The sequence below is a fragment of the Thermococcus chitonophagus genome (assembly GCF_002214605.1).
In the GTDB taxonomy this organism is placed as follows: domain Archaea; phylum Methanobacteriota_B; class Thermococci; order Thermococcales; family Thermococcaceae; genus Pyrococcus; species Pyrococcus chitonophagus.
The window spans coordinates 1555440-1781436 of the sequence record NZ_CP015193.1; the positions used below are offsets into that span (position 1 = coordinate 1555440).

224 protein-coding genes, 5 tRNA genes, 1 pseudogene and 1 CRISPR repeat array (2 of these 231 only partly in view) are annotated in these 225997 nt (G+C 44.9%); of the genes and pseudogenes, 107 read left to right on the forward strand and 123 right to left on the reverse strand.

The annotated features are described in order from the left end of the window. On the forward strand, window positions 1-1726 hold the 3' portion of the coding sequence (gene hypF / locus A3L04_RS08700; RefSeq protein ID WP_068577254.1) for a carbamoyltransferase HypF. It extends 596 nt beyond the left edge of the window; the window shows 1726 of its 2322 coding nt (coding positions 597-2322); its start codon lies beyond the left edge, outside the window; its stop codon occupies window positions 1724-1726. Between the two features lie 320 nt (window positions 1727-2046). On the opposite strand, the gene A3L04_RS08705 is transcribed toward hypF, so the two are convergent. After that, window positions 2047-2694 carry a nucleotidyltransferase domain-containing protein gene (locus A3L04_RS08705; RefSeq protein ID WP_068577256.1) on the reverse strand — a complete coding sequence of 216 codons (648 nt, stop codon included), beginning with the start codon at window positions 2692-2694 and terminating at the stop codon, window positions 2047-2049. After that, complete coding sequence (locus A3L04_RS08710; RefSeq protein ID WP_231963866.1) at window positions 2691-2993, reverse strand: hypothetical protein; 303 nt, start codon at window positions 2991-2993, stop codon at window positions 2691-2693. Before A3L04_RS08710 ends, A3L04_RS08705 begins: the two co-directional genes overlap by 4 nt. 270 nt (window positions 2994-3263) lie before the next feature. On the opposite strand from A3L04_RS08710, the gene A3L04_RS08715 reads away from it, so the two are divergent. Then, window positions 3264-5228: an IGHMBP2 family helicase gene (locus tag A3L04_RS08715; RefSeq protein ID WP_068577258.1), complete on the forward strand. Its 1965-nt coding sequence runs from the start codon at window positions 3264-3266 to the stop codon at window positions 5226-5228. Here A3L04_RS08715 and A3L04_RS08720 read toward each other — a convergent pair. The 3 genes from A3L04_RS08720 to A3L04_RS08730 all read right to left on the reverse strand — a co-directional run bounded on the left by A3L04_RS08720 (window position 5225) and on the right by A3L04_RS08730 (window position 7929). Further along, window positions 5225-6034: a hypothetical protein gene (locus tag A3L04_RS08720; protein WP_157092413.1), complete on the reverse strand. Its 810-nt coding sequence runs from the start codon at window positions 6032-6034 to the stop codon at window positions 5225-5227. The genes A3L04_RS08715 and A3L04_RS08720 overlap by 4 nt on opposite strands. A gap of 192 nt (window positions 6035-6226) precedes the next feature. Next, window positions 6227-7297: an AAA family ATPase gene (locus tag A3L04_RS08725; protein WP_068577262.1), complete on the reverse strand. Its 1071-nt coding sequence runs from the start codon at window positions 7295-7297 to the stop codon at window positions 6227-6229. A 230-nt stretch (window positions 7298-7527) separates the two neighbouring features. After that, window positions 7528-7929, reverse strand: coding sequence for a hypothetical protein (locus A3L04_RS08730; RefSeq protein WP_068577264.1), 402 nt, complete (start codon window positions 7927-7929; stop codon window positions 7528-7530). 50 nt (window positions 7930-7979) lie between these two features. Here A3L04_RS08730 and A3L04_RS08735 point away from each other — a divergent pair, with 50 nt between their 5' ends. After that, window positions 7980-8222, forward strand: coding sequence for a hypothetical protein (locus tag A3L04_RS08735; RefSeq protein WP_068577266.1), 243 nt, complete (start codon window positions 7980-7982; stop codon window positions 8220-8222). 263 nt (window positions 8223-8485) lie between these two features. Further along, a complete protein-coding gene (locus tag A3L04_RS08740; protein ID WP_068577269.1) occupies window positions 8486-8962 on the forward strand; it encodes a M23 family metallopeptidase in 477 nt (158 codons plus the stop codon). 100 nt (window positions 8963-9062) lie between these two features. On the opposite strand, the gene glmM (A3L04_RS08745) is transcribed toward A3L04_RS08740, so the two are convergent. The 4 genes from glmM (A3L04_RS08745) to mpgS are packed head-to-tail and all read right to left on the reverse strand — an operon-like array spanning window position 9063 to window position 13776. Further along, a complete protein-coding gene (glmM, locus tag A3L04_RS08745) occupies window positions 9063-10430 on the reverse strand; it encodes a phosphoglucosamine mutase (protein WP_068577271.1) in 1368 nt (455 codons plus the stop codon). 39 nt (window positions 10431-10469) lie between these two features. Beyond that, entirely contained in the window at window positions 10470-11867 is a 1398-nt protein-coding gene (locus tag A3L04_RS08750; protein WP_068577273.1) for a mannose-1-phosphate guanylyltransferase/mannose-6-phosphate isomerase, read from the reverse strand. Beyond that, the gene (gene mpgP / locus A3L04_RS08755; protein WP_068577276.1) at window positions 11864-12595 is read right to left on the reverse strand and encodes a mannosyl-3-phosphoglycerate phosphatase; all 732 of its coding nucleotides are present in this window, start codon (window positions 12593-12595) and stop codon (window positions 11864-11866) included. The genes A3L04_RS08750 and mpgP overlap by 4 nt, the downstream gene beginning before the upstream one ends. Beyond that, entirely contained in the window at window positions 12592-13776 is a 1185-nt protein-coding gene (gene mpgS / locus A3L04_RS08760) for a mannosyl-3-phosphoglycerate synthase (RefSeq protein ID WP_068577278.1), read from the reverse strand. The genes mpgP and mpgS overlap by 4 nt, the downstream gene beginning before the upstream one ends. Window positions 13777-14552: 776 nt before the next feature. On the opposite strand from mpgS, the gene A3L04_RS08765 reads away from it, so the two are divergent. From A3L04_RS08765 to A3L04_RS08780, 4 genes are all read left to right on the forward strand, one after another. After that, window positions 14553-17333, forward strand: coding sequence for an S-layer protein (locus A3L04_RS08765; RefSeq protein WP_068577279.1), 2781 nt, complete (start codon window positions 14553-14555; stop codon window positions 17331-17333). Between the two features lie 371 nt (window positions 17334-17704). Next, complete coding sequence (locus tag A3L04_RS08770) at window positions 17705-17959, forward strand: ubiquitin-like small modifier protein 1 (protein WP_068577281.1); 255 nt, start codon at window positions 17705-17707, stop codon at window positions 17957-17959. Next, a complete protein-coding gene (locus A3L04_RS08775) occupies window positions 17960-19081 on the forward strand; it encodes a tungsten cofactor oxidoreductase radical SAM maturase (RefSeq protein WP_068577282.1) in 1122 nt (373 codons plus the stop codon). Next, window positions 19021-19377: a hypothetical protein gene (locus tag A3L04_RS08780; RefSeq protein WP_068577284.1), complete on the forward strand. Its 357-nt coding sequence runs from the start codon at window positions 19021-19023 to the stop codon at window positions 19375-19377. Before A3L04_RS08775 ends, A3L04_RS08780 begins: the two co-directional genes overlap by 61 nt. Here the strand turns inward: A3L04_RS08780 and A3L04_RS08785 are convergent. After that, window positions 19357-20175 carry a DNA integrity scanning protein DisA nucleotide-binding domain protein gene (locus A3L04_RS08785; RefSeq protein ID WP_084448868.1) on the reverse strand — a complete coding sequence of 273 codons (819 nt, stop codon included), beginning with the start codon at window positions 20173-20175 and terminating at the stop codon, window positions 19357-19359. The two genes, A3L04_RS08780 and A3L04_RS08785, sit on opposite strands and share 21 nt — an antisense overlap. 61 nt (window positions 20176-20236) lie before the next feature. Between A3L04_RS08785 and A3L04_RS08790 the strand changes: the two genes are divergently transcribed. From A3L04_RS08790 to cyaB, 3 genes are read left to right on the forward strand one after another with little or no spacing between them, the layout of a single operon-like run. Continuing rightward, a complete protein-coding gene (locus tag A3L04_RS08790) occupies window positions 20237-20800 on the forward strand; it encodes a UbiX family flavin prenyltransferase (RefSeq protein ID WP_068577287.1) in 564 nt (187 codons plus the stop codon). After that, window positions 20772-21260, forward strand: coding sequence for an Lrp/AsnC family transcriptional regulator (locus tag A3L04_RS08795; protein ID WP_068577289.1), 489 nt, complete (start codon window positions 20772-20774; stop codon window positions 21258-21260). The genes A3L04_RS08790 and A3L04_RS08795 overlap by 29 nt, the downstream gene beginning before the upstream one ends. Before the next feature lie 2 nt (window positions 21261-21262). Next, window positions 21263-21760, forward strand: a complete 498-nt coding sequence (gene cyaB, locus A3L04_RS08800; protein WP_068577291.1) for a class IV adenylate cyclase — start codon at window positions 21263-21265, stop codon at window positions 21758-21760. Here the strand turns inward: cyaB and A3L04_RS08805 are convergent. Beyond that, complete coding sequence (locus tag A3L04_RS08805; RefSeq protein ID WP_068577293.1) at window positions 21750-22877, reverse strand: tyrosine--tRNA ligase; 1128 nt, start codon at window positions 22875-22877, stop codon at window positions 21750-21752. The two genes, cyaB and A3L04_RS08805, sit on opposite strands and share 11 nt — an antisense overlap. 109 nt (window positions 22878-22986) lie before the next feature. Between A3L04_RS08805 and A3L04_RS08810 the strand changes: the two genes are divergently transcribed. Further along, window positions 22987-23598, forward strand: a complete 612-nt coding sequence (locus A3L04_RS08810; RefSeq protein ID WP_068577295.1) for a hypothetical protein — start codon at window positions 22987-22989, stop codon at window positions 23596-23598. Here A3L04_RS08810 and A3L04_RS08815 read toward each other — a convergent pair. Genes A3L04_RS08815 through A3L04_RS08825 form a run of 3 tightly spaced genes read right to left on the reverse strand, consistent with a single transcriptional unit; the run spans window position 23537 to window position 26088 of the window. After that, window positions 23537-23941 carry an EamA family transporter gene (locus A3L04_RS08815; protein WP_068577297.1) on the reverse strand — a complete coding sequence of 135 codons (405 nt, stop codon included), beginning with the start codon at window positions 23939-23941 and terminating at the stop codon, window positions 23537-23539. The genes A3L04_RS08810 and A3L04_RS08815 overlap by 62 nt on opposite strands. Continuing rightward, window positions 23938-25293 (reverse strand): phosphoglucosamine mutase, encoded by a 1356-nt coding sequence (gene glmM / locus A3L04_RS08820; protein WP_068577299.1) that lies wholly within the window; start codon window positions 25291-25293, stop codon window positions 23938-23940. Before glmM (A3L04_RS08820) ends, A3L04_RS08815 begins: the two co-directional genes overlap by 4 nt. 18 nt (window positions 25294-25311) lie before the next feature. Continuing rightward, window positions 25312-26088 (reverse strand): BtpA/SgcQ family protein, encoded by a 777-nt coding sequence (locus tag A3L04_RS08825; protein ID WP_068577301.1) that lies wholly within the window; start codon window positions 26086-26088, stop codon window positions 25312-25314. A gap of 47 nt (window positions 26089-26135) precedes the next feature. Here A3L04_RS08825 and A3L04_RS08830 point away from each other — a divergent pair, with 47 nt between their 5' ends. From A3L04_RS08830 to A3L04_RS08845, 4 genes are all read left to right on the forward strand, one after another. Further along, window positions 26136-26894, forward strand: a complete 759-nt coding sequence (locus A3L04_RS08830) for a YchF/TatD family DNA exonuclease (RefSeq protein WP_068577303.1) — start codon at window positions 26136-26138, stop codon at window positions 26892-26894. A gap of 98 nt (window positions 26895-26992) precedes the next feature. Continuing rightward, window positions 26993-27220 (forward strand): FeoA family protein, encoded by a 228-nt coding sequence (locus A3L04_RS08835; protein WP_068577305.1) that lies wholly within the window; start codon window positions 26993-26995, stop codon window positions 27218-27220. A 2-nt stretch (window positions 27221-27222) separates the two neighbouring features. Next, the gene (gene feoB / locus A3L04_RS08840) at window positions 27223-29208 is read left to right on the forward strand and encodes a ferrous iron transport protein B (protein WP_068577307.1); all 1986 of its coding nucleotides are present in this window, start codon (window positions 27223-27225) and stop codon (window positions 29206-29208) included. After that, entirely contained in the window at window positions 29209-29451 is a 243-nt protein-coding gene (locus A3L04_RS08845; protein ID WP_068577309.1) for a FeoC-like transcriptional regulator, read from the forward strand. It begins immediately after the preceding gene. Here the strand turns inward: A3L04_RS08845 and A3L04_RS08850 are convergent. The 3 genes from A3L04_RS08850 to A3L04_RS08860 all read right to left on the reverse strand — a co-directional run bounded on the left by A3L04_RS08850 (window position 29420) and on the right by A3L04_RS08860 (window position 31479). Then, the gene (locus A3L04_RS08850; protein ID WP_068577311.1) at window positions 29420-29974 is read right to left on the reverse strand and encodes a hypothetical protein; all 555 of its coding nucleotides are present in this window, start codon (window positions 29972-29974) and stop codon (window positions 29420-29422) included. The two genes, A3L04_RS08845 and A3L04_RS08850, sit on opposite strands and share 32 nt — an antisense overlap. Window positions 29975-30089: 115 nt before the next feature. Then, complete coding sequence (gene fni / locus A3L04_RS08855) at window positions 30090-31199, reverse strand: type 2 isopentenyl-diphosphate Delta-isomerase (RefSeq protein ID WP_068577313.1); 1110 nt, start codon at window positions 31197-31199, stop codon at window positions 30090-30092. Window positions 31200-31402: 203 nt separating this feature from the next. Beyond that, window positions 31403-31479 (reverse strand) — tRNA-Ala (locus A3L04_RS08860). Window positions 31480-31575: 96 nt separating this feature from the next. Between A3L04_RS08860 and A3L04_RS08865 the strand changes: the two genes are divergently transcribed. Genes A3L04_RS08865 through A3L04_RS08880 form a run of 4 tightly spaced genes read left to right on the forward strand, consistent with a single transcriptional unit; the run spans window position 31576 to window position 35161 of the window. Then, window positions 31576-32457 carry a hypothetical protein gene (locus tag A3L04_RS08865; protein WP_068577315.1) on the forward strand — a complete coding sequence of 294 codons (882 nt, stop codon included), beginning with the start codon at window positions 31576-31578 and terminating at the stop codon, window positions 32455-32457. Next, a complete protein-coding gene (locus tag A3L04_RS08870; RefSeq protein ID WP_068577317.1) occupies window positions 32441-33517 on the forward strand; it encodes a DUF512 domain-containing protein in 1077 nt (358 codons plus the stop codon). Before A3L04_RS08865 ends, A3L04_RS08870 begins: the two co-directional genes overlap by 17 nt. Before the next feature lie 57 nt (window positions 33518-33574). Next, window positions 33575-34657, forward strand: coding sequence for a radical SAM protein (locus tag A3L04_RS08875; RefSeq protein ID WP_068577319.1), 1083 nt, complete (start codon window positions 33575-33577; stop codon window positions 34655-34657). Between the two features lie 42 nt (window positions 34658-34699). Next, window positions 34700-35161 (forward strand): metal-dependent transcriptional regulator, encoded by a 462-nt coding sequence (locus A3L04_RS08880; protein ID WP_084448870.1) that lies wholly within the window; start codon window positions 34700-34702, stop codon window positions 35159-35161. On the opposite strand, the gene A3L04_RS08885 is transcribed toward A3L04_RS08880, so the two are convergent. Together A3L04_RS08885 and mtnP are read right to left on the reverse strand one after the other, a co-directional pair. Beyond that, window positions 35117-36448, reverse strand: coding sequence for an NCS2 family permease (locus tag A3L04_RS08885; protein ID WP_068577321.1), 1332 nt, complete (start codon window positions 36446-36448; stop codon window positions 35117-35119). The two genes, A3L04_RS08880 and A3L04_RS08885, sit on opposite strands and share 45 nt — an antisense overlap. Window positions 36449-36554: 106 nt before the next feature. Continuing rightward, entirely contained in the window at window positions 36555-37352 is a 798-nt protein-coding gene (gene mtnP / locus A3L04_RS08890) for an S-methyl-5'-thioadenosine phosphorylase (protein ID WP_068577325.1), read from the reverse strand. A 49-nt stretch (window positions 37353-37401) separates the two neighbouring features. Between mtnP and A3L04_RS08895 the strand changes: the two genes are divergently transcribed. Beyond that, a tRNA-Arg gene (locus tag A3L04_RS08895) sits at window positions 37402-37479 on the forward strand. Between the two features lie 17 nt (window positions 37480-37496). Here A3L04_RS08895 and A3L04_RS08900 read toward each other — a convergent pair. Both A3L04_RS08900 and A3L04_RS08905 read right to left on the reverse strand, forming a co-directional pair. Further along, entirely contained in the window at window positions 37497-38999 is a 1503-nt protein-coding gene (locus tag A3L04_RS08900; protein ID WP_068577327.1) for a glycosyltransferase family 39 protein, read from the reverse strand. A 49-nt stretch (window positions 39000-39048) separates the two neighbouring features. Next, window positions 39049-40479: an amidohydrolase gene (locus A3L04_RS08905; protein WP_068577329.1), complete on the reverse strand. Its 1431-nt coding sequence runs from the start codon at window positions 40477-40479 to the stop codon at window positions 39049-39051. A 70-nt stretch (window positions 40480-40549) separates the two neighbouring features. Here A3L04_RS08905 and iorA point away from each other — a divergent pair, with 70 nt between their 5' ends. Further along, window positions 40550-42397 (forward strand): indolepyruvate ferredoxin oxidoreductase subunit alpha, encoded by a 1848-nt coding sequence (gene iorA / locus A3L04_RS08910; protein ID WP_068577330.1) that lies wholly within the window; start codon window positions 40550-40552, stop codon window positions 42395-42397. 462 nt (window positions 42398-42859) lie between these two features. Then, window positions 42860-43492: direct repeats of the CRISPR family, unit length 30 nt; unit sequence GTTCCAATAAGACTAAAAGAGAATTGAAAT. Window positions 43493-43659: 167 nt separating this feature from the next. Here iorA and aor read toward each other — a convergent pair. Together aor and A3L04_RS08920 are read right to left on the reverse strand one after the other, a co-directional pair. Beyond that, window positions 43660-45483 (reverse strand): aldehyde ferredoxin oxidoreductase, encoded by a 1824-nt coding sequence (gene aor / locus A3L04_RS08915; protein WP_068577332.1) that lies wholly within the window; start codon window positions 45481-45483, stop codon window positions 43660-43662. A gap of 78 nt (window positions 45484-45561) precedes the next feature. Next, window positions 45562-45861: a hypothetical protein gene (locus A3L04_RS08920; RefSeq protein WP_068577334.1), complete on the reverse strand. Its 300-nt coding sequence runs from the start codon at window positions 45859-45861 to the stop codon at window positions 45562-45564. A gap of 227 nt (window positions 45862-46088) precedes the next feature. Between A3L04_RS08920 and A3L04_RS08925 the strand changes: the two genes are divergently transcribed. The 3 genes from A3L04_RS08925 to A3L04_RS08935 all read left to right on the forward strand — a co-directional run bounded on the left by A3L04_RS08925 (window position 46089) and on the right by A3L04_RS08935 (window position 49553). After that, window positions 46089-47330 (forward strand): sugar phosphate nucleotidyltransferase, encoded by a 1242-nt coding sequence (locus A3L04_RS08925; protein WP_068577336.1) that lies wholly within the window; start codon window positions 46089-46091, stop codon window positions 47328-47330. Window positions 47331-47388: 58 nt separating this feature from the next. Then, window positions 47389-48705, forward strand: a complete 1317-nt coding sequence (aspS, locus tag A3L04_RS08930) for an aspartate--tRNA(Asn) ligase (RefSeq protein WP_068577338.1) — start codon at window positions 47389-47391, stop codon at window positions 48703-48705. Window positions 48706-48977: 272 nt separating this feature from the next. Continuing rightward, window positions 48978-49553, forward strand: a complete 576-nt coding sequence (locus tag A3L04_RS08935; protein ID WP_068577341.1) for a DUF835 domain-containing protein — start codon at window positions 48978-48980, stop codon at window positions 49551-49553. Here A3L04_RS08935 and A3L04_RS08940 read toward each other — a convergent pair. The 3 genes from A3L04_RS08940 to A3L04_RS08950 are packed head-to-tail and all read right to left on the reverse strand — an operon-like array spanning window position 49550 to window position 52463. Continuing rightward, entirely contained in the window at window positions 49550-51343 is a 1794-nt protein-coding gene (locus A3L04_RS08940) for a glycoside hydrolase (protein ID WP_068579518.1), read from the reverse strand. The two genes, A3L04_RS08935 and A3L04_RS08940, sit on opposite strands and share 4 nt — an antisense overlap. Further along, a complete protein-coding gene (locus tag A3L04_RS08945) occupies window positions 51343-51750 on the reverse strand; it encodes a hypothetical protein (protein WP_068577343.1) in 408 nt (135 codons plus the stop codon). Before A3L04_RS08945 ends, A3L04_RS08940 begins: the two co-directional genes overlap by 1 nt. After that, window positions 51750-52463 carry an RAD55 family ATPase gene (locus tag A3L04_RS08950; protein WP_068577345.1) on the reverse strand — a complete coding sequence of 238 codons (714 nt, stop codon included), beginning with the start codon at window positions 52461-52463 and terminating at the stop codon, window positions 51750-51752. The genes A3L04_RS08945 and A3L04_RS08950 overlap by 1 nt, the downstream gene beginning before the upstream one ends. Window positions 52464-52564: 101 nt before the next feature. Here A3L04_RS08950 and A3L04_RS08955 point away from each other — a divergent pair, with 101 nt between their 5' ends. From A3L04_RS08955 to A3L04_RS08965, 3 genes are read left to right on the forward strand one after another with little or no spacing between them, the layout of a single operon-like run. Further along, the gene (locus A3L04_RS08955) at window positions 52565-53494 is read left to right on the forward strand and encodes a dipeptidase (protein ID WP_068577347.1); all 930 of its coding nucleotides are present in this window, start codon (window positions 52565-52567) and stop codon (window positions 53492-53494) included. 6 nt (window positions 53495-53500) lie between these two features. Continuing rightward, window positions 53501-54337, forward strand: a complete 837-nt coding sequence (locus A3L04_RS08960; RefSeq protein WP_068577349.1) for a class I SAM-dependent methyltransferase — start codon at window positions 53501-53503, stop codon at window positions 54335-54337. Between the two features lie 5 nt (window positions 54338-54342). Further along, window positions 54343-55362 (forward strand): DUF835 domain-containing protein, encoded by a 1020-nt coding sequence (locus tag A3L04_RS08965; RefSeq protein WP_068577352.1) that lies wholly within the window; start codon window positions 54343-54345, stop codon window positions 55360-55362. Here A3L04_RS08965 and A3L04_RS08970 read toward each other — a convergent pair whose 3' ends face one another. The 5 genes from A3L04_RS08970 to A3L04_RS08990 form a co-directional block, all read right to left on the reverse strand. Continuing rightward, on the reverse strand, window positions 55363-55947 hold the full coding sequence (locus A3L04_RS08970; protein WP_068577354.1) for a 50S ribosomal protein L15e: 585 nt from the start codon (window positions 55945-55947) through the stop codon (window positions 55363-55365). 251 nt (window positions 55948-56198) lie between these two features. Beyond that, window positions 56199-56594, reverse strand: coding sequence for a type II toxin-antitoxin system VapC family toxin (locus A3L04_RS08975; protein WP_068577356.1), 396 nt, complete (start codon window positions 56592-56594; stop codon window positions 56199-56201). Next, entirely contained in the window at window positions 56591-56821 is a 231-nt protein-coding gene (locus A3L04_RS08980; RefSeq protein ID WP_068577358.1) for an AbrB/MazE/SpoVT family DNA-binding domain-containing protein, read from the reverse strand. Before A3L04_RS08980 ends, A3L04_RS08975 begins: the two co-directional genes overlap by 4 nt. Before the next feature lie 168 nt (window positions 56822-56989). Further along, window positions 56990-57697, reverse strand: a complete 708-nt coding sequence (locus tag A3L04_RS08985; RefSeq protein WP_068577360.1) for a hypothetical protein — start codon at window positions 57695-57697, stop codon at window positions 56990-56992. After that, window positions 57694-58266, reverse strand: coding sequence for an ATP-binding cassette domain-containing protein (locus A3L04_RS08990; RefSeq protein WP_084448871.1), 573 nt, complete (start codon window positions 58264-58266; stop codon window positions 57694-57696). Before A3L04_RS08990 ends, A3L04_RS08985 begins: the two co-directional genes overlap by 4 nt. A gap of 390 nt (window positions 58267-58656) precedes the next feature. Here A3L04_RS08990 and A3L04_RS11410 point away from each other — a divergent pair, with 390 nt between their 5' ends. Next, window positions 58657-58788, forward strand: coding sequence for a hypothetical protein (locus A3L04_RS11410; protein WP_269451368.1), 132 nt, complete (start codon window positions 58657-58659; stop codon window positions 58786-58788). Between the two features lie 242 nt (window positions 58789-59030). After that, window positions 59031-61931 carry a leucine--tRNA ligase gene (leuS, locus tag A3L04_RS09000; protein ID WP_068577366.1) on the forward strand — a complete coding sequence of 967 codons (2901 nt, stop codon included), beginning with the start codon at window positions 59031-59033 and terminating at the stop codon, window positions 61929-61931. Window positions 61932-61943: 12 nt separating this feature from the next. On the opposite strand, the gene A3L04_RS09005 is transcribed toward leuS, so the two are convergent. Continuing rightward, complete coding sequence (locus A3L04_RS09005; RefSeq protein ID WP_068577367.1) at window positions 61944-62342, reverse strand: hypothetical protein; 399 nt, start codon at window positions 62340-62342, stop codon at window positions 61944-61946. Window positions 62343-62344: 2 nt separating this feature from the next. Continuing rightward, window positions 62345-64810: a hypothetical protein gene (locus A3L04_RS09010; RefSeq protein ID WP_157092415.1), complete on the reverse strand. Its 2466-nt coding sequence runs from the start codon at window positions 64808-64810 to the stop codon at window positions 62345-62347. Between the two features lie 405 nt (window positions 64811-65215). Here A3L04_RS09010 and hydB point away from each other — a divergent pair, with 405 nt between their 5' ends. From hydB to A3L04_RS09035, 5 genes are read left to right on the forward strand one after another with little or no spacing between them, the layout of a single operon-like run. Continuing rightward, window positions 65216-66319, forward strand: a complete 1104-nt coding sequence (gene hydB / locus A3L04_RS09015) for an NADPH-dependent hydrogenase/sulfhydrogenase 1 subunit beta (protein ID WP_068577371.1) — start codon at window positions 65216-65218, stop codon at window positions 66317-66319. Beyond that, complete coding sequence (gene hydG / locus A3L04_RS09020; protein ID WP_068577373.1) at window positions 66316-67194, forward strand: NADPH-dependent hydrogenase/sulfhydrogenase 1 subunit gamma; 879 nt, start codon at window positions 66316-66318, stop codon at window positions 67192-67194. Before hydB ends, hydG begins: the two co-directional genes overlap by 4 nt. Window positions 67195-67204: 10 nt before the next feature. Further along, window positions 67205-67996: an NADPH-dependent hydrogenase/sulfhydrogenase 1 subunit delta gene (gene hydD / locus A3L04_RS09025; protein ID WP_068577374.1), complete on the forward strand. Its 792-nt coding sequence runs from the start codon at window positions 67205-67207 to the stop codon at window positions 67994-67996. A 2-nt stretch (window positions 67997-67998) separates the two neighbouring features. Next, window positions 67999-69285, forward strand: a complete 1287-nt coding sequence (hydA, locus tag A3L04_RS09030) for an NADPH-dependent hydrogenase/sulfhydrogenase 1 subunit alpha (RefSeq protein WP_088859143.1) — start codon at window positions 67999-68001, stop codon at window positions 69283-69285. Window positions 69286-69319: 34 nt separating this feature from the next. Beyond that, on the forward strand, window positions 69320-69607 hold the full coding sequence (locus A3L04_RS09035; RefSeq protein WP_068577376.1) for a family 4A encapsulin nanocompartment shell protein: 288 nt from the start codon (window positions 69320-69322) through the stop codon (window positions 69605-69607). A 320-nt stretch (window positions 69608-69927) separates the two neighbouring features. Here the strand turns inward: A3L04_RS09035 and A3L04_RS09040 are convergent. After that, window positions 69928-70015: transfer RNA gene (locus tag A3L04_RS09040), tRNA-Leu, on the reverse strand. Between the two features lie 94 nt (window positions 70016-70109). Between A3L04_RS09040 and A3L04_RS09045 the strand changes: the two genes are divergently transcribed. Further along, window positions 70110-71015, forward strand: coding sequence for a hypothetical protein (locus A3L04_RS09045; protein ID WP_231963868.1), 906 nt, complete (start codon window positions 70110-70112; stop codon window positions 71013-71015). On the opposite strand, the gene A3L04_RS09050 is transcribed toward A3L04_RS09045, so the two are convergent. The 4 genes from A3L04_RS09050 to A3L04_RS09065 are packed head-to-tail and all read right to left on the reverse strand — an operon-like array spanning window position 71012 to window position 75088. Further along, on the reverse strand, window positions 71012-72025 hold the full coding sequence (locus A3L04_RS09050; RefSeq protein ID WP_068577378.1) for a methionine synthase: 1014 nt from the start codon (window positions 72023-72025) through the stop codon (window positions 71012-71014). The two genes, A3L04_RS09045 and A3L04_RS09050, sit on opposite strands and share 4 nt — an antisense overlap. 2 nt (window positions 72026-72027) lie before the next feature. Next, window positions 72028-72957 (reverse strand): uroporphyrinogen decarboxylase/cobalamine-independent methonine synthase family protein, encoded by a 930-nt coding sequence (locus A3L04_RS09055; RefSeq protein ID WP_068577380.1) that lies wholly within the window; start codon window positions 72955-72957, stop codon window positions 72028-72030. An 11-nt stretch (window positions 72958-72968) separates the two neighbouring features. Next, complete coding sequence (locus tag A3L04_RS09060; protein WP_068577382.1) at window positions 72969-73988, reverse strand: methylenetetrahydrofolate reductase C-terminal domain-containing protein; 1020 nt, start codon at window positions 73986-73988, stop codon at window positions 72969-72971. Beyond that, entirely contained in the window at window positions 73985-75088 is a 1104-nt protein-coding gene (locus A3L04_RS09065) for a cystathionine gamma-synthase family protein (protein ID WP_068577384.1), read from the reverse strand. Before A3L04_RS09065 ends, A3L04_RS09060 begins: the two co-directional genes overlap by 4 nt. Before the next feature lie 177 nt (window positions 75089-75265). Between A3L04_RS09065 and A3L04_RS09070 the strand changes: the two genes are divergently transcribed. Continuing rightward, entirely contained in the window at window positions 75266-76618 is a 1353-nt protein-coding gene (locus tag A3L04_RS09070; RefSeq protein ID WP_068577386.1) for an RsmB/NOP family class I SAM-dependent RNA methyltransferase, read from the forward strand. Between the two features lie 87 nt (window positions 76619-76705). Here A3L04_RS09070 and A3L04_RS09075 read toward each other — a convergent pair whose 3' ends face one another. Both A3L04_RS09075 and A3L04_RS11485 read right to left on the reverse strand, forming a co-directional pair. Further along, entirely contained in the window at window positions 76706-78001 is a 1296-nt protein-coding gene (locus A3L04_RS09075; RefSeq protein WP_157092416.1) for an ATP-binding protein, read from the reverse strand. Window positions 78002-78419: 418 nt separating this feature from the next. After that, window positions 78420-78542: a hypothetical protein gene (locus A3L04_RS11485; RefSeq protein WP_449353740.1), complete on the reverse strand. Its 123-nt coding sequence runs from the start codon at window positions 78540-78542 to the stop codon at window positions 78420-78422. Window positions 78543-79210: 668 nt separating this feature from the next. Here A3L04_RS11485 and cas2 point away from each other — a divergent pair. After that, the gene (gene cas2 / locus A3L04_RS09080) at window positions 79211-79468 is read left to right on the forward strand and encodes a CRISPR-associated endonuclease Cas2 (RefSeq protein ID WP_068577390.1); all 258 of its coding nucleotides are present in this window, start codon (window positions 79211-79213) and stop codon (window positions 79466-79468) included. A 219-nt stretch (window positions 79469-79687) separates the two neighbouring features. Here the strand turns inward: cas2 and cas1b are convergent, their stop codons facing one another. The 16 genes and pseudogenes from cas1b to A3L04_RS09160 form a co-directional block, all read right to left on the reverse strand. Further along, window positions 79688-80656, reverse strand: a complete 969-nt coding sequence (cas1b, locus tag A3L04_RS09085; RefSeq protein WP_068577393.1) for a type I-B CRISPR-associated endonuclease Cas1b — start codon at window positions 80654-80656, stop codon at window positions 79688-79690. 3 nt (window positions 80657-80659) lie between these two features. Continuing rightward, window positions 80660-81169: a CRISPR-associated protein Cas4 gene (gene cas4 / locus A3L04_RS09090; protein ID WP_068579525.1), complete on the reverse strand. Its 510-nt coding sequence runs from the start codon at window positions 81167-81169 to the stop codon at window positions 80660-80662. 10 nt (window positions 81170-81179) lie between these two features. Next, on the reverse strand, window positions 81180-83354 hold the full coding sequence (locus A3L04_RS09095) for a CRISPR-associated helicase/endonuclease Cas3 (protein ID WP_068577395.1): 2175 nt from the start codon (window positions 83352-83354) through the stop codon (window positions 81180-81182). Continuing rightward, on the reverse strand, window positions 83351-83980 hold the full coding sequence (cas5b, locus tag A3L04_RS09100) for a type I-B CRISPR-associated protein Cas5b (protein ID WP_068577397.1): 630 nt from the start codon (window positions 83978-83980) through the stop codon (window positions 83351-83353). The genes A3L04_RS09095 and cas5b overlap by 4 nt, the downstream gene beginning before the upstream one ends. Window positions 83981-83984: 4 nt before the next feature. Beyond that, window positions 83985-85073 carry a type I-B CRISPR-associated protein Cas7/Cst2/DevR gene (gene cas7i, locus A3L04_RS09105; protein ID WP_068577399.1) on the reverse strand — a complete coding sequence of 363 codons (1089 nt, stop codon included), beginning with the start codon at window positions 85071-85073 and terminating at the stop codon, window positions 83985-83987. Then, a pseudogene (gene cas8a1 / locus A3L04_RS09110) lies at window positions 85070-86218 on the reverse strand (type I-B CRISPR-associated protein Cas8b1/Cst1). Before cas8a1 ends, cas7i begins: the two are co-directional and overlap by 4 nt. 222 nt (window positions 86219-86440) lie before the next feature. Next, a complete protein-coding gene (cmr6, locus tag A3L04_RS09115) occupies window positions 86441-87502 on the reverse strand; it encodes a type III-B CRISPR module RAMP protein Cmr6 (RefSeq protein WP_068577402.1) in 1062 nt (353 codons plus the stop codon). Window position 87503: 1 nt separating this feature from the next. After that, window positions 87504-88226 (reverse strand): type III-B CRISPR module-associated protein Cmr5, encoded by a 723-nt coding sequence (gene cmr5, locus A3L04_RS09120; RefSeq protein ID WP_068577403.1) that lies wholly within the window; start codon window positions 88224-88226, stop codon window positions 87504-87506. Next, window positions 88207-89358: a type III-B CRISPR module RAMP protein Cmr4 gene (cmr4, locus tag A3L04_RS09125; RefSeq protein WP_157092417.1), complete on the reverse strand. Its 1152-nt coding sequence runs from the start codon at window positions 89356-89358 to the stop codon at window positions 88207-88209. Before cmr4 ends, cmr5 begins: the two co-directional genes overlap by 20 nt. Continuing rightward, window positions 89355-90794 (reverse strand): CRISPR-associated CARF protein Csx1, encoded by a 1440-nt coding sequence (gene csx1 / locus A3L04_RS09130; RefSeq protein WP_068577406.1) that lies wholly within the window; start codon window positions 90792-90794, stop codon window positions 89355-89357. The genes cmr4 and csx1 overlap by 4 nt, the downstream gene beginning before the upstream one ends. A 1-nt stretch (window position 90795) precedes the next feature. Continuing rightward, on the reverse strand, window positions 90796-91866 hold the full coding sequence (gene cmr3, locus A3L04_RS09135) for a type III-B CRISPR module-associated protein Cmr3 (RefSeq protein ID WP_068577407.1): 1071 nt from the start codon (window positions 91864-91866) through the stop codon (window positions 90796-90798). Next, entirely contained in the window at window positions 91863-95048 is a 3186-nt protein-coding gene (gene cas10 / locus A3L04_RS09140) for a type III-B CRISPR-associated protein Cas10/Cmr2 (RefSeq protein ID WP_068577409.1), read from the reverse strand. Before cas10 ends, cmr3 begins: the two co-directional genes overlap by 4 nt. Before the next feature lie 2 nt (window positions 95049-95050). Next, window positions 95051-96064 carry a type III-B CRISPR module RAMP protein Cmr1 gene (gene cmr1 / locus A3L04_RS09145; RefSeq protein ID WP_157895698.1) on the reverse strand — a complete coding sequence of 338 codons (1014 nt, stop codon included), beginning with the start codon at window positions 96062-96064 and terminating at the stop codon, window positions 95051-95053. After that, window positions 95970-96782, reverse strand: coding sequence for a CRISPR-associated endoribonuclease Cas6 (cas6, locus tag A3L04_RS09150; RefSeq protein ID WP_068577414.1), 813 nt, complete (start codon window positions 96780-96782; stop codon window positions 95970-95972). Before cas6 (A3L04_RS09150) ends, cmr1 begins: the two co-directional genes overlap by 95 nt. Window positions 96783-96876: 94 nt before the next feature. After that, a complete protein-coding gene (locus A3L04_RS09155; RefSeq protein ID WP_068577416.1) occupies window positions 96877-98481 on the reverse strand; it encodes a carbamoyltransferase family protein in 1605 nt (534 codons plus the stop codon). A 33-nt stretch (window positions 98482-98514) separates the two neighbouring features. Continuing rightward, a complete protein-coding gene (locus A3L04_RS09160; RefSeq protein WP_068577418.1) occupies window positions 98515-98721 on the reverse strand; it encodes a hypothetical protein in 207 nt (68 codons plus the stop codon). Window positions 98722-98813: 92 nt separating this feature from the next. Here A3L04_RS09160 and A3L04_RS09165 point away from each other — a divergent pair, with 92 nt between their 5' ends. The 5 genes from A3L04_RS09165 (at window position 98814) to A3L04_RS09185 (ending at window position 103273) form a co-directional block, all read left to right on the forward strand. Continuing rightward, entirely contained in the window at window positions 98814-99353 is a 540-nt protein-coding gene (locus A3L04_RS09165; RefSeq protein ID WP_068577420.1) for an adenylate kinase family protein, read from the forward strand. Window positions 99354-99402: 49 nt separating this feature from the next. Continuing rightward, entirely contained in the window at window positions 99403-101532 is a 2130-nt protein-coding gene (locus A3L04_RS09170; protein WP_068577422.1) for a restriction endonuclease, read from the forward strand. Window positions 101533-101583: 51 nt separating this feature from the next. After that, window positions 101584-102453, forward strand: coding sequence for a zinc metalloprotease HtpX (gene htpX / locus A3L04_RS09175; protein WP_068577425.1), 870 nt, complete (start codon window positions 101584-101586; stop codon window positions 102451-102453). Between the two features lie 62 nt (window positions 102454-102515). After that, the gene (crcB, locus tag A3L04_RS09180) at window positions 102516-102887 is read left to right on the forward strand and encodes a fluoride efflux transporter CrcB (protein WP_068577427.1); all 372 of its coding nucleotides are present in this window, start codon (window positions 102516-102518) and stop codon (window positions 102885-102887) included. 5 nt (window positions 102888-102892) lie between these two features. After that, on the forward strand, window positions 102893-103273 hold the full coding sequence (locus A3L04_RS09185) for a DUF190 domain-containing protein (RefSeq protein ID WP_068577429.1): 381 nt from the start codon (window positions 102893-102895) through the stop codon (window positions 103271-103273). On the opposite strand, the gene A3L04_RS09190 is transcribed toward A3L04_RS09185, so the two are convergent. Together A3L04_RS09190 and A3L04_RS09195 are read right to left on the reverse strand one after the other, a co-directional pair. Further along, window positions 103270-106095, reverse strand: coding sequence for a DEAD/DEAH box helicase family protein (locus A3L04_RS09190; RefSeq protein ID WP_068577431.1), 2826 nt, complete (start codon window positions 106093-106095; stop codon window positions 103270-103272). The two genes, A3L04_RS09185 and A3L04_RS09190, sit on opposite strands and share 4 nt — an antisense overlap. After that, window positions 106092-108275 (reverse strand): hypothetical protein, encoded by a 2184-nt coding sequence (locus A3L04_RS09195; protein WP_068577432.1) that lies wholly within the window; start codon window positions 108273-108275, stop codon window positions 106092-106094. The genes A3L04_RS09190 and A3L04_RS09195 overlap by 4 nt, the downstream gene beginning before the upstream one ends. A gap of 92 nt (window positions 108276-108367) precedes the next feature. On the opposite strand from A3L04_RS09195, the gene A3L04_RS09200 reads away from it, so the two are divergent. Both A3L04_RS09200 and A3L04_RS09205 read left to right on the forward strand, forming a co-directional pair. Continuing rightward, complete coding sequence (locus A3L04_RS09200) at window positions 108368-108556, forward strand: hypothetical protein (protein ID WP_068577435.1); 189 nt, start codon at window positions 108368-108370, stop codon at window positions 108554-108556. Between the two features lie 84 nt (window positions 108557-108640). Then, the gene (locus A3L04_RS09205) at window positions 108641-108907 is read left to right on the forward strand and encodes a hypothetical protein (RefSeq protein ID WP_068577437.1); all 267 of its coding nucleotides are present in this window, start codon (window positions 108641-108643) and stop codon (window positions 108905-108907) included. Between the two features lie 177 nt (window positions 108908-109084). Here A3L04_RS09205 and infB read toward each other — a convergent pair whose 3' ends face one another. Continuing rightward, the gene (gene infB / locus A3L04_RS09210; RefSeq protein WP_068577439.1) at window positions 109085-110878 is read right to left on the reverse strand and encodes a translation initiation factor IF-2; all 1794 of its coding nucleotides are present in this window, start codon (window positions 110876-110878) and stop codon (window positions 109085-109087) included. Window positions 110879-110944: 66 nt separating this feature from the next. Next, complete coding sequence (locus A3L04_RS09215) at window positions 110945-111934, reverse strand: radical SAM protein (RefSeq protein WP_068577441.1); 990 nt, start codon at window positions 111932-111934, stop codon at window positions 110945-110947. Window positions 111935-112046: 112 nt separating this feature from the next. Between A3L04_RS09215 and A3L04_RS09220 the strand changes: the two genes are divergently transcribed. From A3L04_RS09220 to cpsA, 3 genes are read left to right on the forward strand one after another with little or no spacing between them, the layout of a single operon-like run. Next, a complete protein-coding gene (locus A3L04_RS09220; protein ID WP_068577443.1) occupies window positions 112047-112259 on the forward strand; it encodes a DUF3311 domain-containing protein in 213 nt (70 codons plus the stop codon). Next, window positions 112252-113694 (forward strand): sodium:solute symporter family protein, encoded by a 1443-nt coding sequence (locus tag A3L04_RS09225; RefSeq protein ID WP_068577445.1) that lies wholly within the window; start codon window positions 112252-112254, stop codon window positions 113692-113694. The genes A3L04_RS09220 and A3L04_RS09225 overlap by 8 nt, the downstream gene beginning before the upstream one ends. 25 nt (window positions 113695-113719) lie before the next feature. Beyond that, window positions 113720-114877, forward strand: a complete 1158-nt coding sequence (gene cpsA / locus A3L04_RS09230; protein ID WP_068577447.1) for a carboxypeptidase CpsA — start codon at window positions 113720-113722, stop codon at window positions 114875-114877. Here the strand turns inward: cpsA and A3L04_RS09235 are convergent. Beyond that, window positions 114874-115425 (reverse strand): Lrp/AsnC family transcriptional regulator, encoded by a 552-nt coding sequence (locus A3L04_RS09235; protein ID WP_231963739.1) that lies wholly within the window; start codon window positions 115423-115425, stop codon window positions 114874-114876. The two genes, cpsA and A3L04_RS09235, sit on opposite strands and share 4 nt — an antisense overlap. Window positions 115426-115579: 154 nt before the next feature. Here A3L04_RS09235 and A3L04_RS09240 point away from each other — a divergent pair, with 154 nt between their 5' ends. Continuing rightward, entirely contained in the window at window positions 115580-115777 is a 198-nt protein-coding gene (locus A3L04_RS09240) for a hypothetical protein (RefSeq protein WP_068577448.1), read from the forward strand. Here A3L04_RS09240 and A3L04_RS09245 read toward each other — a convergent pair. After that, window positions 115767-117083: an acetate--CoA ligase family protein gene (locus A3L04_RS09245; protein ID WP_068577451.1), complete on the reverse strand. Its 1317-nt coding sequence runs from the start codon at window positions 117081-117083 to the stop codon at window positions 115767-115769. The genes A3L04_RS09240 and A3L04_RS09245 overlap by 11 nt on opposite strands. A gap of 415 nt (window positions 117084-117498) precedes the next feature. Between A3L04_RS09245 and coaD the strand changes: the two genes are divergently transcribed. Continuing rightward, complete coding sequence (gene coaD / locus A3L04_RS09250; protein WP_172799785.1) at window positions 117499-117996, forward strand: phosphopantetheine adenylyltransferase; 498 nt, start codon at window positions 117499-117501, stop codon at window positions 117994-117996. Here the strand turns inward: coaD and A3L04_RS09255 are convergent. Beyond that, entirely contained in the window at window positions 117993-119198 is a 1206-nt protein-coding gene (locus A3L04_RS09255; protein ID WP_068577455.1) for an MFS transporter, read from the reverse strand. The genes coaD and A3L04_RS09255 overlap by 4 nt on opposite strands. A gap of 224 nt (window positions 119199-119422) precedes the next feature. After that, window positions 119423-120868, reverse strand: a complete 1446-nt coding sequence (locus tag A3L04_RS09260; RefSeq protein ID WP_068577457.1) for a radical SAM/SPASM domain-containing protein — start codon at window positions 120866-120868, stop codon at window positions 119423-119425. A 198-nt stretch (window positions 120869-121066) separates the two neighbouring features. Between A3L04_RS09260 and A3L04_RS09265 the strand changes: the two genes are divergently transcribed. Beyond that, on the forward strand, window positions 121067-122308 hold the full coding sequence (locus A3L04_RS09265; RefSeq protein WP_068577459.1) for an NAD(P)-binding protein: 1242 nt from the start codon (window positions 121067-121069) through the stop codon (window positions 122306-122308). Between the two features lie 159 nt (window positions 122309-122467). On the opposite strand, the gene A3L04_RS09270 is transcribed toward A3L04_RS09265, so the two are convergent. After that, window positions 122468-122884 carry a PPC domain-containing DNA-binding protein gene (locus A3L04_RS09270; RefSeq protein WP_068577460.1) on the reverse strand — a complete coding sequence of 139 codons (417 nt, stop codon included), beginning with the start codon at window positions 122882-122884 and terminating at the stop codon, window positions 122468-122470. Between the two features lie 55 nt (window positions 122885-122939). Here A3L04_RS09270 and A3L04_RS09275 point away from each other — a divergent pair, with 55 nt between their 5' ends. Together A3L04_RS09275 and A3L04_RS09280 are read left to right on the forward strand one after the other, a co-directional pair. Next, window positions 122940-123278 carry a DUF134 domain-containing protein gene (locus tag A3L04_RS09275; RefSeq protein ID WP_068577462.1) on the forward strand — a complete coding sequence of 113 codons (339 nt, stop codon included), beginning with the start codon at window positions 122940-122942 and terminating at the stop codon, window positions 123276-123278. Continuing rightward, on the forward strand, window positions 123275-124147 hold the full coding sequence (locus tag A3L04_RS09280; protein ID WP_068577464.1) for a helix-turn-helix transcriptional regulator: 873 nt from the start codon (window positions 123275-123277) through the stop codon (window positions 124145-124147). The genes A3L04_RS09275 and A3L04_RS09280 overlap by 4 nt, the downstream gene beginning before the upstream one ends. Before the next feature lie 152 nt (window positions 124148-124299). Here A3L04_RS09280 and A3L04_RS09285 read toward each other — a convergent pair whose 3' ends face one another. From A3L04_RS09285 to A3L04_RS09300, 4 genes are all read right to left on the reverse strand, one after another. Then, window positions 124300-124752, reverse strand: a complete 453-nt coding sequence (locus A3L04_RS09285) for a hypothetical protein (protein ID WP_068577467.1) — start codon at window positions 124750-124752, stop codon at window positions 124300-124302. 288 nt (window positions 124753-125040) lie between these two features. Further along, window positions 125041-125343: a DUF2250 domain-containing protein gene (locus tag A3L04_RS09290; protein WP_231963740.1), complete on the reverse strand. Its 303-nt coding sequence runs from the start codon at window positions 125341-125343 to the stop codon at window positions 125041-125043. Continuing rightward, window positions 125312-125734, reverse strand: coding sequence for a methyltransferase family protein (locus A3L04_RS09295; RefSeq protein WP_068577468.1), 423 nt, complete (start codon window positions 125732-125734; stop codon window positions 125312-125314). Before A3L04_RS09295 ends, A3L04_RS09290 begins: the two co-directional genes overlap by 32 nt. Continuing rightward, a complete protein-coding gene (locus A3L04_RS09300) occupies window positions 125731-127029 on the reverse strand; it encodes a serine hydrolase (protein WP_068577470.1) in 1299 nt (432 codons plus the stop codon). Before A3L04_RS09300 ends, A3L04_RS09295 begins: the two co-directional genes overlap by 4 nt. A gap of 113 nt (window positions 127030-127142) precedes the next feature. On the opposite strand from A3L04_RS09300, the gene A3L04_RS09305 reads away from it, so the two are divergent. Beyond that, the gene (locus tag A3L04_RS09305) at window positions 127143-128180 is read left to right on the forward strand and encodes a radical SAM protein (RefSeq protein ID WP_068577472.1); all 1038 of its coding nucleotides are present in this window, start codon (window positions 127143-127145) and stop codon (window positions 128178-128180) included. Here A3L04_RS09305 and A3L04_RS09310 read toward each other — a convergent pair. The 6 genes from A3L04_RS09310 to A3L04_RS09335 all read right to left on the reverse strand — a co-directional run bounded on the left by A3L04_RS09310 (window position 128148) and on the right by A3L04_RS09335 (window position 134313). Continuing rightward, entirely contained in the window at window positions 128148-128477 is a 330-nt protein-coding gene (locus tag A3L04_RS09310; RefSeq protein WP_068577473.1) for a hypothetical protein, read from the reverse strand. The two genes, A3L04_RS09305 and A3L04_RS09310, sit on opposite strands and share 33 nt — an antisense overlap. Window positions 128478-128602: 125 nt before the next feature. Then, on the reverse strand, window positions 128603-129961 hold the full coding sequence (locus A3L04_RS09315; RefSeq protein ID WP_068577475.1) for an RsmB/NOP family class I SAM-dependent RNA methyltransferase: 1359 nt from the start codon (window positions 129959-129961) through the stop codon (window positions 128603-128605). Between the two features lie 289 nt (window positions 129962-130250). Beyond that, window positions 130251-131603 carry an adenylosuccinate lyase gene (purB, locus tag A3L04_RS09320; protein ID WP_068577478.1) on the reverse strand — a complete coding sequence of 451 codons (1353 nt, stop codon included), beginning with the start codon at window positions 131601-131603 and terminating at the stop codon, window positions 130251-130253. A gap of 40 nt (window positions 131604-131643) precedes the next feature. Then, window positions 131644-132339: a polysaccharide deacetylase family protein gene (locus tag A3L04_RS09325; RefSeq protein ID WP_068577479.1), complete on the reverse strand. Its 696-nt coding sequence runs from the start codon at window positions 132337-132339 to the stop codon at window positions 131644-131646. Then, entirely contained in the window at window positions 132317-133471 is a 1155-nt protein-coding gene (locus A3L04_RS09330; RefSeq protein WP_068577481.1) for a glycosyltransferase family 4 protein, read from the reverse strand. Before A3L04_RS09330 ends, A3L04_RS09325 begins: the two co-directional genes overlap by 23 nt. Next, on the reverse strand, window positions 133447-134313 hold the full coding sequence (locus A3L04_RS09335) for a lysylphosphatidylglycerol synthase transmembrane domain-containing protein (protein WP_068577484.1): 867 nt from the start codon (window positions 134311-134313) through the stop codon (window positions 133447-133449). Before A3L04_RS09335 ends, A3L04_RS09330 begins: the two co-directional genes overlap by 25 nt. Before the next feature lie 181 nt (window positions 134314-134494). On the opposite strand from A3L04_RS09335, the gene A3L04_RS09340 reads away from it, so the two are divergent. The 3 genes from A3L04_RS09340 (at window position 134495) to A3L04_RS09350 (ending at window position 135686) form a co-directional block, all read left to right on the forward strand. Further along, window positions 134495-134572, forward strand: a tRNA-Gly gene (locus A3L04_RS09340). Between the two features lie 42 nt (window positions 134573-134614). Then, window positions 134615-135595: an ATP-binding protein gene (locus A3L04_RS09345; RefSeq protein ID WP_068577486.1), complete on the forward strand. Its 981-nt coding sequence runs from the start codon at window positions 134615-134617 to the stop codon at window positions 135593-135595. Between the two features lie 13 nt (window positions 135596-135608). Next, a tRNA-Arg gene (locus A3L04_RS09350) sits at window positions 135609-135686 on the forward strand. A gap of 226 nt (window positions 135687-135912) precedes the next feature. Here A3L04_RS09350 and A3L04_RS09355 read toward each other — a convergent pair. Continuing rightward, window positions 135913-136482 carry a cyclase family protein gene (locus A3L04_RS09355; RefSeq protein ID WP_068577488.1) on the reverse strand — a complete coding sequence of 190 codons (570 nt, stop codon included), beginning with the start codon at window positions 136480-136482 and terminating at the stop codon, window positions 135913-135915. 134 nt (window positions 136483-136616) lie between these two features. On the opposite strand from A3L04_RS09355, the gene A3L04_RS09360 reads away from it, so the two are divergent. Further along, the gene (locus A3L04_RS09360; protein ID WP_068577490.1) at window positions 136617-137882 is read left to right on the forward strand and encodes an adenosylhomocysteinase; all 1266 of its coding nucleotides are present in this window, start codon (window positions 136617-136619) and stop codon (window positions 137880-137882) included. A gap of 10 nt (window positions 137883-137892) precedes the next feature. On the opposite strand, the gene A3L04_RS09365 is transcribed toward A3L04_RS09360, so the two are convergent. Together A3L04_RS09365 and A3L04_RS09370 are read right to left on the reverse strand one after the other, a co-directional pair. After that, complete coding sequence (locus A3L04_RS09365) at window positions 137893-138273, reverse strand: RidA family protein (protein WP_068577492.1); 381 nt, start codon at window positions 138271-138273, stop codon at window positions 137893-137895. A gap of 42 nt (window positions 138274-138315) precedes the next feature. Next, window positions 138316-140085, reverse strand: a complete 1770-nt coding sequence (locus A3L04_RS09370) for a ribosome biogenesis/translation initiation ATPase RLI (protein ID WP_068577494.1) — start codon at window positions 140083-140085, stop codon at window positions 138316-138318. A 194-nt stretch (window positions 140086-140279) separates the two neighbouring features. On the opposite strand from A3L04_RS09370, the gene mmdA reads away from it, so the two are divergent. The 6 genes from mmdA (at window position 140280) to A3L04_RS09400 (ending at window position 145574) form a co-directional block, all read left to right on the forward strand. Then, a complete protein-coding gene (gene mmdA / locus A3L04_RS09375) occupies window positions 140280-141848 on the forward strand; it encodes a methylmalonyl-CoA decarboxylase subunit alpha (protein WP_068577496.1) in 1569 nt (522 codons plus the stop codon). 18 nt (window positions 141849-141866) lie between these two features. Next, window positions 141867-142232, forward strand: coding sequence for an OadG family protein (locus A3L04_RS09380; protein ID WP_068579531.1), 366 nt, complete (start codon window positions 141867-141869; stop codon window positions 142230-142232). Window positions 142233-142234: 2 nt separating this feature from the next. Further along, window positions 142235-142675 carry an acetyl-CoA carboxylase biotin carboxyl carrier protein subunit gene (locus A3L04_RS09385; RefSeq protein WP_068577498.1) on the forward strand — a complete coding sequence of 147 codons (441 nt, stop codon included), beginning with the start codon at window positions 142235-142237 and terminating at the stop codon, window positions 142673-142675. A 5-nt stretch (window positions 142676-142680) separates the two neighbouring features. Further along, window positions 142681-143883 (forward strand): sodium ion-translocating decarboxylase subunit beta, encoded by a 1203-nt coding sequence (locus A3L04_RS09390; protein ID WP_068577500.1) that lies wholly within the window; start codon window positions 142681-142683, stop codon window positions 143881-143883. Window positions 143884-143946: 63 nt separating this feature from the next. Beyond that, window positions 143947-145245 carry an NAD(P)-dependent malic enzyme gene (locus tag A3L04_RS09395; protein WP_068577502.1) on the forward strand — a complete coding sequence of 433 codons (1299 nt, stop codon included), beginning with the start codon at window positions 143947-143949 and terminating at the stop codon, window positions 145243-145245. A 74-nt stretch (window positions 145246-145319) separates the two neighbouring features. After that, complete coding sequence (locus A3L04_RS09400; RefSeq protein ID WP_068577504.1) at window positions 145320-145574, forward strand: hypothetical protein; 255 nt, start codon at window positions 145320-145322, stop codon at window positions 145572-145574. Here A3L04_RS09400 and arcC read toward each other — a convergent pair. Next, a complete protein-coding gene (gene arcC / locus A3L04_RS09405; protein ID WP_068577506.1) occupies window positions 145571-146515 on the reverse strand; it encodes a carbamate kinase in 945 nt (314 codons plus the stop codon). The two genes, A3L04_RS09400 and arcC, sit on opposite strands and share 4 nt — an antisense overlap. A 122-nt stretch (window positions 146516-146637) precedes the next feature. Here arcC and A3L04_RS11315 point away from each other — a divergent pair, with 122 nt between their 5' ends. Beyond that, entirely contained in the window at window positions 146638-146847 is a 210-nt protein-coding gene (locus tag A3L04_RS11315) for a hypothetical protein (RefSeq protein ID WP_068577508.1), read from the forward strand. After that, entirely contained in the window at window positions 146835-147365 is a 531-nt protein-coding gene (locus A3L04_RS11320; RefSeq protein WP_394326732.1) for a DUF4143 domain-containing protein, read from the forward strand. Before A3L04_RS11315 ends, A3L04_RS11320 begins: the two co-directional genes overlap by 13 nt. On the opposite strand, the gene A3L04_RS09415 is transcribed toward A3L04_RS11320, so the two are convergent. From A3L04_RS09415 to trm10, 6 genes are all read right to left on the reverse strand, one after another. After that, window positions 147347-149509: an ATP-dependent DNA helicase gene (locus A3L04_RS09415; protein WP_068577514.1), complete on the reverse strand. Its 2163-nt coding sequence runs from the start codon at window positions 149507-149509 to the stop codon at window positions 147347-147349. The genes A3L04_RS11320 and A3L04_RS09415 overlap by 19 nt on opposite strands. A 36-nt stretch (window positions 149510-149545) precedes the next feature. Continuing rightward, window positions 149546-149770 carry a hypothetical protein gene (locus tag A3L04_RS11035; protein ID WP_157092418.1) on the reverse strand — a complete coding sequence of 75 codons (225 nt, stop codon included), beginning with the start codon at window positions 149768-149770 and terminating at the stop codon, window positions 149546-149548. A gap of 96 nt (window positions 149771-149866) precedes the next feature. Continuing rightward, window positions 149867-150082, reverse strand: a complete 216-nt coding sequence (locus A3L04_RS09420; protein ID WP_157092419.1) for a hypothetical protein — start codon at window positions 150080-150082, stop codon at window positions 149867-149869. Window positions 150083-150297: 215 nt separating this feature from the next. Beyond that, entirely contained in the window at window positions 150298-150741 is a 444-nt protein-coding gene (locus tag A3L04_RS09425) for a hypothetical protein (RefSeq protein WP_068577518.1), read from the reverse strand. Window positions 150742-150823: 82 nt separating this feature from the next. Next, a complete protein-coding gene (locus tag A3L04_RS09430) occupies window positions 150824-151078 on the reverse strand; it encodes an AAA family ATPase (protein WP_068577520.1) in 255 nt (84 codons plus the stop codon). 79 nt (window positions 151079-151157) lie between these two features. Beyond that, window positions 151158-152267: a tRNA (guanine(9)-/adenine(9)-N1)-methyltransferase gene (gene trm10 / locus A3L04_RS09435; RefSeq protein ID WP_068577523.1), complete on the reverse strand. Its 1110-nt coding sequence runs from the start codon at window positions 152265-152267 to the stop codon at window positions 151158-151160. 77 nt (window positions 152268-152344) lie between these two features. Between trm10 and A3L04_RS09440 the strand changes: the two genes are divergently transcribed. The 3 genes from A3L04_RS09440 to A3L04_RS09450 all read left to right on the forward strand — a co-directional run bounded on the left by A3L04_RS09440 (window position 152345) and on the right by A3L04_RS09450 (window position 153500). Beyond that, entirely contained in the window at window positions 152345-152530 is a 186-nt protein-coding gene (locus tag A3L04_RS09440) for a hypothetical protein (RefSeq protein ID WP_068577525.1), read from the forward strand. A 10-nt stretch (window positions 152531-152540) separates the two neighbouring features. Further along, window positions 152541-152729, forward strand: a complete 189-nt coding sequence (locus A3L04_RS09445) for a hypothetical protein (RefSeq protein WP_068577528.1) — start codon at window positions 152541-152543, stop codon at window positions 152727-152729. Between the two features lie 135 nt (window positions 152730-152864). Next, window positions 152865-153500, forward strand: coding sequence for a M48 family metallopeptidase (locus A3L04_RS09450; RefSeq protein WP_068577530.1), 636 nt, complete (start codon window positions 152865-152867; stop codon window positions 153498-153500). Here A3L04_RS09450 and A3L04_RS09455 read toward each other — a convergent pair. The 5 genes from A3L04_RS09455 to A3L04_RS09475 are packed head-to-tail and all read right to left on the reverse strand — an operon-like array spanning window position 153475 to window position 157622. Then, complete coding sequence (locus A3L04_RS09455) at window positions 153475-153888, reverse strand: secondary thiamine-phosphate synthase enzyme YjbQ (protein WP_068577532.1); 414 nt, start codon at window positions 153886-153888, stop codon at window positions 153475-153477. The genes A3L04_RS09450 and A3L04_RS09455 overlap by 26 nt on opposite strands. Before the next feature lie 39 nt (window positions 153889-153927). Beyond that, window positions 153928-154446: a flavin reductase family protein gene (locus A3L04_RS09460; protein ID WP_068577534.1), complete on the reverse strand. Its 519-nt coding sequence runs from the start codon at window positions 154444-154446 to the stop codon at window positions 153928-153930. A 32-nt stretch (window positions 154447-154478) separates the two neighbouring features. After that, window positions 154479-155369: a thiamine-phosphate synthase family protein gene (locus A3L04_RS09465; RefSeq protein WP_068577536.1), complete on the reverse strand. Its 891-nt coding sequence runs from the start codon at window positions 155367-155369 to the stop codon at window positions 154479-154481. After that, entirely contained in the window at window positions 155366-156496 is a 1131-nt protein-coding gene (locus tag A3L04_RS09470) for a CGP-CTERM-anchored Cys-rich protein (protein ID WP_068577538.1), read from the reverse strand. The genes A3L04_RS09465 and A3L04_RS09470 overlap by 4 nt, the downstream gene beginning before the upstream one ends. Window positions 156497-156512: 16 nt before the next feature. Beyond that, entirely contained in the window at window positions 156513-157622 is a 1110-nt protein-coding gene (locus A3L04_RS09475) for an AAA family ATPase (RefSeq protein WP_068577540.1), read from the reverse strand. Between the two features lie 119 nt (window positions 157623-157741). Here A3L04_RS09475 and pyrB point away from each other — a divergent pair, with 119 nt between their 5' ends. Next, entirely contained in the window at window positions 157742-158668 is a 927-nt protein-coding gene (pyrB, locus tag A3L04_RS09480; protein ID WP_068577542.1) for an aspartate carbamoyltransferase, read from the forward strand. Further along, the gene (gene pyrI, locus A3L04_RS09485; protein WP_068577544.1) at window positions 158669-159127 is read left to right on the forward strand and encodes an aspartate carbamoyltransferase regulatory subunit; all 459 of its coding nucleotides are present in this window, start codon (window positions 158669-158671) and stop codon (window positions 159125-159127) included. It abuts the gene before it with no gap. Here the strand turns inward: pyrI and A3L04_RS09490 are convergent. Then, complete coding sequence (locus A3L04_RS09490; RefSeq protein ID WP_068577546.1) at window positions 159124-160266, reverse strand: M20 metallopeptidase family protein; 1143 nt, start codon at window positions 160264-160266, stop codon at window positions 159124-159126. The two genes, pyrI and A3L04_RS09490, sit on opposite strands and share 4 nt — an antisense overlap. A gap of 48 nt (window positions 160267-160314) precedes the next feature. On the opposite strand from A3L04_RS09490, the gene A3L04_RS09495 reads away from it, so the two are divergent. From A3L04_RS09495 to dph5, 3 genes are all read left to right on the forward strand, one after another. Next, window positions 160315-161148, forward strand: coding sequence for an MBL fold metallo-hydrolase (locus tag A3L04_RS09495; RefSeq protein ID WP_068577547.1), 834 nt, complete (start codon window positions 160315-160317; stop codon window positions 161146-161148). A gap of 240 nt (window positions 161149-161388) precedes the next feature. After that, window positions 161389-161565, forward strand: a complete 177-nt coding sequence (locus tag A3L04_RS09500; protein WP_084448873.1) for a PIN domain-containing protein — start codon at window positions 161389-161391, stop codon at window positions 161563-161565. Between the two features lie 139 nt (window positions 161566-161704). Then, window positions 161705-162508, forward strand: a complete 804-nt coding sequence (dph5, locus tag A3L04_RS09505) for a diphthine synthase (protein ID WP_068577549.1) — start codon at window positions 161705-161707, stop codon at window positions 162506-162508. Here dph5 and A3L04_RS11145 read toward each other — a convergent pair. Further along, a complete protein-coding gene (locus tag A3L04_RS11145) occupies window positions 162496-164913 on the reverse strand; it encodes a hypothetical protein (RefSeq protein ID WP_068577552.1) in 2418 nt (805 codons plus the stop codon). The genes dph5 and A3L04_RS11145 overlap by 13 nt on opposite strands. Before the next feature lie 293 nt (window positions 164914-165206). Between A3L04_RS11145 and argF the strand changes: the two genes are divergently transcribed. After that, window positions 165207-166154 carry an ornithine carbamoyltransferase gene (gene argF, locus A3L04_RS09515; RefSeq protein WP_068577554.1) on the forward strand — a complete coding sequence of 316 codons (948 nt, stop codon included), beginning with the start codon at window positions 165207-165209 and terminating at the stop codon, window positions 166152-166154. Between the two features lie 16 nt (window positions 166155-166170). Here the strand turns inward: argF and A3L04_RS09520 are convergent, their stop codons facing one another. Further along, window positions 166171-166860 carry a nucleotidyltransferase domain-containing protein gene (locus A3L04_RS09520; protein ID WP_084448874.1) on the reverse strand — a complete coding sequence of 230 codons (690 nt, stop codon included), beginning with the start codon at window positions 166858-166860 and terminating at the stop codon, window positions 166171-166173. Then, entirely contained in the window at window positions 166820-167869 is a 1050-nt protein-coding gene (gene bpsA, locus A3L04_RS09525; RefSeq protein ID WP_068577556.1) for a N(4)-bis(aminopropyl)spermidine synthase, read from the reverse strand. The genes A3L04_RS09520 and bpsA overlap by 41 nt, the downstream gene beginning before the upstream one ends. Window positions 167870-167988: 119 nt before the next feature. On the opposite strand from bpsA, the gene A3L04_RS09530 reads away from it, so the two are divergent. Genes A3L04_RS09530 through A3L04_RS09545 form a run of 4 tightly spaced genes read left to right on the forward strand, consistent with a single transcriptional unit; the run spans window position 167989 to window position 170139 of the window. Continuing rightward, window positions 167989-168579 carry a DUF4443 domain-containing protein gene (locus tag A3L04_RS09530; RefSeq protein ID WP_088859127.1) on the forward strand — a complete coding sequence of 197 codons (591 nt, stop codon included), beginning with the start codon at window positions 167989-167991 and terminating at the stop codon, window positions 168577-168579. After that, complete coding sequence (gene pyrF, locus A3L04_RS09535; RefSeq protein WP_068577559.1) at window positions 168576-169211, forward strand: orotidine-5'-phosphate decarboxylase; 636 nt, start codon at window positions 168576-168578, stop codon at window positions 169209-169211. The genes A3L04_RS09530 and pyrF overlap by 4 nt, the downstream gene beginning before the upstream one ends. Next, window positions 169196-169714, forward strand: coding sequence for an RNA-binding protein (locus tag A3L04_RS09540; RefSeq protein ID WP_068577561.1), 519 nt, complete (start codon window positions 169196-169198; stop codon window positions 169712-169714). The genes pyrF and A3L04_RS09540 overlap by 16 nt, the downstream gene beginning before the upstream one ends. Further along, a complete protein-coding gene (locus A3L04_RS09545) occupies window positions 169693-170139 on the forward strand; it encodes an adenylyltransferase/cytidyltransferase family protein (protein WP_068577563.1) in 447 nt (148 codons plus the stop codon). Before A3L04_RS09540 ends, A3L04_RS09545 begins: the two co-directional genes overlap by 22 nt. Here the strand turns inward: A3L04_RS09545 and A3L04_RS09550 are convergent. The 6 genes from A3L04_RS09550 to A3L04_RS09570 all read right to left on the reverse strand — a co-directional run bounded on the left by A3L04_RS09550 (window position 170117) and on the right by A3L04_RS09570 (window position 173988). Then, complete coding sequence (locus tag A3L04_RS09550; protein WP_172799786.1) at window positions 170117-170656, reverse strand: GNAT family N-acetyltransferase; 540 nt, start codon at window positions 170654-170656, stop codon at window positions 170117-170119. The genes A3L04_RS09545 and A3L04_RS09550 overlap by 23 nt on opposite strands. Continuing rightward, on the reverse strand, window positions 170610-171185 hold the full coding sequence (locus A3L04_RS09555; protein WP_068577564.1) for a nitroreductase family protein: 576 nt from the start codon (window positions 171183-171185) through the stop codon (window positions 170610-170612). Before A3L04_RS09555 ends, A3L04_RS09550 begins: the two co-directional genes overlap by 47 nt. Next, window positions 171185-172192, reverse strand: a complete 1008-nt coding sequence (locus tag A3L04_RS09560; protein WP_068577566.1) for a M42 family metallopeptidase — start codon at window positions 172190-172192, stop codon at window positions 171185-171187. The genes A3L04_RS09555 and A3L04_RS09560 overlap by 1 nt, the downstream gene beginning before the upstream one ends. Before the next feature lie 59 nt (window positions 172193-172251). Continuing rightward, window positions 172252-172419, reverse strand: a complete 168-nt coding sequence (locus A3L04_RS11045) for a hypothetical protein (RefSeq protein WP_157092420.1) — start codon at window positions 172417-172419, stop codon at window positions 172252-172254. A 49-nt stretch (window positions 172420-172468) separates the two neighbouring features. After that, a complete protein-coding gene (locus A3L04_RS09565) occupies window positions 172469-173353 on the reverse strand; it encodes a TDT family transporter (protein ID WP_088859128.1) in 885 nt (294 codons plus the stop codon). Window positions 173354-173562: 209 nt separating this feature from the next. Beyond that, entirely contained in the window at window positions 173563-173988 is a 426-nt protein-coding gene (locus tag A3L04_RS09570; protein WP_231963742.1) for a DUF234 domain-containing protein, read from the reverse strand. Between the two features lie 11 nt (window positions 173989-173999). Here A3L04_RS09570 and A3L04_RS09575 point away from each other — a divergent pair, with 11 nt between their 5' ends. The 3 genes from A3L04_RS09575 to A3L04_RS09585 all read left to right on the forward strand — a co-directional run bounded on the left by A3L04_RS09575 (window position 174000) and on the right by A3L04_RS09585 (window position 178120). Further along, window positions 174000-174224: a PIN domain-containing protein gene (locus A3L04_RS09575; RefSeq protein ID WP_068577572.1), complete on the forward strand. Its 225-nt coding sequence runs from the start codon at window positions 174000-174002 to the stop codon at window positions 174222-174224. A gap of 35 nt (window positions 174225-174259) precedes the next feature. Continuing rightward, on the forward strand, window positions 174260-175339 hold the full coding sequence (locus tag A3L04_RS09580) for an AAA family ATPase (RefSeq protein WP_068577574.1): 1080 nt from the start codon (window positions 174260-174262) through the stop codon (window positions 175337-175339). A gap of 105 nt (window positions 175340-175444) precedes the next feature. Further along, window positions 175445-178120, forward strand: a complete 2676-nt coding sequence (locus tag A3L04_RS09585; RefSeq protein ID WP_068577577.1) for a valine--tRNA ligase — start codon at window positions 175445-175447, stop codon at window positions 178118-178120. Here the strand turns inward: A3L04_RS09585 and A3L04_RS11050 are convergent. Next, window positions 178104-178250: a hypothetical protein gene (locus A3L04_RS11050; RefSeq protein WP_157092421.1), complete on the reverse strand. Its 147-nt coding sequence runs from the start codon at window positions 178248-178250 to the stop codon at window positions 178104-178106. The genes A3L04_RS09585 and A3L04_RS11050 overlap by 17 nt on opposite strands. Window positions 178251-178630: 380 nt before the next feature. Between A3L04_RS11050 and A3L04_RS09590 the strand changes: the two genes are divergently transcribed. After that, complete coding sequence (locus tag A3L04_RS09590) at window positions 178631-178852, forward strand: hypothetical protein (RefSeq protein WP_068577580.1); 222 nt, start codon at window positions 178631-178633, stop codon at window positions 178850-178852. A gap of 98 nt (window positions 178853-178950) precedes the next feature. Here the strand turns inward: A3L04_RS09590 and A3L04_RS09595 are convergent, their stop codons facing one another. The 5 genes from A3L04_RS09595 to A3L04_RS09615 form a co-directional block, all read right to left on the reverse strand. After that, a complete protein-coding gene (locus A3L04_RS09595; RefSeq protein WP_068577581.1) occupies window positions 178951-179952 on the reverse strand; it encodes a DUF1616 domain-containing protein in 1002 nt (333 codons plus the stop codon). A gap of 32 nt (window positions 179953-179984) precedes the next feature. Continuing rightward, window positions 179985-180986 carry a phosphoribosylformylglycinamidine cyclo-ligase gene (gene purM / locus A3L04_RS09600; protein WP_068577583.1) on the reverse strand — a complete coding sequence of 334 codons (1002 nt, stop codon included), beginning with the start codon at window positions 180984-180986 and terminating at the stop codon, window positions 179985-179987. A 424-nt stretch (window positions 180987-181410) separates the two neighbouring features. Beyond that, window positions 181411-182796: an ATP-binding protein gene (locus tag A3L04_RS09605; protein WP_068577585.1), complete on the reverse strand. Its 1386-nt coding sequence runs from the start codon at window positions 182794-182796 to the stop codon at window positions 181411-181413. Window positions 182797-183200: 404 nt separating this feature from the next. Then, on the reverse strand, window positions 183201-183440 hold the full coding sequence (locus A3L04_RS09610; protein WP_084448875.1) for a PIN domain-containing protein: 240 nt from the start codon (window positions 183438-183440) through the stop codon (window positions 183201-183203). Between the two features lie 205 nt (window positions 183441-183645). Beyond that, the gene (locus tag A3L04_RS09615) at window positions 183646-184050 is read right to left on the reverse strand and encodes a hypothetical protein (RefSeq protein ID WP_157092422.1); all 405 of its coding nucleotides are present in this window, start codon (window positions 184048-184050) and stop codon (window positions 183646-183648) included. Between the two features lie 215 nt (window positions 184051-184265). Here A3L04_RS09615 and purT point away from each other — a divergent pair, with 215 nt between their 5' ends. Beyond that, window positions 184266-185555: a phosphoribosylglycinamide formyltransferase 2 gene (gene purT / locus A3L04_RS09620; protein WP_068577589.1), complete on the forward strand. Its 1290-nt coding sequence runs from the start codon at window positions 184266-184268 to the stop codon at window positions 185553-185555. 196 nt (window positions 185556-185751) lie between these two features. Here the strand turns inward: purT and purE are convergent, their stop codons facing one another. Genes purE through A3L04_RS09640 form a run of 4 tightly spaced genes read right to left on the reverse strand, consistent with a single transcriptional unit; the run spans window position 185752 to window position 188880 of the window. Further along, window positions 185752-186270 (reverse strand): 5-(carboxyamino)imidazole ribonucleotide mutase, encoded by a 519-nt coding sequence (gene purE / locus A3L04_RS09625; RefSeq protein WP_068577590.1) that lies wholly within the window; start codon window positions 186268-186270, stop codon window positions 185752-185754. Next, window positions 186260-187390 carry a 5-(carboxyamino)imidazole ribonucleotide synthase gene (locus tag A3L04_RS09630; RefSeq protein WP_231963746.1) on the reverse strand — a complete coding sequence of 377 codons (1131 nt, stop codon included), beginning with the start codon at window positions 187388-187390 and terminating at the stop codon, window positions 186260-186262. Before A3L04_RS09630 ends, purE begins: the two co-directional genes overlap by 11 nt. Before the next feature lie 57 nt (window positions 187391-187447). Further along, complete coding sequence (locus A3L04_RS09635; RefSeq protein ID WP_068579542.1) at window positions 187448-188212, reverse strand: hypothetical protein; 765 nt, start codon at window positions 188210-188212, stop codon at window positions 187448-187450. Between the two features lie 5 nt (window positions 188213-188217). Next, complete coding sequence (locus tag A3L04_RS09640; protein WP_068577592.1) at window positions 188218-188880, reverse strand: hypothetical protein; 663 nt, start codon at window positions 188878-188880, stop codon at window positions 188218-188220. Window positions 188881-189052: 172 nt separating this feature from the next. Between A3L04_RS09640 and purD the strand changes: the two genes are divergently transcribed. Genes purD through A3L04_RS09685 form a run of 9 tightly spaced genes read left to right on the forward strand, consistent with a single transcriptional unit; the run spans window position 189053 to window position 200571 of the window. After that, the gene (purD, locus tag A3L04_RS09645; protein ID WP_068577595.1) at window positions 189053-190369 is read left to right on the forward strand and encodes a phosphoribosylamine--glycine ligase; all 1317 of its coding nucleotides are present in this window, start codon (window positions 189053-189055) and stop codon (window positions 190367-190369) included. A 9-nt stretch (window positions 190370-190378) separates the two neighbouring features. Further along, window positions 190379-191521, forward strand: a complete 1143-nt coding sequence (locus A3L04_RS09650; protein ID WP_068577597.1) for a formate--phosphoribosylaminoimidazolecarboxamide ligase family protein — start codon at window positions 190379-190381, stop codon at window positions 191519-191521. Window positions 191522-191567: 46 nt separating this feature from the next. After that, entirely contained in the window at window positions 191568-192662 is a 1095-nt protein-coding gene (locus A3L04_RS09655) for a VIT1/CCC1 transporter family protein (RefSeq protein ID WP_068577598.1), read from the forward strand. Beyond that, window positions 192659-195454 carry a transglutaminase-like domain-containing protein gene (locus A3L04_RS09660; protein ID WP_068577600.1) on the forward strand — a complete coding sequence of 932 codons (2796 nt, stop codon included), beginning with the start codon at window positions 192659-192661 and terminating at the stop codon, window positions 195452-195454. The genes A3L04_RS09655 and A3L04_RS09660 overlap by 4 nt, the downstream gene beginning before the upstream one ends. Next, window positions 195454-196410, forward strand: coding sequence for a hypothetical protein (locus tag A3L04_RS09665; protein ID WP_068577602.1), 957 nt, complete (start codon window positions 195454-195456; stop codon window positions 196408-196410). Before A3L04_RS09660 ends, A3L04_RS09665 begins: the two co-directional genes overlap by 1 nt. Next, the gene (locus A3L04_RS09670) at window positions 196407-197360 is read left to right on the forward strand and encodes an AAA family ATPase (RefSeq protein ID WP_068577605.1); all 954 of its coding nucleotides are present in this window, start codon (window positions 196407-196409) and stop codon (window positions 197358-197360) included. The genes A3L04_RS09665 and A3L04_RS09670 overlap by 4 nt, the downstream gene beginning before the upstream one ends. Continuing rightward, window positions 197360-198550: a DUF58 domain-containing protein gene (locus A3L04_RS09675; protein ID WP_068577609.1), complete on the forward strand. Its 1191-nt coding sequence runs from the start codon at window positions 197360-197362 to the stop codon at window positions 198548-198550. The genes A3L04_RS09670 and A3L04_RS09675 overlap by 1 nt, the downstream gene beginning before the upstream one ends. Then, the gene (locus A3L04_RS09680) at window positions 198547-199365 is read left to right on the forward strand and encodes a hypothetical protein (protein WP_068577615.1); all 819 of its coding nucleotides are present in this window, start codon (window positions 198547-198549) and stop codon (window positions 199363-199365) included. Before A3L04_RS09675 ends, A3L04_RS09680 begins: the two co-directional genes overlap by 4 nt. A 12-nt stretch (window positions 199366-199377) precedes the next feature. Beyond that, complete coding sequence (locus A3L04_RS09685) at window positions 199378-200571, forward strand: outer membrane protein assembly factor BamB family protein (RefSeq protein ID WP_231963748.1); 1194 nt, start codon at window positions 199378-199380, stop codon at window positions 200569-200571. Here A3L04_RS09685 and A3L04_RS09690 read toward each other — a convergent pair. Further along, entirely contained in the window at window positions 200524-201120 is a 597-nt protein-coding gene (locus A3L04_RS09690) for a hypothetical protein (protein ID WP_157092423.1), read from the reverse strand. The genes A3L04_RS09685 and A3L04_RS09690 overlap by 48 nt on opposite strands. Between A3L04_RS09690 and A3L04_RS09695 the strand changes: the two genes are divergently transcribed. Further along, entirely contained in the window at window positions 201098-201721 is a 624-nt protein-coding gene (locus A3L04_RS09695; RefSeq protein WP_068577618.1) for a DUF432 domain-containing protein, read from the forward strand. The two genes, A3L04_RS09690 and A3L04_RS09695, sit on opposite strands and share 23 nt — an antisense overlap. A gap of 5 nt (window positions 201722-201726) precedes the next feature. Then, a complete protein-coding gene (locus tag A3L04_RS09700) occupies window positions 201727-202773 on the forward strand; it encodes a mechanosensitive ion channel family protein (RefSeq protein WP_068577619.1) in 1047 nt (348 codons plus the stop codon). Here A3L04_RS09700 and A3L04_RS09705 read toward each other — a convergent pair. After that, window positions 202770-203771 carry a sugar phosphate nucleotidyltransferase gene (locus A3L04_RS09705; protein WP_068577620.1) on the reverse strand — a complete coding sequence of 334 codons (1002 nt, stop codon included), beginning with the start codon at window positions 203769-203771 and terminating at the stop codon, window positions 202770-202772. The genes A3L04_RS09700 and A3L04_RS09705 overlap by 4 nt on opposite strands. 140 nt (window positions 203772-203911) lie before the next feature. On the opposite strand from A3L04_RS09705, the gene A3L04_RS09710 reads away from it, so the two are divergent. The 8 genes from A3L04_RS09710 (at window position 203912) to A3L04_RS09745 (ending at window position 211646) form a co-directional block, all read left to right on the forward strand. Then, complete coding sequence (locus A3L04_RS09710) at window positions 203912-204493, forward strand: TasA family protein (RefSeq protein ID WP_068577621.1); 582 nt, start codon at window positions 203912-203914, stop codon at window positions 204491-204493. Window positions 204494-204523: 30 nt separating this feature from the next. Beyond that, the gene (locus A3L04_RS09715; protein WP_172799787.1) at window positions 204524-205510 is read left to right on the forward strand and encodes a TIGR01177 family methyltransferase; all 987 of its coding nucleotides are present in this window, start codon (window positions 204524-204526) and stop codon (window positions 205508-205510) included. A 376-nt stretch (window positions 205511-205886) separates the two neighbouring features. Then, window positions 205887-206231, forward strand: a complete 345-nt coding sequence (locus A3L04_RS09720; protein ID WP_068577624.1) for a hypothetical protein — start codon at window positions 205887-205889, stop codon at window positions 206229-206231. 28 nt (window positions 206232-206259) lie between these two features. Continuing rightward, a complete protein-coding gene (locus tag A3L04_RS09725; RefSeq protein WP_068577627.1) occupies window positions 206260-207306 on the forward strand; it encodes a radical SAM protein in 1047 nt (348 codons plus the stop codon). After that, window positions 207294-207998, forward strand: coding sequence for an ABC transporter ATP-binding protein (locus A3L04_RS09730; protein WP_068577629.1), 705 nt, complete (start codon window positions 207294-207296; stop codon window positions 207996-207998). Before A3L04_RS09725 ends, A3L04_RS09730 begins: the two co-directional genes overlap by 13 nt. Then, entirely contained in the window at window positions 207995-208783 is a 789-nt protein-coding gene (locus tag A3L04_RS09735) for a hypothetical protein (RefSeq protein WP_068577632.1), read from the forward strand. The genes A3L04_RS09730 and A3L04_RS09735 overlap by 4 nt, the downstream gene beginning before the upstream one ends. 132 nt (window positions 208784-208915) lie before the next feature. After that, window positions 208916-211138, forward strand: coding sequence for a DHH family phosphoesterase (locus tag A3L04_RS09740; protein ID WP_068577634.1), 2223 nt, complete (start codon window positions 208916-208918; stop codon window positions 211136-211138). Window position 211139: 1 nt separating this feature from the next. Further along, a complete protein-coding gene (locus tag A3L04_RS09745; RefSeq protein WP_068577638.1) occupies window positions 211140-211646 on the forward strand; it encodes a CDP-2,3-bis-(O-geranylgeranyl)-sn-glycerol synthase in 507 nt (168 codons plus the stop codon). Window positions 211647-212082: 436 nt separating this feature from the next. On the opposite strand, the gene A3L04_RS09750 is transcribed toward A3L04_RS09745, so the two are convergent. After that, window positions 212083-212646, reverse strand: coding sequence for an Era-like GTP-binding protein (locus tag A3L04_RS09750; protein ID WP_068577640.1), 564 nt, complete (start codon window positions 212644-212646; stop codon window positions 212083-212085). A 50-nt stretch (window positions 212647-212696) separates the two neighbouring features. On the opposite strand from A3L04_RS09750, the gene A3L04_RS09755 reads away from it, so the two are divergent. The 3 genes from A3L04_RS09755 to A3L04_RS09765 are packed head-to-tail and all read left to right on the forward strand — an operon-like array spanning window position 212697 to window position 214412. After that, complete coding sequence (locus A3L04_RS09755; RefSeq protein WP_068577642.1) at window positions 212697-213011, forward strand: GTP-binding protein; 315 nt, start codon at window positions 212697-212699, stop codon at window positions 213009-213011. A gap of 4 nt (window positions 213012-213015) precedes the next feature. Next, complete coding sequence (locus tag A3L04_RS09760) at window positions 213016-213540, forward strand: HD domain-containing protein (RefSeq protein WP_068577645.1); 525 nt, start codon at window positions 213016-213018, stop codon at window positions 213538-213540. Continuing rightward, on the forward strand, window positions 213537-214412 hold the full coding sequence (locus A3L04_RS09765) for an MraY family glycosyltransferase (protein WP_231963751.1): 876 nt from the start codon (window positions 213537-213539) through the stop codon (window positions 214410-214412). Before A3L04_RS09760 ends, A3L04_RS09765 begins: the two co-directional genes overlap by 4 nt. Here the strand turns inward: A3L04_RS09765 and cas6 (A3L04_RS09770) are convergent. The 10 genes from cas6 (A3L04_RS09770) to minD form a co-directional block, all read right to left on the reverse strand. Continuing rightward, a complete protein-coding gene (gene cas6 / locus A3L04_RS09770; protein ID WP_068577648.1) occupies window positions 214396-215115 on the reverse strand; it encodes a CRISPR-associated endoribonuclease Cas6 in 720 nt (239 codons plus the stop codon). The two genes, A3L04_RS09765 and cas6 (A3L04_RS09770), sit on opposite strands and share 17 nt — an antisense overlap. A gap of 68 nt (window positions 215116-215183) precedes the next feature. Next, a complete protein-coding gene (locus A3L04_RS09775; RefSeq protein ID WP_068577650.1) occupies window positions 215184-216404 on the reverse strand; it encodes a site-2 protease family protein in 1221 nt (406 codons plus the stop codon). After that, window positions 216385-216789, reverse strand: coding sequence for a DUF126 domain-containing protein (locus tag A3L04_RS09780; RefSeq protein ID WP_068579548.1), 405 nt, complete (start codon window positions 216787-216789; stop codon window positions 216385-216387). Before A3L04_RS09780 ends, A3L04_RS09775 begins: the two co-directional genes overlap by 20 nt. Further along, window positions 216789-217946, reverse strand: coding sequence for an aconitase X catalytic domain-containing protein (locus A3L04_RS09785; protein WP_068577657.1), 1158 nt, complete (start codon window positions 217944-217946; stop codon window positions 216789-216791). The genes A3L04_RS09780 and A3L04_RS09785 overlap by 1 nt, the downstream gene beginning before the upstream one ends. A gap of 17 nt (window positions 217947-217963) precedes the next feature. Continuing rightward, entirely contained in the window at window positions 217964-219436 is a 1473-nt protein-coding gene (locus A3L04_RS09790) for an ArnT family glycosyltransferase (protein ID WP_068577658.1), read from the reverse strand. A 173-nt stretch (window positions 219437-219609) separates the two neighbouring features. Beyond that, window positions 219610-220032, reverse strand: a complete 423-nt coding sequence (locus A3L04_RS09795) for a translation initiation factor IF-2 subunit beta (protein ID WP_068321064.1) — start codon at window positions 220030-220032, stop codon at window positions 219610-219612. A gap of 53 nt (window positions 220033-220085) precedes the next feature. Continuing rightward, window positions 220086-223100, reverse strand: coding sequence for an LAGLIDADG family homing endonuclease (locus A3L04_RS09800; RefSeq protein WP_068577659.1), 3015 nt, complete (start codon window positions 223098-223100; stop codon window positions 220086-220088). Between the two features lie 2 nt (window positions 223101-223102). After that, a complete protein-coding gene (locus tag A3L04_RS09805; RefSeq protein WP_068577660.1) occupies window positions 223103-223591 on the reverse strand; it encodes a hypothetical protein in 489 nt (162 codons plus the stop codon). A 49-nt stretch (window positions 223592-223640) separates the two neighbouring features. Then, entirely contained in the window at window positions 223641-224387 is a 747-nt protein-coding gene (locus A3L04_RS09810) for an ATP/GTP-binding protein (RefSeq protein WP_068577665.1), read from the reverse strand. 43 nt (window positions 224388-224430) lie between these two features. Beyond that, window positions 224431-225171, reverse strand: a complete 741-nt coding sequence (gene minD, locus A3L04_RS09815) for a cell division ATPase MinD (protein WP_068577667.1) — start codon at window positions 225169-225171, stop codon at window positions 224431-224433. 105 nt (window positions 225172-225276) lie between these two features. Between minD and A3L04_RS09820 the strand changes: the two genes are divergently transcribed. After that, window positions 225277-225997, forward strand: partial view of a DMT family transporter gene (locus A3L04_RS09820; protein WP_172799788.1) — the 5' portion only. Its footprint extends 137 nt past the window's final position; 721 of the gene's 858 nt are visible here — the first part of the coding sequence; its start codon is at window positions 225277-225279; its stop codon lies off the right edge, out of view.

Sequence of the window (225997 nt, forward strand, 5' to 3'; positions counted from 1 at the left end):
AATTGGAGATCCCCTAAGGAGGGCGGCAAAGCTGATAGATAAGGGGTACATAGTGGCGATAAAGGGCATCGGCGGAATTCACCTAGCCTGTGATGCCACAAGGGAAGATGTTGTTGCTGAGCTGAGGAAAAGACTTTTCAGGCCGCAGAAGCCCTTCGCAATAATGGCCAAGGATTTGGAGACCGTTAAAACATTCGCCTACGTAACCGAGGAAGAAGAGGAAGAGCTAACGAGCTACAGGAGGCCAATAGTGGCACTGAGGAAGAAAGAGCCCTTCCCGCTTCCCGAGAACCTTGCCCCAGGACTCCACACCATTGGAGTCATGTTGCCCTACGCGGGAACACACTACATCCTCTTCCACTGGTCGAAGACCCCCGTTTACGTCATGACATCCGCAAACTTCCCTGGGATGCCGATGATAAAGGACAATGATGAGGCCTTTGAAAAGCTAAAGGACGTTGCGGACTATTTGCTACTCCACAACAGGAAAATCCCGAATAGAGCCGATGACAGCGTAGTGAGGTTCGTCGATGGGAGGAGGGCGGTGATCAGGAGGTCAAGAGGATTCGTCCCCTTACCAATCGAGATACCCTTCGAGTACAAAGGACTAGCTGTAGGGGCCGAATTAATGAACGCTTTTGGAGTGGTAAAAGGCAATAGGGTTTATCCGAGCCAGTACATAGGGAACACATCAAAGATTGAAGTCCTTGAATTCATGAGGAAGGCAATAGCCCACTTTAGAAAGATCCTCAGGGTTTCAGGGTTTGATCTGATTATAGCTGACCTGCACCCATCTTACAACACCACGAAGCTCGCCATGGAGATAGCCGAGGAAACGAATGCAGAACTGCTCCAAGTCCAGCACCACTACGCTCATATAGCCTCGGTTATGGCCGAGCACGGGCTTGAAGAGGTTGTTGGGATAGCCCTAGATGGTGTCGGCTACGGAACCGACGGAAAGACTTGGGGTGGAGAGGTTATTTACCTCAGCTACGAAGACGTGGAGAGGCTAGCTCATATAGAATACTATCCCCTCCCCGGCGGGGATCTCGCGAGCTATTACCCGTTGAGGGCCCTAATAGGAATCTTAAGCGAAATGTATGAGCTTGATGAAGTGAGAAAAATAATTGAGAGATTCTGCCCGAAGGCGATTGAAAGCCTAAAGTACGGGAGGGTAGAGTTCAACGTAATATTCAACCAGCTCGCTAGGGGAATTAACGTGGCTTACGCCTCTTCAACAGGAAGGGTTCTCGATGCTTTTGCGGTCCTATTGAATGTCGCCTACAGGAGGCACTACGAGGGAGAGCCGGCGATGAAGCTTGAGAGCTTTGCCTTCAAGGGGAAGAACGACCTGAGGCTCAAGGTCCCAGTAGAGGGGGAGGAGATAGAAATTACCGAGCTGTTCAGGGAAGTTCTTGAACTAATGGATAAAGCAAACCCGGCGGATATTGCCTACTCAGTCCACCTCGCCCTGGCGAGGGCCTTCGCGGAGCTTGCCGTTGAGAAGGCCAAGGAGTTCGGAGTTAAGGGAGTTGCAATGAGCGGGGGAGTTGCCTACAATGAGCTCATAGTCAAGACCGTAAGGAAGTTCGTTGAGGCCCATGGGCTGAGATTCTACTCAACCTACGAAGTTCCGAGAGGAGACAACGGGATAAACGTTGGGCAAGCATTCCTCGGGGGGCTGTACTTGGAGGGCTACCTCAACAGTGAAGACTTGATGATGTGATGTGCTGTCAATGATCTATGACTTATATTTACTTCCCAAGTATGCCCTCACCAAGGGAAAAGGTCAGAGAGACAGGTAGGGCATTACGCATGTTGCCTAGAGAAGAGTTGACAAGGATAGTCATGTTTGAAGGGGTATTGAAGTAGTAAATGGCCAGCATGATGTTTATATAACCGTGTGGACAGGGAAGTTATTGAGCCCGTGAGAAGTGGTAATGAGCGGGCAATGAACCCGCAATTCATGAAGCCCCGTTGGGGGCGAAGTGGGCGGGCTTTGTCATATTACTCCTTTCTTATAGTCTTACTGAGGTTACCTTGAGATTAGAGGTTATAGAATAAGTCTGCTCCTTTTAGTATTGTAAAGGCCTCATATTTTACACCCCAAAGGTCAAGGAATTCCTTAAACTTGTATGTATGCTGGATTGGAATTAAAATTACCCACGCCCCCAACTGCAATCCGTTCAGTTCCTTTAGCAGGCCACTCATCATGTCCCTTCCCTTCAAGGCATATTGGAATTTCACTCTTTCCTTTCTTTCCAAGCCGTCAAGAGTAAAGCGGAAGAGTGTGTAAGCCTTCCCATTCATGAGCTCTGCCACGGGCTTTTCCTTAGTGAGTGAGTAGCCTTCCACTATTATACCAAGGCTGGCTAAGTTGTTGGAATCAAAGAGCTCTTCGAGGCTTATGATCCTAACGTCAAGCCTTTCCCTTGGAATAACTCCACTCAATTTCCTCTTCAATTCAAGAACAAGTTCCCTAGCTTTCATGGCAGGAAGTTTTGTTTTGGTTAGTATCATCAGATCTATATCATTTGGATTGGGTTTTCCGAGGACTGTTGAGCCATAGAGGATTACGTCAAAGACTTCCTCATGCTCACTAACAAATTCCACAACATGGGTTTTCAAGGCTGTTAGTTCGTCTGATATGGCATGAAAATATTCAGAGGAGGGAATTGAGTTTGTGAACGTCATTCTTCAGCACCTCCACCCATTCTTTTGTGGCTCTCATAAAGTAGGCTTTGCGATAGTTGTTGAAGTGGAAGTCTACAATGTCTATAGATTTCCGGATATTTCTCTTCTAGGATCCTGAAGCGTTCGGCGTGGTTTCTTGGGAGTCTGCCAGTGTCTCTAAGGATTATGTAGTCACAGATCGCTACAAGAGCTTTGAAATAGAGGTTTAGGACTGAATTATAGTGCCCTTTGTTAAAGAGATAGTCGGCATCTTCAAGGTACTCCTTGATGTTGGACCTAAGCTCATCAAGATTTACCATTCACTACACCCGTTATCATGATAACAATTCTCACTTTTTCTTTTGTTGTTGTTATCATGATAACCCCCTGTTAGCTTTGATATTTAGATATATGATTTCATTCTCATTCCATTATCACGGTCGTTTTACCTTGATTTTTATCTAGCTATATTTTGGTGCATTCCTAACGTTGGCTAACGTTGGGCCTCTCTCCTTATCGAAGAACATTTCCACTCTCCAACTAAAAAGGAAATCCAAAACTTTATGAATTTACCTCAGGAGAGACCTTCGATGAACATAATAAGCTTCATAAACAGGCTCAAGGAGCTCGTTGAAATTGAGAGAGAAGCTGAAATAGAGGCAATGAGGCTAGAGATGAGAAGGTTAAGTGGGGCTGAAAGGGAGAAGGTTGGGAGGGCCATTCTCAACCTGAACGGGAAGATCGTTGGGGAGGAGCTCGGCTATTTTCTCGTGAAGTATGGGAGGAGTAGGGAGATAAAGACCGAGATAAGCGTTGGCGATTTAGTCGTTATAAGCAAGAGGGACCCCTTAAAGAGCGATCTCGTTGGTACTGTAGTTGAGAAGGGGAAGAGGTTCATTGTTGTGGCCTTAGAAACGGTTCCAGAATGGGCCCTAAAAGATGTGAGGCTTGATCTGTACGCCAACGACATAACGTTCAAAAGGTGGCTAGAAAACCTTGACAGGGTAAAGAAGGCCGGCAAAAAAGCACTAGAGTTCTACCTGGGCTTGGATGAGCCCTCAAAGAGTGAGGAAGTTGAATTCGAGCCTTTCGATAAGAGCCTCAATCCTGCCCAAAGGAGGGCTATATCAAAAGCCCTGGGGAGTGAGGACTTCTTCTTAATTCACGGCCCCTTCGGGACAGGAAAGACCAGGGCATTGGTCGAGCTGATAAGGCAGGAGGTTAAGAGGGGAAACAAGGTCCTCGCAACGGCCGAAAGCAACGTTGCAGTTGATAACTTGGTAGAGAGGCTCGCCAAAGAGGGCGTTAAGATAGTTAGGGTGGGCCACCCGAGCAGGGTCTCGAGGGAGCTTCACGAGACGACCTTAGCTTACCTGATAACCCAGCACGAGCTCTACGGTGAGCTTAGGGAACTGAGGGTCATAGGGCAGAGCTTGGCTGAGAAGAGAGATACCTACACTAAGCCGACTCCAAAGTTCAGGAGGGGATTGAGTGATTCGGAAATTCTAAAGCTCGCCGAGAGGAAGAGGGGAGCGAGGGGATTATCGGCGAGGCTCATCAGGGAGATGGCGGAGTGGATAAAGCTGAACAGGCAGGTCCAGAAGGCTTTCGAAGACGCTAGGAAGCTTGAGGAGAGGATAGCGAGGGACATAATCAGGGAAGCGGATGTAGTGCTAACGACTAACTCCTCGGCGGCACTGGAGGTTGTCGATTACGATAGCTACGATGTTGCAATAATAGACGAGGCAACCCAGGCAACGATCCCCAGCATCTTGATCCCACTGAATAAGGTCGAGAGGTTCATCTTGGCTGGAGATCATAAACAACTACCGCCAACGATACTTAGCTTAGAGGCCCAGGAACTATCTAAAACTTTGTTTGAGGGATTAATTGAGAGGTACCCCTGGAAGAGCGAGATGCTTACGGTTCAGTACAGGATGAACGAGAGGATAATGGAGTTCCCGAGCAGGGAGTTCTATCAGGGCAGAATCATGGCCGATGAAAGGGTTAAAGGAATTACGCTGAGGGATCTCGGGGTTGATGTTGAATTAAAGGATCCCTGGGCTGAGGTTATAAACCCGGAGAACGTTGTGGTGTTCATTGATACTTCGAAGATCGAGAACAGGTGGGAGAGGCAGAGGAGGGGAAGCGAGAGCAGGGAAAATCCCTTGGAGGCCAAGATAGTTGCTGAAGTCGTGAAGAAACTTTTGAAGGTAGGAGTTAAGCCTGAATGGATCGGGGTTATAACCCCATATGATGACCAGAGGGATCTAATAAGCATGAGCGTCCCTGAGGAGATAGAGGTTAAGACCGTGGACGGCTATCAGGGAAGGGAGAAGGAGGTAATAATTCTGTCCTTCGTCAGGTCAAATAGAGCTGGGGAGATAGGATTTCTTAAGGATCTGAGGAGGTTAAATGTCTCGCTGACGAGGGCCAAGAGGAAGCTGATAATGATTGGGGATTCAAGCACTTTGAGCAGTCACGAGACGTACAAAAGGCTGATAGAGCATGTAAAAGAGAAAGAGAGGTTGATTGATGCAAGGAAGTTGATTTAGCTTTCCCTGGGAGTCGCAATATCTTTGAGCTCTTCTTGAATTTTGTCAATCTTCTTCATTTCGATGGTGATAATATCCGTTAATGCTTTCAAAACTTCCTTGCTAACTTCAATTACGTTTTCTGGGAAGCCAAGACTAATTATTATTCTCCCTTTTAGGGGGCTTATACTCACATCTATTTTAAGTTTCCTCTCATCTTCCTTCTTTATAGAGCTCCTCAAAAGATCTCTAAGCTCATAAAAAGGCCACAGAATTTCGGAGTTTTTATATTTGAGCCTGAGAGATGGTCCAGAGGTATAAACATCAACACCAAGTTCCTCTCGAGGGTATACTAAAAGTTTGTATCCAGCGGCATCCCTTTTCACTTTGTATTCCCAGAACACTTCATTCCTTCCCACAGGTCTCACCTCCTCTTGGGTATGAGATATCAACTCCCTAACTACTTCCTCCACACCTTCTTTTCCCAAGCTGAGAAGGATATCGCTCGCAGCTATTTCCCTGAGCCTGTTTTCTATTTCATCTTTAACATCCTCTGGCAACCTCTCCAAAAGCTTTCTTATCTTCACGATGTCATAAGAAACTTTCCAATAGTTGGCTCTCTTGTCCCTGCTAGTGTATTCCTTCCACCATAATGGATCACTCCTCCCAACGATGTCGCTTATAATCTCTGAGAGTTTCTTAAACAGATAGAAGTACCTCTCATGTTTAGGGTGATTACTGGGCAAGTTGCAAAGAGCATTGTCACATCTGTCCATAATCTCTGCAAGAATTTCAAAAACTTCTTCACTAACCATAAACTTCACCATAGAAATAACAAGCCCCTAGTTAGTTAAAAATATATTCCTGGAACATAGAAGTTTAAGGTGCCCAAGTAGTGAAGACAATGAGAATAACTATCCTGGGTAATATTGCTTTAAGAACTATAAAGCTATACACAGACTAATATGGAGGGATGAGGAGGTGTTAGTACTCAATACTCAACACCCGAAGGCATTAGATTATCTCCTTGGGATTAGTGGGAGTTTCATCGCTGCTTTCCTATAAACAGGATCAACAAAGTAGTAAACTCCTGTATCTTCGTCTTTCTCAACGATAAAAAGACCCTCCGTTAAAGTAGTTAGCAACCTACTTAAGGCATCCTCGGAAATTCCAGTACTAACCATATCACTCCATGACGCTCCAAGTGCCAATAACTTGATAACTTCCCTCGCTTTGGGGCTTCTTCCCTTTAGCAAACTCTCCAACTCCTTCTCCGCCTCTTTAACTGCTTTGTCAATTGTAGTTTTTAGAGCAACCCTGTGATCTTTCTCTATATACCTTTTAACTCCGTACAAGTTCAACCACCCAGGTAACGTGCCAAGTTGCTTTATTGCTTCTCTAATCTCCCATTCTTGGTACTCTATCTTAAGCTTCTTGAACCCCGTTTTTAGAAAATCCTCCGCCGTAGTCTCTTTCCAAGGAGCAAGTCGTATATCAATTGGAGGGCGTCCAAACATGGCCTCCCTGTACGTTGACTCAAACATTTTCTTTACAATACCGGAATATGAGCCAGTGAAAATAACGATTAACGAAGGATTTTCGTTAAACACAGAGCCAAGAACTTTAAGAAAATGGTGGACTCCTTGATTTATGCTCTGGACTTCATCAAGAATGAGTATAGTATTGTTAAGCTTAGCTAGTGCATCCGAAAGGATTTTTCTAGCTGGGCTGTTCTTCTTTAGTTTAATAGAGACTCCCACTTTAGTCGTGGAAATGGAAATTCTGGAAATATACTGTGAAAGAGACGTCAAGAGTGATTTTGGAAGTCTTGCAAGTATCTTTTCAGTGGCTTGTCTAAAAGTTTCAGTATCTCTCAGATCAACCAAAACTACTTTGTACTTGTTCTTTTTAGCAAATACATTAGCTCCAGCTAACGCTAAACTTGTTTTCCCAACCATTCTTGGGCCAAGAATTGCTACCCAGCTACCTGCCTCCAGAGCCCTTAGTAATTTCCTTATATCTTCCTCCCTTCCAAACAACTGGTCAGGTGTTGTTCTAGGTCTCTGGTCGAAGAATATGGACTTACGCATTGATACCCCCCGAAGTACTTCGGGGGGTATCAACCTATAAAAATCTTTCCTTCATTTAAAAGCCCATTGCCGGGTTCTTTAAACCAATAAACCCATCTGTAGGGAGATTATAAAAAGGGCAAAGAAACGGCAAAATACAAAAATCATAGAATAAACCAATGTTTTACCCAAATTAAGCCACTAGAGGCAATAGATTAAATGGAAAGAATAAATGTAAGTTTGTGCTAGGGTCAAGAGCTTGCTGAGCTATTTTTTGGCTTCCTTAGCCTTGGAATAGGAATTAGCTCTTTCTTGTCTATGTCAATTGTGAAAACCTTAACTCTATCTCCGTATCGTTCCTTCACATATTTTGCAAATTCAACTAGCTCTTTCCTTAGTAACATCGCCGAGTAGGGAGGAATAACTATCCATAAGTTGGGCCCATATTCGAGCCTTGTTTCGATGTCATGTCTCAACTTTAATAGGGGCACTGGTTCCCCATATAGAGTCTCGACTTCTATTGCAAGGTTTTGGGAACTAACGTAGACATCAAGTCTAATACTCCCCAGGGAAAATTCTGTCTCTATGCTCCTTTTTCCCTTTTCCAAGTCCTTAAATGGTATCTCGAGTTTGTTGTGTAAGTATTCAACCACAAATACCTTTTGGCCATCGTCGAGGTCATGAAGCACAGGAAGATTCGCAAGTGAAAACAGGAGAGAAAGGAAGTCAAGGTATTGTAGGCTCCAAGGAGAGACTTAGGCTTTTATACCTCTTCTTCATATTCTTGGCCATGGGGTGGAGGGTTGCGAGAAACCTCCTGCTGACTGGGCTTTTCTTCAAGTTGCTGGGAGACTACATGGCAGTGCGGGAGTTTAGAATCGCGGGTGCATTATTTGCCCTTTTTGGTATAGGGGTTGGGGTAGTATCGCTTTTTTTTGGGTACTGAGAAATGAATGTCATGCCAGGCTGTATATGGACATATTTCTCTGGACCATTACCCCTTGGGGTATCTGGACGATGGTAAGGCAGTTGTGGGCAGAGATAAAAGGTAGAAAACGCGCTGTAGATGATATCAAACATTACAGGCCCAGGCTTGTGGTGATCCCGCCGTTTAGGGGTTGTTGATACGTCGTCAACGGAGGGGTTACCCAGGATACAAGCCATTCCTGGGAACTTGTAGGGCAGAGATTCGCTTATGACCTTGTACGGGTGGAGGACTCATCAAAACTAGAAAATCCCTGTTCTTACAAGCAACTCGATGAATGGGCAACCTATGGTTCCGAGGTCGTAGCAGTGGCGGATGGCATAGTCGTTGACGTTTCTGATGGTATGAAGGACAATCCCGTTGGAAGAATATCCCTTTCGGTCAAGGAAATTTTAGGAAATTACGTTGTGATTGACCATGGAGGTGTTTATTCCCTCTACGCCCACCTAAAGAACGGTAGCGTGTCCGTAAGGCCTGGTGAGAGGGTAAAGGCGGGTACCGTTATCGGTCTCGCGGGAAATAGCGGTATGTCCTCCTTCCCACATCTGCACTTTCAGCTTATGGATAGGGAAGATTTTTATGATGCTGTAAGTCTGCCAGTGTTAATGCAGTACACTGTGGAAGGAAAAAACTGCAAAAAATATCCCTCAAAGAACGAAATCATATGTGGCTTAGACCCTCAGATACATCCCATTCCATAGCCACTTTAGTGCAAGAACGAGAGTCACACATATCACCAAGTAACAATTTAAGATTAAGGAGTTTTAAAGTTTACACTTAAAACATTAAATAAGAAGAGGATCACTTCATAGCATTCTCAAGCAAACTCAATCCCAATTCTAGATACTCCTTAGCTTTTTCCTCGCTCTTTGCCTCGCTGAATATCCTTATTATCGGCTCTGTTCCGCTAGCCCTAACCAGAACCCATCCATCCTCAAAGATTATCTTAGCTCCATCGGTCGTGTCAACCTTGTATCCCCTCTCCCTCGCCATCTCAGCAACCTTATTGACTATCCCATATCTATCCCCTTCAACGTGCCTCTTGGTCTTTATCTGGTAATACTTGGGAAGCTCATCTATAAGCTCGCTGAACTTCTTTCCGCTCTTTGCGAATATCTCGACTATCTTAGCTACCGTCATTGCACCGTCTCTTCCCAGGACGTGGTCAGGGAATATCACTCCTCCGTTCTCCTCCCCGCCTATCGTTCCGTTGTTCTCTAGGAGGGCCCTGGCAACTACTAGATCGCCAACCTTCGTCCTCATTACCCTGGCATTGTTCCTCTTAGCTATGTCATCCAAGAGGTTTGAAGTTGCAACCGTTGTAACCAGCAAACCGCCACCGTTCTCCCTGAGCACTGCATCAGCTACGAGGGCGAAAGTCTTGTCCCCCTGAATGAACCTGCCGTTCTCATCTATGAACACCGCCCTATCAGCGTCACCGTCCTGGGCCACTCCAAAGTCCGCCCCTAGGGCTTTAACTATCTCCATGAAGCCCTTCAGGTTCTCCTCGTTTGGCTCGGGATTCCTCGCGGGGAAGTGGCCGTCGGGATGAGCGTTAACTGAAACCACCTTACAGCCGAGCTCCCTCAGGAGGTACGGCAAAGTCAGGGAGCCGGCACCGTTTGAAGTGTCAACTACTACGAAAGGCCTCCTCTTCTTTATCGCCTCAACGTCGACCTTGCTCTTTATCGCCTCAATGTAGTCCTTGATTATGTCCTCCCTCCTAACCTCACCTATCTCCCACCACTTTGCCCTGTCGAAGTCTTCCTTGAAGAAGAGCTCCTCAACTACTGCCTCTCTCTCCTTCTTTAGGCCCATCCCGTTAGGCTCGAGGAGCTTTATTCCGTTGTACTCTGGAGGATTGTGAGAGGCCGTAATTACCGCCCCTCCATCGGCGTTGAAGTGCTTGGTCGCCCACTGAACCGCTGGGGTTGGAGCAATTCCTACGTCGATAACGTCACAACCAACGCTCAAGAGTCCGCTTATCAGCGCGTTCTTGAGCATCTCTCCGCTTACCCTCGTGTCCCTGCCAACGACGACTAATGGCTTCTTCCTTCCCTCCCTCTTCAGCATTGTTCCGAAGGCCATCCCTATCTTCAGGGCGAACTCTGGGGTTATCTTCTCGTTGGCAATGCCCCTAACTCCGAACGTTCCAAAGAGCTTGCCCATTTTATCACCTCCAGTGAATAATAAAGAAAAGTTAAAAGGTTATTCCCTTCCGTAATCGTCTTGTAGCCTGACTATGTCATCCTCTTCGAGGTACTCTCCTATCTGGGTTTCTATGACCTCCAAAATTACCTTTCCTGGGTTCTCGAGCCTGTGAACTACACCCGCAGGGATGAAGGTGCTCTCTCCAGGCCTCAGTATGAACTCCTTGTCTCCGACCCTAACCTTAGCGGTTCCCCTAACGACCACCCAGTGCTCGCTCCTGTGGTAGTGCATCTGAAGGGAGAGCTTCTTCCCTGGGAGAACCGTTATCCTCTTTATCTTGTACCTCTCTCCCTCCTCTAGAACCGTGTAGCTACCCCAGGGCCTATAGGCGGTTCTATGAACTACCGCCCTCTCGTCGTTCTGCTCTTTAAGCTTCTTGTAGACCTCCTTTACCTTCTGGGTCTCTCCCTTCTTCGCAACGAGCAGGGCATCTCCAGTATCTATTATCACGAGGTCTTCAACTCCAACCGTAGCGGTAAGTCTCTCCGTGAGGATTAAGTTGTTCCTTGAGTCAACATTTATATACTTGGCCTTGAAGCCCCTAACCTTTACCGCGTTCCCATTCTCATCCTTTTCTAGGGCTTCATAGACGGCATCGAAGCTTCCAAGGTCGTTCCAGTAGGTGTTCAGTGGAACTACGGCGGCCTTATCGGTCTTCTCCATTACCCCGTAATCAACGCTTATCTCCGGGGCGAGCTCGTATATTTCCTCTATGCTCTTCCCGTCCTCAAAAGCCCTGACAACTTCAGGGGCGTGCTTTTTAGCTTCCTCCATGAAGACGGAGGTCCTGAACATGAACATTCCGCTGTTCCAGTAGTAGCCACTCTCCACGTACCTCTTCGCGGTTTCAAAGTCTGGCTTCTCCTTGAACTCATCAACTAAGTATCCCAGGAACTTCCCTTCCACCTCTATCTTCTCCCCAGGCTTTATGTAGCCGTAGCCGGTATGAGGTTTAGTTGGCTTTATTCCGAAGGTGACGAGGTACTTCTCCGCGAGCTTTTCGGCCTTCTTAAAGGCCTCGATGTAGTTGTCGTTAACCTCAATTGCGTGATCGCTTGGGAGGACGGCAACCACTGAGTCACCGTAATTCTCGTCTATAACCTTGAGGCCCCAATATATTGCGGGTAGTGTGTTCTTTCCAATAGGTTCAAGGAGAACGTTTTCCTCGGGGACCTTAACCCCTAACTCGTCAAGATCGTCGAACACCCTAAATCGGTACTCCTTATTAGTTACAATGAATATTTCCTTCGGCTTCGAGAATAGTAAAGCTCTCTCCACCGTCTTCTGGAACAGAGATCTCTCGTTGAAAAACTTTATGAACTGCTTGGGCATCATCTCCCTGCTTAGGGGCCAGAGCCTTGTTCCCTTACCTCCTGCCAATATCAACGTCTTCATTCTATCACCTCCAAAACCTCCTCTATCGAGGAGACGTTTTTTGCCTTTTTATGCCTCAAATTTCCTATGAGAAACGCCTCATCCACGACATCGAACATGGGGAAGTCATTGTAACCGTCACCAACGGCATAGCTTTTAACTTGACCAAGCCTCCTATAAAAATCTAGGAGAATTCTTGCAGCCTTTCCCTTGTCAGAGTGCCCGTGGACAGCGTAAAACCTGCTTCCCATTGTAACGTTAAACCCTTTACCCCTGAGAATGTCCTGCCAGCCGTCCCTACTCCATGTGAATATCGTTTCGCTGTACTCCCTCTCCATCGCTAAGGGGACTAAGTCAAGGGGCATTTTCGTGAACTCCGCAACTTCCTCCTTCGTGGAATTTGCATAGTACTTAAGGCCATAGGATGTTTCTAGAGATTTCAGTTCTCTCCTTATCTCCTCAACTCTAACTCCCAGCTCAATAACTATGTAATTTCTGGTCTCTTTTCCCTGAATTGAAAAGGGAAAGTAGTCCTTCGGAATATAGATTGCACTTCCGTTTTCAACTATGAAGGGGGTTTCAACCTTAAGGTGCTCTCTGTAATACTCCTGCTCTGCCCTTGTCTTTGAAGAGTTGAAGATTATCTCATAGCCCCTCTTCTTGAGCTCCTTTATTATCGGCTTGGCGGGTTCTGGGTCGTACTCTGGAAGCAGGGTTTTGTCCAGGTCAAAAAATATGACCCTAATCATATCTCAAACCTCAGCAGAGTTTCTGCGTTGTCTTCAACTATGTCGAACCACTCCTTTATCGGGATTTCCTTGATCGGCCTCATTATCCTGGGCTTTGGAGGCTCTTCGCCTTCCTTGACTATGCCATGCTCCACCAGATCCGTTAGAATTCTCTTCTTCAAGCCCTTTGAAGCGAGCTTCGAGTGGTATATAGTTGCTAAGCTTAGCAGAATCATTTCCTTCACGTGCTCCTGACCCTTATCCTCGTGGAAGTGGGGATTCAGAGTTTCGATCTGGAATATCTCTATTCCCTGATCGAAGACGTCCTTGAACTCCTCAACTCCCTCCCACTTTCCGAACCTCTCAAGGAGGTATACAATTTCGTAGGGCTCTATGGAATAGCCCGTGGAGAAGGGCATTATCTCGGCAAGTTTCATTGTCATTGCGTGCTCTCCCGCGTTCCCTGTGACCATTATCGTCGTCTCAAATGCCGTCTGCTCGCTTATGAGCATGTTTAGGTAGTGGTTCGTAATCTCGCTGACCCTTCCCCACTTCTTGAAGTACAGGGTTCCCTTCGTGACCTTGGGCTTGTGCCTCCAGTGAAGCCTCACCATTGCATAGTCGCTCTCGCTCATCAGGAATCCCGCAGCGTAGTCTTTCACGTACTCGTTCACGGAGCCTGGGATGTAGTTGTCAGCATCAACAAAGCCGATGTATTCAGCCCCGATTGCCTTGGCCAGGAGTATTCCTATCAGCATTCCCTCGCCTTTTCCACTCCTTATGTTGCCATTTCCGTCAAGAATATCCGTGTAGCCAACTTCCCTGAATGCCTTAGCTAGCCCAGGATCCTTCTGGTGAACCATCATGACCTTGGAGTGAGTTAAGTTGTAGAAGTGCCTTACTAAGTCGACTTCCATCTTGTACCTGTTGGGCCCTTCTCTCTTGCTGTTTGAGACAATGATTATTGGGCACTTGTGCGGGATTGCCTTGAGAACACCGTCCACTAGGTGTAGCTTCTCGTTCTTCATGGGTACTATAACCGCCATCTTCCCCAGAGTTTCGTAAATTTTCTCCCTGGGGATATTTGTGATCGTATAAATTGGGACTTCCTCAGTTTCAGTATCCATTTTTATGACCTTTTGAAGCTCATAAATCGTTACAGCACCAAATATTTCCTTGTAAACAGGGGCCTCCAGAAGCATTCGACCACCCAAAGAAAATTAGAAGAGGATAGTATATAAATCAAGTGGTTTCTGAGATAAGCAACCCCGGATAGTTCCTATTAACATCCTTTAACGTCTATCTTCAATAATTATCAGGATTCATTCACGTTAAGTCCGTACAAGTTCGTGTTTTTCTTATCCTCATTTTTAGCTTACCCAAGATAGCCAATCTCTTCGTCATTCCAAGTTTGCACGCAATTTCGTTCTTCTTATACCAACACCCGAATGGACATGCCTTTAAATACCCAACAAGATCATACAAAATATACAAAATTTAATAAAGCTGATAGCAAGGGAAAAGCAAGAGATCATAGAGCTTTTACCCTGTTCTGTAAGTCAAGGCAAAAATTCCCCAGGGAAGTTGAAGGAAAAATAAGGGTCTTCCTTCCAGAATTTTAAGAATATGAGTTCTACCTCCGGAACCAATTCCACTAAGATTCTTAGTTTCAAGTTGGAGGCATAAGACGAGAGAAGTGCTATAAGACTAGCTGGATGCTTTCTGTGTGTGAAAGATATAAAAACTAGTTTGTCACCATTGTCCTCCTTTTAGGATCCTCTCTAATGCCCTATTAGGTGTCGATTAAATTAGAATTTCCTGAAATTACAGTGTCTTAGTCAATATATTGTTGAATAGTTCAATATATTTTCCGAAACTTTGAGATGTTGTGTCTGGTTTGAATCTTAACCAGGATAATTTTTTATATTAAAAATATTGCATGATATATAAGGCGAGAGCCCAATAGGGGTGGAAGAGCATGAGGAGAGTTGGAGGAAAAATATTAGTTTTCTTCCTTCTGTTATCTAGCGTTAATTTTGGGAACTTCGTCACGGGAGACCAAATGTGGAGGTATGATATCGTAGTAGATCCTTCAGATCGAATACTACTAGTCAGGGCCTTGATGAGCCCTGTCCCCGACTACCTTGAGATAAGACACGTCCCTCCAGGAGAACGTGTCGAAATAATATCTGCAGAAGGTTGTACCTTAATTGAAGTTCAAAGGTTTTCATGGAAAGTTACTAAACAAGAAGATTCGTGTACGATAAAATATAAGGTATACTATAGCTTGGATGATATCAAAAAAGCAGGTTATCATAAGAATGCCGGAATAACTGATACTTATGCCGCAATAGGGCTTGAACATGTTCTTTTATACTCTCCCTCAAATTTAGATATACAAGTTCTAGTTACAATACATTCTCCAGAAAAATGGAAGACTTACTACACCAAACCAACTATACGCGGTTCAATGAAGGAAATATTGCGAGGCAACGTTATAACTGGTGAGCCATTATATGAAAAATCCATAGTAAGTATGGGGAAAACATACACATATATAGTCTTTAAGAAACCCAAGAAGGATTATAAAGATGGATTCATAAATCAGGTTCCAATCAGGTACTATTACCCAGAGCTTGAAAGGGACACAATAGCTTATCTGAAATCAGTATCGTTTTATTTTCAAAAATTAAGTCAGATATTTAACTTCACTCCCGACATTGAGAATATTCTTATAACTCCGGCATCTAGGATAACGCCCTATCTTAACGGTCATGGTCTAGATTATTCTTTAAGAGAGGACCATATAGCCCACCATATAGTTCATCTCTGGACGACTGTCATGGGAATCACAACCTTTTCACCAGATCCAAGAAAGAGCTGGACCTTGGATGAAGGCATTGCGAATTTTTATTCTTTTCCCCTAGCATACGAGTACACAAAAGAAAGGAGATATCTCGGACATCATTATCTGTACTACCTGCTCTATGTTAGAGGCTGCCAAGAGAGATTAAAGAGGTGGGATCCGAACGATAGATATATTGAGCAAACAAAAAGTTACTTGTATGGGTACATAGTCACTTTTTATCTTTATGAAAAATTGAAGGAAGTCGGAAAAGACTTTGGAAAGATCTATGGAGAGACAATATCCAAGCATAAGTTTGAAACGATTTCATTTGAAGAATTTTTGGACATAGTGGAATCAGAAGGTGCAAAAATTGATAGAGATGCTATCTACAACTTTGACATTGATATATCTAAATATGCAAAGCAATACTATCCATATTTCAATGATACACTAAAGTTCTTTGTCCTAAATCATGAAGCCCCTCCAGATCTTTACTATGCTATGATTGATATTGAAGCAAGGTTTGGTAACCCGGAGTATACCCCCTATCTATATTCAGATTACTTTACCTCCTACTTCCTCACGGACAATTACAGGAACTTTATAGCAGAGCTTAGAAAGAGGGACAGTATAACTAAAGAAGAATTTCTTGATTTACTGACTAAATTTGGTGGAAAAAGAGATTTCTTTGAGTTCTACTCAAAAAATGCCCCAATAAAACCATCGATTGAGGCTATCAATCTCTGGCTTTCAGGAAAATACTCCGAAATAGTTAGGAAAATCAATTACGTTATTCATATTTCAGAAAAGTTAGAAGATTATGGTGTTGAAGTGGAAGAAAAGGAGATTGCAAAAAAGGCTTTAGATGCACTTTTAGCTGGAAAGTTCGATGAAGCTGAAAATATGATAAACGATGCGATAAGGGCACTAAACACAAGGTTCTCCGAAGACAAAGATGGGGATGGAGTAATTGATATAGCGGAGAAAATACATGGAACCTCCCCAAGTTCCCCAGATACGGATAATGATGGCATACCTGACCGGTTAGATGTTAACATAGAAGCTGATGGAGTATTAGATGATTGGAACACTATATACTCATCAGTACCATTACAAAGTTGTGAGATTTTGGAGTTGAGAGCATATAATGATGGAACGTACATACACATCGGTATCAAGCTTTCCAAGCCTGTATATGAGTATGTGGGTTATTCATTATCTTTTGGATTTGATGACATTCCTTTTATTGTCTTTAACAGAAATTCATTCTGGGGAAATGAGCTAACGAGAGAAATGTGGACTGGAAATATATATCCAAACAGTTTTGTATTTAACAATACTATAGAAGCAAAACTTCCCTTGAAAGTCATTAAGGAGTGGGAAGAATATTCTGGTGGGGAGTTTCAAAGGGTTTGGGTTATTTTATCACCCGAAAAAGGACAAAGATGTATGACATGGTTGTACATACCACAGCCTTTGAATATGACCAACTTTAAGATTGTTTATGGAGAGGGTAGAGTGGATAAAGAGTTTGCAAGCTTCCTTCAGAAGGAGGGATATGGTACTGCAGTTCCAGACTCCGAAAATCTAAGTCTAATCAAAAGCAATCTAATTCTAGTCGGTGGTCCAGTAGCAAACAAATTGACAAGAAAGTATCTTTATATATTTCCAGTTGAAGTCTCAAACACTTGGCCTGGGAAGAAAAGAGGAGTACTAATGGCGAAATTATATGAGAACAGGCTAGTAGTTATAGTAGCAGGCTCAGATCGTTGGGGAACAAAGGCCGCTACTTTGCTTCTTTCAAAACTTGGGTACTTGCCCAATATGCCAGTTGTAGTTGAAATGATAAATAACAACACCATAAGAGTTCTAGATCCATATAATAGTGCAATAGCTAATCAGAATACATGAACTTGACAAATCCCAGTCTAGAAGATCTGCTATGGAGTCCCAGGCGGGATTTAAATCCGCGACCTTAGGACATAGAACACGTTTGTTTTTTAACAATTATTTATATTCAAGAAACAACTACTCAAAAACTGCATGAACTTGTATAATTATCGAACGATGTCATTTAAGTACACCAGTTAGTTCCGTGAGAAAGCATGGATTGTTGGATAAATTTCTCCGAGAACAAACCATGCAACTGTTCTTGAGAACTGTCGTCAAAGGATCCAAAAACAACTTACTTACCTCAAAGCTTCCAGAAGCATTCACCCAAAAAATATTTCGCGTGAGAGTATATAAAGGACCTGCCCACATATTATATCAGGTGCTAAACAATGCCTAAGGTCACAGTTAAAGTTTTTGCTACCCTCATAGAAATAATAGGGAAGAGAATACTTGAGGAAGAGGCTTCAACAGTCAAGGAGCTCCTTGAGAAGATCTACGAAAAGTATCCAAAGGTTAAGGAGGAACTCGAGGAAGGGTACATTATCCTAGTAAACGGCCACAACATTGAGCACCTCCAGGGCTTAGAAACACCTTTAAAGGAGGGAGATACAGTGAGTATATTTCCACCCGCCGGAGGGGGTTGAATGAAGTTTCATCTTTGGGGGGCTAAAGTTTCGATAGACCCGAAACCCGATCTCAAATACCTGTATATAGAAATAACGAACCGTTGCAACCTTAAATGTGAAATGTGCTTCAAGCAATATTGGGAGGATGAAGAGGGAGACATGGACTGGGATCTCTTCTTGAAGATCCTTGATGACGCCAAGGAGTTTCCTGACTTAAAGATGATCTACTTTGGAGGAATCGGAGAACCGGCAGTTCATCCAAGGTTTATGGATATGGTTAGGGAGGTAAAGAGGAGGGGCTTTGCCCTTGGAATGAGTTCAAATGGTGTTCTCCTGACTGAAAGTATTCTGGAGGAGTTCGTAAGGCTTGGAGTTGACCTGATATACTTCTCCATGGATGCCATACCAACTGCGTCCGATATAATAAAGCTCGGCCACGTTACTTCAAAGGTAGTTGAAAACAGGATAAAGACCCTCGTCAGGTTAAAGGAGAAGTATAAGACTGAGAAGCCCGTTATTGGCGTTGAAGTTGTTGCAACAAAGGAGAACTACCGGCAACTGCCGGAGATGGCCCTCTACCTTAGGGAGCTTGGCGTTGATTCTATGCTAGTCTCAAACTTGCTTCCAATGACAGAAGAGCAGGCAAAGCTGACAGTTTACGATGGTAGTGTTGACATGGATCCCATAGTAAGGGAACTCCAGAGGATAGCAAGTGGAGGCCCTTTCATGAAGATAGCTGAGTTCAGGCTTAGGACAGAGAGGTACTGCGAATTCGTTGAGAACAACGTTGCGGTAGTCAGGTGGGATGGGGAAGTTTTCCCCTGCTACCGGTTCCTCCACACTTACCCAGAGGTTATATTTGAAAGGGAGAAGAAAGTTATAGCCCACTCCTTCGGGAACGTTAAAGAGAAAAATCTGAAAGATATATGGATGAGCAGGGACTTTGTATGGTTCAGGTTTATAGTCAGGGCCTCAGCTTATCCGTCCTGCATAGACTGTCCGCTGAATGATTCGTGCTCATTTGTTTTAGATACAAGGCAGGACTGCTGGGGTAACTCACCGAGCTGTGGTGACTGTCTATGGGGAAGAGGAATAATTCTCTGCCCAATTCCAACGGAGTACATGGGGAAGTTCTTATAGTATTGCCTAGGGAAGAGTGGAAGAAGCTAAAGAAGCTCGATGTAGAGACAATACTTAGGGAGAACATCGGAAATGTTGAAGAAACTTTGTTAGCTGAATACGAGGAGTTCCTGTTAAGCAAGAAGGCAAAACTGGAAGAGAAATTGCAGGAGATTGAAAAAGACTTAGAAAGACTGAGGAAATTCTATGAGAAAGCTTTGAAGGACAAGGAGTTGATGATGAAGGAGAGAGACAGGCTTAGAAGGGAGAACAAGGAGCTAACTGAAAAGCTGAGGCTAAAAAGATCTCGCGGATAGTCTTGGATTGTACTCAAGGACTATCTGTCCATCTTTGAACACCCTTACGGTGCCACTTTCAGAGAGAGTTATTGCTATGGCCCTAGTTATCTTTGTAATGGCTGCCGAAGCTAGATGCCTACTGCCCAGCCCTTGGGGGAGAGTTACTTCAAGGCTCTTTGGATCGACATCTAAATATCTGCCTGCGGCCAGTATTCTGCCCTTCGAAGTTATTATGAAAGCACCGTCAAGGAAAGAGAACTCCTTTATTATGGGCTTGACCTTTGGATCTAGGATGTTTAAATTGTGACCCTTGAAGGGGTTTGGAACTATTTGATGTGAATGCTTCATGACTTCCTTCGTGTCGCCCACAACGAAAATAGTGCCAACTGGCTTTCCTTCTCTTCCCTCTATGCTAAGCTCAATAGCGATCTCCAGAGCTCTCTGAACTATCCCCTCATACCTATCAAAAAGCTCATTACTAACGATGCTTCTCTCCTCAACTCTCTTAATGCCAAGTGAATCCTCGGTAACGTACACGAACAATTCCCCCTTCTCTATAATCCCCTGCCCCTTCAGAAAGGCAGCAACTAAATTAAGGAGGTTGCTAAGGCCTATGGAAAGGGGCAGAGGGAGTTTCTTGATATCATCCCTTTCTATATCAAATTCCCTACCAACTATTATTACAGGACCTTCAAACTCTACTTCAATGTCTTCAATTGGAGGATAGACTAACACAAGTGCTTTTGCATTTATCTGCCTTGCCAGGTCTTTCGCCTTCTCTAATAGAACCTCGTACGTTGCCACTTCCTGCACCACTGAATATTTTTCAGCTCAGCTTTATAAGGGTTTACTAAATTTAAACCAGCTGGTGGATCTGATGAGGATAATAGTAGCAATAACTGGCGCAAGTGGTAGCATTTATGGCATAGAACTTTACAGAACTCTCAAAGCTCTGGGTCATGAAGTAATACTCCTAGCATCAGAAGTTGGAAAGAGGGTAGCAAAATTTGAAACCGGGATAGATTTAAAGCCAGATTACGAGGAGTATGATCTGTTTGCTCCAATAGCATCTGGATCATATATGTTTGATGCTATGGTCATAGCTCCATGCTCGATGAAAACTCTTGCTGCAATAGCGAATGGGTGTTCTTATAATCTAATAACGAGAGTTGCCGATGTGACACTAAAAGAGAGGAGAAAGCTTGTTCTTCTTATAAGGGAAACCCCGCTAAGTTTGGTGCATATCCAAAACATGTTGAAAGTTACCCAAGCTGGAGCCATAGTTATGCCAGCATCTCCAGCATTCTATACAAAACCTCAAACACTAGACGACATAGTAAGGTTTATAATTGGGAAAATCCTCGACATATTGGGGATTAACCATAATCTCTATCCAAGGTGGGGGGTCGAAAATGCCGAACACTCAGCTGGACGATCTTGATAGAGCAATATTAAGGTTACTAAAGTCAGATGCGAGACTTACAATAGCGGAAATTAGTAATAAAATAGGGAAACCGGAGTCAACTGTTCATTTTAGGATCAAAAAGTTGCAAGAAAGAGGAATCATTGATAAATATACAATAATTCTGGGGGAGCCCCTGAAGCCTAAGTATCTGGCTTTTATAATACTGGAGGTTGGGAGACCAATAATTGAGGATTTCTTGGACAGGTACGTTGAGTATATAACAAAGACACTGTCCGCTCTTCCTGGGGTTCTTTTCGTGGCAAAAAGTGGTGCAGACAAGATAATAGCCCTCGTTGGCAAGAACGATAAGGAAGAGCTGATGAACTTCATAGAGGATAACATAAAGAGCATCCCCACACTAAGGAATGTTGTAGTCCTTCCAGTCTCGGAAATTAGAAAGGGGGAGGATATAGCCGGCTTCCTTGCGGAGGTCTGAGAATGGAAATAGAGATCAAATTCAAGGTAAACTTCGATGAAATCAAGAAGAAAATTGAGGCCCTTGGCGCTCATTTTTCCCATTTTGAGGAGCAAGAGGACGTTTATTTCAAAGTCCCCAGACCAAAGCTCCTCCGGGTTAGGACCATCAACAACCTCAGCGAGTATTATATAACATATAAGGAAATTAAGGACGAAAGAAACGAGGAGTTCTATGAAATCGAATTCAAGGTAGAAGATTTCCAAAAAGCTGTGGAAATGTTCAAAGGGCTTGGGTACGAAGTTGAAGCAGTAGTAAAAAAGAAGAGATGGATCTACAAGCTGAACGACGTTACTTTCGAGCTGAACAGAGTTGAAAAAGCTGGAGACTTCCTGGATATAGAGGTAATCGCCGAGGATCCAGAAGAGGCCAAGAGAAAAATATGGGAGGTCGCTAAAAAGCTTGGATTAAAGGAGGAAGACGTAGAGCCAAGGCTGTACATAGAGCTTGTCAACGAGTAATCTTAACCTGTTGCATCAGCTCCAGAGGCTCAGGGTGCTTCTCGAAGTACTTCCTCACGGGTTCAAGCAGGTCTATGAGGTACTCAGCAACGGCATTCTTCAGGTCAAGTGGGTGTAGCTTGCCCTCGGCGAAGTCCCTCTTTAGCTCTTCAAAGGTAGTGTAAGTGATATCCCCTCCAAACTTCGCGGGCCTGTGTATGGTGAACTCCGTGGGCTCTTCACGGAAGATTATATACTCAGCCCAGTCAAGAACAGGATTGTACCTGACTTCTCTTGCGGGACAAAATGCTTTCCTGAGCTTCTGCTTGATCTCTTCAGGACTGTCGTGGATGAATACAGCTGAATATGGCTTGCTTTTGCTCATCTTCATCTGGGCCTTTATCTCCTTGAACTCTTCCTCGCTTTCAATGGGCCACTTCGGTGGCTCCTGAAGTCCGAGGAGTAAGTGGTGGTGAACTGCAACGGGCTTAAGCTTCTCCCCGTTGTGGATTATCGGGTGGTACCTCAGCTTTTGAGCAACCTCAATTGCGATAACGTGAGCTTTCCTCTGATCCATTCCGGCGTGAGCTATTGTGACTCCTTGGTAAAATATATCGGCAACTTGCATCATTGGGTAAATCAGCTTGGCGAAGTCTATTGCCTCTCCCATCTGCCTGCCCATTATCGTGATCGAACGCATGACCCTGCTTAGGGTCACGTTCTTTGAAATGTCAATTACCGTCTGCCAGTAGTCCCCGTTCTCGAGAATTTCACTTGCTAAAACGAACTCCACCTTCTTTGGATTTCCGCCCATAACCTCAATGCTCCTCTCCATCCCGACCTTGAAGTACTTTAATGCCACTTCCTGAATCGTTTCAAGGTCTCCCCCAAGCTTGTCGTTTATCCAGCTGTGCCAGTCAGCTAGGAAAATCCTAGTCTTTATTCCAGCCTTTTGGAAGTCGGCTATCTTAGCTCCAGCCATTAATCCGGTGCCGAGATGAATGTAACCGCTTATCTCAAATCCAATGTAGTGCTGAAGGGGAGCACCAACTTCAAAGAGGTACCTCAAATTCTCAACAGTCAAAACCTCTTCAGTGGGCTTTTTCAGGACTAAGTTTATTCTCTCCTCAATGTCCATACTCACCACCAGCTTCATAAAGGATTATGCATTTAAGGGGTTTTCGAGGATGATGAGCCCTTGCACTGCTGAGGGGTGATGATGCTGGACCAAGGCTGAAGGTGGTTTCATGATAAGAGAATTGTTGTTGCTTATCCTCTTGTACTCCTTCAAACTTATCATCTCCTTGTTTGGGTTCATGGTAAGAATATTCTTGATCCCTCTTAAGAAAACGATCGATCTACCAGAGAACAGGAGAAAGACAATTGAAGCATTAATTGAAATTGTGAGGTATATTCTGGCGGTAATTCTAGCGGTAAAGATCAGCGGAATCTTGAGAGCATTTCTGGTGTTCCTTGGGTTTAACAGCGGAGTTAGTCTTGGTAAGAGAACAATATACTCAGCCCACGACATTAGCGTGCTGAGAAAGCATAGAGAGGACAAGTTGCTTGGCCCATTTGCGGCACTATCAACAGTCATGACTATAGTAGAAGTTTCAATATTCGTAGCTTTAACTCTTGCTTCCAAGGTTCTCACACCCTCAACAACGATTCTACATTACTGGATCCTGGGATTGGCCTATGGAGTTGCATATCTTGCAGTGTCTTACGGAAACTTAGGAGTACTCCAAAGGAATTCGCTTTTCCTGCTGATTTTCTTTGGGATTAAAACAGGAAAAGCTAAAGCAGAAGAAGTGTCCCAGCGACTATCAAGAAAACTCCCAGGGCTGTTTTTAAGGTGATATTTTCTCCCAGAATAAGCCAGGCCAGAATTACGGCTAGGGCAACGCTCAGTCTGTCTATGGGGGCTACAATTGATACCTTTCCAAGCTTAATAGCTTTAAAGTAGAATAACCAGGATAGAGCCCCTGCTATGCCAGAGAGAAGAATGAATGCAAATTCTTTCCCATTTATTTCCTTTAGCTCGCCCTTGGTAATGACAAGCATGGTCAAGAAAGTAGCCATAACTATAGCCCTAACGGCAGAAGCCAGTTCCGGGCTTGTAGTTTTAAGGCCGAGTTTACCAAAAATTGGGACTAGAGAAGCAAAGAACGCAGATAGCAGAGCGTAGGCTATGTAGTTCATCCTTGGGCCTCCCTTATTGCCTCTCTAACGAGTTTCTCAGCTTTCTCCATTAACTCTTCAGCTTTCTCTTGGGTTTGGGCCTCTAATGTTATCCTCATTATTGGCTCGGTTCCGCTCGGCCTAAATAGGATCCACCACTCCTCATTTTCTATCCTTACGCCGTCAATATCTATTAGTCTCTTGTACTCAAAGCTCTCCAAAGCCCTCTTCGCTATTATCTCCATTGCCTTCTCCTTCAACTCATTTGGGCAGGGTATCTTAGCCCTTAACGTTACGTACCTTGGCACTTCCTTTGCAAGCTCGCTTATCGGGCCGAGCTTATCTATCATCTCAAGAACGAGAGCTCCCGCAAATATGCCATCTGGCGTTAAGTTCCACTGGGGCATTATCCACGTCCCACTCGGCTCTCCACCAAAAACACCCCCATGTCTCGCCAGCTCTTCAGCAACCGCAACGTCACCAACCTTAGTCCTAACTACCCTACCTCCAAGATCCCTAATGTAGTCATCCAAGGCGAAGCCAGCATCCACGGTTGTTACCACTATCCCCTCCCCGTACTTCCTGAGCATGTAGCCCGCGATAAGGGAGAGCATGACCTCGTACTCAACGAACTTTCCAGTGTCATCAACAACTCCAATCCTATCGGCATCGCCATCATGGGCTATTCCCACGTCAGCGTTCATTGCCTTGACAGTTTTGGCTAACATTTCAAGGCTCTTTGCGTTGGGCTCGAGCTCTCTAACAAAGAACCCACTTGGATGGGAGTTCAGACTTATAACTCTATTCCCGAGCTCCCTTTGGAGGTAGGGACTTAAGATCGAGCCGGCCCCGTTGCCTGTATCAACAACAACTGTGTAGGAATCTTCAAGACTTACCGTTTTCAGGGCTTCCTCTATGTACTCTTCTCTGGGATCTTCCCTAGTCAGCTTTCCTATCTCGTTCCACGGAACTCTCTTAAACTGACCAGAATCCATTATCTCCTCAAGCTTCCTCTCCCTATCCGGAGTGTATGCCATCCCATTCTTGTCCCAGACTTTGATCCCGTTGTATTCCGGAGGATTGTGGCTCGCCGTTATCGTTACCCCCGCATCAGCCCCATAAAGCTTAATGGCGAAGCCAGTAAGGGGTGTCGGAGCAAGACCTATATCGATCACGTTAATTCCAGTAGCGAGGAGGCCACTTATGACAGCATTCTTCAGCATTTCACTGCTTGTTCTCGTATCTACTCCAATAACGACGGTTCCTTCACCAAGATATGTACCCAAGGCCAAACCAGCCTTCAGGGCAAGCTCCGGAGTTAGCTTTTCATTAACAACCTCCCTTATTCCACTTGTTCCGAAGTACTTACCCATCCCGAACCCCCCACAATTTTATCTTTGTAAAATATCGTCCCTTATCCTAACTAAAGCTTTTGCCCTTTCAATGGAAACAGGATTCTCGGTAATTCCACCTTCCTTAACCCACGTTCCAACTATAAATCCATCCGCGAATTTGGCAAGCAAGGGCAGATTCTGAGGATTGACACCTGAACCGACTATAACTGGAACTCTACTTACTTTTTTGACAGTTTTAAGATCATTTAGGCTGACTTCACTTCCTGTCCTAGAACCGCTCACTATTACCGCATCCGCCCCTCCCCTCTCCACGGTATCGAGGACTGCATCCTCTAAGCGAGAGAAGTGAACCGCGTGCTTGACGTGAACGTCGGCAAAGACTTTGACCCCAGGAAGTAGTCTCTTCACAAGCGCTAGATCCCTAGCACAGCCCTCTATTATTCCTTGGTCGGTGAAGGCAACTCCCGTGAGAACATTAACCCTAATGAACTCAGCCTTCACGGAATACGCTATTCCATATGCAGCTATGCAATCATTTCTTAGCACGTTTATGCCTACCGGTATAGACACCTCTCTGCGAACCTCTTTAGCAACAACCGTAAAGGCAGCAACTGTCTCCTTCCCAACTTCCTTGGCAAATGGGTAGTCCCCAAAGTTCTCAACTATTATGGCATCAAAGCCAGCCTCCTCATAAGTCCGTGCATCCCTTACGGCGTTCTCAATAGCATCCTCAAGATCTCCCGAGAACCTGGGGGATCCTGGGAGGGGTCTTAGATGGACAACGCCTATTAGGGGCTTACTCTCGAAGTTCATGGGTTGAATTAAAAAGTTAGAAGTGTAAAGCTTTTCGGTGGTTAAAGGTGATAGACGCTCACGCTCACATTGAATTTTACAAAAAGGATCACGAGGAGATAATTAGAGAAGCCCAAGAAAAACTCAGGGCGATAGTTGACTCAATAACCGAGTACAGGAAAACTCATGTCTGGAAGAGTTGGGATCTGCTGAAGCACTATTTCGGCTTTATCTTCCCTACTCTGGGCTACCATCCAAACGAGGCTAGGAGGGGGAATTGGGAGAAAGTAAGAAAGGTGGAGGAGTTCATCAGAGATCATGCAGGGGAGATATATGCCATAGGGGAGATAGGCCTAGACTATTTCCATGCGAAAACTGAAAAGGAAAGGGAAAATCAAAGGAAAATATTTGAACACTTCTTGGAGCTCGCCGTGGAGTTAGATTTGCCAGTTGTAATTCACGCAAGAGATGCCGAGAGGGAAGCTTACGAGCTCGTGCAGAAGTACGGCGTTAAAGCCTATTTCCACTCCTATACGGGACCCACAGACGTTGCGAAGGAGATAGCTGAGAATGGACACATAATAGGGATAGTTACCGGCATAGTCTTTATTCCTGAAGTTAGGGAGGTTGCTAAGACCTTAGATATTGAAAACCTCGTTGCTGAGACTGACTCCCCCTATATGAGCCCCTACAAGGGAGAGAGGAACAAGCCGTGGTACATAAGGGTTGTCATTGAGGAGCTTTCAAAGCTCAAGGAGATTCCGGAATCTGAAATAGAAAGGATAACAGAGAAAAACACAATAGATTTCTTCTCGCTTCTTCTATAACGAAATTCAAACTTTATTCTTTCGCTTTTCGGACATAAGCTTTTTAAAGCACTCCCTCAAAAATTAGGTTGGCCTAATAATATTGGGAGGTGCCTAATTTGTACGTGCCACTGACGGCATTAAACGAGGGAGAGGCAGGGATTGTCGTGGACATTCAGGGAGGGCCCAACGCTAGGGCGAAGCTGATAGCCATGGGAATAGCCCCAGGAGTCACGGTTAGAGTCATTAAGGGTAGAGGACCCGGTCCCATGATAATAGCCGTTGGCTCCTCGAGAATAGCAATTGGCTGGGGAATAGCGAGGAAGATAATCGTCAGGAGGGTTTGACGATGCTCAAGACGATAGCCCTCGTTGGGAATCCAAACGTTGGGAAGACTACAATATTCAACGCTCTTACAGGATTAAGGCAACACGTAGGTAATTGGCCCGGAGTCACCGTGGAGAAGAAGGAGGGAATATTCAAGTACAAAGACAAGGAGTTCTTGGTAGTGGATCTCCCAGGAATTTACTCAATGACCGCCCATAGCGTCGACGAGCTAATAGCGAGAAACTTCATCCTTGAGGGGAACGCTGACGTAATAGTGGATATAGTAGATTCTACATGCCTAATGAGAAACCTCTTCCTCACCATGGAGCTCTTCGAGATGGGAGCTAAGAACGTGATAATAGCCCTCAACAAGTTCGATCTCATAAAGAAGAAGGGCGTTGAGATAGACATAAAGGAGATGCAGAAAGTCCTTGGTGTTCCTGTAGTTCCCACGAACGCGAAGAGCGGGGAGGGATTGGAGGAGCTGAAGAGGCTAATAGTGATGATGGCCGAGGGCAAGATAACCACTAACCCCATCATTCCAAGGTACGATGAGGACATCGAGAGGGAGATAGAACACGTATCCCAGGTTCTAAAGGGAACCCCACTGGCCGAGAAGTACCCAATAAGGTGGCTCGCCATAAAGCTCCTTCAGAGGGACGAGGAGGTAATAAAGCTCGTTCTAAAGTACTTGGGCCAGTCCAAGATGGACGAGATACTCAAGCACATAGGCGAGCTCGAGGAGAAGTACAAGAGATCCCTCGATATAGTGATGGCGAGTCAGAAGTACGAGTTCCTTGAAGAGTTGCTGAGGAAGTTCGTGAGGCACCCAGTTGAAATAAGGGAAACCTTGAGCGATCAACTCGATAAGCTCTTGACTCATCCAGTTTACGGCTTAATATCCATGGTCATCGTGTTCTACATCCTGTTCCAGTTCGTGTTCACGCTTGGCGGGCCCTTACAGGAGTGGCTTGATTCAGCGTTTTCGTGGCTCGGAGAAGCTATAGCACCTCACATAGCCAATGAAACCCTTAGGGGCCTCATAGTGGATGGAATCATCGGTGGAGTTGGGGCAGTACTGAGCTTCTTCCCGCTGGTGTTCCTGCTGTTCGTCGGCATGTCGATACTCGAGGACACTGGGTACATGGCTAGAATCGCTGCGATGATGGAGAGGTTCCTGAGGGTGTTCAACCTCCCGGGGAAGGCAATAATTCCAATGGTGTTGGCGTTTGGCTGTAACGTTCCCGCGATAATGGCAACGAGAACCTTGGAGAACGAGAGGGACAGAATATTAACGATGCTCGTGAATCCGCTAGTCCCGTGCGTTGCGAGAATGGTAGTAATAACATTCCTCGCTGGAACGTTCTTCCCAGACAAAGCGGCCCTGGTAGCGATAAGTATCTATGCGATAGCGATAGCTCTAGCATTAATATCAGCGTTAATCCTGGGCAAGTTCTTCATCAAGGGGGAGGAGAGCCCGTTCGTCATAGAGCTGCCAGAGTACTCGATACCCTCATGGAAGACCGTGATAATCCACTCCTGGGAGAGAAGCAAGGAGTTCCTTAGGAAGGCAGCAACGGTAATACTCTTAGGTTCGATCACAATATGGTACCTATCGAGCTATCCTCAACCAGTAGGAACCGGCTTAAGCTATGCGGAAAGGCTTGGAAGGGCCTTTGAACCGATAGCTAGGCTGATGGGTCTAGACTGGAAGGCGGCGGTAAGCCTAATCTTCGGAATAATAGCAAAGGAGAACGTTATAGCAACGTATAGCGTCATCTATGGGGTGAGTGAAGAATCATTGGCCGGAGCGATGGCTCATGCCATGACTCCCCTCCAAGCCTACGTCCTCGCACTGGTAACGACGCTATACCTGCCATGCATAGCAACGCTCGCCGCGATAAGGGCCGAAGGGGGAAGTAAGTGGATGATAGTTGCCGCGGTATACAACTTAACACTGGCCACCGTCGTAGGAATGCTTGCTTATGCCATAGGCTCGGTGGTCTGAATGGGGAAGCTCGAGGAGCTACTTGAGCTCATGCAGAAGGGAACGTACACAACGGAGGATATAGCTAGGAAGCTCAATGTATCCAAGGAGGAAGTTAAGGGAATGCTCGAGATACTTAAGTCCATGGGCTACGTAAAGGAGATACAAACCGTGAGCTGTGAAAGCTGTCCTTTAAGAAAAGTGTGCCCGGGGAAGTGCGTTAGAAGTGGAGTCAAAGCCTATGTTCCTTCATTTGAATTGTAACTTTTTCCTTTCTACCCCTTATCTCCACTTCATGGAGGCACAACTCTTCCCATTCGCCATGGCACAACTCGGTAAACCTCAACCTTATCTCAGGCTTTTCTCCCTTGAATTTTGATTCAAGCTCAGCTCCCCTAACTTCAGCTCTAAACGCTACTTCAAGCTTCTTGCCATCTCTACTTTCCCGGAGACCCTCAACGGTACCTTCCCTTACAAAGGGAAGTTCAGTCGTTGCAGAAATATCCTTCTCAGCGGGTAGGTATATGGTGACACTCTCCGGTATGTAAGGAGAGTGTCCATAGAACGCAACCATTATTGAACCCCCTTTTATCCTGGCTTCTCCAACGTTTCTCTTGCCCTTTACGATTGATATTTCAAGGTTTTCCTCTGATTCATGAAATATTTTAACTAGCGTTTCAAGCAACTTTTCTTCCCTTGCTCTAACTCTCACAAGATCCCATTCTCTTCTGTACCTGAGGGGGAGCCTCTTTCTGGGCCACTCAAACACCAGCTGATAGTTTCCCACTTCACTTCACCCTACTTAATTATTTTACCCCCATAAATTATCTAATCAGTTGTGGTTTTGTTAGTATGTGTTAATAAATTTTTCTCTGGTGTGTAATTAACTAAAAAATAAAGTTCTAAAATCTAGAACCTAAGAAACCATTAAGGTTTATCCTCTGCTCAAGCCATTCCCTCACGAATCCCGTAATCACGAGTGGAACTTTTTTCAATTCATGAATATTTTTTGCCCCGACTAGGAACATTGCATTTTTTAGCTCCTCTACATATCCCAGAATAACCCTTTTTACCCCTTCAACATCTCCCTTAGCGGCTGGCCTGAGAACGGGCAAAGCAATTCCAACCAACGTAGCTCCCATTGCAAGAGCCTTCGCCATTGTAATCCCATCCCTCATTCCGCCACTTGCTATTATTGGAAGGCTTGTCCAGTACCTAACCTCGGCAAGACTTATTGCAGTTTTAATCCCCCAGTCCCAAAACCTTAACGCTAACCTCCTTCCCACGTTATCCTTCGCCCTGTAATATTCGACACCGCTCCAGCTCGTCCCACCAAGACCGCTTATGTCCACTGCATCGATGCCTATCGCCTCCAACTTGACTGCAACCTCCCTAGATACTCCTGCCCCTGTTTCCTTGGCTATAACCGGATAATCTATGCTAGACTTTATCTCTGCTAAAGCCTCTAGGACACCTGCAAAAGTCGTGTCTCCTTCGGGCTGGACGCTCTCTTGAAGGGGATTCATGTGGATGGCAATTGCATCTGCTTCGATCTTTTCTATCGCGTAGAGAACTTCCTCAACCCCATACCTTCTCATTGCATTCTTCCCGAATTGGGGAGCACCAAGGTTGCCAACGAGAAATACATCGGGAGCAACGTCTCTAACGTAGTAACTCTCCCAGGTTTCGGGTTTCTCAATCATCGCCCTCTGACTTCCGACACCAAAGGGTATGTTGAGTTCCTGGGCTGCTTGAGCTAAAGTTCTGTTTATCTTCCAAGCTATTTCTCCCTTTCTCGTCCCGCCGGTCATTCCCGTAATCATTATTGGGTAATCAAATTTTCTCCCCAGGAATTCCACTGAGAGATCTATTTCCTCCTTATCAATTTCAGGGAGGCTCATGTGAATTAGGTGAACATCTTCAAAGCCATTCGAAACATGAGCTTGGACATTCCGCTTAAGGCAGTGTTCTATGTGCTCAAACTTTCTAAGAACAGTTATCTCTCCGTCCATGCAGATCCCCGGATAACGCTCCGGTCAGAAGCTTATAAGGTTATAGGAGCTCTGTAAACATGACCTGTTATTCCCACTATCAACGTTCCTCGTCTGATGTAGTTAGTGCTATTTGGTCTAAGATATGTGTATGCCCCTCTACTGTTGAATTTTGAACGATAGGTAGTTTGAAAACACAGAACCACGGGGATTGATTTAAATATTGGTGGACCGGGCGGGATTTGAACCCGCGGCCTCCGCCTTGCGAGGGCGGCGCTCTCCCAGGCTGAGCTACCGGCCCACTCCCGATAACCCTAAACTACAGAAGGCTTTAAAAGCTTTTGGAGGATGCATTATATTTTTAAGGAGTAATACCACAACCAAGTGGGATTTAAGGATGGTGGCTATAAAATCGTTCGGAGAAGCAGTTTCCTTCCTGATATCTAATCCTAAGGTAATCCTAATACCTTTAGTCTTCCTTCTAATCTTGGCCCCGATAAACACGTACATCCAAAAGGACAACGTTCTCAAATCCTTAGAAAATCTTGAAAAAGGGAGCATAATATTTGAAGAGCATGGAGCAGCCGAAGAGTTAACACCAGAACAGCTGAGAGCCCTCCTGGTAATTGCCCTCCTCTACATGCTCCTCCTCTCAGCCGCCCAATATTCAGTAACAATGTACGCCTACCGCAGACGGTTAGGGGAAACTCTGAGCCTTGGAGATGCCCTGATATCTGGGTTGGAGAATGTAATCCCGGCATTTATAGTGACACTAATCTCTGCGATCATCCTGGGCCTCATTGCCATTGTCGTCGCTATACCCTTCAGCGTAATCATTGGAATTGGCGCCATTGGGGGATCAAAGGGCATGATAACTGTAGGAATGCTGGCCCTCCTAGTGGGCGAATTTTTTGCACTTACATTCTCTGGAGGTGCGGTATCAGTCATATTCCCTGCGTACGTTGTAAACAACTCCATAAGAAGAGGCATAGAAGGGCTCATGCTACCTCTGCGGAGGCCAAAATCAACACTCAGCTTCGGTCTACTCCTGATGCTAACGATATTCACACTCTACATCGTCGCCAGTATGTTAGTATTCCTCCCACTTATATTTTCAAGGTCGTTAGCAGGCCTACTTATTGGAGCGCTTCTCCAAGCTCCGATAATGGCCCTACTTCATGCCTTCACATCAGTGGCATCACTGTCGTTCTACGAGAACTTAAGGGAAGAGCTTTTAAACCAAACCCAAGGCATCATGACAGATGTACGAACTTACTGAAGACCTAAAGCTGAGGAAGATAACTAAGTACGAGCTCGACGGCATCGATGAGAGGGAGGATCTTTTGGTTATTCCCCCATCTTCTAAAGCTGGACCCTGTGGAAACGGTTGCGTATTCTGCTATCTCCTCCAAAATCCTCCAACCATGATATATAGAGTTTCAAGACATGACACCCTAAACGATCCAGAGCTTGAAAATAGAATAAAGTATGCAAGGGAGCACTATGACCTCTGGATAAGGGTGACTGATACCTCAGGAAACGTGAAGTTCGACAAAAATAGAGTAGAAAGCCTGTACTCGGCGGGCCTTGATGAGATCCAAATCTCAGTGCACACAACGAAGAAGGATGTAAGGATAAAGTTGATGAGAAACAGGCACGCTGGAAAGCTTATAGATCTCCTCCCCTTTGTAGCGGAGCACTTTAGAGTGATAGCGGACATAATTCTGACCCCAGGGTACAACGTTGCCGATATAGGTGAGATAATTGAAGATCTCGATTCAATGGGGATCCACGAAGTGAGACTGTTCCCCGTGGGGGTTACTAGGTACAACAGATTTGGTATTAGGTCCCTAACCAGGGAAGAGCTGATGTTCGTGAAGAGGGTGGCCCTCGAGAAAGACAGGGAGCTGGACATCAAGGTAGTAATCCCTCCAATATTCCTAGCGTTGCTGGGCGAATTTACAACGGGACTCAAGCCATTCAATATAGAGCCCGATATTCCAACATATATCCTAACGGGAGAGCTGGCCTATCCTGAGATGAAGAGGCTGTTCCCCAAAATAAATGTCGTTATGGTCAAGAACGAGTTCTTTGGAGGCAACATAGGGACAGCGGGCCTGCTTACAGGTAGGGATGTTCTTAGAGAAGTCGAAAAGCTTCCAGAGGTTGAAATAGGCCTAATCTTATTGCCCGAGCTTATGTTCTATGGAGACATGACGCTTGATGGGTGGAGAAGGCAAGAGCTGTTCACGAAGATACTGGTGGAGAAGGGTTATATAGTTGAGACAGCACTTGAACCCCAAGAGGTACCAAAGGTTATAGAGAAGGTAGCCCTATGATGAGAGAGCTGTTAAATGAACTTGATGATTAGAGGATGGCTGGCTGAGGGGATTTGAATGAGAGAAACCCCATACTATTCGTACGTTGTTGGAGAGCTTCCAGAAGGGTGTAAGTACTGTGTTAGGGGGGAGAAGCTGGTTCTCTTTGTCACTGGTGTATGTCCCAGGAACTGCTTCTACTGTCCTTTAAGCCCTTGGAGGAGGAAAGATGTTGTTTATGCCAATGAGAGACCCGTTAAGTCAGTGAAAGATATAATAGAGGAAGCAAAGATTCAAGATGCCAGGGGAGCAGGAGTTACGGGAGGGGATCCCCTAGCAAGGCTCTCGAGGACTATTGAATACATAAAGGCTCTCAAGGAAGAATTTGGAAAAAAGTTTCACATCCACCTCTACACTACAGGAATTCTAGCCGATGAAAAAGCCCTACAGAAACTTTACGATGCTGGGTTGGATGAGATTAGGTTCCATCCGGACTTGTTTGAGCCAAATTCGAAGTTCCTGCAGAGGGAAATTGAAAATATGAAGAAGGCCTTTGACTTCTCATGGGACGTTGGAGGGGAAGTTCCAGCTGTTCCTGGCTTTGGAGACAGAATAAAATGGTTCGCTAGTCTCTTGGACAACATGGGAGGAAGGTTCCTTAACATAAACGAGCTCGAGTTCAGCGAGACTAACTTAAGGAACCTGCTTACGAGAGGATACAGGCCAATTAGTGATGAGAGTTCTGCGATAAAGGGCTCACTTGAGCTGGGCCTTGAGATATTAGAGTGGGGCGAGAAGAATACCTCACTGAACTACCACCTCTGCACGGCGAAGCTAAAGGATGCCGTCCAGCTCAGGAACAGGCTTATAAGGATGGCCAAGAACGTTGCAAGGCCCTACATGGAGATAACGGAGGACGGAACATTAAGGTTTGGAATAGCAGAGTACGAGGATCTCGAAGAGTTATACGAGTTACTCGTTGAGGAGGCAGGCGTTCCTGAAGAGTGGCTCTACATAAACTGGGAGAAAAAGAGGATAGAGATGCCCGTTGAAGTTGCCGAGGAGCTCGCGGATGCAATAGAGGGGGATGTTAAGTTCTACATAGTGGAGGAGTATCCGACTTGGGACAGGGTCGAAGTGGAGAGGATTCCACTCAATTAATTATTTAAATTCTTTAGGTTAGTCTAACTCTGGTGGGTGAAGGTGGTTTCAAAGAGGGAAGAGGAGTACTTAGAGGTCATGTACCTCCTTCAGAAAAATAAAGGCGTAATTAGGGTTAAAGACATAGCAAGGATCCTGCACATTAAGCCTCCAAGTGTTGTAGATGCTCTGAAAAAGCTTGCCGAAAAGGGTTTAGTTGAGTATGAAAAATACGACAGGATACTTCTAACGGAAGAGGGGAGGAAGATCGCGGAGAAAACGTATTCTAAGCATCTCCTCCTTACCGAGTTCTTTACCAACGTCCTGGGGATCCCTCCAGAGATTGCTGAGGAAGATGCATGCCAATTTGAGCATTACGTTCATGATATAACGATTCAAAGAATAAAGGATTTCATAAGTTATGTCCAAGAGCACTGTCCCTATGTGCTAAAACAGTTTCTAAAAAAGGTAATGGAAGAATCAGAAGACACCAGCAAGGTAACCGAAGTAGCCAACGAACACTAAAGCCAAGATGTACATCAGTGGGTGTACTTCCTTCCACCTTCCGGTGAATATCTTGAGTAGGGTGTAGCTTATGAAACCAACGCCAATTCCATCGGCTATTGAGTATGTGAACGGTATCGTTATCAACACGAGGAACGCTGGAATTGCCTCGGTTGGATCGCTGAAGTCGACCTCCTTGAAGGCGCTCATCATGTAGTAACCGACTATCACTAGGGCAGGAGCCGTTGCGAACGCTGGGATGGCCTTTGCCAAGGGTGCTATAAAGAGACCTATAGCCAAGAATAGGAGGCCAACTACAACTGCCGTGAATCCCGTTCTACCTCCCTCCTCTATACCTGCGGCACTCTCGATGTATGTTGTAACTGTTGAAGTACCGAGTATTGCACCGAACGTGGTTCCTATCGCATCCGTGAGGAGCACCTTTTCTGCATCTGGGATTTTACCTTCCTTAGTCAGGAACCCGGCCTTGGCGCTCAAACCGGTGACTGTTCCAAGAGTGTCGAAGAAGTCTACCATGAAGAATGCAAACACTACTCCAAGGGCTCCAGCGTTCAGCAGGCCGTGGAGGTCGAGCTTCATGAAGGTGTAGCTTATCGTCGGCATTGAGAACAGCTTCTCGGGCCAAGGAGCGACCCCAGTTATCCAGCCAATGATGCTCGTCGCGAGTATCGATATAAGCAGGGCTCCCTTGATCCTCATTCCAATGAGAATTGCCGCAACGAAGAGACCGAAGAGGAACAGCAGTATTTCGGGCTTTGCCAATGCTGGAGCGTTAAGGCCCGTGAACTGGAGAACTCCCTCCTTGGTCGTTGCCGCCGTGAGAAGGCCAACATCGTTGAGGCCTATGAAAGTCAAGAACAGCCCTATACCGGCACCAACGGCGTACTTTTGACTCAGAGGAATTGCGTGGATTATGGCACTTCTGACTTTGGTTATGCTGAGGATGATGAAAATTATACCCTCGACGAACACCGCAGCTAAGGCTACCCTCCAGCCGTACTTGGGAGCTACTGTGAAGGCAAAGTACGCGTTGAGACCCATTCCTGGGGCTAAGGCAAATGGCTTCTTGGCGTAGACACCCATGAGGATAGTCGTTAGTCCTGCTGCCAGGGCAGTTACTGCAACGAGCGAATCAAAGGCTTCTTTTCCCATTGCAACGCTGAGAATCGATGGATTAACAAAGAGAATATATGCCATCGTCATGAAGGTAGTCAACCCGGCAAGGATCTCGGTTCTAAGATCAGTACCATATTTCTCAAACTCAAAGTATTTTTCAATCCAGCCCATCAGGGCACCTCCAATTGCCTTTGTTTTGTCAAAGAAAAGGGTGTTTTTAAGATTTATTTTACATGTACATGACAAAACTCTAAAGAATTGAAAAGTTTGGGGGAATTTATCCAGTAGCCCCCTTAAGCGCATCTTTGCATGGGCAGTTCCTCTCCTTGGGTATGAGGGGAATTGCATGAACTATCAACGAAACTATCTCCTTCGTCTTTCTCTGCATTAGCTCAACTACTTCAGTGTGAGTTAGTTTTTGATGACTTATTCCAGCGGCATAATTAGTGACTATCGCAACGCTGGCATAGCACATTTCGAGTTCTCTCGCAAGTATCGCCTCTGGGCACTGGGTCATTCCAACAACGTCCCCGCCCAGGATTCTATAAGCCCTAATCTCTGCGGCAGTCTCGAATCTAGGACCTTCAGTGCAGACGTAGGTTCCCCTGGGGTGGTATGGGAGTGCCAGATTCTTTGCGGCTGTTATTAACGCCCTTCTTATCTCAGGGCAGTAAGGTTCAGTAAAGTCAACGTGAGCAACGAACTTCCTATCGTGGGGACTTTCCTCCCCATCATAGAACGTCCTGGGCCTTGAAACGGTGAAGTCCATGAGCTGATCAAGAATCACGAAGTCCCCAGGCTTCATGTTCGGGTTTAGGGAACCAACCGCTGAGGTAGCAATAATCCTTTCAACGCCGAGCTCGTAGAGAGCCCAAATGTTAGCCCTGTAGTTTATCTTGTGGGGAGGGATTGAGTGCCCCTTTCCGTGTCTAGCAAGGAAAGCTACTTCTTCCTCACCTATTCTTCCAATGGTTAGAGTCACCTCACCGTATGGAGTCTTCACTGCTTCCTCCCTTTTATCCTCAGCAGGGAAGTCGTAGACTCCAGAACCTCCTATGACGGCTATCCTGGGCATGATACCACCAGTAAGAAATTTAAGCTAACTCCTTAAAAGGGAAATGGGTGGGCCGGTAGTTTAGCCAGGATAGAACGCCGCCCTCCGGAGGCGGAAGTCCCGGGTTCAAATCCCGGCCGGCCCGCCATTGCCAAAAGCATGATTTCAACCCTCCACTTTCAAGATGTAAAATTCCCACCAGTGGAATATAATCCTAAAATTGCTATCTCCCTCAAAATCCTTAATTGTGACATTGTAAGCCCATTTTACATAGGGGCCCAAAATTACGTATTTGATTTCATATTTCTTAATAATCTTTGATCTTTCGCTAGGCTTTGTGAAAAATAATTCAATCTCCTTCCTTCGTTGCTCCATGTTCAAAAAGGGATTTCCGTGCCCAAATGTTACAGCCACTATAGGCCGTCCAGTAAAGCCTGCAATCCATTCTAGAGTGTAGGGATGACCAATTAAATAGTCGTTACTATTAGTATTTTCGTTGATCCATCTAGAGACCTTTACTAAGCCCTTTGTATAGTTTTCAGCCAATTTCTCGAAATCTACATAAGTGTACGTCGGGAAGGCATAGAAAGTACTTGGATTGTGAAAGTTGTAGTCAACAAAGGAAAGTGAACCATAAGTCAGTAGTATTGCCGAAACTCCAAACACTACAAACTTTCCAGCTTTGATTTCCTCAAAAATACTCATCACACCACAGAAATACGCAAGTAGGTAGGTATAGTGAAGAGGAATCACAAATCGAGATGGAAATATCTTGATTCCAGTAAAGAGGAACAGAATCGATGGGAGCACGTTAACTACTCCCATGATCCCGAGCATGAAAAATATGAAATCCCAAGGCCCACATTTCTTGCCCTTCCACACTGCTGGTATCAAGAGGGCTATCCCCCAAGCTGGAGGAAGTATTCTTCTTATTGTGGCGTGGAGGGAGAGGGAGTTTAGCCAATCACCTTCAACCATCAGGGATGCCCCATGTTCAGTGTGTAAGAGAACGTTAACGACAAACGGCAAAATTAACAAGCCTCCTATGGTAGGAAGAAGTATCCACAATTTATCTTCCCTGGATTTAAGAAGGGCATAGAAAAGCAACCCAATGAAAACTGGCATAGCGGCCCCATAGTGGCTCCACAGCATTAGACCCAGCAACAAGCCTGCATAAAGGAGGTATTTTCTTTTTCCAGTCTTTTGGTACCTGAGAACTTCCAAGTACAACAAGGGGAGGAAAATTGGAATTAGGGCCTTAGGATTTGGGAAAAGCTGCGATTTCATTATCAGGAATGAAAACGAACCCAACAAAACTCCACCATATCCTCCATCAATTTCCTCTCCAAGCCTGTACCATGCAAAGACCATCAACACGGCAAAGATCAGCGGAGTCCAGATCATGAGGGTCCAGATAGAAACGTGAGTAACTTTTGCTAAGAATGCCATAAGAAGGTGGTAAAGGAAGGGGTACCAGTTTGGATAGACGTTGTAGTGCTGGTCGAGGAAAGGATTTCTGCCGAGGAAAATCCCCCTAATCATTGCCATGTGGATTATAGTATCTCCACCATTAGCCCCGACTGGCATTCTCCGGTCATGGACAACCATAAAGTTCACAACAAATGAAATCAGTAAAAGCCAAAGCAACTCTGGTTTTATTCTTCTCATGGTTTTATCCCAAGCCCCTCCTACTACCTTTGCTTTTAAAAATACAATGTTAAGGCAACTTTAGAGGATCCCTGTCCAATACTATGTAATCCGCCTTAAACCCAGGCTCAAGCTTCCCTATATCCTTACCTAGTGATATTTTTGCTGAGCCGTAGGTATAGAAGTGCAATGCTTCACTCACTGAGAGAGACTCATCTTTTGTCAGCTCATACAGTCTGACTCTCCCCTTACCTCTGTTCACTGCAGCATCTACCGTCAACCACGGATCAGCAGGTTCTATTGGGGCATCCGTACTGAACCCGAGCTCAGTGTACCTGCTTAAGGTTTTGAATCTGTACACCCACCTAGCCCTCTCCTCTCCGACCCTGTCCACAATCCACCAGTCACTTATTATGAAGTGGGGCTGAACTGAAAGCCTAACCCCTAAATCTCTAATCCTCTCAAGCTGGTCATCCCGGACTACTGATGCATGCTCTATCCTTCCCGAGAATCCTGCCTCTTCAAAAGCATCCAAGGCAATGTCGAGAGCCTTATCACCGATGGCATGAATAGCAACGTCCAAATCCAAAGCTTTAGCCCTCTCAATTACCTCTACGAGCTCCTTCTTCTCTGTAACGAGCTGGCCGGATGTTGAGGGATCGTCCGAGTACGGCTTACTAAGAAGGGCGGTCCTTGCCCCTAAGCTTCCGTCCGTGAATAGCTTAACTCCAGCTATTACCAACCTTTTCCCCTCAAACCTTCCCAAGCCAAGGGACTCAAGCTTGTCGAGCAACTCTGGATTTATGTAGGCAAAAACATTAATTCCCAGCTTACCTTCACTCTCAAGTCTGAATAGTGCTTTGAAAGCTTTATCATTAACGCTCATAAAGTCCACGGAGCGGACTCCTAGGTTAAGCAGGTGTTCCTGGGCCCTTAGAATGTAGTGAGCGTAGTCATCAACCGACAGGACTTTCTCGTTTATGACCTTCCTGGCCTCCTCAAGGGCTTTCTCCTTTATCAGCCCTGTAGACTCGTCAAAATCCTCTGAAGACTTTAGGTTTAGTAGCTCAAGCATCTTAGAGTTGGCCACGGCAACGTGAAAGCACTTCCTGTATATGAAGACTGGCCTATCGATAGCATCAAGGTCATCCCTCGTAGGCCACCTGCCGAGCTCGTCCTGATCCCAGCCGAAGCCAAAGACTACCCTCGCGCTTGAAGCCCTAAGTTTACCTACAAGCTCCTCGATAGATGTAGTTCCTCTCAGATTGACCATTTCAAGGCTCATCCCAAGCTCGTCCAAATGCAGGTGGGAGTCAAAGAACGCTGGCATGACGAACTTTCCTTTTAAGTCAACAACTCCACCACCTGTCAATTCAACGATTCTCCTTGCCACTTCCCCTTCTCCAGCGTATATTACCCTGCCATTGGCAACTACAATACCTGAAACCTTCTTTACCGGGTTGAAGGAGGTATATATTGTGCCGTTAACTAGAGCTCTCATGCCATCACCAAATATTTTAGATAATGAAAATTTTTAACTTTCATGAATACAATCAGATGGGTGGTTTAACGTGAAGAAGCTACTCATGGGAAATGAGGCGATAGCTCATGGGGCGTTGGAAGCTGGAATCGCGTTCGCTACCGGTTACCCTGGGACGCCCTCAACGGAGGTTATTGAAACGATAGCGAGGTTAAGGCCGGAAGTTTTTGCTGAATGGGCACCAAACGAGAAGGTAGCTTTGGAGGAAGCTGCTGGAGTTTCTTATGCTGGACTTAGGAGCTTAGTTACCATGAAGTGTGTGGGCTTAAACGTTGCGGCCGATCCTCTAATGAGCCTCGCCTATTCTGGAGTCGAAGGAGGGCTTGTAATTTTGGTGGCCGATGATCCTGGGCCCCACACAAGCCAGACTGAGCAGGATGACAGATACTATGGAAAAATATCGCTTCTCCCTGTTCTAGAGCCATACGACCCCCAGGAAGCCCACGATTTAATAATCTACGCCTATGAGCTGAGCGAGAAGTATAAAGTCCCCGTTATATTTAGGACAACTACAAGAGTTAACCACACCACTGCTGACGTTGAGGTCGGAGAGTTCAAAGAATTGAAGAGGGAACCGAAGTTCAAGAAGGACATAGAGAGGTACGTGAGGGCTAGTATGGAAGGTAACAGGAGAAGGCATCAATGGCTCAACAAAACCCTGAAGAAGATCGAGGAGGAGTTCAACTCAATGCCCTTTAACTGGATCGAGGGCGAAGGGAAAATAGGGATAATAGTGGAGGGGGCACCCTACAACTACGTTAAAGAAGTAATACCGTCCCTTGGTGAGAGCTTTAAGATACTCAAGCTCTCAACCCCGCACCCTCTCCCAAGGAGGCTCGTTCTCGACTTCCTCAGGAGTGTTGAGGAGGTAATAGTGATCGAAGAGGGAGCACCCTTCTTGGAGGAAGAGGTTAAAGTAGTGGCATATGAGGAGGGCCTGAAAGTTCCGATATATGGAAAAAGAACCGGACACCTGCCCTTAGAGGGAGAGCTTAATCCGAGGCTGGTAAAAAATGCCCTATTAAAGATCTTGGGGAGGGAGAAGGAAGAGGTAGAGATACCCCAGGAGGTAAGAGAAGCGGAAGCATTAGCCCCAAAGAGGCCCCCGGTTATGTGCCCCGGCTGTCCCCACAGAGGCAGCTACAGGGCATTACTGGACGCCCTAAGAGAGCTTGGCTTCGGAAAGTTCGACGTTCCGGTTCACGGCGACATAGGCTGTTACGCTCTCTCACTCCTACCACCGCTTGAGGCTATATGGACTGAGTTCGTCATGGGTGCCAGCATAAGCCTCGCCAACGGCCAGAGCATAGTTATGGGCAAGAAGATAGTCGCAACGATAGGTGATTCAACCTTCTTCCATAACGGGATCCAGCCCCTAATAGATGCAGTCTACAAGAACCTTGACGTCCTGGTTCTAATCCTCGATAATAGAACCACAGCAATGACAGGCCATCAGCCCCACCCAGGAACTGGCGGCAGTGAGACTGGAAGGAAGTTCCAGGAGATAGACATCGAAGCTTTGGTCAAGGCTATCGGAGTCAAGTACGTTAAAACTGTCGACCCATACGATCTCAAGGCAACAAAGGAAGCCATAAAGGAGGCCATGAAGGTTAAGGGACCAGCCGTGATAATAGCGAAGAGGGAGTGCGTAATTCCGGTAATCAGGAGAGGGGAGATAGGAGAGATACCAGTAGTAATTGAGGGCAAGTGTACGGGCTGCAAGGCGTGTATTCTTCTGACTGGCTGTCCAGCATTGGTTTATGACCCAGAAACGAGGAAGGTAAAGATAGACAGCTTGATATGTACGGGTTGCGGAATTTGCAACCAGACATGCCCATTTGATGCCATAAAGTTCCCTAGTGAAATCGAAAAATCTTAGATACCTTTTCTGCTCTCTTGTTATTTTCATTAATCCTGTACGAGCTGTGGAAAAGGGAAAATATTTGGTCTACGCTGATTGGAGGTGTTTAGTAACCATTAGTTACTAAATGATAATAGGTTACATAAAATGCTGGATGGTATTACGAAAATTTTATGATAATAATTAAAAAGCATTTTAAAGGCAGATATAAAATGAGACAGGTACGAAGGATTTTTGGTACTATAATTAAGAGGTGCTTTATCTTTTTACCGACAAAAATGCTCCCTAAGGTTGCATAAACTGCAGAATTAAGAGGGAAAGAAGCAGAAAGAAAAATGCCCTATAAACATATTTTGCAATTCTTGTAGGTTCTTTTAATTTTTAAGTTGGGAAGGGAAATAAGAGAACCCTTGCCAAAAAGTTTATAATATCGGGGCTTTCTTAGGGGATATCAGGAGAATTGCACGAAAAATCGCGCCTGTTCCAATAAGACTAAAAGAGAATTGAAATTCGTTCTGAAGAAGTCTTGGAGGCTGCCAAACAACGTTCCAATAAGACTAAAAGAGAATTGAAATTGTTGATCTCATAATCAACTTTGATCTCAATCCTTGGGTTCCAATAAGACTAAAAGAGAATTGAAATTTATGATCTCAAGGGCTGTTGCTTGTGGATTTGATGGTTCCAATAAGACTAAAAGAGAATTGAAATGGGGACCACTGACTTATTGGCGTGGTAACTAATATATCAGTTCCAATAAGACTAAAAGAGAATTGAAATACTATTATCAGGAATTCTTCAAGCATGTGTCTTAGGAGTTCCAATAAGACTAAAAGAGAATTGAAATTACAATGTATCCATTATCCTTTCCAAAAACCTTGGCGTTCCAATAAGACTAAAAGAGAATTGAAATGCAGTCTTTCTGCACCACCTCGTCAATGTGCTGAAGGTTCCAATAAGACTAAAAGAGAATTGAAATGAAATACAAGCGCTACACAGTAACATTCTACGCATACGGTTCCAATAAGACTAAAAGAGAATTGAAATTGGCTTCCTCTTTAAAGCGAGAAGTTAGGACACCGTCAAGTTCCAATAAGACTAAAAGAGAATTGAAAGGCCTTGTATGAAATCAGCTACCTCTCCAGGAACATAAGGCTAAAACTAGGACTAATTGAAGGAGTAAACGCTACTCCCAGCAAGCTCATGCGCTTTTTCCTAATATATCATAAATTTAGGCATAGACTAAAAGAATAGATTAATAACAGCAAAAAATACAAAGGAAGTCACATAAACTCCTCAAGCTCAAGCTCCTTGAGCTTCTCTTCTGGAATCCTTCCGTCTTCTGTCCATCCTCTGAACTTATAGTACCTTGGTAGCATCTCCTTAAGCCTGACGACGTGTCCCTTGTGTGGCCCTTCTGGCATTGGCTCTTCAAGGAGCCTCTTAGGTAGTGTGTCTTCCTTGAGTGGGTCAAGGCCGGCTTTAAGGTTGAATAGCCTCTCAGCGTTCCATATTCTCTCTCCTATCTTAAGATAATCCTCGGTTGAGAAGTCCCAGCCAAGTGCCGCATTTAGGAGATCCCTGTAGTCATCAGCACCTAATCCAAACGTCGTGAAGACACAGAGGCCTGCGGCATCAATTAAAGCTGTGAGGTCTTGGAATAGGATAACCATCTTGACCTTCTCGTCGCTTATGTCGTGAGGATCCATCTTATATGGGTAGCCCAGGATTTCAGGGCTGATCATGTACTGCTTGATGTGACATCCTCCCCTGTTGTTGGTCGCGTAACCCAGTCCGTGTCCTTCTGCACCCCTCGGATCATAGGCTGGAAGTTCCTGCTTCTTAACTCCCATGAAGTACTCGAGACCATTGAACTTCTCAGCCAACCTGTAGCCTCCCTCAGCAAGAATATCTCCGAAGCCTTCTCTAGTCGCTATCTTGTGGATCCAGTAGTGTAGCACTTCAGTGTTGCCGAACCTGAAGGGTGGAGCGTTGTCTCCTCCAATATCTTCCTGCTTGAGTAAGCCTCTCTCATAAAGCTCCATTGCCGTCGCTAAAGTTCCACCGAGGCTTATTGTGTCCATTCCGTACTCATCAGCAAAGTGGTTAGCTTCAATTATTGCAGCTAGATCGTTGATCCCAAGGTTAGCACCAAGGGCCCATGTGCTCTCGTACTCCGGCCCCTCGGTTTCTCCTAGGGTTGGTAGCTTGTTGACCCTTCCACAGCCTATTGGGCAGGCAAAGCACGGCTTGTTCCTAACCAAGTACTTGGCGGCCATTGCCTCGCCGCTCTGCTCATAAGCGTATTTAAACACTCCAGTCTGGAAGTTCCTCGTTGGATAAAGTCCGTTCTCGTTAATTATGTTCACTAGAACGGCGGTTCCGTACTTGGGTAACCCTCCACCAGCAACGGGGTCCTTCTTTAGCTTTTCAATCTTCTCTCTGACTACCTCCATGAACTTCCCTTTGTCAGCGACTTCAACTCTCTTGCGTCCCCTAACTACTATTGCCTTGAGGTTCTTGCTTCCCATTACAGCTCCAACCCCACCTCTTCCCGCGGCCCTGTGGCCGTTGTTCATAACAGCTGCAAATCTAACCTTGTTCTCTCCAGCCGGTCCAATGGAGGCTATCTGAACGTTCTTATCTCCAACTTCTTCCTTCAGCTTCTCTTCCGTCTCGCTTACGAGCTTGCCCCACAAATGAGAGGCGTCCCTTATCTCAACGCTATCTTCATTGATGTAAATGTACACTGGATGATCAGCCTTTCCCTCAACTATGATAGCATCCCAGCCTGCAAACTTGAGTTCGGCACCAAAATATCCTCCAGAATTTGCCATGGCAATGTATCCAGTTAGAGGACTCTTGGTTATCACCATGTATCTTCCGCCCGTTGGAGCGGAGGTTCCCGTTAGCGGGCCCGTTGCAAATATAAGCTTGTTCTCGGGGCTGAAGGGGTCGACCTTTGGATCCATTTCCTTGAGAAGGTAGTAGATTCCAAACCCTCTAGTGCCAAGCCATTTCTTAGCGAAGCTCTCATCGAACTTCTCTTCCTTAATTGTCCCATCAGAAAGGTTTACTCTTAGAATCTTGCCCCAATACCCATACATAGAGAGCACCAAATACATCTTTACATTTATCCATATAAAATTTTGCGAAAACAAAATATGTGCCGGAAAATTGTCATGTTAAACGATTTTGCTAACTTTAAGCCACATGTCTAGAGTCTGAGGGTTCTTCCTCCGCTCTCTCAAAGTCAGCACGTAGAGTTTTCTTCCATTCTTCGCCCTCCTTATTTTCAGCTCTCCCATATTTTCTAGGAATATCAAAACTCCTTTAGCTTCTCCTTCCCTCAGCCCGAGGGTTCTTTCCACTACCTCCCAATATGGTTCGGCATGTGCAAGCTCAATTAGTCGCTTTAAAATTTCCTTGGCGATCTTAACTTTTTCATCCCCGTGAGCAACCTTAAACTTCTTGTACTCAAGCATAATATCACATTGATCCTGCATCTTTAATTGCTTTTCTAATTCCATAACTTTGCTAATATTGTCCATAATTATAAAACAAGAGTGTTTAACATCCTGAAGATTCTTCAGAGAGCTGACATCAAAAACCTACGATGCAATAACATTTGACGAGTTTCCGAAGGAAGCCTTGACTTTTATAGAGTGAAAATTTTATAAAAGTGAAATTTTAAGATTCTAACGGTGATAACATGAAAGCTGTGATTCTTGCGGGTGGTTTTGGAACTAGATTGAGGCCCATTTCATCAACGAGGCCAAAGCCAATGGTTCCCGTCCTTGGGAAGCCTAACCTTCAGTACATTCTCGAGGCCCTTGAGAAGGTTGGTGAGATTGACGAAGTTATACTCTCAGTTCACTACATGAGGGGCGAGATTAGGGAGTTCATTCAAGAGAAGATGCAGGATTATCCAAAGGACATTAAGTTCGTCAACGATCCAATGCCTCTAGAAACAGGTGGAGCCCTAAAGAATGTGGAAGATTATGTGAGCGATGATTTCCTGGTAATTTACGGTGACGTGTTCACGAACTTCAACTATTCTGAGCTCATAGAGGCACACAAGAAGAACGATGGGTTAATAACCGTTGCACTAACCAAGGTCTACGATCCTGAGAGGTTCGGCGTTGTTATAACTGACGAAGAGGGTAAGATAGTAGAGTTCGAGGAGAAGCCCAGGAAGCCCAAGACTAACTTAGTCGATGCTGGAATATATGTGGTCAACAAGGACGTTCTAAAGGAGATACCAAAGAACAAGGAAGTTTACTTTGAGAGAGAGATCCTTCCGAAGTTCGTCAGCGAGGGCTTGGTCTACGGGTACAAGATGCCAAAGGAGTACTACTGGGTTGACCTTGGAACTCCCGATGACCTCTTCTATGCCCACCAGATAGCCTTGGATGAGCTTGCAAGGGAGAACGGGTACATGATACTTGGCGAGAACGTCGATATTCCAGAAGACGTTGAGGTTCAAGGGCCGGTGTACATTGACAGCAACGCGAAGATAGGGCATGGGGTTAAGATAAAGGCCTACACGTACATAGGCCCGAACACGATAATCGAGGACAAGGCATACATCAAGAGATCGATACTGCTAGGTAGCGATATAATAAAGGAGAGGGCCGAGCTGAAGGACACGATCCTTGGAGAGGGAGTCGTCGTAGGGAAGAACGTTATCGTCAAGGAAAACGCAGTTGTTGGAGACTACGCAAAGATCTATGATAACCTTGTTATCTACGGAGCTAAGATACTCCCATGGAAGAAAGTTGAAGAGTATGAGGCGTACATAAGGATCAAGCTTGACCCAGCAAAGGTGAGGCCAGAGCTAACGCCTGACAGGTGTCCCCTCGGCCTACCAGAGTGTATCTACAAGAAGTTCAAGGCAATCGCCGGGGAGAAGCCTCCGTGTGATGAGTGTATAGAGAACCAGTGGCTCTTTTGATTTCCTTCTTTTTCTAAAAATTTAAAAGCCCTTAATTTTTCTTCACTCGGGGGTTGAAATGTTAAGGACACACTATTCTAGCGAGATAACCGAGGAGCTCAACGGGAAGAGGGTTAAGGTTGCCGGCTGGGTTCAGGAGGTTAAGGATCTAGGGGGAATAAAGTTCGTCTGGATAAGGGACAGGGAAGGAATAGTGCAGGTAACCGCTCCAAAGAAGAAAGTACCTCCGGAGATATTCAAGCTCATCCCTAAGCTCAACAGCGAAGATGTTGTGGTGGTTGAGGGCATAGTCAACTTCACCCCAAAGGCAAAGCTTGGCTTCGAGATAATTCCAGAGAAGTTTGAGGTAATAAGCAGAGCTCAGGCTCCCCTTCCCCTTGACCCTACGGGAAAGGTCAAGGCTGAGCTGGACACTAGGCTAGACAACAGGTTCATGGATGTGAGAAATCCAAAGGTTATGGCAATATTCAAGATAAGGTCGAATGTGTTTAGGGCTGTGAGGGAGTTCTTCTACAACGAGGGCTTCATAGAGATCCACACGCCCAAGATAATAGCAACTGCAACCGAGGGAGGAACTGAGCTGTTCCCAATGAAATACTTCGAGAATGATGCATTCCTCGCTCAATCCCCACAGCTGTACAAGCAGATTATGATGGCAACTGGGCTTGACAAGGTGTTTGAAGTGGCTCCAATATTTAGGGCTGAGGAACACAACACCACGAGGCACCTAAATGAGGCTTGGAGCATAGATGCAGAAATGGCCTTCATAGAGAACGAGGAAGAGGTTATGGACTTACTTGAGAGGCTTGTTGTTTACACGATCAAGTACGTGAGGGAAAACAACGAGAAAGAGCTTAAGATTTTGGAGTTCGAGCTTGAAGAGCCAAAGCAGCCCTTCCCCAGGATAACGTATGATAAGGCCCTTGAGATTTTAGCTGATTTAGGTAAGGAAATTCCCTGGGGTGAGGATATAGATACAGAGGGAGAAAAACTACTAGGTAGGTATATAAAGGAAAACGAGGAAGCAGACTTGTATTTTATCTATAAGTATCCGAGTGAAGCTAAGCCCTTCTACATAATGAAGTACGATGATAAGCCCGAAATATGTAGGGCCTTTGACTTGGAGTACAGGGGCATTGAGATAAGTTCGGGGGGGCAGAGAGAGCATAGGCACGAGATCTTGGTTGAGCAAATAAAGGAGAAAGGACTTAATCCGGAGAGCTTCGAGTTCTATTTAAGGGCATTCAGGTACGGAATGCCCCCTCATGGAGGCTTTGGGCTTGGAGCTGAAAGACTCATAATGAGGATGCTTGACATTGGTAATATTAGAGAGGTAATCTTGTTCCCCAGAGACAGGAGAAGGCTTGTTCCTTGATTAATTTTCGTCTTGTTTTCTACACATTTTCTATCATTTTGCCATAATTTTTATATAATTTAAGTATAAATAATCCTTCTACGGAGGCATGTTCATGATAGAATTAACACAGTTAGTCTTGATAATCTTTGGATTTTTTGCCTCTATTGTCATAATATTAATCCTAATTATAACGGTAAAGTTCAAGAAATTTTTTGTGCTTATGTTCCCTGAGGCAAAAGGGTTCTTATAAAATAATATCCCTATCTTTTGCACTAACTGCTACTGATTTGATGTTAGTAGCACTGTTCAGGATATATAATCCCAGGCCCTACTTCTTTGTTATCCTGAATTTGCTTATTGTTGGAGCATTCCTTACCTATGCCTATGGATGGTATAAACTCCTAAGTCTGACTGTAGGGGCTAAAATACCATGGGGTTTGAAGGAATACAGCTTTGTCCCAGGAGTTCATCTAATATTCGAGAATACATCTTTTACAAAAATCACTGACGTTCTTCCTCCATTTAAATTAATATTGACAAGGGATCCCTGGAAGTTTAGAGGGGAAAATAATGTTTATTGGATAACAAAAATGACCACTAATAGAAGTATACAACCAACAGACTTGGAAAAACTTGGCTATATAGCCTCAACTTTTATGAATGCATCGTCAGATAAAAAGGTGATAATAATCGATGGTATTGAATACTTAGTTATTGAAAATGGATTCGAAAGAGTCTTCAAGTGGCTAACTGTAATTCACGACATCGCAAGGACAACAAATACCCTAGTTCTTGTCCCGATCAAGAAAGAGGCCCTTAAAGAAAGAGAAATAGCCCTTCTAAAAAGGGAGTTCAGGGAGTACTAATCTTTCCCTTTGTGCTCACACCACTCCCTGTTCTCCCACTTTCCGTGCATCTCTCCTGGGATGTGACCTGTGTCCGGAACCGCCTCCTCTAGATCGTAGAGAGTATCTATAACGCTCCTCATGTCCTGGGGGAGATCCCTCTTCCCAACGTACAGAGCGGCCCTTGTGACAACGTTGTACTTGCTATTCGGCACTTCGCTCTTCAACGAGTCGAACCAAGCTTTCTCAGTTGTCTCCCAGCCTTCCAATCCCTTCATTCTGAAGAGGTCATAATCATAGTACAGCTGTGGAAATGCTAATAGTTTCATGTACTCTAAGAAGATGTAATTGGCCCTCTCCTCGTTCTCCTCAAGGTAAAGTTCCATCAGCTCGATGAGTGCCTTGCTTATCACAGCAACGTTTCCAAAGGCAACCCTTGTGTCTATATTCTCCCAGAATCTTGGGCAGGAGTGGTTGGCTAAGAGCATCAAATAGTATATCCTCCCAAGCTTCAAAGCCAAGGAAGGATCTGCATCTTTTATAGGTTCCATAACGTAGTCAACGCTCGTATCGAGCTCAAAGTATTCATAGTGCTCCCTGAAGAAGATCCTTGAATACCTCACCAAGAATTCCTTTATTGCTTCAATCTCCTTTATTCCCTGGGCCCTCAGCATGTCGATTACTCCAAACCTTATGGTCCTATTCAGCTCTCTGAAGAGCTTCATGAAAGCATACTTCCAAAGTTGTGAGACCTTCCTATTCTTGTACCACCTATGGATCACAACGTTATCCTCCCTTCTTATCCCTGTCCACCTCATGTCGCTCGTTCTTCCATCTATGCTAAGGTCAAAGTAATCGCTCCAGCTTGAGAAGTCCTTGACGTTTATTCTGAAACTCTCGCTACATTCCCCTGGGAGGGATTTATACTCACCTAATGTCTTCCTCCTTATGAACTCAGCAACGTTGACTATTTCAATTCCCCTCTTCTTGAGTCCATCTATCCAGCCTAGAAATTTATCTAACTGCTTTGGATTAGCAACCAAACTCTCAAGGTCACTTGACAGGAAGACTAGATACTCTATTCCCTCTTTCTCCTTAAATACATCTACGCAACCCTCTGCAACGGCCCTCGTTAGACCCTCAGTGTCTAGAGTGTTGAATGCAAAGGCATCGCTTATATAGTGAATTCTACCAAAGACGAAGGCACTCTTTCCATCACATAGGTACTTGTTGCACGAAAATCTAGCCTGGGGAATATTCACTCCTATGAACTGTCTCTCGTCCAGTAAGAACACAACATCCTTGTCTGTTGCCTCTGTAACTATCCTAGCAGTATCCCTCGTTATAACGTTTTCAGGAAGCCAGAAAGCAACTATTGGCTTCCTAGCTATGAACGGTTTGTAGAAGTCGAAAGATATCCTCGCAAGTATTTCCTGTTCAAAGTGACTTAGGTGGGGCATTATTGGGTGGAAGGGGACTGTAACAACGGGTTCAACTTGAGTTTCAAGAGTCTCCGTTATTTCCCCATATATCTTCGGCTTATACTTCAGAACCATGTAGAGTGTGAACGGCTCGAAATCAACGCTTACGGAACCTTCATCAAGCATTCTAAGCGTGTCATCAACGTATTCATAAGCCTTAATCATTGCCCTAGTCCAGTTCCTCCCCTTAACTTCCTCATCCCTTATCTCCAATGCTACTGGGCTAAGCCTCTCTGAGTACTTTATGGGATCCCAACCCGAGCCGTCGTGGACGTATATAATATCTCCAGGCTGATAGGCATGGAAGTGGTATGTGAACTTCATAAACATCATTTAACCCTCCTGGTTAGTATCTTAGGAAGGCTTAAACCCTTAAATCCTTCTAAAATCCTGGGAACCTTCTCCTTTTTAGGGAACTCGTGAACTTCATCTGTAGCTCTTGAAGCCTCGATTTTTTTAGGTTTGCCTTTGATTCTCTCCCTCTCTTCCTTCATTAAGCCGGCATTAATTCTCCTTGCGCGCTCTTTCTTTCCGGCCTCCTTCCCCTCTTTATAAGCATGTTTAACTTCTTCGTAGATTCCCAGTTTCCTAGCTTCAATATATATCTCCCGCCTTATCTCAGCGACCCATCCTGACCAGTCCAAGTGGCCATAAAGGCCCACATAAAAGCCGAACAAATAGGCCTTCTTAATGATGTTCTTTTCATGCAATATTTCATCAAGTTCATATCTTCTCATTATCCCTCGACCTCAAACGGAGACTTATCATAAACGACCAGTCCTTTATCTGTAAATTTTAGTAGCTTAAGGTTTGGATCATGCTTTATCCCCCTCATCTTAAATATCTGGATTGCCCTGATCATTCTACCTTCATGCATGAAGTAGTGGAGCATTATTATCCCGCTAACGAGGTAGTGCTCTTCGGAATACCTATCGAGATCTATCATCTCCGCTATGAGATAAGCTGTAACTCCAAGATCTTCAAGTCCCCTTATGAACTTTGCCAATTCGACCCTCTTCTCCACAGGATCTTGCTGTGGAAAGTCTATTGCAGTTAGGGGATCTATTACTAATCTTGTAATCTTTTCATCCTCGACTATCTCCCTGATTCTCGAAAGAACACTTCTCCACGTAGGAACTCTTGTCGATTCCCTCCAAAGGATTGGGCCAAGGTCGAAGAGCATAAGCTTCCACGTGTTTACATAAGCGTATATCGAAGGGTCGAACCTGACCATGTCCTTTACTACTTCCTCAGGCTTGTGAATGAGAGAAATATAGGCAGTCTTCTCTCCTCTCCTAGCCCCCTCTAATAGGAACTGCATCCCAAAAGTAGTTTTACCGCTCCCAGGAGGTCCAATGACAAGGTAGACCCTCCCTGGAATTAAACCACCTTCAATTAGTTCATCGAGCCCTTTAACTCCAGTCGACACTCTTTCAGAATACAGTTGCATACTCCTCACCATCCTAAGGATAAGTAGCGTTACCAAATACTTATTCTTTTCCATTCGAAAATCAATTAAACTTTGAGATATATGCCTAAACAGGTGATCGGATGATATTCGATGCACATTCAGACCTGCCAACGTACGTCTATGAAGAAAGGGGGAAGGGAAAAACAAGGGTTTTAGAGAACAAATACGATGAATTCTTTAATGGAATCTCAGCAAGGGTTATGAGCGTGTGGAGTAGACCTGAAAAGAGACCCATAATGCTTAGATATACCTTGGAAGCGATAAATAGGCTCTTTAAGGATGTAGAAGAAGGGCAGAGATTTGAGATTGTTGGAACTGTGAGGGAAATGGAGGAAGCTATCAAGGCAGGTAAAGTAGCATTTTGGCTTGGCATTGAGGGAGGGGAGCCAGTTGAAAGCTTAGATATTCTTGAGATACTGTACTCCCTGGGACTTAGGGTATTAACGTTGACATGGAGCCTTAGGAACCAGATAGGAGATGGAGTTTTCGAAAGAACAAATGGAGGTCTTACAAACTTTGGGGTCGAGGTCGTTGGAAAGGCAGAGGAGCTCGGAATAGTCCTCGATCTGAGTCACATAAATAAGGCAGGATTCTGGGATACCCTTGAAGTTACGGGGTTCCCCGTTATAGCCTCACACTCAAATGCCAAGGCCCTCTGCGATAACCCCAGGAACTTAACAGATGACCAAATAAAGGCAATAGCCGAGAGGGATGGAGTTATTGGAGCTGTGGCAATTCCGGCCTTCGTGGACAAGGAAAAGCCAACAATAGAGAAGTACGTCAAGCACATCGAGTACATGGTCGATCTTGTAGGATACAAGTATGTGGGTTTGGGCTTTGACTTCGTTTACTACCTTCCAGGATGGAGCGGGAAGAGTGTTGAGGGCTTTGAGAATGAATCAAAGATTCCAAAGCTCATTGAGCTTCTTAACGAGAGGTTCAGCGAAAAGGAAGTTAAAGCTATAACTTTCGAAAACTTCAAGAGGGTGTTTGAAAGGGTAATTGGCTGAGGAATTATGGCGATATATTACCTAACATTTAGGGAAGCTAGGGCCCTCCTAACTGGAACTTTGGAGATAAACCCAGACCTAGGTAAAACCGACACAAAGATAGAAGTAAAAAAAGAGGGAAATACCTTTGTATTCCCCGATGGAACCATAGTAAAAGAGGAGATAATTAGAAAGATAGCCCGGGATGAGGGTACTGTGTACTTCATAAAAGAGGGAGAAGTGTTTAAAGCAGCAATAGCCAGAGAGCACTTCTATAAGCTCGTTCCCACAATTCCCCCCACGATAGAGATAAACGGAATAAGGATGCATAGAACAAAAGATACAAACCCACTAAGGGATACTCTAGCCAAAGTAAACACCGTCAATCCCAGGGAGGGGGAAAAGGTTCTAGACACGTGCATGGGTTTAGGGTATACGGCCATTGAGGCTGCGAGAAGGGGAGCTCATGTAGTCACGATAGAAAAGGATCCCAACGTAATAGAGCTTGCAAGAATAAACCCATGGAGCCTAGAACTCTTTTCAAATTCCAGGATAAAGATTATTCACGGTGATTCTTACGAGGTTATCAAGAAATTTGAAGATGAAGAATTCAATGTGATAATTCACGATCCTCCAAGGTTCTCGCTGGCTGGAGAGCTCTACAGCGAGAAATTCTACAAGGAACTGTACAGGGTATTAAAGCCGGGTGGACGGCTGTTCCACTATGTAGGCAACCCAGGGAAGAAGTACAGGCACAAGGACATTCAAAGGGGAGTTATGGAGAGACTAAGGAGGGCAGGATTTGTGAGAGTCAGAAAGGTCGAGGAGGCCCTCGGGGTTGTAGCTCTCAAGCCAGAGCGGTGATCAAGATGGAAGCTGATGTCATTTCGAGAGTTTTGATAGCTGGAATAGGTATAGCGACTGCAATATACTTCTTCAGGATCGGCTATGAGGAAGAAAGAAAGGATGCTGTGTATGGCGGGGCAGGCTGGATGATGCTCTCCCTTTATTATATACTTAGACATGTAGGAATTTCCAGGGAGATTTCAGAAATGCTACTGTATTTTTATGCCTTAGGAATGGCACTGTACACGGTAACCCTGCTTGAGGACGTTTCTCCCACCGCTCTGCGGTATGTTAAGTGCTACCTCCTAGTTCCGATGAGCCATGTTCTCTATAGAGCAATAACCCTAAGCGCTGGACTAAAAAGAGCCCCAATTGGTGGAATAGCTGGAGATTCCGGGTTCATGCTCCTAATTTCTGCCTACATACTATGGAAAGGACTTGGAGAGGATGGCAGACTAACGAGTATTGGAATGATAATCCTGGGAATTGACTTAACGCTGTACAAGTTCATAGGGGACACGTTCGTCGATGTCCTCTTCATACTGGCTGGGGCACTATTACTCTCATTCGCCAGCATAAGGAAGTACTCAAGGCTAGTTAAGGTCATAAGCAAGGGGGAAATGCCTGAAATAAAGCCCGGGATTAAGATAGTTCCAGACGCATATTTCGAAGTTCTCCTAGAAACACTGGAAGACAAGCCGGTCCTCTTCTTCACTAGGGACCTCAACAGGAAATCAGAGAACTGGACGATATTCTACGTTACCAATACCCAAGTTGAAAACGGCGTAAGGCCAACTGAGCTGGAGAAGATGACTCATCTAGCTGTAAGGTTCCTGAGAGAGGTCAGAGAAGCGGGAGGAAGGGGAATAGTTGCTATAGACTGTTTAGAATTCCTGAGGCTGTACAATGATCTTAAGTCAATTCTAAAGTTCCTCCACACCCTTAGGGACTACGCGCTAAAAGAAGGAGGAAGTGTGATCGTGGCGTACACGCCGGAAGCATGGGAAGAAAATGAGAAAGCAATGCTACTCGGAATCCAGTGATCACTTGCCCTTGCCTTCGTTGGCCCTGATACTTGGCCTGACTTTCTCTGCACCCTTACCCTTGTTCCTGAGGCCTCTTCCCTTCTTACCTGCAGAGGTGAGACCTCTGAACACTCTACCCTTGTGGTGCTTGAGGGCAATCCAGGCTATCTTCGGATCGGACTTGATAACTGGGTGGTGCGGATCGACCATTATGACCTCAAACCACTTGTACATTCCGTCCTCTCCAACCCAGTAAGAGTTGAGAACTTCAAGGTTTGGGAACTTTCTCGCTGCCTTCTCCTCGGCGATCCACTGGAGGCTCTTCTTTGGACTATATTTGACCTGACCCATCTTGCTTGGCTTCCTTCCGCCCTTCCACCTGGGCCTCTTCCTTCCTCCTCTCCTGACCCTAACCCTCACGATAACGTAGCCCTGCTTTGCCTGGTAACCCAAAGCCCTAGCCCTGTCAAGCCTCGTGGGCCTCTCAATCCTAACGACGACGGGCTCTCTCCTCCACTTTATCATCCTCTGCTTGAGTAGTTGACCTACATAGCTCTTCTTCGGGTTCTTCCATGCTTCCCTAATGTACTTGTACATTCCCATCTTTCTCCCCCCATCCCCGGTTCTCCCCTCTCGGGAACATCCCGGCTGTTCGGGTTTGCCTTTGAGGATGGTCTTTTAAGTTTATCGTTACGATATTTGGGTTAACATTCTACGATTTGGAAGAGGTTTCCTAACAAAACTAGATACTCTTCCTGATTACTCAAGCTTGATTATGCATTTACCGTATAAAGCCAGGCCAAAAGGTTGCATTCCTCGGAACTCTGTCCTTGTTCAGGAGCCAAATTTCTGGATTATTTTGAAAGCTCCATGAACTCCTCTGGGGTGTATACTTTATCATACCACTCGAAGTGCTTTTTGTTATATGTTATCAAGTGAGCATTCAGCTTTACTGCTAGCGCCCCTATCATATAGTCTCTCGCATTTTTTCTAAAATCCCATCCCCCCCAGACAGCTCTCACAGTTTCTACTGCACACTCTTTGTCGAATTCCATGACTTCAATGCGAATACTCTGAAACAGTGTATCAACAGCACTCTTTCCTTCTTCAATGCTACCTAGTTTCTTAGACTGATGGTAGAGGTACTCAGCATATGCTATTGAACTTGTGACAGGAGAATACGGCGAATCTTTCAGCCAAAGCAAGAACTTCCAATTATGGAAAACATTTGTATCAAGAACAACTTTCATTCATGAGCCTCCTTGAATATTTTACTGAGACCTTCTCTCATTTCCTTTATAGTTTCATCAATGTCTTTTGCAAGATCTGCCATCTCTTTAACGAAGTCCTCAAGACGTTTAATTACGTACCCTTCCTTTGTTTTCACGAATACAACTTCATCCCCAGCCTTTATTCCAAGAGCCTCTCTCACTTCCTTGGGTATAGTGACTTGGTATTTCTTTGTTACAGTTGCGATTACATATCACCAGCACAGTATTACAGCAAATGTACTATAAATACCTATGCCCAATGCTCCCCCAAGCATTATATTGCTAAGGATTTGGCAACTTGACAGATTTTGACTATTCCATCATCACAACTTTCAACGAAGTCCCCCACACCACCTAGGATATAGAAATTGATGTTAGAAAGGCTTCTCAAGCATGTAGGAGGTTTGCACGTTCCTGTAAATGTATCCCCAGAGGATGGCCGTGAGGATTATTGGTATTGCGAGGGATATTGTATCAACTACTCCCACACCAACCGCTGTTCTCAGGACGTTAAGAAGGGAAGTTACTGGATCCAAAAGGAACACTGAAGAGCTGGCCTTGTAGTACGTCGGGGAGAATACTATCAAAACCCAGGGCAGTACTGCCACAACTGCCTGAACCTTGTAGGGATTCCTGACGGCAAGTCCAAGGAAAATTCCGAGACCTCCCATCTCTAATACTGTGAGTATAAGAGCCAACAGGAGGAGTCCAATATTTACGCTTGAGTAGTAAAACAGAAATACCAAAGCAATAACAGTTTGGGGAAGGGCTAGGATTATGTAAGTTCCAAAAATCGTCAAAACTATCTGCCTTATCGTTGCTGGAAACGTTGCGTATAACTCTAACACGGAAGGATCAAAAACGTTGCTGACCCTCTGAGCTAAAGTCCCAATGAAAGTTCCAACGAAAGATGCCACTATGAATCCAGAAATTAGGTAAGCAAGCGTCTCGGCAGATACGCTCTTCATGTTCAGGATCATCACTATGAGAAAGGAAGCGGGCATTAGTACCATGCTCACTATTATATACAGCAGGTACATCCTCATTCCCTTAAGCTCCAGTGATATCAGTGTTCTAATCACTCCTGCCCACCTCCAACGAGCTTCATGATAACTTTTTCAAATGAGGGTGAGCTTAGCTCTAAAAATTCGACGCCAACCCCCTCGACCAGCTTTTGAACGAAGGAAAGAGCCTCAGATAGCTCTTTAAAGGCTACTTCGTACATGTTTCCAGACTTCCAGTATTCTATACCGGAGAGCAGTCCATTAATCTCTTGCGTAGTAGGTACAAACCTGATCTCCGTGGGCATTTTAAACAGTCTGGATATCTCCGCAGGAGTTCCTGAGGCCACTATCCTGCCTCTAACGATGACGTAGATCCTGTTACATAGGCGTTTGACCTCATTAATGTCGTGGCTGGCTATTAAAACCCCTCTACTCAGGCTGTTCTCGATGACGTTCCATATCCTAAACTTGGTCGCAACATCTATCATGCTCGTCGGCTCATCGAGAACTAAAACCTGAGGCCGCTGAATTAACGCCATTCCTAGGAGTACCGCCTTTGCCATTCCGCCCGAGAGCTGATAGCCGTAGAATTCGCTGGCATACTCAAGACCGAGTAGCTCCAAAACCTCCTTTATCCTCTTGTTAATTTCTGCCCTATTCTTAACCCCCTCATCCTTAGAATGTACTCAAGAACCTCCCTAACCTTAAGGGAAGGGTATACAAGAGGATAACGGATCTGCCCACCTGAAAATTTAAGTAATAAGTTGGGGTTCCTAACACACCCATTGTCGCAGTAGGTTATACCTCCAACTCTCCTCTTAAGTGGAAGTTAATGCCGGGTGGAATTATAATAGTAGCTTCTTCTTTGACATTATTGCCACCCCTAGGAAAGCTTAGTACTGAATAACCATTGCTATGGCTCTTCCCTATACTACTTCGGATACCCGTCGAGGCGTGGGAAAAGCGTGCAGTTTTTCTAATTTCCCTTCCCAGCTCTGGTTCCTTGTTTTGTTCCCGTATTGTTTGAACTGGCCTATATGACGATAGATATCTATTGGAGGATCCTCGGCCTGGTCATCGGATATCTTAAGTTTTTCCTCTATGAAGCACTGGCGTCGGCTTTGGCCCTCTACACCTTCACGATTATCATAGCCGGCTACTCCACGTAGCTGTTCTTGTTCTCCTAATCCCACTATATCCAGCAATAACCCTTATTATCTTAGCTTTAGGGGGAGGGCAAAATGTAAACTTCAGCATTCTCTCTAACCTTTAATCCAAAAACCTTAAATACTACTCACCTAAACCAACCCCGATGCTAATGAGGGGGGATCGAGTTCTCCTCCGCTGAAAGCATCAAATCTAAAAATAACCCGGCTATTCTTGATTATAGCTCTTCTAAGGGGGTGTTAAAATGGCAGAACTGAATTTTAAGGCTATTGAGGAGAAGTGGCAGAAGCGCTGGCTGGAGGAGAAGATCTTTGAACCGAACATAAAGGATAAGCCCAAGGAAAAGAAGTTCTTCATAACCGTCGCATTCCCCTACCTATCGGGCCACCTGCACGTTGGACATGCAAGAACTTACACAATCCCAGATGTAATTGCAAGATTCAAGAGGATGCAGGGCTACAACGTCCTGTTCCCAATGGGCTGGCATATTACTGGTTCTCCAATAGTGGGAATAGCGGAGAGGATTAAGAACCGTGACCCGCACACAATCTGGATATACAGGGACGTCTACAAGGTTCCCGAAGATGTACTGTGGACGTTTGAAGACCCAATAAACATAGTGAAGTACTTCATGAAGGCCGCAAAGGAGACATTCATAAGGGCTGGTTTCTCCGTGGACTGGAGCAGGGAGTTCCACACCACCTCGCTCTTCCCGCCGTTCAGCAAGTTCATAGAGTGGCAGTTCTACAAGCTGAAGGAGAAGGGATACATAGTTAAGGGCTCCCACAGGGTCAGGTGGGATCCTGTAGTGGGAACTCCCCTTGGTGACCACGACCTAGTTGATGGTGAGGATGTCCCAATACTTGACTACGTGATAATCAAGTTCGAGCTGAAGGAAAATGGGGAAACGGTATATCTACCGGCGGCAACCCTGAGGCCCGAAACAGTCTACGGAGTAACCAACATGTGGATAAACCCAGAGGCAACGTACGTTAAGGCGAAGGTCAAGCGCGGAGATAAAGTTGAAACGTGGATAGTCAGCAAGGAAGCAGCTTACAAGCTTTCATTCCAGGACAGAGAGATAGAGGTTGTAGAGGAGTTCAAGGGTGAAAAGCTAGTTGGAAAGTACGTTAGGAATCCCGTAACTGGAGATGAGGTTATTATCCTTCCCGCGGAGTTCGTAGATCCCGACAATGCCACTGGAATAGTCATGAGCGTTCCGGCACATGCGCCTTTTGATCATGTAGCTTTAGAGGACCTAAAGAAGGAAACCGAGATCCTGCTCAAGTACGACATAGATCCCAGGGTAGTTGAGGAGATAACCTACATCTCCCTGATAAAGCTTGAAGGTTACGGTGAATTCCCTGCGGTTGAGGAGGTTCAAAAACTTGGAATCAAGAGCCAGAAAGACAGAGAAAAGCTTGAGCAAGCCACAAAGACAATCTATAAGGCCGAATACCACAAGGGAATTTTCAAAATCCCACCTTACGAAGGCAAGCCAGTTCAGGAGGTAAAGGAGCTTGTAGCAAAGGACATGATGGAGAAAGGAATAGCGGAGATAATGTACGAGTTTGCAGATAAAAACGTGATTTCAAGGTTCGGAAACAGGGCCGTGATAAAGATAATCCACGACCAGTGGTTCATAGACTACGGAAACCCCGAGTGGAAGGAGAAAGCGAGGGAAGCACTGAAGAGAATGAAGATATACCCGGAGACGAGAAGGGCCCAGTTCGAGGCTGTAATTGACTGGCTGGACAAGAAGGCCTGTGCGAGGAAAGTTGGACTGGGAACTCCGCTACCCTGGGATCCTGACTGGGTGATAGAGAGCCTTAGTGACTCAACGATTTACATGGCCTACTACACGATAAGCAGGCACATAAACAAGTTAAGAGAGGAGGGCAAGCTCGATCCAGAAAAGCTGACTCCGGAGTTCTTCGACTACATATTCTTGGAAGAATTCAGCGAAGAGAAGGAGAAGGAGCTGGAGAAGAAGACAGGAATTCCAGCAGAGATAATTCACGAGATGAAAGAGGAGTTCGAGTACTGGTACCCGCTCGACTGGAGATGCTCGGCTAAGGATCTAATACCGAACCACCTGACGTTCTTCATATTCAACCACGTAGCGATATTCCCGGAGAAGCACTGGCCTAAGGGCATCGCCGTCAACGGCTTTGGAACGCTCGAGGGCCAGAAGATGAGTAAGAGCAAGGGAAACGTGCTGAACTTCATAGATGCGATAGAGGAAAACGGGGCCGATGTGGTTAGGCTGTACATAATGAGCCTAGCGGAGCACGATAGCGACTTCGACTGGAGGAGGAAAGAGGTAGGTAAGCTAAGGAGGCAGGTTGAGAGGTTCTACGAGCTGATAAGCCAGTTTGCCGAATACGAGACTAAACCGGTAGAGCTGAAGGCAATTGACAAGTGGCTACTTCACAGGCTGAACAGGGCAATAGTTGAAACTACTAAAGCGTTGGAGGAGTTCAGGACGAGAACTGCTGTCCAGTGGGCATTCTACAGCATAATGAACGATCTAAGGTGGTACATGAGGAGAACTGAAGGCAGAGACGATGATGCAAAGAGGTTCGTGCTGAGAACGCTAGCTGATGTGTGGGTTAGGCTGATGGCACCGTTCACACCACACATCTGCGAGGAGCTCTGGGAGAAGCTTGGTGGAGAAGGATTCGTAAGCCTAGCCAAGTGGCCAGAGCCCGTCGAGGAGTGGTGGAACGAGGAGGTTGAGGCAGAAGAAGAGTTCATTAAATCATTGATAGAGGACATCAAGGAGATCATTGAAGTCGCAAAGATAGAGAATCCTAAGAGGGCGTACATTTACACCGCAGAAGAGTGGAAGTGGCGCGTTGTTGAGGTTGTTGCAGAAAAGAAGGACTTCAAGTCAGCGATGGCCGAGCTGATGAAGGATCCTGAAATCAGAAAGCACGGAAAGGAAGTTGCCAAGATAGTTCAAAAGCTGATTAAGGATAGAGCCTTTGACGTTAAAAGGATAGACGAAGAGAAAGCCCTGAGAGAGGCAAAGGAGTTTATAGAGAAAGAACTAAATATTGAGATCATAATAAATCCAGAAGAGGATAAAGGAGGGAAGAAAAAGCAGTCAATGCCGCTTAAACCTGCTGTTTACGTTGAGTAGCCTCTTTTCTCTCTATTTCTTCAATGCATTGAATATGTCACCATGTTCCCTGACAAGCTCCTCATACCTTGCATACTTGAAAAGTAGCTTTACTTTTTCATCTGGCTTTAGTCTTTCGAATCTGGTTTCTTCAGTTATTCTGGTTTCACATTCTTCCTCTTCTTCCCCCGAACACTCCTCTTCCTCGATCCTAACAAGAACTTCTAGATTAATGTCTCCATCACTTCTTCTATTAACGTCCAGTATATCAATTTCTCCGATCTCGTAACCACTTATGACTGGGAGTGGATTATATTTCTTTATTATCGGCCATTTCTCTAGTAGTTCCTCAGCTGTTATTTCTACCGTCACAGTTTTCAGGTGTTTTGAAACAGTTGATGCGACATCCTTTAATTTTTTAAATAACCCCATCTTCACCACCTCCTATGATCTGGTCCAAGTAGGAGGTAATACTTGTTTCCAGCCCATGTGTAAATGTAATCTGCTGTACGTCTAACATGACAATAGCAATCGTGTTCCCCGTAGACAAAATCTGGAGTAAAAGGTACGCTAAACTCTTGGTCAAGTTTTAAGGTGAAAGAATTATCGCCCATCGTTATGTTGTATATTCCAATTTTGTTTTCAAACCCAAGTATGATTTGTGTGATGTAAGTATTGTACATTCCAGAAAATGCTACCACGCCCTCAACTTTTGGTCCAGAGTATACAGTTGCCTTTGGAATGTATTTGTCATTTTTATCATAAGTCACTCCTATCCTGATGAGATATAGCTTACCATTCTTATATCCCACAAAATCCTTATTACCTTGTATTATCTGAAGTTGTCCATCGAAATCCAGTACTTTATAAAGCTTGCCCTTTTCATACCTGTACCCCATTATATCATAAACGTAGATAGATTTTTCTGTCTTAATTAGAATTATGGGGCCTCCTATCATGTACACTTTTTCAACCTTTTCTGGCAACTCTACAACGATAGGTTCTTTGGCCTCTAATGTACCACCTTCATTAAGAGCTTGGTATAGATAGTCGCTGTCATATTGAATTATGTAAATTTTATTGTCCCCCCATGCTATATAGTTGTACACATTTCTCCAGCCAACAAGGTTTACTCCTTCAACATTTAGATCCCACGAGATATTCATTTTGTAAGTTACCTTATAATGAGTCTCATCAATTTTTTCCGTCAGCCTACCGTATAGTGCGTAAAGTTTCCCACTCTTCCCGACCATCAATAGCTCGCCTGAATAACCACCGATCGTGAAGTCTTTGGGTTCTTCAGGAAGAATGTAGATATATGAGTATACGTTCTTGACCTTCTGCTCTTTTAAGCTATCCTCGGCACAAGGTATACAGGTGTATATCCTGACAAGATAGTTTCCAAAGGAGACATAAGCTGATGGAAGTCCCGCTGGCTCATAGACTCTAATCTGTAGCCAATCATGAACATTTTTGTAACCGTAGTCCCCTTTTATCTCGACTTCAAAACCCTTGAGTTGGCCAAAATTCACTAACTTTATATCATAGAGATCGGGTATCTTTTCAAGTGCAAATTCTCTGCTTTCCTCCTTGACTTGGGATTTTGATTCACTCTCTGATTCGCTCTCTTCCTCAAGTCCAACAAGTTTAGAGTTTTTCCAGCTATCTAGGCTTCCATATAGAGTACCAACACCTTTGTCCCAAATGAGATTTATTCTTAAGTCACCCGTGGCCTTAAGATAACTTAATGAAATATCTATTGGTCTAAATGATAGTTCGATACTCCCCAATTCCCTATATGCGTTATCGTCCTCAAGATAATATAATTTGATCTCATTTCCAAATACTAGGGCTAAGTAGTCATAGCTAATAGAAGCAGCATCTGGTTTCCTTGGGACTTCCAAGGGCTCAGTTATATAGTATGTCCCAGTTTTCAGTTCCATAGAAAGACCATAAATTTCGTTATCAGCTGTATAAACTACAACTGCTCCCTGGGGATCATTTTCATTACTTATTATGTAGACTTCCTTTCCTCCGAATACCTCTTCCATTCTATAAACCCTTCCCTCGGACGTTCTTGCATATAACCCACATACAGTTGCAATTAATAGACCCGTATACTGATCATCCTCCACCACCGGATAAAGGGTAGTAACTGTACAGGGCATTTTTTCGGAGTCTACAGAAATAGGCTCGACTGGAGACATCAATGCTTCGAATGGAAACTCAACAAATGTTAACAGGTCATCGTGAGAGTAAACTACAACAACCCCTGTCCTAGTTCCTTCTTCGTTCAACTTTTCAAGGACTGCGTAGCTAGTTGCGTGTCCTTCTAGTTGAAGCATTGAATTGTCTCTAGGCCAATATACAACTACCTTTCCATTTAGTTTCCCGATAAAGGCTTTGTCTGAAATAATCCCCACCTGGGAAATATCCTGAGGGCTTTGAACTTTAACTACCTTATAAGGATCTCTGCTAAGATCTAAGTAATAAACGTCACCCCTTTCTGTCCAAATTAAGTAAGTCGGGAGATATTGGCTAGCCTCAGATATAACAGGAGTCATTGCCGGAGTTTTGCCATAGATCCTACTTTCGAACTCGATTGCAGTACCCGAAATATGCCCTCCTCCTTTAGGACTTCCAAGCTCTATTTTTTTGTAATTCAACCCTTCTGGCTCTTGGAGAGTTCCAGTAGTAATTTCCCATCCTTTATCTCGTGGTGATGTTTCAAAAGTACTGGAACCTTCCTGTTGAGATTCAGTAGGACTCAGTGACTCTGAAACAGTATTTGTTGCTGTTTCGGTAGGAACACTTGGGACATTGCTTACGCATCCACTAGAGGCTATCACAATGCCTAAGAACAAAGCCAATACTAAAGACAATTTTCCCTGTCTATACATACATTCCACACCCCATCCAGCAACCAAGAAGAGAGGTTGACTCTCTTCTTGGTTCCCCTATTATTGGAGTTGTCTAATATATATTTTTCTCAAACTTATATCTAACTTTCGTAAATTTGAATTTTAACAATAAAACAAAGATTTTCACAACAAATATAAACCAGCTCAGTAACGTCACTGTATGGACAAATTTGTATAGTTAACACCAAACTGATTCCTTAATAACTTGATCTCGTTCCTCATTCCGTAAATGTCGAGCGTTCTAAACCTTTGGTTTCCAATTTTCGGGTTTAAAAACGCTTTTTTATTTCAATGCTCAACTTTTGAATGAGGGGACAAAAATGAGCACAGATATAACTATGTTTACCATATGTACAATTATGTTCACTCCAGGAGGTGATGAATGTGAGATACGTTAAGTTACCGAAGGAGAACATTTACATCTTCCTCGAGAGGCTTAAAGATTGGGGCAAACTTTATGCTCCCGTCAAGATCTCAGATAAGTTCTACGACTTCAGAGAGATAGATGACGTGAGGAAAGTTGAGTTCCACTACACAAGGACGATAATGCCTCCAAAGAAGTTCTTCTTTAAGCCCAGGGAAAAACTGTTCACGTTTGACCTTGAGAAGGTAGAGTACAATGAAGTAATTGAGGATGTTGAACCCTTTGTGCTTTTCGGAGTTCACGCTTGCGACATTTACGGCCTAAAGATCCTTGATACAGTCTACCTGGACGAGCTGCCAGACAAGTACTACAAAGTTCGCAGGGAGAAGGGGATAATCATAGGAATAAGCTGTATGCCAGATGAATACTGCTTCTGCAACCTCAGGGAGACGGATTTCGCCGATGACGGTTTTGATCTCTTCCTCCATGAGTTGCCGGATGGATGGCTCGTCAGGGTAGGAACCCCCAAAGGTCATAGGATAGTGGACAAGAACATCAAGCTATTCGAGGAAGTTACAGACAAGGACATCTGCGCGTTCAGGGAGTTCGAGAAGAAGAGGCACCAGGCATTTAGGTACCACGAAGACTGGGGTAACCTCCGCTATCTCTTGGAGCTCGAGATGGAGCACCCGATGTGGGAAGAAGAGGCTGATAAGTGCTTGGCCTGTGGAATCTGTAACCTTACCTGTCCAACCTGCCGTTGTTATGAAGTGCAAGACATAGTGAACCTCGATGGTGTAACGGGCTATAGGGAGAGGAGATGGGATTCCTGCCAGTTCAGGAGCCACGGCTTAGTTGCTGGGGGCCACAACTTCAGGCCAACGAAGAAGTCGAGGTTCCTCAACAGGTACCTGTGTAAGAACTCCTACAACGAGAAGCTCGGGTTAAGCTTCTGTGTTGGATGTGGAAGATGTACAGCGTTCTGTCCAGCTGGAATTAGCTTCGTAAACAACCTTAGGAGGATCCTAGGATTTGAAGAGAATAAGTGTCCTCCGACGGTTAGTGAGGAGATACCGAAGAGAGGTTTCGCTTACTCTCCAGACATAAGGGGTGATGGGGTATGACCCTCCCAAAGGAGATTATGATGCCAAACGATAACCCCTATGCACTTCACAAGGTTAAGGTTCTCAAGGTTTACGATCTAACGGAGAAGGAGAAGCTATTCCTCTTCAGATTTGAGGATCCGAAGTTGGCTGAAACTTGGACCTTTAAGCCGGGGCAATTCGTTCAGCTCACGATCCCCGGGGTGGGGGAGGTTCCAATAAGCATATGTTCATCCCCGATGAGGAAAGGATTCTTCGAGCTGTGCATAAGGAGGGCTGGGAGAGTAACTACGGTGGTTCACAAGCTCAAGCCGGGAGATACAGTCTTAGTGAGAGGCCCCTACGGCAATGGGTTCCCGGTAGATGAGTGGGAGGGCATGGATCTCCTTCTAATTGCCGCTGGATTAGGGACAGCCCCGCTAAGAAGCGTATTCCTGTATGCCATGGACAACAGATGGAAGTATGGGAACATAACCTTCATTAACACCGCTAGGTATGGAAAAGATTTGCTGTTCTACAAGGAGCTCGAGGCAATGAAAGATTTGGCTGAAGCTGAAAACGTCAAGATAATCCAGAGCGTTACGAGAGATCCAGAGTGGCCCGGATTGCATGGAAGACCCCAGCAGTTCATAGTCGAAGCAAATACCAATCCGAAGAACACAGCGGTGGCAATCTGTGGCCCGCCGAGGATGTACAAAGCCGTCTTTGAGGCTCTCATCAACTATGGATACAGGCCAGAGAACATCTACGTTACATTGGAAAGGAGAATGAAGTGTGGAATTGGAAAGTGCGGCCACTGCAACGTCGGAACTAGCACGAGCTGGAAGTACATCTGCAAGGACGGACCAGTGTTCACGTACTTCGACATAGTATCAACCCCAGGATTACTAGACTGAGGTGGTGTAAATGGAGAGGAAGAAGCTTAGGATAGGATTTTACGCTTTAACTTCATGCTACGGCTGTCAGCTCCAGCTGGCAATGATGGATGAGCTACTCAAGCTACTTCCCAACGCTGAGATAGTATGCTGGTTCATGCTCGACAGGGACAGCGTTGAGGATGAGCCCGTCGATATAGCCTTCATCGAGGGTAGCGTTTCAACGGAGGAGGAAGTTGAGCTAGTGAAGAAGATCAGGGAGAACGCGAAGATAGTGGTTGCAGTAGGAGCTTGTGCAGTCCAAGGAGGAGTTCAGAGCTGGAGTAACAAACCGCTAGAGGAGCTCTGGAAGACAGTTTACGGTGATGGAAAGGTCAAGTTCCAGCCCAAGAAGGCAGAGCCAGTCTCGAAATACATCAAGGTTGACTACAACATCTACGGCTGTCCTCCAGAGAAGAGGGACTTCCTCTATGCCCTGGGAACCTTCCTAGTTGGTTCATGGCCCGAGGACATCGATTATCCAGTTTGCCTCGAGTGTAGGCTTAAGGGCAATCCATGCGTCCTCTTAGAGAAGGGAGAGCCATGTCTTGGGCCTATAACTAGGGCGGGATGTGACGCAAGGTGCCCAAGCTTTGGAATAGCATGCATAGGGTGTAGGGGAGCGATAGGCTACGACGTTGCATGGTTCGACTCTCTAGCCAGGGTGTTCAAGGAGAAGGGTCTCACGAAGGAGGAGATTATTGAGAGAATGAAGATGTTTAACGGGCACGACGAGAGGATAGAGAAGATGGTTGAGAAGATATTTGCGGGTGGTGAAGAATGACGATGAAGAACCTCTACCTCCCGATCACGGTTGATCACATCGCTAGGGTTGAGGGTAAGGGTGGAGTTGAGATACTCATAGGAGATGAGGGGGTTAAAGAGGTAAAGCTCAACATCATTGAGGGTCCAAGGTTCTTTGAGGCCATAACCCTGGGCAAAAAGCTCGATGAGGCCTTGGCGATTTACCCCAGGATATGCTCCTTCTGTTCAGCAGCCCACAAGCTGACAGCCGTTGAAGCTGCCGAGAAGGCAGTAGGATTCACACCGAGGGAGGAGATACAGAAGCTGAGGGAAGTCCTCTACATAGGCGACATGATAGAGAGCCACGCCCTCCACCTGTACCTTCTGGTTCTTCCGGATTATCTCGGCTATTCAAGCCCTCTTAAGATGGTGGACGAGTACAAGAAGGAGCTTGAGACAGCCCTAAGGCTGAAGAACGTTGGCTCATGGATAATGGACGTTCTCGGAGCAAGGGCAATACACCAGGAGAACGTTGTACTTGGAGGATTTGGGAAGCTTCCTGGGAAAGAAACGCTGGAGAAAATGAAAGAAGAACTGAAGTCAATCCTTCCATTGGCGGAGTACACTTTCGAGCTCTTCGCAAAGCTCGAGCAGTATGAAGAGGTTGAGGGGCCAATAACCCACTTGGCGGTTAAGCCCAGAGAGGACGTTTATGGGATCTATGGGGACTACATAAAGGCGAGCGATGGGGAGGAGTTCCCAAGCGAGAGGTACAAGGAGTTCATAAAGGAGTTCGTCGTTGAGCACAGCTTCGCAAAGCACTCCCACTACAAGGGCAAGCCCTTCATGGTGGGTGCCATCTCGAGGATTGTTAACAACTCGAACCTCCTCTACGGAAAGGCCAGGGATCTCTATGAGGGCCACAGGGATTTACTTAGAGCGACGAACCCATTTGCGAACAACTTAGCTCAGGCATTAGAGCTAGTGTACTTCACCGAGAGGGCTATCTACTTAATCGATGATGTCTTAGCCAAGTGGCCAGTGAAGGCGAGAGATGAAGTTGAGATCAGAGACGGCTTCGGAGTTTCAACAACTGAAGCCCCGCGTGGAATCCTAGTTTATGCCCTAGAGGTCAAGAATGGGAAGGTGAGTTATGCAGATATAATAACGCCAACAGCATTCAACCTAGCTATGATGGAGGAACACGTGAGGATGATGGCGGAGAAGCATTACAATGACGACCCAGAGAAGCTGAAACTATTAGCTGAGATGGTTGTTAGGGCCTACGATCCCTGCATTTCATGTTCAGTTCACGTCGTTAGGCTTTAGCAACCTTTTTATTTCCCTTCTCTTATGGAATTTTATGACAGCCAGGGGAGACTTAATCAGAATTTTGGGAGAGATTGAAGAGAAGGCCAACGAGCTCAAAATGGATGGCTTTGAGCCTGATGTTATTCTTTTCGGCAGAGAAGCCTACAACTTCTTCTCCCAGCTATTAAGGCAGGAGGCCGGAGAAGAAGGGCCAATAACGGAGATTTCAGGACTTAAGATAGATATTTTATCGTTCCTGGGAAGTGATGCAGTAGTTATAGATTCAAAGATGCTGGGTTTAGCTCCTGGGGCCGCTAGGAGGATCAAAGTTGTTAAGTAAATCCTCAACTTTACTTTATTGATTTTAAGTTACAATCTATGAATTTTGTTTTCCATGTCTTTGGCAGGTTAAAGTGCACTTGAGATTTTATGGCCCATATTATGACAAGACAGGAACTTCCGAGGCTTAATAGTCGAGGGGGTTTGGCTCCATTTCCACGTATAAAGAATATTTTTAAAGATTTCAAAAAGCCATGGAAATTACGCCAATTTGGCTTGTCAGTTGCTTATAGAAGAGTTATTGAGAGGTAGAGGTAAATTTATTTGTTAAAAGCCAGGAGTATATTTTTAGCTTACTAGAAGAGAAAAGGCTTTAATTCTTGGTGCGGGGGCGGGGATTTGAACCCCGGAACCCCTACGGGACGGGACCCTGAATCCCGCGCCTTTGACCAGGCTCGGCAACCCCCGCTCGCTATAATGTCCCTGCCTCTTAGTTTATAAAGGTTAGCCCAGGAATACTTTTAAACCCAAGCTCCCAATATATTATTTCTGGAGGTGGGTTGGTGAAGCCTTACTTGCACAGGTTTATGAAGGACTTCCTAACTGGAGATTCCCCGGAAGAAGTGACCCAACTAGTTCTTTCAACGATTTCCGAATTCTCTATGGATTTAAGAAACACGTTCCCAATGGATGATTATGACATCGAGGTTGTGCCAATTGACACCTGGGATAAAGTAAAGGGAGAGAAGATACTGATACTTCCCTATAGCGAGCTGACGGGAGATGGAAAGGTGTACTTTCATACAGATGACATCAGAGATGCCATGGAAAATCCCGACCTCGAAACGATAAAGCTAATACTCTGGGAGATGCTCCTCACCAAGACTGGATACCTTATCTACAAAAACTACGAGCAGGCAAGAAAGCTTGAGTTCAAAAATGATCTGGTGATAATAAGCTCAATTCTGAGTACTGCAACCTTAATTGCTATAGATGACATAAAAACGATCTCCGCAGTCTTAGATGCAAAGAGGGAGATCATAAAGCTCGACTTGAGAACGGCCGAATCTCTCCTGAATACCCTCGAGTTCATGAACTTCGACGCTCAAAAGATCGCTTACGAAGATGCGAGGGCCAAGATAATCAGGGCCAGCGCTCAACTTCTTGATGCCGCAGTCATGAACTGGATGGTAATCCAGAGCATCTCCATAGCCCCTCTAATCGACCCTAGGGAGGAGATAGAGAGGTTCGTGAAGGAGGGAATATTTGCTGCAGAAAACTTAAGCGAAAGGATTGGGGAGATATTCAGTGGGATATGGGCATTCTATGACATCTTAAAGGTAATGGGAAAAGACAAACCAATAGAGCTAATCGAGCTCAGAGATAAAATAATGGAGTACAGGCAGAGGCTTGGCTTGGACTACCAGCCCTCAACCCAGGACTTCTCCGAAAAACTCAGCGTTGGTTAAATATCCTTTAAGGTTCTGAACTCTACCTCAGTTTTTCCTTCTTTCTCAAGCTCCTTTCTGACTATCTTCACGGCCTGAACCATGTTCACTAATTTCTGGTATGCTATTCTTCTGTCAAGGAGCTTGAGGCCACAGTCGGGGTTTATGTAGACCCACTCAGGATCGAGGTAGTTGAAGATCTTCTTTATGGCCCTAACTATCTCATCAACGCTCTCCACCCTGGGGTTGTGGACATCAACTACTCCGTAACCAAGCTCCTTGCCGGAGAGCTTTTTGACGAAGTCCATATCCCTGAACTGCCTGTTGGCGAACTCTAAGGCGAACTGGGTAACCCTTATGTCGTCGAAATAATCAGCTAAGAGATAGTAGTTCGAGTAGCAGACGTGAAGACCGACCTTGATTTTTATCCCCTTCACGGCCCTGTTTATTGCCTCAACAGCTAGGGGAACCTCATCTGGATGGTTGAGCATTGCTGGCTCGTCCAGCTGGATGAACTTTGCGCCGTTGTCCTCCAAGGTCTTCAGCTCTTTATTTATTATCTTAGCTAAATCCATGACGAAGCTCTCCTTGTCGGGGTAGTACTCGTTGAAGCTCCACTCTGCTATAGTGTAGGGCCCAGTGATTGGAACTTTTACTATTTCCCTCGTGGTGTTCTCCTTAACCCAAAGGAACTCATCCAACACAAGGGGCTCCTTGTACTCAAGCTTATCAACGGCCGCAGCCTTGTTGAAGTACGCGTTGCCCCAAACTCTAACAGGGCCATAGAACCTGAAGCCCTTGATCTTAGCAGTGAAGTACTCCGTCATCTCACTCCTCCACATCTCCCCCTCCCATGGAATGTCAACGCCTGCTCTCTCATGCTCCCTCAGAACCGCAACGCTTGCATCCTTAACTGCCTCTTTGAAGTCCTCCTCCGGGATCTTGCCGAGCTCCCTAAGCCTGTACATCCTGAGAAGCCATCTTGGTTTAGGGTAACTCCCTATAACGCTCGTGGGGAGAATTGGAAGCATCTTCACTCACCTCCAAGCTTTCCCAGAAGTTTTAACTTCCTCCAAGCGACGCTCTCCGGCAGGAAGTCTAGCAAGGTATTCGGTGTCACGTAAACCACATCATATCTGGCCAGATACTTTCTCAGCTTGTCCCGTAGCCTGTCAGCCCTCTCCATCTTTGTCTCCCTTGCATCTACAATCCCCAGACCTATCTCCCCTTTATAGTCCTGGGGAACTTCTCCATCTATTAGATCAACGTTAAGGATAACCCCTTCAGGAAGAACTTGGGGGGTCCCAAAGTAGGTAACAACCCAGAGCTTCTTGATCTTCGCGAGCTCCTCTATAACCTTCTTGGCGACCTCCTTACTTACGTGCTCTTCAACCTCTCTAGTAGCCTTTGAAAGCTCAGCCGCAAGGGCCGGTTCCTGAAGCTCTACTATCTTCACGTCAAGCTCCTTAATGAGCTCAGCTAGGACGTTCTTGTAGGCTTCAGCAAGCTCGTCTAAGGTTTTATAGTGCTCATTTATCGAGTGGTACGCCAAGGTGACAGGACCGGGAAGAACGGCCTTCAGTGTTGCCTCAGGATAAACTTCTTCCCTGATCCCCTGGGCAATATTTATCCACTCTGGGAGGGGATTTTCTTTAAGGGATAAATCCCCCTTAACAACTGGAGAGCGATAGAAGAAGTTGTTCTCGTAGAACTTGAAGAGCCCGTTGACTTCAACTCCATCTATGAACCTTATGAAGGGGTTGAAGATATCATCCCAGCGGTAGAGACCGTCCGTGATTACCTTTATCCGGGCTTTCTTTAGGTTTATGAAGGCCCTCCTTGTATACTCCCTGTAAGCCTCCTCCAACTGCTCCTCACTAAGTCTGCCTATTGAATACTGCTCTATCTTCTTTGCTAAACCAACGGGTCTTGGAAGGCTACCTATAAGGGCTGGAATAACCATCCAACCACCTCCTAAAGAGTTGATTTCAAGATTTCAAAGGCTTCATCAAGTTTCTCATTCCACAGGGCTTCTTCAAACACGATCAGATTTATTCCCCCGAGCTCAAGGGAAGAAACTTCTTCAACTATTTCCTGGAACGAGCTTCCAGTCTCAATTCCCATCTTCCTTAGCGTTGATTCGAGCTCTTTTGTCAGTGGATAGAGGAGAGATACAACTACTGGAACCTCCCCCGGAGCATACTTCTTTGACTCCTCGATTATTCTGGGTATTCTCCTCACCGCTTCAACACTCGCCACCACCTGCGTGAAAACTAAATCTGCTCCGGCAATTATCTTCCTTGCAAACCTCTTCCCTTCAACTCTCTCCGGGTAGTTTGGGTTCATTGTTCCAGCAACAAAAGGCCTCTCCCTAACCTCTACGTATTCTCCAGTCGGCATAACCCCCGAGAACATGAGTCTTGCTAGCTTAATCATGTTTGGTGAGTCGAGATCAAAAACAGGCTTGCTCTGAATTATAAACCCGGGCCAGTCCCCAGTCGTTATTAGAACTCCCTCAAATCCAAATTCTAGTGCCGTTCTGAATTCCGAGGATATCGCGACAACGTTCCTGTCTTTAGCTGTAAGGTGAGGCATCACCGAGAATCCGTGAGTCTTAAGCCACGTTGCGAGAGATGTAGGGGAGACATGGGGATAGCCAAGAGGGTTGTCTGGAACGGTGTATATGTCCCCAATTCGTCTGAACTTCCTTTCACCCCTCTCAAACAGCCTTATGGGAAATTCAACTGCAATAGCCTTTCCCTTTTCAAGGTTCTTCATGAACTCGCTTTCTTTTATCCTCACGTCTCCCCTGTATTTTCTCTCCATCTCAACTACAACTGGATGCTCAACAAGCAGGGGAGCACCATCGAGTAGTTCAAATCTCTCCATCACGCTAAACCAAGGGCACCTTCTCCCGTCAACCTCACAAACTCCACCCAATGCTCCCCCACACGGCCCGTTCAGAAGATCCTTAGGACACCCGGTGACTCTCATTTAACCACCTCCAAGGCTCTATCTAGATCTTCAATTAAATCATCGAGAGGTTCAAGACCAACGGAAAGTCTTATCAAGCCTTCAGTAATCCCCAGCACCTTTCTCTGCTCTTCTTCCATGTTCTTAACAGCACTTTTAACGGGGTACGTGGCTATACTTTCCACACCTCCAAGGGATGGTGAGGGGAAGATCTTCTTCAAGGATCTGAGAAAGGCAAGAGCATTTTCCTCGCTTCCTAAGTCGAAAGACACCACTCCCCCATAGAGCCCCTTCTTGAACAATCTCCTCGCTATTTCATGATATGGATCATCCTTAAGCCCTGGATAGTGAACTTCCTTAACTTTTGGATGATCTGCCAAGAACTCCGCTATTGCCTCAGCACTTCTGCTCTGCTTCTCAAACCTTACCTCTAATGTCCTCATCCCCCTCTCTATGAGCCAAGCATCAAAAGGCTGAATTATCGTTCCCAGCCTTCTCCTCCAGTCCCACAGATCCTGAATGAAAGGCCCGTTCCAAAGAATAGCCCCTCCAACGACGTCGTTGTGGCCCGCTATGTACTTAGTTAAGCTGTGAACCACGAAGTTGGCACCATCTTTAAGGGGCTTGTATAGGAGGGGGGTAACGAAGGTGTTGTCAACTATCAGTGTTGCCCCAACTTCTCTACACCTCTTCGCAACTTCTGGAACGTCAATAACCTTCAACGTTGGATTAGTCATTGTCTCTACTAGTACCAATTTAGTTCCATCACTAACAGCCTCACACAGCTTTTCAGCATTTGGATAGGCTAACCTGACCTTAATCCCGAACTTCTCCAACAGCTTAGCAAGCTCTATGGTGCTTCCATATCCCTCCATTGAGAGAACTACCTCATCGCCAGCCCTGAGAAGTGAGAGGTAAAGAGTAGCTATGGCTCCCATACCACTGTTGAAAGCTAATGCATTGTCAGAGCCTTCAAGTTCAGCAAGCTTGTCCTCAAGGTGTCTGACAGTGGGATTTTCTTCTCTCGAATACTTCAGCTCTGTTCCTCTTTCAGTAAGGTAAGCGTCCCCTATTTGCCTGAACACAGCGGTAATGTATAGAGGAGCGTGAAGCGGCTCCATTGTTTTTCACCTAAGCTAGATCCCTCCAACCATTTATATCTTTTTCGACATAATTTTTGTCATAAAATATAATCGCGAGTAATAAAACAGAAGCTAGTAACCAAATGCAATTGAGCAATTACTTTATTATTCAATCACATAAAAAGACTTATAATTTCTCCAAAGCTCTCACCTAACATGGAGCTGTTTTATAGGGTCACTCTTCACGAGATAGTTGCGGATGCATTAATGCTTGTCGAGGAGAAGGAGCTCTCGTCAAAGCACGCTCTTGAGAGAATATTTAGAAAAGTCGAGGGAAAGGACAAAGAGAAAGCAAGGGGAATTGCCCACGCGTACGTCTTTGAGATAGAAAAATGGAGGGCCAAGATAGACTTCATAATAAACTCCGTTCTGAAGGGATCGAGGATCGAAGATCTCGACCTGTACTTGGCTAACCTCCTCAGAATTGGAGTATTTGAGATGAAATTCAAAGGCGTGAATCCTGCTATAGCCACTGACTCGGTAGTTAGAGTAGTTAAAGAGAAGTTTGATTTAACAAGGGCGAAGTTCGCAAATGCAATCCTTAGGGAGGCAGAGAAGTTCAACGTTGAGAGAGCTCTTAAAAAGCTGAAGGAAAAAGACAGACTTGAGTGGCTCTCAGTAAGATTCTCCCACCCAAGATGGTACGTTGAGTACATCGTCAATCTCCTAGGTTATGATGAGGCAGTTAGGCTTCTCCTAAGTAATCTGAGGCCCCAAAGGTACTACGTGAGGGTTAACACGCTAAAGGCCGACATTGAAAAGGTCAAGAAGTACTTGGAAGAAAACGGTGTTAGAGTTTCTTACACTCCTGTAGATGATGTCCTCAAAGTTTTGAAGTATGAGATTCCGATAACAAGGCTGGAATGGTACAAAAAGGGCTATTTCGTTATACAAGACCTAGCTTCTGCCTACGTTGCTCATGTTCTAAGCCCAGAGCCTGGGGAAAGAGTTTTGGATTTAGCTGCGGCCCCAGGAAGTAAAACGTTCCATGCGGCAGCCCTTATGGAAAATAAGGGGATGATAGTTGCTGTTGACTATTCATATGACAGGCTAATGAAAATGAGGGAGAGAATGAAAAGGTTAGGAGTAAAGAACGTTAAGCTAGTTCACGCGGATGGTCAGAGCTTTATCGACAAGGAGAGGTTTGATAAGGTAATACTCGATGCCCCCTGCTCTTCTTCAGGAACCTACAGGCAGTTTCCAGAGGTTAAGTGGAGGTTCGATGAGGGAAAAATAGAGAGGGTGATAAGTGTTCAGAGGAACATGCTTCTCAACGCCTACAGGAACTTGAGGAATGGGGGAGAGATGACGTACTCTACGTGTTCCGTCAGGGTTGATGAGAACGAAGAGAATGTGATATTTGCGTTAGATAGAGGGTTTGAACTCGTTGAATATGAGTACTCCTGGGGTGACAGAGGATTTCTAGAAATTGGAGATAAAGTGTTTAGGGCATGGACCCACAGGCACGATTGCAACAGCTTCTTTATAGCAAAGCTAGCTAAGTCTTAAACTTTCAATTCTATTTTATTCTTAACTGATAGCGTGCCGTCGTGGGCCGTGCCCTTCAAGAGGTTCTCTTTCAACCCTATTTTATTCCTATTGGAACGGAAAATGCTCAACTTTCATGATTTTCTTAATGTCTTTGGTTAGTATGATATTAATGGAAACCATTGCTTCTCTGTACAATGGATCGAGTATTGAGTACCCGTCATAAATTTCAGAGATTATTTTGTGTTCTTTTAAAGCATCTATCAGGTATTCTGCTATGTCCTTGGGAATGCGATGTGTTTTTATGAGTAACGACTTTTTGAATGCCCCTTTTGTCCCCATCTCGTTGTATGCCCTCTTGATTCTTTTAAAAAGCTCTCTCAAAGTGAGTGTTGATACTTTCTCTCGTTCTTGATCTGCACGGACAACACTCATCATGGCTATATGGCGGAGTTCTTCAATGGCTTGGGCTTTTACGGCACTTTTTATGTTATTAATAATGTCCTTGTTGTTTAAATCGTTGAGGGTCTTAATTTTTTCACAGTATGCAACAAGCGCACGAGGAAATCCCCCAAGTTCCTGTGCTGGGGTGGTTAGCAGACTTTCTACCAATTCTCTCATTGTTTTGTCTTGGAGTTGGCGTTTTTTGAGAACTCCTTTTTCAATTAGACACCTTTTTAGTAGTTCAATAGAGTCCTGTACGGAGAGAGTATCCAATTTTATCTCCTCAAAGGCCTGCAAGTAAAATGCGTCCTTAGCAGAGGCTTGAATGAATGGTTTTATTGCTGTAATAACAGAGCCAGAAATTATTATCCAAGGCTTATCGGAGGGATCCTTGGGAGTTTGAAAAACTCCACGTAGTTGTTCTGCAAATGTGGAAATCCTACCTGTTAAGTGCTGTATCTCATCAAAAAAGACCCTAGCATCTGTCTTGAGGTGTAACAGTACATTAGAGAGGCAAATCATATTCTCATTGAGCTCAAATTTGGATAATTTTTGAATTTCCACCTGTAATTCACTCTCTCCTGATAATAAAGGTCCAAGTAGCTTGGCAAGTATCTTAGCAGTCTTTTTTGAACTCTTTTTATGCTCAGTTGGTGTGAAGAATATTCTGTGAGCACTATCTTTTAGAAGCCCTCTCACGTCAGCTACTACTAGAAGATAGTAGGCTAGAGCCTTAAGTGGGTCCTCCTGAAAAAGGGGAGAATCCTTTAACAATTCAATATCAATGTACAGTTCAGAGTCTTTGTCAATTTCATTAATCACGGAGCGCACCAAGGTAGTTTTCCCTGTTGCCCTAAGCCCAACCACAGCCACCCACGGTTTCTCTTCCTTATTGGTGAGAAGCGTCTTAAGGTTCTCAACTTCCCTCTTTCGTCCAATTAAACACTCAGTACTGTACACAAACCGTCTTTTGGAGTATTTGCATTTTGACATTATCTCATCCCCAGAGGTGTTTCATTTTGAGTTGATTTCCTTAGGAAAAATTGATGTTTATTAAATTTTCTTGGTTATTTATTGTTGAATTACCAGTTATTTGATTAATTTATTGTCCATTTATTCAGTTAACGCCAATAAAAATAACTAAACGACAGCATTATTTACTGATTTAGAGTTGGAAAAATTAGCAGCCTAAGTACTCAGCACATAGAAGCAAAATAATCTAAATACTAGCTAAACATGCTGTAAAATAAAATAACAAGGATTTTATCCACTAAAATCAAAAACAAAGGACTTTTTATTGTTTTTGTTTATTAGTAGTAAAAATTATTGTCTTTCTTAGCGACGCCCTAACAAAAAGGAAGAGCTAAACCCAGAAAGCTCACACCAATAGGAGGATACATCCCCAGCGAAGACCCTCGTCCTTGTCCACGTAGTGGACATCTTTCAATTCTATTTTAGTCTTATTGGAACTTATTGGAACCTGAAGTTCTTCCAGCTTCATCTTCTCGACTTCGAGCTTTCAATTCTATTTTAGTCTTATTGGAACCTCACCTCCTCAGAATTGCTATTATTCCTCCCACAATGCTTTCAATTCTATTTTAGTCTTATTGGAACTCACAGGCGTCCAGAAGACTACTGCGACCTTCTCCTCTTTCAATTCTATTTTAGTCTTATTGGAACAGGCCCAATTTTTGCTCGATTCGCATCAAATAGTCGTAAGAAAACTGTTACAATATAAGTTTTTCGCTGATGGTGGTATTTAAAAGCAGAGAGGCACCCAATAAAAGGAGGACTAAACGCCACGAAATGGCAGGTTAAAGACACTATCTTTCCCGAACAGTTTTTAAGCACTTAGAGATGGTAAACTCCAAAGCCTATCCATGCGATATTACAGCCAATATGAGGATAAAATCCATGCCCTACCCTCTAATGCAAATTATACCTAGTTGCTACATCAAACCCGCCAGGACAAAACTAATACCATACTGCCAAAAAATTTTAGTTACAAAATAATCAGTTGTTTGTTGCACTATGTAATTTTCTAACACAAGATTATTAAAAACCTCCAGAGAGAATAGCGACCCTACTGAGGAAAACTAAGCCTTGCTCTGTGCATATATCCAAAAAGAAGAAATATCCTCTTGCATTGAATACTATTCGGTGCCCCACATGTACATAGTAGTTGTGTATGACGTTGGGGTTGAAAGGGTAAACAGGGTGAAGAAGTTCCTTAGGCAACACCTAAATTGGGTTCAAAACAGCGTATTTGAAGGGGAAGTCACTCTATCAGAATATGAGAGGATAAAGACAGGTCTTAGGGAGCTAATTAACGAAGACCATGATGCCATAATCATCTACAAGCTAAGATCCATGCCTCCACGCGAAACCCTTGGAGTTGAAAAGAATCCGATAGAAGATATAATTTAAGGGGCGGAACTACCCGCCACTGATTCCATCTAAACTCCTTATTCCATCCAACCTACTGATTTGACCCTGTAATCCCAAACCTGATTATAACTTCTGCACTTATTATAACTTGCTCAAGAACTACAAGACCATAACCACTTATAAAGTTTTCCATATGTTAGGGACGCCTAAAATCTATGAACATATAATGCCATAACTGGAGCTTTATATAAAGTAAAGTTAGAACCAAGCAACTAGTGGTTTATACTCTTCCAGCCCAACGAGGTGTTTTATCAACTTGTAGCACTCAAGCCTTACCAGCCTCTGCTTCGTAACGTTCTTCTTCAGCTTTGGATGCTTTACCGAAGAGCTCAGCTCCTTATTGTACTCCTGTATAACCCTCTTCATGCCATCCTCCGTTAGCAAAACTCCATTCATGTCCTCCCTGAAGTGCTCTTTCCTCATTACTCTCTGCTTGACCAGCCTGTTTGCAATTCTATCCACGATTACCGGCTTGAAGATCTCGCTTATATCCAAGGCCAGGGAAAACCTTCTCTCGTACGGCTCGTGGAGGTAGCTTATAGTTGGAGCGAGCTGGGTGTTGTATATCTCACTGATAATCATTGCATAGAGCCTTGAATTTAGGAAGCTTATCAGAGCGTTCATCTCATTCCTTGGTGGTCTCCTTGTCCTCTTTACAATCTTAAAGCCATCTGGAAGCGTTTCGTCCCAGGATGCGTAGTACTTCTCCCTTATTCTTGCCTCAACATTCATGATTTCTGTTATCTTCTCAGCACTCTTGAGCTCTTCAAGCTCTTCGCTGAAATTGGCTTTGACTTTCCACCTTCTTAGGTTCCTTTCCATGTTCTTGGCTCCTCCCCAGACGAAGGCCTTTGCAAGCTTCATCCTTTTTTCTCCCTCGAGGTAATGTTTGGCCTGCTTTATTATCAAATCTCCGGAAAGAAGGGTCTCCCTGGGGTAAAAGCTTCCATCATAAAAGCCGTAGTGGTTGAAGAAGTGGACAACGATGCCTTTCTGGGCAAGGTAGTGCAGTGCTTGAGATGTTATCGTGACGTGACCGTAGATGTAGATGTCATATATGCCCTCAATCGCTAGGGGCTTCCTGCCCTTCTCATTCTCGAAGTAGAGCGTGTTTTCCCTTCTCAAAAGGATACCATCAGATAGTATAGTCAGGGGTTTCTTCCTCATGACTCATCCCCAACAAAGCTCCTTATATGCACAAGAGTTGCAGATAGACTTCTTCACGGGCTTAGGGGGACGGGAGGAGGATTTTATAACTTCAACCTGGAGGAGCGCATCTTCAACCTCCTTCTCTCCTCCCTCGAGTGTTATCTCCTTCTTTTCATTTAGCTTCGGATAGTGCAGGATAGCCTTGGCATTTATTCCGAGCTTCTTCAGATAATAGAGGTAATACAGAGCCTGCATCTCGTGAGCTTTCTCTATGGTTTTGCCCATCTTAACCTCGTGAACTTCCACAACGTCTCCCTTCCTGATGAAGTCTATTCTTATCGGCCCAATTAGAACCTCCTTTTCCTCGTTGGCGTAGCGTTGCTCATGCAAGAATCTCCCTAGGTCTACCCACTCGCTCTCCTGCTCCATCGTGATCCCGTGAGTGAAGAACCAGAGCTTCGTTGGGCAGACGAAGAGGTAGTTTACCTCAGTTCCCCGAATAAAAAGGTTAGGTATGGGATAATCCTCCATTTTAGGCCACCTATAGTATTTCTCCCTCTTCAACGTGCTCTCTTAATAGTCCAAGCTCTGGACTGTACTCAAGTTCCACCACTATTATATGCTTCCCTGGGCCCCTAGAGCTAAGGTGGTGGAACTGCTCCCTCTGGCTCATGAAGAGCCATAATGGTACTGGAACGAGGTACCTATATACTTCAATTCCAAGGCCTTTATCCAGCAACTCCTGAACTTTACCCTGATAGACGCTAGGAACAGCCTCAAAGCCCTCAAACATCTCATAAAATCTTTCCTCACTTTCGCCGATCTGCATTGGCTTAACGCTCTCAAAGACTTCCTCGGCCATTCCCCTATACTTTTCTATTTTCTTTCTGAGCTCCCTTGCAACTCCTCTGTAGGCATCACTAACCAGTTTAGGAACTTTTGACTCCCACAAGACTTCATCATCAAGAGATTCTAGGATCTTAACCGTCCTTTGAACTACTGAGTACGGTTTGTACACCTTTTTATCTCCTTCTGAACCCCTTGTTAAGACGTAAACGTCCACGGGCTTTCCAAATCCTCTCCTGTTAACTCTCCCAAACCTCTGAATTAGAGCATCCAGAGGAGCAGGCTCGGTAACTATCGTCGCGAAGCTGACGTCGAGGGAAACCTCTACAACCTGAGTAGCAACCACAGCATCGAACTCGTTCATGTGCTCAATGACTAGTCTCTCCTTTTCCTCCCTGTCCCCGTGAGTGAATCTGCTGTGGAGGAGGAGAACCCTAAGACCCAGGTTCTTGAGCTTAGTATATGTTTCAATGGCCCTGTCAACGGTGTTGCACGCTACGAGAACCGGCTTTGGGAGCTTGTCTATTATCTCCTCAATCCTGTCCATACTCCCATCAATGATCCTGATTCTATGCCTAGTGAACTTATCTGCTTCTTCAGGCGGCACTTTCACTTCTCCAGGATGTATGGTTTCCTTTATCAGTTCCTCAAGAAAATCTGGAAGGGTTGCAGTCATTACCAGCGCCTTCGCTTTGAGACCATCAAGCTGACCAAGGATAGCCAAAATGATTCCGAATACGTTTGGCTCATGCGCATGTATCTCGTCGAATATCAGCAAGGAGCCCGTAAGTTCCGTCTTCAGCATCTCGTGGAATCCAACTCCAAAGAACGCCTTCATTACTTGGAAGGGAGTTGTCACCTTCAGTGGTGTGTAGATCTTCCTGTAGAGGGAGCTGAGCCTTCTGTATTCCAAGGCAGAAGAGTAAAGGTAGAAGGAATAGGAGCTGTGGAGAACCCCAATAAGGCTTGGATCGTGGAAGATAGAAAGCAACCTACGGTGCATGGCATTTATGCTAGCCTTGTAGGGTAGGATGTAGAATATCCTGCTCGTTATCTTTTTCTTCCTCTTAATGGAATTTCTATCAGCCCACAGCAATGCAGCTTCGGTCTTTCCGTAGCCCGTTGGAGCCCTCAAAAGCAAGTTTCCCTCGGCGTTCCAGGCCTCCCTCTGCACTGGCCTGAGGTATTCCTGAGGCAGGAAAGCAAAGAGTCTGTCCTCAATGCTTGGAAGGAGGAGAATGCCGGTCTCACCGGCGGAAGCCAAGTGATCGCACGCGTTGACTAGGCCCTTCAGGAGAGTCATGAGCGTTCTTTCTCTCCCGAGGTTCTCCTCATACCAATCAATTAGTTTCTGAAAATTAAAGTCAGTAAGCCTCTCAAGCCAGTTCTCAGGGAGCTTAAGCCTTCCAAACCTTTTCCCGAAGAAGTATTCCTCTAGAGCCTCAACCTTTGGGAGAAAGTGATTCTCAATATATTCCTCGAAATTTTCAAGCTCCTGAACCTTGTCTTCAAAGTCCATAAAGGGAGGTGTATCTGGAATCCTAGGGAGGTAAGGGTCTATCTCCTTTAAGAATTTGTGGTGGGTCAGTATTGCTAGGGCTATAAGGTTTCTCCCCCTCTCATCTATGCTTAGGAACTGAACGAAGGGAACCGAGAGTATTTCATGCCTATAGCTCCACTTCCTTGGGCCGTCTTGAAAACCCGAACACTTCCCAACGTCGTGCAGGACTAAGGAGTAAAAGGCAAGCTCAAACACTTCATCTGGCAACCATGTAAAGTTCTCCTTAATGCTCTTGAGGACATTTACAGCATCTCCCACGTGGCACTCTAGGAACTCGTGGGGATTGAACTTTGCATAGCAGGGCTTCATTTGCTCCACCTGTGGAGATAAACTCCACTATCAAGATCAGGATCGTAAAAAGCCTTTGCAGTTTGCCGCTTTCTTTCGGCCCTTGTCCTGGGGTAGGGGAGGATAATGAATGGCTTGACTAATCTGGCTTTTCTCGGAGTTGAGGTGTAGTCAAACTCCACCACGAGAGCATGCACTATCCCAGGAATCCCGAGCTCCACGGGCACAACTGTTCCGCCTAAGACGGCTTCTTTTTCTTCAAGGTCAACTCTCCTTATTTCCTCGACGGTTGCTATATCGCTCGACCTGCCCATAAGGAGCTGATACCTAGGCTTCCTGAAGATCTTCTCCCACTCATCGGGGAGATAAAGGTAGAGCTCGGCGTTGTAGTGGAACTCTCTCCTTATTATGTCTGTTTCAACCTTGCCCAATGCATAGATTCTTTCAAGATCTACCCCAATTCCCTCACTCCTGAATACATAGCCCATATATGGCAGACCGGTGAGGTAGATAGGCTCCCCTTTAGCAGCCGAAAGTATTCCCTGTATTGTAGAGGGCGGAGGGACGGGCAGTATGGGTTGGTACCCTGATTGAAAAGTGGGAAATCTAAATGAGGCAGTCCACGCCTTAAGCTTCACTCTTATCATGCCCTCACCCGTAGTAGTCCTCAACTTCCTTAGCAAAGTCCTCTACAGCCTTTTTGACAGTTCCTACTGAAACCATGATCTCTGCTCCCTCTAGGATGTTCCTAATCTCCTCGACATTCCAGCCCAGAGACTTGACGAATCCCTTATCATAGCCGAGGTAGAGTTTAGCCCCCTCAGGAATTAAGTCTCCGATGTCAGCAAGCCTTGATGCTAAGGCTCCTGCATCAACCTTCACTTCTCCACCTTCCTCGAACACTACATTGCTTATGAATGGATTTATGCCAGCGTCAATGTTGAGTAAAAGAACGAACTTAGGAGTTACGTCTGTGTGGTACTGAGTCTGCTTCGCTCCCCCAGTAAGTAAGTGCAGGGCCTTAATTGCATCGGTGGCACGCTTTTTTCTGATGTCTGGAGGCATTAACCACTCTTTTTCAGTCTTTTGGACACCAAGTTCTTTAGCGAGCCTCTCCATTTCCTTTATTTCTTCTGCTATCTCCTCAGTCCCCTTCTTTGGATTACCCTTTTTGTCCTTGGGGATATCATCCCAAGTTAACAAGTTCTTAAACCCAGCCTTGCTTATCAACGTGAACCTGCCTACGGACTCTAAATCTAGGGAGAATGCTCCCTTGAAAATCGTAGAGTAGAATTCTTGACTATATGGAACAGGATCACCTTCATGTCTCGAGGCGTATCCCTCATCCACCGTTAAAGAGCTCCTATCAGGCAGAACTGAAATTAAAGGAGTGTTCTTAAGCGGAGAAATTCTAGTAACGCTAACGTTTATTCCTCCCTTTTTAAAAGCCCTCATGTATCCAAAGACGTCGTCATCAGGGTACTTCAATGGATTTGCAGCTGTGAATACCTGCTTCTGCTCTCTAAAGAGAGGGGAAAGCTCCCATTTGAAGTACTCCTTAAGGGTAAAGCGCCACCAGTAGCGCCAAGCCTGTGGAGATACATAGGGATATCTCCTTCCACCTCTTCTGAGGGTCTTTACTCTGGTGACGTTTCTGTCCGGGAGGCTTTCGTCTATCCCTAGCATGTTCAGGGCGGATGCTGGAGCATCTATCAAAACCAAACCAGTAGCAAACCTCATTTCTCCTCAACCCTCTCTTCCTCTTTAACTTTCATAAGCCTATCATGGAGCTTTTCATAAATCCTAAACAAGATCAAATGCTTAACGGTTCTCCAAGAAACATTTAGATCTTCGCCATAGCTGGTTAGTAAGGTGGCAAACTCATCAAAAGTTACCAAGGCGTTGGGAACGCCAAACTCTTGCCTGTCCTTCTCTACCCTAATGAAGAAGGCCTCAAACTGGTAGAGCTTCTCTGCTCTTTCAAGCTCCCTAACCCTTCTAGCGAGCTTGTTGTCCGGCAGTTTTTCAAGAGTCTCCACTATCCTGTCGGCAACATCCCTAACAAACTTCAAAGCTTCTTTCTCCAAACCCAACACCTCCAGACAATAAAACTCCAAAAGCCTCCAGCTTGAATTCACATCTCTGTTTTGCGGGTTTATGAAGTAAGGAAGAATGGACTCGTTTTCAATTAACCTCCTATAGACTTCGTTCCTGCATTCCCTGATAACCTCAGCTTCATCTCTTCTTTTGACACATCCCCTTGCCCAGCCCATGTTAACAATTTTCTTAAACTCAGGGCCAGCAAATGCTATAACTCTCAGCACAGGATTTGGGATGTATATTATGTCTATCTCTTGTCCCTGATTGTTGCTTACAAAGTAGTACAGGGTTATGGATACACCTTCGAGTTTGCCAAGCTCTATATCTCTTCCGATTTCTATAAGCTTTTCAAACAGGAAGTTCTCGGGCCTCCTAAATCCTCTGGCATTTGAAGCAAGCTGATTTTTTCTGACGTCGTTTAGGGCCTCCTAATGGAACTTGAGCATCAGATCTGGAGGATTTGTGTGGATTATCAAAAGTCTCCGCATTCTGTAGACAATTAGGGGCATAAATTGGGCCAAGAACAGGCAGTGTGAGCAGATATTCGCTCCATCCTTGGCCGAGGGGAAGTAATTGGGCACGCCACCAGTACCGACAAGAGGAAAGTCAGAGCGGTATACGGGCCTTGAGCGCGCATGTCTTCTCCCACATATTTCGCATATAGGCGCCGACTTGTCTTCTTGTTCCTTTAGCAGGGAGAACAAGTTTTCCTTAATCCTTTCTGGCGTTCTACTTTTAGACATGCTGGGATTGGCCATTAAAATGCCGCTGTTTGGGAGAATCATTGCATGAATATGGCCAGAGCTCCACTCCTTTCTTGCATATAGGTCGGAGGCAAATCCCACAGCCTTTTCAATGTCTTCTTCTGTTAAATCCTCAGGTTCAGATTTCTTGGTGATTAAAAGGAGAGCAACAAGACCTGCATCGACGAAAGGATGTCCTGTCCATTCAAAAGTACATCCTTTGTTGGGTTTCACATTCAAAAACTCATCTAGGGTCTTCGTTATTCACACCCCCTCGAGCTTTAATCTACCATATCCTAGGGAGGTTTTTGCCCCGACCCCAAGCCCCTGCAACGCTTGGGTTAGAAGCCCAAACGCTACCTTGACAAGGTTTTCTGTGGATTCATCCCTGGGAGCAACTGCTACGGCAAATCTAACACCCCTCGGAACCGTGAGAAAGAACAGCGGACGGGGATCTTGCCAGTCTCCTGGGGGCTCATTTCCTTGGTAGTAATTGGGATAGTGGGGGTTCATTATGTCAAGCTCAAGAGCAGGCTTTTCTTTTAAGGATTCAGGCAGAGGCAACGCGTCAAAGAACACAACGCTACCCTGGGTTTCGGTTGTTCCGAATATTTCTCTAACGAGTTTAACGGCTTCTGAAAGCTTAGAGACTCTAAATACATTGGACAACGACTCATCTTCCAAATTAGTTGATACCAATTTCTTATAGAATTCTTCATCGCGCCCATCTAAGGCCCTCTGCACTTTTTCAGCCAGGGTGTAAAAATCTACATTACTATACACTTCTTCCTTCTTGAGGAGATCTGCAAGTATGTAGATGGACCAGAGCCTGCTAACTCCTTTTAAAGCAGACCCTGGGATATAAGGAACTCCATAATTCCTCAGGAGCCTTATACTTGTTTCATATATGCTTTCGTCTCCCAAACCAACGACGAGCCTTGATTCCGTCTCAAAAATTTCCGGAGTTTTAGGGGAAATACGATTGCATAATAGTTCAACCCATTTGTCAAAAAATTTTTCATACGGAGCTAGCTCGTCTTTTGATAGTTTTACCGAATAGCTAAGCTGAATATCCTTTAGTTTCCCCTGTATGGCATTTTCGAAGAACTTAACAACATCTTGCCTCCCAGGGTCCCTCTCTACCTCTAGAAACTCCTTATCAAGAAGGAAAATGCTCAATCGCCTAAGACCGCCACTAGACATTACGACATCATTGAATCTTGTCAGAACTTCGGGAAAGAGAATATAGGGTGGATATTTGTTCAGGTAAAGGGAGAGGTTTAAGGATCTAGCTTTCACTGCCTCCCTAAGGACCTCTCTGAGCATTTTACTCCCCCTCCAGCATGGCGTCCGCAAATCTAACCATCCACTTCAAAAGCTCAAGAACCTCTCTAGTTGCTTGGATAAGCACTAAAGAGTCAGCATCTTTAGTAAACCACTCCAAAAAGTCCTTATTCTCTGGAATTATATCTCTCTTCCAAAGCCATTTTTGAATTGATGCATAGAGGATTAAGTAAGCGGTAGTTGATGGATTAAGTAGGAATGACTTAACTCTATTTGCCGAATTCATGACTTTTTTCTTTAACTGTTCGAGTTCTTTTTCTGCTTTTTTCTTTTCTTCTTCACTCTTTCCGTGCTCCATAATCCACTTTAGTTCGTCTTTTACCGATTCATGCTCCTTTTTTGCATTTAGGAAGTCATTAGCTAGTCTAGGTATTTTGAAAGGTCTTTCCTCTGCTTTTGATGCAAAAAATGCCATTGTCTGTCCCAAACCATTTGTCAGTACAAGGACAGGAGCCTTTGAGATATAAGAGGACATCTTCTCTTCAAGCTCCTTTCCAAACTTTTCGGGGTCGATATCCTGTCCTTTGACAGCTAAAAACTCTTTATAGAACTCATTATAGTTGGAGCTAGAGCCAGAATCTGGGGATATAAATTCTACAAGGGTTCTGAGGAGTTTTTCCCTCTCCATGTTCTTCAACGTTGCTATCATCTCTACGACTCCAAAGGCAAAGTCGGCCCTTTTCTGCTCAAGGGTTTTCATGTTCATCTATACTCACCTCCGGAAAGGCTACAGAAACTTTTACAAAGCCCTTTCCAACAGTTTCGTCCCCTCCAATCTGGAGGAATGCAGAATTGAAGGTAGTCTGCAGTATCTTCGCGATCTTTCCGGCTGGATTGTCACCATTTAGACAATCAGGCAATTCATTTTTCTTAACCTTGGGGTTATTAACGGCTACTAACGAGTACATTACCGTATCTGCTGGCAGAAACTCTTCATACCATAGGCCACCTTTCTCAACGGTGCCAGTTTTGGCATTTATTCTAATCCTTGCGACGATTTCAGTAGTCAGCAACACAAAATTACGGAAAATTTCATCTGGTACTATAGCCAAACGCTTTCTCAAGTCTTCTTCCGTTAATAACCCAGGGAACAGCCCTTTGAGTTGATCAAACAGGGTTTCAAAGTCAATTTTAATTTCTGTATTAACATTATGTAGTTCTATATCCTCTAACACTGCGACATTCTCTGGAAGACGAAGCTCACTTCCCAAAATAAAAGCTGGAATTTTGTCATCAGATTGTGAATTGACAGACATCTCAAATGAACTTTCAATATCCCTTACAATTTTTTCAAGAGCTTGGAGCTCAGAATCATCTTCTCTAGTTGCAAACTTGAGATCTTCGACTAACCTCCTCAGAACCATGGGACATGTTACATACGCAAAAACACCCTTAAGGCTCCTGACGGGGAACAGCAACACTCTTGCATCTCCAACGCTTACTGCCCCCGCATGCTCACTTGCCGCAGTGGTTGCCGGCCCGAATATTATTTCAGTGAGTGGTGGATCTCGCGAGTTCTTTTCTACATCCTCCTTGTATCTCTCAAGATTTTTCCTCTGTGCCTCATCCATGCTCCCGGATTCTTTGTCGCTCATGCCCAAGATATATTTCTCTGCTGAGGTTTTCCAGTCGCCACACTCACTATTTAACTCCCCTAGAAGCTCTTTCCTCCTGAACTCGCTCCTTAGAACACCCTTAAGACTCTGGCCCCAGATAGTTGGGAAGCCGGTGTGGCGCTCCCTCTGAATTGGCAGATCAACAACACTAAGCTCTGCCCCACTTCCTGCGTGGATTGGTGTTAAACCATAGAAACCGAAAAAGAGGAAGGTTTCATTCATCGGCATTCACCCCCAAACTTCCTTGAAAGAGCAAGGTTACATAAATCCACAACTATATTCTCTTTACTTGGGGGATACCGCACAAATAGGGTGTTGTTTCCAAGCTTTAACTCTACAACGTTCATTTCAAGCCCAGAATGAGCGATAAAGTTTCTAGGCTTTATGCAATTCTTATCATTGTTATTTTGGCATATGCGATTATGGGGATTCCACCCCGTATCAAGTTTACTTCTAGGCTCCCATGTAGGGCCGGATTTATTATTTAGATTCCTCAGTTTCTTTACTTCATATCTGACCCTCTCGCCTATTGCCGGTATTTTTTCAAAAATCCTTGCTATTTTATCAATTTCATCTATTGTCAATTCTTCCTTGGGTAACGTTATTCCATTCAGCTCTGGTGAGTCTTTTGCTCTCTTTACTGCATAGTAAAGCAGGGCCAAACCAGATAAACGTTCATCCAATTCCAACCCCCGGCTTATTATTACACGTCTATTTTCAGTTCCATTTTCAGTTTCAACTTTAGTAGTGTCTTCATAGGACTCAAGGATGTCTCTTATTTTTCCGAAAATCTGATCCTTGGAGGGGAAAAATTTTGCAAAGGCTAACGGGAAGCCATTGGCAAGGGCACTTATAAACGCATCCCAACGCTGGTTATTAACTTTGAAGTACATTGGAGAAGGCAGTATCTCTGAATCCTCAATTACATGGATTTGTAAAGCTCCCCCCGCCTTTGGATAAGGCTCCGCGTTCACAACGGTAAGCTTAACACGTCCGAAGTATGCTCCTATTGTCGACAGCTCCCTAACAGCTCTGTATGTCAACACGGGCATGAAATTAAGTCCATGAGTTAGATCCAGTATTATCTCCAAGTTAGTGGAAGGCAACAGTTCAGCAAGCTTAGCCATTATAAAGTGGTAATAGTCAGTGGCATGTCCATTCTCAACTGTTACCCTGACTTCAATTGACTGTTGAGAAGTAGCCTTTGTTACTTTGGCTTTGAAATCCCCTATCCCGGGGGCAACTATTGTTTTAATTTTTCCAGTATCAAGGAACTCACGAAGTGCGTCTCTCACGTACCCAGGAGCCTTTGTCGTACTTTCATTACATAGTTCCTCAACATACCGCCAAATCCTGTTTTCAACATTTTCTATGACTTTTTCATAAGACCCAACGTCTTCAAATCTGCCGTCCTCATCAGGATACGGCCAAATTTCACTACAATTATTGATGTTATCTTTACACCCAATATAATTCACCAGTGTGTCGAGGGCAATTATTATTACTAAATCCGGATTATAAGCAGCCACAAGCACAGGTAAAGTGCTCCTAGTTTTTACTTCATCCTTTAGCCCACTTATATAGTATGCTGTTTCTTTCCACCCAAATGGATTTCCCCAGGTAGTAATCAAAACTCTTTCAAACTTTTCCCCTTCCATTCTACCACACCCCCACAAACGCCAATCCGTAGCCTAACTTCGTTAAACTTCCAATCTTTATCCAAGGAAAATCTCCTTCGAAGTCACCTTCAACAAAATATACGGAACCAGCAGGAACGAGATAACGAGTGGCTTTAGGTTTTCTACTCTTCATATCCCAACCACTTACTGGGATTGGTTTGCCAACTATCTGGGCAACTACTTTTACATTGGTGTCAGTAGGAATCGCATGATATTTCGAATCCTCTTCAAAAATGGCGGGTGTTGCTAAATACAGCTTAAATCTGCCACTCTTCTGTATTTTTGGCTTAACTTTCTTTTTCCAGAACTCGGTAAGTTCTCGAATCTTTTTCTCCCCTTCAAAAATGTACCGAGCAAATCTCCCTTCCCCTCCAAGCTTAAGGGTTCCTTCTTGGCCGAGATATTTATAGAGAACTGCCGAATCCCTTACCCAAGCTACTAGCTCAACATCCTCCCTCAACCGGAGCATTTCGACTCGGTAGAAAAGCCCCTTCCTCACGACTTTAGATGATGTAAGCCTAATGCCAATCCTGTTTTCCCTAACATAAAGCCTGCTCTCATGTATCACTGTGTTCTTAAGTTCGGATTTCGGTAAGGTTCCTGCCAAGTATTCTTTTAGAGCTTCAAAGGGTATATATCCTGACATTGGCTCGAAATGAATGTTTTGGCCCGAGAATATATGTTTCCCCTCGACTCCTGGTAATTTAAGGGGCATGGGCTTAACGGTGAATGTATTTCCATCTTTATCCTTTACGATATCAAAAGGAACAGGAAAGTAGTAATCCTTAGGAACCTTAGAGAAGAAAAGTCCAAGGAGTTCGAAGCCTGGCTCCTCACTGTCCTCCTTTCCATTGTTCCAGATCAAGTTTTTAAGTTCATTTTTAGCTTTATTATTGCTTTCAGCCTCATACTTCAAGAATAGCTTTGATCTTATAGCTCCCGCTACCGTCTGGGGAAGGGGTAGCGTAGTTCTTGCTAGATGGTGATCGGTATCAAAAGGCTTTGGCTCCCTAAACATCAAAACATCATGAGGTTTTATCTTGAGTATCATTCTACATCACCAGCCTGAGCCTCAACTAAGATCTTGAGAAAGTTAACAAATCCTCTTAGTTGCTCTTTTACAATTTCTCCATACAGCCTCTCCGCATCCTCCCTGCTCTCAAGACCAAGAGCTTCAAGAAGAGCCCCGACGGTAAGTCTTCCCTCCGCTATTAGCTTGTTTATCTTCTTGATGTCTTCTTCGCCGAGAGATTGAAGCTGAACTCTGAAATGCCTCAGGACATCCATTATCTCTTCCGAAAGGTCTCTCTTTAAGTGCCTAATGCTCTCTCGCTTCAGAAACGCTTTTATAGCCTTAGCATTTGGCGGCAGATTATCTAATTCCTGGGATATGTGATACAGGAACCTCTTTGAGGCAACGCCCTGGGCAAACTGCTTGGAAATAGAGAGAACCTTTGACACTCCCTCCCATCCGACGGTAGCTTCATAGTAAGTTCCACTCCTCTTCAGCCAACCAACTGTCAGTGCATTCCTACCGAGGGACTTGGCTTTGCTTTCTAGTGCCCTGACTCTATCCAAGGCATCGTACAACGGATGTTTATAGTGAGCTATAAGCAGCCCTCCGCTTAGACTTCTCCCGGGGAGAAGTGTCCATCCATCCCAAGATTTTGAGAATATCTTTGCCAGTTCCAAAGCCGTTGAAATAGCAGTATCTACGGGGAGTAACGATAGGATGTCATCTCCACCTGCATATATCAACTCTCCCCTGCTGCTTTCAACGATTTTTGGAACGTACTCAACTGAAAAATTCCTAAGGGAGCGGCTTATTGCGGCATGAACGGAAGGCGTTAGTAGCCTTTTTACGCTCTTTGCCTTCTCACGTACGCTGTCGCTAACGTGAGCAAGAACCCTTGGACGGAGGTAGTAGTCAACGGTCTTCATGTCATCCCCCATTAGAAGGGATCCCATCCTGTCTCCATCCATCATTAAGAGAGCGTAATACTTAGCTGGCTTTCCAATTTTGGTGTAGAGGTCTGATAGTGCTTTTTCAAGGTTACTCAAAGCAGACCCAAGGCCACTGCAAGATTTCCCAATCCCAAACCCCAACGTCTTAAGGAATGCCTCTTCATCCCGGAGGTTTTCTGTATATAGAATTTCAACGTCAAACAAATCCTCATAGTCTTTGAGATCAAGGCATTCTTTGACTTTCTCGAGTGCGTCTTTTATTGCCCTTTTAGCGTTCTCAATAGCAACCCTGAGATTATCTTCAAAGTCTTTGGGTATGTTATCATTCCGCCTTGGGTCTAAATACATAGCTATATCTGCCCATGTTGGATATCCAGCGTTACTTCCTTTTCTCATGGCAACCTCGCTTACGCTCTTAATAGTGGGAACAGCCCGTTTCCAGTGGGAGTTAAGACTTCTCAGATATTTGGGATACAGCCTCTTGACTAGACACACAGGACACAGATGCTCGTTTTCCTTAATTAAGTGGGGTATTTTCATGTGGATCTTGTTCCATAGCTTCTTCATTACCCTGTAATCTTCACCACCTATTGCAAGATGCTCACCACAGAGTGTACACTTCCACCCACTGTCTTCTCTGGTTTTCTCGAATTTAGAGGATTCGATGGCATTCAACTCGACCAGAACCTCATAGTACAATGAATAGAGGTCAAAAGGCCTCGCAACATTTTCACTAACCTCAATTGAACCTAGAAAATTCAGCCAATCAAGGTACTTCTTCTCAATTTTCTCTGGAAGGTTGAGGGACTCAACAAATTCCTTAAGCCTATTGTAGGACTCTTTTTTGTCTCTTTCCTCCTTAGGGATGCTCATGTTTATGGGAACTGCCGTTACAGTGATAGAGAAGTGACTGAGTAGAATTTTCCCAAGTTTTGAATTTCTGAGATCCGATAGATATTCATATTCATTTTTACTTAGATTCTTAAGGGATTCAAGGCATTTTAAAGCTCTTTCAAGTCTATCCTTTTCATTCTCATCTTTGACGTTATTGAGTTCGTGCTTGGCATAGTTAATAGCTTCTTCAAGAATATCATCTCTCAGGGTTTCAGACAATGCAAAGCCAAGCATTTTTATAAGTTCGCTGTGGATACTCTCCTTGATATCCTCTTTTATATTATTAACGTCCTCCCAGGATACCAGAGCGAGGAACTTATTCGGAAGGCTTGCTATCTTCAGTAAATCTAGCAACTTTTCATCTGCATACTCATCCAAACCTTCCTGAACGAGGTAGGCTTCAAAGAAGGGATTTTCCCTTAAATGGGGGTAGATTATGGCATCAGGCCCATAACGTTTAATTATACCCTCAATGGCTTTGAGTGTCAGGAAAGCAAGCATGTGGCTACCGGCCCAAAGATCCCGCTCTTTCCTTGCATTTTTGATAAAGCCCTGAACTGGAGATATCTTGAAGAGCAATAGAGCGGGAGTTCCTTTCTCCATGGCTCCATATATTGCCGACGTGACATCTGCATGGTCAAATAGTGTATGATCAGGAGCAAGTGAGTAAGCAGGTAAATTAATGAATTCTTCGGCAAATTCCTTACCGAACTCCTCCTCTAATTTCATCTTGAGCACGCGTTTGTACCAGGCCCAAATTCGCAGGTAATCTCTGTAATAATTACCTTCAACAAGCACTGAAAACGCTGATTCTTCTTGCGGCAATATCTTATTTTCCAATATATCGTTAAATTTATCGTCGTAGCTGTTTAGTTTAGCATTAGAAGCAGTAGTTTTATCTAGAGGCTCCGAAGAAGGAAGGACAGATCTTATGGTACAAAATTCCCTGGGTTCCCCAGTTATTGGGTGTCTGAATATGGGATCTCCAACATAAATGTATTTACTTCCGTCATATATCTTGTAAAATTGAGAACTAAGGATCTTATTATCTTTTGACTTTTCTAGGTCGATGCGCTGAAGTGAGGAAGCATAGACATCCGAATAGTGAATCTCTGGTATGGATTCGAGGTCATCAAAAATCTGGTAAATCAATTTACCACTTTTCTGGTCTTTCATACATTTCTCATGGTACTTCCACCTAAATTTCTTGCAGGCCTTTTTTATGTTTAATTGGATGGGTGAATCTGCATAGTACCACAGGTGTTGTGGAAGTATGGAGAACCTTCTCTGGATGTGATCCAATATTTTAATAACTTTATCAGGAGGATCGTGTAGAAAAGCCCGAATCTTATTCTTCCAGAATTCGCTTTTCATTTTTATTCCCCTCCATGAAATATTTTCTGTGCTTTAATGTTGGATAAAAACCGGTCAATGAGCTCCCACCTGACATCTTTTTTGTTCAGAGAAAACGGACATGTTTTAAAGACAGAAAACCTTACATAGGGGGTTTCACCCAAATAAACAACGCCTACTTTCATGGGGGATGCGCGTCTACCCTTGAGCCCACACTTGGGTCTTGGTAAACCAAATATCTCGTCTTGATATATCTTTTTAGTTTTAAATTCCTTCTCAAAAGCGCCAAGTAAACTTTTAGGAGAATCTAAGGTTTCGTGTTCGGAATAACATACCTCCCTTACAATTTTTCGGATATCTGACGAGTCATCTGGCCATAACCATAAAGAAAAACATTTAAAGGATGAATAGGGAGGACATGAAATTCCACACTCCCACTTCCTCTTAGGATTGTCCTTCCTCTGGAACTTTTTAATTGTATTCATAAACTCATCTAGCAATGTCTTCACGACATTTTCAAACTGATTTGGACCACATGGAAGCAATGAGAATGGCAATTTTACTGAATTGCTTTCTATGCCCAAAATTTTAATACTACCTGTCCCCCTGTTACTCCTAAACCCGATACCACCTAAAAATGACATTGCAACAAATGACAATGTCGAAAGATACAATGCGTGGAAGTCATAACTTAGAAGAGTAACACTAAATGTACTCTTCTCTTTTATGCATCTCGCTAGGAGTCTTTTTCCATCCTTCCAAACCATCGGAATCGGAGCTTTTCCATATTTAATATTATTCTCATTGCTGTTAACTATTACCTTAACCCTACTTTTCCTTTCCGTACTCCCAAATACGTAAGATTCAGCCTTTTTTAATCCCTCAATGTCATTTCCAAAGTAGTTTCCAGCTAAGGCCCTAAACCACCACCGCATTGCCCCTTTAATAGACGCTGCCCTCAACTCCGCCTTCTTCTGGTCTGCTCCTCGGATAAACGCCGGAGTTATAAACTCTACTTCTAACTCCGCCCGATACACGTTTACCACCCTCGACTTTAACCATTCCAAAGCCGAGGGAGTTCTTTTCCCCAAAGCCAACTACATAGCCAACTTTAATCAGCTCGTCATCTCCATAGGCCTTGAAAACAAGGTGCCATGCCATCTGGTAAATTCCGGGTTTTATCCTAAACCTCTTGGGTTTTGCAACTATTATCTCAATATCAAAATCGTCCGGAGGCTTGTCGCCGTTAATCATGACGTACTTATCCTTGAGGTTCTCCTCTACTGCGGTGTAGAATTCCTCCTCCAGGGGGGACAGATCAACCCTCTTCCCATCTTTCACCGTCGTAACGGCAACTGGAGAGAGTGTTATGAATGTCAATCCGCTAAGCTTTTTTGGTTCCTTGAGCGTTTTAACTTCCTCAAGGTAGAACTTCTCACCCCACAGCTCTATCTCCGGATTCTTAAACAGGCCAGTAATAAAGGCCTCCGCGATTTCAGGGATGCAGGTTGAGAAGTAGAAGAACCCCCTCTTCCCGCCCAGGAAGTATGGCAGATCTCTCGGGTGGCTTCTTTTTTCAGCCATAAACAAGGAATAGGTAAATAGCTTCGGACCTTTGGTTTCGTGTAGGAATGTACTTAGCCTCGGGTTGGCTAGCTTTATTCTGTTATATATTAACCCTTGGAGGTAGTATTGATGGTTGTACGGGACTTTGAATTTCTCCCTTTCTGGTCTCAGTTTTATCAAGAACCTCATCATTATCACCTGATTGAAACTTACCCACTACTATTTGACGTCAGAACTTATAAACTTTATTTTAATTCCAATAAAACTTCGTAAACATAGACAATTAATACCTGTATATGGCGAACTTTTCCAAAATTAGAACGTCCAGTTTAGCTTCACGGAACGTTTTAATTGCATCATGAGGAGAGCAGACAATAGGCTCACCATGCATGTTGAATGATGTGTTGAGGACGGCACCAACTCCTGACTTCTTCTTGAACTCCCGAATTATTTTGTAGTACGCTGGAGATACATCTGATGTAACGCTCTGAGGCCTTGTCGTTCCGTCAACATGAACCACGGCTGGAGCTATCTCCTTGAACTCCTCGCTTGCAACGTAGCTCATGGTCATGAACCTGTTGGGCTCACCAGTAAGGTCGTCAATGTACCTAGGGAAGTCCTCCTCGAGTATCGAAGGTGCGAAAGGCTGGAACACATCCCTTCTCAGTGCAAGGTTTAGCTTATTCTTTACATCCGGATTCCTGGGGTCGGCTAAAATTGATCTATTTCCGAGGGCCCTTGGCCCGTACTCCATGCTCCCTTGAAACAGGCCCACGATTTTACCTTCAATGAGAGTGTCAGCGACGAAGGAAGGATCAACTTCCTCGTACTCAAGGCCGAGCTTCCCCAGGATCTCCTCAATGAATCCTTCAGAATAGGAGGGGCCAAGGTAAACGTGCTCCAGCTTAAAGGGCATCCATTTACCGTACAGTCTTTCCAATTGGGCCTTTACATACGCTGCAGCTCCAAAGGCCAGTCCAGCATCGTCCATCGCGGGAAAGACCCATATGTCCCCGAACATCCTCCTCAAAACCGCGTTGGCCTTGACGTTCTGGGCAACTCCACCGGCGTAACTAACCGGCAGTTTATAATCCTTCAGCTTAAAGCCGAGCTCCTCAACAAGCTTTTCAAGGTGAGCCTGGGCGCTCGCAGCTATTTCTATAGCTTTTCTTTCCAGTTCTCCATCCATTATTCCCTTCTTTAGATTAGAAGAGATTTCTTTAGCCCTCTCAAGAGGGAAGGAAAAGAATTCTGCCAACTTCTTTGTGGCTTCAACCCCGATTGCCTTTAAGTGGTTCTCAAAACTCAGGCCATTGAGCTCTATTATCGAGCTTAGCTCGTAGGTTGGCCTCCCGTAAGCGGCCAAGCTCATAACTTTCCCTTCGTGCCTCATGGGCTTAAAGCCAAGGAGCTCCGTTATGGAAGCGTAGAAGTCACCCAAAGAGTCTATGTAAGTGGATTGTGCTATCCTAATGAGCTCCCCATCTCTACCAATGCTCACCGTTGAGCTTAAGCCGTCACCAGCGGCATCTATCGTAAGAACAAGGGATTCTCTAAGGCCTGAAGAATAATAGGCAGAGGCTGCATGTGCTAGATGGTGCTCGACGAAGATTGTTTTTGCCTTAAAATCTCTTCCAAAGACTTTCTTAAGCTCAGCTTCAAGCTCGAAAAGCCTCTTCTGTCTCCTAAAAAGGCCAGCAACTGCTATTACATCAACATCCTTGGGACTAATTTGGGCCATTTCAAGAACTGTCTTTAGGCTTAACCTGGGGAAGCCCCTGTACTTCTTTACTCTGTTGAGCCTCTCCTCGTTAACCGCATAAATCTCATTATCTTTGAATAGAACTGCCCCCGCATCGTGACCATCGTGAATTCCAAGTATGATCATCAACAGAACAGAGAGCGGGAAAGAATTAAAAAGTTAAGCCTTGACCTGCCTGAGGAACCTTACTATTCTAGCCTCTTCCCTGAGGACCATTTCCTTTTCCCTTTTGACTATCCTCATGAGAGATGCATTTTTAAGTTTCTTCTGCTTCATCATCCTGGCGAGTCTTGCCTCCTCCAGTAGAAGGGCTTCCTTCCTTCTCCTGACAACCGTAAGCCTCTTGAGCAGTAGGTCTAGCTCCATATTATCACCTAAGTAAATGTTTGAGATGGGAAGATATAAAAGTATTTCGCCAAATGCAGAATTTAATATCGGCAATTGACGGAGGGATGGAGATGATAATAGCCGTGACGGGAACCCCGGGTGTTGGAAAGACTACCGTGGCGAAAAGGCTCGCCGAAATCCTTGGGTATGAGTACGTTGACCTAAAGGAATTTGCACTGAAAAAAGGCATAGGGGAGAAGAAGGGAGATGAGCTGGAAGTTGAAGTCGATGAGCTCGCATATCACGTTGAGAGGGATCTCAAAGGCCAGGATGTGGTTTTAGATGGACACCTAAGCCACTTGATGCCCGTAGATTTAGTTATCGTGCTTAGAGCACATCCAAAGCTCATCTGGGAGAGGCTTAAGGCCAGGGGGTATCCGGAGGAGAAAGTTAGAGAGAACGTTGAAGCCGAGCTCATAGATTTGATTTTAGTGGAGGCCGTAGACGAGCATGAAAATGTGATTGAGGTAGACACAACTGGCAAGGATCCTCAGGAAGTCGTTAATGAGATTTTAAACCTCATAAAATCTGGCACCAAGAGGAGAGTTGGCATAGTGGACTGGAGCAGGGTTTATGATGATGTCGTCCCTTATCTAAGGTTGAGTATGTAAAAGTTAATTAATTTTGAGAAAGTAAGTTTATAGGAAAAGGTGAAATGTAATGGAGTGGAGCTCCGAAGTGCTAACACTGTTATCTCCAGAATTGCTGATTGCAGAAGTCAAAGAGTTACTGCGGAGAATGGGCTTTAAAGAGTACGAGGAGGTATCAAATAGGAAGGAATGGGGCGTTGATATAATTGCCATACGGGAAGATCCTCTCGTCGGTTCAGAGAAGATTATGCTAAAAATTCATGATAAGGGTATGGCCCAAGCCAGAGACGTTAACGTATTCGGAGAAGCACTGAGAGAGTATAAAGCCGATAGAGGAATACTAATTTCAGTTAGGGGATTTACAAAGGATGCACGATTGCTGGTTGCTAGAGAGTACAAGGGGAGAATAATACTTTGGGACAGTGGAAAGCTGATATCACTATTCAAGAACTATGGAATTGAAGTCCCTAAGGATGTGGAGATTAAATATGAGGAAATGAAGAAAAAGAGAGAGGAGAAAAAAGAGATTTTAAAAACTGTTGAGCTTGATGCTCCACTTCTTCTAGAGTTCTCCCCGGAGAAGCTAATAAAGGATATCACTAGCCACATCTCAAAGAAGTATCCGATAGAGAATATCGAGGTAGAACATCTTGCCCTTAAGCTAAGGGTTGGCTATATAGTTTTCTGGAGCACAAACGGAACTAAAGACCGAGGCCTTGTTCTCTCTAAGGAGGACATTATAGTCAAAGGATCTGAGAACGAGCAATGGAAGACCCCAATAACTCGGGCCGCCCTAGACAGTAAAGCCGTGATAAGGGTAACAGAAAAAGAGATAGAGGTTCCCGTAACATCAAACGAGGCAATAATACTTTTCAAGGAAAAGGCCTCCAAGGAGTTGGGAATTTTCGAAAATGAGATAAAGATAGCCGACAAGAAGAAGGTCTACCTTCCAGTAGAGGCAAGGCTTAAAATTAGAACAGGAGAGAACTCGGGAGAAATACAGATAAACCTTCTAGACGGAACTATTGACGTGAATATACCTCCCTTGCCATTAGACACTCTCATAGAGAAGGCTAAGAAGATAGTGAAGGAAAGGACCCTCGAAGAAGCTGAGGAGATAAGTGTCAAGGAGAGACCTGGAAGAGTAAAGATAGTAGGAAGAACCAAGAGGTTTACATTCGAAGTCACACTAAATCCGTATACGGGAGAGATAATAAGCACTGAAACTTCTCTAACGGATGACGCCCTTCAAGAGATACTCGAAACCAGATACCCTACGGGGGAGATATTCTCAATAGAGAGAACGAACAAGAAAGCTATCGCTGACATACTGCTGGATGATAAAATTGTAATAGCAGAAGTTGACTTAACAAACGGGCAGCTGGAGGAGAAAGCTACTCTTATTCACCCAAAGAAAGCCTATAAGGTAGGAAAAGAAGTCGTTGAAGGTAACTTCCCCTTATCAAATCTAAAGATGGAGTCTTTCAGTATTCTTGAGCATAAATACATAGAGGTCGTGCTTAAAGAGGGAGATGGAAAGGCTAAAGTTAAGGTCGATGGTAAATCTGGTGATGTACTTGACTTCTTTATAGAGATCTCCAAGACCAAAGCTGAGGAAATAACAAAACAAAAGTTCCCCGACTTGAAAGTTGAGAGCATAGAGGAGAGGGAAAGCGAGTACATAATCCACGGAGAAATTGGCAATCATAAAGTTAAGGTGAAGGTCAGTAAAGATGGAAAGATTATCGAGGAAGTTGATAGGGTACTCAAGGAAGAGATAATACGAGAGCTCGCGACAAAATCGATACAAGAGCTTGATCCAGAGGCAAAGATAAAGACAGTTCAGCTTGAAGATAACTGGATAGTAACTTTCTCGGGACCCAGTAAAGTGGGAAGGATAGTCCTCCATAGATCTGACGGAAACATCATCGAGAAAGAGGTGAGATACACGGAGATAGAGATAGAGAAGATATACTACGATAGGTTGAAGAATCTCTATGGAGAGGAAGAGCTAAAGACGGAGTGGCTTACCCACCACAAGGACAAAGGCATAGTAACCTTAAAAGTTCTTGGAAAGGAGAAGGTGTACTACGCAAAGATCGACGTGAAGACTGGGAAAATAATAAGTGAAGATACTGCACCAATAAAAGGATTCATGGCAAAAATTAAGCAGATACAGCTTGAAGGAAAGTACAAGTGACTCCAAACCTTTAATAACCTCTCCTCTTCTTTATCTACATGGTGGTGTGAGATGGGCCTAGGATTGTGGGTGAGAACTGGGGTGTTAATGGCCTTTCTAACGGCATTATTGGTTGGAATTGGTTATTTGCTTGGCGGTCACGCCGGAATGATAATAGCCTTCACCCTGGCACTGTTCATGAACTTCATAAGCTACTGGTACAGCGATTCAATAGTCCTCGGCTGGTACAATGCTAGAATAGTGAGCGAGGAAGAAGCTCCAGAGCTACACAGGATAGTTGAAAAGCTCGCAATGCAGGCTGGAATTCCAAAGCCCAGGGTTGCGATAGTTCCAACGATGACGCCAAATGCCTTCGCAACGGGGAGGGATCCAAAGCATGCAGTGGTGGCGGTTACTGAAGGTCTACTGCAGATACTAAACAGGGATGAGCTTGAGGGTGTTATAGCCCACGAGATAAGCCACATAAAGAACAGAGACACCTTAATCCAGACGATAGCTGCCGTGATGGCTGGAGCGATAATGATCCTCGTTGACTTCGCAAGGTGGTCCCTCTGGTTCGGGGCCTATGACGAGGACAGGGATTCAGGAAACATAATAGGATTGATCTTGGCAATACTCCTAGCACCAATAGCGGCAATGCTCATCCAGCTGGCAATAAGCAGGTCAAGGGAGTATTTGGCAGATGAGACTGGGGCAAGGATAAGTGGGAAGCCTCATGCTCTAGCAAGTGCCCTGTTGAAGATAGAGCAGGCCATCCGCTACAGGCCTATGAGGGAAGGCAACCCTGCAACCGCGCACATGTTCATAGTGAACCCCTTCAGGGGAGTTGACTTCGCGGAGCTGTTCTCAACCCACCCACCTACAGAAAAGAGGATAGAGAGACTTAGGAAGATTGCCATGGAGATGGGTATAATATTCTGACTTCTCCTCCTTTTATTCAGATACACTTAAAAAGCCATCCCGCGGCTTGGAATAGGGGGACAATGAACGCTAAAATAATCCTAGCTGTAATCCTGGGGGGAGGACTGGGAGCTCTAGCTAGGTTCTTAATCTCCGGAATTCTTCCCGTGTACAGGGATTTTCCTGTTGGAACTTTGGCCGTTAACGCTCTGGCGAGCTTCTTCTTGGGATACCTTTATGGGCTACTGTTCTGGGGCTTTGATGTTTCAAGTGAACTCAGGGTCTTCCTGGGGACGGGCTTCTGCGGTGGGTTAAGCACGTTCTCGACTTTCTCTTACGAGACGTTCTCGCTTATGAGAGAAGGAGAATACCTTCTCGCCCTGCTCAATGTCTTGGCAAATGTTATAATCACGGTAGCGTTAGTATTTATGGGATTCCTGCTCGCAAGAAGGTGATGGTAATGGTTGAAGTGGAGCACTGGAACACCCTAAGGCTCAGGATATACATCGGCGAGAATGATAAGTGGGAGGGGAGGCCACTCTATAAGGTCATAGTGGAAAAGTTGAGGGAGATGGGCATGGCCGGGGCCACAGTGTACAGAGGCATCTACGGGTTTGGAAAGAAGAGCCGAGTTCATTCGAGCGACATAATAAGGCTTTCTACTGACCTTCCGATAATTATAGAGGTCGTTGACAGGGGGCATAAGATAGAGGAGGCGGTGAAAGCTATAAAACCAATGATAAAGGATGGGATGATAACGGTGGAGCCAACAATAGTCCTATGGGTTGGAACGAAGGAAGAGGTAAGGAAGTTCGAAGACGATGCTGTTAGGGAGGGTTAGTAGGCCTTCCAAACGTTTGGGAGGAACAGGACGTTTTCTCTTGCTATCTCGGCACTTAGTACCTCTTTCAGTTTTTCAACTATTGATACAGTATCTACTCGAGAGAATGCCGGATGGGATGCATAAATTCCAACGGCTTCATTTTCAGACTCATTGACTACTTTAACAGGCATTTCAAAGTACTCCCAGTCTCCAACGAATACTCTCTTAAGGGGAGAAGTTACTTGGGGGATCCTGCCAACTTTATCGCCCCAAGAATACGGAACCATGAGGATGGAAGAGTATCCAACTTCGATCTCTTTGGGCGTCAGCAGACTACTCAAAATCTTCGCAAGCTCTTTTGGATCCTCCGGTAATTTTTCAAGCCTGCTCTTCAGGAAGTGCGCCCCAGGATTTTTCTCCTTTAATCTCTCCCTAAGTACTTGGACATCAGCTGAAGGCGTTGGCATAACTTCCACCCAGAACCTTCTCGAGTAACCGCTCAGGAGCCTATAAACCCTAAGATGGATTGGTAGATCCCATTCCCTATCAAAGCTGAGCTTCAGCTTGAAGTTTGGCCGAACTATAAAGCCCGCAGAAGCGAGTATTCTCTTTAAGCTTGGATAATATTCGCGGAGAAAGTCTTCTAGAGCAAGCTCTCTCCTCTTCCCCGGTGCTCTGGACTTCCACACATGATAAAAAGAGCCAGAAGACATTGGAAGCCTCACATGGAACTTCCTGTTAGTGAGAACTCTTGTTATGAATGCTTTTGTTTGAAAATACATTATGCTCTCTTTCCCAGGGGAAGAAAGAGGAACGAAGACTACGTTCTTATACTCTTTGCCCTCAGGATCCCCACGTATTCTCTTAATTATCTGCCTAAAGACTTCGACATTATGGGCATGATCCTCAAAGCTATAATCCCTGTAGGGGGATATTACAACGAGAGTTCCCTTGTCTTTTAGATCAACGCCAAAGGCTATACTAGAGGTGCCAACAACATTACCCCTAATTGTTTCCCTTTTCTCGGCATGTACAATAGAAACTGGGAAGCCCTTTTCGGCCAGAAAATTCGCCAGATCCTCGACGTATATCCTGTTGTCAACGTAGAACATTACATCCCCCTCATTAAGCTGAGCCCTGAAGTTTTCGATAACGTCTTCAGCCTTTGAAATTAAGAGGGCCCAATTAGGAATCTGAGAGCTGAGGGGAAGGGGGAGTATGCTGAACTTCAGAGGGAAGTCAAGATGAATACGATAGTACGCCCCGCTTACTTTATTTATGCTGAACTCTGCCACCGCAGGATCCTCAACTTCATGGAGCGACACTTGGGAGGGTGTATACTTCCTTCCCCTAAGGTGATCTAAAATTGCCTGAAGGTGGAGCTTGGGAGAGGTTAAGGAACCATCGAGAACCATAACTTTAACTCCAGTAGGATGTCGGGAGTAGTACCTGAGAAACCCGAGTAACCTTTCAATTACCGAAGAACCGGAGTTCGTTAGCTCTTCAATTATCACGGCATCAACGTTTTTCAGTATTTCTTTCCAGCTCCCCTCCCTTAAATATTTGAAAGCATCAGAGGTGACTGGAATTAATTCTATGTCACGATCTCGAATCGCTGCCATAACTTTCTTATGAGCCTGCCAAGTCCTATTTGAGGGAGCCTCTAGCACGTCGTAAAACGTTCTCTCTTTTTCAAGTCTCACATTCCCCTCGGAAGTCAAATCAATGTATTTTCCAAACATCAACATTATCTGCTCAAGCAATTTTTTCCTAGGGGCTATCACAAGAGTTCTCATACCGTGAACCAGTCCAATGGCTGTTGTCGTTTTGCCAACGCCCTGATCGGATGCATCAACTATGAAATCATGCTTTTTGAAGATCTCCTCTATATCTTTCCCATGCTTTTTCCTCCTCCACCCACCCCTAAATTTCGGCAGAAAGAGTATTGTGGCACGACCCGACAAAGCCTTAAACTCTTCTTCAACCCCTACCTCACTCTCCCCAAGGTATATCTTCCCATCGGAGATCTTAATGTAAGAGTCTCCCCTATCTAAGCTTCTCGCTATCTTCCCCCTGCTCCCGCCGAGGTTCCTGGGGAGAAGTGCAAGTGCTAACTCCCTAATCTTTTCCTGAAGAGTTTCGAGGTGCTCCTTGGAATTCACACGAATCTTGGAGCATACCTGAGGGAAAATAACTAGCACGTCTATAGGGTAAACTTCAAGGATCCTAGCATAAAACAGGAGCTTGGCATACTTCGAGAGGACATTGAAAAAGTCTTTATAAGAGCGCGCCGTTAGAGGTCTGGCCCTTGCCAGCAGTTCATCCAAAGTGTAGCTATCAAACTCTATAGCCCAGCTTGCGTCCCATACTGTTCTCCCTAAAAACCTATGATAAACCTTAAAATCACCAACAGCTACGATCTTTCCATTATTCATGCCGATGAAGTCTGGATACCTAAATTTTCCATAGTATGGTATTCCGGGCTCAAGTATTATCTCCTCAAACTTTTCCTTTATGAGATCTCCCATTCTGCGCCCAAGCTCAAGGTACGTAACTATATTTTCCGCATCAACATTACTTATTTCAATTTTCTTAGATCTGATACTTTCCTTACTAGAAGTGTACCACTCTAAAAACTTAAAGGCAATCTCAGCGCTGTCCCCCTTGACTATCTTTGAATATGCGTCCTTTGCTTCAAGGGCTCTTTTTCTTGCCTTCTTTCCATAGATCCTCCTAGCCTCGAGGAACTCCTGAAAAGGTACATCCCTAGGGAGGAGATATGCTTTATCCGCGAGACCAGCGACAACTCCAAACTCAAAAGCCTCGCCGTAGATAATCATTCCTCCACCCCCAGCAGCAGGAGTGAAGGCCTAATAATCTTCCTAGAAACGTCAGGGTATGGATAGTAGAACACCCTCTTTGCTCCGCTCAAGCTGGCTCCCCCTCTTTCATCACCCAGAACGAGGAAATTGAGCAGTAACTCTTCGTCGTGTATTGGAGACCTCGAAAACATCATGACGGGATACCTGTACAGATCATCTTTCCTTCCCCTCAACGTTACAAAGGACACACAGTTCTCTCCCTCGTGCCTAAGGACTATCACTCCCTTGAAGGATCTGCCAAAGGCAGAACGTATACCCTTGGATGAGAGAATAAGCCCATCCCAGTCTACAAATATCCCATCAAACTCCTCTACCATAGTAGAGTACTCAGAATTTTCAATGTTCTGAATGTGCAGTAAAGTCAAACTCCTGCCCTCAATGGCCCGCTTGAGCGCACTTCTCGCATGCATGCTACTTTCTACGCCTTTAAAAAGGTTGTCCCTAAAGTAAGAAACCATGAAAGGCCTCAGCTTTCCGTTTAGGGTAACACCCCTGACGAGCCTCACGGCAAAGCCCCTTTTGATCGAAGACGAGAATAAAGCGAGGACTTTTAGATTAACATTTATGTCCCTCCCATCGAGGCTAAGGGTATATGTATAGGGCATGGTGTTCCTAAAGGAGAAAGCTGAGTATATTTCCTTCCCGCTGGAGAGGGAGCCAAAGTTTAGTGCCTTCTTAGACTGATGATAGACTCTCTCCCCTCCCAGATACCTTACGGAGCCCTCGTGGTTGAATTCATACACAATCCCTCCTCTCCCGGTTGAGAACTCGTACAGTTGCACGAGCCTGAGCTTTTCATGATTAACCGGAGAGTGCTCCTTCCACCCGTAATAGTCCCTATTGAAATTCTGAACGTTTATTCTCTCCCGAACATCCGTTTTGAAGATCAAGTCCAAGGTTTCTATGGCTTCAAGAAGATGATAATAATAGTCGTGGAATCTAGATCTACGGACGTCCTTCCCCAGTCCGGTCATGTTTATCAAGATTACGTTATCCCCCAGGTTTAGGCCCTCTATATTTACCCTTCCTAGAAATGCTGAGTAAAGGAGCACTCCATCAAAAAGGGCCTTTATAACGTTCCTGATTTCATTCCTGAACCCCACCTTTTCAACGTAAGAGATCTCCTGAACCAACACTTTAACGGTTTGAGGGAGGTATGCAGAGTTCGCAAATATAACGGTTAGTAACCCTTCCAAGTTCTCAAAGCCCCACTTATTGATCGTCACGAGGATAGTTGACATCTCGGGCTTAATAGGAGGAAATGATAGGGTTGCCGACTTCTTCATGCCCAGGGAGCTAACATAGAGGGGAATTATATCATCGCCGACCCCCTTTACCCTCATCTCGACTTCATCAATTATCTCGGGCAACCTCTCGAAAGGTAGCTCTTCAGGAGAAATATCAGGAATTTCAAAGTGGTCAAGAAACTTCTTGACTGAAGGAACATCCTTATTCTCGAGAAGTACCTTAAGAGCGTTTGAACGCTCATCCCAACCGTTTCCATACATGGGAAGCGAGAACACCTTCTCAAACTTTCCCTCCAGAGGGACTATGGATGGCCTTGCCCTGTAGATAATGCTGGGAAATGTGGGGAATCTCCTTCCCTCGTAATTGACGTTCTTGAGCTTGTCACCAAGCTCTTTCTTTACCTCTCTAAATGTTTCTGGATCCCCTTCTCCATCGTACCTCAAGAAGGAGTCCCAGAGCCCCTCCGTTTCTGGGACTACATCCTTGAGAATTTCGTTATAGTACTTTTCGATGGCCTCACGTGAGCTTTCGGCTTTCACTAAGACTCCGACAAGCTCCCCCTCTTTTAGCGAGATCGTGCCCCAGGCAACGTTGAATGTTAACCGAGGGGAAACATCACCAACTCTCCTGCCCACAAACTCCTCTTTCAATTCTTCCCCATATTTAGTATCCTTAACAGCCAAAACCAGTTTATCGATGAGCCTGTACCTTTCCGTGAGTATGTAGTCATAGAACCCATCGAAATCGACGATATCCTCAATCATCTCGTGGAACTCGTCATTCATTGATGACGGTCCTATGTACACACCGCGTTCAACGTACTCTTTGAAGGCCCCCAGAAGTTGGGCTTCAAGTTCACTACCTTTGGTTATTTCAATTTCCCTTGGCATGGGACATTACAACAGTCACGTGGGTTATTAGTTTTTATGTTATAGCAGGAAAAGTTTTTATTTTCAGATAATAGTATTGGAAGAATTGAAGAATGGCTAAGGTGAGAACCATTAGTGGAATACACCACGGAAGCCACTTTGATGCCGTTTTTGAGAGCGCTGAAGTTGTCCTAGAGTTTTTACAGGAAAATCTTACGGCAGAGAATTTCAGGGGAAAAATAGAATTCGATAGGAAGGGAAGATTATTTGGGAGAAGACAAACTCTACGAAATTCCCCTTAATGAGTTCATAACCGTGAGAGTTATTACGCAGAACCTTAACCTTGTCACAGAATTTCCAGTATTAAATAGAACTTTGAATTAGAATTGAAGGGCTGGCCAGAAGCCAATATATCAGGAATTAATGAAAACAGTCTCGGGGTAACGTTCTTTGCGACGGACTATATCCTCAAGAAGCCAGAGTACACCAGAGAGGACCTTAAGGCTGGACTTGGCATGATAGCATATATGGCATCAACCAACGTCAACGAAAAACATAAAGTTGGAGAAGTTGACGGGGCATCTGTAGTTTTGGACTTCAGCGAGGCAGAGCTTCTTTTCCCGGAACCTTTGTTCTTGAAGGGGCATTTATAGATGACTACTTCATAACTGGTAAGATAACGGAATTTAAAAAAATTGATGAAGGATACCTGCTCAGGATCAAGAACTATTCCCTGGGGAAGGTTATGGTCTACGTCAAGAAATCAGCCGTCGAAGGAGAAATTAAGAAGAAAAAGCCGACAAAAGTTGTCGGCTGGCTTCAAAGCCCAATTAAATAGCCCTCCAGAACGGATCCTCCTTTGCCTTTATCTGCGCTATCATCTTCAACGCTTTTATATCGGTATCCTCAAGCTCATCCCTGAGGTACCTTAACAGGGTTATTGCATCGTCCCTGCTTATATCAACGTAGAGCATCTCCCCTGGGTGTATGTGCCTCCCCACGATTGCCCCTTCAATTGCTATGGCCACAGCCTGACCCTTCCTGGCCTCCTGCAGGAACTCATCCCTGCTCTTAATTGACCTTATAGTCCCAACCTTCTGGCCGTTCTGCTTTATCAAGGTAACCCCAGGCTTTATCCTCCCCTCGATTACCTCAATTCCAACTATCGCTGGATTGCTTCTTCTGAAGACGTACCTCTCATCTGGATAAAGCCTTATCACCCCAGGGAACGTTACCTTAGCTAGTAACTCGCGCTTTCTCTTCTCCTCCTCCTGCTTTATCCAAGCCTCGTAGTCCTCTATCAGCTTATAGATGATGTTGCCGACAAATATCGGGACGTCCTTAGCCTTTGCAACTTCTAAAGCATCTTCATTAACCTTCACGTTGAAGCCTAAGACAACACCGTACTTCGGGTTCTCCTCCTTGACACTCAGTGCCTCCATGACGTCTGTCTTGCTTATATTGCCAACGTCTGCCTTCCTTATCGGAATGTTCTTCTCTTGAAGCTCTTTGCTCAAGGCCTCAAGGGAACCAAGGGTGTCGGCCTTAACTATAACCCCAACCTTGTCCGTGCTTATAACCACGCTCTGTATCTGGTTGAGTATCTCCTGCTTGGCCCTCTCCACGTCTTCGGGAGTTGGTGCCGCTATCACTGGAGAGCCAGCTAAAGCCTCCTCGAGTCCTGGGGCGGCTATCTTAACTCCAGCCGCAGCTGTTACTTCATCAACGTAGTCGAACCTGAACCTTGGGTCCCTAATCTCATCGAGAGGCTTCGGCTTGAGGAGGGCCCTTATCTTGGTGACTATTGCCTTGTCCTTTCCACCAACCACTATGGTGTCATCTTTGTGAAGGGTTCCGTCGTAGATTATCACGTCTATCGTATGCCCTAATCCGGGCTCCTCTCTAACCTCAAGGATTGTTCCTCTAGCTGGGCCCTCAACCTCTATTTTAAGCCTCTCCTCAAGGTACTTCTGGCTCAAACCTGCGATGAGCACTAAAAGCTCAGCAATTCCTATTCCGTACTTGGCCGAGATTGGAACTATAGCTAATTCCCTCGTGAAGTTCTGAACCCTGTCAAAGCGGTTAGCCTGGAAGCCCATCTCGTAGAACTTTCCTATAAGCTCCCAGAGCTTTGTTTCCAGCTCTTGAACTGCCCTCTGGTCTTGCCTCTTTATGTTCATTAGGAAGGGCTCATCCTCCTTGATTACCCAGCCCTTTATCCTATCTATCTTGTTTGCAGCTACAACAAATGGAGTTTTGTACCTCCTCAGGATTTCAATGCTCTCAATCGTTTGGGGCTGGAAGCCCTCATTTATATCCACAACAAGGACTGCAAGGTCGGCTAAACTTCCACCTCTAGCCCTCAGGCTTGTAAAGGCCTCATGTCCTGGGGTGTCTATGAACAAGAGACCGGGAAGCTTTATCTCTGCCTTCCAAAGCTTCATCAATGGCCCGGCAATCTTCTTGATTACATCAATTGGAACTTCCGTAGCTCCGATATGCTGGGTTATTCCACCCGCTTCTTTCATAGCAACGTTCGTTTTCCTAATTCTGTCAAGCATTGTCGTCTTACCGTGATCCACATGACCGAGAACCGCTATAATAGGCTGACGGATCCTCTCCATTCTTTTTCACCCCTTTTGAGGATTATCGTGCCTCACCCTATTGGGAGGAGAAGAGGAGATATAAAGTTATCCATATATGGGAATTCTCTCTCCGCAGTATGGACACTTACCATCCTTAACCTTGAACTCAACCACCCTATAGCCAATCCTCGTTATCAGTCTCTTCCCGCATTTGGGACAGTGAGTTGCCTCGAGCCTCGGATCGCCAACATTTCCAACGTAAACGAACTTTATGTTGTACTCTTTCATTGCGATCTCCCTGAGCCTTATTAGGCACTCCAGGGATGTAGGGGACTCTCTCCAGTAGTTCGCTGGATAGTATCGATTTATGTGAAGGGGGACATCTTCACCTAACTTCTCCAAGTGCATCTTGAATATCCACTCGTAGCAGGAATCGTTTGCCTTAGGAACGACGAGGTATACCATTTCAACGTGACCGCCATTGTCCAGTATGAAGCGCGCGTTCCTAAACACTTTGGAGTGATCTATAGTAGTTAGGACTTTCATCCCTGGGCAACCTTTTATGTCAATGCTAAACCCTGTAGCTCCGGCATCTAGAAGCATTTTTAGGGCTTTTAGCGTGAAGTAGCCGTTAGTGACTAAGCAGGAGTATAAGCCTCTCTTAGTTCCAAGCTCAAAAACATCAAGTAAATAATGGAAGAGAGTCGCGGGCTCGTTGAAGCTGGCACAGAGGCCTTGATCACCATGCAAGAGAGCTAGTCCAACAAGTTTTTCAGGAGGAATTAGTTCGATATCTGGAGGGCTGGAGAAGCTCAAATGGTAGTTCTGGCACCAGGGACAGTAGAAGTTGCAACCATAGCCTGAGAAGGTTAAAGCGGTAGTCCCGGGATAATAATGGAAGAAGGGCTTTATCTCTATTGGCCTGCTCTCAACCGCACTCAACTTCCCATAGCCGATGTGAACTAACTCCCCGTTAATGTTTGCGTAATTCTTGCATACTCCAACTTTACCTTCATTAAGCTTACATTTTCTTTCGCAGATCCAACACTCCATCAATGCCATACATGCAAAGTTTTGTCTCTCTAAGTATTTCATTTTTGCCGCTACAGGTGGTCCAATAACATCTTTATTTCTTGACAAATTTTAAACCAAAAGGCTTAAATTTGTACATTAATAGACAACCATGTTCAACAATGGGGGGAGGGGAATGGATCGAGAAACCGCCCAAAAATATGCAATGCTATTAGGCATAATTCCATGGGTAGCGTACGTTATTATCTCCCCGTTCTTCAACAAGCCAAGGCCCTTAATCTTAGGAATGCCTCCATTAATGTTCTGGAATACAATTTGGCTGATCATTACAAGTCTCTGCCTCTATGGGGCATATAAGCTGGAGCTAGGAGGTGGACTCCTTGAGTGAAGCGACTATTCCTGTAATCCTAATCCTCTCATGGGTGTTCATAAGCCTGATCGTTGGTGTGCTCGCAGGAATTAAGAGGAAGTTCAGTTTAGAAGGATACCTCGTTTCAGGGAGAAGCCTTGGCTTAATATTCCTTTACGTCTTGATGGCTGGAGAGATATATAGCGCATACGCATTTTTAGGAACGGGAGGATGGGCGTACTCTTATGGAATGCCAATAATGTACGCTATAGGTTACGGAGCCCTGGCGTATTCCTTCGGTTATTTCTATGCCAGATATGTATGGAAGATCGGTAAAGTTTTCAAGTGTGTAACCGAGGCCGATTATTTCGAAACAAGATACGACAGCAAGGCTCTCGCACTTTTGGTGGCGTTAATTGGAATAATATTCAACGTTCCATACCTCCAGCTCCAGTTGCAAGGACTTGGCTATATAATTCATGTGGGGTCATTGGGTAGTATTTCCCTGAAGGCTGGAATCGTCATTGGAATGGTCATAATGCTGATATATGTTTATACAAGTGGACTTAGGGGCATAGCCTGGACTAACTTCCTTCAAGCACTCCTAATGTTCATAGTAGCATGGGCCGTCTTATTTGCAGTTCCATTCATTCAGTTTGGTGGTATAGGGGAAATGTTCACAGCATTAGAAAAAGTTAAACCTGGCCACCTTGTTCTTCATCCTCCTCTTGGGATATCATGGTATGTTTCAACACTAATACTAAGCGGTCTTGGGTTCTTTATGTACCCACAGCTGTACCCCTCAATATATAGCGCTAGAGACCTGAAGACATTAAAGAGGAACTACGTTCTACTTCCACTATATTCGATATTCATGATTCCAGTAATATTAGCTGGATTCACAGTTGCGGCCCTTGGAGTCCAATTGGGAAGACCTGACGAAGCAGTGCTCAAAGCTGTAGAGCTTTCTTATCCCTCTTGGGTGCTCGGAATAGTGGGAGCCGCAGGTTTTGCTGCTGCAGCGTCTACGGCAAGTGCCATAATTCTCTCTTTGGCGGGATTACTCTCCAAGAACATATACACCATAGTTAAGCCGTCAGCTTCAGACAGAGAGCTTGTTCTAGCAAGCAGGATTTCAGTAATTTTATTCGGTCTGACGGCTATGATCCTAGCGTTATATGCCCCAGGTAGGTTAGTTGCCTTATTGCTCCTAGCGTACTCAGGAATGACTCAATTATTCCCTGGGGCAGTCCTTGGAATATTCTGGAAGAGAATGAACAAGTATGCTGCAGGAGCAGGGATAATAGCTGGACTTATAACAATAACGTACCTGAAGTTTGGTCTAAAGACTAATCCACTAGGAATTCACTTTGGACTTTGGGGATTAATGGTTAACTTCATCGTGACAATTATAGTCGCATACCTAACAAAGCCAGATCCAAACTTCGAGAAGTTTAGAGCTGCCTTTTCTTGATCTTATAATCTTTGGAGGTGAGGATATGGAATCAAAAACAATAATCGAAAAAGCAAGAGAACTCGAGGAATATATAATAAAGATGAGAAGGGAATTTCACATGTATCCTGAACTTAAATACGAAGAAGTGAGAACATCCAAAATTATTAGAGAAGAACTGGAAAAACTTGGATATAAAATAATAAGAACAGCAGAAACTGGAGTTATAGGGGTTCTTAAGAAAGGGAATGGAAAAACAGTGGCGCTAAGAGCTGACATTGATGCCTTGCCAATTCAGGAGGAAAATGACGTTCCATACAAATCGAAAATCCCAGGGAAGATGCACGCCTGTGGTCACGATGCTCATACTGCAATGCTCCTAGGGGCAGCGAGAGTTCTGAGGGAAATACCCTTTGATGGAACGATAAAACTCATATTCCAACCGGCTGAAGAAGGAGGACTTGGAGCAAAGAAGATAGTCGAAGAAGGTCATTTAGATGATGTAGATGCGATCTTCGGAATTCACGTTTGGGCAGACCTCCCAAGTGGGGTAATAGGAATAAGGCATGGAGCACTTCTGGCTTCAGCCGACGCATTTAAGGTAAGAATAGTCGGTAAGGGAGGACATGGGGCGTACCCACATCAAACAATAGACCCTATAGCTATAGCAGTGGAGTTAGTAGATGGATATTATAAGATCCCAATTAGAGAAATAGACCCTATAGAGCCTGTTGTAATTAGCGTTACCAGCATAAAGGCAGGCACAACGTTTAACGTTATTCCTGAAGAGGCAGAGATTCTAGGGACTATTAGAACATTTAATGAAAAAGTTAGGGACTTTATAGTAGAAAGAATGGAGAAAATAACAAGAGAGTACGCCGATGGTATGAGAGGCAGTGCAGAATTCACTCTAACCATGGAGCATATCCCACCAACAATAAACGATGAGAAACTAGCAAAATTCGCCAGGGAAGTCCTGTCCCCCTTAGGAGAAATAGTTGAGCCAAAACCTTCCTTAGGAGCTGAAGATTTCGCCTTTTATACCACAAAAGCGCCTGGTCTTTTTGTATTACTAGGAATTAAAAATGAGAAGAAGGGAATAATCTATCCGCATCACCATCCAAAGTTTGATGTGGACGAAGCTGTGCTATGGAAAGGTACGGCAATTTATTCACTACTTGCTATCGAATACCTAAAAAGTTAAGGGTTATTTCCTATTTTAATTTTAAAAACCTTATACCACGCTTTTGGACTGCCAATGGCTGTATTTATTGTGTAATGTTCTATAATATCAGAGCTTCTCACGAATTTTTCAATATGGTACTTTAATCTTTCAAGATTACTTTCGAAAAATCTCAATAGGACATCATACTCTCCCCCAATATAAACTGTAACCTCATAAATCCGGGGATTGTTAACAGCCGTGTTTATAAATTCATTAATTTCCTCCACCCTAACACCTTGCCTAAACTTAACCAAGACATCTGCATATTGAATATCCGCAGCCTTCAACAGAAGAAGTCCAACAATCTGAAGTAGTCCCTTTTCTTCTAGACGTTTCCTCCTGCGTCTAACAGTTGTAACTGAAATTCCCAATCTTCGTGCAATTTCACTATCACTAATCTTCCCATTTTCCCGTAAAAACATGTAAATTTTGATATCGGTCTCATCAAGAATACCCCTGAATATCCTCTTGAGGAGTTCGATCTCCACACTTTCCCTTTCAGACAAATATTCAAACATTTCATTCATATTCAAAATACTCGAATGCTATTTCCTTATAAGGTTTTGTTTTAATATCTGGAAATCCGAACTATTTATATATAACATTGTCTATATAGATTATGGGGTATATATTGGAAAGCTTTATATTTCTATGTGGTATCACTAAGAGTGGTGAATAACCATGAAGAGGGTGAACGTTAGGACTACGTATGGGATAAGGCTCATCAGCAGTGGGCTAGAGTTGCTCATACAGGGTCTCGGAGAGAAGAAGAAAAAGAAGACCAAGGCTCCGCCAGGAGAGGTTCCAAAGGAGGTAGTAATTGAGTATGAGAAGGCAAAGCCACTGATAATAACCAACAGGACGATCACTACCTACTAGAGAGCCAGTACAAAGCCTTGGCTGCCCTCTCAGGTGTTGGAAAGTTCTTTATTCCCTCTTTTTCTAGGATTTTTATGCCTTTCCTCACGAGTTCACCTGCCATGAAGTTCACTATTATCGGCTTGTCGCATTTAGCATCGATTACAGCTCTAGCAATTTCCTCGCTAGGGATGAAGATCGGCGGAACGCAGATTACGAGGATTGAATCAACGTTCTCATCTTTACATACAACCTCTATCGTCCTCCTGTACCTATCGTAGTCGGCATCGGCTATTAAGTCGATTGGGTTCTTAACGGAACATTGGGGTGGCAGAAATGTCTTTAGCTCTTCAATGGTCTTATCACTTAGCTTTGCAATTTCAAGGCCGAGCCTCTCCACCTTATCTGTGGCCAAAACTCCCGGCCCGCCCGAATTCGTAACCACTGCGACTCTCCTTCCAGCTCTTGAGTACATCTCAAAGGCCTTTGCGGCATCAAACAGCTCCTCCATCTCCTCGACTTCAATTGCTCCAGTTTGCTTAAACACGGCCTTATATATCTCGTACGAACCGGCCAGAGAACCAGTGTGACTCTGGGCAGCTCTGGCCCCGCTCTTGCTCTTTCCAGCTTTTAAGATTATTACAGGCTTCTTTGAAGTTGCGTATTTCAATGCCTCCATGAACTTCTTCCCATCCTTTACTCCCTCTATGTACAGTGCAATGACCTTCGTGTTGGGGTCGTCGGCGAAGTACCTGAGGAAGTCGCTCTCGTCCAGATCGGATGCATTCCCATAGCTAACGAACGCAGAAAAGCCCACTCCCTCCTCGTTGCCCATGGCTAACGCTGCTCCTCCAAAGGCCCCGCTCTGGCTTATTAGGGCTAGGCCCCCAGGCCTGACACGAACCTCAAACGATCCGAAGAACTTTCCATGAACTCCAAAAATCCCCGCACAATTAGGCCCTATAATCCTAATTCCAGCTTCCTTTGCAGCTTCCACGAGCTCTTTCTCAAGCTCAACATTCCCAACCTCCGAAAAGCCGGCGGAGATAACAACTGCCCCTTTAGTCAAACCTTTGAGCTCCCTAATTAACCCAGGAACGAGCTTTGCTGGGATCACTATTATTGAAACGTCAACCCCCTCATCAAGCCTCTCCCTTACTTTGAACTTCCTACCGGCGACCTCGACTTCCCCTCCCTTTGGATTGACTGGGATTATCTTGCCCTCGAACCCGCCCTCAACTACATTCCTCAGTATCTCCCTCGCTATGCTTCCTTTCCTAAACGATCCGAAGATCGCGACGCTCTTTGGATAGAAAAAGTAGTCCATTTCACCACCCCAAATTCACTCACATGAAATATTTAAAAGATTTAAAGAAGAGCCATTGCTGTCAATAGAAGGACTAGAATTAGAGGACCAGCGAGCAGAACTGCTATTGCCCCCTCATCCGTTGGCTTCTCTGGCCCTATCCTTTGAACGATTTTGAGTCCAACAGGAAATCACAAGACAAAGCCGATTACCCACTCGGGCCCAGGATAAGCATAGAGTAGCTTATACATAGCGAGTAATACTCCCAGAACTATGGAAACGAGAGTATTAAGGAGTACGCTAAGGCCCATGCAATGGAGAAAATAAAACCCACGACTATCGATGTTACTACCGCCACCATCACTACTCCTGTCACTTACCCTATAAATGCTCCTCTAACCCCACAAACCATAATAACCTCCCTACGAAAATTATTGTGATGAAAAAGTTCAAGAAAGTCGTCGTTGGTGGGACGTTTGACAGGCTACATCTCGGCCACAAGGCCCTATTAAGGAAGGCCTTTGAAGTAGGCGAGATAGTTTACGTTGGGTTAACCTCAGACGAAATGGTTAAAGAAAAACCATACGCCGAGAAAATCCTCCCCTACGAGAGAAGGCTCAAGGATCTTTTAATGTTTTTTGAAGTTAACGGCTTTAAGAACTACAGGATAATCAAGATACACAACGCAATAGGCTTCACGACAAAGATAAAGAGCCTCGAGGCCATTGTCGTAAGTGAGGAGACATATAAAGGGGCCCTTCTCGTGAACAGGGCAAGGGAGGAACTGGGCCTTAAACCATTGGAGATAGTTGTGATACCTCTAGTCAAGAGCAAACTTGGCGGGAAGATAAGCTCCTCACTGATAAGAGCAGGGCTTATTGATCCATTTGGCAACCCAATCGGTAAAAAGCAGAGAAAAGAAAAGAGACTCTAGTTTCCTGATAAATGCTTCAGTTCCAGAGGCTCTTTAAGTATGCCAAGTACCTGAGCTCCCTTAAATGCCAACCCAACTGCAAAGAGCGCTAGAGCAAACATCAACCTTGCCTCCGCTAAACCAATTCTATTAACAGCAAATCCATAGATCCCATAGAAAAATGCCATTACCAACGCAGAAACCATAGAATATAATGAAATTATAGTAGCCCTCTTTTCGCTAGGTATCCTCGTTTGTAACTCAATGCCAAAGTTAAATGAAAAGGCGGTGTTAATTATCGTCGCTATAGTCCCAAGTACTACGATGAAGATTGGATTCCTGTAAATCACTGACAACGCCGTGAGTATGGGAATGCTTACGGGAGCTATTGAATACGCAAATGCACTCCATTTCTCTTTCAGCCTTACGCCAACTAACCTCGGGATAGCTTTGACTAATGCCTCAACAAGGCCCAAAATACCCAAAGTCCCCATTATCGTTGTTTTAAGATTTTGAGCTAGGATATTACCTAGATAAGGCTCAAAGTATTGTCGAAATTGATTAATCGACATTGCTACTGTTATTGCCACGACAATTAACCAGAATATGTTTGGCTTCATTAGTTCCTTAAGTGAGTGTAGAACGTGAATATGGTATGCGACCTTGGGTTTTTTGAACTCATACTCAGGGATACTAATGGCCACTATGATCATCATGATTTCAAGTATCAGTTTTAAAATCAATGGAAGTCTAAAACCATAGTATTGAGCTAAAAAGCTTCCAATTACAACCGTTACTGCGGATAAGGGCAGAGTTATAGTCTTTATGTCTTTCATTAGTTTTCTGTACTCTCTCTCCCTACCCAAGTACTTAAGATTATCATACAACCACGCTTGAAGACTTCCACTGATAAAAGTCACGCTAATTGATGTTATTACTGAATACGCTATTAGCATTGGGAAGTTCTTTAGGAACAGAAGAATTATAGTCCCCATTGGGAAAAGTGCAAGGCCTATGAGCACACTTTTCTTTCGACTCACTTTGTCTCCGATGACACCCGTTGGGACCTCAAAGAGGAAGAAACCAATTGTTGAGATAGCAGTTGCTATTCCTATTTGGGCATAAGTTAAACCTTTTGCAAGATAGTAAATAACTATTATTCCACCAAGAAAGTTCACATTCATTAGGGCATAAAATAATTTGTATTTCTTTGTTATCTCCATTTTTAAACCTCCTCTTTGAGAGATTTAAAAATGTAAAAAAATAGATAAAAGATCAAAGATTTTGAACCCTACCAGAGACTCCTATCTGGAATTTCTATAATTTTTTCGCAAAGTATGTCTCCTATCGAGTCACATAGGTAAAGTTTTCTAATCTTTGGGACACACTTTGTCAAGGCCCTCATTTCCTCACCCCCCAAGTTTTTTATAATCGAGGTAAGTAGGATTCAGCGTGTTTTTGAGAGAGTGCGGGATAAAACAACTTGAGTACGAGATACTCTGCTAATATCTGTTCTCTTTTGAAGATACTCTTCAAACTTGTCACTATACTCATCATAAAGCTTTGAGTATAACCAGAGTCCAATTTTAAACTTTTCTTTTGCATAATAACATGATAGGGTTTGTGGGATAGTTATCTTGCCTGTGTAGATTATGTTATCATAATAGCAGAAATTATGACAATAAAACTTAAGCCAACAGGATTTACACGGTTCATGATTGAATGGCGTATATTTTTGCCCTTCAAATTTTAATAAATCTTTTAAAGAAAATGAATCTACATTACCAAGTTTAAAATTCTTAAAGGACACAAACCTTTGACATGGGTAAATATCTCCTTCCACATCTATTGCTATGCTACCAAATCCTGCACCACAATGTTGAGCTTTAATTTTTCCACTATAAATATCCGTAAGTTGCAGTACAAAATCTCCGAAGAGAATCCTATTCAGCTCCCCAAATGTCCTTACTTCGTCAATGGCGATTTTTCGGAGCTCTTTTAAATACATATCTACATGTTTCTTACTCATAGCTCCATTAGAGAGTGTAGCAAAGCCTATTGCTATTATTGGCGGATTAAACTCCTTTTTTATGTGTTTATAGACTCTATAAGCCTCTTTAACTTGGTCGGGCATGAGAGTGGCTTTTATAGATATTCCCCTAAATCTACCAAGCTCTTTAGCCCTTTTTAAAGTGTATTTGATGTTGCTTGCCACAACATCATAAGTTGGGCTACCGTCCGCTAAAGGTCTGTTTTTGTTGTGTAGTTCTCTATACCCATCGAGGCTTATGTTTATGTCAAAATTATTTTCTAATAGAAAATCAGCAATCTCCGGGGTTAATAGATAACCATTTGTAGTTATTGTAAAGACAACGTCTTTATTAAGAATATTAGCCCTCCTTTTGGCATATTTAACAACTTCCTTTATTGTCTCGAAATTTAACAAAGGCTCCCCACCAAAAAATGTGATTATCGTGACCTTATTGCTTTTTTGAAGTAATAAATCAACACTTTTCTTTGCAATTTCAAAGTTCATGAGTTTTGGTTTATAATTCCCATAAAGCCCCCTATCCGCATAGCAATAAATACAGGAAAAGTTACATGCCTGAGAAATATTAAGGCTCCCGCCCAGAATGTACAAAGGGAGCTCAATATCATCAGTTAGCTGAAGTGGGGGCAACTCATTTATATACCGAAAAAGTTCGTTAAGTTTAATTTTTTCTTCTTCAGTTAACTTGTTATTTTTCTCCTCCTTAAGCTTCTTTAGGATATCATATATTCCCTCATCTATTTCAAGAATATAACCAGACGAATCATGAATGATAAAATATTTTTTAATATTATTAATCTCGGTTCTTAGAGCTATAATGTCCAAAATTTTAATGGGCTCCATAGTTTCATCTACCTACTATCGTTACTCTTGTAATTATGTATTTTTAAGTTTTTTTATATAATTCTTGTCATTAGTATAATAATTATCGATGAATTATTAATAGTTCTTTGAGTATAATCTTAGTAATTCAATCATACGATAGTAGATGGTAGTAGGAGAATTAAAAAGACCTGACAAAATTTAAATCAGGTGATCCCGATGAGAGCTGTAATAATTGGGGCCGGTCTCGGAGGTTTATTGGCAGGAGCTTTTCTCGCTAAGAATGGGTATGAAGTCACAATCCTCGAAAAATCACCCATAATTGGAGGGAGGTTCACGAACTTACCGTACAAAGGATTTCAGCTCTCTACTGGGGCACTCCACATGGTTCCCCACGGAGAAGATGGCCCTCTAGCCTACCTGCTCAAGATCCTGGGGGCAAAGGTTGAGATAGTAAATTCTGACCCGAAGGGCAAGATTCTATGGAATGGCAGAATCATGCACTACAGGGAAGGTTGGAAGTTCCTGGGGTTTAAGGAGAAGGCGAAGGCGCTAAAACTCCTTGCGGAGATAAAGGCCAACAGGCTTCCGAAGGGAGAAGAGGCCCTTATTCCGGCAGATGAATGGATAAAAGAAAAAGTTGGAGACAATGAATTCACACTGAAATTCTTGGAGAGCTTCGTCGGCTGGGCCGACAGCGTTTCCCTGAACGAAATTCCAGCGATAGAACTGGCAAAGGAGATAAAGGCAGCATTAATGTGGGGAGGGCCCGGGCTCATTAGGGGAGGATGCAAGGCCGTAATCGATGAGCTGTCAAGGATAATAACGGAGAACAAGGGGAGGATAATAACTAGGGAGAGGGCTGTTGAGGTTGAAGAGGGAAGGGTCATCGGTGAGAGCGGTTCCGAATACCAATATGACCTTCTAATTTCAAACATCGGAATAAAGGAAACCGTAGAGCTAGTTGGAGAGGAGGAATTCCCCAGGGACTTCTTGAAAGAAGTCGATAAAATTAAACCAAGTGAGGGAGTTAAGTTCAACCTAGCGGTTCCTGGGGAACCCAGGATAGGGAACACGGTAGTCTTTACACCTCAGCTCAGCATCAACGGCTTTAATGAGCCCTCCTCCTTAGACCAATCTCTCGCAAAGGAGGGATACACGCTCATAATGGCCCACATGGCCCTCAAGGAAAGCCCTAAAAGGGCTATAAAGAAAGGATGGAATGATATTCTTGGGGTATTCCCAGATGGCGAACCATTGCTTGCTCAAGTCTACCGTGGAAACAACCCAGTCAACAGGACGAGGGCCGGAGTGCACGTCAAGTGGCCTCTTGAGAACATTTACGTCGTTGGAGACGGCTACAGGCCTATGGGAGGAATAGAGGTAGATGGAATAGCCCTGGGAGTAATGGAAGTCCTAGAGAGAATCGGGATAGGTAACTTTAAATCTTGGAAGCTCTAATTTTATCTATGCAAATCCCAAACAAGAAAGATTTCGAGACTGCAGTCGCTGTTAGAGAAACAATGAGAAAAGAGGCAGAGATCGAGCGTAGAAGAGTAAGGGAATATTCGAAGGTAGACGTTCTATTATTCTTAAGTTTACTAATCGGATTTCTCATTGCTATTCTTCTATTGGCCAGAGGGTAAGCCCTTTCTCAATGACGTTCCTCTCAAGTCTCTTGCCCTTTAGCTCAAGCACAAAAACCTCTGCAACAAGAACCTCCCCCTCAAGAAGATGACCTCCAAAGGCATTTCCCTCAGAATCACCAAGGACGACGTGAGCATGGAGGAAAGGTTTCCAGTCCTTTAGGCTAACGTTTCCTAGCAAGGAAGCAATTTCATACGTTCCCTTCAGTTCTATGATTTTGTACCTCTCATCTTCCTCTAGAAAGTAACCAACCTTAGGATTCTTCAAAGTCCCTATAGCGTTCACTATTCCCGTCTCAATTCCCTCCTTCTTCAGGAACTCGTGCATGTAGCTTACGAACTCCTCCCCTTCGGGGATTCTAAAGAGATACATCCTTCCTCCAGAGAACATGGTATCACCAAATAAAAGACTATAAAGGAGTTCATTAAACTTCTCATTGATAGCCATGCCAAGAGGAATGGGGTGGGGTAAGGGAAGAGGAAGGAGAAGAAAGATGAGGATGATAGGTTTTATACCCCAGGTTAGACACTTTTATCCAGCACTACCCCCAGTAGGACCTCCAAAGCCGCCGATAATAATGACGTACGAGGAGTTCGAAGCCCTAAGGCTAGTAGACTACGAGGGACTTACTCAGGAGGAAGCGGGAGAGAGAATGGGCGTTTCGAGGGGGACAGTATGGAGGGCCCTGAACTCGGCGAGGAAGAAAGTTGCGCAGATGCTGGTGGAGGGAAGAGAACTGATAATACTGCCACAGGGCAACGAAGTGGTGAGTGATGAAGAATGAAAAAACTAGCAATAATAGTTCTTCTCCTGTTGCTCCCCCACGTTCTCGCCTATAACGTGACGATCAAAGTATTCCCCGATGGTTATGCATTAGTTAGAATCGTGGAAAACGTGAGCATTGGAAAAAACGTTTCAATTCCACTTCCGGTTGAGGACTTCACGAACCTTTCTGTAAAGATAAATGGAAGGGAAGTTTCATTTGTCTTTACGGACAATGGAATAGCCCTTTATCCCGGGGAGTCTGGAATTCTCGAAGTTTCATACTTAACATCGGAACTGACATCAAAGAAGGGTAAAGTCTGGAGAGTTGAGCTACCCTTCAATGAAACGAAGGTGGTAATTCTCCCCCAGGATTCCGTTATAGTCGGCCTTTCCGGAATTCCTCTAAGCATAAATGGAAACTCCGTTGTCATGCCTAGGGGGGAGCAGTATATAGAGTACGTCTTCGATCACCAAGCCATGAAGACTGTAACTAAAACTGAGACTAAGATAGAAACGTTTACAACAACCGTGGTTAGAGAGGTCAATGATACAAGAAAATTGGGCTTAGCCCTACTCTCTGGGCTGTTAGTCGGTTTAGGCATAGGAATTTTTGGAAAGAGGATTAAAGTTAAGAGGATAAAGGGAATAACGCTCGAAGAACTCTCAGAAAAGTTTAACCTCAACGAGGACGAGAAGGCTGTTGTAATGTACATTGCTGATCATGGTGGTAAGGTGAGACAGGCAGATATTAGGAACGAGCTTGGTATCCCAAGAACTACTGCATGGAGGATTCTAAAAAGGCTCGAAAGTTTAAAAATAGTAAAACTAGAAAAGATAAATAATGAAACATGGGCAATTCTAAATATAGAACTCAAAAAAGAAGAATAAAAGAAAATATCAAATAGTAACAAATTCGTATTTTTTACTTCTATATGTGGTAAACATGGGAGGGAAGATGCTCCTTTGATCTTTGAGGTGATTAGGTGATGTATAAGCCGGCATTCATAACAAAATTAAAGGTTACGAAGAAAGGTAGTATATCACCCTTTCGACTTCTTGGATCCACCAAAGGCAAGGCCCAATAGTGCGAGACCCCACACGATGTAGAGGCCGGCTTGAGGTGTTCCATAATTAAAGACATAGACTGTTACTGGGAGCATTGATATTATAACGAGACCGAAGCCTGCCCTTGAGGCCAATGCCACCAAGCTACCTATTGGGGCTGCAAGGAGCAGGGTCATGAGAAGTATGAAGAAGAACATCACGAGGTCTACTTCCTCCCTATTCTTAACCTCTGAGAACATTTCCGGGATTACATCTTTTGCCGTAACCTCGTGGATTATTGAGCCTATTGTCTTTGTGAATGCGAGTATTGCAACCTCTGAGTACGTCAGCTGGTAGTTCCTTAAGCCCACTTGAACCGTGGCTATTGGAACGAAGATTAAAGCACCTATTAGGAGAATAGCTATAGCGATCCTTGCTGCCGTTCCCATGCTTCCACCCTGCATGAAGTTGGCTGGTCTAATTATTAATGTTGCATGTCTTTAGTGTACAGAATTGTGCATGATTTGAGATATAATCAGCCTTATATCTAAAATGATGAACAAAAATGTCTGGGCACCCCATACTGTATGGAGGGCCTCCCTGTCAAAAAGAGAGAAAATCACTCAAAACCCTAAAGAACTCGGTCTTTCTCCCCTTCCCAGTTATAAACCTTCAGCTCTTCAACTGTTTCCATATCAAGACCCAGCTCATTAACGTTCCTGCATTCAGCTAAGGCCCTAACAACCCTCCATCCATAACAGCTCACCCTTTCTCGAAAGTCTGTAGTACGTGTGGTGCTTGTGAACTTCAAAGGCCTTCTTGAACCTAGCCTTGCTCCTCTTTATGGCACTCCCATGATCTCGCTCTATAAGTCCAGCCTCCATGAGATCCCTTATTGCATCGTTGATTAAATCCACCGGAAGACCACTAACCTTGGCCATCATCTTTGCGTAGTCAACTCTAGCCTTCTTCAAATGCAGAAGAACGTACAGATGAACCGGCAGGAGCTTAAGGGAGGAACCTGCCAGTTCTCCTTGCATACTCCCTCCACTCCTCACCAAACATCTCCTCTAGTTCCCTCTCTTCATCCCCTATAAACCTCAGCATGGAGAGCCAGTACACAATGGGTAGACAAAGCATGAACCCACCGATGATAAGGGAGAACCCAGGAATTACCAGAAATCCCCAGATAGAGTAGATAGGATGCCTAACCTTAGAATAGCACCCAGTAGTAAGGAGTTTACGCTCCCTGTAAGCCTTGGAAACTTGAGAGTAGCATATTAACCACAGAGCCAATCCTAGGAATAGCATAATGTAACCCAACACCGGCAATCCAAACCACGCTCTAAACCTAAAATTGAAGTAAAGGGCAAGGAGCGTGTAGGGGAGAGTGAACATCGAAACCCTAGGGACTATTCCAAAGAAGCTCATGGTCCTCTCACTAGCCTGTACCTCTCATAGAGCATCTCTGCCTTCCCGTCCTTAAGGAAGAACTCAGCGTACATCTTCCTCCCGCCGGAGAGAGTGAAGGCCCTAACGTAGTCCTCCTCAACTACCTCTGGAACTAATGGAACGCTCCCCCACTCACCTTCGAGGAACAGGAAGTCTCCCCTTCTCTTTACTGTGAACTTTATCGTTCTCTTGAAGCCGTAGTAAGTTCCCTCGAACCTCTTAAGGATTTCCTCCCTCCTTATGGCCTCTATCTTGTAGGGATCCTCTCCCAGTTTCTCGGCTAGAATGTACATCCCTATCAGGGAGGGAGCATAACCAGAAGAGTTCTCCAGAACAACCACCCCCAGCTCCTCATCTCTAATGTACCCAATGAAGCTTGTGTAAGAACCTAGGGAACCGCTGTGGCCAACTAACCTTTTGCCGTAGAACCTGGGATAGATGACGAGGCCGTAGCCATAAGCTTCTCCTCCGAACATCTGCCAGGGCACCTCTATATGCTCCTTCTCCATCAGCTTAAGATATTCTTCGCCTACTGGCCCCTCAAGGGTAATGTACATCCTCAGATACTTCACGAGATCCTCTACACAGCTTATCAATCCGCCATCGGAGGTTATCCCATACGGGAAGGGCTTTGGAACGAGCCTTCCCTCTTGGAGGATGTACCCTGTGGCAAAGTCCTCATCTCTTGGCTTAAAGTCAGTCCTCTCCATCTTCAGCGGTTCAAGGATCTCTTTCCTCACGAATTCCTCGTAGCTAACCCCAGAAGCCTTCTCGATTATAAGGCCCAAGAGGACATAGCCCGTGTTTGAGTAGAAGAACCTCTCCCCCGGCTTTGCGACGGCCCAGCTCTCCATGTCCTTTATGAAAGGCACCAGATCCTGGGGCTTCGCCATCGGTAGCCAGCTCTCCTTAGAGCCGAAGAAACCGTCAATGAAAGCTTCCGCATATCCAAGGGATGGAATTCCAGAGGAGTGCGTGAGGAGGTGGTGTATTCTAACGGGCTCTCCGAAGGGCTTGAGCTCTATCCCTAGAATACTCTCAACTTCAGCGTTTAAGTCGAGCTTTCCCTCCTCGACAAGCTTCATTATGGCTAGTGCAGTGAAGCTCTTGGTCACCGAGGCTATTCCATAGAGTGTTCTCTCCGTTGCTGGAAGGGCTTTCTCTACGTTCCTAAAGCCGATTCCCCTCATCTCGACTTTCTCCCCCTCTATTACCCCATAGCTTATTCCTGGGATCTTATTCTCTTTCATTTTCTCGACTATGAACTCCTCCATAGGGGATCACCTAATTGAAGTAAGTTTATTGACTATTTAATATTTCGATGATCATTTGGACGCTATGACAACTGTTGCAGGAAACGTTAATTCTTGGTTTGAGAACTTATTGTGTGGCTAGGTGTAAGATCTGCGGTAAAGAAAGTGAAGAGATTAGCGAGAGCATTGGAGTGTGCGTCGACTGCCTAAGGAAAGGCCACCTTGAATTCTCCTTAAAGTCCCACAAGGGATTCAGGGAAAGGATAGGTCTCCCTGCAAAGCCGCCCAAAGGGGGAGTTAAGTGTAGCATCTGCGTGAATGAATGCAAAATAAGTGATGTTGGATACTGTAGGGTGTGGATAAACTCCAACGGCCTGAGGCCAAAATACGGGTTTGACAAGGCGGAGCTCTTCTACTACCTTGATCCTCATCCAACTAACTGCGTTGCAGAGCCCGTGTGCCCAGAGAGAAATCATGTTGGATTCTATAATCTCGCGGTATTCTTCTACGCCTGCAACCTCGACTGCCTCTTCTGCCAGAACATAGAGCACAAAACCTCCCACGGGCCGGTAGTGCCTATAAATGAGCTCGTTAAAGTCGCTCTAGACAGGAGAATAACCTGCGTGTGCTTCTTCGGCGGCGATCCCGCTCCTTACTCACCCTTCGCCATAAGACTCTCTAGGGAAATACTGAGAAGAAGGAGGATAAGGATCTGCTGGGAAACTAACGGCCTTGAGAACCCAAGAATCATGAGGAAAATTGCTAAAATAAGCAGAGAAAGTGAGGGGATAGTTAAGATAGACTGGAAGGCCTACACTCCAGAGGTTTATGAAGCTTTAACCGGTGTTAACGGTGAAAAGGCTATTGAAAGGATAAAGGAGAATGTTAGGATAGTTAAAGAGGAAGGTGCGGAGCTCGTTGTTAGTACTTTAGTTGTTCCCCATTATATTGACGAAGTTGAAGTAGGAGGTATAGTGGATTACATAGCCTCGGTAGACAGAAACATTCCATACATTCTCTTGGCTTTCCACCCGGAGCATCTAATGAAAGACATTCCAACTACAAGCTATGAACAGATGGAGAAGCTCGTGAGAATCGCAAAGAAAAAATTGAAAAGGGTCTTCGTTGGCAATCCTTGGCTACTTCACTTTAAACAGAACCCACAGCGCTAGCAGGAGGCTTGGACCCAGGAGGAAGAGCGGAGGGACTATACTGTTAGTGTAGCTCCACAGCGCGTAGAAGTTTAGGGCAAAACCCGCCAATGCTAGCCCTATTACCGTGGTTTTGTTATTCTTTTTCTTCCTTATATCCATCGAAACTGCCTCAACGAGCATAAATCCAACGATACCATATATTATAGCCCCGATAAACGCTGCCAGTCTCTGATCCAGTGTCGTTGCAAATGCTGCAATGTACAGCATTAGGAGGGCTCCACCCGTGAAGAATATCATTCCCAATATCTCAAGCATTGATGAACACCAAGATTTACATCCCTGTAAAACTTTATAAAATATTTTCTCTGGATGTAGTAGTACGCAACCGCACTTAAGCAGTTGAATTTTATCAATATATTTTAATAGAGCAGAGAATTTTGTCACTTATTCAATTTCTCGAACAGAGCATAGAAAAACCCTATGGTATCGTGCCTATGAGGCCATGCTCTCATTGTTCCCTCCAAGAAGCCTGGATCATAGGGCCCTTTCAGTTTGACCAATCTGAATTCTTTGTAATTCTCCAGGAACCACTTCACGTTTTCCTCGTCTTCTTCCATGAATATGCTACATGTTGTGTATAGGATCTTTCCCCCAGGTTTCACGAGCCTAGCGGCGCTCTCCAAGAGTTCTCTCTGAAGTTTTGCCATCTCCTCTATTTTGCTCTCTCTTAATCTCCACCTTAATTCAGGGTTTTTTCCTATGGTTCCCGAGGAAGTGCATGGGGCATCCAACAGGACTTTATCGGCCACTTCTTCCCCAACTATTTCTGGAGCCTTCCTGGCATCTTTTATTATAGGCTTCACGATTTTAATTCCCATTCTACTTACGAAGTCCTTAAGCCTCTTCATCCTAGCCTTATCGATGTCAAATGCATAGATCTTGCCCTTATTCTGCATCAATTCTGCCATGTGTGTAGTTTTTCCACCCGGAGCTGCTGCAAGATCGACGACGACTTCTCCGGGCTGGGGATTCAGTACTAAGGATGCCACAGCTGAGGCTTCTTCCTGCACTATTATTTTCCCTTTCCTAAAGAGATCACTAGAATCGAAGTCGTAGGGCCCTTTGATTTTTATTATAGTTGGAGCCCTGTCGCTCCTCTGAACTTCAACCCCTTCCTCTCTAAATTTTTCGATTACGTCCTCAACGTTGGCCTTGAGCGTGTTAACCCTCACGCTTATCCATTCATGTCTCCTGTTAACGGCCCTAAAGAATTCCTCGGTTTCCTCACCCAGGATAGCCTTAACCCTCTCTATGAGCCAAGCTGGAGCTAGATACTCCCACTCCAGCCTTTCAAGCTCCGTTGTTGGATTTGGCTTATATTCCAAAATTTTGTCCATCAGATCCCAGTAGTACATGCCAACGTAGGGGTGGGTTCTTGCCGAGATGAAGTCCGATGCCTTCCAACGCAGGTTTTTGAGTGTGTTTGAGTTTGGATCATGGAACAGGACTATATCGAAAGCTACTCTCAAAGCTGCCCTCAACCAAGGATCAAGAATTAAGGGGTTTACGCCTACTACATCTTGAATCGCCTTGTCTATCAACCCCTGCTTCTTCATTATATCGTAGAATATCATCGTCAAAACCCTGTTGAGCCATGCCTCTTTTATCTCGTGCTTCTTGAATGCTTCCCTCTTTGCGTATTGGCTTGGTTTTATTATCTCTCCCAGTCTAACGGCTTCTATTATTGCCCTGATACCTCTGGGGGGTATTGATAGTTTCTTCTCTTCTCTGGTCTCCATCGTAATCGAATTCTTTTTCCCTCTTTTAAATTCAACGTTATCTTAGTCTATAGTAAAAATTCGGGCTTTTTTACGTTTAGTGAAAGTATAAAATCGATATTTTTTACTATCTTAGTAAATCTAAATATACAATTAATTAAAGTATGTTAAAATTTCATATAGAAAATAATATAAAAGTCTGCAAATTTATCATTATTTTTACTATTTTAGCAAGTAAAATTCTCAAGTCTCAATCTAAAACAGCAACCAAGGATATATAAAAAATAATTCAAGGATCCAAGAAAAGGAGTTACAGGCCTTTTTTCTCCATTTCCTCTACATACCTAACTACATTCATCACAATCTCCCTTGCCTTGCCTATGTAGTTCTCTGGCTTTAAGCTCTCTACGTCTTCTTGGGTCAGATACTTCATAGCCTCTTTGCTTTCTCTTACGACCTCTAAGAGATCCCTGTTCTCCCTAAAAGCCTTCATGGCTAACTGCCTCACTAACTCGTGGGCCTCTTGCCTCCCCATCCCCTTCTCTGCAAGCTTGAGCATTAAAGGTTCGGCCATTATCAGGTTCTTCGTGAGGTATAGATTCCTCTTTATGTTCTCTGGGAAGAACTCCAGTCCTCTGAGAACCTTCTTCATAACTTTAAGCATCTCATCTAGGAGAACGAAGCTCTCCGGCAGAATCACTCTCTCCACTGAAGAGTTCGTGAGGTCTCTCTCGTGCCACAGCGGGTTGTTAAGTAAAGCCGGAATTACATTTGAGTAGAGAACCCTTGCTAGACCGCAGACCTTTTCAGTCCTTATCGGGTTCCTCTTGTGGGGCATTGTCGATGAACCAACCTGCTTCTTTCCAAATGGCTCACTAACTTCGAGTATTTCTGTCCTCTGAAGGTTTCTGATTTCAAGGCCTATTTTGTCTAAGGTTGAAGCAACTAGCGCGAGGAAGAACATCAGCTCAGCATAGACATCTCTCTGAACTATTTGATTTGTAATTCTCGCCGGCTTGAGGCCGAGGTCTTCCATTACAAGTCTCTCAATTTCAAAGGCCTTCTCTCCAAAAGAAGCAGCAGTTCCAACGGCCCCCCTCATTTTTCCAACCAGAACCCTCTCCTTGAGTTGGTGCAGTCTTTCTATGTGCCTCTGTATCTCGTCAAGCCACAGGGCAAACTTCATTCCGTAGGTTGTGGGAACAGCGTGCTGACCGTGGGTTCTCCCTATGCACACCGTATCAATGTGCTTTAGAGCAAGATCCTTTAGTATTGACCTCAGCTCCTTCAAATCTTTCTCAACTATCTCAAGGCTTTCCTTTATTAGCAGGGCGTTGGCAGTGTCGATTATATCGTTTGATGTAGCTCCTAAGTGGACGTACTTTCCATGCTCACCACAGACTTCGCTTAAAGCCTTGACGACGGCCATTATATCGTGGTGTATCTCAGCTTCAATCTCCTTTACCCTCTCGAGCTTTACCCACTTCGTGTTTGCCCTCTCCGATATGACCTTTGCACTTTCTTCAGGGATGTTCCCGAGCTTTGCGTGAGCCCTAGCTAATGCGGCCTCAACATCGAGGAGTTTCTGAAGCTTATTTTCCTCATCCCATATCCTCCTCATTTCCTCGCTACCGTACCTATAATCTATGGGATGAACGGCCATTACATCACCAAATACCTGTAAAAGTGGAGGGTTTTAATGTTTACCCTTTAACATATTCGTGGTAAAATTGGATCATTGTGAGGAACTCGGCACCCAAGGATTTGTAAAACTTTATTATTCTGGCTAGCATTTTGAGCGCATGCTCCCCCGTTCCAAACCAGCAGTCTATTCTATAGTGTTTGGGCATTCTCACGAATTCCCATGGGTGGAACATGTAAACGATAACACTTCCCCTCCCATGAACCCTCTTTTGTATTCTCCATGGCAACCGGGAGATTATTGAGCTGACGTTTACGGGAACCTCCAAGACTTCTCCAATGAACCTTATCCCTGGGGATCCTTTGTACGTTGCCTTTGAGGAATCAACTTTGATTCCAAGCTCGGCAAGAATATCGTAATACTCATTCGGGAACTGAAGGTTGGGGGCTCTAAAGGAGGCAACTCGCCCCAGTATCTTCAAAGCCTCCTCTATCCTTTTTCTGGTAACTTCTTTTGACAGCTTATCGAACCTTTCATGGTAAAGTCCATGGCATCCTACTTCATGCCCATCCTCCCTTATCTTGTCTAGGATCTCCGGAAAAGTCCTTGCTATCTCTCCCGTGAAGAAGAACGTTGCCTGAACGTCATGTTCTTTAAGAACGTCAAGGACCCTTGGCAGTCCTTCTCTAACTCCAAAGGTCGTGGAAAAGAAGGGGGGACAATCCTGTTCGACATCAAAAGTTAGTATTATCTTCACCGTCTAGAACCTCCCTGTATGTTTTTAGCGTTCTCTTTGCAATGACCTTCCAAGAATATACGGCTTCAGCCCTTATTCTTCCGAGCCTTCCAAGTTTTTTTGCTATCTCTTGGTTTGATAGGACGGTGTTTATTGCCTCGGCTAGTTCTGATGGGTTTTTTGGTTTTACTAGTATTCCGCACCCGTCTATGATCTCGGGAATTCCACCTACTGATGTTCCTATAACAGGTGTTCCGCTTGCCATGGCTTCTATGAGAACTATTCCAAATGCTTCACTAAGGGAAGGCAGAACAAAAACGTCAACAGCCTTGTATAGGTAAACCAGGTCAGAATAACTAACCTTTCCCAAGAATCTTGCCTGAATTTTTAGCTCTCTGGCTTTCCTTTCTAGTAGTGGCCTTAAGCCCCCATCCCCTGCAATTATTAGTTTGCCTTCAACATTTCTCATTGCTGAAATTAGATAAGAAACACCCTTCCTGGGCTCTAGCCTTCCTACGTAGAGGACTGTGTTCTCGGTGTCTATTCCAAATTTCCTCTCAATGACGTCCCTTGCGGTTTCTCTATCTTTGGGGTTAAACACTTCGGTATCAACTCCATTTGGTATTACTTCCACTGGAACTGGCGTAAATCGCTTAATGAACTCTTTTGCAGCTTTGCTGACCGCTATAACCCTGTGCGGAAAAGAAAGGTACCTCCGAAAATATGACCATGTAGCCCTAGCTAGGGCCTTCAAGACCTTTGAGTTTTCTAAGTCTATGCTGTGATTAGTTACGAGCGATGCTTTCCCCAGGGTTTTGGCCGCTGCGGCGGCCTTTAAGGAGAGGGGTGTGAAGGAATGTTGTCCATGAACTATATCATAATCATTTAGGTATTCAAACAATACTTCATAGCCCTGGGAGAAGACTGTCCAGTTTATGTTCAAATTATTGTGCACAACACCCGGAACTTTTACAAGGTCTATTCCAAGTTCCTTGAGCTCTCTTTCCCTTCCAGTTTTGACGTTATTCGTTACTATTGAGACCTCATGACCAAGCTTTCTAAGGGAGATAGCCAGGTTATGCATATGAACGGCAACACCACCAATTTTTGGAAAGTACCAGTCCGAAACTAGCGCGATTTTAAGGCTTTCCATAAACTTGAGCCTCCCTCTAGGATTGTGATTATACCTCCGCCAATTGTTCCCAGGCCGTAGGATATAAACCTCTCGATTGCAACGAATTTCAAGGCAGCGCTTACTGGAACACCAAGAAAGACTAGAAATCCTATTAATCCTCCCTCAACTATCCCTATCCCTCCTGGGGTTATGGCAAGGAGACTCAGTATCAAGCCGGCCAGCGATATTAGTACTGCTATTTTAATCGAGAAGGGAATTGAAAGGGCCATTGATATTAGCTTTATCCTTAGAACATCTAAAACCCAAACAACTGAACTCGTCGTTATTCCCACAATATTTGCTCTCACATCTTTCTTTAGTCGCTTAACATCAATATTCATCGCCCTGTTAAGAAACCTAGATGCTACTTCAACTATTTTCTCCAGATTAAGCCATGCTAATGGCACTAGAATTGAGAGGATATAGATTAGAACTTTAATCTTCGGGAACTTCAGTGCAAGGTAGTTCATTGAAACTACAAACATGCCAAAAACTGGTACGAATTCTAAGATTCTCTCATATATTATCGACATTATTGAAGCATCCAATGGAATTCCATGCTTCATTTTTAGAAGGAACGCTCTAGCAATTTCACCGCCGCTTCTGCTTGTAGGGGTTATGTTGTTAAAGAATTGACCAACGAAAACCCCTTTCACACATTCTAAAAGTTCCACATCGTATCCTAAGCTCTTTAGAACGAACTTCCACCTAACCCCAAAGAGGAACGTGCTTATCAAATACGTTGTTACTGCCAGTGATAGGAATATCATAAACTTAACATGTTGTTCATTGAGGATAACTAATTTCCATCCGATTAACATACGGATTCTAGTTAGGAGGAGCACTTATAAATCTTAAGCCACAACTTGAAGAGGGCAATGATGAAGCCTTCCGCACCTGAAGGATGAAGAGTGGACGGCTTCCTGAGCCCGTACATTCCGAAGAACCAATCACTGGCGAAAGTCTTATAAAATGGGTGTTGGTGAGTAAATAACGGTTTGTGCGGTGGTAGTCTAGCCTGGCCTAGGACGCCACCCTGCCAAGGTGGAGACCCGGGTTCAAATCCCGGCCACCGCACCACAACATTTTTTGTTAGGAATCCTAAGTATAAGGGGGATAGGAATGTTCTTTGATAGGGAGAAAGAGCTCTCATACTTAAGGAGCTTACTAAACTCTGAACCAAATCAGCTACTCTTCATTTATGGGCCCATAAACTCGGGAAAAACTACTTTACTCTTAAGATTCCTCGAATCCCTGGGAGAGGAAGGGGTTGGAATTTATGTTAACCTCAGATCAAGGCCTATATTAAGATTTGATGATTTCAAAGATCTACTTTTTTCACTCACGAAGTCAAAAGATGTGTTGTCCATTGTGTTAGCTTCCATGGAAGTTGTCTTTGGGATTCCAGTTCCGAAGAAAATCTGGGAAACAATTGAAAGTCCTAGAGATGCCTTTGAGTATATAACAGACCTCTTGAACAAATTAAGAAAAAAAGGTAGATTACCCATAATAGTCTTTGATGAGCTCCAGGTGCTGAAGGATTTAAGGGTTAATGGACCACTGATATATGAGCTGTTCAACTTCTTCATCCACCTAACTAAAGAACTTCATCTTGCCCATGTGATAGTTTCAACTTCAGATGGTCTTTTCCTTAGTAATGTCTATACCAATGCCTCCCTCTACGGAAGGGCGAAGTACTTCTTAGTTGATGACTTCGATGATGAAACTGCCCTGGCGTTTCTCCTCAGCAATGGGCTAACAGAGAAGGAGGCACAAATCGCCGTTGAATACTTCGGAGGAAAGCCCGTTTATTTAGTTGAAACAATTAATGAGAGGAGAGCAGGAAGGAGCGTAGAAGAGTATTGCAGAGAACAATTCATGGTGAGACTACACCAGATGAAACCATTAGTTAAAAAGTTAAAAGATCCCTCCATATTAATTGACATCAGCGAAAGGGAGGTTTTGGAATATGATGAATTGACCGAAGATATTTCCATGCTCGCTAGGGAAAATGTGGTTTTCATAGATCCTGTTAGAGGGGTTATAAGGCCCCAGGGAAGGCTCGAGCTGAATGTCATTAGGTTTATAAGTAAGAATCTTTAGGTAACCCTGGGACGCCCCGGTGGCCTAGCCTGGATAGGGCGCGAGGCTGCGGACCTCGAGGTCCGGGGTTCAAATCCCCGCCGGGGCGCCATTCTTTCTATCAATGTTAAAAGAGGCAAAGCGAAACAAGTTCTCGTTATGGGCAAAAGAGAATATCCATAGTAAATGTGGTAGAAGACAATTACGATTCTAGTTAGGGCTTTGTGAAGGATAACACGGGAGATACTCTCATGGCATGCTGCTACAGCTACTTCCCAAGTAGCGAGAAAAAAGTCCTCGCCTATGGAGAAGTAGTAAAGAAATTAAAAAGGGCATTTTTATCCAACTATTGCAATAGCCCTAACGGGGCTTCCAGATCCGTCCTTTATCTTTAGCGGCAATCCAATAAAAAGGAATTCCTTTCCTATCAGCTTTTCAAGATTCACTAAGTTTTCATATATTGGAATTCCAGCAGAGAGAAGTATCTTATGAACCTCGTGGCTACCTATACTAGCATTGTCGGTACCAACAGCCTTGATATTACTTTTGACTAACTTTTCAGCTGCTTCCCTAGAGAGCTCTCTTCCTCCGGTAAGTAATAGAACCACCTTATTTTCTATATCAGATGGGATCTCATGAGGTCCTATATTCCCGTCACCATCCCGTACATCAATTGCAATCCCAATACCAATGAATTTCTCAAGAGCAACCCTGTCTATTGTCTCCCCTCCTTCGATGAAGTGGGCTGGAGCATCTACATGGGTTCCTGAGTGTTCTCCCATCTTTATCATGTTCATATAGAAGCCATTATCTCCAATTTTAGCCCATGGGGTGACCTCGACTTCCGGATCGCCAGGGAAAGTTGGAGTGTCTTTTCCAAGCCACATGGTTAAGTCAACTATCCCCATACATTAGTTGTTCCACACCTAGATTTATAAGGATGATGGATTCATAAATTGTTTTTAGCATAAAAATCTAGGGGATCAATTTAGTTCCCATCATAATTTTAAACTGATAATCAAGAACTGAAAAAGGTGATAGTATGAACTGCACGAAAGATTACTGTGTTAAGGACATAGAGCTCGCCCCTGAAGGCTGGAAAAAAATTGATTGGGTCTCGAGGTTCATGCCCGTTCTCCAGCTTATAAGAAAGGACTTCGAGAAAAGGAAGCCATTCAAAGGAGTTAGGATTGCAGCAACTCTTCACCTCGAGATGAAGACTGCTTTCTTATTGTTAACGCTGAAAGCTGGAGGTGCAGAAGTCTCAGCTACAGCCAGTAATCCCCTAAGCACACAGGATGACGTTGTTGCTGCATTAGCAGAGGCAGGGGTTAAAGTTTACGCAATAAGAGGGGAAAGTAGAGAGGAATATTATGAGAATATGCACAGAGCCTTGGACATCAGGCCAAACATCATCATAGATGATGGAGCAGACATGATAAGCTTAGTCCACAGGGAAAGGACGGAGCTGATAGATGAAATCTGGGGAGCTAGCGAGGAAACAACTACTGGAGTGATAAGGCTGAGGGCGATGGAGAGAGATGGCGTGCTAAGGTTCCCAATTATTGCAGTGAACGATTCCTACACTAAGTATCTTTTTGACAATCGCTATGGAACCGGACAGTCTACTTGGGACGGGATAATAAGAACCACTAACCTTTTAGTTGCCGGAAAAAACGTCGTTGTCGTTGGTTATGGTTGGTGCGGCAGGGGAATTGCCATGAGGGCGAGGGGCCTTGGTGCAACTGTGATAGTAGTCGAAGTTGATCCGATTAGGGCATTAGAAGCTAGAATGGACGGATTTTTTGTTATGGACATGAAAGAAGCAGCAAAGATTGGGGATATATTCATAACGGCGACTGGGAACATAAAGTGCATCCGCAGGGAGCACTTTGAGCTGATGAAGGATGGAGCCATAATGGCCAACGCGGGCCACTTCGACGTGGAGATATGGAAGCCTGACCTCGAGGAATTGGCCGTTGAGATTAGCAATCCAAGGCCGAACATAACAGAATACAAGCTTAAAGATGGGAGAAGGCTTTACCTCCTCGCCGAAGGAAGGCTTGTCAATCTTGTCGCTGCTGACGGCCATCCTGCGGAAATTATGGACATGAGCTTTGCCTTGCAGGCTAAAGCGGCCGAGTATATAAAGGAGAACCACGAAAGGCTGGAGCCAAGGGTTTATGTTCTCCCCAGGGAGATAGACGAGATGGTAGCTAGGATAAAGCTCGAATCCATGGGGATAAAGATAGAAGAACTTACTGAAGAACAAAAGAAATATCTAGAGAGCTGGGAGCACGGGACTTAACCTCTCCTTCTTACTCCTTATGTGCTATTGCCTCAATCTCTATTAAAACATCCTTAGGGAGCCTTGCAACTTCTACAGCAACTCTTGCAGGTCTAGATTCCCCAAAGTACTCCGCATAAACTTCATTCATTGCTGCAAAGTCATCCATGTTCTTTAAATAGACAGTGACTTTCACTACATCATTTAAAGTATAGCCAGCGGCCTCAAGTATCGCCTTTATGTTTTCAAGAACTCTCCTCGTCTGCTCCTTTATATCTCCCTTCACTAGCTCTCCAGTCTCAGGGTCAATTGGTATCTGTCCCGCAATGAAGAGAAAGTTTCCGGCTTTTATTGCTTGGCTGTAGGGGCCAATTGGTTTTGGGGCCTTCTCAGTAAAAACTACCTCCCTCATGAGAACCACCAAATGTATTTTATAGGAGGAAAATAAAAATGTTTAGACATAGTAGTACTCTCCCTTCTCCTTCTGCTCTCTGTCCTTTACCGAGCCCTCCTTGTTTGCCCTTGGCCTTCCGGTGTCTGGATCTCTCCTGAAAGTTATTCCTACCGAAGCAAGGAACCTATTCATTCCTTCCCTCATTCTCATTGGTGGTAGGGCTTTTCCATATTTCCCCGGCTCTCCTTCAAAGACCATTAGCCTGTCGCTGACGTAGTCTATCATGAGAACGTCATGTTCAACCACTAAAGCCGTTTTCTCGTTCTTCTCCATTAGATGCCTTATGGCCCTAGAAACGGCAAGTCTCTGCTCGACGTCAAGGTAAGCTGAGGGCTCATCTAGAAGGTAAATGTCCGCATCCCTGAGAAGGGTTGCAGCTATAGCAACCCTCTGCAACTCACCACCCGAGAGCTCATTCACTTCCCTATCGTATAGATCCGGGATCCCTAATGGTTTAAGGAGCTCAGTCTTGTAGAAGTTACTGTTGAGCTTTGAGGAGTCTATCTTGCTCAAAAGCTCATATACAGTTCCTTCGTATTCGGCTTTGATGTACTGGGGCTTGTAGGCTACAGTCAAATCCCACTCTATTTTACCTTCTGTCGGTTCTTCAACTCCAGCAAGTATCTTTACAAAAGTTGTTTTCCCTATACCGTTCGGCCCAACTATTCCTATAACCTCTCCCTTCCTTATCTCACCGGGCTCAACTTCAAGCCTGAAGCTGCCATAATCTTTTACAAGCCTTGGATACTCAACTAGGACTTCCCTCTCAATCTCAACCCTCTCGCTTGTCTTAGTGAACTTTATCTCGTAAGGCCTGAATCTAACGTTCTCGTCCTTCAGGTACCCTCTGAGGAACTCGTTAATTCCGTTCCTCGTGCCCTTTGGCTGAGAGAATATTCCATAAACTCCGGGTTCACCGTAAACTACGTGGATTATATCACTTAGGTAGTCAAGAACTGCCAGATCGTGCTCAACTACCAAGACGGATTTTCCATTATCTGCTAACTTCCTTATGGCTCTCGCAACGTTCAACCTCTGCCTTATGTCAAGATAGCTTGAAGGTTCATCGAAGAAGTAAAAGTGAGCGTTCCTTAACAGGGCAGCAGCAATCGCCACCCTCTGCAACTCACCACCTGACAAATGCTGTATATCCCTGTCAAGAACGTTCTCTAATTCTAAGACCCTAACGACCTCATCAAACTTACCGGTTTCATCTGCCTTCTTCAACAGATCCCTGACTTTTCCCTTAACGGCTTTTGGTATTAAATCCACATACTGAGGCTTAACGACGGGTTTTATCTCGCCATTCTTAAGCCTCTCAAAGTAGTTCTGCAACTCATTGCCTCTGAATGCCTTAATAACTCCCTCCCAGCTGTCATTATCTCCGCAGAGGTTGGGGATGAGTTGCCCAGCAAGTATCTTCACTGCGGTAGTTTTTCCAGTTCCGTTTGGCCCGACTATTCCAACGACCATACCGTCCTTGACCACGGGTAGCCTGTATAGGACGAAGGCATTGATCCCGTAGCGGTGGACACAGTTCTCTTCAAGTTGCTCCGGCAGATTCACTATGCTTATTGCGTTGAAGGGACACTTGTGGACACATATTCCACAGCCCGTACAGCTCGTCTCTTGGATTATAGGCTTGTAGTTCTCCTCATCTATTATTATTGCCTCCCCACCCATCCTGTTCACAGGACAGACCCTCTCGCATAGGAAGTGACCGCACTTATCGGGGTTACACTTATCATAATCGATGACCGCAATTCTCACTTTCCATCCCCCTGGGCTTTTTCTAATGTTGATTTAAAAAGATCATCCAAAATTCGACATTCGTTTAAAGAGAATACAGCAATTGCTATAATGGAATTTGAGGGAATGTAGGAGTGCATACATTGTTTCATGGCGATAAAAATGCTTTTAAGCAACTTTACAAATATCAACCCAGACTCTCCGGGGGTATGCTCATGAGCATGGAAGAGAAAGTTAAGGAGCTCTACGAGAAAAGGAAGAAGATAATGCAGATGGGGGGAGAGGAGGCTATAAAGAAGCAACACGATAAGGGCAAGCTCACTGCTAGGGAAAGGATTGAACTTCTACTTGACCCAGGAAGCTTCGTTGAGATTGGAATGTTCGTTAAGCACAGGGCAACTGAGTTCGGTATGGACAAGAGAGATCTCCCGGCAGATGGTGTCATTACTGGCTACGGAACGGTAGATGGAAGGTTGGTGTTCGTTTATGCCCAGGACTTCACGGTAATGGGGGGATCCCTAGGAGAAATGCACGCTATGAAGATCAAGAGAATTATGGAACTAGCCTTGGAGGCAGGGGCACCAGTAATAGGTCTCAATGACTCCGGAGGAGCCAGAATACAAGAAGGAGTCGATTCCCTAAAGGGGTATGGTGAGATATTCAAGATGAACACAATTTTAAGCGGAGTCGTTCCCCAGATTACTGCAATCATGGGACCTTGTGCTGGTGGTGCAGTTTACAGCCCAGCCATAGGTGATTTCATTCTAATGGTCGACAACCCTGCAACCTTCATGTTCATCACTGGTCCTCAGGTTGTCAAGGCCGTAACTGGAGTTGAGGTTACTCCCGTTCAGTTAGGTGGAGCAATGGTTCATGCTCAGAAGAGCGGGCAGGCCCATCTCATCGGAAAGAGCGATGAAGAGGTAATCGCGCTAATAAAGAGGTTGCTGAGCTATTTACCATCAAACAACATGGAAAAGCCGCCCAGGATCAAGCCAAAGGACGATCCCTTTAGGAGAACTCCTGAATTATATGAAGTAGTTCCAGATGATCCAAACAAGGGTTACGATGTTAGACAGGTAATTTACTCAATTGTAGATAGAGATGAGAACGGTAACCCAGACTTCCTTGAGCTACAGCCCTACTTTGCACCTAATGCGGTAATAGGCTTCGGAAGAATAAATGGGCAGACAGTGGGGATAGTAGCAAACAACCCAATACACTTGGCGGGAGTTCTTGACATAGACTCAAGCGATAAGATCGCGAGATTCGTGAGGTTCTGTGATGCGTTCAACATTCCAATCGTAACATTTGTAGATGTCCCAGGCTACCTCCCCGGAGTTGACCAAGAGAGCAGGGGAATAATTAGGCACGGTGCAAAGGTTCTCTATGCATATGCTGAGGCGACGGTTCCGATGGTTACGATAATCCTGAGAAAGGCCTATGGTGGAGCGTACCTTGCGATGGGATCAAAGCACCTTGGGGCTGACTTCGTATTCGCGTGGCCGACAGCTGAGATAGCAGTCATGGGGCCAGAGGGCGCTGCAAACATTATCTTCAGGAAGGAGATTGCAAAGGCCGAGAATCCTGAAGAGTTCAGGAAGCAGAAGATTCAAGAGTACAGGGAGAAGTTCGCCAACCCATATGTAGCTGCCTCAAGAGGGTACATTGATGACGTGATTGATCCGGCTGAAACTAGAGCTAAGATAGTTATGGCATTAGAGGCCCTGGAGAACAAGAGGGTTAAGTTACCTCCAAAGAAGCACGGCAACATTCCGCTCTGAGGTGGGAGCATGATCTCCATGGCGGAGTTCCTTGAGGGGTTATACATTACCGTCCTAGGCGTTACGGTGGTCTTTGCAGTCCTCTCAATTCTTGCTATTGTAATGTACGGGATAGGCTGGAGTGAAAAAAGGCTAGTTGAAAAGGAGAAGCCCAAGAATATAGAGGAAAAACCTGCTGAGAAGAGAGAAGAAGTTAAAGAAGAAAAGGGTTTGGACGAGAAGAAGATTGCAATAATAACCGCAGCAATAATGGCTTATCTAAGCCAGAAGAGACCGAAGGAGGTTCCTATTAAAAGAAAACCCTCTCAGAACTGGTGGTTGTCCGGATTAACTACGTATGTTGAAGAAGTTGAGAATTTCAACTATGAAATCGGGAAGTGGTGAGGATGAAAGTTAAGGTGGTAATTAACGGAGAGGAGTATGAGGTAGAAGTGGAAGAGATAATGCCGGGGAAGTTTAGGGTCATCCTGGGAGGGGAAACTTACGAAGTCGAGGCCAAGGACTTAGGAATAAAAATTCCAACCTCTCCTCAAGTCCAGGCGCCAACCCCAGCTCCTGTAGCAACCCCTACACCTGTAGCGACACCAACCCCAGCCCAACCTGTCCAAGTTTCAGAGAACGTTGTTACTGCCCCAATGCCAGGAAAGATCTTGAAGATCTTGGTTCAAGAGGGCCAACAAGTGAAGATTGGCCAAGGCCTTTTGATCCTAGAGGCTATGAAAATGGAGAACGAAATCCCTGCACCTAGAGATGGTGTCGTTAAGAAAATCCTCGTCAAAGAGGGAGAGACTGTAGACACGGGAACACCTTTAATAGAGCTAGGGTGATGCCAATGGGACTTGAACAGGCTTTAGCAGATTTCTTTAACCATATGGGACTTCTCCATTTAACTGTAGGGAATATTGTAATGATAATCGTCGGACTAACACTAGTTTATCTTGCAATAAGGTATAAAATGGAACCCCTACTCCTGCTACCCATTGGAATTAGTGCAGTGCTAGTTAATCTTCCTTTTTCTCATTTAGCAAACTGGCCGCTAGCGCCCCAGCTACCTCCCGACATACAGGGAAACATCTTTGAGACCGTGAAGTACATGAACCAGCACTACGGACCCCCAGGGATATTTGACTTGATCTACTATCTCCTGATAAAGACCGAGGTAGTGCCATTGCTTATATTTTTCGGATTAGGAGCAATGACAGACTTCGGCCCAATGATTGCCGATCCAAAGACGGCCTTACTTGGCGCTGCAGCCCAGATTGGAGTGTTCGTTGCGATGCTTGCTGCAATACTCTTGGGCTTCGACCTCAAAGAGGCAGCATCAATTGGCATCATTGGAGGTGCCGATGGACCAACTACAATATACCTAACGACCAAGCTCGCTCCACACATACTCTCAGCAACCGCGGTTGCTGCCTATAGTTATATGAGCCTCGTGCCACTAATCCAGCCCCCGGTCATCAAAGCCCTAACAACTCCCGAAGAAAGAAGGATTAGAATGGAACAGCTAAGACCCGTCTCAAAGAGGGAGAAGATACTCTTCCCAATTGCAAGCATGATCGTCATCGGATTACTCGTTCCCTCAGCTGCCCCACTTATAGGAATGCTGATGATAGGGAACTTATTCAGGGAGAGCGGTGTCGTTCAGAGGCTCAGCAAGGCAGCCCAGGAAGAGCTGATGAACATAGTTACGATATTCCTGGGGCTCGGTGTAGGATCAACTATGAGAGCAGAAAGCTTCCTTACAGCTAAGACTCTGATGATCCTGGGGCTAGGAATCGTGGCCTTTGCCTCGGCAACAGCTGGTGGTGTGCTCTTTGGGAAGCTTATGATGAAGCTCTCAGGTGGAAAGATCAACCCAATGATTGGTGCTGCAGGAGTTTCTGCAGTTCCAATGTCAGCGAGGGTCGTTCAAAAACTCGCAAGTGAGGAAGACCCAGGGAACTTCATACTAATGCATGCCATGGGGCCAAACGTTGCCGGAGTTATAGGTACGGCCGTTGTTGCTGGAGTTTTCTTATCGGCCCTCGGCTGACTTCTTTTCTTTTCATTAGATAAACCATTATAACCCAAAGCCCTACTTTTCTAGGGATTTAATATGTCAAGACTTAGTGATGAGGAGAGAAGAAGACTACCCCAGGATGCTCTTGAGTTCCACAGAAATAACTTTCCCGGGAACGGTAAAATCGAAGTAATCCCAAAGGTTCCGCTCAAGAACTTTTACCATCTAAGCTTAGCGTATACACCGGGAGTTGCAGAGCCCTGCAAGGCCATTAGAGACGGTGAGGATCCCGATGAGTATACGATAATCCCAAATACTGTTGCCGTAGTTACTGACGGTTCAGCAATCCTTGGTCTCGGTGATATAGGGGTCTTAGCTGGAATGCCCGTTATGGAAGGCAAATGCGTTCTCTTCAAGGCTCTAGCAGGAGTTGATGCATTCCCGATCCTAATAGACACCAAAGACGTCGATAAAATAGTTGAAACGGTAAAGCTGATTTCCAAGGGGTTTGGAGGCATAAACCTTGAAGACATTTCAGCTCCAAGATGTTTTGAGATAGAGCAGAGGCTAAAGGAAGAACTAGATATTCCAGTATTCCACGATGACCAGCATGGCACTGCAGTGGTAACCCTCGCGGGCTTAATCAATGCATTAAAGATCGTTGGCAAGAAATTTAGTGAGATAAAGGTGGCAATTAGCGGTGCTGGAGCTGCAGGAATTGCGATAGCCAAGATACTCTATCATGTTGGCGTTAAGGAAATTATTGCCGTTGACAGAAAGGGGATAATCCATGAAGGGAGAGATGACTTGAATCCATACAAGAGGGAGATAGCCAAGTACAACATTCACGGTATTGAGGGTGACTTGGCCAAGGCTATGGAAGGTGCGGACGTATTTATTGGTGTTAGTGTTGGAGGAATAGTCACTCCCGAGATGGTTAAAAGGATGGCAGATGACGCGATAGTATTCGCCATGGCGAATCCAGTCCCGGAAATTATGCCCGACGAAGCTAAAAAGGCAGGAGCGAGAATAGTAGCAACGGGAAGAAGCGACTTTCCAAACCAGATAAACAACGTTCTCGGGTTCCCAGGAATTTTCAGAGGGGCTCTGGATGTTAAGGCGAGGGACATAACTCTCAACATGAACATTGCTGCCGCAAATGCAATAGCATCCGTAATTCCTGATGATGAGCTAAGTGAAGAAAACATAATCCCCTCTCCTCTGCATCCCGATGTTTATCCAAAGGAAGCTAGAGCAGTTGCCGAACAGGCAATCAAAGATGGGGTTGCAAGAAGGAAAGTCAAAGGGGAGTGGATCGAGGAGCATACTAGAAAGCTGAGAGAGTTCTACCAGAAGTTCATAGCACCAATTAATGAAATTAGAAATGACTTTTGACTATTGTACTATTTTTAGATTTTTAGGTAAAATATTTAAGGGGCTTTCACTAAAACTCTTGGTGGTGAATTGTAATGGACTTTGCCCTGTTCATGGAGAGATATGGATACAAATTGCTCGCTCTGATATTTATTATAGCCCTGGGGATAGTGTTTGGCCCCTTCCTCTATGGGTTCGTGATACTACTAAAGAAGTATCCAACTTTCACAATTGTAATGTTTGTAGTAGGGGCAGTATACACCTTCTTGTTCAGGAGCAAATACTGGGATGCCTATGCAAAAGCAATGGCAAAGTACTTCTACGATGATAAGTATGGAAAAAGACCTTAAGGAATAACCTGGGTCCCAGTTTTCCCCTCTAAAGCTTCCACAGCCCTATCAAGGCTAGCTATTATTGCCCTCTCCCCACCCCATCTCACGAACCTTATCGCGGCTAGAACCTTAGGCCCCATGCTTCCAGCCTTGAAGTGGCCTTCGTTGTAGTACCTCTCCATCTCCTCCACTTTTACCTCCCTAAGCCAAGTCTCCTTCTCGGTTCCATAGTACAGGGCTGCACCATTGACGTCCGTCAAGATCATGAAGATGTCAGCGTTAACCTCCTCGGCCAACCTCTCTCCAGCAAGATCCTTGTCTATTACCGCCTCAACACCCTTTATCTCTCCGTTCTCTTGGATTACCGGAACTCCCCCGCCACCGCTCGCTATAACTATAACGCCAGCCTCGACGAGTTTCTTTATAACCTCTGCCTCAACGTGGGCCTTTGGATCTGGACTCGGGACAACCCTCCTCCAGCCCCTTCCAGCATCTTCCTTAACCACCCAGCCCTTCTCTCTTGCAAGCTTTTTGGCAGTTTCTTCATCGTAAAACGGGCCAACGGGCTTAGTTGGATTCTCAAAAGCGGGGTCATTCTTATCAACGATTGTCTGAGTTACTATTGTAACAACATCTCTCTTTATTCCCCTCTTCTCAAGCTCGTTTTTCAAAGCCTGCTGTATCATGTATCCTATCCACCCCTGCGTCATTGCTCCAGCAACATCCATCGGCTGGGCTGGAATTCCATGAACCATTTGACCAGCATCCATGTGTAAGAGTAGGGTTCCAACCTGGGGACCGTTACCGTGAGTTATTACAACCTCGTAACCTCTCGCGATTATCTCCGCTATCTGCCTCGCGGTCTTCTTAACGTTCTCCATCATCTCCTCATAAGTCCCCTTTTGCCCTCTCTGCTGAAGGGCATTACCGCCAAGGGCTATAACAACTCTCTTAGGCACGAAACACCACCAAAATTAGTTGGAAGGGCTTAAATAAAAGCCTTTGTTAGTCATAAAATATCAAATCCTGAAGATTATGCGGAATTTACCTTCCTTCTGGACTACAATGTTAAAAATATAAATTGATAAACATCAAATTTAAACTCAATGAACTGGGTAGTTCATTCAGAAAAATCCGAAAATTTTCTGATGCCATTAAGATTATAAAAGAAGCTGGAAACGTTAAGGAGGAGAGATACGAGGAGCTTATTAGGCTTTTCTTGGGAGAGATAGCCAAGGCCGGAAAAATGAGGAGACCGCTAGGGAGCTACTTGAGGAAATCTTTGAGCTAAAGGGAAACAGGACTGATTTTATAACACTCGCAAGGAAGATAAACGTCTCACACATGACCGTTAGAGAGTACCTATCAGTGCTTGAGAGCGCCAGGCTGATATACGTCCTTGAAGCCTGGGACATAAGTAAGAAGAAACATGCTCACAGAAAAGAGAAGAAGATAGTATTCCAAAGCCCCCTTATAGCGGTATCCCTGGCAGTGTACCTCGGTGAAGATCCGCTGGAGTTTATTGAGGAGAATATCGAGTGGCTAGTTGAACACACCGCCATAACTCATGTGATATGGTCAATGGAAAGGCCAATCATAAAGGAAAAGCACTCATTTGTCGGTTTCTACTATGACCAGACAAAAGAATGTGACCTAGTGATTAAGGATAGAGGGTTCTTCGGGATAGAAGTTAAGTATGGAAGGGTTAAGAAGAGGAAATACGGATTTCCCGTGATTTATCTCTCTAAGGACGAGCTCGGTGAAGATGTTATTCCAACAGCCCTTTACCTCTATGGCCTCAAAAAGTAGTCTAAGGTGTTCTTCTTCGGCTTCTCCAAGATCTTTACATCTCTCCCAAGGTGCTTAAATATTGCTTCTACGGTCTTAGCCCCTATCCCCTCTATTCTGAGCAGATCCTTGGGCATTGCCTTAGATATGCTCTCCAAGTCCCTAAATCCAGCGTTGTATAGGGCCCTCGCCCTCTTCCTTCCAACCATCGGTAGCTCCATGAGCGGAATCAGCTCCTCCCTTACCCCATGTTTAACCCTCACCCTTAATCTTTCAAGATAGTCAATAAGATCTTGGGATGCCCCCAGGACTTTGGCCATCTCCCTTAGAGAGTAGACGAGCCACTCAGCCGTTTCAACTAGCCTGTAGATGTCCCCAGGCTCTACTGAGAATCTCTCAGTTATATCAGCTTCCGAAACTTCATTTATCCAAGCGTTAAGGATAAGGGCGGTCTTAAAGGCCCTGAAAAACTTTTTCTCGTAATAGGGATCATAAGCGAGATAAGGATCGTCAGCATATATCCTGTCCCTCAAGCTGTAGTACTCCTCCTCGAGCTTTGAGAGCTCCCGCTTAGAGTAGGAAACTGGGGTCATGTCCGGAGTTAAAGCTATTACGTGGAATATTCCCACGGGGCTGGGATCCTTCTCCATATAGGGCAGGAAGTCCTTGAACGTCTTCGCGGTCAGTGGGTCTATGTAGAGCTTTGCGGTTCTCATCCCAAGGGGCAGGGGAACTATCTCGTCCTCTAGTGTTAAGTCAACAAACTCGTTCTCTATGAGAAAGTATAGGATTTCCTTTATCTTCGCCTCTATCGAGTAGACATCCTTCCTCTGGTAAGCGTAGAACGTCCTATTGATGAACTCCAGGATATCCCTGAAGGTTCTATAACCGAAGGTGGCTATTAAAGCGAGGACTTGACCTCTGAGGTTGCTCTCATTCGAGAGCTGGGAAAATAGCTTCTCGGGCTTTCCCTTTATGTAGTGGGCTATAACATCCCCAGAACTCTCCGTGGTGGAAACTATTATGGCCTCGCCCCTCTCATCGTATTTCGGCCTTCCCGCCCTACCCATCATTTGCTGTACCTCAAGGATGGGAATCCTCTCCATCCCAAAGTCGGAATACCTCCAAGTATCCCTAATTATCACCCTGAATGCTGGCGTGTTTATTCCCGCGGCCAGGGTTGGGGTTGCAACAACTACCTTTATCAGCCCGGCCCTAAAGTTGTTCTCCACGAGAACCCTCTCCTCCCTCCCTAAACCTGCGTGATGGAAGGCAACGCCACCTTGGAGTGCTTTGGCGAGCTTTTCATTGGTCGGATTTTCCTCCAAAGAACTGGCAAGCTCCTTGAGCTTCCTCAGTTCTCCCCTCGTTAACATTGACCTTACCTTTTTAGAGAGTTCAAGGGCAGTCCTCTCGGCCTTTCTCCTCATGTTCACGAACACTAAGGCCCCTTTACCTCTCTTTACCGCATCGTAAACTAAATCCTCCCAAGAACCGAACCTCTCAACGTCTCCATCCTCCCATACCACGAGGCCCTGATTGAAGACCCCCCTCCTCAGCTGGACGGGTCTCCACTCGCTCATGACGAGTTTTGCATTGAGCCATTCAGCAAGCTCCTCTGGATTTCCTATTGTGGCGGAGAGACCGATTATTTGGGCTTTACCAAGCATGTGGGTCAAGATTACCTCCAAAGTTGCTCCCCTATCTCTCGAGCCCAAGAGGTGAATTTCATCCACAACGAGAACTTTCACGTCCTTAATCCAGCTTGAGCCGTGCCTTAAGAGAGAGTCAAACTTTTCCGCTGTAGCAACTATTATATCATATTTCCCAAGCCACTCATCCCTAGAGTCGTAATCTCCGGTGGCCATTGCTACCCTTAGTCCAATCTCTTCCCAGTCCTTGAACTCCTGAAACTTCTCTTCAGCTAGGGCCTTGAGGGGAACTATGTAGACTGCCTTACCTCCCTCCTTAAGGATGGTGTTAACCATGGCTATCTCAGCTATGAGCGTTTTACCGCTCGCCGTCGGGATAGCAACGAGTAAGTTCTCTCCCTCGAGAACTCCGCTTTTTAATGCCTCTTCCTGGGGTGGATAAAGTTCCTCTATTCCCCTTTTCTTGAGGATAATCTTTACCTTCTCGCTGACCTTGAGCTCTTCGACCCTCATTTCAACCAACTCATGTTGTAGGGAGAGTTTATAAATTCACAACAATGCGAGCTTCAACAGTGGATCCTCTATCCAGTACCTCCTCCCAGTTGACTTTATGAAGCCCGCCTTTTCTAAGTTCTTTAAGTACTTGTAGACATGGTGCATCCTCTTGGGTTTCTCCTCAAGCAATTCGTAAATCTCCGAGCCCCTAAGCGGAACTTCAGGTCTAGCGAGGATTTTAAGGATAGAGGTGTAGATAGAGCTGTTGTACGGGGCCAAGGATAGCCCAAGTTTAAAGCGGTTAGACCAGAGTAAGCCAAAAACCCAGGGATTCCCCCAAGGGATTCAACTATCCGTGGAAACCTAGGATCATTTCTACCTCTTAAGGTACTCCACACCCTCCTCGATGCTCCATCGTCCAAGTGTTATTATCCTCGCTCCCCTCATGAAATTATGTCTGTCTGGACTCGGATTTAGGTAGTTAACCAGTAGCCCTAGCATCGACCCCGTGAAGATTAAAGAGATATTCGTGTACGTGTCAATAATTTCCTGAATAAGGCCTCTAAAGTCGAAATTCTTCAGTCTTGCCAAGATCTGAGCTTCGTCAAAACCTATAATACCTCTCTTCGTGTTCTGGGAGAAAACTCTCATAAGGGTCGAGAAATCGCTAACGAATTCGTTTATGCTAGTCTTTCTGACTTTAACTTCTATTCCCTTTAGGGAAAATTTGTAGGCTTTGCTGGTTGTTATGAACTTTAGTGAGGTCTTTTGAGGGGTTATATCAGCTATTGAGATGGCTTTGGTCCCTAGAAATCTTGAGAAGTTGGACTGACCTCTACTCTACCGAATTTCCCAAGGCCTTTGAGAATCAGTTTGTTCCCCTCAATCCGATACTGGTCGTTCCTCAGGATTATCAGGTGATTCTCCTCCCTATAGCCGGGGGGTTTGGGCTTGAACCACTTGGGGAATTCTCCACTCCGCATTTTCCCCAGGTTCTCGAAGAAACTCCTCCAACCATCAGCATTCTTCCTGCAAACCTGCTGGACTGTGGCAGAGCCAACCTCACGCTTATACTTCTCGTACACGATCTTCCCACTCCTGTTGAAGTCTACAATCCTGCCCTCCTTAAAATCCCGCATTCTGAGATAATTAACCTCATTCCAGACTTTTCCAGTAATGACTGCTAACTCGAAGGGTATTCTTTCAACTTCTTTCGGGGCTTGGAGTTTTACCGTCACCGTCCTTTTCATCCCTCATAGTATTGCTTTTAGGCTTTAAAAGAGTATCGTTTCCCCCTTAAAGAGCCTGTTTTAGAATTACTGAATCCCCGCCCTAAAGGGCGAAGGCTTTCAAAAGAAAATGTAATCTTATAATATCAAAACCCAAGGGATTTGGATCTTCAAAGTTCACGTACAGAGGATTTTGAGATGAAATAAACGCAAGTGTGGACTTTCCCGCCCTCCTAACACCCGTGATTATGTAGGCATGGGGAAACTTTGGGTCAATTTTAAGCTCCCTTTCGATTATCTTACCTTGTTTTAGCTTTTCTTCCATTATTTCCCTCTGATCCACTAATATTCTTTTCAAGACTTCAACTCGAACCACGGAGCATATAAAAGTTTGCCACTATAGTGAATAACAATGACGCAACATTTATCTACTATACCTAACAATTGTAGCACAGCAGAGCGGCCCTCTTAAGCAGGATAACCCTCTTGCCCCCGCTCCTATCGAGCCTGTAAACCGAGATCTTGTTTAAGTGGTGAATTCTCCTCCTCTCTAAGGCCACCATGCCAGTTTCCCTGAGAACCTTGACGAAGTCTTCCCACCTTATGTTAAGCCACTGCTTTAACTCGTCATAAAGCTCCTTCTCAACGACAAGGTATAATTTCCCATCTATTAGATAGCGGATCTTCCTCTTTGGAATTTCCTTCCTGAGCCTCCACCTTGCGTGTGTCGGAGCTTGGACAGCTAAGATGGCCTTTTCCATATTCTCCCCGTACAGCATTCTGAGTAGAATTTCAGCTATGTGATTTATCCTATCCGGAACTCCCACGATATCTCCCCTCAGGACTATCTTCCTCCTAAGCATTTCAATGCCTTTAGACTCCAGCTCCTCTCCGATCTTGGCGGTAGTTCCTTTCTTGTCCCCCTTCATGTCCACTATGCCACCGATTATAAACGCCTTCTCTTTCAGATCATCCTGGGATAGAACTTCCTGGGCGTTTGGATCTAGAAGAACTACCCTCTCTATTCCCTTCAATTTAAGGAACTCCGCGGTGGATCCTTCAAAGGCCTCAACCTTATTAAGTGGTAGCTTGCTCATCCTCTTAAACTCCTCATTGACCCAAGTTATTGCTAACTTCCTCGGCCAGAACATCCTCCTCATAACGGCATATGTTTCCCTGAGCTGGAGGGTTACTTTCCCTTTTTCCTTTGGTATGTGCTTATCCCAGAACATGAGGTCAACGATTATCCAGGGATAGTCGGGCAACCTGTGCAGTAGGTCCTCCCCGCTTATCACTACTTCAAACTTATTCACCATGCAGGACCTAACGTAAGCGTAAAGGGAAGGCCCCTTCTTCCTCCCTTCTAAATCCCAGGATTCCTTAACGGGTTCGTTAAGTTTAACTACCGCTCCATCCCCCTCCAGAAGAAGTAAGGCCAATTCTTGGTAGATATCCTCCCCACTCGGCCATTTTCGTGAGAGCGTTCCAACGCTCTCAACTCCTTTCTCCTTCAGGATTTCCCTGAGAATTTCTCCCGGCCTCTTCATCGTTGGCCGAATTGAGGGTTTGTTTTTAAACCTTCCTCTTCGAAACTCCTTTAAAGGTTGGCTACTTAAGAACGCCCATGACTACCAAAGCAGTAACAACCGTTAAGATACCAATCCAAATGGAGATAGAAGAAATCGCAAAGAAGAAGGGGGTATCAGTTGAAAAGTTAATAACATCTCTTGAGAATCTCCTCCTGCTGGAGGCAATAGCGATTGACTCCGAGTTGAGTATTGAAGATGCAATAACCATTGGGAAAAGGTAAATAGGGGACTATGGAAGAAATTGCAGTAGTAGTTGATTCAAACGTCGTTTTTGCAACTATCATAAGAGAGGGTGGCCTCAATAGGTACGTCGTGACTATAATTCCGGCTATCATACCATTTTATTACCCAAAAGGACTTAGAGAAGAGATAATAAGACATTCCGGCGAAATATCAAAGAAAAACCAAGATGCCAGCTGAGATTATAGCTTTAATCCTCGAGAGGCTTTTAAGCACGATGCAAGAGGTTGAAGTTCCAAAGTCAATTCTTGAGGAAGCTAGCTAAGGACGGCATATTCGTCACTACTCCCTTGGAGGTCCTCAGGAGGTTAAGAGATGATTGGGGAGGTAAACCTTAACGGAAAAACTGTTAGATACAGGGTTAAAGTTAAACCAGTTAGATATGTCACAATAAGAATCCTCGAAGACGGAACCCTGCTCGTCACGACGCCGGATGAGAGGATAGTGGAGAGAGTTCTCATTGAAAAGAGAAGATGGATTCTCTCAAAGCTTAAGATCGTTGAAGAGGCCCTAACCCAGGGGAAAAAGGGCTTTCCCCTGTTTGGAGAGTTCATGGAATTAGATGGTGACCCTGGGAAACTAAGGGAGGAGATAAGGGAACAGCTTAGGGCTAAGGTTAAGGAGATAGTTGACGAGGTATCCCCAAGGATAGGTGCAAGGCCTAAAAGGATCTACATAATCCCAATGAAGAACAAGTGGGGGACGTCAACGTGGAGGAAGTCGATAACGATAAACCTCGCTTCAGCGGCCCTTCCCCATAACTTGCTTCACTACCTCGTGACGCACGAATTAGCTCACCTGATAGAGATGAGGCACAGCAAAAAGTTCTGGTCCATAGTCTCCAAATTCCACCCAGACTACAAGGAGAAGAGGAGGGAGCTGAAGAAGTGGTGGTTCATAGTCCACGCGAACGATCTCTGGAGGGCTATTCTCCGATGGCCTGAAGTATGACTCTCCTTCTTCTCGGCCTAGTATCTAGCTCAACGAAGAATATCTGCTGCCAAGTACCCCTCATCAACTCCCCATCAATTATCGGGAAGACCAAGCTCGGGCCGAGCAAGGTGGCCCTTAGGTGGGAGTGGGCGTTGTCATCGAACCTGTTGTGGAGGTAGGGCCTTTCTTTTGGTATGACCTCCTTAAGCCATCTCTTGAAGTCCTCCAAAAGGCCTTCCTCATGCTCTATGGCTATTATAGCTCCAGTGGCCCCAGGAACGAAAATTAAGACCTGTCCATTGGCTATTTCACTCTCGGCAACGAACTTCTCAACCTCGTGCGTTATATCCACAAGATCAATTTCACCCTTAGTCGAGAAGTGCAGTTCTTTCCTGACCACCCTCATAGAACCACCCAAATAAAAATGGGGAAAAGCGTATAAAGTTTATTCGGTTTTGTATATCTCTTCGCAGAACGTTACAAAGTCTGTCCATGCAGAATGAGCCAAGAACTTCGCCTTGAGGTTGGGCTTGCCATCCTTGAAAGCCTCCTCTCTGTAGGAGTAGCCCACGACTTCCCCAACGAACCACGTATGATCCCCATAACCCCTAGCATCAACAACCTTGCACTCCAAGTTGGCTAGGGCTTCCTTTATACTGGGCACTTTAATGCTCTTTGAGGGAACTAAGGTTATTGACATCTCCTTGAGCTTTGAGGGCCCCTTCTTTGTTCCAGCTATCCACACGTCCCTAAGCATTTCGAGGCTTGGAACGCTGATAACGAATTCACGGTACTTCTTAACTAGGCCGTGAGTTGTTCTCTCTGGTGCTATTGCCACGCCAACCATGAATGGGTCATAGGACACTATGGTAACCCAGTCCGCTGCCATAACGTTTGCCTCTTCGCCATGACCGGAAATCACTAGGTAGGTTCTCATCGGGTAGAGAAGCCTGTAAGGGTGCATCCGCTACCACCAAAAAATTAGTGAAGAAAAGTTCATAAGTTTTGCTCAATCCTCTTCAACTTTCCTACGACCTCAAGGGGATCCCTTCCAAAGATGTAAACGCAGGGCTCGACGCCATAACCACCGGGATCAACTACCACATCCCAAGATTCTTCCCCAAAAGCTTTTGCTATCTCATCCTCAGTCTCCTCTTCACCCCTGCTCTCCCTGGGAAGGTAATAAACTTTAAGGCCGGATTTTTCAAGGGCTTTCTTTACGTCCTCTCCAAACCTTATGTTTAAGACTGCCCTAATTGAGGGGTTGTACTTAGCTATCTTAATTAGCAACCTTGCCGTGTGCCTGCTGACGCCAAATTCTGGGGGCATGGCGTAGGGCCTCTCCTTTACCAGTGTAATTCTCCCTGGGATTGCCGCGACATCATCAACGTCTTTGGGATTTGGAACGGCATAGGCAAAGTTGCTTCTTATCTCTGGAATCAATCCTGGGAACTTCTCATCGTTTAGGAGGATATCGAGGGCCTTAGCAAGCTCATCGAGTATCTCCTTTTTGCTAACGCCGGGGAAGATCTCCTTGCAGGTAATACCTTTAACACCAGAGTACTCTTCATAAAGCCTGCAGAACTTTTCGTCAAGGAGAAAGTCGAAGAACTTCCTCTCTAAAACCTTAATTATTTCCTCTTTTTTTGCGTTTTTCTCGATCATCTCAGCTATTGTCAACGCTATTGTATCTATCTCATCCCCTATTGGCTTTAGCACTTCTGGGAGGGAGTACTTAGAGAGGTACTTGCTGACCATTGCTTGAGTCACTCCAAGCTCCTTAGCTATCTTTATCTGGGAGTACTCCCTCGAGTAAAGGATCTTGGCTATCTTGGCTCTTATTGCAGGCAAAACTACCTCAGCCCAAAACGAACTTGGAGTCCTCATTTTCTCCTCCCTCTCACCAGTATTGTAAGGAGCAAGAGTATTCCAGGCCCACAAATTCCCTTTGAGGAGGGCAGTACGGGAGTTGAAGTCGGTGTTGGGTACTCTTCATAGGCTAAGCCTCCACATTTTATGAGGACCGCCCCAGAGTAGTTCGAGTAGGGCATCCACCTACCGTCATAAAATCCTATCCTGGCGTTATACCCTGCATACCCCCACTTTGCAACTTTCGCTATCTCTTCTATGTCTTTATCATCTATCTTTATCACTCCAACCCTCTTAAGCCACTCTAACTCGGTCTTTATCGCCTCGCTCGCATTTATCGTCTCGGGATTGAGTGAGGGCACAACTCTCCACTCCCACCTCTCAGTGAAGTTCAAGGGAACGTCGCACCCCAGGACTTCCTTTATTTCACCGACTTTATCTTGGGTTACATTATCCTTTACTTCAATCATAACACTAACTCTAGCCTTTACCACCTGATCAAGGGTGACATTGTGCTCTTTCAGGCACTTCAGAAACTCCTCGTTGGGCAACCACGTGCAGAAGCCATTGTAACAGCCACATCTGGTAAGATTAAGGCACCTGTACCACTCCCTGTAAACGCAGGTCGAGAATGGGCTTTCATTCCTGGGGACGCATAGCTCCTTAGAACATCCCGCAATCTTGCAGTCGGAGTTGTCCTTGCACTCGAATCCCCTAAGCTTAGTGAGTACTATCGTTATGTTATCTTTTACCAAGGAATACTCCCCCACTTCCCAGCCAAGCTTTTTGGCCTTCTCTTTTATCTCATCCACGGGAAGCACGCCTTGAAATTCCTCGGAATACCTTACTTCTTTAACTCTCTTCGTTGGAATCTGAATCCTGATGTGCAGGTAGCTTCCATTTTCGTTAATCCCAACCCTCCACTCTCCAGACCATAGTATAACTATCAGCCTCGGGTCATAGCGAGACCTGTAGATTATTTTTCCATTATACTCAACAACATTCTTCGCGTTCAGGAGAGGAGAAAGGTCATAACTACCTTTGTTCAGCTCAACTTCAACAGCGTAAAGGTCCTGGGGGAAAAAGCAGGCCTCAGCTAAGGGCACAAAGAGCAAGAGAAGGAGTAGTAGAATTACTTTCCTCATGATATCCACCGGTGAGTTAATACAATTTTCCTTCAATAAACCTTTCCCTTATCCAGTACTCTAAGAATATATCGGAAATTTTGTACGTCCCATTTTTCGAAACTATATCCTTTTCAATTAACTTTTTAAGGGCAGATTGAACGCTCGAAGGAGATCTGAGATTATACCTCCTTATCGTTTCCCCAGAGAACAGATCCTTCTCTCCAGCTGCTATCATTATTAGAACTTTTCTTTGATTCGGTGTTAGGTTCTCCCACAGCAATATAAAAGAATTTTCTAGGTCGGACACTAGATCCCTAAGAACTTTGTCAACATCATCCTTCTCCACTCCGCCTTTAGTTTTTCCCAGATACCACAGCTCAAAACACAGCCTCTGGGTGTAGTAGGGATGACACTTAGTTAAAGAAAGAATGTAATCAACCACATCATCCTTAATTCCTATTTCACCCATTTCAAATGCTTTCATTATGTAGGCCTTGAAATCTTCCTTCGGAATTTCTCTTAAAACCATGTGAGCTCCAAAGTTGTAGAAGGGACTTTCTTTAGCCCTAAATATCCACTCCATTAAGTGCCTTTTGCTTCCAACAAAGACGTAGCTTACCTTGTCGTGAAGCTGAAGCTTCGACCTCAGCACTTTCAGTAATCCTTCAAACTTGGATAACTCCTGAAACTCGTCAAGAACAACGACAACTCTCTTTTTCCTATCTTCAGCGAGTTTTTGTGGCAAGTCAAGAGCATCCTTCCAGCTTTCTGATTTCCTACTGAATTTCACTTCAAAATTAATTCCATATTCCGTCTTTATCGTCACACTAGCCTGTATATTAGCAAGAAGCCTCTTCACGGCTTCACTAAAGCTACCATAGGTCTTCAGTACTTTTCTAGTTATCTCCTCAGCAAGCTCCTCCCTTGAAGTTATGGCATAGCAATCGATAAATATCGGAATAATATCATCCCTTAGTTCTTCAATAACCTTTAGAATAAGAGATGTTTTTCCGAACCTTCTGGGGGAGTATAGTATGACGTTTCTTCCACTCAAAATATAGGCCTTTAATCTTTCCAATTCTCGTTTTCTGTTTATGAACTTATCCCCCCTGACTGGCTCTCCAAACACGAAAGGGTTTTCCATTACTCATCACCAAGTTACTTAATTCCAAGTTACTTAACTTTAAGTAATTTGCCGTTGTGACAAAAACATGTTAAAGCAAACCTTATATAATTATGAAGACCCACTGAGGAAGGGCTTTGATGGACTGGACAGGTAGAGATGTCATAAGCATTAGAGACTTTTCTAAAGAAGATATAGAGTTCGTCCTCTCAACTGCCGAGAGACTCGAGAGGGAGCTGAAGGAGAAGGGCCACTTAGAATATGCAAAAGGGAAGATTCTAGCAACATTATTCTTTGAACCTTCAACTAGAACTAGGCTAAGCTTCGAATCCGCAATGCACAGGCTTGGTGGGAGTGTTATAGGGTTCGCCGAGGCCTCAACGAGTAGCGTCAAAAAGGGTGAAAGCCTCAGGGACACGATAAAGACGGTGGAGCAGTACAGCGACGTGATAGTGATAAGGCATCCAAAGGAAGGCGCAGCAAGGCTCGCCGCTGAAGTTGCTGAAGTGCCGGTGATAAACGCTGGCGATGGAAGCAACCAGCACCCAACCCAAACCCTACTCGATTTGTACACGATAAAGAAGGAGTTTAGCAAGATCGACGGATTAAAGATAGGACTCCTTGGCGACTTGAAGTACGGAAGAACGGTTCACAGCCTGGCCGAAGCTTTAGCTTTCTATGACGTAGAGCTCTACCTGATTTCCCCGGAAATGCTCAGAATGCCGAAGCACATAGTTGAGGAGCTGAAGGAGAGGGGCGTTAAGGTTTACGAGACCTCAGACCTTGAGGCCGTCATTGGAGAACTGGACGTTCTCTACGTGACAAGAATCCAGAGGGAAAGGTTCCCAGATGAGCAGGAGTACTTGAAGGTCAAGGGAAGCTACCAGGTCAACTGCAAGGTGCTTGAAAAGGCCAAGGAAGAGCTGAGAGTTATGCACCCACTTCCAAGGGTAGACGAGATACACCCAGAGGTAGATAAAACGAAGCACGCGATATATTTCAGGCAGGTCTTCAATGGAGTTCCCGTTAGAATGGCCCTCCTGGGCCTTGTCCTGGGGGTGATCTAAATGACTGAACTTAAAGTTTCCGCTATTAGAGAGGGAACAGTCATAGACCACATACCCGCGGGTAAAGGGCTTAAGGTCATTGAAATCTTGAAGTTGGGGAGGTTAAGCAACGGAGGGGCTGTTCTCTTGGCTATAAATGTCCCAAGCAAGAAGCTTGGAAGGAAGGATATAGTAAAAGTCGAAGGCAAGTTCCTGAGCGAGGAGGAGGTAAACAAGATAGCCCTCGTCGCTCCTACTGCTACGGTAAACATAATAAGAGACTACAAGGTCGTCGAGAAGTTCAAGGTTGAGATTCCAGACATAATTGAGGGAATATTAAGGTGCGCAAATCCGAACTGCATAACACACTATGAATACGTAACGACAAAATTCTACGTAATAAGCAGGGAACCGCTGAAGGTCAGGTGCCACTACTGTGAAAGAACAATGGAAGAAGAGGAAATCCTGGCAAACCTCTAGAACCTAAACGCTAGGGCAACTTCGAGTGCCGTTCCCAGGTGGAGGACATCCTCGTCAACGTCGAACTTTGGATGATGGTGAGGATAGACTATCCCTTTCTCCTCGTTTCTTATTCCAAGGGCTATGAAGGCCCCAGGAACCTTTTGTAAGTAGAAGGCAAAATCCTCCCCGCCGAGCGTTTTCCTAACCTCTCCAACGTTTAGGCCGATATCCTCGGCAACTCTTCTCACGAATTTAGCCATCTCTCCATTGTTTATCGTTGGTGGGCCTAGGATGTCAGCCTCGACCTCAGCCCTACACCTGTGGGCCTTCGCCGTGTTCTCAATTATCTCCACTATTCTCGACTTTAGGAATTCACCAAGTTCGTTCGTGAAAAACCTGAAAGTTCCCTCCAGCTCCACGAATTCTGGGATTACATTGAATGCCGTACCTCCCTGAACCCTTCCAACAGTAACCACGGCACTCTCCAATGGATCAACTTCCCTAGCAACGATCCTCTGCAGGGCCAAGATCGCGTCAGCTGCTGCAGGTATCGGGTCTATGGTGTACTGGGGAGCCGCTCCGTGCCCACCTTTTCCAATTATCCTTGCAAGGAATCTACCAACGCCGGCAAGAAACGGCCCTTCCCTTATCCCAACTACTCCAGAATCAAGCTCAGCCCAAACGTGGAGACCAAAGATAGCGTTTACTCCCTCTAGCGCACCACCCTCGATCATCTTTAACGCTCCATTCCCTCCCTCCTCCGCAGGCTGGAAGATTAAACGGACTCTGTTCTTCAGCTCATCGGAGTGCTCGGCTATTATTTTCGCTGCCCCTAGGAGCATTGCAGTATGAGCATCGTGGCCGCAGGCGTGCATCTTTCCTGGGATCTTCGATTTGTATGGGACGTCATTTTCCTCTTGGATTGGCAAAGCATCCATATCTGCCCTAAGGGCAATAGTTCTCTCACCTTCTCCAATGTCTGCTATTATTCCAGTTCCAACTCTCTTTATCCTGTAGCCCCACTCCCTCAAGTGCTCCTCTACAATTCTAGAAGTCCTCTCCTCCTCAAAGCCAAGCTCGGGATGCATGTGGAAGTCCCTTCTCCACTCAATTATCTCCTCCTTTATCTTCTCGGCCTCCTTTAGTGGATCGAACATGGTGACCACCAATAGGAATATATTGGGGTTTGGGTTATCACCTTTTCGATGAACATCATAACAGTAGGGCTCGATGGAAAAGGGAAAGTTGCATTTCAATCTCACGCCCATACGGATCACTTTGCCCAGGGCAGGATTATCTATGCGACACTGCCCACGATACACCTGAGCCACTTAAGGAATTCCCGCTTTTATTCCCCCGTCGAGTTTGAGAAGAGGTTCTATATCGGAGATTACAAAGCTAAGCCATATCCTTCCGGTCATATTCTTGGCTCAGCGGGAATAAAGATCTGGCTCGACGAGGGGACACTCTACTATACGGGAGACATAAAGCTTGAGAGGCTTAGAACTCCGGAGAGAACTAAAATTCCCAGGGCAGACTTTCTAATAATAGAAGCCACCTTTGGGGTTCCCAAGTTTAGGTTTCCAAAACCCAAGATTGTTGAAAAGGAGATAATCGGTATAGTGGAGGAAAAGCTCGATAAAGGAGAAACCCCCATCTTCCTGGCCAATCCATTCGGGAAGGCCCAGGAATTGATTAGAATTCTAAATATTCACGGTTACGAAGTTAGGGTTGACAGAGTTACAGGAAAGGTCTCGAAAGTTTATGGAAAGTTTGGTGTCAGGCTTAAAATTAGTGAAGAGGGCGAAGTTGCAGTTTCCTCCAAACTAGGGATTCCAGTTTCAGGATTTTCACAAATAAAGCTCAGCAATCACGCTGATTTCTGGGAGTTAATTGAGATAGTGGAAAGGGTTAAGCCAGAAAAAGTCTTCACAGTTTATGGGCATGCAGAGCAGTTCGCAAAAATACTCAGAGGGCTAGGCTATGAAGCGGAGGTTTATAAAGAACCAATGTTAAGGTTAAATGGGAGAGGTCTTTGAGCAGTGAGATAGTCATCAGAGTGAAGATACCTGAAAGCCTCGAGAAATACCTAAGTGAGAGGACTGTGGAGGATATAAAGCTCGAGATAATAAAAGAGATACAGGAAAGGTTGTAGAGGGCGAAGGAGCTATTGAGAATACTTGAAAAAAGTGAACTCAAGGAAGAAGACGCAAAAGAATTGGAGAGAACTAAAAGAGGCTCTTGCCAGAGGGTACGAGATTCTATGATAGGGAGTCGTTTTGGATTATAGCGTTGTATTCCCAGCGTTTCATAAGAAGGGGACTTCATATCTACTTCTTGTTGCTCTGACAGTAAGGATATTAGTCCCCGAGTACTTTTGGGAGGAATTTGAAAAGCATGAAGGAAAGCTCCTCAGATACACAAAGCTAAGTCAGGAAGAATTCGAAAAATATTAAAACTATACTCAACGTCCGTCCCAAAAGAGCTCTTTATGTGTAGAGACAGAGACGCACACTCCATAGGCGTGCAATTTTGATAAGAAGATCTAAATCTAAAAGCCGATGTTGAAGGTATAACTCCTTAGGAGGTGAAAATATGGCCCTCTACTTCATCGGCCTGGGCTTGTACGATGAGAAGGATATAACGCTCAAGGGGCTTGAGATAGCTAGAAAGTGTGATTATGTTTTTGCAGAGTTCTACACCTCTCTAATGGCCGGTACAACCCTTGAAAAAATTCAAGAGCTAATAGGCAAGGAGATAAAAGTCCTGAGCAGGGAAGACGTGGAGATGAACTTTGAAAGGATAGTCCTCCCCCTAGCTAGGGAACATGATGTCGCGTTCCTTACAGCAGGAGATCCCATGGTTGCAACAACTCATTCGGAGCTCAGAATAAGAGCGAAGAAGACGGGAGTGAAAAGCTACGTCATCCACGCCCCAAGCATTTATTCAGCAATCGCAGTTACCGGTCTACATATTTACAAGTTTGGAAAGAGTGCCACCGTTGCATATCCTGAGGGCAACTGGTTTCCCACGAGCTATTATGATGTTATAAAGGAGAATAAGGAAAGGGGACTGCACACTCTCCTATTTTTGGATATAAAGGCCGATCAGAGAAAGTACATGACTGCAAATGAAGCCATGAAGTTGCTCCTGAAGATAGAGGGTATGAAGAGACAAAACGTATTCACCGAGGATACTCTTGTAGTCGTTCTAGCTAGAGCAGGTTCCCTTGAACCAACTCTCAAGGCAGGCTTCGTCAGAGATATGATCAGAGAAGACTTTGGAAAACAGCCCCATGTTCTCATAGTTCCTGGGAGACTACACATAGTCGAGGCAGAGTACCTGGTAGAGATTGCGGGAGCCCCTAAAAAAATAATTGAAAGAGGTCAGGGATTGTAGTTCCTGGCATGGTAGTACCAGTCATCTCCAGTTGGCCTTGGAATGTGAGGCTCAGGCCAGTGCTTCATAGCAACCCTCAGTATTGTCAAGAAGTCGTAGCGGTAGGATATGTGGTCTCCTCCCCAGTGCTGAGAGAGTAAATCGTAAGCCCTCTTTACATCTCTCATCATTGCATTCCATTCCTCGTCGCTTATCGCTCCAGGCCTGAAGAACTTCTGCCTTACCACAGTGAAGAAATACTCTATGTCATCCCAGGTTAAGTTCGCGTCATATATTCTCTCCGTTTCCATATCCATTGTTGCCGTGATGTTTATCACGGTTGGCACGTGACCACCAAAGCCCTCCATGTTGAATTCCTTCCAGAGAACCTCTGCATTTATTGCCTTCTCCCAGTTATCTGAGAAGATTTTGAGGGCCTCTATTGCTCCAACTCCTCTGTTATATCCAAAGTCTATTATTTCGGTTTCAGCCCACGGATCCTTTGCAAGCCTTAGGAATTCATTGTACTTGTCCCCAACGGCCGCGTATAGAAGCTCCCTCTCCATGGTCAAACTAACAGCGGCGACTATTGGAGAAGTTATCCACGCGGTGTCATTTGGATCTAGAGAAACCTTCATATAGTCGTCGTGATCTGCAGTATCCGGGAATATATCAGGATAGTATGCCTTGATTTGGTTGAAGTTCCCACTTTCAACTTGGAATATGCCATCAGGATGATCTATTTGAACAGGCCAGTAGTACTCTTCCTCATCAATTATTACTTTGTACCCCTTAAACGCAGGATCTTTTGTAACAGCTGTTCCCCAGTTCTCCTTTGCTGCAAGGGCCATCAGGAAGTTTGGATTGACTTTAAACCACTCATAAGCTAGGGCAAGGCCCATAGCAAAGTACTTGTTGGGAACCCACATCCTGGCACTTGAGGCTAGATTCAACGGATAGTCAATGTCAGCCAGCCCTATGATGATCTGGGTCGGGTGGGGAGGATTGTACATTATGAAGCCGTTCTGGTGAGGTTTAACATGTGGATCATAGTAGCTCTTCGGATCTGCTATTAAGTCGCTCAGCGTAAAGTTCCCAGGCTTCCAGCTTGCTGGGAGCTCTCCTATTGTCGGGTATATAATCGACTCACCCCTAAGGTAGTGAATCTTAAAGTTGTGCGGGTATGGGTTGTCTCCGGACTTCTGGATCTCAATTATTATCTTAACCGTGGTGTTGAGGTGGAATATACCCCTCCACGTTAGGTCTATAGTTACGAGATTTCCATTAACATTATAGACTGGCTCTCCCCCGTCAGCATACTTTATCGAAAGAACTTTTCCCGTTGTTTCAAACGTTATGTTCTTGATGTCAAAGCACCAGCCGTTCCAAACATAGTGCGTGTTTTTGTTTGCCAGCGTGAGTTCAACAGTTATCTTATCTCCTGTCTCACTAACAATTCTGTAAGCTGCATATAGCTCATCCGGATCATTTGGATCGGTAATATTAACGAGCCCCTGGGAAGGTTGTGATACTGGAGATTGCTCGGGAGCAGGAGAAGGCACCGATGGAACAGGCGCATTTTCGGGCCAAATGTCCCAAATCTGATTGTTAACAATGAGAGCTATTGATTCTGCCTCCCCATTTTGAACTATAAAGCCAAAGCTTGCAGTCGGGCCCTTATTCCATGTTAGAGGGGTAAAAATAATCCATCCGTCTTCTTCAGCCCTGTTAACGCTCCAGTAGCTTCCTAATCTTGCTCCAGGGGAGAGTTTTACTTTAACCATCCAATCTAGAGCCTCACCTAAGTTTAACGTTACGTCGTACTGGGAAGCTCCGGTCCAAGAAGTCACCTTAACGCTCATTGAGCCGGGCTTTACTAGGCTCGGAGGAGCCGAAGTAGTTGTTGATGTTACTGGAGTAGATGTAGTCGTTGTGGGAGTGGTTGTTTGTGTAGTTGGAGTTGTTTGAGTTGGAGTTTGAGAAGTTGTTGTGTAGGTTGTAGTAGATGTCGAAGTGTTCTCCATAGACCATCTGTCAACAATTTCTGAACCAACTACAAGAAGGATCTCAGAAACTACTGCCTCAGAGCCAGTTACGATGAATCCGAAACTAGCCATAGGACCCTTGTTCCAGCTTGCTGCCGGGAAGACATAGTAGTCCTTTTCTCTGTATACCTGTCCAGTATTCCAATAGTTCCCCAATTCTCCGTTCTCTATCTTCACGTATACCTTCCACTCGGCCGGACTGTCAAGCTTCATGTCCACCGTATACTGTCCACCAGTGTTCCAGAATGTAGCTTTAAAGCTCAATTTTCCTGCAACTCCAGTGCCCTCACTTGGTCTATTGCCTAAAGCCCAACTGAAATTTATCCCTGAGCTCAAAACTACCACAGCAACTACCAAAACTAACAACCTCTTCAATCCCATATTCAATCCCCCACATTGAGCATTTAAGCATGGCTTAATGAAACAAGATCAAAAAGTTGACATTGATGGAACATATAAGAATTTCTTAGACACTTTTGTATAATTACCAAGAAACATCAAAAGAATAAGCCGATGTGTCTCTTGTCTATGTACAATTGTCAAAATTAGAGGAGGAAATAGTTAAGGCACTAAGCCCGTCTTTCAAAAAATATCAACCTACAAAACCTGTAAAGGAAGGATTTTCCAACGAAAGTATTATTAAAATTGGCAAAAACATTTTAGCGGTGATGAACATGGTGGTTAGCCTAGCTGGAAGGGATCTTCTCTGCCTTCAGGACTATACACCTGAGGAGATATGGACAATCCTCGAGACGGCAAAGATGCTCAAGATATGGCAGAAGATAGGAAAGCCGCACAGGCTCCTTGAAGGGAAGACTTTGGCTATGATATTCCAAAAGCCCTCAACGAGGACAAGGGTAAGCTTTGAAGTTGCAATGGCCCACCTCGGAGGTCACGCTTTGTACCTAAACGCCCAAGACCTCCAGCTCAGGAGGGGAGAGACCATAGCTGACACAGCGAGAGTCTTGAGCAGGTACGTTGATGCGATAATGGCGAGGGTTTATGACCACAAGGACGTTGAGGATCTGGCAAAGTACGCTTCAGTTCCAGTAATAAACGGCCTTAGCGACTTCTCACACCCATGTCAGGCCTTAGCTGACTACATGACCATCTGGGAGAAGAAGGGGACAATAAAGGGAGTTAAAGTTGTGTACGTTGGTGATGGAAACAACGTTGCCCACTCACTAATGATAGCCGGAACCAAGCTTGGAGCGGATGTTGTTGTAGCAACTCCAGAAGGTTACGAGCCCGATGAGAAGGTAATTAAGTGGGCTGAGCAGAATGCAGCGGAGAGCGGCGGAAGCTTCGAGCTACTCCATGACCCGGTTAAAGCTGTCAAGGATGCCGACGTTATCTATACCGATGTCTGGGCCTCAATGGGCCAAGAGGCTGAGGCTGAGCAGAGAAGGAAGATCTTTAAGCCGTTCCAGGTTAACAAGGATCTAGTTAAGCATGCAAAGCCTGACTACATGTTCATGCACTGCCTGCCGGCGCACAGGGGAGAAGAAGTTACCGACGACGTCATTGACTCACCGAACAGTGTCGTCTGGGATCAGGCAGAGAACAGATTACACGCACAGAAGGCGGTTCTCGCCCTCGTAATGGGCGGAATTAAGTCCTGACAACTCAGTTTTTCTGTTATTTTTCAGTTTTCATTAAAATCTTTTTGAGTGATTCTAATTTCTCTTTTATGATTTCTTCCAAAAAATCCTGAGAAAATTTTGTGCTTCTTTGATTTAAGTAGCCCCCATATATTTCTAGAGCAGCTTCGTCTCCAAGCTCCTCAAGTTTCTTTAACACACTAGCTTTATCCAAATTCGCCCCATTTAAGAAGGCCCAAAGGCGAACTACTTCTCCGGCCAAGATATGCATCATCTTCTTGTTACCCTTGAATTTCTCAAGGTTTCTCTCTATCGATTTTATTCTCTCTTCCAATAGAACGCTAAAATCATAGGATGGAGGTATTATATCATTTCCTAAGACTACAATGTGGTTTTCAACGAAGTCCTCCCTATAAACCGTTAGGAATTTATACGGATAGCCCTTCTTCAGAGGATCATCAAGGTTCTCAACTAACTCCCAGGCAACGTCCACTTCCACAGGCTTGAACTCCGTAAAGCACTCTTCAACAGCTTCCTCCACTCTCAGAAGTATTCTCTTATTGAACTTCTCTAAAACCACAAAAACATCAACATCGCTAACTCCCGGAATGTAGTCTCCTCTAATGATTGAACCGTAGAGAATGAGAGAATAAATGGGGAGAGAAGAAAGTCTTCTTCTTAAGCAGTCAAGTGGTAGATGCTTCCTCGTCATTGTATATGTCCTCATCTGTTATCTCTTCCTCGTAACCTCTCGAGCCCTCCAGCGTTTCAATCCTGAACATGTAGCTCTTGTACCAGTTGTACTCTGGCAACTTCTTGATAGGAATAAGCTTCCAGGCCCTAGTCTCTTCAGCGTAGCCCCAGTTGACGTACTCGTTAAAGTTCCTGATTATGTCCGTTATTACAACGTTGAATTCATTCAACAGCAACTTCTGTATCTCCCTCCACTTGTCGAGGGAGCTCTCCCTCCTCGTTATCCCGAAGTAGCCTGCACACCTGGGCCCCTTGAGGGTTGCAATTCCCCTTCCAACGAAAGCCCTAATGGCCTTAACCGTCTCTGGGGGATCGGTGATGAATGTATCGAACTTATGTAAGGCGTAATCTGGCAATGGCTTCCTCAGGTCGAACGTGAATATCTCGATATCGTTGTAGCCGATCTCATCGGCGACCCTCTCTATGAACTTTATCAGCCTCTCGTCTATATCTAAGACGGCTATTCTCTTTGGAAGCCCTGAGAGCATCAGTGCAATGCTCGTTAGGTCATCGTCACCCAACACGAACACTTCCTTGTTCTCCAAGTCTCCTCTGGTGTGCATTAGAATAACTCTAGCTACAGTCGTCTCAGGGGTAACGTAGGCCTGATCGTACTCGTGGACTGGCTCTGGTCTGTCCTTCACTATCTCCCTGAACTGCTCCAGCAGGTCAGCGAAGGCCTGAAGGTCAACGGTCTTGCCCTGGCAGTGGGGGCAGGTGTAGTCATACCTCTTCCCTATCCCATACTCCGCAACTAAATCTTCGCCCTTCTCCGTAAGCTTAACCCCATCCTTGAACTCAACGTAGCCGAGCTCGTTTAAAGCTTCGAGGATTGCAACGACTAGCGGTAATGGCTCTTCACTTAAATCGACGATCCTCCATATATCGTTGCTCGCTAAAACCGCAGATAAGACGTTTTCTACACTTCTCTCGTAAACTGGTATCTTCGTTTTGGCTTTAACCCTCTCTACTATCTCCTTCATCTCCAAACACCCCCAGAAGTGTTCTTTTTCTGAATTCTCTTTCCACTCCTTTTAAAGGTTTCTGAGCTTAGCTTAAACTTTATTTAGTTTTCAAGCGAATGAAAAATTTGGTGGTGAGAGTGGACAGGAAGCGCGGGGCTTATCCTGAGTACACACTTGAGGATGCTATAGCAACTATATTCCTACTTAAAACTCCCCTAGGAAGGAAGCAGATAGCGGAAAAGCTTGAACTGGGAGAAGGGACAGTAAGGACTCTCCTTAGAAAGCTCTCCAATTTAGGAATAATAGGCTCTAGGCAGAGGGGCCACTTCCTAACTGAGAAAGGTGAAAAATTGAAGGCCAAGCTCAACGAGAGTTTCCTTGATCCTATAGGGGTTTCCGTGGACGGCTGGCCCGCCGTTGCGATTATCGTAAAGAATCCCCCAAAATTTAAGTCGATAGAGCTCAGGGACGAGGCCATAAGGTTCGATGCGAAAGGCGCGATGATTTTAACTGTTAGAAACGGAGAGATAGTGTTCCCAGAGGACTCAAGGCCCCTAAAGGAAACTTACCCCGAGATAGTAAGGAAGCTAATGAACTACGAGGAGGGAGATGCTATAATAATAGCATGGGCAGAAACACCTCCAAAAGCGTTAAAGGCAGCCATCCATGTTGCCGTGTTCATGAAAGAGAAGGACCTCCCTGGGGAGCTATTGGAGGTGGTTAGGTGATAATTCTCGCATTAGACGTTTACGAAAAGGACAAAGCTTTGAAGATAGCCGAGGATGTTAAGGAGTACATTTCAATGATAAAGGTCAACTGGCCTCTGATAATAGGGAGCGGTTTGGATATAATAGGAGAGCTAAAGAAGAGGACAAGATTAAAGATAATAGCGGATCTAAAGCTTGCAGACATTCCAAACACGAACAGGCTAATAGCAAAGAAAGTCTATGGAGCGGGAGCAGACTACATAATAGTTCACTCTTTCGTCGGGAAGGACAGCGTTCTAGCGGTTAAGGAGCTTGGAGAGATAATAATGATAGTAGAGATGAGTCATCCTGGGGCCCTTGAGTTCATAAACCCACTAACGGATAAGTTCATCGAGATGGCCAACGAGATACAGCCTTTCGGTGTTATAGCCCCGGGGACAAGGCCCGAGAGAATTAAGTACATCCGTGAGAGGTTAAATGAGGAGATAAGGATCTTGACCCCAGGGATAGGGGCCCAGGGAGGAAAAGCTTCAGAAGCAATAAAGGCTGGAGCTGATTACATAATCGTCGGCAGGTCGATATACTCCTCTGAAAATCCAAGAGAAGCAGCGAGGAGAATTTACGAGGAGGTGAAAGGATGGAGCTCAGAGTGAAGCACCCGCTCAGCAAGAAGGAAGTCAAGGAGATAATAAGGCAACTGAGTGAGATGTTCGGGGAGGAGATAGCATCAAAGATGCTTAAGAAAAAGGATGATGTTAAGGTTGCCGAGTTCGATAAGACGACGGAGATAATAATTGTGAACGATAAGCCGATGTTCATAAGGAGGAAAGATCTAATTTTCCCGCTGGTCATAGCCCTCTACAACCTATCGGATGAAGAAGACCTCAGGAAGTGGCCCAGGAGGGTAGTCGTTGATGAGGGGGCAGTCCCTCACATACTGAACGGGGCAGATGTTATGGCCCCAGGAATAGTTGATGCTGACGAAAACATCAGGGAGGGGGACTTCGTCTTCATAGTGGAGGAGAACTACGGGAGGCCCCTAGCAATAGGGATTGCGCTAATGAGCGGAAAGGCAATGAAGGAGAGGGACAGGGGGAAGGCCGTGAAGGTGATACACCACGCGAGGGATAAAATATGGCAGATAACCGCAAGATAAGGGTGGTAGTCGGTGGGGTCTTCGATATACTCCACGTCGGCCATATCCACTTCTTGAAGATGGCCAAGGAGCTTGGAGATGAGTTGATAGTTATAGTGGCTCATGACGAAACCGTAAAGAAGAGGAAGGGAAGACCACCGATAAATCCAGCCGAGGATAGAGCTGAAGTCCTTAGGGCGATAAGGTACGTTGACGATGTTGTAATAGGAGAGCCCGGTGAGGTAAGCCTTGAAACGATTAAAAGGCTAAAGCCAGATATAATAGCCCTAGGCCCAGACCAAGACTTCAGCTGCAAAGATTTAAAGGAGAAGCTAAAGAGGGAAGGCCTCAACGTTGAGGTGATAAGGCTGCCCTACTTGTATAAGGCGGACAGGGCAAAGACGAGCAAGATAATTCAGAGGATCATTGAGACCTTCTGCGAGTGAATCTTAGGACAACGAATTCCCTGAACCTCATCACCTCCTCGAATCCCTTCCTTTTGTAATAGTTGTAGGCCTCCAAGTTCGGGAAGGTCACAACGTAGGCCTCTTTTCCCAGACTCTCAAGTCTTTTTATCGCAAATTCTAAGAGTTTGCTACCAAGGCCTTTTCCCCTGTACCTCTCGTCGACCATGAAGAACTCTATTAGGCCGGTTCTTGGGCTCATTATCTCTTGTGGAACCCACCATACACCTTCCTTTGGGAGTTTATACACCAAGGCAATTGTACCGACTATTCCATTATCTTGGGCAACGTAAAGCTCATCGAACTCCCTGGTTAACCTGAACTCTAAGAATGGCTCATAGACCCTCTTGAAGCCTTCAAAGTCATCAATGCTCGGCTTTTTCTCAACCCACTCCAATGCCGGATACTTTCCTCCAGTACTCCTGTATATTTCGAATACGAATTTCACAAGTTCATCCTTTAGGCTGAGGGGATTCTCTATCCTCTTCACTTCCACCATACGCAACACCGAATTCGTTGTGGAATACCTTCCACCACTCCTCAACTTCCTTTCCATGGGGTCTCTTCTCTTCGGCCGGGAATCCTATGGCTATTATGAATGGCACCCTTAGATTCCTGGGGACATTAACTATCTCCCTAACGTACTCTTCAGCATCCCTCCCGTCGAAGGTCTTCCTGTTCATTATCTGAATCCATACGCTCCCAAGACCCAACGCAAAAGTTGCAAGGTGTATATGCTCCGCAACTATTGAGCAATCCTCAAGCCAGACGTCACTCTTCTCTGGGTCACCAACTATCGCTATAGCCAAGGGAGCACTCGCCAATGGATTTGCTCCAGGCTTCGCTTTGCTTAACAGCTCAAGCTTCTCCCTGTCATCTACAACGATGAAGTACCATGGCCTTCGATTGTGGGAAGAAGGAGAGAGGAAAGCTGCCTTTAAGATCAACTCAACGATTTCCCTGGGGATTTCCTTATCTCTGAACCTCCTTATGCTCCTCCTTCTCCTTAGTACTTCAAAGAACTCCATTACAACACCTCTAGATAAGCCTTGATTAGCTCTTTAGTTGCCAGCAGGCCCTTAACGTGGGTTCTCTCCATTCCGTGGCTCGCGTGAACTCCTGGGCCTATGAGGGCAACCCTGAAGTCCCAGCCGGCCCTTAAGGCAGCGGAACCATCTGAACCGTAGTAAGGGAATACATCTACAACGTAGGGAATCTTTCTCTCCTCAGCTAGCTCTATCAGCTTAGTCGTCATGTCGTAATCGTAAGGGCCTGTGGAATCTTTCGCGGCAATTGAAACAGCTGTTTCCTTTCCGTAGACCCCCTCCCCAACGACGCCCATGTCCACAACGAGGAGCTCCTCAGCAGTCCTGGGATAGCCAGCTGAGCCTCCGTGGCCGACCTCCTCGTAGGGCGAGAAGAAGAATGCCACAGGTATGTCATGGAGCTCGTCCTTTAAATCAGTGATCAGGTCGAGAATCACGGCTACACTGGCCTTATCGTCAAGGAAGTGGGCCTTCACGAAGCCGTTGACGTACTCAAACTTCGGATCAAAGGCTATGAAGTCCCCAGGCCTTATGCCTAGCTTTTCTGTATCCTCCTTCTTCTCGACTTCAGCGTCAAGCCTTATGTACATGGTCTCCTCCTTCCTCTCCTTCTTCCCTACTTCCCTGTTTACGTGGGCGCTCGGGTTCCTCAAGAGGAGAGTTCCCCTGAACTTCTTGCCCTTCCTCGTTATTATCGTGCAATATTCTCCCTCAAAGGTTGGAAGAACTAATCCGCCAATCCTCGAGAATGCCAAATGACCGTCGGGAAGGATTTCTTTAACCATTGCACCGAGGGTGTCAACGTGGGCTATAACAACCAGCTTTGGCTCGGGATGATTGCCAGCTATCAGTGCACCCTTCTTCGTGTAGTACGTGTTAACGCCGAGACCCTCAAGGTAGTCCTCGAGGTAGGGCATTATCTCCTTCATATAGCCGGTTGGGGACGGTATCTCGAGAATCTCCTTAAGTATCTTCACGACACTCTCCATAAAATCACCAGGCTAATGTAGAACTGAACCTTAAAGTCATTTCCTCAACAGTTGGATTGTCATCTCACAAAGCTCTCAATATCTTCATCATTTAAAGCTCTCCTGAAGCTTTCCCTAACAGCTTCACTAACTTCATCAACGTCCTTGAGAACTTCAACAAATTCATCTAATAGCCTTTCAAACTTCCTTTTTGATTTTGCAGATACTTCCTTCTCACGGTCAGCCATTAAATCCCCGAATTATACCCCAGGGATTTAAAATTTAGTAAAAACAAGCTCACCTTCTCACCACGTGGATAACTGTCCTGCCCCCAGTGAGCAGCCATAGAACGAAGAGCATCGCATACAGGAACACTCCAAAACCCTTTATCGTTGAACTGTTAAGGAGCGAAGCAACCTTGAGGGTTGCCGAGGTGTAGGCCCCGAGGGGGAATATGAAGGCCCACCATGCGAGGCTGTAGGGGAGCGAGATCTTTCTAATGTAGTATAGGGTGAGCATCACCGCCATGAGGAACCACCAGATGCCGAAGCCCCAGAGGAATACGACCAGAAAGCTTAGTTCACCCTTGACTATCGCGAGGTACGATGAGGCTCCAGCACCTATTGGACCGAGGTTTATCCATATCGAAGGGGCCAAGCCACAGGGCATCGGCTCGTGCCTTATGAACCTCAGCATGACCATTGAGAACAGGGCCAAGTAGAGGAAAAAGCCAGAGCCCCAGGAGAAGTACAGCAGGGCCGGATCCACCTTGTAAAAGCACGTCATTGGAATAACTATCAGGCCGACTGGCGGAATGAACCACGCCGGGCCCAAGGTTTTGGTGTCTATTTCACCCTGGGTGAACATCACGTAGGGTATGAGGAGGGAGAAGCCTATGGTCATTGCAACTCCTATCAGCCACACTATGGCTATCGTCCCGTAGAAGTGGGAAACCACCGGGTGGTAGAGATCCCTAAGGGCATCTTCCCTGTAGAGGAGCCATCTCAGAATCCAGGGGATCAATAGGACAATGAACAGGAAAGTATTGAGATAGGCAAGCATCTTAGCTACTTTTAACAGGAGAGGATAGTCCTGGGAGAGCATCTTTGAGGTTATAGCTAATGCTCCAGTTCCCATAACGCTTGCAAACCAGCTCGGAGGGAATTCCTTGATCCACTTCATCCATCACACCTGAAGGTTGTTACATGTGAACTGTATTAAAAATGTTTTCACGTGTATAAATTCCTAAGGTCTAACGCAGTTGGAACTTTCTCTTCAATTCTCTTCCTCATTACCAAGTAGTACTTTTCCCAGCCTTCAAGCCTTAACAGCTCGGACTTCTTCTTTAGATCCTTCAGGATTCTCTGTATCTCTAGCCCGCTTAAGTCCTTCTACTTCACTTCCACAAAGAGAACTTTTCTCTCCCTTTCGTTTAGGGCAACGATATCTATTTCCTCTTCCCTGTGCCACCACCTTCCAATCCTCGTAAACCTGAGCGGCAGTTCTTTGGCCTTGTTCAGCTCAATCAGGAACTCCTTGGCAACTTCCTCAAAGCGGAGTGAGAAAACCCTCTGAAGATCATCTTCAACGTCCTCCCAAGAAATTATTCCGGCTTCAATAGCACCCCTATTCGGATAGACGATTGAGAACCATGTCAGGAGCATTGCATCTGCTATCTTATAGAGGTCCCTCTTCTCTTTCCTGCCCACGGGGAGTTCTCTCTCCACGAAACCGAGCCTCATGAGGTTCTCAAGGTAAGGGTAAATTTTTCTGCCCTCGACACGAACTAAAAATATTATACTCTCAAGTGAGTTCATAATAATTGAAAATGAAACTGAGGAAGATTGGGATAAGGCTTGGAAAAATCTTTGAAAAATTTGAAGACCATGATGGTATGGATCTAGTTGATTGTCTCAGCTTTGCGACAATGGAGCGTCTCAGGATAATAACGGCTTTCACCTTTGACCATGACTTCGAAATATATAGCTTCTATAAAGCCCCTGATTCTCGAGTCCCATCAATTTTTGATTTAAAACAAAAGTTAAGGTTATAACTTCTGGGGGAGAAGTTAACTTCTGGGGGAGAAGTTTGTACTTCGACCCAAGACCAAAAACAAAGAGAGAAGATTTATTTGACAGGGAGAGGGAGCTTGAAGAGTTCATAACTGCCCTAGAGTCTAAAAGGCCCCTAACGGTTATAACGGGGATAAGAAGGTTAGGGAAAACTTCGCTTTTGCTCGTAGGCCTTAACGAAGCCAATGCCCCTTACATTCTCATAGACATGAGGGACGTCAACCCGAGCTCGGAGTTTGACCTCTACAAAAGGATAGAAGCGGGCCTTAACAGGTTAATTAGGGAGAGAAAGGACATAAAAACGAAAATTAAAGAGATACTTTCCCACATATCTGGAGTCCAAATTCTTGGTTCTGGAATATATCTCTCTTGGGGGGAGAGAGGAGTAGATCTTCTAGAACTATTCGAAACCCTCGAGAGGCTCGATGTTGTAATCGCGTTCGATGAGGTACAGTACGCTAAAGGTCCAATTGGGAGAAAGCTAACCGGTCTAATAGCACACCTCTACGATTACACCAACCTCAGAATAGTTGTCACGGGAAGCGAGGTTGGCCTCCTCTACGACTTCCTGGGCATTGAAGATCCAAACGCCCCTCTATTCGGAAGGTACTTTGAGGAGATCACCCTCTCAAGGTTCAGCGAAGAGCAGAGCAGGGAGTTCCTCAGGATAGGCTTTGAGCAGTGCAACGTTAACGTTGGCGAGGAAACTATAGAGGAGGCAGTTAGAGCATTGGACGGAATAGTTGGATGGCTTGTCCTCTTCGGAATGTCAGCTTTGAAGAACCCGGAGAGGGCCCTTGAGGCCACGTTAAAGAAGGCTACACTTTTGGCCAAGAGGGAGTTCGAGGAGTTCCTGAAGAGGCACGAATTCGCGAGAAAAAGATACATCGCGGTTATGAGGGCTGTAGCTTTAGGAAACAAAAGGTGGAGCGAGATAAAGGAGTTCCTTGAGAGGAGGGAGAGGAAGTCCATCTCTGACAGCGTGGTGCACAGGTTATTGACGAATCTTGTCAAGGCCTCCTTCCTCGAGAAGGTCAAGGGAGAGTACAGGATAGCTGATCCAATTCTTGAAATGGTGTTTAAGCAAGGTTTTTAAGGGGCCTCTCGTTTAAAGGGTTTGGTGGTGTATATCGTCCACCGCTACCTTTAGCCCAAACCAACCAACTCTTCTTCCCCGGTTAGTTCTTAGTAGGTGGTGCCTATGCTACCGAAGAATTATGACCCGAACGAGATAGAGCCTAAGTGGCAGAAGTACTGGCTCGAGGAGAAGATATACAAGTACAGGTTAGACGAGAACAAGCCAAGCTACGCCATAGACACTCCCCCACCGTTCACGAGCGGAACCCTACACCTGGGACACGTGCTAAGTCACACCTGGATAGATATAATAGCCAGATTTAAGAGGATGAGGGGCTACAACGTTCTCTTTCCGCAAGGCTTCGACAACCACGGACTCCCAACCGAGTTAAAGGTCGAAAAAGAATTCGGAATTACGAAGGATCAGCCCGAAGAGTTCCTGAAGAAGTGCGTGGAGTGGACTTGGCAGGCCATTGAAGCTATGAGAAACCAGTTCATAAGGATAGGGTACTCAGCCGATTGGGATCTTGAGTACCACACCATGGATGACAAGTACAAGGCAACAGTCCAATACACTTTGCTCAAGTTCTACGAGAAGGGACTGCTCTACAGGGAGGAGCATCCTGTTTACTGGTGCCCCAAGTGCAGGACTTCGCTGGCTAAGGCTGAGGTAGGCTACGTTGAGGAGGAGGGCTACCTCTACTACATAAAGCTTCCCCTGGCAGATGGTTCCGGCTACATTCCGATAGCGACCACGAGGCCCGAGCTCATGCCCGCGTGTGTTGCGGTCTTCGTTCACCCGGACGACGAGAGGTACAAGCATTTAGTTGGAAAGAAGGTGAAGCTGCCAATTTACGAGAGGGAGGTTCCAATTCTAGCGGATGAGGATGTAGATCCGAACTTCGGAACCGGTGCCGTGTACAATTGTACGTACGGTGATGAGCAGGATATAGTCTGGCAAAAGCGCTACAACCTTCCCGTGATAATCGCGATAAATGAAGATGGAACCATGAACGAAAAAGCGGGACCATACGCGGGGCTTAAGGTCGAGGAGGCGAGGAAGAAAATAGCGGAAGACCTCGAGAAGATGGGTCTTCTCTACAAGAAGGAGAAGATAAAGCACAGAGTCCTCAGGCACACCGAGAGGAGCAGCTGTATGGCTCCGATTGAGCTGTTGCCCAAGAAGCAGTGGTTCATAAAGGTGAAGGACTTCACCGATGAGATTGTGAAGGTAGCGAAGGAGATCAACTGGTATCCCGAGGACATGTTCCTGAGGCTTAAGGACTGGGCCGAGAGCATGGATTGGGACTGGGTGATAAGCAGGCAGAGGGTCTTCGGAACTCCATTCCCGTTCTGGGTGTGCAAGAACGGTCATATAGTTCCAGCTAGAGAGGAAGATTTGCCCGTAGATCCAAGGTTCGACAAGCCTCCGGTAGAGAAGTGCCCTGTCTGTGGAGCAGAACTAGAGCCCGTAACAGATGTACTTGACTGCTGGGTTGACTCGAGCATTACTCCGCTGATAATCACGAAGTGGTACGATGCGGTTAAGGGCGACGAGGAGGCGAAGAAGTGGTTCGAGCACAACTTCCCAACAGCGTTAAGGCCCCAGGGAACCGACATAATTAGGACGTGGGCCTTCTACACGATATACAGGACCTACAAGCTGACCGGGGAGAAGCCATGGAGGGATATAGTGATCAACGGAATGGTCGCAGGGCCGGACGGAAGGAAGATGAGCAAAAGCTACGGGAATGTAGTAGCTCCAGATGAAGTGATTCCAAAGTACGGTGCAGATGCTCTAAGGCTGTGGACTGCTTTAGCCCCTCCAGGTGAAGATCACCCCTTCAAGTGGGAAACAGTTGATTACAACTTCAGGTTCCTCCAGAAGCTCTGGAACATCTACAGGTTCGCCGAGAGGCACATAAAGGACTTTGAGTACGAGGAGTACAAGGATTTGGAGCTCGAGCCCCTCGACAGGTGGATACTCTCGAGACTGCACAGACTGATAAAGTTCGCGACCGAAGAGCTAGAGAAGTACAGGTTCAACCTGATAACCAGGGAGCTCATGACCTTCGTATGGCACGAGGTTGCTGACGATTACATAGAGATGATAAAATATAGGCTGTATGGAGAGGACGAGGAGAGCAAGATAAAGGCCAAGGTTGCATTGTATGAGCTGCTGTGGAACCTCCTGCTATTGCTAGCCCCGTTCGTCCCGCACATAACCGAGGAGCTCTACTACCACTTGTTCAAGGACAAGGTTGGAGCCAAGAGCATCCACTTATTAGAGTGGCCCAAGTACAGCGAGGAAAGGATAGACGAGGAAGCGGAGAGGGTTGGTGAGCTAGCGAGGAAGATCGTTAGTGAGATGAGGAAGTACAAGAACTCCCACGGGTTGCCTTTGAACGCTAAGCTTAAGCATGTAGCAATCTACGCAACGGAGAGCTATGATCTAGTTAAGCTGATAGAGAGGGACATAGCCGGAACGATGAACATCGAGAGGCTTGAAGTCGTGAAGGGAGAGCCCCAGCTCGAGGAGAGGGTTGTAGAGATAAAGCCCAACTTCAGAAGGGTTGGGCCAAGGTACGGGAAGCTAGTTCCAAAGATCGCCCAGTACCTGGAGGAGAATGCAGACAGGATTGCCAAGGAGCTGAGGGAAAAGGGCAGGGTAGAGTTCGAGGTTGATGGGACTAGGGTAGAGTTAGACAGGGAGGATGTGGTGCTTAGGAAGGCGGTGTTCAGCGAAGGGGAGGAGGTTGAGACTGCCGTTGTAGATGATGTTGTTATCCTGTTCTTCTGATATCCCTTTTATTTAATTCAACGATTATTCCTGGGATTAGGGCCAAACCTATGAGTGCAAGTACCTGGGCTTGAACCTCCTCAAGGTAACCTCTCAGCACAACAAAGATTACCAGTCCGAGAAGGGCCAACAAGCATTGCAAGGGCAAATGAATAAATCCACACTGAGGCGAGCAAGAGGCCCGTGGTTGGATCAGCCCCTTTCCCTAGAGATCTTTAGGCCCACCAGCGTATCCCCCAGAAGCAACATAATAGATGAAAACACCACAGATGTATAAATAAATCCCTCAGCCGAGTAGAGGGGGTACCTTGGGAGAAAAGGTAGAAAGCCATCAGTGGATTTCCCAGGACCAAGGCCGAGAGGCGTGATGATGCTACTCGTCCTCGTTATCAACATCCTTGAAACCAACAAAAAGACCGGCTTAAGTTCTCGGATTTATGGTTGCCCCTGACGGTTTCACTAGGAACCTCTAGCCTGTCAATCCTCATGGTAGGGAGGATTGGACAGGAAATGCCACTAATAACGGAGCTTCCAGTTGTCGGCTCAAAAATAATTGCTCTAACTGTTTCAATGTTCTTTATATACTACCTGCTGGTTCAAGGGAGAACAAAGCAGACGGTTACCATAATAAAGGTGAGAGTTCGGTCGAGGAGCAGGATAGAAGTTAAGGATGGCAGTTATTCCCTTATGGGCCATCCCAGAGTCAGAATATATGAGATTAGAAAGTGTTAAGGAGATGCATATAACAGAGGGAGGAAAGAAGATTAGGGTTCCCAAGATAGCCGAGTCCCATAACGATGGCGTTCTCACAGTGGTGCACTCCAACTTAACTAAGAGAGTGGTTTAACTCTAACGTTTAACTTTAAACTCTGTATTGTCCCGTTTATTGCCTCAAGTATCCTCCACTTCTCCTCCAAGCAGTTCTTTCCCTTAAGGCAACTCTCAGGAATTGGCGGTTCCCTATCCTTGAACAGCAAAAACCAAACCTGCCACCTTCCGGGCTTGTCTATCTTAAAGGTGTAGTTAGTTTCAAACTGGGGCGTCCAGTTGCCCTCTATGTTCACGGGAATTGAGGGGAGAGTGACGTTGAACCTGTCCATGAGGTACATCTCGTGGATTATCGTCTCGTTGGTCGTGAAGTCGTAGGTTAAGTTCACCAGCCATATCTCCACGTAATAAGTTACGTTCCTATGCTCGTGGTTGACTATTCCAATTATCACCCTCCCTGTCTCGTTGACGAAGAGCTCCGTCGGATAATCTGCAGCCTTCCCCTTAGGCCCCAGGATGTAGAATTCCGTGAAGGCCTCCCCAGGCTTAGGATGCGTTATCACGTAGCCAAGGGTTCCGATTGATGCCATTATCGCTATTATCAGGATCACCGTCAAGACCTTATCCAACCTGCTAGCTTTGTCCCACTCGAGCTCCCTCTTTATGTCCTCCAGAGTAACCCATGGTATCCATGGCTCAAAAGCATCCTTCCTCCTGTATATTGCCACCACCGCAAAGACCACGTTAAAAATTGTCAGGCTAACTAAAATTGGAGTTAGCCTTATCCCCCAGGGGGTGTAGTTGAGGGCCAAACCAATTAGGGGAACTATTGCGATGCTAAGGCCTAGACTTAGGGCTAACCTCTCTAGATTGTCAAGCTCCTTCCTCTCTGGAAAGAGTGCAGTTATAAAGACGTACCCTGGGAGAAACAGAACAAAAACTAGGCCCAGGACTTTCCGAATAAAGCTCTCCGGGGTCAAGAATATTACCGCGTCTAATAATATTGAAAGGGCTATCACTGTGATTAAATCCCAGTACCTTGCGAGTCCCTTAGGTTTGCCCATTGCAATTCCCTGCTTTTTTGAGTGCTATTCCCTTAAAAAGCTATACCGTAATTCTTCACCACGATCCTCCCATCCTCTGTTACAGCTCCAAGCTCCCAGCTCTCGTAGTACCTGTTGAGGACTTCAAGTGCTTCCTCCTTTTCCTCATGGGGAACCACGACGATGAAACCAACGCCCATGTTGAAGACCCTGAACATCTCCTCAAGGGGAACGCCGTTCTCGTGTATTAGCTTGAAGATTCCGGTGATGGAGGGCATTTCTACCTCGAAGCCATACTTCGTGATTCTCTTGAGGTTCAACAATCCCCCACCCGTGATGTGGGCCAGACCGTGAACCTTCACACTCTTTAGTAGCTCAAGGACTGGCTTAACGTAGATCCTCGTGGGCTCAAGTAGCCACTCCCAAAGCTTCCTTCCCTCGTACTCGTAGTCAAGGCCGTACTTCGGGATTAGAAGTTTCCTGGCAAGGGTCAAACCGTTTGAGTGAATTCCAGAGCTTGAAATGCCAATCACAACATCCCCAGGTTTTATCTTCTCTCCCGTTATTACCTTGTCCTTTTCAACTATTCCGATAGCGGTCCCTGCCAGGTCATAGCCGCTGATTAAGTCGGGCATTACAGCGGTTTCCCCTCCCACTATCGCTATTCCGGCCTCCTCGGCTCCCCTGTATAAACCCTTAGCCACCTGCTCGAACACCTCATCATTGGGCTCTCTTATTGCGAAGTAGTCTACTAACGCTACAGGCTCCGCACCAACGCAGATTATATCGTTGACGTTCATGGCTATCATGTCTATTCCTATTGTATCAAACTTCCCAACAGCTTCGGCAACTAGAACTTTAGTTCCGACACCATCTGTGGTCATCGCTAAGTAAAAGCTACCGAAGTCCAGCAACGCCGCGTAGTGTCCTATCTCTCCCGGCTCCCCCACTTTTCCCTGCCTAAACTCAAATGTTCTCCTTGCTGCATCTATTATATGCCTAAGTGCTCTAGATGTTTTTTCTTCATCGACTCCGGCTTGAGCATAGGTCAGCATTCTACCACCGGTGATAGCTTCGCAAGAACTTTTAAAAATTTATGTTGATTTTAACCCAACAAATTTGATTATTTTAACAAGTATATGGCAATCTTGCCAATTAGATACTCCCAAATTAGCTCGGAGGTTCCGTGCTTGTTTCCGTTTTGTACCATTAGTCCTGTAAGTTTTTTAGTTAGCTTTGTATAATGCTTGTGTTTGGTAGCCTAAGTTTCCATTAACGATAGTGCAATGTGTCTCTAGGCAATGGGGAATTCGCTACCGTGAGGGGCTCAAGTATCGCCGTGATAACCGCCTGCATCACAAAGATACAGGACGAGAGAATGGCATCTATAGATACTAAAATGAGTACATCGTCTTTCCTCCAAGAATCCTTGTTAAACATCTTTCTACTGTACTTTCTATCACATCTGCTGATCAAAATTCAGCTCTGTACTTCCCTGGTCAATCCCCTGAAGTCCCCTAAATCCCACACCAACCACCCATCCTCTTGTAGCTTCTCCTTTCCCTTTACCTCCTTGGTAATTAAGCCGTAAAACCTCTCCCATTCCTCCATCTCAATAAGTTCGCTCTTTCTCCTTAAGTCTCTTAATATTCCCCTAGCTTCCTTTTTATTCAAGTCCTTCCACTTTACTTCAACGAATAAAACCTTCTTCTCACGCTCGTTTATCGCCACTATATCGATTTCTTCTCCCCTATACCACCACCTTCCAATCCTCGTAAACTTAAAGGGAAGCTCTCCCACTAAGTTAAGCCTAATTAAGAATTGTTTGGCTATTTTCTCGAACACCTGACCTAGATAGTCGTTGAATTCGGCTTTTACCTCTTCAACAACATCTAACCCCATCTCAATCTCACTTTTTAACGGATAAACAAAGCGGAACCAGAAGGCAAAGAGATTATCGTTAATTTTGTAGAGGGCCCTCCCCCTCCCAATAACGGGCTTTTCTTCAGTTATGTAGCCCATTTCGCTCAGCACGTTTAGGTATTTTGCGAGAGATTTAGTGTCTATCTTAGCTTTATCCGCAATCTGACCAAACCTTGTATAACCTGTGGCTATTGCCCTGAGGATTGAGAAGTACCTAGAGACATCCCTCAGCTCCTGCTTGAGAAGGTACTTTGGCTCATCATAATATTTAGCCCCCTTCGAGAGCAATAGCTCCCTGAGATTGTCCCAAAAGCTGAGTTCTGGGCTGTAGTCGGCCAAATATTGTGGGACCCCGCCGAAGACTGAGTATATATGCACCGCGGTTTCGGCATCAACCCTGTGGAATTTCCAGGCGTTGAAGAAGTCCATCTCCTTAACCTTCCATGCTCCGGTTCTCCTCCCGTATATGGGGGATCTTGCTGAAAGGATCCCCTCCATAAAGGAAACAAGGGAACCACAGAGAATTAGCATGATCTTTGTCTTCGAGAGATGCAGATCCCAGTACTTCTGGAGAACGCTGAGAAAGTCCTTTTGCGATTTGGCTATGTACTGAACCTCATCTATTGCCACAACAAGTCTCTTGGAGCTTTTTCCAGCGAGATACGTGAAGAATGCTCCCCAGCTTCTCAGAGGATTTTCTCTAAGGAGGGGATCGTCAAAGTACCCCGCAAGCCTCTCGGAGAAGTCTTCCAAAACCGTTTCACTTTCTTCCGCCAGCAGATAAACTCCGCCGACCTCAGATAAAAATCTCTGCAAAAGGTACGTTTTCCCAATCCTCCTCCTGCCGTAGATAATTATAAGCTCGGGCTTTTCGGAACTCCATCTCCTCCTGAGGAACTCAAGTTCCTCCTCCCTATCAATGAACATACTCACGAGTATCATACTCTAGAGTAGGAATCATTGCTTATAAGTTTTTGCACGTGGGTTTATGTAGGGCCTAAGACCATGTCTCCGACAAACTCATTAGTAAATCCTCCACATATATAGGAGGAGCACGAAATAGTTCATATTGACAGCTTCAGCATTGGCGAGAGTATGCAATATCTCAGGGAGGGCTTCGCAGAAGTTAGAATAAGTGTCCAGAAGAAGAAATAGAAGAGGCCATTGAAGTCCTTGATTGCGTCGTTGGATGGCTCAGAGAGTATGGGTGGTGTAGGTATCGCGGAAGAACGCATGGTGTCGCAATAGATTATGTGTTCCAAAAAGCAAAGTACTCGCCTAGATGCCTTAGAATAGCCCTGGCAATTTCAGAAGGCTACAATACACGGTCATCAATAAAGACATGTTTACGGTACAACTTTAAGAAACTTAACTCGTTTAAAATCCTTATCGAATGTTGCAATATTCTTTATTCCATAGTGCCTGCAAGTTATTGCAATTAATGCGTTATTAGGTAGGAGTTTATACTTTTTCATGACTTCCCTCCATTCACTGACCTCTTGATAGTCAGGCAAGATTGTAATACCTCTATTATCAAATATAACTTTTAGATCCTCTTTGAAGGGCCCGCAACCCTTTTCGGAGATAAAATTTTCTTAAATCAAAAGACCTCCTTGCCCCATACTTATCTCGTGAAAACTCCACGAGCCATCTCGTCTTCCCAATCCTCCTCCTTTCGTATATGACGACAAATGATGGAGTGTTTTTCCATTCCCTCTCCAATATTTTGAGCTCTTTCTCCCTGTCTACAAATTGACTAATCATGATTAGTACTAAGTGTGATTAGTATTATTAATAGAGGAAATCCCTTGAGTACAGGAACTCGTGCCTCTTCAGAACGAGCCCTTCCAGCTTTCCGCACTTTCTATTTTCTATGCAATTCAGCAGCTCCAAGAGGATCTCCTTGGAGATGTAGTACGGGCAGGTCTGACAGTACTTGTTGTCCCTGGCAACTTCATTCCTCATCTTCCTCACGATCCCGACCGAACACTCCTCGGTGTCCTCGTTAACCCCGTGAAATCCTTCCTTTGTCCAGTTCCAGCATATTCCCGTTGTTTCTATCCTATTTACTTCCTCTTTTAGCCTTTCAAAATTCTCAAAAACGCTTGGATCGTAGACCTTCTTGACGTCCTCGACCGTTATATTCCCCTCTATCAAATCCCGGGCGGTCGAGGACAGTAAGTCAGCATCACCCATAGACCTTGAGTGCACCCCAAAAATGAAATTCTTCCCCAGTTCTAGCTTTAACCGCCCTCTCATAGACCAGTTTGTACCTTAACTCATCCTCCATGAAGCCAACTCTAAATTTTACTTTACCACTAGATAGAGCAATCTAATTAACAAAAATATGTCAAACAATGCTTAAATATGTCCAATTCTTTAACAAATATACGTCAATAGGAGGTGGTTCTATGATCAAGCTTAGGGATGAGCTTGGAACCGCAACAACTGATTCAGCCCAGAAGATACTTCTGCTGGGTAGTGGTGAGCTTGGGAAGGAGATAGCTATTGAAGCCCAACGCTTGGGGGTTGAGGTTATAGCCGTCGACAGGTACGCCAACGCTCCCGCCATGCAAGTCGCCCATAGGAGCTACGTTGGCAACATGAAGGATAAGGACTTCCTGTGGAGTGTCGTTGAGAGGGAGAAGCCCGATGCAATAATTCCAGAGATCGAGGCGATAAACCTAGACGCATTATTCGAGTTCGAGAAAGATGGCTACTTTGTGGTTCCAAACGCTAAAGCAACTTGGATTGCCATGCACAGAGAGAGGCTTAGGGAAACCTTGGTTAAGGAGGCAAAAGTTCCAACTTCGAGGTACATGTATGCCACAACATTGGATGAGCTCTATGAGGCCTGTGAAAAGATAGGTTACCCCTGCCACACCAAGGCAATAATGAGCTCCTCCGGTAAGGGTTCGTACTTTGTTAGGGGACCTGAAGATATACCAAAGGCATGGGAGGAGGCCAAAACCAAAGCTAGGGGTAGCGCTGAAAAAATCATAGTTGAGGAGCACATAGACTTTGATGTTGAGATCACGGAGCTTGCCGTGAGGCACTTCGATGAGAACGGTGAAATCGTCACGACTTTCCCTAAGCCAGTAGGCCACTATCAGATCGACGGTGATTATCATGCAAGCTGGCAGCCAGCAGAGATAAGCGAGAAGGCTGAGAGGGAGGTGTACAGAATAGCGAAAAGGATTACTGATGTGTTGGGTGGCGTGGGCCTCTTCGGTGTGGAGATGTTCGTTAAAGGTGACAAGGTCTGGGCCAATGAAGTTTCCCCAAGGCCTCACGATACTGGATTAGTCACCCTAGCATCTCATCCCCCAGGATTCTCGGAGTTCGCCCTCCACTTAAGGGCAGTTCTCGGCCTCCCAATTCCTGGGGAGTGGGTTGACGGTTATAGGCTGTTCCCAATGCTAACTCCCGCCGCGACCCACGTGATAAAGGCCAAGGTTAGCGGTTACTCCCCGAGGTTCAGAGGACTGGCCAAGGCACTGAGCGTTCCAAACGCTACAGTTAGGCTCTTCGGTAAGCCCGAGGCGTATCCTGGGAGAAGGCTTGGTGTCGTTCTTGCCTGGGATAAAGACGTTCAGGAGGCCAAAAAGAGGGCAGAAATGGTTGCCCACATGATTGAATTAAGGACTAGGTCTTCAGACTGGCACTCCCAGGATTACGAGAAGAGGAAACATCTTCTCTGATTCACATTTTTATCCTAGGTGTTATTCCTTTGTGTTATAGAAATCGAAAAGTTAATAAATTATTGTAATTCTATTTCTGTGAACTATTATCATTGGCAGTATGATGAGAGTGAGGTGTTCCCAATGAAATCTTTCAGAGCGAGACTGGTTTACCACTATAAGAAAAAGAAGAACCCGGAGAAGGAGAAAAGAAAAGTCACTGTGATTCTTCAAGGTATTTCTCCCATCCAACTTCCTCGAGTTTCTTAGCTTTGCCCTCTACGGTTTTTCTCATTTCCTCCTTGTACTTCTCGAGCTTCTCGGCTATCTCGGGATACTTTATAGAGAGTATCCTTAGGGCAAGTAGAGCGGCATTTTTTGCATTGTTTATTGCCACTGTGGCTACAGGAACTCCCGTGGGCATTTGAACTATCGACAATAGAGAATCCAAGCCGTTTAATGCTCTACTCTTCACAGGGACTCCAATCACGGGAAGTGTGGTAATAGAAGCAGTCATTCCGGGAAGGTGAGCTGCTCCTCCTGCACCCGCAATTATAACCTCAATTCCCCTCTCCCTCGCTTTCTTTGCATACTCGTACATTCTCTCTGGAGTTCTGTGGGCGGAGACTATCGTTATCTCATACTCAACACCGAACTCCTCAAGAACCTTAGCCGCCTCCTTCATCACGGGCAAATCGGAGTCGCTACCCATAATAATCCCAACTTTAGGAGCCATTTCCAACCACCTTAATAATTCCTTTAACCTTGTGAGCTATCTCTAAGGCCTTTTCCAAGTCTTTATTCACAACGGTAACGTGCCCCATTTTCCTTAGAGGCCTTACTACAGGCTTGCCGTAGACATGCACATAAACCCCAGGATAGCTTAAAGCCTCTTTTAATCCAACTACCTTAGGTTTCCCATAGCCTTCACCAAGGAGGTTAAACATCACGGCAGGAACTAAAAGCTCAGAACTGCCTAACGGAAGTCCAGTTATGGCCCTTACATGTTGCTCAAACTGGCTCGTCATGCAAGCCTCTATTGTATAGTGGCCGGAGTTGTGAGGTCTTGGGGCTATCTCATTAAGGAGAATCCTACCATCCTTATCAAGGAACATCTCAATTCCAAAAATTCCAACTCCATCTAAAGCCTTAACAACCCTCATTGCTATCTCCTGAGCCTCCTCTGCCTTATCCTCTGGAATCCTTGCAGGAACAACCAAGAAGTCAAGGATGTTAGCTTCATTGAACACCATTTCTACGACGGGGTAAACTTCAACGTTTCCGTATTGATCTCTTGCAACCATAACTGCGATCTCTTTTTCTATGTTCACAAACTCCTGAAGCATTGAATCAGCAGGAAGGAGCTTGTCAAGTTCCTCTTCAGTCTTGATGACCATTACTCCCTTTCCATCATACCCTCCCTTTCTAGTCTTCTGAACTAGAGGAAATCCAAACTCCCTAGCCTTTTCTTTTAGCTCCTCTCTATCTGCCCTGACGAACTTTGGAACTGGAATTCTAGCCTTCCTCATGACCTCCATTTGTACGAGCTTATCCTGAATTACCTCCAATATTCGGGGAGAAGGATAAACGGGGTATCCCTCCTCCTCTAATTCTTTGAGAACTTTAACGTTTACATGCTCAATATCATAAGTTAATACATCAGAAATCTCAGCCAACTCCCTTATTTTATCCCCATCCATAAAGCTCGCCGTTATCTTGTAGTCAGCCAACCCACAGGCTGGGCATTTTTCTTGAGGATCCAGAACAGCAACTTCAAAGCCAAGTTTTCTTGCCTCTTGAGCCATCATTTTAGCTAGTTGCCCACCACCAACTATGCCTATCCGCACCATAGCCATCCATATCAACATATAAATGCCTAATATAAATAGTTTTCTCAAAAAAATTGACATAAACTAGTAAATCTTTGTCATCTTAACTTTTCCATCCTTGAAGCTGTATTCAAATTTCATTATTCTTGGCTCTGTATCGGGAGTTTTAAGAACCATAAGCTCCCTCTTTATCCCTTCCTCTGTAAAGTAACTTCTTGTCCTAAGTACATAGTCGGCTCTCCTATATACTGAAGCGAATACATCCTCGTACTCCTTTCCTATCCATAACCAAAAGTTAGTACCCCTTGGATACTTCTTGTAAGCCCTATGAACCGCTCTCACTTCAGAAGACACTTCTAAATATCTGAGGGTCTCCTCTGGGCTATTGAAAAGTTCCATATATGAAGAAATAGCAACTGCAAACCCATAAATTTCCCTACCCTCAAACATCCCTCGTTCTGCCCATATCTTCTTGTGCGCCTCTATTACTTGGGCATATTTTATTGGCAACGTCTCTGAAGATAGCATCCCCTCAAGGAACCATACGCTTGGGAGTTTCGTCTTTATTCCATGGAAACTCCCATAGGTGTCTATAATAGAAAGCTTATACGATTCAAGATACTCCACTGGGTTTATGCTGAACCTTTCAAGAGCTTTAAGGACAAGGGGCAGGGGATAAGAGATATTAAAATATCCAACAAGCGAGTCACTCCTTAGTTTTTTCGAAATTATATAAAATAGGAGATCAACTCCCCTTGAAGGAGAGTCTTCTTGATGGAGTAGGACAAGCGAGTACTTCTTTATTTCCCCAACCTCCTTGTCGAGAACATCTATCTCCCAAGATACCATGGGCATCACTCTCCAAATAACTCAAATATGGTATTTTCTAAGGGCCCTTTTGAAATTATTCCAACCTTCTTTCCACCAATAACCTTAGTTTCTATAACAACATCAGATGCAAAGTAGATTACGTCTTCTAGCTCAGGACATTCAAGGGGAGAATATGTGAGTATACCTCTAACTCCTTTATTCTTAAGGAGCTCCTCCTTCATAAACCAAACCATCTTATGAGTATACAGCGGATTATGGAACAACTTGCAAGCTCCAGATGTTAAATAGCTCATTATCCAGAGTTTCTGATATTCAATGTTCCAGTTATTGGCAAGCTCTTTTCCCCATTCCTTAACCTTGCTAACGAAAATTGCATCTTCGACATAGCCGGATATTGTATAGATGCTCTTTTCTTTTCTCTCTATCTTGTGCACGCTTCCAAAGACATCAAAAACAACTAAGTTTTTACCAAGGTAATTACGTACGTCAGCGCCAAGATTCTCCATGTTCCTAAGGAACACGTTAAACGGTTCATACAGAAATAATATTGCCTGCGCGCCACTCTCTAAAAGCTTCTTAAGTAGTAACAATGCATATCTGTCACCACCAGCTTCTAAATCTCTCTGTATGATCGTTAAAACTCCATTTTTCGGTACTAAGCTAAGAATCTCATCTATTCTAGGCATAGAGCTCACCTGTCTTTATTTTACACCAGGAGAATATAAATGGATTTTGTGTAGGTATTTACTCTTCTATGACATAACTGGAAGTTGTTTCATGATAGTAATATTATTAGCATAAATACGACAACGAAAACCATTAATAGCGGAATGTTTTGACGCAAAAATGGTGAAATTAATGAAGGTTCTGCTAGTTGGTGGTGGGGGAAGGGAACACGCAATTGGAGAGGCCCTCGTTAAGGGCGGGGCAGAATTATATGTTATATCAAAACACAAGAATCCTGGGCTCGCTAAAATAGCTAGAGATTACAGGCTCGCTAAGGAGACCGATGTGAACAAGGTCGTAGAGTTCGCAAAGAGGTGGAGGGTTGAGTTGGCATTCATAGGACCAGAGGCCCCACTTGAAGCTGGAATAGTAAATGTCCTTGAAGAGGAGGGTATTCCAACGGTAGGGCCAACAAAGGAGGCAGCAAGGCTTGAAACCAACAAAGCTTGGGCAAGAGAATTCATGGAGAGGAACAAGATCCCTGGGAGGAAACTGTTTAGAGTGTTTGATGACATAGAAGAGATGAAGGCGTGGATAGACGAGTATGGAAAGCCAGTGGTAGTCAAACCTCTAGGCCTTACAGGCGGGAAGGGAGTTAAGGTAGTTGGTTATCAGCTCAAAGATAACGAAGAAGCAAAAGCCTACGCCGAGCAACTGATAAAGAAGGATGGGAAAGTTTTGATAGAAGAGAGAACAGACGGAGTTGAGTTCACATTTCAGGTCTTCAGCGATGGGGAGAAGATTTACCCGATGCCTCTGGCCCAAGATTATCCCCATGCTTATGAGAACGATGAGGGGCCGATAACAGGAGGAATGGGCTCATACTCATGCCCGAACCATCTGCTACCTTTTGTCACAAAGGAGGACTGGAAAAAGGCCCTAGAAACCCTTCAAAAGACTGTAGATGCTATGAGAAAAGAAGGATATCCATACAAGGGAATTCTCTACGGTCAATTTATGCTTTCAAAAGAGGGACCTGTAATAATAGAGTACAACGCAAGGTTTGGAGATCCAGAGGCAATAAACGTCCTCGCTATTCTAGAAGATAACCTAGTCGAGATAGCCCAGGGGATAGTCAATGGAAACCTAAAGAGTGCGAAGTTTGCAAACAAGGCTACAGTCGTCAAGTACATAGCGCCCCAGGGTTACCCTGTCAATCCTGTCAAGGGGGTAAAAATTGATATCGATGAAGAAAGTATAGAAAAAGAAGGGGCGAAGCTGATATTTGCCTCAATTGATGAAAACTACGTCCTCCTGGGCTCGAGAGCGTTGGCAGTTGTTGGAATTGCAGATACAGTTGAAGAAGCAGAAAGTATTGCAGAGAGAGCTATAAAGTATGTAAAAGGGCCTATCTTTTACAGGAGGGACGTTGGAACAAGAGAGAGTATAGAGAAAAGAATTAAGATAATGAGAGATTTGGGTAAGGAATTTGAGCCAAATTCCTGCTGAGGTGGTATTATGATAAGCAGGGAGCAGATTCTTGAGGTTTTGGAGAAATACGATAAGGATAAGATAACCGTTGGAGTCATTGGGAGTCACTCAGCACTGGATATAGCAGATGGAGCAAAGGAAGAAGGTCTCCCCAGTTTGGTTGTCGCCCAGAAAGGTAGACATCTCACGTACGCGAAGTACTTCAAGCTTAGAAAGACTCGCGACGGGTTAGTTAAGGGGTTCATCGACGAAGTGATAGTCCTTGATAAGTTCGCTCAGATAGTGGATATTCAGGAGGAACTAAGGAAGAGAAATGTTATATTCGTTCCAAACAGATCCTTTGTGGTGTATACTGGGATAGACAAGGTGGAAAATGAATTTCTAGTGCCAATGTTCGGAACTAGATCTCTGTTGAGGACGGAAGAAAGGAGCGAAGAGAAAAGCTACTACTGGCTACTTGAAAAGGCGGGTCTCCCCTATCCTGAGGAGGTAAGGCCTGAAGAGATAGATGAAGTTGGCCTTGTAATAGTCAAGTTGCCTCACGCAAAGAAGAGACTTGAGAGGGGGTTCTTTACCGCGGCAAGCTACAAGGAGTTCAAGGAAAAAAGTGAGAAATTAATGAAACTTGGCGTTATCACCAAGGAAGATCTGGAGAAGGCGAGAATAGAGAGGTACATAATCGGACCGGTCTTCAACTTTGACTTCTTCTACTCACCAATAGACGAGGAGATAGAGCTGCTGGGAATAGACTGGAGGTTCGAAACTAGCTTGGACGGCCACGTAAGGTTACCAGCTGCCCAGCAGTTGACTTTACCTGAATGGCAGTTTGAGCCAGAATACACCGTTTGTGGGCATGCATCCTCGACCTTAAGGGAGAGCCTGCTGGAGAAGGTGTTCAAGATGGCAGAGAAGTACGTAGAGGCTACTAAGAAGTACTATCCCCCAGGGATAATTGGACCTTTTACACTTCAAACGGCAGTTGACAAAGACTTGAACTTCTACATCTATGATGTCGCACCGAGAACCGGTGGAGGAACAAACATACACATGGCCATGGGCCATCCATATGGGAATTCACTGTGGAGGAAGCCAATGAGCACTGGAAGAAGGGTTGCATTGGAGATAAAGAGGGCAATAGAGCTGGACGAGCTTGACAAGATAGTTACCTAAACGTTTTTATCCCACTCTTCTATCTTAATTTCTCGTGGGGGTTATAGTGGGAGAAGTCGAGAAGCTTGCTCTTGGATTTTATGATGATGAGTACTCGGATTCTGTATTGTATGCTGAGCTTGCAAAGTTCGAAAAAGATCCCAAAATAAAACAGGAATTTCTCAGACTTTCTAGGATAGAAGCTAAGCACGCAAAATTCTGGCATGATTTTTTAGTAAAGAGGGGCATCAAACCTGGGAGGCCAAAAGTTAGAAGAGTCACAATTTTTGTCGTGAAAATTCTGAGAAAACTCCTCGGGCCCGGAGTAGTTGCATCCCTTCTTGAGATGGGAGAAAATAGTGCAATTCAAAAGTACTTCAAATTCCTAAATGAACACTTCTCAGAGTTCTCTAGTGAAGAAATGGAAACCCTTAAGTCTATAATACTTGATGAACTGGAGCACGAGAAGTTCTTCTATGAGAGCAAAAAGAAGTTCCACGTTGAGAATATAAGGGACTTCGTTCTTGGAATGAACGACGGCTTAGTTGAAATCCTTGGAGCAGTAACAGGTCTCTCCGCAGTTTATCCATACTCCCCCAGGCTCGTTGGTATAAGTGGTCTAATAGTGGGAGTTGCAGGAGCACTATCAATGGCGATAGGTGCACTTATTTCTGTTAGATCACAGAGACAAGTGAGTGAGTCTATAAGGGAGAGGACTAAAGTCTTATTCAAGGTCTCCCCTGAGAGAGCCGTTGGTGAAATATATGAAAAACTAATTGAAGGAGGGTTACCTCCAGAAATTGCTAAGGAGGTCTCAGAAAAGCTAAAGGGTCGTGAAGAGGCCCTCATAAAACTGCTCGTTCCAGAAGGAGAAGAGAGCGAGTTTAGAGCTGCATTATACACAGGAATTGCATATCTCGTGGGGGTGGCTTTTCCTGTTACGCCGTACTTCCTGGCATCCTCCTCCTTAGTAGCTCTCCCCTTCTCAGTACTACTTGCAGGCCTGGCCCTGAGCATAGTTGCAACATCAGTGGCTCTAATCTCTGGAATTTCAATCAGGAAGAAAATTGCTGAGATGGTAGCCACGGGATTAGGGGCGGCATTCCTAAGCTATCTCTTCGGCCACCTAATGGAATCAATATTCAATGTTTCGGGGCTATGAAAGGGGTAAAAGAAGTATTATCGGCACTAATAATAGGAATAGCGGGACTACTCATATTATCCGCCTCTATACCGCAAGGGTTAGTTCCAAATCTAGCACAGAACATTCAGGAAAACGAGCATGATATAGACCTTAGAGAGAACGCAATTAGATCGGCACTCTTGAACAACACCCCTGTTATGGTTGTGTATGAGGAGAGGGGAATCGTCGAATACCTAAGGCAGAACGTCTATTATAGGTATGAAAACGGCAGATGGACCGGGGAACAGCAGTTCAAGGGAGTCTCCGTTTTTGGTTATGTACCAATATTCAAACCAACGAACCCCCACAAAACACTCACGGACAAGATTACCGTTGAAATGAGATCTCCCCTGATTTCAGGAAACATCTATACTGCTCTATATACGGCAAGACTATCAATTCCAGCGATATACTCGGAGGAGTACATCATTTTTAGACCAAGCAGATATCCCGTCCAGAGTTATGAATTTGAGGTCGAAAAGTACGAGTTTCCCCCAAATATTCTGAAAAATGCTTCCGTTCCTGAGATTAAGAAATATCTCCAGACCCCAAAGCTAAGCACCAGAGTCTACGAACTTGCAAAGAACATAACACGTGGAATAAGCAGTCCTTACGAAAAAGCACTTGCCATAGAGAGGTTTCTAAAGCAAAATTATATTTATGATGAAACAGCACCTCCAGCACCCCCTGGGATAGATCCAGTTGAATGGTTCCTGTTCTACTCAAAGCGAGGAGTTTGTCTAGATTTTAATACGGCATTTGTTATCCTAGCGAGAATAAACGGCTTGCCTGCTAGGCTTGTAACGGGATTTAGGGTAGAGCCAAAACCTGGGAAACAAGAGGTTCTATTAAAACAGGCCCATGCATGGGCGGAGGTATATTTTAACGGGCTGGGCTGGGTCACATTTGATGCAACAGGATCTCCAAGGCAATCCAAGGGCAAAAAAGAGCAACAAAGGCCAAGAGAGGAAACCATTCCGGAAGTCAGAATACCCCTTGGAGAAAGTAGAACGGTTGCACTGCAGGTAAAATCGAAGAACATATCCGTAAACTCTCCCCTACCAGTTACATTACACCGCCACGGGGATCAAGTAATATTGAACATAACAGGAACGAAAGTAGGAAAGTTCAAACTCGTAATAGTTGCTGATACTAAAAATATAACGGTTCCAGTCATAGTGGGATACAAAACTATTGTTAGAATAACTGAGTGGCCGCATGAAGTAAGGACAGGTGCAAACTTCACGGTTAAGGGAATTGTGACAACTCTTTCCGGTGCTCCAGTGCCAGTAGGCTCCGTTAGGATTGAATTAAGGAAAGATAAGAGAACCCCAGGGAAAATTATAGGGAGGGGAAGAGTTGTAAACGGCAAGTTTAATGTTACCTGCTCAGCAGCTGGCGTGGCAGGAAAGTACCAGCTAGTCGCGATTTATGAAGGAGGGGAAGTTTATTTCCCAAGTGTGAGTGATCCTGAGATAGTTATCAAAGATAAAGCAAAAATATACGTCAACAAATTTAACTACACAAAAGTAGGGCCAATTAAAATTGAAGGGTTCCTAGGAACTGAAGGCGGAGCCTTTCTTAGTGAGGAGCCCATAGAGATAATTCTGGATGGCAAGCTACTAGGGGTAGCAAGAACTGACAAAAACGGCAAGTTTTCCTTTTCCTTTGTCTTAACATCCCCAGGTTTACATAACCTGACGATCCTCTACAGTGGTCAGGAAGGGGTTGAAGGAGATAGTGAAACAATAACATTCAGAGCAATTGAGGCTTCGATATCGATTCCCGCCCTAGCAGATGCAGGAGATTATCTCAAGATAACAGGCCAAATAGAAGGCATTAAAAGCGGAAGATTGAAAATAACAGGAGACTTTGGAGAGTACTCAGTTAGTATAAACAACGAAGGGCATTTCAAAGTAGAAATTCCAGTTCCCAGGAATTTTGAAGGATATAAAAGGGTCGCGGTCTACTACGAAGACCTTCTCCTTGCTGAAAAATATGTATACGTCAGACAAAAAATCATAGTAGAGGCTTCGGGAACAATAATGGTGGCAAAGAAGCCAAACGATCTCATTATAAGGGTGAGGTACACAAATGGAACCCCCGTGTCAAGAGCAAGGATAGTACTCACAGCCTTCAATTCAACGTTCGTCAATTTTACAGACGAAATGGGAATATCAAAGTTTGTCCTTACCCCTCCTTCCCCCGGCACGTATCCCCTCGATGTGATGGTTATTACATCAAACGGATTTGAAGTTACCCCAATAAAGGTTCGCGTTTACAAATATCCAATCTATGTCTACATAGCACTAGCGGCCTTAATAGTCTCGTTAGGGGCATTCTCCATTAGAGCACTGCTCACACATGAAGTTCTCAAAATATTCACCACTAGAGATCCTCCAATTTATGTGAACAGAGAGGAGATTAGTGTAACATCGAACGTACCAATCTCCCTCTATGTTGATGGAAAATTTTACGCTAAAGGGAAAGAGTTCACACTGAAACTATCACCAGGAAACCACGAAATCTGGGGTAAATTCCTGTTATTTAGGAGCAAGCCTTTAAGGATCAAGGTCTGCAAGAATAGAGAAGAGGCAATAATTGAAGCATTCGAAAAATGTGCCGATGGTGAGCCATCTAAAACAGCGAGAGAAATCCTGGGAGTTAATAAGATAGTTCTCATCTTCGAAAAAGTCAGGTATGGATTGAAGAGCGCTTCAGTAAAAGAATTCCTAGAATTCATTAAATCCGCATGCAGGAGGGACATTTGATGAAAGAAAGGATAAGAAGTAGTATTCCGTACTTTATTGCCTACGGAATCGCACTTTTCACGATAAATAAGCTACAACTCCGTCAAGATTACATCGATGTTATCACTGGCCTCCTTTTATTTATGCTGGTCGGTGAAGTCGTGGTTGTACTGTCAGGGCTAAGCTACCTCAGAGTGCTCTTCGGTGGCCTCGGCATGGGAACATCGGCATACTACTTAAAGTTCCAATACAGTGAAGTCATATCCGCTATCTCCATAGGAATTTCACTCTTTTACATTGCCCCAAATCTTCCCGAGGGCATAGCCTTTCTTCTCCAAGGGCTTGGACTTGGAATACCAATGTACCTTCTCTCAAATGTTATTGAACCTCTCAGACCAATGTTTCACTACGCCTCGATACTTACGGTACTCGGATATACGCTCGCGTCACTTGAAGGATTTAGAATCCTAAAGGGATCCGTGTTTCGAGAGAATGTAAAGGCCTTTCCAATAGCAGGACTACTTTTTGGAGCATACAGCGTTGATATTTCAAATTTGGGAGTTGTAGGTTTCCTGTTAAGGCTATTTTCCCTGATTTTGTCTCTTTACCTGATATCCTCGCTGGCACTTTTAGGAATTAGCAAGAAGAGTGAAGAAGAAGTAATAGTCGGGAATCTCGACATTAAGTTTTTTGAAAAGTCTTTTGAAGACCCAATGCTAAAGGAAGCCGAAGATGCCGTTAAGGAATTCATAGTTAAAGGAGATAAAGCTCCTATAATCACGTACATAGCATTCTATGGTGCTCAAGCTGGACTTTCAAGAGAAAGAATTGAAGAAATAATTAGGCCAATACTCAATTACAGGAGGAGAGAATACTCAATTTTAACTCCCAAGTGGTGGAAAGTCATGATGGAAAAGCGTGAGGTTAAGAGGAGGGAAGAGCTCATTAAAGGTATCTTGAGGAGGCTCGAAAGATGACGAATTCGACGAACATGATACTGGAAGAAATTGGGAGGGCATTCATAGGACATGAAGACGTAGTGAAGAAAGTACTGGCTTCGGCCCTAGTTAACGGAAACGTGCTTTTCGAGGACAATCCTGGGCTCGGAAAAACCCTCTTAGCCAAGGCCTTCGCTAAAGTTTTGGGGTTAAGTTATAGGAGAATTCAGTTCACACCTGACCTGCTACCTTCAGACATCATAGGAACCAAAATATGGAGGCCAGAAAAAGGAATCTTTGAAGTAATGAAGGGTCCAATTTTCACAAACGTCCTGCTTGCAGATGAGATAAACAGAGCACCTCCAAAAACTCAGTCCGCACTTCTTGAAGCCATGGAAGAAAGGCAGGTAACTATAGAAGGAGAAACCTTCAAGCTCGAAGAGCCATTTTTCGTAATAGCAACTCAAAACCCGCTCGAATTCGAGGGAACGTATCCCCTCCCAGAAGCTCAGCTGGACAGGTTCCTCCTAAGGCTTAGCATAGGCTACCCAAAAACGGAGGAGGAAGAAGTCAAAATCCTCAAGGCTAGATTAGAATGGCAGAAAGACGACCCCACGGTAGATTTGAAGCCGGTAATTTCAAAGTCCGAGTTCTTAAAGATGCAGAGAGAAGTAGAACAGAACATAAGAATACATGAAGATATTCTACTCTACATAACCAGGATAGTCAGAACGATTAGGGGGGATGAAAGGGTAGAGGCGGGTCCAAGCCCCAGAGGCGGACTTGCCCTCATGAAACTTGCAAAGGCCAATGCATTCCTAGAAGGCAGAGATTACGTTATTCCCGATGACGTCAAGCTGTTTGCAGTGGAAGCCCTCGCCCACAGGATAGTTTTAAAGCCCGAATATTCCCTCGAGAGGGGAGTTGATGAAAAAATCGTCAGGGAGGCTCTAGAGACAGTCCCAGTTCCTAAGGGGTTGAGGTATTAATGAAGGGGGCAAAGTTTTTCCTCTCAATATTCTTCTGGTTTGTATTTGCCGCCCTAATCTTCAACGTACCGAAGCTCGGGATATTTCCCCTTCTCATCCTAATAACCGCAGTTTTAATTCCTCCACCATCCGATATTACCGTGAAAAGAGTACTTGAAAGCAGGAAAGTAGAGGTGGGGAAGCAGATTAAAGTCGAAGTAGCGGTAGAAGTCAGAAGGGGAATAGGAATAGTATTTGTGAAGGAGAATCCCCCTCAAGTTTTTGAAGTCAAAGGCAGGCATTATGGGGCATTCTTTACGTTTCCTGGTCGAAGGAGGCTAAAGATAAAATACTATCTTACGGCAAGGAAAAGGGGACAATACGAGCTTCCAAAAGCTGAGGTATACTCCTTTCACCCATTCAGGGTTCATCCAATGAAATGGATGCTTGCAGGCAATAAGGATAAGATAACGGTGATATCTCCGTTTAAATCGCTTAGGGTAGCCCCTCACAGGATAGTGAGGAGTAGCCTAGCTCAGGCGAGCATGTATTCCAGGTTCGGTTTTGTAACGACAGATTTTAAAGAAATAAGAGAGTATAGAGAAGGAGATCCTTTTAAGGCCATAAATTGGAAGGCTACCGCGAGAACCGGGAAGCTCCTTGTTAATGAATTTGAAAAGGAGGGAAAGAAAACAATCATGATTTTCCTAGATGCGAGGATTGAAAAACTTGGATCATATTTGGAAAATCTCCTCGACCATGGAGTAAAGGTGGCGATGCTACTTGCAGATTTTTATCTCTCCATGGGTAGCAACGTTGGTTTATACATAATAGGGCAGGGAAAGCTTGTCACACCAACTTCCTCAAAAGCCCAGAAAAGGAGTATAATAAAAGCCCTAATGTCAGCTAGCTTTGAAAGGGATGAGACTATTGACGATGCCTTTAAAAACTTGGAAAATGTTCTAAGAAGGTTTTCACCACAGATAATCCTGATAACCGCCCTAGATGATCCCATAATCCCCGAAATTTCTTCAATAAAGAGAGATGTCATTGTTGTAGATGTTCTTCCGGATTATGGAGAATTTACACCTCTAGTATCCTTAAAGAAGAAAGCACTTAGAAATAAAGCGAGAAAGAGAGTAATTGGGTGGGTGGCCCACAAAGAAGATCCCGGAGTGGTACTTCTAAGGCTCTTGGGGGTGGTCTCATGAACTACCTAAAGATCATCATATCGTTAGTATCCTCTTACTATCTCTACAAGTTGCTTTCAAACATCCAGTTGCTCATGAAAATGCTGTCCCTAGGGCTATCCATCCTGGGTATCCCCCTAAGCGCTGAAGCATTCTTAGCCTTGATATTGGGAATGATCGCTATTGGTCTTAGCTTTTCAAAAACATTATATTCCACTGTATCAATTACATTTATGATATACATTCTAGTTTGGATTGGCCAGAGCTCAGGAACCATAGGGGCAATATCCCCAATATTCTCTTCTATATTCTCGACGTTTTTCCCTCAAGTATCTGTGAGAGAGATACTGTTGATAACGATACTACTGATTCTCGCTTACTTTGTTGACATACACGCGAAATACGAGAAAATAGGACTACCTACGGAAGAAGGGCTGGTAAGTCTCGGATTTATAGCCCTCGTGGTTTTAGGGGATTACTTTCTCTCAGCTACCCTTACCTATCCAAAGCTTCCCAGCTTGAGCCTCGTAGTTCTACTGCCACTGCTAGGACTCGGATTATATGTCCTATCCCAGGGACGAGAGAGGGATATAAGAACGGTTGTCAAAGTAAAGACGAACATTATCATGGAAGTAGTACCCAGGGGGAGAAAATTGATAGTTATTCCAAAGAAAGGACCCATTGGAACAAAGGTACTTGAGTTTAAAGGAGTTTTCGACGAAATTGTGCTCTTAAAGGATGGAAGGGAGGTAAGAATAAAAAAGGTGCTTGAGTCTTTTGACGATAACGGGGTTAGGTGGATTCTATATTCAAATGAAGAAACAGAAGATATCTAGGAGGGGCTCAAAGTGAGGAGTATTCTAATCGCCATATTTGCCATGGCACTAATACTCTCCCCGGTTTTGGGATGGAACGGAGAGTTGTGTTCTAATATAAAATATCAGAAAAGTATCGAAGCTGTAGCGATAAGCAATTCCACAATATATGCATCCTGCTCCTACAGAGAGATAGCCAGATCACCTGGGGGCCTTATAGGAATATACTACTTAGGAACCACTGCGGCATATTCCCTAAATGGGAGCGAGCTATGGGAAGTTAACTCAGGATTTGTTGTGAAGTTGGTTCCAACGGATGATGGAGTGTTAGTAGGCAGTATGGGCGGCCTGATAAGACTCAACAGAACAGGAAACTATACTGGAAGGTTCATACCAAGGTACAAACTTTACGACTTTACACTCAACGGCAACTACGTGTACGTTGTAAGTGGGGAGGTATTCAGCAGTAAGGAGAGAAAAGGGGCATTATATAAGCTTTATCTTGGAAATTTAAGCCCAATGTGGAGTCTCAACTTTCAGGACACACTAGACAGAGTAAGAGTGGGAAAGGTAATATACGTCGGTAGCGGGTATCCCTCAGGCTTTGCAGGGAACTTCAGGTTTGGGAGCGTGTATGGAGTAAGTCCAACTGGGAAAATACTGTGGGAAGTCAAGCTTGGAGAATGGGTTAGAGACATGGAGATCTGGAGAGGATACGCTCTCGTTGGAACGGGGTACAATGGGACTGGGCATATACTCCTAATCGACGATAAGGGAGACATTCTTTGGAATCAGACGCTATTCTACGTCGAGGATATTTTAGTTGAGGGGGACACAGCATACATCGGCGGCTATAAGAAACTCGCAGCAGTCGATCTCAAGGATAGGAAGGTTCTGTGGGAGTTAAAAATGCCGTACAGAGTAAAGGTTCTAGCACTATACAAGGGCAAACTGCTGGCAGGAACTGGAGAGTTTAAGGTGGAAAATTCAACGGTATACAGCATAGGCACCCTATACGTAATCGATCCAAGGAATGGAAAGGTGCTCAACAAGATTTCCACAGGGTACGTGAGAAGCCTAGCGGTAGGAAATGGGCTTATAGTGGTTGGTACTGGCAGTAACATATTCATGGTTCTAAAAGAAAGCGAAGTTTTACCCAGGTCAATATGCGGTCCAGGGTTACTCCTTCTTCTCATCGTCCTGGGAAAGAAACTCAAGAAGAGATAAGAATTTCCTTACTTTCTCTCCAATTTCTCCTTCTATTTTGGTAGGATCAATTTCAATTATACCCCCATTTGTCATTAAAACTGGTCTGTTACCTACGAGCTTCAAAGTTCCAGTATCCTCCTTAAACTTGACAGTGGCTCCATCTATAAAGGGACCAAATATGAGAGATACAAGCCTTAAGAGCTCCTTTTTATCATAAATGAGAGGATTTTTCCCAACAGAAACTATAACCTCCTGGCCCCAGGATAGTACGAGTTTTATTCCCTTTCTAGGAGGGTTGAACATTGAAAGAGTTATGCCCTCAACCTCCTTTATATCCTCAATGTTAAACGACAGCTCCCCAGCAGGCCTAAGTAGGAATATTAACCTTTTCCCCTCTAGCCGAAAGCGTGCCCTTCTAAATTTAGGAAACTTGGGAGGGCTCGTCGAGGGATAACTTACAATTTCTACAAACAATGTTGGACCCCATCGCTGAATTTCGATATCTTGCATTATATTTTTAACGGAGAACTCAAATAATTCTTTGATGTTTGGAAAGACCAAGCTCATTGAAGGAGAAATATCAGTGGGTGCTCAAAAGATAAGTATTAGAAAGATGGGAACTTGGTTTGAGTATGTAAGGGGAGATGTTAGAAAGCTAGTAGCTGGGGATGAAATCGCAATTTATCCGGCACCCGCGAAGGGATATGGGGTTAAGCTGATGATGGTGAGGCTAGAAGAGGAACTGATAGTCCCTCCAAATATTGGGGTAGAGGGATTCTTTTCAGTTCCAATAGAAGTTTCAGTCAAGGCAGGGGACGTCGAAGTTGACAGGTTTTCTATTGGAAAAGAAAAATATGCACTCTACGGAACACTGGAAAGGGGTGTTATAGTGAGGTATTCACGATCCCGTATAAAGGAGAAGCCAGAAGGTATTGGAGTAATGAAGGTTAAGATAGTGAATAAAGGGCCATCCTGGGGGAAAATTGAGAGGATCGTTTTTCCACTCCTCGACATCATGTACTACACGAAAGAGAGGGCGTTCTACCCTTTAATTGAAGTTGTAATAAACAGGGGGATCGAGGTCATAAATACAGGGAAGCCCCCTCTAAAGAACCTCTCCGCAGTTGGCGACGAGTTGAAGAAGCTCTCATTTAAGATGAGATGGTGATAAATATGGTCGAGTTTTTTGGAAACCAAACGATTAGTCTAATTGGTGGTGCTTCAATAAAACTGGACTCACTCGTTGGGGCCGCGGTGAGTGTAGTAATAGGCCTCATTCTCGCGGAGGTAGTGTATAGGTGGATACTCGCCCTCTCAAAAAGTACAAAATACGTATGGATATTCAACGAAGATACTGGTAAGCTTCTCAGAAATTTCATCATAATAGGATCCTTGCTTTCCGCATTTGACACCCTTGGGTTGTTGAGTATAACAGTCTTCGGGAGCACCCTCAGCAAGATAATAGCTGGATTCCTTCTCTTTTACATATCCTATCTTATTGGAAAAAAGGTACAGGACTACTGGCTAATCAGAGAGGGAGCAGAAGCGCAAATAAAGGCAAAGATATTTTACTACACCCTGGTGACTCTCGCATTTTTCCTAGCCTTAAATATTGCAGGATTCAGCGGAAGATTAACAACTGTAATTGCCGCAGCCGGGATAACAGGTATAGTACTCGGTTTTTCAGCTCAAACGGTCATCGCAAATTTCATCTCAGGCATATTCATGTATTTTGATAAGCCCCTAAAAATAGGAGATCCAGTAGAAGTTGGGGGATACTCCGGAATAGTCCACGACATTAGGATTTTGTCAACAAGGATAAGAACGTGGGACGGATTACTAGTCAGGATACCAAATGAAAAGGTGTTTAACAGTGAAATAAAAAACTTAGCAAAGTATCCCGCGAGGAGGGTAGATGTAATAGTTGGGATAGCGTACAGAGAAGACATCGAGAGAGTAATTAGGATTATAAGGGAGATATTAGATGACATGCCCTACGTGCTTGCCGAGCCCGAACCCTCAATTTTCGTGGATGAACTGGGAGACAGTAGCGTGAATATAGCCGTAAGGGCTTGGGCTCCAAGTGAAAAATGGTTTGATGTGAGAACTCAGATTCTGCAGAGAATAAAAGAGGCCCTTGATGAGAAGGGAATAGAGATACCATTCCCACAGAGAGTCAACTGGTTTGCCGAGGAGCTGAGAGTAAAGCTGGAACATTAGTCTCCCCTTTGGATTTTTGCATGACCTCCAACTAAGCTTTTTCTGAGTTCTAGATTCCTTATTTCACATTTTTCATCTATTATCGATCTCCAGATCGTTGAGTTTCTTATTATTGTGTCCCTAAATATTATAGAATCACTTATGTCAGAGTTTTCTATGATGCATTCCTCATCGATATAGGCATAGGGCCCAATTATTGACCTCCCTAATATCCTTGCCCCCCTTCTAATGACTACGGGCGGAATTATCTTAGCATAGGGGCTTATCTGAATCTCCTCAATGTAGCTTTCCTTCAGGAATATCTTAAATGCCTCAAGATAGCTGTCTGCAGATCCTATGTCGTACCAGTAGCCTCCAAATTTATAACCATATATCTCCGTCTTACTCTCTAAGAGCCACTGGATGAAATACCCCGGAGCATCCTTATTCCCTTTCTTCAGGTACTCCTCCACTCGCGTTATTACATTCTTTGGAAACGCATAGATTCCTGTGCTTATCAGGCTTGTTTTGGGGCTTGAGGGTTTTTCTTCAAAGTATATTACCCTATCACCCTCAAGGATTACAATTCCATACCTCTTTGCCAGCTCAAGATCACCGACGTCGTAAACTGCGATGAGGGTCTTTTTTAGCTCATTGAACCTCCTAACAAAATCCAACAGGGAAAGAGAAAACACGTTATCCCCAGCGACAATAAGGTAATCATCCTCCCCCAATACATCTATTGCATTTTTTATTGCCCCAATAGTTCCTAACTTTTCTTCTTCTTTGTATGTGTTCTCAACAATCAATTCGATGTTATATTTATCGGAAAGAGGCCTAAAGTGACTCTCGAAGAACTTATTCGTTGAGATATACGTGGGCAGGCCTGTTTCCTTTACCTTCTCTAAAATGTATTCAATTATCGTTTTTTCCCCAAGCGGAAGAAGAGGTTTGGGCTTGCTCTTTGTGATGGGCCATAACCGGGTTGCATAACCTCCCGCCATTATTAGGGCCTTCAACTGTCGTGTCACCCTAAAACTGTCAAAAAACCTTGCTTAAAACTTTGTCGATGTTATCATATATTCCAATTTACAATGATAATACTCTAATTCAACATATAAGTTTCGTCATTAATGATACTACTTGGAGGTGCTGTATAATGAAAAAGAAAATTGTATTAGTAGCGATAGTAGGAGTTGTTATAGCAACGCTTACCCTGGGGAAAGCCCTGGGAGCATTCAGGGATGTGTCCAGATCTGAGGACAACGTAATATCGAGCGGAGAGTTTGACATAAGGATAAGCAGGGATAATTCACGATTTTACGATAACACGCGGATTTTTAAACTGGAAGACTTAAAACCTGGAGACACTAAAAATGTAACGTTCTTCATAAAGAACTATGGCGAGATTCCCGCCAGCAATATCTCCATGTATATTTTCGTCAAAGACGTTGAAGACAAACTGTCATCCGCAGAAAAACCTTATGACCTGACTCCCGACAAGGGAGAACTGAGCTCATGCATAATCGTCAATAAGATCTTGGTCAATTCAAAGAACATTCTTGATTCTCCAAAGAAGCTATCTGAGCTAGCAGGCAAAGAGATAAAGCTCTTTACTGGCGGATTAGCTAAAAAAGAATCCATTAAGGTTACACTCCTGCTGTCATTCGACAGCAACGCAGGTAACGAATGCATGACAGACAGCACAGAGGTTATGTTAAAGATTGTGGCAACCCAATGATTTTTAACTTCTCTCCCCTCCCTTTCTTTGATGTTCTACGTTGAAATCCTGGGAATGCTACCTGAGATGGCAAAGGCTGAAGTCAGGGCTTTATCGGAGCTCGGCGGAGGAGAGGTTGTAGGGTCAGATTATTTGCTAGTGTATGGCAATGTTGAAGATGTTAGCGTGTTAAGGAGGCTGGGACTTGCACATGAGTACGGCATCCTCTTAGGGTCTTTTGACTCAGCCCAGGATCTTCTCGAGTATTCAAGTTCCCTCGAGTGGAACAAGCTTATAAAGGGAACTTTTGCCGTGAGAAGAGAGCGGATGATTAACTGCTCCCATAATGTTGAAGGATTAGACAAAAAGCTTGGGGCAATAATCCACGCCCAGGGATTCAAAGTCAGCCTGTCCCGGCCAGATACTGTGGTGAGGATATACTGCGGGGAGAGGCTCTGGCTTGGAGTCAGGATTAGGGAGTTTAGAGGAAAGGAGTTTGATGCTAGGAAGGCGGACAGAAGGCCATTCTCGAGGCCAATAGCCCTTCCCCCTAGGATAGCCAGGGCCATGGTAAACCTGACGAGGGCAACCAGGGAGCTACTTGACCCCTTCATGGGTACTGGAGGAATGCTGATAGAGGCCGGCTTGATGGGCCTTAAAGTTTACGGAATAGACATAAGAGAGGACATGGTGGAAGGTGCCAAGATAAACCTTGAGCACTACGGGGTTAAAGACTACGTGGTTAAGGTGGGAGACGCGACAAGAATAAAGGAAGTGTTCCCAGGAAAGACCTTCGAGGCCATAGCTACCGATCCCCCGTATGGAACTTCAACAACCCTGCCGATGGACAGGGACGAGCTATACAGGAGGGCCCTGGAGAGCATGTACGAAGTTCTTGAAGGCTACCTGAGCATAGCGTTTCCGGCAGACTTTGATGCTATTGATGTTGCCGAATCAATAGGTTTTAAAGTTCTTGACAGGTTTTACCAGAGAGTTCACTCCTCCCTCTCGAGGTATTTCTACGTGATGAAGACCTAATCAACGAGCTTAAGTTTCAGCTCCAGCATAACTTCCTTGACAAGGTTTATAACAGGTATACTGCCTTCCAAAAAGAGCCTCTATTAGAATGTTCGTCCCGTAAAGCGCGGTAGACGCCTTCATAAGGGCTAATCGTCGTTATCTACTAGACACTGCAGATTATCGTCCTAAAGTGTGTTGTGATCTATGTATCCTTCTAGCTCATGAGCTCTCTCCTAGTAATTATTTTACTATTCTAATGCATTAATAAGAGATAGGGAGTTTCCTATACTTATTATTTTATATGGAAAAAAGTAGTAGATAATAATAGAAAAAAAATTTATAGACTATACTTCAGGAAAATATCACGAAGGAAAATTTAGTAAGGTGATATAAAATGATACCAGAAGAGGCCGTTATACATGTAGAACCTAAAAAAATACTTAGCTACATGGGGGAACTTGCTACAAATGAAGAAGAATACAGGAGACTCGTGAATTCTCCTAAGGAAAGAATAAAAGAAAAGTTAGGCATTGAGATACAAGATAATATTACTATAAGGAGAGATTACTCTCCACTAAGTAAAGAAGACATTGAATTACTAAAGGAATTAGTTACCAAAGATCTCAATGGCAACTTACCTCCCGAGGTTCTCGACTTTGCCAGCAACAGACTTGCTGTAGTTTTCGTAACAGCAATAGCAGTAGCTGTAGTTGCTGTCAAAGTCAAAGTTTATGTCTAACCTAGGACATTATAAAGGGTGAACGACAATGTATCCTCTAAACTTATCTTTTTTTGTAACATATAAGTGTAATTATAACTGTCCTCATTGCTCCCTGAATGCAGATTCAAAAAAAGATCTATGGCTACCAATCGCAGTTATCAAAAAGTTCTTGAAAGAAGGAAAACAGCTAGGATTCAGAGTGGCTATTTTTACAGGAGGGGAACCTACATTAAGACTAGACAGTTTATTAGAAAGTATTCAGTTCGCAAAGGAGTTAGGATATGCAACCAGAGTAGTTAGCAATGGATGGTGGGCATTTTCTGAGGAGAGTGCATATAATATATTATCTCAAATGAAAGAACATGGGCTAGATGAAATTAATATCAGCTTTGATGATTATCACGTCACGTTCTTCAGGCAACTTTGGAACATAGAACCATTATACATTGTTCATGTAGCCAAAGCCTCATTAGATTTAGATATTCGCCTGGGGATCGCCATTATAGAAGATGCAAATTCCACAATAAATGAAAGATTTGTTATAAACTTACTTTCACAACACTTAGGCAGACCTTATGAAGCGATAAAAGAAAATGTTGTAATTATTAAAGATGTACCAGCTCGGATTGGTAGGGGAAAACATCTCCCTACAGACATTATCCCCGAACGCGAACCTCTAGTGTCTGGATGCGAGGACATTGGGATGACATATGGTATTCACCCCGACGGAAGAATTACAGTCTGTTGTGGGCATGCAATCTTCGAGAGCGACTTTTATGACGTCGGGAACTGGAAAGAGAATGGAACAACACTGAGAGAAGCAATAGATAACGCTTCAAGGAACCTTATCTACTGGTGGCTTTATACTCAGGGACCAAAGAAAATCCTAAAGAAATTGAAGATACATGAAAAGACAACTCACCTCTGTGATGCTTGCAAAATGTTAATGGTTGATTATAAAGATATCCTTATAGAGTATCTCAGAGGTCACAGAGATGAAATATTAGTAAATGATGTTCTCCTTAATACTAGAGCCCAGGAGATAGTAAAATTTGTCAAAGAGAAAAGGAGGAAGTCCCAATGGCAATTATAGAGTTCGAGGGCGTTGAATTGGGTTATAATGGAAGACCCGTACTTAAGGTTAAATCCCTTGACATTGAAGAAGGCATAACGTGCTTAATTGGCCCAAATGGTTCAGGAAAAACAACATTCCTTCGAGGAGTTTCAGGGATATTAAAGCCTATAAAGGGCAAGATTAAGGTTTATGGTTATGATTTATTTTCCCCAGAGGCAGATAACATTCGACCAAAAATAGGCCTATTACCAGAGAACTCTTCTCCATACCCAGACATGACCGTAATAGAGTATCTGAAATACTGGGCCGAATTTTATGGAACCTCAATGTCTTCTGTCAAGAGAGTTCTGGAAATGTTCGACCTCGTGAAAATAAAAGACAAGCTTTGCTCAGCTTTGAGTCAAGGACAAAAACGAAGGGTCATGTTGGCCAGAATATTCCTTATTAAACCAAAACTACTTGTTCTTGACGAGCCTACGGCAAACCTAGATCCGGAAGTTTCCTATAACCTCATGAAGTTGATAGCCCGCATGGGCAGGGAGATTCCAATAATATATTCAACCCACCTCCTCAGGGAGGTAGAACATGTTTTCGATAGACTACTGTTCATAAAGAATGGGAAGATAGTTGCCAACTACACGAGGGATGATGTTGAGGGGATGGATCTTTACGAGGTATATATGAAAGTTTCGGGAGGTATTACCGAATGACGTTAATAAAGGTGTATACTAAGAGGGCTGTTAAGCTTATGCTAAATAGAAAAAGTATCCTAGATATGGGCCTCATGTGGGCGGTAATAATGATTATCTCATTACTCTCGCGCTACCTTCCGTATACACCGCTTACCGAAAAATCGCTAGTTACACTAGTGGAGAACTACTTTAACATGCCCATAACCCCAGAATCATTGGATTTTGCATTCTTTACTATGGAACTCCCTCTCCTAGTGGGCCTCCTTGCAACGACAACGACTGTAACAGTACCTATGAGAACCCTGATTTACGAAAAGGTCACTGGGAATATTGAAATAATTCTTTCCTACTATAGGGACATTAATGAGTTCATAAAGGCAACCCTTGTGTCTACCATAGGGGTATCCCTTGTAGCATATATACTGTATTCCTCGGTTGGACTATTGGCGATTGTGTTGTATAAAGCCCTATATGGAGTTAAATTTTCATTACCAACGGTGTTCTATCTACTAATGTTCGTACTGAATCCGCTTATCATCCTTCTATCTTCAAGCCTCGCGGTTTTAATTCCTGTTATCAGACCTTCACTCGCTTCAATAGATCTCTCCGCTCCCTCTTCCAACAATCCAGTGGTACTCTTTGCTTCTCTGCCCCCAATATTGCTCTTTGTCATTGCCACCCTCTTCCCCCTTTACATACCCAAGATCGCCATTTACGTCCCTCCCATAACTGCACTAATCTTTGGGATAACATTATTGCTTGCCAAGAAAACTATGAGAAGAGATCGCCTAGTCAGGAGATAGATTCATAGCCAAGACTTTAGAGGATTTAGCTTGCTCTTTAGGATTTCCACATTTATCTTTTTTCAGGAAAACTTAAAATATTCTCCCAATCCCATCAGTTGTAGCGTGAGGGATTCTTAGGAGGTGATGCTCATGGCCGTCAGAGATTGTCCCGAGTGCCACGGTACCGGTAAGGTAAAGGTAGGCGAGAAGGAATGTCCCGTCTGCGGGGGGTGGGGTTACGTTCCTGCCGACTTTAACCTGAGCGAGCACCTAAAAGGCTATAGGAACCTCCAGAATATTGGAGTTGATGAGGAGGTAGATGAGATTCCATGCCCAGAGTGCCACGGCAAAGGTGTAGTTCCTGTCTACGATACCTGCCCAACCTGCGGTGGGACTGGGAAAGTTCTAGTCTGCGACATCTGCGGCAGAGTTAAAGGGCCCTGGGAGCCCGGAATGGAGACAACTTGGGTCTGCCCCGAGTGCGAGAGGAAGTTTAAGGTTGTGTACGTTCTGGACAATGCCTGCGATTATGAGGACGTTGAAATAGGCAGCTACTACAAGGGAATAATCGATAGGGTTGAGAGGTTTGGAGTCTTCGTGAGGTTAAACAAGCACGTTCTCGGCTTAATAAAGAAGAAAGATCTCCTGGGCAAGAGGCAATATGTTCCTGGGCAGGAAATCATAGTGCAAGTATTGGATGTTAGACCAGATAAAAGGGAGATAGACTTCCTTGAGGCTCCCCTGACTAAGTACAGGGAGGTTCAGGTGAAAAAAGAGCTCCCAGTAACGCCAATCGGCGAGCTTAGAGAGGAGCTTGCCGGTAAGACAGTGAAGATCAGGGGTAAGGTCACGCAGGTTCAAGTTACTGGCGGCCCAACGGTGTTCACGCTAACCGACGGAACCGGGATCACGTGGGCCGCAGCGTTCGAGGCCCCGGGAGTTAGAGCCTATCCAAACATAAACGTTGGGGATATAGTGGAGGTAATTGGAAAGGTTTCATTCCACGCTGGAAAGATCCAAGTCGAAATCATCGACATGTACAGACTCTGGGGTCCAGAGGCAGCTGAAGTCAAGAAGAAGATAGAGGAGGAGCTTGACAGGAAGGCCAAGCCTGAAGACGTGGGATTCCTAGTTAAGAGCGAGGTTCTCGAGGCGTTAAAGCCCAAAATAATGCAGGCCGCCTTCATGATAAGGAGGGCCATCTTCGAGGGCAGGCCAATAATACTAAGGCACCACGCCGACACTGACGGTTATACTGCTGGAGTGGCACTTGAAACTGCAATAGTTCCCCTGATAGAGAAGGTCGCTCCCGATCCAGATGCAAGATGGCACCTCTTCAAGAGAAGGCCTTCAAGGGCTCCATTCTACGAGCTTGAAGACGTCCTAAAGGACATAATCTTCATGATGGAAGACCACATGAGGTTCGGGGATGAGCTACCCCTCATAGTCATAGTCGACAACGGAGGAACGAGCGAGGACATTCCAGCCTACAAGAGGCTCAAAGCCTACGGAGTTAAGATAGTGGTGATTGACCACCACGACCCCAGGGACTGGGTAAGTGAGGGTAAAGCTGCCGTTGACGAGTACGTTGACGTTCACGTCAATCCGCACCACGTTAAGCGCGGTTACTACGAATTAACGGCGGGAATGCTTGCCACGGAGGTTGCAAGATTCATAAACCCAGAGGTCGAGGACAGGATAAAGCACCTCCCGGCCATAGCCGGAACGGGCGACAGGAGTAAAGCTCCTGAGTTCTACCAGTACCTTGAGTACGCTAAGGAGAAGGGATTGACTGAAGAAGACCTGAAGAAGATTGCGGAGGTAATCGACCACGAGGCGTTCTACTGGAAGTTCATGGATGGCAGAGGGATCATCGAGGAGATTTTACTCGTCACCGGAAACCTGCAGAGGCACAGGATGCTAGTTGAATCAATCTACCCAGAGGTTAAGGCGAAGCAGGAGAAAGTACTCAAGGCTGTTCTTCCTCACGTTAAGAGCGTTGTCCTGCCCAATGGTATAAGGTTCAACACGATTGACGTTGAAATGTACGCTCCAAAGTTCGAGTACCCAAGCCCAGGAAAGCTCTCAGGGATAATCCACGACCACTTCAAGGAGAAGTATGGGGAGGATTCACCAATAATAACTCTAGCGTACGGCCCAGACTTTGCCGTGGTCAGGGCAAGCGACGGGATGGCCAAGTACAACTTCGATCTAAACAAGATCGTCAAGACCCTCGAGGAGAAGCTCCCAGATGCAGGGGTTGAAGGGGGAGGCCACAGCTACGCCGGCTCGATAAAGTTCTTCGAAGGCAAGAGGAAGGAAGTCCTTGAGGCCTTCGCAAAGGAGATACTCAAGCTGAAGGCTGGTGCATGAAATGAATCCAGTGTTTGAAGCTTTCTGGTACATCCTTCCCGCCTACTTCGCCAATTCCTCCCCAGTTGTCTTGGGTGGAGGAACTCCAATGGACTTCGGCAAGAAGTGGAAGGATGGGAGGAGGATTCTAGGAGATGGAAAAACCTGGAGGGGATTCTTTGGGGGTCTAACGGTGGGGACGCTCATCGGCGTCATTCAGTACTATTTAATGCCCAGTTATTATGGTTCCCTGGGACTGGCACTTAAGCTGGCCTTTCTCCTAGCCCTAGGGGCCCTTGTTGGTGATTTAATTGGCAGTTTCATAAAGAGAAGGCTAGATTTGCCCAGGGGATATCCAGCGGTTGGCTTAGACCAGTGGGGATTTCTAATTTCAGCCTTGTGCTTCGCCTATCCAGTAAAAACCATTCCTACGGGGGAAGTCCTGTTCCTGCTCGTTGTAACACCACTAATCCACTGGGGCACGAACGTATTCGCTTACAAGATGGGGTGGAAGAGCGTGCCTTGGTAGTGGGAAATGCTTTTAATAATGCCTTCAGACTTCAGAAGAATTAAAACTACGAGAAGGCTGTTCTCTGGGTCATTACAATCGTAACATTTTAAATACTAAGCTCAGTGAGGTGTGGTGGTTAAGCTTGGTGACGACGCCCTGCGTCGGAGGGTCTTGAAGACTAAACAGTATTTGGGGGCTGCCTCCGTTCAGCCCGAAGGCTGATGAACTGTGGGGTGAGGAACCAGTGGTTCCAATGAACCCAACACTTGAAGCCAACCCCCCGCACCACAGGGAATCCGCTGATAGTGATCACTCATTGAAACGACAGTAGGTGCGGGAGGAAACGGTATGCCAAGCACAAGCTACCCGACTATGTCCATAACCTCGATTTTGGGAAACTCAAGAATAACTGCAAATCTTTCCGTGAATTTGTGGAAATTTTAGAAGAGTAAAATTATCGAGTGGCGTACTGAGCATAATAAGCCAGCGCATTCAAAAGCTCGTTGAATCCTTCATAGGTTACTAGGGAGAGCAGAATTGGTTTTTGTTCAAGCCTCTTTTCAACTATATTCGCCAGTTCCTCGACTTTTTCCCTGGGAACCAGATCTATCTTGTTTATCACGACTATTATTGGTTTTTCGTATCTGAACTTAAGCATGTAGTGCAACTTCTCCATTCCTCTGTGAAGCCCTTTTGTTGCATCGATCATGTGAATTATGACGTCGGCATTTGTAATCTCCCTTATGAGCTCTTTGAACTTCTCTTCACTTAGAACTTTTCCCCTCATTTCCTTTTCGGGATCAAAAAGGCCGGCGGTGTCTATAAGGACGAGCTCATCTGCACCTCCAAAGGGATTCTTCATTGTCTTTGGTAGCTTAACCTTTCCAAAGTACCTCTTCACAGTTCCCTTGGTAGTTCCGGGGACCTCAGAGACCTCTGAGACTTTGCCCCCAAGTAGTGCGTTCATTAACGTTGATTTGCCCACGTTCTCGGCCCCTATGATCGCAACCTTTATCATGTTCTCACCAACATTATGATAGTCTCACTGGCTTTAAGGGGTTGAGGGAGATGAGGAAGAGGGTTAAGCTTGGCCATCACTATTATTACATAGTAACACCTGAAGAGCTCAAAAACGGGAAGTATAAGGGCAAAAATGTTGTGATAGAGGGGGAGATTGAGAGCAAACCTGTAATCGAATTTCTGCCAATGGAGCTTCCAAGTTACAGGACGATCTTTACTATGGCAGGCCTAAAAATCGAGTTTTCGGGAACCCCTTACGTTAAGTCTGGAGAGAAGATAAAAGTTTATGGGGTGTTCGTGGGGGACGGAATAATAGCGAGGGCCATTGAGACCGAAGGTGCAATATACCTCACTGAGGAGTGAGAACATGCTTGAGAAAATAAAAATGGTCATGAGGCTAAAGGTTCTCCCCAGGATGGGATGGCTACTTAAAGGAGTGCCGAATCCCGAGAGTATAGCCGATCACTCATATATGGTTGCCTTCATCACACTTTTATTGGCGGAGGACCTAAAGAAAAAGGGAGTTAGGATCGATGTAGAGAAGGCCCTTAAAATGGCGATACTCCACGATGTTGCGGAAGCAGTGGTAACGGATTTACCCCTCCCAGCTCAAAGGTACCTTGAGAAAGAATCAGCTGAGCTTAGCGCCTTTAATGATTTATTGCCCGAGTTCTATAGTATATTCAATGAGTACAGGGAAGGATCATCACTTGAAGCTCAGCTCGTCAAGTTCGCAGATAAGGTGGAGATGTTAGTTCAAGCCCACATGTACGAGCTCTCTGGGAACAGAAACTTGGGAGAGTTTTGGAAATCCCTAGAGGATCTTGAAAGAATGGAAATAGCCAAGTATTTTGCGGATCTTTTAAGCGAGCTCAGGAGGCTTAAATCTTGATTGAGGGACTGGCTTTTGTCTTATCTTTAGTCCTTACCTATTACATTGCAGATATTATGAAAAAAGCAGGGATAGTTGGGAGAGACGTTCACAAACCGTATGATATTTACGTGGCAGAGATGGGTGGGATTTCTCTTGTCTTTTCGATAGCCCTTTTTGGGGCCGTCATTAAAGCTCCGCAGCAAATCTTGACTATCTTCCTACTTATGGGATTAGTTGGCATTGTCGATGATCTTACTAACCTTCGTCAGTCCCACAAGGTGTTGCTTTCAGCCTTAGCAACGCTACCTCTTCTAACGTACTTTAATAGGGAGTACATTATATTGGGGCACCTACAGCTACAGTTGTCATTCATTGCTCCGGTGGTGTTCTGGTTATACACAATTGCATCTGCGAACTTAGTTAACATGCTTGCGGGATTTAACGGCCTGGAGGTTGGCACTTCAGCGGTGATATTCTTTTTCCTCTACCTGCTCTCAGGTGATAGGCTGGCCCTAGTCGCGCTCCTTGCCTCCTTGGGGTTCTTGGTATGGAACAGGTATCCGGCAAGGGTTTTCCCGGGGGACACTGGAACGCTGTCTCTAGGCGCGCTAATGGCCATGATAGCCATAGATAACGGGCTTGAGCTTCCCCTCGCTATAATGTTACTTCCCCACGCCATAGACTTCCTTCTGAAGATGAGGGTTAAGTTTAGGGGAAAAAAGATTGGGGGGGCAAAGCTCAGGGAGGACGGTACACTATCTCCCCCGCCCTACCTATCATTCCTGGGGCTAATCATGAGAATAAAAAGGGTTAAAGAGTGGGAACTTGTGATCTACGTGTGGATCATTGAGGCCCTGCTCGGGGTTGTCGCATTTAGTCTATCAGCTTAACCATTCCAAAGCCAAATCTTGTTTTTTCTCCAAATCCATTCTCGTATCCAAACTTTGCAATTTCTTCCGAGCCAACATACCTAAAGACCATCAGTGAGCCCCTGATGTAAGAATCTCCAACCATTAACCTTGTTGGCTTGAACTTTAGCACCTCTATCTTAAAATCCTTATCCTCTGGGAGGTATCCCATAATTTCATTATAGCGGAGGAACATGACCTTTCTCAGCCTGTCCATGAATAGATCATCGTGTGGGTAAAGATCCCAATGCCTGAGCTTCCCGTTCTCAAACTTAACGGTCCTAACGACTACGGGGCTCAGCGTGGAAAACATATTTTCCCTCCCTATGCTCTTGACTTTTATCGCCTTTATGTCTCCAACGAGAAACGTTACATCCCCAATTTTAAACTCGGGACTTTTCTCGACGGCCTCTGCTATTGCCCTGATTATCTCCTCGTTGGACGATGAAACGTAGAGGGAGACATCATCCGAGAGTATTTCGATGCCTTTCTCGGGCAGTATCCTTCTCTTCCTGACGATAATCCGAGAAAATGTCCAATATCCATGGGGAGAAGAAAGCATTTTTGTCAAACCCGGCTCTATAGAATTCACCTTTTCTAAAATCTGAGTATATACCTCGTAATTGTAATTGAAAGGCAGAATTGCATTATCTTTAAGAGGAAGCAGTTTTATCTCAATTCTCATCTATACCCCTCCTTATTTGCATCGGACTTTTTTATTGGAATAGGATGGGTAAAAATAAAAAGACTTCGTCAGCTCGAGAACGGTATTGGAACTGCCGACACTATGAAGATGACAACGGCAATCACCGCAAGCACTTTTCTCCCCAGGGTTAAGGGTGTAACTTCATCCAGTGCCCCAGGATTGCCTATTCTTCCCATCAAAAGGATTAGTAGTCCCCACAGGAGCCATCCTGGCCAGAAATAACTTAGTCCAATTGCCAGAAATCCCAAAGCATAAGTTAAAACCCTGTGAACCCTCTCCGGAAGGAGTGCCCTTGCAACGTGGCCCCCGTCAAGCTGGGCCGCTGGTATTAGGTTTAGGAAGGTCACAAGTATCCCAACCCACCCTGCGATCGCCAGGGGGTGAAGAATTATCCCGACGTTGTCTCCGAGGTCCCCCAAGACAAGCTTAGTCAGGACGTAGAACAGGATGCTGGTTCCAAAGTATATTGTTTCTCCGGGCTGGAGGTAGCTCTGGGGGACTATTGCGGACAGTTTGAGACCGATTATCGTTACCGGAATCGCAACAATAAGCCCAGCAATCGGCCCACTGACTCCCAAATCTATGGCCGCATTCCTAGTTGGAATGGGGGATTTTACCCTTATCACGGCCCCAAGGGTTCCTATGAAAGAGGGGAACGGAATGAAGTAGGGAAACGTTGACTTAACGCCGTGAATGGTTGCCGCAATTTTGTGTCCCATCTCATGAGTGCCAAGGATTGCCATTATCCCCACTGAAAAAGCTAAAGCATTCAGATAAACGTTCTTGACCCCAGGAATACCGAGCTCTTCAAGCGTCTGTATGTAGTTCAGGGATAGAATGTAGCCTGCAAAAAATGTGCTAAGTAAGGTTAAGATAAAAAGCATGACACCGATCAGTGGATTTTCTTTTGTCTCTACTCTCTGAGCTGGGAAGACGTAAAGCAAAACTTTCCCATTTCCCCTTTTTAAGGCTATCCAGTAGCCAAGCTTTTCGACTTCCCTTAGAACCTTCTCAAAATTCTCCTCTTTTATTGAGAGAACCTCATACACCAGAACTTCTCCCCTCCTCTCAAGGAGGGGGCCTAGCTCATAGTACTTTAATAACTCCTCCTCTATGCTGGGCTTCTCCTCCCCTTCTATCTCAACCTCATAGCCCACGAGTATCATGTCTCCCCCACACACAGGACACGCGCCGGGAAGTAATGGCCGAGTTGTATCCCTAACCTCCCTGTGACCGCACTGTATGCACTCATAGATCCCTTTCGCCAATTATCTCCACCTCCCCAGTCTCGGCATTCACCCTGACCCTCATCCCCGTCTTCAGCTTTTTAATGTCTATTCCAGTTACGAGAGGTATCCCGGAGATTATCGCGCCAACCGTTACTATTGTCTCTGCGTCCTCGACGATTAATGCCTTAGGGCCATTACCGCTCTTCGCTAGGGCGTATATTACATAAGAGCCAACGGTCGATCCTTTGCCCCTGGGGAAGGCCAATATTTTTCCCTTTATGCTCTCGCCCTTTATGTCGCTCTCGGCATCCGTAATAATTCCAGTTTCGGGGTCAACGCCGCCCAAAAATGAGAGTGGCACCCTTGAAACTACTATCTCTCCCTCAACTATGCCCCTTCCTATTCCCCTACCCTTCAGCTTCATCATGGTGCCTCCATAATTATTTTTTCGAGGCTATCTAATCTAACGTTCAAGCCAAATGACTTGAAGTAGAACGCCGCCTTTCCGCTGTTGGTTGCCACGCCTGAATACCACTCGTTCACTGGGGATACAACTAGGCAGACGTCGCTCAACAATTTACCGTTGTACCTCTCAATTATCTCGGTGTAGCCAAGGTAGTCAGCTAATGCTTTCACAGACTTACTAACGGTTACGAAGAGCGGAACCTTTAGGGGCCTGTTCCTCATCCTCAACAGTTCCGCTATCTCTTTGATCTCCCTAAGGGAAGCGTGTGGGCATCCCAATAGTATAAAGTCAACTGCCCCCCACTCGGCCGAGAACCTATCTCTAACATCTTGGAGATCCTTCTTATCAACTGCTATCTTCTCCACATCATCAGTTAAAGCAACTCTCCACTCTGGGGTTTCTCCTTCAACATGGTAGAGGGCAACGCTACCGCTCGCAGCCATGCTGGCCCCCATTGCCTTCAGATCATCGACATCTGGCCTTATCCCTTTTATATAGGGCACACCATCCTTAACGATCTCCCCTATCCTGTAGCCCAAGATCGAGTACTCAGTCCTCTCTTTCACTTCCGCCTCAACCTTTATCACGTGAGTAGCCTTCCTGTTCTCCTCCAAGTGGAGGCCGTACTTCGGCGTCTTCCCAACTATCGCGGCGGCCAAGCTTGAAGGACCGCCTTCTCTGTTCGTTCTTGCACCTAAAACGGAGTTGGCGAAACTTACTGCCGAGCTTTCGCTCCAGGCAAGGTGATCACCAAACTTTGGAAGGTTTGGGCCATAGTAAGGTGTGCACGTGGAGGTTATTTCAACTCCCATTGCCCGGTATAAGTCAAGGATTTCCTGCTGTTTTTCGGTGAACTCCTCATCTCCTATCCCCGCCGGGTTTAGGGTTGTGTACACGGAAACCTTGGCCCCCATCTCGACGAAGTCCCTTAGGAACTGCATTCCGTACTCTCCAAGATTCTTATAGCTAACTCCAGCTATTTGAGCGCTTTTTATTGGGATTAACCTGTCAGCATTGTAGATATCACCAAGGGCAACCAAAATCTCCATGGCCTTCTGAACTGCAGGACCATATTCTCCTGAAAGAGCCAGTTCTTCCTCTTTGGTCAGGTACATTATCTTTCCCCCGTACCTTAATTGTCTTGTCCATTAATAAGCTTGTATATCTTCGTTTCTCCGTTAGAGTATACAAGCTTTAGCATCCTTTTTAGCCTAGGATTAATTTTAAACTCAATTAGACACGCCTTTATCTTCACGCTCTTAGGGTCTGCAGGGTCATACATGGCGTATCCAACCCTGCACTCAATCCCCTTCTCCATGAGGATGTTGGAGTACTTATAGGGCACCCAGATTGGATCCCTCTTTGTGAAGCTGTCAATATAGATATAGGTCACGTTGTACTTTCTGAGAATTCTTAGTGATTCTTTGGTGTCATTGCCCGCAAGTGCAATGGCTATATCGAGGCTTCTTTTATCATAATCCACGAATGGAGATGCATGAGTTCTCCTAAACAATACCGTTTTTCTTCCAGAGATGGAAAACAGAAAGAATGAGCTCTCATAGCTACTCAAGAACACCGTGTTTACGTCAGAGTTGTCAAGTATCCAGTATCTGAGGTCATTATACCACGGATCTTTAAACCCAATGACAGTCCATGGAGAGTTTGCATAGTCACCTACAGTTATGGCTGAAGTCCCCATAAGGATAATAACCACTGAAGGCATTATTTTGCTCCACTTCAAGTTCTCAGAGAGCCAGTTCAGCGATTCAAGGATTGCGAGGGCATTTAATGTGAAATAGTATGAGGACAGCTTGTACGCTACTAAGTTGTCACCCAACACAATGAACAGAACTCCCGCTCCAAGTATTCCCAAAAGTGAAGGCAAGAATACATCCCTATCCCTAATTAAGCCGAGTATAATCCCAGGAATTGTCAGCATCCCCAATAGAATTTTTAATCCGGAAAAGGAGAGGGAAAATGTGAGGAAGGATATTATAAACTCGGGAAGCGTGAAGTGCCTCATTACTAGCTCCTGATATGGGTTGGGTGTTTCTGCATGATACATGACTAATAGAGGGCCCCAAAAGAGGAGGAGTATCGCGACCCCAATAGCTATTGCCACAGTGTTGTACTCGATCTTCATCCGCTTTATTTTATCCATCACTGTTTTGGTTAATAAAATCGCTCCTGCACCAAAAGTTCCAAGCACATGCGTCAAACCTGCCAAGCCCCAGGATATCCCCAGGAATATAGAATTTTTGATGTCCCTATCTCTGGAGAACCTAAACAGAGCAAGGTAGAACAGGGGGATCATGACCATTGAAAGCAGAGCCCCTGGATGTGCTTCAGGAAACTTAAGGGCAAGTGGTATTAAAACCGAAACCATTGCGACTCTGTGATTAAAGTTCTCTCCTGCTATTTTATAGAGAACGAACATTGAGAGTGCCAAAATAAGGATCGGAGCTACCTTTGTGACTACGAAAAATATCCCGAGGATCTTGCCCAGGAAGGCAACTGTAAGGTGGTACAGCCAAGGATAGAACGCATACTCCCCAACGTTTGTTGGATCCCTAAACGGGGGGTTCCCAAATATTATCGCCTGCACAATGCCCGTATGGAAGTATAGATCTCCTCCGTACGGAGGCCTGGGATTGACTTGAACCTAGAAACTAAAACCATGACTAAAACAATAGGAAACGAGAAAAAAGGACAAAGGGCCGGGTCAGACGACTGTTTATTCATCATGCCTCAGCACTCGGCAAAGTCATCATCCCTGGGTTACAGGTGCTGAATTGGAGTTTCAGCACCACACGCCTCGCACTTGAGGAAGTAGAACCTGTCTCTCTTGATGATCTTCGTATCGGGACTACCACAGACGGGACAGATAACGTACTCCTTAATGTACTTCTTCAGCTTGTTTGCTATAAGGTAGGGAGTAAACCTACCCTGGAGGATCACCCTCTTGCCCTCAAGCGTTCCGGCGGTAGCTATCTCCCTGAGCAGGAACTTGAGGAGGTGCTGTGGATCCCTGTTTAGGGCTTCTGCTATATCCTTAAAGTTCTCAATTATCGTCTTGTTACCCTCAATAGTTACAAGGGCCCCAGGAACCTCGAAACGTGACTTGTGGTGCTTAACGTTCTCCGGAAGCTCTTCGTATGCCTTCTCAAGCAATTTTTCATAATCGTAATAGTCAATCTCCATTATATCTCACCCCCATTCCTGAGTATTTGTCCTCGTATATAAATCAGACGGTCTCAGAGCAACTTGTAATAGCCGGTTTCGGGCATGTATATCTGGCCCTGCTGGAGCAACTTTTCTATTATCTCCCTTGCCTCCTGCTTCTCTATTCCAAACTTCTTTGCCTCTTCGAGTATGTCATCTATATGAGCGCCCTTCTCGCTCGTCTTCTGTAGCTTCTCAATTATATCGAGGATCCTCTCAACCTTGCTGAGCTTCCTTGCACTCTGTCCAACTTCAAGGATCGTTACATCTATCTGGCCGGTCTCATCCGTGGCTATCTGCCTAAGGGTGTACTCCATAAGCTTTATTGCCTCCCTCGCATCTTCCCTGGTGACTATGGGGCTTAGCCTCATCCTAGCGTGGGCTTCGCTCAGTCTTATCAGGGCCTCAAGCTGCCTCGCGGTGATTGGGATTGGCCTTATCCCCTCATTCTCACTACCCTTCTTGGCGCTCCTCCTCATCCTCACGTAGTACTTCTCGATCTCCTCCATAGCCTCCTCGCTTATCACGGGATGAACGTTCTTCTTGGCGTAGGCTATGTACTTCCTTAACAGTTCGTGAGATATCTTAGGTGTTACTACCTCGCTCTCTCCCCTCCTTACCCTCAGGATATGCCTCGCTATCTCGCTGTCCAGCTTTTCATCGGGCTCATCTACTAGAACGAAGATCAAGTCAAACCTGCTTAGTAGTGTGGGAGGGAGGTCTATCTGCTCGAAGAGAGGCTTCATCCTATTGAATCTGCCGTGCTTTGGATTTGCAGCTGCTATAACAGTTGTTCTGGCATTTAGAGTAGCCGTTATACCTGCTTTTGAGATACTAATAGTGTTATGAAGCACTAATCCATGAGATACGAAGAGGTGATAAGGTTCGACTGTTACATCGTATACCCACTTCCAATCTTTGTTAGGTATCTTCTCAACTTCTACTACCCTAATACCCCTAGCGTTCTCTCCTCCCTTATCTTCGCTAGTTTCCTCACCCTTTAATATTACTTCAGCATCGAAAATCACAAGCACATTTCCTGAAATCTCGGATGAGATGCCAAGACTAAGCAATAAATCTTGAACATCCTCGGCTAATTCCCTTGAAATGAGATCGAGCTTAGCCATGCCACCGCTTATTGACCCATCAGCTACAAGCAGGATCTTGAGGAACGTTAACTTAACCTCCCTACTCCCACACATTATTTCAGGAGGGACTCTCCGGAGGTCAATTGGGATACCAAACTTTATGAGCTCATTTACAGGCAAAATTGCCCTATCATCTGCCAGTTCGTACCTTACTCCAATCTCATCCAACACTGACTTAAGTCCTTTGTTATGTAGCTTGATCTCAAAATACTGTCCATTGGATGAAGATAGCTTAGACAGTAAGAGCGCAATAAGCTTTGCTTTCCTTTCATCAACATCTTTAGAGTCTAAGTGTTCGTACCTCCTAACGCCAAGTACCATCTCGCCCTCTTTAACCTCTTCAGCTGGTTTCTCCTTAATCTCCCCGTTCTCCCATATCATAATTGGGTGCTCAGGAGTAACTACTATCTCCCTTCCGTTGGAGAACTTCAGCCCTATAAAGTGCTCAGGAGCTTTATGCCTACTTACACGGTCCGCTTTTACTTTCACTATCCTCTTGTTTTTAAGATCGTATGCCAAGACATAGATATCATCAACGGGTAGAATTTCGGTATCTTTACCAACAATCACCCTATCCCTATTCTTCTCAATTAGCGAATCAACAAGCTCTCCAATCTTGACCTTCCTCCCATCTGCCAATAATATCTCAAAGTCGTGGTGATAGCTTTGTTGCTCAAGTGCTTCGTGTATAACACTCCTGTCCCTGTCGCTCATCTTATCTAGCTCATCTATCAGCGCGTAACCTCCATCTGCCAAAACTAAGGCTCCAGCTTCAAGAACCCATCCACCAGTAAACTCGTCCCTTACGGCAGCGGCCGTTAATCCTGCGGCCGAACTGCTCTTTCCGGAGGTATAGATGGCCCTGGGGGCAAGGTTAGAAACGTACCTCAGAATCTGACTTTTCGCAACCCCAGGATCACCCACGAGCAAAACATGGATGTCCCCCCTAAGCCTAGTTCCATCGGGTAAAGTCCTGGGAACCCCACCGAATAAAGCCAAAGCTATACCCTTCTTTACCTCCCTGTAACCGTAAATTGCTGGAGCAATAGAATCAACTATGGCCTCCACTATGTCTTTCCTTTTTGCCAACTCTCTAATCTTCTGCTCATCTTCCGGCGTTATTTCGAGTTCCTCTATTTCCTTGCTCACGGGCTCTATGTGGTTGACCTCAAGAACCTTCCTGAACACTGGGGTCTTCTCCCTTCTCTCCTGCACTACCCTCAGTATTCCAGTCACGAGAACCCTATCACCGGGCATTGCCGTATCAACTATATCATCTAACAGTATCCCATCGATGAACCTGGGCATCTGCCCACCTTTTAGGGTCTCCGGCCTGTCCTGAATCCTGAACATCTGGAAGTTAACGAACGAGCTCTTATCAACATCTAGGGCAACATTCTTGCTCCCACACACTTCACACTTTTTTACAACCGTAAATCCTTCATAGGGCCTCTGAGTCACAACCATCTCGTTGCCGCAGTCCTTACACACGAATACGGCCCTTGAAACGAAAGGCTTTATCTCAGTTACCCTTGTTATTACGCCTTCTACCTGAACCAGCTTATTTATGTGCTCTGCCCCAATGTCCTTTACCAACAGGGTTTCCGGAAGGTTGTAGAATCTCGCGTGTATCCTGGGGAGATCCTCCCTAAGAAAGTCTTCCCTAAGAACTATCTGAATGGCATCTTCCGCCGCCCCAATTCCCTCTTCTGGATGTTCAAGAACCTCGTTGGCTAATTCAGGATCGTAAGAGTTCAGATGCATCCAGTTTATTGTAACCGACCTCTTGGGAGTTACAGTAAGCAGATCCTTTATTTTACCTAGGTAAAGGGGCTCTTCCTCTTCGGTGTACTCCCTAAAGAACTTGACAAATCTCTCTATCATCTCCTCCCTTTCCATTCTCACTCACCGATCCACTCGTTCCTTATCTTAGAAATCTGGAGGTAGATTCTCTTCTCCTCTGGAGAAAGTCTCGCAAGGATTTCCATGCTATTTGGTCTTAGCCTAACTGCCTCAAGGATTTTCTTGAACCTTATCTCCTTGAGCATCTTGTACTTTTTCTTTAAATTCTGAAGCTTCGTCAGCTTGGTTTGTATAACATCTATGTTCCCGCCACTTATCTGCACGAACTTCTCAAGGTAGTAGATATAGAATTCAGCTCTCTCGTACAGGCCTTCGGGGATTGGAGAAAGGGGAGGATTTTTCCTCTCTTCAGTTAGAACCCTATCTATCTCGCCAATAACTTTGTCGGCCTCATCAATAACCTCAACTACCCCGATCTCCCAAAGCTCTCTGGCCTTCCAATCCTCTAGGAGGATCATATCCCCCTCTTTCCAGTTTCCGAATGATCTGAGTACCCTAACGGGAATTAAGGCTTTTCCTGTCAGCATTAATCCTCCACCCAGCGCACTCAAACTTCCCCTTTTGGTCTTAAAGCCCTTACGTCAGGTCTCCACATGTACAGTAGTGTTCATATGCGAGCGTTTCAAGCTCATCAAAGCCCTCCCCAGTTTTTGCCGAGAGGTATATCACCCTAACGGGAGGTGAAACCTCTGGGAGCATTGAGCACATTTTATAGGCCAACAATCCCTGGGTTGAGGGGTCAAGCTTGAGCCTCGCTGTTAGGTACTCTATGTCCTCAAACATCCTCTTGTGCCTTTCCAGCTCTTCCCTACCTAGGAGATCAACCTTATTGAGGGCTGGAATTGTTGTCGCCCCAAGTCTTAGGTCTATCAGAAGGGCGAAAAACCTTACAAAGCAGTAATCGTGGGGCTTCTTCAATATCTCGGGATCGGAGAGATAAACCACCAAGGGATAGGGTAGGTTCTCCATTAGCTTAACGCCGAACTCGTGGAATAGGAAGGTTTCCATTTGACCTGGGGTGTCTATTAAAACGTAGTCGTTCTTCTCCTCAAGCTCCAGTATCGAGTTTAAGTAATGGTCAAATTCATCCATTAGTCTGTCATAGCTCTCCACTATTGCGCCGTTTGGCCCGTATCCCTCCTTCATTATCTCCTCTACGGTAACAGACTTTCTAACGTCAAGATCCGGTTTGTATGGAAGTGTCCTTACTCCTGTGTCTAAGTTAACGTAGGCGACCTTGTGGTTCTCTTCGAGGTACTTGCCGAAAGCACCTGTTAGCGCAGTTTTTCCGCTTCCCGCCGTTCCCACAAACGCTATTATCATGGCTCCTCCCAGGCTAGTTAAAATTAGGTGAACCTAAAAAGTTTTAGTACATTATCTTGGCCTTTATTCCAGCCAGCTTGTCAACTTCCTCTGCGAGCTTAACGAATGCTTTAGCTCCCTCACTTTCGGGTTTGTACTTCACAGCTGGAATTCCTTCCAGGGTTCCCTCCCTAATGGCAGGATCTTCCGGAATAACGGCCAGCAGAGGAACCTCCATAACTTCTTCCGCGGCCTCTGGAGGGATATCTTTCTCAGTCCTCCCGTACCTGTTAAGAACGAACCCCAAGATTGCAAGCCCGGCTTTTTTCAGTACTATCCCAACTTTCATCGTGTCGGTAAGGCATGATATCTCAGGATTCGTGACGAGCAACGCCTCTTCACCGCTCAGCATTGCGCTCATTGCATCCAACTGTAGCCCAGCAGGGCAGTCTATTAGGATAAAATCGTACTGCCCCTTAAGGGATTTTATTACATCTGGCAACTTTCTTGGATCTGCTTTTATCACATGCTCCCAGTCAACGGCCCCAGGAAGAACGTAGACATTTTCAAATTGCGTCATGTAAATTGCATCCTCTATCTTTGCCTCTCCCGCCAATACATCATGGAGCGTAACGTCGGCATCGTCAACACCCAGAACTAAGCTGAGATTTGCCATCGTTAAGTCACCATCCACAGCTAGAACTTTCTTTCCTCTCTCACCAAGGGCAACTGAAAGATTGGCAGTTACAGTTGTCTTCCCAGTTCCCCCTTTGCCCGAAACTATTGAGATTATTCTCGTCGTCATATCAAAAACCCCTGTAATCTCTACTTTCAGAAACTTATAATTTTTCTCTCGTTGAAGTTTTTATCGAAACGCTAAATTTTTAAGCTAATCGAGCAAGTGGCAACCATGATAGTTGGAGTGGCTTTTGCGTTAATTTCCGCCATTTGCTGGGGAACCTCATCTGTCTTAATAAAAGTTGGGCTTAAAAACAGATCTCCTTTAATAGCAAATCTAGTTAGGCTTATTTTCTCATCACTAATGTATGCCACAATTTTCCTAATTGGAGGGAACTTCAACGAGATATTTAGAATGTCCCTAGAATACCACATTATAGCATTCGTATCAGCACAATTTGGCTTCGTCATCGGTGATTACCTATATTTTTCGGCCCTCAAATCTCTCGGAGTTTCAAGAACAGTCCCAATAACATCTACGTATCCACTTTGGACCCTTGTCTGGGCTTATTTATTCTTAGGCAGAGAAATAACGATAAGAATAGCTATTGGAGCTTTAATGATAGTTCTTGGGATAATTGTAGTTAGGCAGGTTGAAGTTGAGGAACACGTAAACCCAAAAGGACTCTTATACGCATTTCTAACACCAATATCCTGGAGCATGGCAATAATTCTAATGGACTGGCTTTCAAACAAAATATCCCCTTTAACACTTGCAGGCCTGAGGATAATGTACGCTACGGTGGGGATTACAATAAGCTCCTTGAAAGTTGTACCTGAATTGAAACACATAACCAAGAGAGAAGTAATGGTTATAGCAACTGCAGGGATGCTGGGCCTTGTAGTTGCCCAGTACACCTTTGTTTCCTCAGTGTCAATGCTTGGCTCTCAGA

What these genes read in the sequence shown, in the direction of transcription:
- A3L04_RS08900 (WP_068577327.1), bottom strand. Translation starts at nt 38,999, where the DNA reads ATGAGAAGAATAAAACCAGAGTTGCTTTGGCTTTTACTGATTTCATTT.
- A3L04_RS08925 (WP_068577336.1), top strand. Translation starts at nt 46,089, where the DNA reads ATGAAAGCTGTGATTCTTGCGGGTGGTTTTGGAACTAGATTGAGGCCC.
- A3L04_RS09560 (WP_068577566.1), bottom strand. Translation starts at nt 172,192, where the DNA reads ATGGAGAGTGTCGTGAAGATACTTAAGGAGATTCTCGAGATACCGTCC.
- A3L04_RS09595 (WP_068577581.1), bottom strand. Translation starts at nt 179,952, where the DNA reads ATGGGCAAACCTAAGGGACTCGCAAGGTACTGGGATTTAATCACAGTG.
- A3L04_RS11485 (WP_449353740.1), bottom strand. Translation starts at nt 78,542, where the DNA reads ATGAAGCTGGAAGAACTTCAGGTTCCAATAAGTTCCAATAAGACTAAA.
- crcB (WP_068577427.1), top strand. Translation starts at nt 102,516, where the DNA reads ATGAACGCTAAAATAATCCTAGCTGTAATCCTGGGGGGAGGACTGGGA.
- A3L04_RS08790 (WP_068577287.1), top strand. Translation starts at nt 20,237, where the DNA reads ATGAGGATAATAGTAGCAATAACTGGCGCAAGTGGTAGCATTTATGGC.
- A3L04_RS09010 (WP_157092415.1), bottom strand. Translation starts at nt 64,810, where the DNA reads ATGTATAGACAGGGAAAATTGTCTTTAGTATTGGCTTTGTTCTTAGGC.
- A3L04_RS09345 (WP_068577486.1), top strand. Translation starts at nt 134,615, where the DNA reads ATGTTCTTTGATAGGGAGAAAGAGCTCTCATACTTAAGGAGCTTACTA.
- A3L04_RS09690 (WP_157092423.1), bottom strand. Translation starts at nt 201,120, where the DNA reads ATGAGCTTGGTCTTTCCAAACATCAAAGAATTATTTGAGTTCTCCGTT.
- A3L04_RS09270 (WP_068577460.1), bottom strand. Translation starts at nt 122,884, where the DNA reads ATGTTCTCTGGAGGAAGGATGTATCTCTTTAGAATCCCCGAAGGGGAG.
- A3L04_RS09235 (WP_231963739.1), bottom strand. Translation starts at nt 115,425, where the DNA reads ATGAATGAAATGTTTGAATATTTGTCTGAAAGGGAAAGTGTGGAGATC.
- mpgS (WP_068577278.1), bottom strand. Translation starts at nt 13,776, where the DNA reads ATGCTTCTGGAGGCCCCTGTTTACAAGGAAATATTTGGTGCTGTAACG.
- A3L04_RS09365 (WP_068577492.1), bottom strand. Translation starts at nt 138,273, where the DNA reads ATGAGGGAGGTAGTTTTTACTGAGAAGGCCCCAAAACCAATTGGCCCC.
- htpX (WP_068577425.1), top strand. Translation starts at nt 101,584, where the DNA reads ATGGGCCTAGGATTGTGGGTGAGAACTGGGGTGTTAATGGCCTTTCTA.
- cmr3 (WP_068577407.1), bottom strand. Translation starts at nt 91,866, where the DNA reads ATGATACTCAAGATAAAACCTCATGATGTTTTGATGTTTAGGGAGCCA.
- cmr6 (WP_068577402.1), bottom strand. Translation starts at nt 87,502, where the DNA reads ATGCTCAGAGAGGTCCTTAGGGAGGCAGTGAAAGCTAGATCCTTAAAC.
- A3L04_RS09470 (WP_068577538.1), bottom strand. Translation starts at nt 156,496, where the DNA reads ATGAGGAAAGTAATTCTACTACTCCTTCTCTTGCTCTTTGTGCCCTTA.
- cas5b (WP_068577397.1), bottom strand. Translation starts at nt 83,980, where the DNA reads ATGATAAGAGTGAAGCTTAAGGCGTGGACTGCCTCATTTAGATTTCCC.
- cas7i (WP_068577399.1), bottom strand. Translation starts at nt 85,073, where the DNA reads ATGAGGTTTGCTACTGGTTTGGTTTTGATAGATGCTCCAGCATCCGCC.
- minD (WP_068577667.1), bottom strand. Translation starts at nt 225,171, where the DNA reads ATGACGACGAGAATAATCTCAATAGTTTCGGGCAAAGGGGGAACTGGG.
- A3L04_RS08765 (WP_068577279.1), top strand. Translation starts at nt 14,553, where the DNA reads ATGAGGAGAGTTGGAGGAAAAATATTAGTTTTCTTCCTTCTGTTATCT.
- A3L04_RS09745 (WP_068577638.1), top strand. Translation starts at nt 211,140, where the DNA reads ATGAATCCAGTGTTTGAAGCTTTCTGGTACATCCTTCCCGCCTACTTC.
- A3L04_RS11410 (WP_269451368.1), top strand. Translation starts at nt 58,657, where the DNA reads ATGACGATAGATATCTATTGGAGGATCCTCGGCCTGGTCATCGGATAT.
- pyrI (WP_068577544.1), top strand. Translation starts at nt 158,669, where the DNA reads ATGACTGAACTTAAAGTTTCCGCTATTAGAGAGGGAACAGTCATAGAC.
- A3L04_RS09490 (WP_068577546.1), bottom strand. Translation starts at nt 160,266, where the DNA reads ATGTTCGATCCACTAAAGGAGGCCGAGAAGATAAAGGAGGAGATAATT.
- bpsA (WP_068577556.1), bottom strand. Translation starts at nt 167,869, where the DNA reads ATGAAGGAGATAGTAGAGAGGGTTAAAGCCAAAACGAAGATACCAGTT.
- A3L04_RS09450 (WP_068577530.1), top strand. Translation starts at nt 152,865, where the DNA reads ATGATTGGGGAGGTAAACCTTAACGGAAAAACTGTTAGATACAGGGTT.
- aor (WP_068577332.1), bottom strand. Translation starts at nt 45,483, where the DNA reads ATGTATGGGTATTGGGGCAAGATTCTAAGAGTAAACCTTTCTGATGGG.
- A3L04_RS08715 (WP_068577258.1), top strand. Translation starts at nt 3,264, where the DNA reads ATGAACATAATAAGCTTCATAAACAGGCTCAAGGAGCTCGTTGAAATT.
- cyaB (WP_068577291.1), top strand. Translation starts at nt 21,263, where the DNA reads ATGGAAATAGAGATCAAATTCAAGGTAAACTTCGATGAAATCAAGAAG.
- A3L04_RS08725 (WP_068577262.1), bottom strand. Translation starts at nt 7,297, where the DNA reads ATGCGTAAGTCCATATTCTTCGACCAGAGACCTAGAACAACACCTGAC.
- csx1 (WP_068577406.1), bottom strand. Translation starts at nt 90,794, where the DNA reads ATGGAAGGGGAAAAGTTTGAAAGAGTTTTGATTACTACCTGGGGAAAT.
- A3L04_RS09730 (WP_068577629.1), top strand. Translation starts at nt 207,294, where the DNA reads ATGGCAATTATAGAGTTCGAGGGCGTTGAATTGGGTTATAATGGAAGA.
- A3L04_RS09555 (WP_068577564.1), bottom strand. Translation starts at nt 171,185, where the DNA reads ATGGAGTTCTTTGAAGTACTAAGGAGAAGGAGGAGCATAAGGAGGTTC.
- A3L04_RS09095 (WP_068577395.1), bottom strand. Translation starts at nt 83,354, where the DNA reads ATGAAGCCCTGCTATGCAAAGTTCAATCCCCACGAGTTCCTAGAGTGC.
- A3L04_RS08920 (WP_068577334.1), bottom strand. Translation starts at nt 45,861, where the DNA reads ATGCTTGAGTACAAGAAGTTTAAGGTTGCTCACGGGGATGAAAAAGTT.
- hydA (WP_088859143.1), top strand. Translation starts at nt 67,999, where the DNA reads ATGAAGAACCTCTACCTCCCGATCACGGTTGATCACATCGCTAGGGTT.
- A3L04_RS09255 (WP_068577455.1), bottom strand. Translation starts at nt 119,198, where the DNA reads ATGGAGATAACAAAGAAATACAAATTATTTTATGCCCTAATGAATGTG.
- purM (WP_068577583.1), bottom strand. Translation starts at nt 180,986, where the DNA reads ATGCTGACCTATGCTCAAGCCGGAGTCGATGAAGAAAAAACATCTAGA.
- A3L04_RS09570 (WP_231963742.1), bottom strand. Translation starts at nt 173,988, where the DNA reads ATGAACTCACTTGAGAGTATAATATTTTTAGTTCGTGTCGAGGGCAGA.
- A3L04_RS09780 (WP_068579548.1), bottom strand. Translation starts at nt 216,789, where the DNA reads ATGAAGCTGAAGGGTAGGGGAATAGGAAGGGGCATAGTTGAGGGAGAG.
- argF (WP_068577554.1), top strand. Translation starts at nt 165,207, where the DNA reads ATGGTGGTTAGCCTAGCTGGAAGGGATCTTCTCTGCCTTCAGGACTAT.
- A3L04_RS09425 (WP_068577518.1), bottom strand. Translation starts at nt 150,741, where the DNA reads ATGAAAAGGACGGTGACGGTAAAACTCCAAGCCCCGAAAGAAGTTGAA.
- A3L04_RS09750 (WP_068577640.1), bottom strand. Translation starts at nt 212,646, where the DNA reads ATGATAAAGGTTGCGATCATAGGGGCCGAGAACGTGGGCAAATCAACG.
- A3L04_RS09165 (WP_068577420.1), top strand. Translation starts at nt 98,814, where the DNA reads ATGATAATAGCCGTGACGGGAACCCCGGGTGTTGGAAAGACTACCGTG.
- A3L04_RS09565 (WP_088859128.1), bottom strand. Translation starts at nt 173,353, where the DNA reads ATGAAGTGGATCAAGGAATTCCCTCCGAGCTGGTTTGCAAGCGTTATG.
- A3L04_RS09665 (WP_068577602.1), top strand. Translation starts at nt 195,454, where the DNA reads ATGAAAGAAAGGATAAGAAGTAGTATTCCGTACTTTATTGCCTACGGA.
- glmM (WP_068577271.1), bottom strand. Translation starts at nt 10,430, where the DNA reads ATGGGCAAGCTCTTTGGAACGTTCGGAGTTAGGGGCATTGCCAACGAG.
- A3L04_RS08780 (WP_068577284.1), top strand. Translation starts at nt 19,021, where the DNA reads ATGGGGAAGAGGAATAATTCTCTGCCCAATTCCAACGGAGTACATGGG.
- A3L04_RS09035 (WP_068577376.1), top strand. Translation starts at nt 69,320, where the DNA reads ATGACAGCCAGGGGAGACTTAATCAGAATTTTGGGAGAGATTGAAGAG.
- A3L04_RS08960 (WP_068577349.1), top strand. Translation starts at nt 53,501, where the DNA reads ATGGCGATATATTACCTAACATTTAGGGAAGCTAGGGCCCTCCTAACT.
- A3L04_RS08845 (WP_068577309.1), top strand. Translation starts at nt 29,209, where the DNA reads ATGGGGAAGCTCGAGGAGCTACTTGAGCTCATGCAGAAGGGAACGTAC.
- A3L04_RS08965 (WP_068577352.1), top strand. Translation starts at nt 54,343, where the DNA reads ATGGAAGCTGATGTCATTTCGAGAGTTTTGATAGCTGGAATAGGTATA.
- A3L04_RS08810 (WP_068577295.1), top strand. Translation starts at nt 22,987, where the DNA reads ATGATAAGAGAATTGTTGTTGCTTATCCTCTTGTACTCCTTCAAACTT.
- cas2 (WP_068577390.1), top strand. Translation starts at nt 79,211, where the DNA reads ATGTACATAGTAGTTGTGTATGACGTTGGGGTTGAAAGGGTAAACAGG.
- A3L04_RS09385 (WP_068577498.1), top strand. Translation starts at nt 142,235, where the DNA reads ATGAAAGTTAAGGTGGTAATTAACGGAGAGGAGTATGAGGTAGAAGTG.
- A3L04_RS09245 (WP_068577451.1), bottom strand. Translation starts at nt 117,083, where the DNA reads ATGGACTACTTTTTCTATCCAAAGAGCGTCGCGATCTTCGGATCGTTT.
- A3L04_RS09605 (WP_068577585.1), bottom strand. Translation starts at nt 182,796, where the DNA reads ATGATACTCGTGAGTATGTTCATTGATAGGGAGGAGGAACTTGAGTTC.
- A3L04_RS09355 (WP_068577488.1), bottom strand. Translation starts at nt 136,482, where the DNA reads ATGGGGATAGTTGACTTAACCATGTGGCTTGGAAAAGACACTCCAACT.
- A3L04_RS08935 (WP_068577341.1), top strand. Translation starts at nt 48,978, where the DNA reads ATGTTAGTAGCACTGTTCAGGATATATAATCCCAGGCCCTACTTCTTT.
- A3L04_RS09740 (WP_068577634.1), top strand. Translation starts at nt 208,916, where the DNA reads ATGGCCGTCAGAGATTGTCCCGAGTGCCACGGTACCGGTAAGGTAAAG.
- A3L04_RS09310 (WP_068577473.1), bottom strand. Translation starts at nt 128,477, where the DNA reads ATGCTTGAGATATTGGGAATGATATTCTTCACGGGTGGAGCCCTCCTA.
- A3L04_RS09275 (WP_068577462.1), top strand. Translation starts at nt 122,940, where the DNA reads ATGCCAAGAGGAATGGGGTGGGGTAAGGGAAGAGGAAGGAGAAGAAAG.
- A3L04_RS09155 (WP_068577416.1), bottom strand. Translation starts at nt 98,481, where the DNA reads ATGATCATACTTGGAATTCACGATGGTCACGATGCGGGGGCAGTTCTA.
- A3L04_RS11145 (WP_068577552.1), bottom strand. Translation starts at nt 164,913, where the DNA reads ATGGGATTGAAGAGGTTGTTAGTTTTGGTAGTTGCTGTGGTAGTTTTG.
- A3L04_RS08870 (WP_068577317.1), top strand. Translation starts at nt 32,441, where the DNA reads ATGTACGAACTTACTGAAGACCTAAAGCTGAGGAAGATAACTAAGTAC.
- A3L04_RS09575 (WP_068577572.1), top strand. Translation starts at nt 174,000, where the DNA reads ATGAAACTGAGGAAGATTGGGATAAGGCTTGGAAAAATCTTTGAAAAA.
- A3L04_RS11045 (WP_157092420.1), bottom strand. Translation starts at nt 172,419, where the DNA reads ATGGCTGACCGTGAGAAGGAAGTATCTGCAAAATCAAAAAGGAAGTTT.
- A3L04_RS09065 (WP_068577384.1), bottom strand. Translation starts at nt 75,088, where the DNA reads ATGGAGCCGCTTCACGCTCCTCTATACATTACCGCTGTGTTCAGGCAA.
- A3L04_RS08940 (WP_068579518.1), bottom strand. Translation starts at nt 51,343, where the DNA reads ATGTTTATGAAGTTCACATACCACTTCCATGCCTATCAGCCTGGAGAT.
- A3L04_RS09380 (WP_068579531.1), top strand. Translation starts at nt 141,867, where the DNA reads ATGGCGGAGTTCCTTGAGGGGTTATACATTACCGTCCTAGGCGTTACG.
- cas1b (WP_068577393.1), bottom strand. Translation starts at nt 80,656, where the DNA reads ATGAGGAAGAAACCCCTGACTATACTATCTGATGGTATCCTTTTGAGA.
- A3L04_RS09295 (WP_068577468.1), bottom strand. Translation starts at nt 125,734, where the DNA reads ATGAGCTTCTTTGGAATAGTCCCTAGGGTTTCGATGTTCACTCTCCCC.
- A3L04_RS09795 (WP_068321064.1), bottom strand. Translation starts at nt 220,032, where the DNA reads ATGGAGATTGACTATTACGATTATGAAAAATTGCTTGAGAAGGCATAC.
- cas10 (WP_068577409.1), bottom strand. Translation starts at nt 95,048, where the DNA reads ATGAAAAGCGAATTCTGGAAGAATAAGATTCGGGCTTTTCTACACGAT.
- A3L04_RS09415 (WP_068577514.1), bottom strand. Translation starts at nt 149,509, where the DNA reads ATGAGGGTCGAAGAGCTCAAGGTCAGCGAGAAGGTAAAGATTATCCTC.
- A3L04_RS09760 (WP_068577645.1), top strand. Translation starts at nt 213,016, where the DNA reads ATGCTTGAGAAAATAAAAATGGTCATGAGGCTAAAGGTTCTCCCCAGG.
- infB (WP_068577439.1), bottom strand. Translation starts at nt 110,878, where the DNA reads ATGGAGAGGATCCGTCAGCCTATTATAGCGGTTCTCGGTCATGTGGAT.
- A3L04_RS09475 (WP_068577540.1), bottom strand. Translation starts at nt 157,622, where the DNA reads ATGGAAAACCCTTTCGTGTTTGGAGAGCCAGTCAGGGGGGATAAGTTC.
- cmr4 (WP_157092417.1), bottom strand. Translation starts at nt 89,358, where the DNA reads ATGAATGAAACCTTCCTCTTTTTCGGTTTCTATGGTTTAACACCAATC.
- A3L04_RS09630 (WP_231963746.1), bottom strand. Translation starts at nt 187,390, where the DNA reads ATGGCTATGGTGCGGATAGGCATAGTTGGTGGTGGGCAACTAGCTAAA.
- A3L04_RS08955 (WP_068577347.1), top strand. Translation starts at nt 52,565, where the DNA reads ATGATATTCGATGCACATTCAGACCTGCCAACGTACGTCTATGAAGAA.
- A3L04_RS09390 (WP_068577500.1), top strand. Translation starts at nt 142,681, where the DNA reads ATGGGACTTGAACAGGCTTTAGCAGATTTCTTTAACCATATGGGACTT.
- A3L04_RS09660 (WP_068577600.1), top strand. Translation starts at nt 192,659, where the DNA reads ATGAAAGGGGTAAAAGAAGTATTATCGGCACTAATAATAGGAATAGCG.
- A3L04_RS09335 (WP_068577484.1), bottom strand. Translation starts at nt 134,313, where the DNA reads ATGTTAATCGGATGGAAATTAGTTATCCTCAATGAACAACATGTTAAG.
- A3L04_RS09220 (WP_068577443.1), top strand. Translation starts at nt 112,047, where the DNA reads ATGGATCGAGAAACCGCCCAAAAATATGCAATGCTATTAGGCATAATT.
- A3L04_RS09160 (WP_068577418.1), bottom strand. Translation starts at nt 98,721, where the DNA reads ATGGAGCTAGACCTACTGCTCAAGAGGCTTACGGTTGTCAGGAGAAGG.
- fni (WP_068577313.1), bottom strand. Translation starts at nt 31,199, where the DNA reads ATGGACGGAGAGATAACTGTTCTTAGAAAGTTTGAGCACATAGAACAC.
- A3L04_RS09550 (WP_172799786.1), bottom strand. Translation starts at nt 170,656, where the DNA reads ATGGTGGAAGTGAAGAGGATAGAGAATCCCCTCAGCCTAAAGGATGAA.
- A3L04_RS08710 (WP_231963866.1), bottom strand. Translation starts at nt 2,993, where the DNA reads ATGGTAAATCTTGATGAGCTTAGGTCCAACATCAAGGAGTACCTTGAA.
- A3L04_RS09540 (WP_068577561.1), top strand. Translation starts at nt 169,196, where the DNA reads ATGGAGCTCAGAGTGAAGCACCCGCTCAGCAAGAAGGAAGTCAAGGAG.
- cmr5 (WP_068577403.1), bottom strand. Translation starts at nt 88,226, where the DNA reads ATGAACATGAAAACCCTTGAGCAGAAAAGGGCCGACTTTGCCTTTGGA.
- A3L04_RS08970 (WP_068577354.1), bottom strand. Translation starts at nt 55,947, where the DNA reads ATGGGAATGTACAAGTACATTAGGGAAGCATGGAAGAACCCGAAGAAG.
- A3L04_RS08885 (WP_068577321.1), bottom strand. Translation starts at nt 36,448, where the DNA reads ATGGGCTGGATTGAAAAATACTTTGAGTTTGAGAAATATGGTACTGAT.
- A3L04_RS09755 (WP_068577642.1), top strand. Translation starts at nt 212,697, where the DNA reads ATGAGGAAGAGGGTTAAGCTTGGCCATCACTATTATTACATAGTAACA.
- A3L04_RS09440 (WP_068577525.1), top strand. Translation starts at nt 152,345, where the DNA reads ATGACTACCAAAGCAGTAACAACCGTTAAGATACCAATCCAAATGGAG.
- A3L04_RS09545 (WP_068577563.1), top strand. Translation starts at nt 169,693, where the DNA reads ATGGCAGATAACCGCAAGATAAGGGTGGTAGTCGGTGGGGTCTTCGAT.
- purB (WP_068577478.1), bottom strand. Translation starts at nt 131,603, where the DNA reads ATGGCCGTTCATCCCATAGATTATAGGTACGGTAGCGAGGAAATGAGG.
- leuS (WP_068577366.1), top strand. Translation starts at nt 59,031, where the DNA reads ATGGCAGAACTGAATTTTAAGGCTATTGAGGAGAAGTGGCAGAAGCGC.
- A3L04_RS09070 (WP_068577386.1), top strand. Translation starts at nt 75,266, where the DNA reads ATGGAGCTGTTTTATAGGGTCACTCTTCACGAGATAGTTGCGGATGCA.
- A3L04_RS09520 (WP_084448874.1), bottom strand. Translation starts at nt 166,860, where the DNA reads ATGAGGACATATACAATGACGAGGAAGCATCTACCACTTGACTGCTTA.
- cas6 (WP_068577414.1), bottom strand. Translation starts at nt 96,782, where the DNA reads ATGAGGTTCTTGATAAAACTGAGACCAGAAAGGGAGAAATTCAAAGTC.
- A3L04_RS08720 (WP_157092413.1), bottom strand. Translation starts at nt 6,034, where the DNA reads ATGGTGAAGTTTATGGTTAGTGAAGAAGTTTTTGAAATTCTTGCAGAG.
- A3L04_RS09680 (WP_068577615.1), top strand. Translation starts at nt 198,547, where the DNA reads ATGAACTACCTAAAGATCATCATATCGTTAGTATCCTCTTACTATCTC.
- A3L04_RS09670 (WP_068577605.1), top strand. Translation starts at nt 196,407, where the DNA reads ATGACGAATTCGACGAACATGATACTGGAAGAAATTGGGAGGGCATTC.
- A3L04_RS09615 (WP_157092422.1), bottom strand. Translation starts at nt 184,050, where the DNA reads ATGGGTGATGCTGACTTACTGTCCTCGACCGCCCGGGATTTGATAGAG.
- hydD (WP_068577374.1), top strand. Translation starts at nt 67,205, where the DNA reads ATGGAGAGGAAGAAGCTTAGGATAGGATTTTACGCTTTAACTTCATGC.
- A3L04_RS09725 (WP_068577627.1), top strand. Translation starts at nt 206,260, where the DNA reads ATGTATCCTCTAAACTTATCTTTTTTTGTAACATATAAGTGTAATTAT.
- mmdA (WP_068577496.1), top strand. Translation starts at nt 140,280, where the DNA reads ATGAGCATGGAAGAGAAAGTTAAGGAGCTCTACGAGAAAAGGAAGAAG.
- cas6 (WP_068577648.1), bottom strand. Translation starts at nt 215,115, where the DNA reads ATGAGAATTGAGATAAAACTGCTTCCTCTTAAAGATAATGCAATTCTG.
- A3L04_RS08805 (WP_068577293.1), bottom strand. Translation starts at nt 22,877, where the DNA reads ATGGACATTGAGGAGAGAATAAACTTAGTCCTGAAAAAGCCCACTGAA.
- A3L04_RS09805 (WP_068577660.1), bottom strand. Translation starts at nt 223,591, where the DNA reads ATGCTGACAGGAAAAGCCTTAATTCCCGTTAGGGTACTCAGATCATTC.
- A3L04_RS08795 (WP_068577289.1), top strand. Translation starts at nt 20,772, where the DNA reads ATGCCGAACACTCAGCTGGACGATCTTGATAGAGCAATATTAAGGTTA.
- A3L04_RS09240 (WP_068577448.1), top strand. Translation starts at nt 115,580, where the DNA reads ATGAAGAGGGTGAACGTTAGGACTACGTATGGGATAAGGCTCATCAGC.
- A3L04_RS09695 (WP_068577618.1), top strand. Translation starts at nt 201,098, where the DNA reads ATGTTTGGAAAGACCAAGCTCATTGAAGGAGAAATATCAGTGGGTGCT.
- A3L04_RS08825 (WP_068577301.1), bottom strand. Translation starts at nt 26,088, where the DNA reads ATGAACTTCGAGAGTAAGCCCCTAATAGGCGTTGTCCATCTAAGACCC.
- A3L04_RS09640 (WP_068577592.1), bottom strand. Translation starts at nt 188,880, where the DNA reads ATGCCTAGAATAGATGAGATTCTTAGCTTAGTACCGAAAAATGGAGTT.
- A3L04_RS08975 (WP_068577356.1), bottom strand. Translation starts at nt 56,594, where the DNA reads ATGAAAGTTGTTCTTGATACAAATGTTTTCCATAATTGGAAGTTCTTG.
- A3L04_RS09265 (WP_068577459.1), top strand. Translation starts at nt 121,067, where the DNA reads ATGAGAGCTGTAATAATTGGGGCCGGTCTCGGAGGTTTATTGGCAGGA.
- A3L04_RS09005 (WP_068577367.1), bottom strand. Translation starts at nt 62,342, where the DNA reads ATGGGGTTATTTAAAAAATTAAAGGATGTCGCATCAACTGTTTCAAAA.
- A3L04_RS09300 (WP_068577470.1), bottom strand. Translation starts at nt 127,029, where the DNA reads ATGGAGGAGTTCATAGTCGAGAAAATGAAAGAGAATAAGATCCCAGGA.
- mpgP (WP_068577276.1), bottom strand. Translation starts at nt 12,595, where the DNA reads ATGATTAGGGTCATATTTTTTGACCTGGACAAAACCCTGCTTCCAGAG.
- A3L04_RS09195 (WP_068577432.1), bottom strand. Translation starts at nt 108,275, where the DNA reads ATGCCAAGGGAAATTGAAATAACCAAAGGTAGTGAACTTGAAGCCCAA.
- A3L04_RS08770 (WP_068577281.1), top strand. Translation starts at nt 17,705, where the DNA reads ATGCCTAAGGTCACAGTTAAAGTTTTTGCTACCCTCATAGAAATAATA.
- A3L04_RS09700 (WP_068577619.1), top strand. Translation starts at nt 201,727, where the DNA reads ATGGTCGAGTTTTTTGGAAACCAAACGATTAGTCTAATTGGTGGTGCT.
- trm10 (WP_068577523.1), bottom strand. Translation starts at nt 152,267, where the DNA reads ATGAAGAGGCCGGGAGAAATTCTCAGGGAAATCCTGAAGGAGAAAGGA.
- purE (WP_068577590.1), bottom strand. Translation starts at nt 186,270, where the DNA reads ATGGCTCCTAAAGTTGGGATTATTATGGGTAGCGACTCCGATTTGCCC.
- A3L04_RS09495 (WP_068577547.1), top strand. Translation starts at nt 160,315, where the DNA reads ATGAACATCATAACAGTAGGGCTCGATGGAAAAGGGAAAGTTGCATTT.
- A3L04_RS09460 (WP_068577534.1), bottom strand. Translation starts at nt 154,446, where the DNA reads ATGCACCCTTACAGGCTTCTCTACCCGATGAGAACCTACCTAGTGATT.
- A3L04_RS09585 (WP_068577577.1), top strand. Translation starts at nt 175,445, where the DNA reads ATGCTACCGAAGAATTATGACCCGAACGAGATAGAGCCTAAGTGGCAG.
- A3L04_RS08905 (WP_068577329.1), bottom strand. Translation starts at nt 40,479, where the DNA reads ATGAGAGCTCTAGTTAACGGCACAATATATACCTCCTTCAACCCGGTA.
- A3L04_RS09590 (WP_068577580.1), top strand. Translation starts at nt 178,631, where the DNA reads ATGCCACTAATAACGGAGCTTCCAGTTGTCGGCTCAAAAATAATTGCT.
- A3L04_RS09650 (WP_068577597.1), top strand. Translation starts at nt 190,379, where the DNA reads ATGATAAGCAGGGAGCAGATTCTTGAGGTTTTGGAGAAATACGATAAG.
- A3L04_RS09465 (WP_068577536.1), bottom strand. Translation starts at nt 155,369, where the DNA reads ATGAGGACTCCAAGTTCGTTTTGGGCTGAGGTAGTTTTGCCTGCAATA.
- pyrB (WP_068577542.1), top strand. Translation starts at nt 157,742, where the DNA reads ATGGACTGGACAGGTAGAGATGTCATAAGCATTAGAGACTTTTCTAAA.
- A3L04_RS08750 (WP_068577273.1), bottom strand. Translation starts at nt 11,867, where the DNA reads ATGAAGACGTTGATATTGGCAGGAGGTAAGGGAACAAGGCTCTGGCCC.
- A3L04_RS09635 (WP_068579542.1), bottom strand. Translation starts at nt 188,212, where the DNA reads ATGGTATCTTGGGAGATAGATGTTCTCGACAAGGAGGTTGGGGAAATA.
- A3L04_RS09710 (WP_068577621.1), top strand. Translation starts at nt 203,912, where the DNA reads ATGAAAAAGAAAATTGTATTAGTAGCGATAGTAGGAGTTGTTATAGCA.
- A3L04_RS09810 (WP_068577665.1), bottom strand. Translation starts at nt 224,387, where the DNA reads ATGATAATAGCGTTTGTGGGAACGGCGGGAAGCGGAAAAACTGCGCTA.
- A3L04_RS08775 (WP_068577282.1), top strand. Translation starts at nt 17,960, where the DNA reads ATGAAGTTTCATCTTTGGGGGGCTAAAGTTTCGATAGACCCGAAACCC.
- purD (WP_068577595.1), top strand. Translation starts at nt 189,053, where the DNA reads ATGAAGGTTCTGCTAGTTGGTGGTGGGGGAAGGGAACACGCAATTGGA.
- A3L04_RS09170 (WP_068577422.1), top strand. Translation starts at nt 99,403, where the DNA reads ATGGAGTGGAGCTCCGAAGTGCTAACACTGTTATCTCCAGAATTGCTG.
- A3L04_RS09395 (WP_068577502.1), top strand. Translation starts at nt 143,947, where the DNA reads ATGTCAAGACTTAGTGATGAGGAGAGAAGAAGACTACCCCAGGATGCT.
- A3L04_RS09290 (WP_231963740.1), bottom strand. Translation starts at nt 125,343, where the DNA reads ATGCAAGGAGAACTGGCAGGTTCCTCCCTTAAGCTCCTGCCGGTTCAT.
- aspS (WP_068577338.1), top strand. Translation starts at nt 47,389, where the DNA reads ATGTTAAGGACACACTATTCTAGCGAGATAACCGAGGAGCTCAACGGG.
- A3L04_RS09190 (WP_068577431.1), bottom strand. Translation starts at nt 106,095, where the DNA reads ATGATTATCTACGGCGAGGCTTTTGAGTTTGGAGTTGTCGCTGGTCTC.
- A3L04_RS09260 (WP_068577457.1), bottom strand. Translation starts at nt 120,868, where the DNA reads ATGGAGCCCATTAAAATTTTGGACATTATAGCTCTAAGAACCGAGATT.
- A3L04_RS09445 (WP_068577528.1), top strand. Translation starts at nt 152,541, where the DNA reads ATGGAAGAAATTGCAGTAGTAGTTGATTCAAACGTCGTTTTTGCAACT.
- A3L04_RS09215 (WP_068577441.1), bottom strand. Translation starts at nt 111,934, where the DNA reads ATGAAATACTTAGAGAGACAAAACTTTGCATGTATGGCATTGATGGAG.
- A3L04_RS09675 (WP_068577609.1), top strand. Translation starts at nt 197,360, where the DNA reads ATGAAGGGGGCAAAGTTTTTCCTCTCAATATTCTTCTGGTTTGTATTT.
- dph5 (WP_068577549.1), top strand. Translation starts at nt 161,705, where the DNA reads ATGGCCCTCTACTTCATCGGCCTGGGCTTGTACGATGAGAAGGATATA.
- A3L04_RS09360 (WP_068577490.1), top strand. Translation starts at nt 136,617, where the DNA reads ATGAACTGCACGAAAGATTACTGTGTTAAGGACATAGAGCTCGCCCCT.
- A3L04_RS08865 (WP_068577315.1), top strand. Translation starts at nt 31,576, where the DNA reads ATGGTGGCTATAAAATCGTTCGGAGAAGCAGTTTCCTTCCTGATATCT.
- mtnP (WP_068577325.1), bottom strand. Translation starts at nt 37,352, where the DNA reads ATGCCCAGGATAGCCGTCATAGGAGGTTCTGGAGTCTACGACTTCCCT.
- A3L04_RS09285 (WP_068577467.1), bottom strand. Translation starts at nt 124,752, where the DNA reads ATGGGAACGGCAGCAAGGATCGCTATAGCTATTCTCCTAATAGGTGCT.
- A3L04_RS09200 (WP_068577435.1), top strand. Translation starts at nt 108,368, where the DNA reads ATGGCTAAGGTGAGAACCATTAGTGGAATACACCACGGAAGCCACTTT.
- glmM (WP_068577299.1), bottom strand. Translation starts at nt 25,293, where the DNA reads ATGGGTAAGTACTTCGGAACAAGTGGAATAAGGGAGGTTGTTAATGAA.
- A3L04_RS09060 (WP_068577382.1), bottom strand. Translation starts at nt 73,988, where the DNA reads ATGAGAGTCACCGGGTGTCCTAAGGATCTTCTGAACGGGCCGTGTGGG.
- A3L04_RS09400 (WP_068577504.1), top strand. Translation starts at nt 145,320, where the DNA reads ATGGACTTTGCCCTGTTCATGGAGAGATATGGATACAAATTGCTCGCT.
- hydG (WP_068577373.1), top strand. Translation starts at nt 66,316, where the DNA reads ATGACCCTCCCAAAGGAGATTATGATGCCAAACGATAACCCCTATGCA.
- A3L04_RS09330 (WP_068577481.1), bottom strand. Translation starts at nt 133,471, where the DNA reads ATGGAAAGCCTTAAAATCGCGCTAGTTTCGGACTGGTACTTTCCAAAA.
- A3L04_RS09050 (WP_068577378.1), bottom strand. Translation starts at nt 72,025, where the DNA reads ATGCTTCCAATTCTCCCCACGAGCGTTATAGGGAGTTACCCTAAACCA.
- purT (WP_068577589.1), top strand. Translation starts at nt 184,266, where the DNA reads ATGATCAAGCTTAGGGATGAGCTTGGAACCGCAACAACTGATTCAGCC.
- cpsA (WP_068577447.1), top strand. Translation starts at nt 113,720, where the DNA reads ATGGAATCAAAAACAATAATCGAAAAAGCAAGAGAACTCGAGGAATAT.
- A3L04_RS09720 (WP_068577624.1), top strand. Translation starts at nt 205,887, where the DNA reads ATGATACCAGAAGAGGCCGTTATACATGTAGAACCTAAAAAAATACTT.
- A3L04_RS09315 (WP_068577475.1), bottom strand. Translation starts at nt 129,961, where the DNA reads ATGGAGACCAGAGAAGAGAAGAAACTATCAATACCCCCCAGAGGTATC.
- A3L04_RS09055 (WP_068577380.1), bottom strand. Translation starts at nt 72,957, where the DNA reads ATGGTTATTCCAGCCCTTATAGGTAGCCTTCCAAGACCCGTTGGTTTA.
- A3L04_RS09185 (WP_068577429.1), top strand. Translation starts at nt 102,893, where the DNA reads ATGGTTGAAGTGGAGCACTGGAACACCCTAAGGCTCAGGATATACATC.
- A3L04_RS09280 (WP_068577464.1), top strand. Translation starts at nt 123,275, where the DNA reads ATGAAAAAACTAGCAATAATAGTTCTTCTCCTGTTGCTCCCCCACGTT.
- A3L04_RS08705 (WP_068577256.1), bottom strand. Translation starts at nt 2,694, where the DNA reads ATGACGTTCACAAACTCAATTCCCTCCTCTGAATATTTTCATGCCATA.
- cas4 (WP_068579525.1), bottom strand. Translation starts at nt 81,169, where the DNA reads ATGGAGGATTATCCCATACCTAACCTTTTTATTCGGGGAACTGAGGTA.
- feoB (WP_068577307.1), top strand. Translation starts at nt 27,223, where the DNA reads ATGCTCAAGACGATAGCCCTCGTTGGGAATCCAAACGTTGGGAAGACT.
- A3L04_RS08950 (WP_068577345.1), bottom strand. Translation starts at nt 52,463, where the DNA reads ATGCAACTGTATTCTGAAAGAGTGTCGACTGGAGTTAAAGGGCTCGAT.
- A3L04_RS09785 (WP_068577657.1), bottom strand. Translation starts at nt 217,946, where the DNA reads ATGTACCTGACCAAAGAGGAAGAACTGGCTCTTTCAGGAGAATATGGT.
- A3L04_RS09715 (WP_172799787.1), top strand. Translation starts at nt 204,524, where the DNA reads ATGTTCTACGTTGAAATCCTGGGAATGCTACCTGAGATGGCAAAGGCT.
- A3L04_RS08875 (WP_068577319.1), top strand. Translation starts at nt 33,575, where the DNA reads ATGAGAGAAACCCCATACTATTCGTACGTTGTTGGAGAGCTTCCAGAA.
- A3L04_RS09455 (WP_068577532.1), bottom strand. Translation starts at nt 153,888, where the DNA reads ATGAGGGTGGTCAGGAAAGAACTGCACTTCTCGACTAAGGGTGAAATT.
- A3L04_RS08815 (WP_068577297.1), bottom strand. Translation starts at nt 23,941, where the DNA reads ATGAACTACATAGCCTACGCTCTGCTATCTGCGTTCTTTGCTTCTCTA.
- A3L04_RS09800 (WP_068577659.1), bottom strand. Translation starts at nt 223,100, where the DNA reads ATGGAAAGGGAGGAGATGATAGAGAGATTTGTCAAGTTCTTTAGGGAG.
- A3L04_RS08945 (WP_068577343.1), bottom strand. Translation starts at nt 51,750, where the DNA reads ATGAGAAGATATGAACTTGATGAAATATTGCATGAAAAGAACATCATT.
- A3L04_RS09735 (WP_068577632.1), top strand. Translation starts at nt 207,995, where the DNA reads ATGACGTTAATAAAGGTGTATACTAAGAGGGCTGTTAAGCTTATGCTA.